At 55.1% G+C, this 227,170-nt stretch carries 173 protein-coding genes, 1 tRNA gene, 2 rRNA genes and 1 riboswitch (2 of these 177 cut by a window edge); of the genes, 74 read left to right on the forward strand and 102 right to left on the reverse strand.

Annotated elements, in window-relative coordinates:
* Positions 1-1,915, forward strand: partial view of a methyl-accepting chemotaxis protein gene (locus ACKPCT_RS16040; protein ID WP_319567389.1) — the 3' portion only. Its footprint begins 89 nt before the window's first position; only the last 1,915 of its 2,004 coding nucleotides appear in the window; its start codon lies off the left edge, out of view; it ends in the stop codon at positions 1,913-1,915.
* Between the two features lie 87 nt (positions 1,916-2,002).
* On the opposite strand, the gene ACKPCT_RS16045 is transcribed toward ACKPCT_RS16040, so the two are convergent.
* The 15 genes from ACKPCT_RS16045 to ACKPCT_RS16115 form a co-directional block, all read right to left on the reverse strand.
* Positions 2,003-2,647, reverse strand: a complete 645-nt coding sequence (locus ACKPCT_RS16045) for a DsbA family oxidoreductase (RefSeq protein WP_090070311.1) — start codon at positions 2,645-2,647, stop codon at positions 2,003-2,005.
* A 54-nt stretch (positions 2,648-2,701) separates the two neighbouring features.
* A complete protein-coding gene (locus ACKPCT_RS16050; protein ID WP_090069149.1) occupies positions 2,702-3,553 on the reverse strand; it encodes a TrmH family RNA methyltransferase in 852 nt (283 codons plus the stop codon).
* A complete protein-coding gene (locus ACKPCT_RS16055; RefSeq protein ID WP_407062697.1) occupies positions 3,550-4,776 on the reverse strand; it encodes a class I SAM-dependent methyltransferase in 1,227 nt (408 codons plus the stop codon). Before ACKPCT_RS16055 ends, ACKPCT_RS16050 begins: the two co-directional genes overlap by 4 nt.
* Positions 4,777-4,947: 171 nt before the next feature.
* Positions 4,948-6,627 carry a methyl-accepting chemotaxis protein gene (locus tag ACKPCT_RS16060; protein WP_319567390.1) on the reverse strand — a complete coding sequence of 560 codons (1,680 nt, stop codon included), beginning with the start codon at positions 6,625-6,627 and terminating at the stop codon, positions 4,948-4,950.
* 378 nt (positions 6,628-7,005) lie between these two features.
* Positions 7,006-8,358 (reverse strand): malonyl-CoA decarboxylase, encoded by a 1,353-nt coding sequence (locus ACKPCT_RS16065; RefSeq protein WP_090069142.1) that lies wholly within the window; start codon positions 8,356-8,358, stop codon positions 7,006-7,008.
* A 243-nt stretch (positions 8,359-8,601) separates the two neighbouring features.
* Positions 8,602-9,612: an NAD-dependent epimerase/dehydratase family protein gene (locus ACKPCT_RS16070; protein ID WP_319567391.1), complete on the reverse strand. Its 1,011-nt coding sequence runs from the start codon at positions 9,610-9,612 to the stop codon at positions 8,602-8,604.
* 217 nt (positions 9,613-9,829) lie between these two features.
* On the reverse strand, positions 9,830-11,032 hold the full coding sequence (locus ACKPCT_RS16075) for an acetate/propionate family kinase (protein WP_090069139.1): 1,203 nt from the start codon (positions 11,030-11,032) through the stop codon (positions 9,830-9,832).
* A 36-nt stretch (positions 11,033-11,068) separates the two neighbouring features.
* Complete coding sequence (locus ACKPCT_RS16080) at positions 11,069-12,481, reverse strand: bifunctional enoyl-CoA hydratase/phosphate acetyltransferase (RefSeq protein ID WP_319567392.1); 1,413 nt, start codon at positions 12,479-12,481, stop codon at positions 11,069-11,071.
* Between the two features lie 504 nt (positions 12,482-12,985).
* On the reverse strand, positions 12,986-13,381 hold the full coding sequence (locus ACKPCT_RS16085; RefSeq protein WP_090069134.1) for a BA14K family protein: 396 nt from the start codon (positions 13,379-13,381) through the stop codon (positions 12,986-12,988).
* 405 nt (positions 13,382-13,786) lie between these two features.
* Complete coding sequence (locus ACKPCT_RS16090; protein WP_319567393.1) at positions 13,787-14,704, reverse strand: ribokinase; 918 nt, start codon at positions 14,702-14,704, stop codon at positions 13,787-13,789.
* A gap of 5 nt (positions 14,705-14,709) precedes the next feature.
* Positions 14,710-15,645, reverse strand: coding sequence for a dihydrodipicolinate synthase family protein (locus ACKPCT_RS16095; protein ID WP_319567394.1), 936 nt, complete (start codon positions 15,643-15,645; stop codon positions 14,710-14,712).
* A gap of 38 nt (positions 15,646-15,683) precedes the next feature.
* Entirely contained in the window at positions 15,684-16,673 is a 990-nt protein-coding gene (locus tag ACKPCT_RS16100; RefSeq protein ID WP_090069126.1) for a phosphoglycerate dehydrogenase, read from the reverse strand.
* Positions 16,674-16,675: 2 nt separating this feature from the next.
* Complete coding sequence (locus ACKPCT_RS16105) at positions 16,676-17,953, reverse strand: TRAP transporter large permease (protein WP_090069123.1); 1,278 nt, start codon at positions 17,951-17,953, stop codon at positions 16,676-16,678.
* Positions 17,950-18,453, reverse strand: a complete 504-nt coding sequence (locus tag ACKPCT_RS16110) for a TRAP transporter small permease (protein WP_175527907.1) — start codon at positions 18,451-18,453, stop codon at positions 17,950-17,952. The genes ACKPCT_RS16105 and ACKPCT_RS16110 overlap by 4 nt, the downstream gene beginning before the upstream one ends.
* 97 nt (positions 18,454-18,550) lie before the next feature.
* Complete coding sequence (locus ACKPCT_RS16115) at positions 18,551-19,576, reverse strand: TRAP transporter substrate-binding protein (RefSeq protein WP_319567395.1); 1,026 nt, start codon at positions 19,574-19,576, stop codon at positions 18,551-18,553.
* Positions 19,577-19,826: 250 nt separating this feature from the next.
* Here ACKPCT_RS16115 and ACKPCT_RS16120 point away from each other — a divergent pair, with 250 nt between their 5' ends.
* Both ACKPCT_RS16120 and ACKPCT_RS16125 read left to right on the forward strand, forming a co-directional pair.
* Positions 19,827-20,468, forward strand: coding sequence for a GntR family transcriptional regulator (locus tag ACKPCT_RS16120; protein WP_244544588.1), 642 nt, complete (start codon positions 19,827-19,829; stop codon positions 20,466-20,468).
* 82 nt (positions 20,469-20,550) lie between these two features.
* Entirely contained in the window at positions 20,551-21,081 is a 531-nt protein-coding gene (locus ACKPCT_RS16125; protein WP_090069112.1) for a helix-turn-helix domain-containing protein, read from the forward strand.
* On the opposite strand, the gene ACKPCT_RS16130 is transcribed toward ACKPCT_RS16125, so the two are convergent.
* Both ACKPCT_RS16130 and ACKPCT_RS16135 read right to left on the reverse strand, forming a co-directional pair.
* Positions 21,075-21,992 carry a glycyl-radical enzyme activating protein gene (locus ACKPCT_RS16130; RefSeq protein ID WP_319567396.1) on the reverse strand — a complete coding sequence of 306 codons (918 nt, stop codon included), beginning with the start codon at positions 21,990-21,992 and terminating at the stop codon, positions 21,075-21,077. The genes ACKPCT_RS16125 and ACKPCT_RS16130 overlap by 7 nt on opposite strands.
* The gene (locus ACKPCT_RS16135; RefSeq protein WP_319567397.1) at positions 21,979-24,366 is read right to left on the reverse strand and encodes a glycyl radical protein; all 2,388 of its coding nucleotides are present in this window, start codon (positions 24,364-24,366) and stop codon (positions 21,979-21,981) included. The genes ACKPCT_RS16130 and ACKPCT_RS16135 overlap by 14 nt, the downstream gene beginning before the upstream one ends.
* Positions 24,367-25,155: 789 nt before the next feature.
* On the opposite strand from ACKPCT_RS16135, the gene ACKPCT_RS16140 reads away from it, so the two are divergent.
* The 3 genes from ACKPCT_RS16140 (at position 25,156) to proX (ending at position 28,384) form a co-directional block, all read left to right on the forward strand.
* Positions 25,156-26,352, forward strand: coding sequence for a quaternary amine ABC transporter ATP-binding protein (locus ACKPCT_RS16140; protein ID WP_244544587.1), 1,197 nt, complete (start codon positions 25,156-25,158; stop codon positions 26,350-26,352).
* Positions 26,353-26,365: 13 nt separating this feature from the next.
* Positions 26,366-27,289 (forward strand): ABC transporter permease, encoded by a 924-nt coding sequence (locus ACKPCT_RS16145; RefSeq protein ID WP_090069105.1) that lies wholly within the window; start codon positions 26,366-26,368, stop codon positions 27,287-27,289.
* 84 nt (positions 27,290-27,373) lie between these two features.
* Complete coding sequence (gene proX / locus ACKPCT_RS16150; protein WP_090069102.1) at positions 27,374-28,384, forward strand: glycine betaine/L-proline ABC transporter substrate-binding protein ProX; 1,011 nt, start codon at positions 27,374-27,376, stop codon at positions 28,382-28,384.
* 145 nt (positions 28,385-28,529) lie between these two features.
* Here proX and ACKPCT_RS16155 read toward each other — a convergent pair whose 3' ends face one another.
* Positions 28,530-29,000 carry an Lrp/AsnC family transcriptional regulator gene (locus tag ACKPCT_RS16155; protein ID WP_319567398.1) on the reverse strand — a complete coding sequence of 157 codons (471 nt, stop codon included), beginning with the start codon at positions 28,998-29,000 and terminating at the stop codon, positions 28,530-28,532.
* A 124-nt stretch (positions 29,001-29,124) separates the two neighbouring features.
* On the opposite strand from ACKPCT_RS16155, the gene ACKPCT_RS16160 reads away from it, so the two are divergent.
* Positions 29,125-31,485, forward strand: a complete 2,361-nt coding sequence (locus ACKPCT_RS16160; RefSeq protein ID WP_090069098.1) for a 1-deoxy-D-xylulose-5-phosphate synthase N-terminal domain-containing protein — start codon at positions 29,125-29,127, stop codon at positions 31,483-31,485.
* 141 nt (positions 31,486-31,626) lie between these two features.
* On the opposite strand, the gene ade is transcribed toward ACKPCT_RS16160, so the two are convergent.
* From ade to ACKPCT_RS16190, 6 genes are all read right to left on the reverse strand, one after another.
* Positions 31,627-33,417 carry an adenine deaminase gene (gene ade / locus ACKPCT_RS16165; RefSeq protein ID WP_319567399.1) on the reverse strand — a complete coding sequence of 597 codons (1,791 nt, stop codon included), beginning with the start codon at positions 33,415-33,417 and terminating at the stop codon, positions 31,627-31,629.
* Between the two features lie 14 nt (positions 33,418-33,431).
* Positions 33,432-34,364: an ABC transporter permease gene (locus ACKPCT_RS16170; RefSeq protein WP_090069092.1), complete on the reverse strand. Its 933-nt coding sequence runs from the start codon at positions 34,362-34,364 to the stop codon at positions 33,432-33,434.
* On the reverse strand, positions 34,357-35,427 hold the full coding sequence (locus tag ACKPCT_RS16175) for an ABC transporter permease (protein WP_319567400.1): 1,071 nt from the start codon (positions 35,425-35,427) through the stop codon (positions 34,357-34,359). The genes ACKPCT_RS16170 and ACKPCT_RS16175 overlap by 8 nt, the downstream gene beginning before the upstream one ends.
* Positions 35,424-36,932 carry an ABC transporter ATP-binding protein gene (locus ACKPCT_RS16180; RefSeq protein WP_319567401.1) on the reverse strand — a complete coding sequence of 503 codons (1,509 nt, stop codon included), beginning with the start codon at positions 36,930-36,932 and terminating at the stop codon, positions 35,424-35,426. The genes ACKPCT_RS16175 and ACKPCT_RS16180 overlap by 4 nt, the downstream gene beginning before the upstream one ends.
* Positions 36,933-36,984: 52 nt before the next feature.
* Complete coding sequence (locus ACKPCT_RS16185) at positions 36,985-37,995, reverse strand: BMP family lipoprotein (RefSeq protein WP_319567402.1); 1,011 nt, start codon at positions 37,993-37,995, stop codon at positions 36,985-36,987.
* Between the two features lie 123 nt (positions 37,996-38,118).
* Positions 38,119-39,885, reverse strand: coding sequence for an adenine deaminase C-terminal domain-containing protein (locus ACKPCT_RS16190; protein ID WP_244544586.1), 1,767 nt, complete (start codon positions 39,883-39,885; stop codon positions 38,119-38,121).
* Between the two features lie 221 nt (positions 39,886-40,106).
* Between ACKPCT_RS16190 and ACKPCT_RS16195 the strand changes: the two genes are divergently transcribed.
* Positions 40,107-40,922 (forward strand): helix-turn-helix domain-containing protein, encoded by an 816-nt coding sequence (locus tag ACKPCT_RS16195; RefSeq protein ID WP_175527906.1) that lies wholly within the window; start codon positions 40,107-40,109, stop codon positions 40,920-40,922.
* A 92-nt stretch (positions 40,923-41,014) separates the two neighbouring features.
* Here the strand turns inward: ACKPCT_RS16195 and ACKPCT_RS16200 are convergent, their stop codons facing one another.
* The 3 genes from ACKPCT_RS16200 to ACKPCT_RS16210 all read right to left on the reverse strand — a co-directional run bounded on the left by ACKPCT_RS16200 (position 41,015) and on the right by ACKPCT_RS16210 (position 42,720).
* Positions 41,015-41,251 (reverse strand): thioredoxin family protein, encoded by a 237-nt coding sequence (locus ACKPCT_RS16200; RefSeq protein WP_090069080.1) that lies wholly within the window; start codon positions 41,249-41,251, stop codon positions 41,015-41,017.
* Between the two features lie 24 nt (positions 41,252-41,275).
* Entirely contained in the window at positions 41,276-42,289 is a 1,014-nt protein-coding gene (locus tag ACKPCT_RS16205; RefSeq protein ID WP_244544615.1) for a permease, read from the reverse strand.
* 65 nt (positions 42,290-42,354) lie between these two features.
* On the reverse strand, positions 42,355-42,720 hold the full coding sequence (locus tag ACKPCT_RS16210) for an ArsR/SmtB family transcription factor (protein ID WP_319567403.1): 366 nt from the start codon (positions 42,718-42,720) through the stop codon (positions 42,355-42,357).
* A gap of 177 nt (positions 42,721-42,897) precedes the next feature.
* On the opposite strand from ACKPCT_RS16210, the gene ACKPCT_RS16215 reads away from it, so the two are divergent.
* From ACKPCT_RS16215 to ACKPCT_RS16250, 8 genes are all read left to right on the forward strand, one after another.
* Complete coding sequence (locus ACKPCT_RS16215) at positions 42,898-43,407, forward strand: arsenate reductase ArsC (protein ID WP_090069074.1); 510 nt, start codon at positions 42,898-42,900, stop codon at positions 43,405-43,407.
* Positions 43,407-44,477, forward strand: a complete 1,071-nt coding sequence (gene arsB / locus ACKPCT_RS16220; protein ID WP_090069072.1) for an ACR3 family arsenite efflux transporter — start codon at positions 43,407-43,409, stop codon at positions 44,475-44,477. Before ACKPCT_RS16215 ends, arsB begins: the two co-directional genes overlap by 1 nt.
* A gap of 370 nt (positions 44,478-44,847) precedes the next feature.
* Positions 44,848-45,897, forward strand: a complete 1,050-nt coding sequence (locus ACKPCT_RS16225) for a LacI family DNA-binding transcriptional regulator (RefSeq protein ID WP_090069069.1) — start codon at positions 44,848-44,850, stop codon at positions 45,895-45,897.
* Between the two features lie 127 nt (positions 45,898-46,024).
* Positions 46,025-47,272: an ABC transporter substrate-binding protein gene (locus ACKPCT_RS16230; RefSeq protein ID WP_319569430.1), complete on the forward strand. Its 1,248-nt coding sequence runs from the start codon at positions 46,025-46,027 to the stop codon at positions 47,270-47,272.
* 89 nt (positions 47,273-47,361) lie between these two features.
* Positions 47,362-48,291, forward strand: a complete 930-nt coding sequence (locus ACKPCT_RS16235) for a carbohydrate ABC transporter permease (protein WP_319567404.1) — start codon at positions 47,362-47,364, stop codon at positions 48,289-48,291.
* Between the two features lie 26 nt (positions 48,292-48,317).
* Positions 48,318-49,187: a carbohydrate ABC transporter permease gene (locus ACKPCT_RS16240; protein ID WP_319569431.1), complete on the forward strand. Its 870-nt coding sequence runs from the start codon at positions 48,318-48,320 to the stop codon at positions 49,185-49,187.
* A 27-nt stretch (positions 49,188-49,214) separates the two neighbouring features.
* Positions 49,215-51,149, forward strand: coding sequence for a glycoside hydrolase family 127 protein (locus ACKPCT_RS16245; protein ID WP_319567405.1), 1,935 nt, complete (start codon positions 49,215-49,217; stop codon positions 51,147-51,149).
* On the forward strand, positions 51,146-52,249 hold the full coding sequence (locus ACKPCT_RS16250; protein ID WP_407652423.1) for an ABC transporter ATP-binding protein: 1,104 nt from the start codon (positions 51,146-51,148) through the stop codon (positions 52,247-52,249). Before ACKPCT_RS16245 ends, ACKPCT_RS16250 begins: the two co-directional genes overlap by 4 nt.
* Before the next feature lie 92 nt (positions 52,250-52,341).
* Here the strand turns inward: ACKPCT_RS16250 and ACKPCT_RS16255 are convergent, their stop codons facing one another.
* The 4 genes from ACKPCT_RS16255 to ACKPCT_RS16270 form a co-directional block, all read right to left on the reverse strand.
* On the reverse strand, positions 52,342-52,989 hold the full coding sequence (locus ACKPCT_RS16255) for a nucleoside/nucleotide kinase family protein (RefSeq protein WP_319567407.1): 648 nt from the start codon (positions 52,987-52,989) through the stop codon (positions 52,342-52,344).
* Positions 52,986-53,765 carry an ATP-binding cassette domain-containing protein gene (locus ACKPCT_RS16260; RefSeq protein ID WP_090069059.1) on the reverse strand — a complete coding sequence of 260 codons (780 nt, stop codon included), beginning with the start codon at positions 53,763-53,765 and terminating at the stop codon, positions 52,986-52,988. Before ACKPCT_RS16260 ends, ACKPCT_RS16255 begins: the two co-directional genes overlap by 4 nt.
* The gene (locus ACKPCT_RS16265) at positions 53,765-54,826 is read right to left on the reverse strand and encodes an ABC transporter permease (protein WP_090069056.1); all 1,062 of its coding nucleotides are present in this window, start codon (positions 54,824-54,826) and stop codon (positions 53,765-53,767) included. The genes ACKPCT_RS16260 and ACKPCT_RS16265 overlap by 1 nt, the downstream gene beginning before the upstream one ends.
* A gap of 75 nt (positions 54,827-54,901) precedes the next feature.
* The gene (locus tag ACKPCT_RS16270; RefSeq protein ID WP_090069053.1) at positions 54,902-55,918 is read right to left on the reverse strand and encodes a substrate-binding domain-containing protein; all 1,017 of its coding nucleotides are present in this window, start codon (positions 55,916-55,918) and stop codon (positions 54,902-54,904) included.
* A gap of 303 nt (positions 55,919-56,221) precedes the next feature.
* On the opposite strand from ACKPCT_RS16270, the gene ACKPCT_RS16275 reads away from it, so the two are divergent.
* Positions 56,222-57,469: an ROK family transcriptional regulator gene (locus ACKPCT_RS16275; RefSeq protein ID WP_319567408.1), complete on the forward strand. Its 1,248-nt coding sequence runs from the start codon at positions 56,222-56,224 to the stop codon at positions 57,467-57,469.
* A gap of 63 nt (positions 57,470-57,532) precedes the next feature.
* On the opposite strand, the gene ACKPCT_RS16280 is transcribed toward ACKPCT_RS16275, so the two are convergent.
* Complete coding sequence (locus tag ACKPCT_RS16280; protein ID WP_090069048.1) at positions 57,533-58,744, reverse strand: MFS transporter; 1,212 nt, start codon at positions 58,742-58,744, stop codon at positions 57,533-57,535.
* Positions 58,745-59,149: 405 nt separating this feature from the next.
* Here ACKPCT_RS16280 and ACKPCT_RS16285 point away from each other — a divergent pair, with 405 nt between their 5' ends.
* The 9 genes from ACKPCT_RS16285 to ACKPCT_RS16325 all read left to right on the forward strand — a co-directional run bounded on the left by ACKPCT_RS16285 (position 59,150) and on the right by ACKPCT_RS16325 (position 69,937).
* On the forward strand, positions 59,150-60,712 hold the full coding sequence (locus ACKPCT_RS16285; RefSeq protein WP_319567409.1) for a putative bifunctional diguanylate cyclase/phosphodiesterase: 1,563 nt from the start codon (positions 59,150-59,152) through the stop codon (positions 60,710-60,712).
* A gap of 380 nt (positions 60,713-61,092) precedes the next feature.
* On the forward strand, positions 61,093-62,619 hold the full coding sequence (locus ACKPCT_RS16290; RefSeq protein WP_319567410.1) for an ABC transporter substrate-binding protein: 1,527 nt from the start codon (positions 61,093-61,095) through the stop codon (positions 62,617-62,619).
* A gap of 200 nt (positions 62,620-62,819) precedes the next feature.
* Positions 62,820-63,773, forward strand: a complete 954-nt coding sequence (locus tag ACKPCT_RS16295; protein WP_090069041.1) for an ABC transporter permease — start codon at positions 62,820-62,822, stop codon at positions 63,771-63,773.
* Positions 63,773-64,618, forward strand: a complete 846-nt coding sequence (locus ACKPCT_RS16300) for an ABC transporter permease (protein ID WP_319567411.1) — start codon at positions 63,773-63,775, stop codon at positions 64,616-64,618. The genes ACKPCT_RS16295 and ACKPCT_RS16300 overlap by 1 nt, the downstream gene beginning before the upstream one ends.
* Positions 64,615-65,427, forward strand: coding sequence for an ABC transporter ATP-binding protein (locus ACKPCT_RS16305; RefSeq protein WP_319567412.1), 813 nt, complete (start codon positions 64,615-64,617; stop codon positions 65,425-65,427). Before ACKPCT_RS16300 ends, ACKPCT_RS16305 begins: the two co-directional genes overlap by 4 nt.
* Complete coding sequence (locus tag ACKPCT_RS16310) at positions 65,424-66,176, forward strand: ABC transporter ATP-binding protein (protein ID WP_090069032.1); 753 nt, start codon at positions 65,424-65,426, stop codon at positions 66,174-66,176. The genes ACKPCT_RS16305 and ACKPCT_RS16310 overlap by 4 nt, the downstream gene beginning before the upstream one ends.
* A gap of 28 nt (positions 66,177-66,204) precedes the next feature.
* Positions 66,205-66,987 (forward strand): DUF1684 domain-containing protein, encoded by a 783-nt coding sequence (locus tag ACKPCT_RS16315; protein ID WP_090069028.1) that lies wholly within the window; start codon positions 66,205-66,207, stop codon positions 66,985-66,987.
* Positions 66,988-67,568: 581 nt separating this feature from the next.
* The gene (locus ACKPCT_RS16320) at positions 67,569-69,092 is read left to right on the forward strand and encodes a S1C family serine protease (RefSeq protein WP_319567413.1); all 1,524 of its coding nucleotides are present in this window, start codon (positions 67,569-67,571) and stop codon (positions 69,090-69,092) included.
* A gap of 290 nt (positions 69,093-69,382) precedes the next feature.
* On the forward strand, positions 69,383-69,937 hold the full coding sequence (locus tag ACKPCT_RS16325; RefSeq protein WP_319567414.1) for an NUDIX domain-containing protein: 555 nt from the start codon (positions 69,383-69,385) through the stop codon (positions 69,935-69,937).
* Here ACKPCT_RS16325 and ACKPCT_RS16330 read toward each other — a convergent pair.
* The gene (locus ACKPCT_RS16330; protein ID WP_319567415.1) at positions 69,912-71,060 is read right to left on the reverse strand and encodes a hypothetical protein; all 1,149 of its coding nucleotides are present in this window, start codon (positions 71,058-71,060) and stop codon (positions 69,912-69,914) included. The genes ACKPCT_RS16325 and ACKPCT_RS16330 overlap by 26 nt on opposite strands.
* Positions 71,061-71,864: 804 nt before the next feature.
* Between ACKPCT_RS16330 and ACKPCT_RS16335 the strand changes: the two genes are divergently transcribed.
* The gene (locus ACKPCT_RS16335) at positions 71,865-72,497 is read left to right on the forward strand and encodes a recombinase family protein (protein ID WP_319567416.1); all 633 of its coding nucleotides are present in this window, start codon (positions 71,865-71,867) and stop codon (positions 72,495-72,497) included.
* A gap of 1,086 nt (positions 72,498-73,583) precedes the next feature.
* Here the strand turns inward: ACKPCT_RS16335 and ACKPCT_RS16340 are convergent.
* From ACKPCT_RS16340 to ACKPCT_RS16355, 4 genes are all read right to left on the reverse strand, one after another.
* A complete protein-coding gene (locus ACKPCT_RS16340) occupies positions 73,584-74,180 on the reverse strand; it encodes a BRO-N domain-containing protein (protein ID WP_319567417.1) in 597 nt (198 codons plus the stop codon).
* A 524-nt stretch (positions 74,181-74,704) separates the two neighbouring features.
* Entirely contained in the window at positions 74,705-75,328 is a 624-nt protein-coding gene (locus ACKPCT_RS16345; RefSeq protein ID WP_319567418.1) for a hypothetical protein, read from the reverse strand.
* 197 nt (positions 75,329-75,525) lie between these two features.
* Complete coding sequence (locus ACKPCT_RS16350) at positions 75,526-77,070, reverse strand: DUF6538 domain-containing protein (protein ID WP_319567419.1); 1,545 nt, start codon at positions 77,068-77,070, stop codon at positions 75,526-75,528.
* A 96-nt stretch (positions 77,071-77,166) separates the two neighbouring features.
* A tRNA-Leu gene (locus ACKPCT_RS16355) sits at positions 77,167-77,253 on the reverse strand.
* Positions 77,254-77,551: 298 nt separating this feature from the next.
* Here ACKPCT_RS16355 and ACKPCT_RS16360 point away from each other — a divergent pair.
* Positions 77,552-78,526: a complex I NDUFA9 subunit family protein gene (locus tag ACKPCT_RS16360; protein ID WP_319567420.1), complete on the forward strand. Its 975-nt coding sequence runs from the start codon at positions 77,552-77,554 to the stop codon at positions 78,524-78,526.
* 39 nt (positions 78,527-78,565) lie between these two features.
* Here ACKPCT_RS16360 and ACKPCT_RS16365 read toward each other — a convergent pair whose 3' ends face one another.
* From ACKPCT_RS16365 to ACKPCT_RS16375, 3 genes are all read right to left on the reverse strand, one after another.
* On the reverse strand, positions 78,566-80,563 hold the full coding sequence (locus ACKPCT_RS16365; RefSeq protein WP_319567421.1) for a beta-N-acetylhexosaminidase: 1,998 nt from the start codon (positions 80,561-80,563) through the stop codon (positions 78,566-78,568).
* A 161-nt stretch (positions 80,564-80,724) separates the two neighbouring features.
* Positions 80,725-81,633 (reverse strand): DMT family transporter, encoded by a 909-nt coding sequence (locus tag ACKPCT_RS16370; protein WP_090069025.1) that lies wholly within the window; start codon positions 81,631-81,633, stop codon positions 80,725-80,727.
* Positions 81,634-81,757: 124 nt separating this feature from the next.
* Positions 81,758-81,943, reverse strand: a riboswitch (FMN riboswitch).
* Positions 81,944-82,099: 156 nt separating this feature from the next.
* Positions 82,100-82,552, reverse strand: coding sequence for a DUF2852 domain-containing protein (locus ACKPCT_RS16375; protein WP_090069024.1), 453 nt, complete (start codon positions 82,550-82,552; stop codon positions 82,100-82,102).
* Positions 82,553-82,992: 440 nt separating this feature from the next.
* On the opposite strand from ACKPCT_RS16375, the gene ACKPCT_RS16380 reads away from it, so the two are divergent.
* Both ACKPCT_RS16380 and ACKPCT_RS16385 read left to right on the forward strand, forming a co-directional pair.
* Positions 82,993-84,381: an ActS/PrrB/RegB family redox-sensitive histidine kinase gene (locus ACKPCT_RS16380; RefSeq protein WP_319567422.1), complete on the forward strand. Its 1,389-nt coding sequence runs from the start codon at positions 82,993-82,995 to the stop codon at positions 84,379-84,381.
* A gap of 108 nt (positions 84,382-84,489) precedes the next feature.
* Positions 84,490-85,044, forward strand: a complete 555-nt coding sequence (locus ACKPCT_RS16385) for an ActR/PrrA/RegA family redox response regulator transcription factor (RefSeq protein ID WP_244544584.1) — start codon at positions 84,490-84,492, stop codon at positions 85,042-85,044.
* Positions 85,045-85,150: 106 nt separating this feature from the next.
* On the opposite strand, the gene ACKPCT_RS16390 is transcribed toward ACKPCT_RS16385, so the two are convergent.
* The 8 genes from ACKPCT_RS16390 to ACKPCT_RS16425 all read right to left on the reverse strand — a co-directional run bounded on the left by ACKPCT_RS16390 (position 85,151) and on the right by ACKPCT_RS16425 (position 99,762).
* Positions 85,151-85,648 (reverse strand): MmcB family DNA repair protein, encoded by a 498-nt coding sequence (locus ACKPCT_RS16390; protein WP_319567423.1) that lies wholly within the window; start codon positions 85,646-85,648, stop codon positions 85,151-85,153.
* Between the two features lie 189 nt (positions 85,649-85,837).
* A complete protein-coding gene (locus ACKPCT_RS16395; RefSeq protein ID WP_407652493.1) occupies positions 85,838-86,968 on the reverse strand; it encodes a BaiN/RdsA family NAD(P)/FAD-dependent oxidoreductase in 1,131 nt (376 codons plus the stop codon).
* A 221-nt stretch (positions 86,969-87,189) separates the two neighbouring features.
* Positions 87,190-89,793 (reverse strand): ATP-binding protein, encoded by a 2,604-nt coding sequence (locus ACKPCT_RS16400; RefSeq protein WP_090069019.1) that lies wholly within the window; start codon positions 89,791-89,793, stop codon positions 87,190-87,192.
* Between the two features lie 21 nt (positions 89,794-89,814).
* Positions 89,815-91,965, reverse strand: coding sequence for an EAL domain-containing response regulator (locus tag ACKPCT_RS16405; protein ID WP_090069017.1), 2,151 nt, complete (start codon positions 91,963-91,965; stop codon positions 89,815-89,817).
* A 227-nt stretch (positions 91,966-92,192) separates the two neighbouring features.
* Positions 92,193-93,698 carry a TolC family outer membrane protein gene (locus ACKPCT_RS16410; RefSeq protein WP_319567425.1) on the reverse strand — a complete coding sequence of 502 codons (1,506 nt, stop codon included), beginning with the start codon at positions 93,696-93,698 and terminating at the stop codon, positions 92,193-92,195.
* 179 nt (positions 93,699-93,877) lie between these two features.
* A complete protein-coding gene (locus ACKPCT_RS16415) occupies positions 93,878-95,212 on the reverse strand; it encodes an HlyD family type I secretion periplasmic adaptor subunit (protein WP_319567426.1) in 1,335 nt (444 codons plus the stop codon).
* Between the two features lie 216 nt (positions 95,213-95,428).
* Complete coding sequence (locus tag ACKPCT_RS16420; protein ID WP_319567427.1) at positions 95,429-97,963, reverse strand: peptidase domain-containing ABC transporter; 2,535 nt, start codon at positions 97,961-97,963, stop codon at positions 95,429-95,431.
* On the reverse strand, positions 97,960-99,762 hold the full coding sequence (locus tag ACKPCT_RS16425) for an ABC transporter transmembrane domain-containing protein (protein WP_319567428.1): 1,803 nt from the start codon (positions 99,760-99,762) through the stop codon (positions 97,960-97,962). Before ACKPCT_RS16425 ends, ACKPCT_RS16420 begins: the two co-directional genes overlap by 4 nt.
* Positions 99,763-100,039: 277 nt before the next feature.
* Here ACKPCT_RS16425 and ACKPCT_RS16430 point away from each other — a divergent pair, with 277 nt between their 5' ends.
* Both ACKPCT_RS16430 and ACKPCT_RS16435 read left to right on the forward strand, forming a co-directional pair.
* Positions 100,040-106,534 (forward strand): Ig-like domain-containing protein, encoded by a 6,495-nt coding sequence (locus ACKPCT_RS16430; RefSeq protein WP_319567429.1) that lies wholly within the window; start codon positions 100,040-100,042, stop codon positions 106,532-106,534.
* A 133-nt stretch (positions 106,535-106,667) separates the two neighbouring features.
* Entirely contained in the window at positions 106,668-107,747 is a 1,080-nt protein-coding gene (locus ACKPCT_RS16435; RefSeq protein ID WP_319567430.1) for a DUF2336 domain-containing protein, read from the forward strand.
* 110 nt (positions 107,748-107,857) lie between these two features.
* On the opposite strand, the gene ACKPCT_RS16440 is transcribed toward ACKPCT_RS16435, so the two are convergent.
* The 8 genes from ACKPCT_RS16440 to ACKPCT_RS16475 all read right to left on the reverse strand — a co-directional run bounded on the left by ACKPCT_RS16440 (position 107,858) and on the right by ACKPCT_RS16475 (position 116,219).
* Entirely contained in the window at positions 107,858-109,147 is a 1,290-nt protein-coding gene (locus tag ACKPCT_RS16440) for a quaternary amine ABC transporter ATP-binding protein (RefSeq protein ID WP_407652424.1), read from the reverse strand.
* Complete coding sequence (locus ACKPCT_RS16445) at positions 109,144-109,995, reverse strand: ABC transporter permease (protein ID WP_319567431.1); 852 nt, start codon at positions 109,993-109,995, stop codon at positions 109,144-109,146. Before ACKPCT_RS16445 ends, ACKPCT_RS16440 begins: the two co-directional genes overlap by 4 nt.
* A gap of 263 nt (positions 109,996-110,258) precedes the next feature.
* Positions 110,259-111,260, reverse strand: coding sequence for an ABC transporter substrate-binding protein (locus ACKPCT_RS16450; protein ID WP_090075106.1), 1,002 nt, complete (start codon positions 111,258-111,260; stop codon positions 110,259-110,261).
* A 681-nt stretch (positions 111,261-111,941) separates the two neighbouring features.
* Positions 111,942-112,223 carry an HPr family phosphocarrier protein gene (locus ACKPCT_RS16455; RefSeq protein WP_090075107.1) on the reverse strand — a complete coding sequence of 94 codons (282 nt, stop codon included), beginning with the start codon at positions 112,221-112,223 and terminating at the stop codon, positions 111,942-111,944.
* A gap of 72 nt (positions 112,224-112,295) precedes the next feature.
* Positions 112,296-112,697: a PTS sugar transporter subunit IIA gene (locus ACKPCT_RS16460; protein WP_319567432.1), complete on the reverse strand. Its 402-nt coding sequence runs from the start codon at positions 112,695-112,697 to the stop codon at positions 112,296-112,298.
* Positions 112,698-112,850: 153 nt separating this feature from the next.
* Positions 112,851-113,459, reverse strand: coding sequence for an HPr kinase/phosphorylase (locus ACKPCT_RS16465; RefSeq protein WP_319567433.1), 609 nt, complete (start codon positions 113,457-113,459; stop codon positions 112,851-112,853).
* Positions 113,460-113,500: 41 nt separating this feature from the next.
* On the reverse strand, positions 113,501-115,324 hold the full coding sequence (locus tag ACKPCT_RS16470) for a sensor histidine kinase (protein WP_319567434.1): 1,824 nt from the start codon (positions 115,322-115,324) through the stop codon (positions 113,501-113,503).
* A gap of 187 nt (positions 115,325-115,511) precedes the next feature.
* Positions 115,512-116,219, reverse strand: a complete 708-nt coding sequence (locus tag ACKPCT_RS16475) for a response regulator transcription factor (RefSeq protein ID WP_090075111.1) — start codon at positions 116,217-116,219, stop codon at positions 115,512-115,514.
* A gap of 885 nt (positions 116,220-117,104) precedes the next feature.
* On the opposite strand from ACKPCT_RS16475, the gene ACKPCT_RS16480 reads away from it, so the two are divergent.
* Together ACKPCT_RS16480 and ACKPCT_RS16485 are read left to right on the forward strand one after the other, a co-directional pair.
* Positions 117,105-118,703, forward strand: coding sequence for a phosphoenolpyruvate carboxykinase (locus ACKPCT_RS16480; RefSeq protein ID WP_319567435.1), 1,599 nt, complete (start codon positions 117,105-117,107; stop codon positions 118,701-118,703).
* A 230-nt stretch (positions 118,704-118,933) separates the two neighbouring features.
* On the forward strand, positions 118,934-119,449 hold the full coding sequence (locus tag ACKPCT_RS16485) for a GNAT family N-acetyltransferase (protein ID WP_319567436.1): 516 nt from the start codon (positions 118,934-118,936) through the stop codon (positions 119,447-119,449).
* On the opposite strand, the gene map is transcribed toward ACKPCT_RS16485, so the two are convergent.
* Positions 119,450-120,190, reverse strand: a complete 741-nt coding sequence (gene map / locus ACKPCT_RS16490; RefSeq protein ID WP_319567437.1) for a type I methionyl aminopeptidase — start codon at positions 120,188-120,190, stop codon at positions 119,450-119,452. It lies immediately after the preceding gene.
* 206 nt (positions 120,191-120,396) lie between these two features.
* Positions 120,397-121,926, reverse strand: a complete 1,530-nt coding sequence (locus ACKPCT_RS16495; RefSeq protein WP_139229340.1) for a choice-of-anchor I family protein — start codon at positions 121,924-121,926, stop codon at positions 120,397-120,399.
* 223 nt (positions 121,927-122,149) lie between these two features.
* On the opposite strand from ACKPCT_RS16495, the gene ACKPCT_RS16500 reads away from it, so the two are divergent.
* Positions 122,150-122,926, forward strand: a complete 777-nt coding sequence (locus ACKPCT_RS16500) for a class II glutamine amidotransferase (RefSeq protein WP_090075115.1) — start codon at positions 122,150-122,152, stop codon at positions 122,924-122,926.
* A 43-nt stretch (positions 122,927-122,969) separates the two neighbouring features.
* Here ACKPCT_RS16500 and ACKPCT_RS16505 read toward each other — a convergent pair whose 3' ends face one another.
* The gene (locus ACKPCT_RS16505) at positions 122,970-123,383 is read right to left on the reverse strand and encodes a DUF930 domain-containing protein (RefSeq protein ID WP_319567438.1); all 414 of its coding nucleotides are present in this window, start codon (positions 123,381-123,383) and stop codon (positions 122,970-122,972) included.
* 399 nt (positions 123,384-123,782) lie between these two features.
* Between ACKPCT_RS16505 and ACKPCT_RS16510 the strand changes: the two genes are divergently transcribed.
* A complete protein-coding gene (locus ACKPCT_RS16510) occupies positions 123,783-124,697 on the forward strand; it encodes a DMT family transporter (RefSeq protein ID WP_319567439.1) in 915 nt (304 codons plus the stop codon).
* A gap of 34 nt (positions 124,698-124,731) precedes the next feature.
* Here the strand turns inward: ACKPCT_RS16510 and ACKPCT_RS16515 are convergent, their stop codons facing one another.
* The 4 genes from ACKPCT_RS16515 to ACKPCT_RS16530 all read right to left on the reverse strand — a co-directional run bounded on the left by ACKPCT_RS16515 (position 124,732) and on the right by ACKPCT_RS16530 (position 130,047).
* Complete coding sequence (locus tag ACKPCT_RS16515) at positions 124,732-125,319, reverse strand: hypothetical protein (RefSeq protein ID WP_319567440.1); 588 nt, start codon at positions 125,317-125,319, stop codon at positions 124,732-124,734.
* 77 nt (positions 125,320-125,396) lie between these two features.
* Entirely contained in the window at positions 125,397-125,921 is a 525-nt protein-coding gene (locus ACKPCT_RS16520; RefSeq protein WP_319567441.1) for a GNAT family N-acetyltransferase, read from the reverse strand.
* Positions 125,921-128,818 (reverse strand): DNA polymerase I, encoded by a 2,898-nt coding sequence (polA, locus tag ACKPCT_RS16525; protein WP_319567442.1) that lies wholly within the window; start codon positions 128,816-128,818, stop codon positions 125,921-125,923. The genes ACKPCT_RS16520 and polA overlap by 1 nt, the downstream gene beginning before the upstream one ends.
* Before the next feature lie 179 nt (positions 128,819-128,997).
* Positions 128,998-130,047 (reverse strand): acyltransferase family protein, encoded by a 1,050-nt coding sequence (locus ACKPCT_RS16530; RefSeq protein WP_175528187.1) that lies wholly within the window; start codon positions 130,045-130,047, stop codon positions 128,998-129,000.
* Positions 130,048-130,552: 505 nt separating this feature from the next.
* Between ACKPCT_RS16530 and ACKPCT_RS16535 the strand changes: the two genes are divergently transcribed.
* Entirely contained in the window at positions 130,553-132,811 is a 2,259-nt protein-coding gene (locus ACKPCT_RS16535; protein WP_319567443.1) for a transglycosylase domain-containing protein, read from the forward strand.
* A 73-nt stretch (positions 132,812-132,884) separates the two neighbouring features.
* Here ACKPCT_RS16535 and ACKPCT_RS16540 read toward each other — a convergent pair whose 3' ends face one another.
* From ACKPCT_RS16540 to chvE, 3 genes are all read right to left on the reverse strand, one after another.
* A complete protein-coding gene (locus tag ACKPCT_RS16540) occupies positions 132,885-133,643 on the reverse strand; it encodes a M48 family metallopeptidase (RefSeq protein WP_090075122.1) in 759 nt (252 codons plus the stop codon).
* An 81-nt stretch (positions 133,644-133,724) separates the two neighbouring features.
* Positions 133,725-135,509: an ABC transporter ATP-binding protein gene (locus ACKPCT_RS16545; protein WP_090075123.1), complete on the reverse strand. Its 1,785-nt coding sequence runs from the start codon at positions 135,507-135,509 to the stop codon at positions 133,725-133,727.
* A 213-nt stretch (positions 135,510-135,722) separates the two neighbouring features.
* Positions 135,723-136,766: a multiple monosaccharide ABC transporter substrate-binding protein gene (gene chvE, locus ACKPCT_RS16550; RefSeq protein ID WP_090075187.1), complete on the reverse strand. Its 1,044-nt coding sequence runs from the start codon at positions 136,764-136,766 to the stop codon at positions 135,723-135,725.
* A 754-nt stretch (positions 136,767-137,520) separates the two neighbouring features.
* Here chvE and urtA point away from each other — a divergent pair.
* From urtA to ureG, 12 genes are all read left to right on the forward strand, one after another.
* Positions 137,521-138,801, forward strand: coding sequence for an urea ABC transporter substrate-binding protein (urtA, locus tag ACKPCT_RS16555; protein WP_394705157.1), 1,281 nt, complete (start codon positions 137,521-137,523; stop codon positions 138,799-138,801).
* 88 nt (positions 138,802-138,889) lie between these two features.
* A complete protein-coding gene (urtB, locus tag ACKPCT_RS16560) occupies positions 138,890-140,503 on the forward strand; it encodes an urea ABC transporter permease subunit UrtB (RefSeq protein ID WP_319567444.1) in 1,614 nt (537 codons plus the stop codon).
* The gene (gene urtC, locus ACKPCT_RS16565; protein WP_319567445.1) at positions 140,503-141,666 is read left to right on the forward strand and encodes an urea ABC transporter permease subunit UrtC; all 1,164 of its coding nucleotides are present in this window, start codon (positions 140,503-140,505) and stop codon (positions 141,664-141,666) included. Before urtB ends, urtC begins: the two co-directional genes overlap by 1 nt.
* Entirely contained in the window at positions 141,663-142,424 is a 762-nt protein-coding gene (gene urtD / locus ACKPCT_RS16570) for an urea ABC transporter ATP-binding protein UrtD (protein WP_319567446.1), read from the forward strand. Before urtC ends, urtD begins: the two co-directional genes overlap by 4 nt.
* Before the next feature lie 2 nt (positions 142,425-142,426).
* Positions 142,427-143,176, forward strand: coding sequence for an urea ABC transporter ATP-binding subunit UrtE (gene urtE / locus ACKPCT_RS16575; protein ID WP_319567447.1), 750 nt, complete (start codon positions 142,427-142,429; stop codon positions 143,174-143,176).
* Between the two features lie 28 nt (positions 143,177-143,204).
* Positions 143,205-144,032, forward strand: a complete 828-nt coding sequence (locus ACKPCT_RS16580; RefSeq protein WP_319567448.1) for an urease accessory protein UreD — start codon at positions 143,205-143,207, stop codon at positions 144,030-144,032.
* 17 nt (positions 144,033-144,049) lie between these two features.
* On the forward strand, positions 144,050-144,352 hold the full coding sequence (locus ACKPCT_RS16585) for an urease subunit gamma (RefSeq protein ID WP_090075129.1): 303 nt from the start codon (positions 144,050-144,052) through the stop codon (positions 144,350-144,352).
* Positions 144,353-144,362: 10 nt separating this feature from the next.
* Positions 144,363-144,668 (forward strand): urease subunit beta, encoded by a 306-nt coding sequence (locus ACKPCT_RS16590; protein ID WP_090075130.1) that lies wholly within the window; start codon positions 144,363-144,365, stop codon positions 144,666-144,668.
* Entirely contained in the window at positions 144,668-146,380 is a 1,713-nt protein-coding gene (ureC, locus tag ACKPCT_RS16595) for an urease subunit alpha (protein ID WP_319567449.1), read from the forward strand. Before ACKPCT_RS16590 ends, ureC begins: the two co-directional genes overlap by 1 nt.
* A gap of 85 nt (positions 146,381-146,465) precedes the next feature.
* Entirely contained in the window at positions 146,466-147,038 is a 573-nt protein-coding gene (locus tag ACKPCT_RS16600; protein WP_319567450.1) for an urease accessory protein UreE, read from the forward strand.
* Positions 147,039-147,240: 202 nt separating this feature from the next.
* Positions 147,241-147,759 (forward strand): urease accessory protein UreF, encoded by a 519-nt coding sequence (locus tag ACKPCT_RS16605; RefSeq protein WP_407652494.1) that lies wholly within the window; start codon positions 147,241-147,243, stop codon positions 147,757-147,759.
* Positions 147,756-148,394, forward strand: a complete 639-nt coding sequence (gene ureG / locus ACKPCT_RS16610) for an urease accessory protein UreG (protein WP_319567451.1) — start codon at positions 147,756-147,758, stop codon at positions 148,392-148,394. The genes ACKPCT_RS16605 and ureG overlap by 4 nt, the downstream gene beginning before the upstream one ends.
* A 94-nt stretch (positions 148,395-148,488) precedes the next feature.
* Here the strand turns inward: ureG and ACKPCT_RS16615 are convergent, their stop codons facing one another.
* Positions 148,489-149,754 (reverse strand): urate hydroxylase PuuD, encoded by a 1,266-nt coding sequence (locus ACKPCT_RS16615; protein ID WP_319515010.1) that lies wholly within the window; start codon positions 149,752-149,754, stop codon positions 148,489-148,491.
* Between the two features lie 148 nt (positions 149,755-149,902).
* Here ACKPCT_RS16615 and ACKPCT_RS16620 point away from each other — a divergent pair, with 148 nt between their 5' ends.
* Entirely contained in the window at positions 149,903-150,832 is a 930-nt protein-coding gene (locus ACKPCT_RS16620) for a LysR family transcriptional regulator (protein WP_319567452.1), read from the forward strand.
* Positions 150,833-150,867: 35 nt separating this feature from the next.
* On the opposite strand, the gene uraH is transcribed toward ACKPCT_RS16620, so the two are convergent.
* Positions 150,868-151,221, reverse strand: coding sequence for a hydroxyisourate hydrolase (uraH, locus tag ACKPCT_RS16625; RefSeq protein WP_319567453.1), 354 nt, complete (start codon positions 151,219-151,221; stop codon positions 150,868-150,870).
* Positions 151,222-151,434: 213 nt separating this feature from the next.
* Between uraH and puuE the strand changes: the two genes are divergently transcribed.
* Genes puuE through ACKPCT_RS16640 form a run of 3 tightly spaced genes read left to right on the forward strand, consistent with a single transcriptional unit; the run spans position 151,435 to position 154,886 of the window.
* Positions 151,435-152,874 (forward strand): allantoinase PuuE, encoded by a 1,440-nt coding sequence (gene puuE / locus ACKPCT_RS16630; RefSeq protein ID WP_090075138.1) that lies wholly within the window; start codon positions 151,435-151,437, stop codon positions 152,872-152,874.
* Positions 152,871-153,407 (forward strand): ureidoglycolate lyase, encoded by a 537-nt coding sequence (locus ACKPCT_RS16635; protein WP_319567454.1) that lies wholly within the window; start codon positions 152,871-152,873, stop codon positions 153,405-153,407. The genes puuE and ACKPCT_RS16635 overlap by 4 nt, the downstream gene beginning before the upstream one ends.
* A gap of 51 nt (positions 153,408-153,458) precedes the next feature.
* Entirely contained in the window at positions 153,459-154,886 is a 1,428-nt protein-coding gene (locus ACKPCT_RS16640; RefSeq protein WP_319569433.1) for a uracil-xanthine permease family protein, read from the forward strand.
* A gap of 83 nt (positions 154,887-154,969) precedes the next feature.
* Here ACKPCT_RS16640 and xdhC read toward each other — a convergent pair whose 3' ends face one another.
* From xdhC to ACKPCT_RS16660, 4 genes are all read right to left on the reverse strand, one after another.
* Positions 154,970-155,806: a xanthine dehydrogenase accessory protein XdhC gene (xdhC, locus tag ACKPCT_RS16645; RefSeq protein WP_319567455.1), complete on the reverse strand. Its 837-nt coding sequence runs from the start codon at positions 155,804-155,806 to the stop codon at positions 154,970-154,972.
* On the reverse strand, positions 155,799-158,159 hold the full coding sequence (gene xdhB, locus ACKPCT_RS16650) for a xanthine dehydrogenase molybdopterin binding subunit (RefSeq protein ID WP_090075142.1): 2,361 nt from the start codon (positions 158,157-158,159) through the stop codon (positions 155,799-155,801). Before xdhB ends, xdhC begins: the two co-directional genes overlap by 8 nt.
* Positions 158,156-159,613: a xanthine dehydrogenase small subunit gene (gene xdhA, locus ACKPCT_RS16655; protein WP_090075143.1), complete on the reverse strand. Its 1,458-nt coding sequence runs from the start codon at positions 159,611-159,613 to the stop codon at positions 158,156-158,158. The genes xdhB and xdhA overlap by 4 nt, the downstream gene beginning before the upstream one ends.
* 184 nt (positions 159,614-159,797) lie before the next feature.
* Entirely contained in the window at positions 159,798-160,613 is an 816-nt protein-coding gene (locus ACKPCT_RS16660) for a bifunctional allantoicase/(S)-ureidoglycine aminohydrolase (RefSeq protein ID WP_210186831.1), read from the reverse strand.
* A 267-nt stretch (positions 160,614-160,880) separates the two neighbouring features.
* Here ACKPCT_RS16660 and ACKPCT_RS16665 point away from each other — a divergent pair, with 267 nt between their 5' ends.
* The 3 genes from ACKPCT_RS16665 to ACKPCT_RS16675 all read left to right on the forward strand — a co-directional run bounded on the left by ACKPCT_RS16665 (position 160,881) and on the right by ACKPCT_RS16675 (position 167,534).
* Complete coding sequence (locus ACKPCT_RS16665) at positions 160,881-163,040, forward strand: malate synthase G (protein ID WP_319567456.1); 2,160 nt, start codon at positions 160,881-160,883, stop codon at positions 163,038-163,040.
* A 214-nt stretch (positions 163,041-163,254) separates the two neighbouring features.
* The gene (locus ACKPCT_RS16670; protein ID WP_319567457.1) at positions 163,255-164,418 is read left to right on the forward strand and encodes an efflux RND transporter periplasmic adaptor subunit; all 1,164 of its coding nucleotides are present in this window, start codon (positions 163,255-163,257) and stop codon (positions 164,416-164,418) included.
* Between the two features lie 5 nt (positions 164,419-164,423).
* A complete protein-coding gene (locus tag ACKPCT_RS16675; RefSeq protein ID WP_090075146.1) occupies positions 164,424-167,534 on the forward strand; it encodes an efflux RND transporter permease subunit in 3,111 nt (1,036 codons plus the stop codon).
* A gap of 127 nt (positions 167,535-167,661) precedes the next feature.
* Here the strand turns inward: ACKPCT_RS16675 and pta are convergent, their stop codons facing one another.
* The 6 genes from pta to ACKPCT_RS16705 all read right to left on the reverse strand — a co-directional run bounded on the left by pta (position 167,662) and on the right by ACKPCT_RS16705 (position 177,710).
* A complete protein-coding gene (gene pta / locus ACKPCT_RS16680) occupies positions 167,662-169,752 on the reverse strand; it encodes a phosphate acetyltransferase (protein WP_090075147.1) in 2,091 nt (696 codons plus the stop codon).
* A 924-nt stretch (positions 169,753-170,676) separates the two neighbouring features.
* Positions 170,677-172,425, reverse strand: a complete 1,749-nt coding sequence (locus tag ACKPCT_RS16685; protein ID WP_319567458.1) for a peptidase M14 — start codon at positions 172,423-172,425, stop codon at positions 170,677-170,679.
* Entirely contained in the window at positions 172,422-173,261 is an 840-nt protein-coding gene (locus ACKPCT_RS16690; protein ID WP_407062740.1) for an ABC transporter permease, read from the reverse strand. The genes ACKPCT_RS16685 and ACKPCT_RS16690 overlap by 4 nt, the downstream gene beginning before the upstream one ends.
* 17 nt (positions 173,262-173,278) lie before the next feature.
* The gene (locus ACKPCT_RS16695; RefSeq protein WP_090075190.1) at positions 173,279-174,202 is read right to left on the reverse strand and encodes an ABC transporter permease; all 924 of its coding nucleotides are present in this window, start codon (positions 174,200-174,202) and stop codon (positions 173,279-173,281) included.
* 101 nt (positions 174,203-174,303) lie between these two features.
* On the reverse strand, positions 174,304-175,833 hold the full coding sequence (locus tag ACKPCT_RS16700) for an ABC transporter substrate-binding protein (protein ID WP_090075150.1): 1,530 nt from the start codon (positions 175,831-175,833) through the stop codon (positions 174,304-174,306).
* Between the two features lie 41 nt (positions 175,834-175,874).
* A complete protein-coding gene (locus ACKPCT_RS16705; RefSeq protein ID WP_319567459.1) occupies positions 175,875-177,710 on the reverse strand; it encodes an ABC transporter ATP-binding protein in 1,836 nt (611 codons plus the stop codon).
* A 745-nt stretch (positions 177,711-178,455) separates the two neighbouring features.
* Here ACKPCT_RS16705 and ACKPCT_RS16710 point away from each other — a divergent pair.
* On the forward strand, positions 178,456-180,000 hold the full coding sequence (locus tag ACKPCT_RS16710) for an aldehyde dehydrogenase family protein (RefSeq protein ID WP_090075152.1): 1,545 nt from the start codon (positions 178,456-178,458) through the stop codon (positions 179,998-180,000).
* 167 nt (positions 180,001-180,167) lie between these two features.
* Here the strand turns inward: ACKPCT_RS16710 and ACKPCT_RS16715 are convergent, their stop codons facing one another.
* From ACKPCT_RS16715 to ACKPCT_RS16730, 4 genes are all read right to left on the reverse strand, one after another.
* The gene (locus tag ACKPCT_RS16715) at positions 180,168-182,381 is read right to left on the reverse strand and encodes a hybrid sensor histidine kinase/response regulator (RefSeq protein WP_319567460.1); all 2,214 of its coding nucleotides are present in this window, start codon (positions 182,379-182,381) and stop codon (positions 180,168-180,170) included.
* Positions 182,382-182,383: 2 nt separating this feature from the next.
* Entirely contained in the window at positions 182,384-183,556 is a 1,173-nt protein-coding gene (locus ACKPCT_RS16720) for an FIST N-terminal domain-containing protein (RefSeq protein ID WP_319567461.1), read from the reverse strand.
* A 52-nt stretch (positions 183,557-183,608) separates the two neighbouring features.
* On the reverse strand, positions 183,609-184,307 hold the full coding sequence (locus ACKPCT_RS16725) for a response regulator transcription factor (protein ID WP_319567462.1): 699 nt from the start codon (positions 184,305-184,307) through the stop codon (positions 183,609-183,611).
* Positions 184,308-184,475: 168 nt separating this feature from the next.
* Positions 184,476-186,461 (reverse strand): hypothetical protein, encoded by a 1,986-nt coding sequence (locus tag ACKPCT_RS16730; RefSeq protein WP_319567463.1) that lies wholly within the window; start codon positions 186,459-186,461, stop codon positions 184,476-184,478.
* Between the two features lie 577 nt (positions 186,462-187,038).
* On the opposite strand from ACKPCT_RS16730, the gene ACKPCT_RS16735 reads away from it, so the two are divergent.
* The 9 genes from ACKPCT_RS16735 (at position 187,039) to ACKPCT_RS16775 (ending at position 197,588) form a co-directional block, all read left to right on the forward strand.
* Positions 187,039-188,004, forward strand: coding sequence for a TAXI family TRAP transporter solute-binding subunit (locus tag ACKPCT_RS16735; RefSeq protein ID WP_090075157.1), 966 nt, complete (start codon positions 187,039-187,041; stop codon positions 188,002-188,004).
* A 95-nt stretch (positions 188,005-188,099) separates the two neighbouring features.
* Positions 188,100-189,962 carry a TRAP transporter permease gene (locus ACKPCT_RS16740; RefSeq protein WP_319567464.1) on the forward strand — a complete coding sequence of 621 codons (1,863 nt, stop codon included), beginning with the start codon at positions 188,100-188,102 and terminating at the stop codon, positions 189,960-189,962.
* 224 nt (positions 189,963-190,186) lie between these two features.
* Entirely contained in the window at positions 190,187-191,092 is a 906-nt protein-coding gene (locus tag ACKPCT_RS16745) for a LysR family transcriptional regulator (RefSeq protein ID WP_090075159.1), read from the forward strand.
* A gap of 98 nt (positions 191,093-191,190) precedes the next feature.
* Positions 191,191-191,814: an NAD(P)H:quinone oxidoreductase gene (gene wrbA / locus ACKPCT_RS16750; protein WP_090075160.1), complete on the forward strand. Its 624-nt coding sequence runs from the start codon at positions 191,191-191,193 to the stop codon at positions 191,812-191,814.
* A gap of 48 nt (positions 191,815-191,862) precedes the next feature.
* The gene (locus ACKPCT_RS16755) at positions 191,863-192,012 is read left to right on the forward strand and encodes a hypothetical protein (RefSeq protein WP_175528190.1); all 150 of its coding nucleotides are present in this window, start codon (positions 191,863-191,865) and stop codon (positions 192,010-192,012) included.
* Between the two features lie 28 nt (positions 192,013-192,040).
* Positions 192,041-192,958: an EamA family transporter gene (locus ACKPCT_RS16760; protein WP_319567465.1), complete on the forward strand. Its 918-nt coding sequence runs from the start codon at positions 192,041-192,043 to the stop codon at positions 192,956-192,958.
* Complete coding sequence (locus tag ACKPCT_RS16765) at positions 192,955-193,674, forward strand: DUF4386 domain-containing protein (protein ID WP_090075162.1); 720 nt, start codon at positions 192,955-192,957, stop codon at positions 193,672-193,674. The genes ACKPCT_RS16760 and ACKPCT_RS16765 overlap by 4 nt, the downstream gene beginning before the upstream one ends.
* Positions 193,675-193,812: 138 nt before the next feature.
* Positions 193,813-194,928: a metallophosphoesterase family protein gene (locus ACKPCT_RS16770; RefSeq protein WP_319567466.1), complete on the forward strand. Its 1,116-nt coding sequence runs from the start codon at positions 193,813-193,815 to the stop codon at positions 194,926-194,928.
* Positions 194,925-197,588 (forward strand): AAA family ATPase, encoded by a 2,664-nt coding sequence (locus ACKPCT_RS16775; protein ID WP_319567467.1) that lies wholly within the window; start codon positions 194,925-194,927, stop codon positions 197,586-197,588. Before ACKPCT_RS16770 ends, ACKPCT_RS16775 begins: the two co-directional genes overlap by 4 nt.
* 100 nt (positions 197,589-197,688) lie before the next feature.
* Here the strand turns inward: ACKPCT_RS16775 and ACKPCT_RS16780 are convergent, their stop codons facing one another.
* Together ACKPCT_RS16780 and ACKPCT_RS16785 are read right to left on the reverse strand one after the other, a co-directional pair.
* Positions 197,689-198,525 carry a universal stress protein gene (locus tag ACKPCT_RS16780; RefSeq protein ID WP_175528191.1) on the reverse strand — a complete coding sequence of 279 codons (837 nt, stop codon included), beginning with the start codon at positions 198,523-198,525 and terminating at the stop codon, positions 197,689-197,691.
* Between the two features lie 129 nt (positions 198,526-198,654).
* A complete protein-coding gene (locus ACKPCT_RS16785; protein WP_175528192.1) occupies positions 198,655-199,182 on the reverse strand; it encodes a winged helix DNA-binding protein in 528 nt (175 codons plus the stop codon).
* Positions 199,183-199,407: 225 nt separating this feature from the next.
* Between ACKPCT_RS16785 and ACKPCT_RS16790 the strand changes: the two genes are divergently transcribed.
* Positions 199,408-202,992, forward strand: a complete 3,585-nt coding sequence (locus ACKPCT_RS16790) for a hydantoinase B/oxoprolinase family protein (protein WP_319567468.1) — start codon at positions 199,408-199,410, stop codon at positions 202,990-202,992.
* Between the two features lie 110 nt (positions 202,993-203,102).
* Here the strand turns inward: ACKPCT_RS16790 and ACKPCT_RS16795 are convergent, their stop codons facing one another.
* Positions 203,103-203,741, reverse strand: a complete 639-nt coding sequence (locus ACKPCT_RS16795) for a GDSL-type esterase/lipase family protein (RefSeq protein ID WP_319567469.1) — start codon at positions 203,739-203,741, stop codon at positions 203,103-203,105.
* 330 nt (positions 203,742-204,071) lie between these two features.
* Here ACKPCT_RS16795 and ACKPCT_RS16800 point away from each other — a divergent pair, with 330 nt between their 5' ends.
* Entirely contained in the window at positions 204,072-204,863 is a 792-nt protein-coding gene (locus tag ACKPCT_RS16800) for an alpha/beta fold hydrolase (RefSeq protein ID WP_319567470.1), read from the forward strand.
* A 140-nt stretch (positions 204,864-205,003) separates the two neighbouring features.
* On the opposite strand, the gene ACKPCT_RS16805 is transcribed toward ACKPCT_RS16800, so the two are convergent.
* From ACKPCT_RS16805 to ACKPCT_RS16870, 14 genes are all read right to left on the reverse strand, one after another.
* Positions 205,004-206,170, reverse strand: coding sequence for a M20 aminoacylase family protein (locus ACKPCT_RS16805; protein ID WP_319567471.1), 1,167 nt, complete (start codon positions 206,168-206,170; stop codon positions 205,004-205,006).
* Between the two features lie 18 nt (positions 206,171-206,188).
* Entirely contained in the window at positions 206,189-206,650 is a 462-nt protein-coding gene (locus ACKPCT_RS16810; protein ID WP_090075170.1) for an L-2-amino-thiazoline-4-carboxylic acid hydrolase, read from the reverse strand.
* 12 nt (positions 206,651-206,662) lie between these two features.
* A complete protein-coding gene (locus ACKPCT_RS16815; RefSeq protein WP_319567472.1) occupies positions 206,663-207,973 on the reverse strand; it encodes an NAD(P)/FAD-dependent oxidoreductase in 1,311 nt (436 codons plus the stop codon).
* Positions 207,974-208,120: 147 nt separating this feature from the next.
* Positions 208,121-208,837 carry an ABC transporter ATP-binding protein gene (locus ACKPCT_RS16820; protein WP_319514979.1) on the reverse strand — a complete coding sequence of 239 codons (717 nt, stop codon included), beginning with the start codon at positions 208,835-208,837 and terminating at the stop codon, positions 208,121-208,123.
* On the reverse strand, positions 208,837-209,592 hold the full coding sequence (locus ACKPCT_RS16825; protein WP_090075173.1) for an ABC transporter ATP-binding protein: 756 nt from the start codon (positions 209,590-209,592) through the stop codon (positions 208,837-208,839). Before ACKPCT_RS16825 ends, ACKPCT_RS16820 begins: the two co-directional genes overlap by 1 nt.
* Positions 209,589-210,587: a branched-chain amino acid ABC transporter permease gene (locus tag ACKPCT_RS16830; protein WP_319567473.1), complete on the reverse strand. Its 999-nt coding sequence runs from the start codon at positions 210,585-210,587 to the stop codon at positions 209,589-209,591. Before ACKPCT_RS16830 ends, ACKPCT_RS16825 begins: the two co-directional genes overlap by 4 nt.
* The gene (locus tag ACKPCT_RS16835) at positions 210,580-211,494 is read right to left on the reverse strand and encodes a branched-chain amino acid ABC transporter permease (protein ID WP_319514976.1); all 915 of its coding nucleotides are present in this window, start codon (positions 211,492-211,494) and stop codon (positions 210,580-210,582) included. The genes ACKPCT_RS16830 and ACKPCT_RS16835 overlap by 8 nt, the downstream gene beginning before the upstream one ends.
* Positions 211,495-211,561: 67 nt before the next feature.
* Positions 211,562-212,674 (reverse strand): ABC transporter substrate-binding protein, encoded by a 1,113-nt coding sequence (locus tag ACKPCT_RS16840; protein WP_319567474.1) that lies wholly within the window; start codon positions 212,672-212,674, stop codon positions 211,562-211,564.
* Positions 212,675-212,842: 168 nt separating this feature from the next.
* Entirely contained in the window at positions 212,843-213,355 is a 513-nt protein-coding gene (locus ACKPCT_RS16845; protein WP_090075177.1) for an L-2-amino-thiazoline-4-carboxylic acid hydrolase, read from the reverse strand.
* 647 nt (positions 213,356-214,002) lie between these two features.
* Positions 214,003-215,265 carry an ABC transporter substrate-binding protein gene (locus ACKPCT_RS16850; RefSeq protein WP_319567475.1) on the reverse strand — a complete coding sequence of 421 codons (1,263 nt, stop codon included), beginning with the start codon at positions 215,263-215,265 and terminating at the stop codon, positions 214,003-214,005.
* A 181-nt stretch (positions 215,266-215,446) separates the two neighbouring features.
* The gene (locus ACKPCT_RS16855; RefSeq protein ID WP_319567476.1) at positions 215,447-216,277 is read right to left on the reverse strand and encodes a carbohydrate ABC transporter permease; all 831 of its coding nucleotides are present in this window, start codon (positions 216,275-216,277) and stop codon (positions 215,447-215,449) included.
* Complete coding sequence (locus tag ACKPCT_RS16860; RefSeq protein ID WP_090075180.1) at positions 216,274-217,194, reverse strand: carbohydrate ABC transporter permease; 921 nt, start codon at positions 217,192-217,194, stop codon at positions 216,274-216,276. The genes ACKPCT_RS16855 and ACKPCT_RS16860 overlap by 4 nt, the downstream gene beginning before the upstream one ends.
* Positions 217,191-218,318 carry an ABC transporter ATP-binding protein gene (locus ACKPCT_RS16865; RefSeq protein ID WP_210186829.1) on the reverse strand — a complete coding sequence of 376 codons (1,128 nt, stop codon included), beginning with the start codon at positions 218,316-218,318 and terminating at the stop codon, positions 217,191-217,193. The genes ACKPCT_RS16860 and ACKPCT_RS16865 overlap by 4 nt, the downstream gene beginning before the upstream one ends.
* A gap of 56 nt (positions 218,319-218,374) precedes the next feature.
* A complete protein-coding gene (locus ACKPCT_RS16870; RefSeq protein ID WP_319567477.1) occupies positions 218,375-219,040 on the reverse strand; it encodes an SLOG cluster 4 domain-containing protein in 666 nt (221 codons plus the stop codon).
* Positions 219,041-219,161: 121 nt separating this feature from the next.
* Here ACKPCT_RS16870 and ACKPCT_RS16875 point away from each other — a divergent pair, with 121 nt between their 5' ends.
* Positions 219,162-219,866, forward strand: coding sequence for a DeoR/GlpR family DNA-binding transcription regulator (locus tag ACKPCT_RS16875; protein ID WP_319567478.1), 705 nt, complete (start codon positions 219,162-219,164; stop codon positions 219,864-219,866).
* Positions 219,867-219,877: 11 nt separating this feature from the next.
* On the opposite strand, the gene ACKPCT_RS16880 is transcribed toward ACKPCT_RS16875, so the two are convergent.
* Positions 219,878-220,723, reverse strand: coding sequence for a MurR/RpiR family transcriptional regulator (locus ACKPCT_RS16880; protein ID WP_319567479.1), 846 nt, complete (start codon positions 220,721-220,723; stop codon positions 219,878-219,880).
* Positions 220,724-220,828: 105 nt separating this feature from the next.
* On the opposite strand from ACKPCT_RS16880, the gene ACKPCT_RS16885 reads away from it, so the two are divergent.
* Genes ACKPCT_RS16885 through ACKPCT_RS16905 form a run of 5 tightly spaced genes read left to right on the forward strand, consistent with a single transcriptional unit; the run spans position 220,829 to position 225,712 of the window.
* Complete coding sequence (locus ACKPCT_RS16885; protein WP_319514967.1) at positions 220,829-221,566, forward strand: 5-formyltetrahydrofolate cyclo-ligase; 738 nt, start codon at positions 220,829-220,831, stop codon at positions 221,564-221,566.
* Positions 221,567-221,607: 41 nt separating this feature from the next.
* The gene (locus tag ACKPCT_RS16890; RefSeq protein ID WP_090075194.1) at positions 221,608-222,579 is read left to right on the forward strand and encodes an ABC transporter substrate-binding protein; all 972 of its coding nucleotides are present in this window, start codon (positions 221,608-221,610) and stop codon (positions 222,577-222,579) included.
* A complete protein-coding gene (locus ACKPCT_RS16895) occupies positions 222,579-223,349 on the forward strand; it encodes an ABC transporter ATP-binding protein (RefSeq protein ID WP_319567480.1) in 771 nt (256 codons plus the stop codon). Before ACKPCT_RS16890 ends, ACKPCT_RS16895 begins: the two co-directional genes overlap by 1 nt.
* On the forward strand, positions 223,339-224,949 hold the full coding sequence (locus ACKPCT_RS16900) for an ABC transporter permease (protein WP_319567481.1): 1,611 nt from the start codon (positions 223,339-223,341) through the stop codon (positions 224,947-224,949). The genes ACKPCT_RS16895 and ACKPCT_RS16900 overlap by 11 nt, the downstream gene beginning before the upstream one ends.
* A 19-nt stretch (positions 224,950-224,968) precedes the next feature.
* A complete protein-coding gene (locus ACKPCT_RS16905) occupies positions 224,969-225,712 on the forward strand; it encodes a 5-formyltetrahydrofolate cyclo-ligase (protein ID WP_319567482.1) in 744 nt (247 codons plus the stop codon).
* Between the two features lie 204 nt (positions 225,713-225,916).
* Here ACKPCT_RS16905 and rrf read toward each other — a convergent pair.
* Positions 225,917-226,031, reverse strand: a 5S ribosomal RNA gene (gene rrf / locus ACKPCT_RS16910).
* Positions 226,032-226,152: 121 nt separating this feature from the next.
* Positions 226,153-227,170 (reverse strand): 23S ribosomal RNA (locus ACKPCT_RS16915) (it continues 1,719 nt past the right edge of the window).

Below are 227,170 nucleotides of genomic sequence, written 5' to 3' on the forward strand. Positions count from 1 at the left end.
TCAATCCTACGAGACTTACCATCAAATGAAATATGCCACCGATCTGGTTGCCTTGGGTAATGCGGGTGGCCAGCTGTCAGAGGGGCTGCCCAGAGAAGTCTTCGCTTCTCCGAGCGAGCGCAGCCAGAAGCGTCAGGAGACCGACAGCTTGTATGACAAAGTTCTGGGGCAGTTTGATGCGGTCGGCTCGTCCGATCCGGGCCTCATCGAAATCCAGCGTGAGCTGAACGCCATACGCTCCAACGTGACCGCCTTCCGTGCAGAGATAGACAATGGCAACGATTCGCCCGTTCTGGGTGTCAAATATCTCCAACCCATTTCAGCTCTGGCCAACAAGCTGATGCGGCGCGGTGCCTCTCTTATTCCCGATGCTGACCTGTCGAACACCCTGCTCGCCTATTTTGCAAGCCAGCAGATCCGGGACAGTCACAATATGATCAGCAGTGTTGTTCCTCCGGTTTTCGCAGCCAATGCGGCCAACGTCCCTCAGATTTCGATTATCTTGCGCGGCCAGTTGCAGGAAGGCTATTTTGCGCCGATTTTCGAGGATAATGGTCCTGCGGCATCCGTCGCTGCCTACAAGGCCTACCGAAACGGGCCTGATGGCGAAAACATCTCGCGTTTCTTCAATCAGATCATCGCCCATCACGAACAGTTGCCCGAGGGAATCAAGGGGCTCTGGACTGAAGCAGCGCAAGCGCATGACAAAATCACCCTGCAATTGACCCACGATGCATTCGAAGCCAGCAGCGCGCTAGCAGCCAACAAGCTTTCCAATGCCCACAGCAATCTGCTGATCTACATGATCGGGACATTTGTTATTCTACTCGCGGCCATTGGCGTCAGCTTCTTTGGCCTGCGCGCCCTTCAAAGGCTGATCGGTGACAGCGAGACGGTTCTGGCAGAACTGGCCAAAGACAAGCTCGAAATCAGCATCCCCTATACCAGCCGCAATGACGCAATCGGGCAAATGGCGCGCTCTTCGGAGTTGTTGCGCGCGGCCCTGCTCAGGCGTCGGACGCTAGAAGCAGACGCCCGCGAGCGTGAAGACAATGCACTGAATGAGCGCAAGGCCATGATGGCGCAGCTTGCCGACCAGTTCGAGCATTCCGTGGGCGGCATTGTCAGCGAAGTGTCGAGCTCGGCCAGCCAGTTGCACCAGACAGCCTCTGAACTGGAACGCTCTGCGGACCAGACGTCCCAGCAGGCAGGGTCTGTTGCCTCATCGGCAGAAGAGGCCGGGGCCAATGTTTCCTATGTGGCCAGTGCCGCCGAAGAGCTGGAAGCCTCTATCCGCGACATCAAACGCCTCGTGGACAATTCCGCATCCCAGAGCAATGAAGGCTCCGGCAAAGCGGAGGACACCCGCGTCATTGTCGGCGAACTGCAACAGGCAGCCATCCATATTGGTGATATTGTCAATCTGATTTCCGGCATTGCCGAACAGACCAACCTCCTGGCGCTCAACGCCACCATCGAGGCTGCGCGTGCAGGCGAAGCAGGCAAGGGCTTCTCTGTCGTTGCTGCCGAGGTGAAGGAGCTGGCCAACCAAACCTCCAAGGCCACCGAGGAGATCAGCCAGCAAATCAACCATATCCAGCTCACCACGGATCAGGCGGTGGATGCCATCGGCAGCATCTCTGAAATTATCGGGGAGATCAGCAGCTCCTCAGGAGCCATCGCGTCTGCAGTGGAAGAGCAGGGCCATGCAACGGGCGAAATTGCGCAGGCTGTGGTCAATGCCTCATCAGGTACAACCCATGTGTCCAACAGCATTCAGGAAGTTGCCCAGACGGCTACAAGCACGGGCAGTGGTGCAACGCAGGTATTGGCGGCCTCGCAGAACCTGACCAATCAGGCCCGCACCCTTCAGGAGCAGATGAGCCAGTTTCTGGAAACGGTCCGCGCCGCCTGAGCCAATGCCCCATCCGGATTGGCAATCAATCAAAAAAGCCCTGCCTCTGAGCAGGGCTTTTTATTGTCTGCACCACGCTGTTCTGCTCTAGGCCTGTTGCTGGGCGACTTCGGAGAGCACCTGACGGAACTGCTCTACACCTGCCGCACCGGGTACCAGATATTTACGTTCGAAGATGATAGCGGGCACGCTGTTGATACCCTGCTGGCGCCAGAAATCCATTTGCTCAAGCACCGCACCATCATAGCGCTGATCTTCAAGGATCGCGCGTGCCTCATCGGCATCAAAGCCAAGATCGGAGACCAGTTTGACCAGCACGTCCCGATCGCTCACATCAAGCCCATCAGTGAAATAGGCTTTCTGGAAGGCTTGCTTGACCTCGGTGTCGCGCCCCTCAAGGGCCGCCCAGTGAATGAGCTGGTGCGCATCGTGGGTGTTGACCATGCGCATCTCATCTGTGAAGCGGAAGGTAAAACCAAGCTCGGCACCGACTGCGGTGATATGATCACGGTTCTGACGGCTCTGCGCAGGTGTGATGCCGTATTTCTCGCCCAGATGTTCGCCCAGATTCTGCCCCTCGGGGCCCATATCCGGATTGAGCTGAAAGGGCTGCCAGTGGATTTCGGCGTCCATTCCCAGTTCATCAAGCGCGGTGCGCAACTGATGGTAACCGATGGCGCACCACGGGCAGACAACATCCGAGACAATATCGATATGAACAGCTTTGGTCATGAGGATTCCTTTGTGAGCAACAGTCCAGCCCATATAGGAACCCTTGTGACGTAATTAAAGCCCCAGCTTGCCTTCGCGCAAACGGAAGAGCGTGATGCCGGTGGAAACGGCCAGATTGAGGCTCTCGGCCCTTCCATCCATGGGGATCTTGACCAGATGATCGCAGCTTTCTGCAAACTCATCAGGCAGGCCCGATTGTTCGTTGCCCATCATCACCATCAGGGGATCCTTCGGCTTGACGGACCGATAGTCTACCGCACCTTTCAGATGGGTGCCGACAATGTCGCCGGGCCAGCTCTTGCGCCAACTGAGAAATTCCTCTCGTGTCGCACGATAGAGCGGCACATGGAAAATGGAGCCCATGGTGGCCCGCACGGCTTCAAGACTAAAGGGGTCCGTGGTCTCTCCAATCAGAAGCAAGGCGCTGGCGCCCACAGCATCGGAAGTACGGATGGAGGTGCCCAGATTGCCCGGATCTTTCACCCCTTCCATGGCCACGACCATATCGCCTCCGGCAGCTTCAAGGTCAGAAGCCAGATCGGTGAGTTTGCCATAACGTTGGCGAAAGACGCCGATTACATGCTGGGGGTTATCACGATGGGTGAGCTTGGAGAGCACCTGCTCGGAGACTTCCAAAATGAGCCCGCCCCTGGCATAGACCTTGGCGGCAACCTGCTGGACCAGCTCATGGCTCTTGATATTCTTGGCATAGACCAGAATGTCCGCATCCCAGCCCGCTTCCAGCGCGAAGGCCACCAGCTGCAACCCTTCGGCCATGAACTGGCCGGTCTGATTGCGCACCTTGCGCCGCTCAAGGGCGCGAATATCCTTGATATGCTGGTTGGAAACGGCTGTGATTTCCTTGATCAGACCTTTTTTGGTCGCGCGGCTTTCCAATTCTGTCATTGGTCCGCCTCCTCTTCTTTGGTGAGTGGTCGCCAGCGGGTATAAAGTGAGGTGTTGAGCGTGCGGGCTCCGCCCTCCTCGGCAATCATCAACTCGCCGGATTCAACGATCCCACCCTGCCCGGTCATCACTTCGATCATCAACTCGTCAAAGGCCGCGTAGGAAGCGCGCATGGCGTAGCAAGTGAGCGTATAGAAGAGCGCTTCTTTCGAAAGGATCTGACGGCAGGCATCCAGCATCTCGGGCAGCATTTCAAACAATTGCCAGACCTCGCCCTTGGGCCCGCGCCCGAATTTGGGCGGATCGAGCAGAATGCCGTCATAGACATTGCCGCGACGGATCTCGCGCTGAACGAATTTCATGGCGTCATCGACAATCCAGCGGATGGGCTTGTCATCAAGACCGGCAAGCATCTGGTTTTCCTTGCCGTAGCCCACGGCCTTCTTTGAGGCATCCACATGGGTCACTTCGGCGCCAGCACGGGCCGCAACCAGCGAGGCAACGCCGGAATAGCCAAACAGGTTGAGCACTCGCGGTGCACGTCCCAGATAGGCGGAGCGAATCTGCTTGTCCATCCAGGCCCAATGAGCGGCCTGCTCAGGGAAGAAGCCCACATGGCGAAAGGCCGTGAAGCGTCCGTAAAAGCGGATATCGTCCCAGCTGGTTTCCCAGGTTTCTCCCAGCGGAGAAGGATAGCGCCAGCGGCCCGGACCTTCTTCTTCCAGATCGCCGGTGAAAAATGCATCGGCAGCTTCCCAAATATCCGCCCTCAGGCGTGGACTGCCCATGGCCTGCGGCTCGGGGCGCACGATGGTGTAAGGGCCATAGCGTTCCAACTTGCGACCGTGGCCCATATCCAGCAGTGCATAGTCTTGCCAAGGCTTGGTCACCATCAGCGCGAAGGGTGCCCTGCGTGGCTGAGGGCCCTGAGGGCGTGGCGGCAGCACAAAGGGTTCACGCGCTTCATGCTGCGTTTTCGCCTGTGTTTGGCTCTGAGACTTGGAAGCAGTTTTCGACTGGGATTTGTCCTGGTCGCCATGTTTGACAATACGGCCCGGTTTGAACTCGGGTTTGCGGCCTGAAAAGTTGCTGCGTCCGCCGCGCTCGTCCTTGCCGCGCGGAGCACCCGTAGCGCCGCGTTTGCCGCCTGAGCCTGCTTTTGCCCCGCCTTTGGGGTTTCCCTGTCTGGAAGACTGTCCGCCGCGCCGCTGTGCCATAATCATCCTTGAGCGTTATCTGTCTGGAGTACCGGATCAAACACCGTATCTGGGGCTCTTCTATAGCGACTGGCAGGGAGACACGCAAGAAAAAGGGCGGAAACCCCGCCCTTTGCTTTTCTATGCACATAGTACCAGTACAGCGCGTACCAAAGCCAACGCAGCCGCCCCAAGCCTCTATGCTTTTGATACCTTGAGCAGGAACTGGTCCACCGTGTTGGCCAGCCCGTCTGCACAGGCATTCACATCTCTGGACACGGTATTGACTTCATCCACCGCACTGTTTGTCTGGCCCACCGCGCCTGACACAACGCTGATATCCTGACTGAGAGCCGTTGTGCCTCTGGCAGCTTCCTGAATAGAGTTGGCGATTTCGTTGGTCGCCAGATTCTGCTGCTGGACGGCTTCGGAGATCGACGCGGTGAAGCTGTTGACCTGCTCGATCGTCGTGCCGATTTCCTCGATGGACTGCACCGCTTCCTGCGTTTCGCCCTGAATGGCGTTGATCTGGGCAGAGATCTGCTCGGTTGCCTTGCTGGTCTGATTGGCCAGTTCTTTCACTTCGGCTGCCACGACGGCAAAGCCCTTACCCATTTCCCCAGCACGGGCCGCCTCGATGGTGGCATTCAGCGCCAGCAGGTTGGTTTGTTCGGCAATATCGCGAATGAGGCTGACAACATCTCCAATCTGCTGGGCGGCCTCTGCCAGACTGCCAACGCGATCATTGGCAGCTCCAGTCGTGATCATCGCCGTGTTGACAGCGCTGGTCGCCTGATCAACCTGTCGGGCAATTTCACCGATGGAAGCAGAAAATTCCTCACTGGCCGCAGCCACGGTCTGCACATTCGAGGAAGCCAGGGTTGCTGCATCCTGTGCCTGATGGGAGCGGGTGGCTGAGGATTGCGACAGATCTGCCAGATTGTTGGCCGTCGCCTGAAGGCGTTGCATCTGCTCGGACACCACATGCAGCTCCTGGCTGGCTTCCTGACGGAAGGACGCAATCAACTGGTCAATGCGGGCCTGACGCTCGGCCTGTGCCGCCTGATCCTTCTCCTGCTGCATGGCCAGCTGTCTGCGTTCGGCCCCCATATCGCGGAATGTCTTGACCGCTTCGGCCATTTCGCCCAACTCATCGCTTCGCCCTTCTGCCGGAATCTCGGTAACCGTTTGGTTTGAAGCCAGCGACAACATGGCCCTTTTCAACGACTCCATTGGCGTTATGATGGAGCGAAGAGTAAACCACGCGGCCAGAAAGCAGATCAACAGCACGAGCCCCCCAAGGCCGAACATGATCTTTGTATTGGTCCAGAGGATCGCCTGCAGGTCATCCATATAGACGCCAGTGCCGATGACCCAGCCCCAAGGTGCAAAGCCCTTCACGTAGGAAAGCTTGTCGACAGCCGTATCAGAGCCAGCCTTGGGCCACATATAGCCTACAAAACCAGCGCCCTCAGCTTGTACGGTTTTCACGAATGTGGGGAAGATGGCGACGTCATTGGCATCCTTGAGGCTTGAGAGATCCTTACCGACCAGTTCCGGCTTGGCCGCATGCATCACAATGACGTTCTTCATGTCATTGATCCAGAAATACTCCTTGCCACGGTAACGCATCGCCTCAATTGCCTTGGCAGCTGCAGCCTGAGCTTCTGCTTCGCTGAGGTCTCCTGCCTTGAAGGACTCATATTTCGACTCGGCCACATTGACCGCGGCATCAACAAGGCTCTCTAGTTCTGCCGCTTTCTGTTCTGAAAGCTCGCCGCGGAAGCTGAAGTCCATCGTGATAGTCAGCACAGAAAGGCCGACAAAAAACAGGCCCACTAGCAAATACAGCCGTTTAGCAATGGTAAAACGCATCATGTCTCCCCTTCTGTTGCACCAGCAACACTCAACCTCAACAGAATGGCATCAGCTCTTATCATGCGATGCAATCAAAGCCCTGAGCCTGTTGGGACGAAAAGGCGAGCGCCTTAGATCCATAAGTGCAGGGCCTTTTTTTTGATAGGGTAGGCAGATATAGTGGACAGTTGGTTAAGAAGAAAAAGAAATATGTATGCTAATTTACAATACATTACTGCAATAGAATAAGAGCATTCACCTAAAGTCTTCAATCGACTTTCTGATGCAAGAAAATAATGATACAATATCAGTATTGTTCTGGTTGCATTCAGAAAAAATAAAAACCCGGCACGCGAAAGCTTGCCGGGTGTCTTATTTGATGAATAAGCCTCAGCAGACTCAAGCGGTTTCTGCTTTAGGAGGCGTGGCAGCCTTGGCTGCAGCGACCGGGGCCAACTTGACTTTGGCATTGGCCAGAGACTTGACTTCGGAGGACGCAGCAACCGTTCCGTCCGTTGCATAGGCCTGATGGTGCTCTTCAATTTTATTCTCGTCATAGAGATAGTTGACCATCACGCCCCAGCTGATGCTTCTGCCGCGCTCGGAATGGTCGGCATTGGCATGAACCTTATGCAGCAGCGCACCATTGCCCAGATGGAAGTTGGCAACAGGATCATAGGCCGTGCCCTTCTTGCTGCGGGCATTGACCAGATACCGTGCAGCCAGACGCTGGACGAAATCATCCGCTGGCAGCTCATCATCGCCAAGCTGTTCCAGAACCGCGCGTTCCTCAGGCTTGAGAAGCGGATCCTCATTTTCAATGGCACTCTTGACCCAACGGCGGAAGCCGGGCACCGGAGACAGGGTGACAAAGGTGTGCAGAGCCGGGAATTCCTTCTGCAGCTCGGCGACAACCTGCTTGATCAGGAAGTTGCCAAAAGAAATGCCGCGCAAGCCAACCTGACAGTTGGAGATAGAATAGAAAATCGCGGCATTGGCTGCACCCGGTTCAATATGCTCCCTTTCCTGCTCCAAAATGGAGGCGATGGATTTGGGAATTTCACGCGTCAGAGCCACTTCCACAAAGATCAGCGGATCTGTTGGCATCGCCGGATGAAAGAAGGCAAACAGACGGCGGTCCGGATCGGCCACACGCTGGCGCAGGTCATCCCAGCCATGAATACGGTGTACCGCTTCATAGGCGATGATCTTTTCCAGAATTTCAGCTGACGTGGACCAGTCGATCCGCTCGATTTCGAGGAAACCACGGTTGAACCATGCGGAAAACAGATGCTGAAAATCATGATCCAGGCTCTTGAGTTCTGGCTCGGCCTTTACATAACTCAACAAATCAGCGCGCATATTCACAAGACGTGCCGTTGAGCCGGGCACGCGATTGAGGCGGCGGATAAGTTCCTGACTTTTGGGCTCGGCAGCAAAATAGAGCTCACGAGCGGCTGCGTGATCTCCCGGTTCCCATTGAGAGACGGCCTTTGCCAGCGCATCATGATCAACGCCGAATTCTTCTGCGACCTTGACGAAGAAACTGTGGCGCTCTTCTTCAGAGGCTGCTTCATAGATCTCAAGAATCTTGAGAGCATTTTTCAGCCCCGAGGCTTCGCCCTTGTCGCCGACCAGTTCCTTGCAAAGCGGGATCAGATGATCCGGTGTCATAGCCGCCTTGGACGACAGGAAGGGGCCTGCGTTTGCAATGCGTTGAAGCATGTCACTGAGAAAACTCTTGGCTGCCATAGTGTAAACCCCTTTGGTCTCTTTGATCTTGAAGGCAAAATGTCACCGCTAAAGATGACATTTTTTTGAATTTCAAGCAAAAAATAGGAACCGTAAAGGGCGGGAACAAGTTATCTTTTTGCAGCAGTCATCATGACGCAGGCTGCAAAAAGGCAGCAGAAATGGCTTCATACTCCCGATTTTGCTCAAGAGCCGATGCCAAGCTTTGCCAATTACACAGCCGCGCTATGCTCTCACGGGCCATCACTTGTCGTAATAATCGCGGAACCAGTGTATGAATTTGCCAACGCCAGCGCGAATATCGGTTTTTGGCGCATAATCGGTCAATGATTTAAGCAGATCGCAGTTGGCGTAAGTCTCATAGACATCGCCCTTCTGCATGGGTAGATAGTTACGCTCGGCCTTGATGCCCAATTCCGCTTCGATGGCATCGACAAAATCAAGCAGGCGTACTTTATTGGAGTTGCCGATATTGACCACGCGATAAGGGGCAACAGGAGACAGACTGTCCCCTTCGTCCACCTGTCCGTCTTCAGGGCGCTCAGGCACCGCCTCAATCAGTAGGTGAATGGCGCGCACCAGATCGTCGATATAGGTGAAGTCGCGATACATTTCGCCATTGTTATAGATGTCAATCGGGCGACCATCGAGAATGGCATCGGTGAATTTGAACAGCGCCATGTCTGGCCGTCCCCACGGACCATAGACCGTGAAGAAACGGAACATGGTCACCGGCAGCCCCCACAGATGGGCATAGGAATGGGCCATGCTCTCGCAGGACTTCTTTGTAGCCGCATAGAAGGAAACCTGAAGATCCACCTTGTCTGTTTCGCGGAAAGGCTGAACCTCGTTGGCGCCATAGACCGACGAGGTGGAAGCCATCAGCAGATGCTCGACCTTGAGCTGGTTGGCGGCTTCAAGAATATTGAAGCTACCGACAATATTGGATTCCAGATAGGAGCGTGGATTTTCCATGCTGTAGCGCACGCCAGCCTGACCGGCCAGATGCACGATCACATCGGGCCGGAAATCCTCCATAACCCGATTGAGCAGGTCAGCATCTTCCAGCATGCCGATGGTTGCCTGAAAATGCTCATTCTGCTGCAACATGGCGTGGCGACGCTCTTTCAGTCTCACGTCGTAATAGTCGGTCATGGCATCATAGCCATGCACAGCAAACCCCTCGGCAAGGAGCAAATTGGCGAGATGAAAACCGATGAAGCCGGCGGTGCCCGTAATGAAGACGCGTTTCAAGACTTTTTCTTTCTTCCTGCGGCGGCTCAGCGCTTGGCCCCGGCTGGGCGCAACCACCTGATGTTGAGGCTTTGTGCTTAGCGTATCGGCCAGCTGGCTTGCAACTCTTTATCCGCATCCTCGACAAAAGAGCCTGCCACAAAGGCACATATCGGCCAAAAAGAAACCGGCTCCAGTTTCCTGAAGCCGGTTTGCATCTTATGTCTGTTTGTCTGGTTTACGCAGACAGGATGTTCACGGCATGCTGCGCGATCATGAATTCCTCGTCGGTCGGAATAACCATGACTGGAACAGATTCTTCTGTAGAAATCAGTTCCACACCGCGCGTGTCATTTTTCTCAGCGTCGAGCTTGATGCCCATGAAGGCCAGATCGGCACAGACTTTGTCGCGGATGATCGGGCCGTTTTCGCCGATGCCTGCGGTGAAGACCAGAGCGTCGATGCCACCAAGGGAGACAGCCAGAGAAGCAATCTGCTTGGCTGTGCGCTGGCAGAAGATGTCCAGAGCCAGAACGGCTCCCGGTTCCTGATTTTCTTCAATGTCACGCATGTCGTTGGAGATATCGGAAATGCCCAGAATACCGCATTTGTAATAGAGCATCTTCTCCAGATCATCGACATCCATGTTGTGCTCACGCATCAGATAGATGAGTACGCCCGGATCCATGCTGCCCGGACGGGTGCCCATCGGGATGCCATCAAGCGCGGAGAAGCCCATGGAGGTGTCGATGCTGACACCATCCTGCAGGGCTGCAAGGCTCGCGCCGCTGCCAAGGTGAGCTACCACGACTTTGCCTTTGGCAAGGTCCGGTTTGTTCTGGCGCAGATTGTAGGCGATGTATTCGTAGGACAGACCATGGAAGCCATAGCGGGTCACACCGGCGTCGGTATATTCCTTGGGAATGGCGAAGGTGCCGTTGATGGCCGGAATGGTGCGGTGGAAAGCGGTGTCGTAGCAGGCAACCTGTGGCAGATCAGGACGGCTGGCGGCCAAGGCCTTGATGGCAGCAACATTCTGCGGCTGATGCAGAGGGGCAAGCGGAGCAAGGCTGGTCAGCTTTTCGATGATTTCATCTGTGATGAGCATTGGCTTGTCGAAGGTTTCACCACCGTGAACCACGCGATGGCCTGCGCCGATCAGCGGCAGATCTGCAGGCAACTTGCTTTCGATCCATTCCAACAGATGTGGCAGAATCGCAGGAACCGTGCCCTGATCCAGATGCTCCCAGGAGTCGTCTGCCAGAAGTTCCTTGGCAGCAGTTTTCACCTTGAGGTGAGCCGAAGAGCCGATGCCATCGAGCTGACCACCGAAATAAAGCGCAATTTTCTGGTCAGCGTCACCAACCTGAAATACCGTGAATTTTACGCTTGATGATCCACTATTCAGGACCAGCAAAGCGCCTTTTTTAATATCTGTCATTGGTTCTTTTCTTTCTATTCAAACTAGGAGGCCCGACTATCTGTTTGACAACAGAACAGCCAGAGCACATGAAGCAAGGCGCGCCGACAAACTGTCAGCACGACTGGTCAGGATAACCGGAACAGCAGCCCCCAAAACAATACCGGCGGCATTGGCATGGGCCAGAAATGAAAGCTGCTTGACCAGCATATTTGCGGATGCAAGATCCGGAGCCAGAAGAATGTCCGGATCACCAGCAACCTCTGATTTGATGCCCTTGGTCATTGCTGCGTCCTTCGAAATGGCATTGTCGAAGGCCAAGGGACCGTCAAGAATGGCACCCTTGATCTGTCCTCGGTCTGCCATCTTGCACAGAACCGCAGCATCAACGGTGGAAATGATTTTCGGATTTACGGTTTCCAACGCAGAGAGAATGGCCACCTTGGGTGTTTCCACCCCAAGCACATGGGCCAGCGCAACTGCGTTTTGAATGATATGCGCCTTGTCATCGGCGTTGGGAGAAATATTGACGACACCGTCGGTGATCAGCAAGGGCTTGTGATAGGTCGGCACGTTCATGACGAACACATGGCTAATGCGGTGATAGGTACGCAGACCACTATCGCGACGCACGACGGCTGCCATCAGTTCATCCGTATGCAGGGAGCCCTTCATCACGGCGCCCACTTCACCGGCTTTTGCCAGAGCAACACCCTTGAGCGCAGCGTCCTTTTCATGGCGCGCATCCACAAGGCGGAAGGCTGATATATCAAGCTCCAGATCACGGGAAAGCGCCTCAATGACAGACTGCGGCCCGACCAGAACCGGATCAATCAACCCCATTTTTGCACTGTCACACGCACTTTGCAGGGACAGGGCATCGCAGGGGTAGATAATTGCAGTAGGCAGAGGGTCATAATTCGCGCACTGGTCTGACAGGGGTGTCAACTGGTCATGCGTGATAAATTGAAAATCCGGCAAACTGTGCCCGGGTTGATCGGAATGGGTGCGTGGCGGAATGACTTCTGCTGTGCCTTCCACCAGCACTGTGCCCTCTTGATCCGTCATCCGGCAATCAAAGTTTACCAGCTTGTGGCCCTTGGGCGTGGTTCTTTTGGAGACCACGGAAACCGAAGCCGTAACGCAGGCCCCCAGAGGAATGGGGGCGCGGAATTTCAAATTCTGCTTGCGATAGATGGTGCCCGGTCCGGGCAGATGCGAGCCGAGCAAGCCGGAAAAAATAGCGCCAGCCCACATGCCATGACCAACCGGCTGCGAGAAGACAGCATTATCCGCCCCTTCAGGAAAATGAAGAGGATCCACGTTGCCAGAGACCGTCGCAAACAGATTCATATCTGTTTGTGTCAGGCTTCGGGTTACGCTGGCACACTGACCAATCATAAGCTCATCGAAAGTCAGAGACGTGAGCTTTGTGATCGGTTGCTGGAGTGCGGAGGGAGGGACGGTCATGAACTCTCTACATCACTTCATTCTAGAACTAGACATTGGTATATCACTTGCGTGGAATGCACGTCCAGATGACGACCTATTCCTCAAACGCAGATCAGATACACAGATTATCATTTTTGTGCAGTGCAATCAAAATTAGAACAGCTCTAATAGTTCCTTTAAATCGCTGGATTCGCAATGATGAATTTAATTGCATGGCAGATATGTGCTGATAGCGTATCGTCACATGGATCGAAAATAGTTTCAAAGATTTCCCAATAGGTACAACTACTTAAAGTATCAAATAGTTGACGGGACCAACCCTATAAACCGAATTTTGTCTTACCACAAGAAACACCTTTTGATCCTCTCCAAGCCAGAAAATTGCTGCGCTAGCATGGTTTGGTCACAAGAAATTGCTAGCAGTTGCACACAAAAGCCGACCACCCGGTATCCCGGATGATCGGCTCGTAACAATGACCATCAAGAGGCGCGTTCGCATCGTCCCTTCATGCGTCCAATGCCCTACATGCGGCAATATCTGCGTGGGCCGTTATAAGGCTGGAAGGTGCAGTCATAGGCCCGGAAGCTTCTGTAGCGGCTTGAGCAGGCACGCACGTTGCACCATTCCGGCGCACGGTAGCGATTGGAATTCTTGCGTGCAGCATCTGCTGCAATGGCACCGACGGCCAGTCCGATGATCGCCCCTGCGACTCCAGCGCCCACATTGTTGCTGTTGCTTCTACGTCGAACTGGCGGTCTGCGACGAATTGGTTTTTTCCGCCATCTCGGAGCCGGTTGGGCTTGCGCTTCGGAAACACCAACCACGCCCAGTGATGCGTTGACATTGCCCAGAGGCAAACCGGTAATTCCCATACACAGTGCAATAGCCGAAGCCACGATTGTTCTACGTAATTTCATATCCTTGTCCCCGCTTGCTTTGTTGGTTTGCCATGCCCGACACCGAGGCGATTAACGAATGAAACTGTCTCATAGTCTCGAGACAATCAGGCTTCCCACAGGCCACCTTTGAAAAGCGGATTTGTGGTACAGCGCACCGGGATCAGCCAAATTCAACCCGTTATTATGAGGGAACATTTTACCACAAAACCCGGCTTTTTTCCAGTTTGAAGGGAACGCGCCACGACGGTAATGGTTCCCTATTAACCTCATTTGCGCGCATATGAGCCAAATTTTGCACCGGCCCATTCACATTGTCGTGATAGCGAGCCGAAGGGACCGGCGGCGAGTCCTGAATGCGCAAAGGGCAGAGCCTGCATCTGCAAGCCCAGCCCTTTAGCTGTCTTTTCTCTTGTAGAGTTCATTTCAAGCGTTCGAAATCAAGCCATCCACTGCGGCGCGATCGGGAACCGCTTCGCTGGCTCCCTTTTTCGTAGTCGCCAGCGCCCCTGCTGCTGAGGCAAAGCGCAGAGCAGCCTCAAGGGGCATGCCTTCTGAAAGGGCTACAGCCAAGGCACCGTTAAAGCTGTCTCCCGCCGCCACGGTATCTATCGCCTTGACCTTAAAGGGCTCCATTATGCCGCCCTGCCCGTCACTACTGGCATAGGCCAGCCCTTTGGCGCCGAGCTTGACGACAACGGTTCGAGGACCGCGTGCGCAAAGACTGCGGGCAACCTCCCGCGCTTCTTCCAGATTGGTTGGCTTGGTGCCCGAAAGGCCGGCCGCTTCGGTTTCATTTGGGGTAATGATATCCGCCTCGGCCAACAGGGCATCCATGCCGGAAGTGGCGATCGGTGCGGGATCCAGAATGACCGTCGCTCCGGCTGCGCGTGCCTTGCGCATGGCTGCAATGGTGGTGTCCTGCGGCGTTTCCAATTGGAACAAGGCTACCTTGCACTTATCAAAGCAGCACGCATCAGGTCCCTCAGCTGGCCATGCCATATTGGCCCCGCCAACGACCGTGATCGTATTTTGAGATGAGGCATCGACATGGATAAGGGCGATACCGGAATCATGCTCCGGCATCGTGACCAGATCTCTGGTATCAACACCAAGTCCGTCCAGGCTGGCCTTCAGACTATCGCCAAAAGCATCGGCACCGATGGCGGCCACAAAGCGCACCGGCCCCTTGGCCAGTCTGGTGGCTGCAACCGCCTGGTTGGCCCCTTTGCCACCGAGCCCCTTGAGGAAGCCGGTGGCATGGCTGGTTACGCCCGGTTCCGGCATCTGCTCAACAGATACCGTCAGATCCAGATTGACAGATCCGAATACCGTGATCGACATGGATGCTATTCTCCCAGAGCCGCGATTTTCTTGCGATACAGATCCGTGCCCTGCTCGATGCGGTCGATGATAGCCCCCAGAGCCCAGAATTTCTCTTCGATATCGAAGGGAACCACGCGACTGTGAATGCTGGAGAATGTGCCCATACGCTGATGATAGAGCTTGGCCATTTTCGGATAGCCCATCGGCTCAACCGTGGCTGCGAGAACGAGGAAGACGGAGAGTTCTTCGCACAGCTCAGGATGCTCTGCGCCATGGTCCATCACCCAGCGATAGAGATCGGGATGGATGTTGGTAAAGACGCCGCAGAAGCCTGCCGAGCCCGCCTGCATGGCTGGCGTCGCGATGGCGGCGTTGGCGTTGCAGATTTTCATCGGCGTGCCCTTGACCAGTTCCACGCGGCGCTTGACCGTTTCCAGATCGCAAGAGACATCCTTGACGATGACAAAGCGGCCCGATTTGGCGCAATAGGTCACTTCATCGTCGCTCATCAGGCGGCGATAGGGAGCGGGACATTCATAAAGGCCCAAAGGCAGATCGTCCGGCAGGAAGTCAAGAAGCGCATCAAGATTGGTGCGGAAGGCATCTGCACCTTTCTGGTCCGGATCAAGGCGGTTGGTCACCAGAACAATGGCGTCAACACCGGTATCAACCATGGCGCCTAGCTCGGTTTTCTGATCTTCCAGAGAATCGGAAATATGACCCGATGCCATGACAGGCACACGCCCGGCCACCTTTTTGACCGTGAAGCGAGCCAACTCGGCGCGTTCTTCAACGCTCAGGAACAGCATTTCGGACGACTGGCAGACCGCAAACAGCGCTGTTGCGCCATTTTCCAGATACCACTCGATCAGGCGCTCATAGCCAGCCCAGTCGATTTTGTTGTCGTCGGTGAACGGCGTCAATACAACGGGGATGATGCCCGAGATTTCTTTGGTCATTGTTATATTCCTCTTATTAGACTTTCGGGATTTGCCGTTCAGATTTTCAGCGTTTCGGGATTGACCACATAGGGCAGAAGCTCTTTGGGATCGCCGTTGAGCCAAGCCAGAATGTTATAGACGCAGCGCAGGGTCACTCGCTTCTCGGCCATCTTGTCCATACCGGACACATGCGGGCTGAGAATGACATTGTCACAGCTGCGCAACGGGCTATCGGCCGGCAGAGGCTCGGTCTCGAACACGTCCAGACCAGCACCATAGACCTTGCCGGATTTGATCGCATCGACCAGAGCGGCCTCGTCAATCAGCGGCCCGCGCGAGGTGTTGATGACAATGACGCCATCCTTCATCTTGGCGAAGGTTTCAGCATTCAGCGTGTGGCGCGTCTCTGGGGTTGAGGGAGCATGGACCGAAATGAGATCACTCTCGGCCAGAAGCGTATCGAGATCACATTTCTCGACACCAGCAGCTTCGGCCTGTTCTTCGGTCACATATGGATCATAGACCAGAACCCGCATGGATTGCCCATTGAGGCGTCGTGCCATGGCTCCACCAATGCGGCCAAGGCCAATGAGACCAGCGGTGCGCTCCCAAAGACCGGGATGGAAACCATCAAACATCCATGTACCGCCATGCACCATGGCATCGCGGCGCCCGATACCGCAGGCAAGAGACAGAGCCATTGCATGCGCATATTCGGCCACGCTCTCGTGGTTCTGACCAAAAGCCATGGCAAGGGGGATGCCATGCTCGGTCGCTGCGGGGACATTGACCTTGTCATATCCGACGCCCCAACGCGCAATCATCTTGAGATCCTTGGCTGAAGCGATCACGTCAGGGGTATAGGGTTCGCCTCCGGCAATGGTGGCCACCACACCGCTGGAGAGCATTTCCTTAAGGGTCGGTTCGTCGGGGAGACGTCCAGTTTCGTTCACGACCACGTCATATCCCGCATCACGCAGAGGATCGAACAGAGGGCATTCATTGGTGAACTGTTCCGTCAGAACGAGGATTTTTTGCTTTGTCATTGCTAGTTGACCATGTTGGGCAGGAACGTGACAAGATCCGGCCAAATGATGAGAAGAGAGATTGCGATGATCTGGGCGATCAGGAAGGGCATGATCGCCTTGAACATGCGCCCGATGCTTATCTCGCCTATTTGCGCGGCCACGAAGAGGCAGATGCCGACAGGAGGGGTCATCAGGCTCAGGGTGCCCGAAAGCAGGAAGACCATGGCGAATTGCATTTCGTCGATGCCCAGGCTGCGGGAGATCGGCAAGAAGATCGGCGCCAGCAGCAGTACCTGAACGCCCGGCTCAAGGAAGAAGCCTGCAACAATCAGAATGCCCAGCACAAAGAACAGAAAGATTGTCGGATCGCCCGAGAAGATCGCAGTCAAAGATCGAACCGAAGAAATGGCGCCGGTTACGGTGAGAATGTAGGACAGCACCGATGCCCCTGCGATCACCAGATAAAGGCTTGCTGTTGTCCGCATGGAGGCCCGCATGCAGGCGAGGATGTTGCGTCCCGACAGGGTCTTGAGAACAAACCGCCCCAGAACCATCGCATAGACACAGGCAATGCCGCCTGCCTCGGTTGCCGTAAAGACACCCGAAAGCGTACCGAAAACGATGAACAGCGGAATGGAGAAGACCAGCGCGGTTTCGAACACCAGCTGTTTATCCGATTTGTCGACCGCCTTGATCTCGCCCTTTGGCAACCCTTTGGTCAGAGCGGTGATCAGCACAATGGCGGCGCATGCGCCCCCGAGGATCAACCCCGGAACGATGCCAGCGACAAACAACTTGATGATGGAAACCTGAGCCACCGACGCATAGACGATCATGATCACCGAAGGGGGAATGATCGGTCCGATCATGGAACTGGCAACGGTAACAGCGGCAGAGAATTCCTTGGTATAGCCCTGCTTGGGCATGCCGTTGATAAATATCTTGCCAAGAGCTGCCGTATCGGCAATCGCTGTGCCCGAGATGCCGGCAAATAGCACAGAGGCCAGAATATTGGCATAGGCAGCACCACCGGACACAAAGCGGGTGATCTTTGCCGCGAAGGTAATCAGCGTTTCGGTAATGCCACCCCGGTTCATCACTTCACCGGCAAAAATATAGAACGGCGCGGCGAGGAGTGAGAAATTGTCCAGAGAGCTGAAAAAGCGCGTCGGGATGATGACCATCGGAAGATGCGCAAACCAGGCGGCAGAAGCACCCGTCAAACCCAGCGCCACGGCGATGGGAGAGCCGATCAATACCAGAAAGAAGAAGGTTGAAAAGATTGCTGCCGGGCTCATTTTGCAGGCTCCTTGTTGCCAAGCACAGGCTGCTCGATGTAACCGGCAATCGCTTGGATCGCGATCATCAGGTAGCCGATGACAACTGACGCGTAGGGGATCCACATAGGCAGGCGCATGGAGGGGGAAACCTGCCCCGTGTCCATAAGAAATGGAATGCCGAGCGCGACAACAATTGCAGCCAGTACCAATGTGGTCAGAAGGGAAAGAAGGGCCGCGATGCGCTTGATCATGTCGGACGGAATGATGACGATGAGGTCGATCATCATCTGTTCGCCATGACGAAAGGTGGCACCAGCCACCAGATACACAGCCCAGACAATGGCATAGCGCAGGGCTTCTTCACTCCAGCCAATGGGATCGGCGAGCACATAGCGCGCCCCCACAGCCATGAAGTTGACCAATACAATCCCGGCAAATATCGCCACCGCCAGATATTCCGTAGCGTTCGACAGCTTGGCTGTCCAACGCAGATAACTCTGTGTCAGAGAAGATGCCATAAGAAAATTCCATTCGGATAAGGCCTGCCGGCTCCCATAGAGGGATGTGAAAGGGAGGCTCGGAGCCGGCAGGCGCATTGGTTACAGCGAAAAAGACTTATTCGCCGTAGAGTTTGGCTTCAGTATCCGACACAGCGGCCAGGAAACCATCCACATAGACAGCACCGAGTTCTTCAGACAGGAACTCGCGTACCGGCTTCTGGGCCTTTTCACCGAATGCTTTTTTCTCGTCAGGCGAGTTCACATAAACCTCAACGCCCATATCGCTGATCTTCTGGGTGTCGGAGAGGTAGCCCTGCCCTTTACCAGCCAGCATGATGGTGGTGTAAAGATTCACGCCATCCAGAACCGCTGCGCGATTCTGCTCGCTCAAGCCATCAAGGAAAGCCGGATTGGCATAGGCAAACACGGCAGAGAAGATGTGCTCATCCAGAGACATATATTTGATAACTTCGGCCCAGCCGCCATTGATAACGGTGGATGGTGGGTTTTCGCCGCCGTCAACAACACCTTGGCGGATCGCCATGGCGCTTTCCGGGAACGGAATTGGCGTTGGCGCAGCGCCGAGGCTTTTCATCAGCGCGATCATGACGGGGCTTTCCATGGAACGCAGCTTGAGGCCTTCCACATCTGCAGGGGTCTTGATCGGGTGCTTGTTGTTCACAAAATTACGGAAGCCATCAGCCGCAAAGCCAACAATGCGAAGACCGGCTTCTTTTTCCACGTCAGCCACAAAGTCATCCATGACAGGTGCGTTATTCATGAATTCCACAGCATGGCGGGTCGAGCGGAACAGATATGGCATCGAGAAGACCTGCACACCCGGATAGAAAGAGGCAAGAGCCCCATCGGTTGTTGCGGTCATCTGGAAGATGCCGTTGCGAACGCTTTCCAGAATTTCACGGTCGCCACCGACACCACCATGAAGCAGCTGCACATCAATGTCGCCATTGGTGTGGAACTCGACATATTGCTCAAACGCCTTCATGGCGTGGGTTTCTGGGTTATCTGCTTCTGGCAGGGTTGTGGCAAAACGCAGGGTTTCGGCCTGTGCTGACATGGAAACCATGGCTGAAAGGGCTACTGCGGCGACACCGGCCAGCAATTTAACTGAACGTTTCATAAGTCCTCCTAATTCCTCCGAAGCAACGGCGCCTCCTTGCGCCTGATGCTGACTTGGTGTATTAACATGTATGTAACATGTTAGCAATCACAACTTTGACCTGTTACGAAAATTTGTGAATAGAATGGGCCCTCTTGGCGCATAGGTTGGATGTGAGCAACATGGTTGCACTGACGAACCGGGGCGCGTATTGAGGGAACAAGCCGGATACGGCAATCCGGCAGCCCAATGCATGAGACAGGACTTGAGAATGCTAAAGCGCGCGGCCTATGAACGTATCGTGGAACTACTCGATCAGGGTGCCCTGAAACCGGGTACGCTGGTGTCGCAACGCGAACTGATGGAAATGACCGGTTCGACGCTTGGCTCCATCCGGGAAGCCATTCCGCGCCTAGAAGCTGACGGCCTTCTTGAAACCATCCCCAAGCGCGGCCTGATGGTGCCCTCTCTTGATGTTTCCTTTGTGCGTGATGCTTATGAGCTGCGTCGTATTCTGGAATTGAGTGCGATCAGCTCTGCGGTCAAGCGCATTCCCAAGGAGACGATTGCAGAGTGGATCAAGCAGCATGAAACCTATCTGGCAAACATACAGGCTAAATCCGATCAGGATGACGCCGATGCTATGCAGAAGCTCGACTGGGATATCCATGCAGCCTTGATTGGCAGCATGCAAAATGCGCTGATCGCTAATGTCTACCGCGTCAATTCGGTCAAGATTCACATGGTCGTACAATCTCGCCTTCAAGTCACTCCATTCAACGCAGAGCGCATCACAGGTGAACATCTGGCCATTTTGCGCCCCATGCTTTCGTCCGACATTGCCGAAGCCGAAGAGGCTCTTGAGCGCCACATCAACAATTCCCTGCATCTTGCACTGGGGGAACAGCTATAGCCTTTGGTTTTGGGCATAGCCAGAGATGTGGTCTTGCTGGTATGAATAGTCCAGCAAAGACCATGAAGAACGAGATTCGATCGTGTCGGAAAACCGGTTCAAACACTCTGTCGCAGCCCACCTGAAGACGATACGCAGCCAGCGCAAACTCAGCCTTGATGATGTCGCCAAACTGACAGGTGTCTCCAAGGCGATGCTCGGACAGATCGAACGGGAAGAATCAAGCCCCACCATTGCCAAGCTCTGGCAAATCGCGACCGGGCTGGAAACCTCCTTCTCCGCCTTTCTCAGCCAATCGACCGATCCGGAAGAAAGTCCGAGCTTTCCAAACGATCCCGACATGAAAATGGTGTCGATCTTTCCCTATAGCGAAGCGGTGAATTTCGAGATCCATGAAATCACCCTGACCAATCATCATTGCCAGATGTCCGATCCTCATGCCCATGGCGTGGTGGAGAGCGTGATTGTTGTGAAGGGAACTCTGGAGATCTTTGCCGATGGTCACTGGCAGACGGTAAGAGAGGGCGGATCCTTCCGCTTCTACGCCGATCAGCCCCATGGATATCGCGCGGCGAGCCAAATGGTCGTCTTCCAGAATATTGTCAGCTACTGATAGCGCCCAATGCTGTGATGCTCGAAGATGCTGTAGGCAGCCTCGATTTGCGCTGCGGTCGGCGTAGTAAAGGCATGAAAGTCATCCTGCATGCGAAAGGCGCTGTATTTGGCCTTTCCAAGCTCATGATAGGGCAACAGCTCGATCAGGCTGCCCGGCAGATGCTCCTGCATGAAGCGCGCCGTTGCGGTGAGGTTCCTGCCGTCCAGATTCACTTCCGTGATCAGGGGAATACGAACCGTCATCGGAACGCCTGCAGCGCAGATCCTCTTGGCGTTTTCAAGAATGGTTTCGTTGCCCAAGCCGGTAAACTTCCGGTGAGTTTCACTATCCATATGCTTGATATCAAAGAAGATATGGTCAATGCCCGCCATCAGGTCGCTGCATTGGTCCCATTTGAAAAAGCCGCAGCTTTCCACCCAGACCGAAACACCGAGCTTTTCGCAACCGGCCATCAGACAGCGCAGAAACTGGTGCTGCACAAAAGGCTCTCCGCCAGAAAATGTCACGCCACCACCGGAATGGCGGAAGAAAATCTCGTCGCGGCGGATCTGGTCCAGAACAGCATCGGCATCCATCGCTTCACAGGCGAGCTGAAGTGCCTTTTCCGGGCACGCGTCCACGCAGTCTCCGCAGAAAGTGCAGCGGGCAAGGTCGAAACCTTCCGACGCCGGGTCGAGCCCTTCCGGACAGACTGTCCGGCATGTGTGGCAGCCTTGGCATTTATGGGCGTGATAGGCGAGTTTTTTATGCTGTGTCCAGCTCTCCGGATTGGCGCACCACTGGCACCTGAGGCCGCATCCGGCCAAAAAGACGGTCGTACGAACACCTTCTCCATCATGGATGGAGTAATCCTGCATTTGCAGGATCACACCGCTCTTGCCTAATTCACCGCGATCAATAGCTGCCATGCGCCGACCGTGCGATGATCGCCTCCTGCATTTCAGGCGAAAGATTGACGAACTGAGTGCTGTATCCAGCCACCCGCACCAGAAGATCCTTATAATCTTCAGGGTTTTTCTGGGCCTTGCGCAGGGTTTCGGTGGACAGCGTGTTGAACTGCACATGAAAAGCCCCGAGCGAGAAATAGGCGCGGATGATGCCGCCCAGATCGCGCTTGCCCTTTGGCGTGCTGACCAGATCTTCACTGAGACGCAAGTTGAGCAATGTGCCGCCGGTATGCACATCATGGTTCATCTTGGCGCTGGAGCGCATGGCCGCGAGCGGACTTTTCACATCGCTGCCGGCAAAGGGAGAAACCCCTTCCGTAATCGGCTTGGTCGCCTTGCGTCCGCAAGGGGTGGCCCCGACAATCCGCCCCGTGGGGATATAGTTGGAGATACCCATGAAAGCGGAGTTGAAGGGCGAACCAAAATTGTCTTTATAGGCCCGGGTTTTGCGATAATAATAGTTAGCCAGATCGCGCGCGATGGCATCGACATAGTCATCATCATTGCCATATTTGACCACAGCAAGCGCCTTGGTACGCAGGGCGTCATAGCCCTCCCAGTCGGCGCTCATCGCGGCATCCAGTTCGGCGAGCGTGGTCACCTTGTCTTCGAACACAAGCTTCTTGATGACAGCCAGCGAGTTGGCGACAACCGCAAGGCCGATACCGGTCAGAACCGGACCAACATTGTATTTCGCGCCCCCGCGAGAAAGATCCTTGCCCTCTTCCAGACAATGACCGATGCAGGTGGACAGGAATGGACGCGGCACCATTTCCGCGTGGAGTTTCTGGGCGATGACGGTGGAGACCACCGAATGATGAATGAGATTGCCCACCTGCTCGAAGGTGGCATCCTCGATTTCCTGATAGCTGGCATAGTCTGCCAGAGGCTTGGCTTTAAGCCCCATTTTCTCGCCCGTCAGGCGGCTCTTGCCCTCATTAAGGGCATATTCCATCGCTGCGGCGAAGTTGACATTGACCGCGCTGGTCCATTGCCCTGTCTGGCGGAAGTGAGGCACAACACAGCCGCAATTGTTCCAGTCGCGAGCATCTTCGGGTTCATAACCGGCCTGCAACAGCATCTGTGTTCCGGCCTGATCGTTATGGATTGCCGGAAAGCCAGTCCCTTTACTAACCAGATCGGACACGGCATAGAGAAATTCTGGCGGGCAATCCGATTGCACACGCACGCTGAGACCCGGCTGGTGAGTGCGCACTTCATCGGTTGCCTCAAGGCAGAGATAGGTCAGCTCGTTGGTCGCATCGCTGCCATCGCGCTTCTTGCCGCCAACGGTCAGATTCTGAAACTGGTTATAGCCAGCGAAATAGCCTGTGGTGTTTTCCGAGATGGTCCAGACCCATTCGGAATATTTTAGCCACAGAGCGTGGATCAGTTCCTTGGCGCCGGCCTTGTCCAGAAGCCCCTTGTCCATGTCTGCCGCATAGTAGGGATACATGAACTGGTCATAGCGGCCCGGATTGAGCGCCAGCGGATTCTCGGTGATGATGCCGCCCAGCTGAACAAACCAGATGAATTGTGTGGCTTCATGGAAGCTTTGCGGCGGATATTCCGGCACGCGACGACACACGCGGGCAATCTCCAACAGCTCGGCCTTACGGTCAGCGTCAGCTTCCTCTTCCGCCATGTTTTCTGCCAAATCGGCATAGCGATTGGCCAGCAGGATAATAGCCTTGGCGCTAAGGATGGTCGCCTGATAATAGTGGATCCGATCGATATCTTCGGCGTTGAGATAATCAAGCGTAGCGAGCTTTTCTTCTGCATCCTTGAGAATGCCGCCATAGCCCTTGACGAACAGGTGACCTTCATAGTCCGGCGTGATTTCACCCACGGCCTGTCGCCATTTGGAATCATTGTCGATGATGCCCGTATCCACAGCGATTCTGGCAGTTTCTTCAGGCAACGCTGCCAGAAAATGCTCCTCCAGCGACTTGCCATGCCAATAGGGGAAAATCTCTGCGCGCACGACATCACACTGGTCCGGCGTAATCTGATAGGGGTCTTGCGGACGTGTGGGGAAGGTGTCCATTTCCTTGTCGACCCACTTCCAGGAATATTCCGGCGTCAGGATCCCCGTCCGGCGGAACTTGCCAGCCGTTCCGACAATCAGTTCGTCTTCGAAGATGCGAACCTGGAATTGCGCGCAGAAATCATAAAAAGCCTGAGCGCGACGCAGAATGGTCGGCTTGCCTTCGGTCTTCTTGTGCGACTCCGTATAGATCTTGGCGCGCTCATAACAGATAGAGGGTTTGGTATTGACATAATTCTGCCGCAGCCGTTCGATGCGGTCAGAAACAGGCGTCATCGTTTTAAGCATCAGCTTGCTCCGCTTGCGTCATCATGCGCGCGAAACGACGCTACGCGCTATTCCGCGTTGTTGCGTCATAGCGCCCCAGATTGTGCGTTATTACGCACAATCTTTTTATGAAACAGATTTACACAAGTCAACTTGCCGCATTCTACTTAAGTGTTTGTACTCATTTAATCTTTCTCTTCGGCGCGCATTTTCACGACACACAACCTGTCCGCAATCAGGTAGAGATGCTTCCACCTAGGTATGAGATTGAAGCAAAATTCAAATCCTATTTTTGTTATAAAAAATATAAAATTCTTACCCTGATGCTCATAAAGACGACAAATACTAAATTTTTCGCTCTATAAAATTTTCTCTTATCATATATACAGAATAAATAGATGACTATACGCATATTTTTCGGATAATTTACAAATTATCTCACATGTAAATTCTTTTAAGCTCACTTCTTTCCAGATTTACTGAACCTTCACACTTCCATGAAATAGAATTACCAATAATAAAAATAAAAATACTGTATAAGATTATGTTTTATTGACAAACGAAGTTTTTAAATATTTACACCTCATGTTAAAAGCTGTTTTGTGTAAAACTATATAGCCCTTCAGTCATTCGCAATCGACACGCCCAAATGCAGCGTATTTCATTGGTTTTCGTGGCTGAAAAATACGAAATTCAAGAAGTTCATCTTGAATTTAATTTAGGCATTCAATTTGAAATTTTGATGAAAATTTTGATCACGGTTTCATTTTCAGCACGAGTATGCTAAAGGCCTACTCCATGACTATTAAAATGAAAGTTAGGAACGTTTCCAAGCTCTTTAATGATGAGAGTGGTGAAGGCTGGAAGCGCGTTCAGCAAGGACAAAGCAAAGAGCAGATTTTTCGCGAGACCGGCGTCACCGTCGGGATCAACAATGTCAGCTTTGACGTGAACGAAGGCGAGATCTTCGTTATCATGGGTCTCTCCGGATCCGGCAAGTCCACACTGGTGCGCACTTTGAACGGCCTTATCCCTTCGTCAGCGGGGGAGATCTGGGTCGACGACGTCGACGTGGCCTCCTGCTCAAAGGAAGAGCTTCGAAAGGTTCGGCGTGAGAAATGCTGCATGGTATTCCAGCATTTCGCGCTTTTCCCGCACAAGACTGTCTTGGATAATGTGGCCTTCGGTTTGAAGGTCAACGGTGTTCCCAAAGAGGAACGCTACAAGAGAGCGCTTGAATCCCTTGATAAAGTGGGGCTGGATGCGCATGCAGACAGCTATCCCGGCGAGCTTTCGGGCGGCATGCAGCAGCGTGTCGGTCTGGCACGCGGTCTGGCCAACGATCCGGAAATCCTTTTGATGGACGAACCGTTCGGCGCGCTTGACCCGTTGATCCGCCGCGAGATGCAGGATGAACTGGTCGTTCTCCAGCGTGAGCTGAAGAAAACCATCATCTTCATTACCCACGATCTCAACGAAGCCCTGCTTCTGGGTGATCGCATTGCGATCATGAAAGATGGCGCCTTCGTTCAGGTGGGGACGGCGCAGGACATTGTTTCCGATCCGGCAGACGCCTATGTGAAAGCGTTTGTCGCCGATATCGACCGCAGCCGCGTTTACACCGCTTCCGACATTGCCGAGGATGCCTCTCGCGTTCCACTCACCGCGCGGGTTTCCGATGCCATTGCAGCAATGGACCGGACCGAAACCGAGATCATTCATGTGGTCAAGGATGGCGTTCCGGCCGGGCTTCTGACCCGTAGCGACGTGGAATCAGCAAAAACATCGGCACGCGTCATGGACATCATGCATGCCCACCCGCCGACCGTGCCACAAGACGCTTATCTCAATGAAATCTATTCAGAAGCGCAAACCGGTATGCCTTTGGCCGTAACCGATGATGACGGCAAGCTGGTTGGTGTTGTTTCCGCCGAGAATATCTTCGAGCATCTGGCTTCAGATGAAGAAGAGACCGGCCCGGACAGCATCACAAGCGCAGCAATATAATTAGGAGACTGACTTGATCAGCCCTTCAGACTTTTTAACCATTCCGTTTGATGACGTGGTCAACAGCTTCGTTCGCGGGTTTCTGGTTCCTAACTTTCGCCCGTTTTTCAGGGCGATGCAGGTGCCGGTGAACGAGGTTCTTCAGGCACTTGATGGCTTCTTTGCCTGGATGCCGATGCTCATTATCACACTCGTTTTTGCTTTGGTCGCCTGGCGCGTTGTCAACCGCACCATGGCCATCGCGACCATTATCGGTTTCTTCTTCATTGATATGATCGGCCTTTGGCCGGAAACCATGACAACCCTGTCGATGATTATTACATCGGTGCTCTTCTGCGCCGTGATCGGTATTCCCGTCGGCATCCTCGCCGCAAGCAGCGATACGGCCTGGAAAATCGTCCGCCCCATTCTGGATATAATGCAGACGGTTCCAAGCTTTGTTTATCTTGTGCCGATTGTCATGTTGTTCGGTGTCGGTATGGCTCCGGGTATCATTGCAACCATTATCTTTGCCTTGCCGCCGATCATTCGCATGACCAACCTTGGCATTCGCAACGTGCGCAAGGATCTGATCGAGGCGTCGGAGTCATTCGGGGCGACCTATTTCCAGATTCTGTGGGAAGTCCAGATTCCTCTGGCTCTGCGAACCATCATGGCTGGTCTAAACCAGACCCTGATGCTGGCCTTGTCCATGGTCGTTATTGCCGCTCTCATTGGTGCTGGTGGTCTTGGGCTGGTGGTAAACACCGGTCTTGGTCGCCTTGACGTTGGCGGAGCAACTGCCGGCGGTGTCGGTATCGTCATTCTGGCGATCATTCTTGACCGCATCACGCAGGGCTTCGCTGAACCAAGCACAAGCAACACGTCTCTGCTGGGCTTCATTGCATCCATTTTCAAGGGGCAGTCCGCAACGGCTTCCGACAAACAAAAAGCTTGATGAAACAACTGCGAAAGCCGGATGGACTCTGTCTGTCTGGCTTTTGCTATTTTTAACCACTAAATTACTAGAGGAGAGTTTATTATGGCAAATGCTATCCGTAAATTTGCTGCCGCCGCCGCTCTGTCCGGCGCTGTATTCGCTTATGCTGCACCTTCCATCGCAGCTGACATGCCAGGTGAAGGCGTTACCATCAAAATGGGTCAGGCCACTTGGGATACCGGTTGGTTCCACTCCGAAATCTACAGCCAGCTGTTCCAGAAGCTTGGTTACTCTGTTGATGGTCCGACCACGCTTGACGTACCGGCTTTCTATCAGTCCGTCGCTTTTGGCGATCTGGATCTTTGGGTCAACGGCTGGTTCCCGCTGCATGACACCTACAAGCCTGCTTTTGAAGATACCGCTTCCATCGTTGGCGCTGTCGCCGAGAAGGGCGCCCTTCAGGGTTATCTCGTCGACAAGGCTGCCGTTGATGAATTCGGCATCAAGTCTCTGGACGATTTCAAACGCCCAGAAGTCAAGGAAGCGTTTGATCGCAATGCCGATGGCAAAGCCGATCTGGTTGCCTGCCCTCCGGGCTGGGGCTGCGAAGTCAAGATCTCCGAACATATGGAAGCCTACGATCTGGGCGACGATATCAACACGATCAAGGCTGGCTATTCTGCCTCCATGGCTGACGCCGTTGCTTCCTATGAAGCTGGCGAACATATCCTGTTCTACACCTGGACCCCGAACTGGACTGTGAACCAGCTGAAGCCGGGTGAAGATGTCATGTGGATCACCGTACCGGAACGCGATGGTGTTGACACCGCTCCGGCCGTGAAAGGTCTTGAGACCTGCGTATCCGATCCTTGCTCCATGGGCTTTGCTGCAGCTGATATCCTGCCGGTTGCCAACGATGCCTTCATCGAAAAGAACCCTGCAATCAAGACTCTTCTTGATGAAGTCCGCATTCCGGTTCAGGACATCTACGCACAGAACGCTGCCATGAACGAAGGCGACGATGACGTGAAAGCACAGGCTGCTGCATGGATTGAAAAGCATCAGGACGAAGTCAACAAATGGCTCGACGATGCACGCGCAGCTGCAAAATAAGTGACCTGACAGATTTGGCGCCTCGCGCCCGATCTTGAATGTTCATAAGACAAGCCGTCACGATTGGAAAGTCGTGGCGGCTTTTTGTGTCTATTCGTGTGCCTGTTGTTGGCAGCAGGAAAGACTTCGGCCCCAAAAAACCGGATCAGGGCGTACGCGCCACCCCTTCCTTTACCCGCCGCAGTGGGATCGAGCTCTCGATATTGGCAACGCCGGGCACCTTGGTCAGACGCCCGACAAGGAAGGTCTCGAATTCCTTGAGGTTGCGAGTGACCACGCGCATCATATAGTCGCGATTGCCGGTCATCAGCCAACAATCGACCACTTCGTCGAAGGTATTGACCGCCGCCTCGAATTGGGCCAGAGCGTCATCCACCTGCCTATCCAGCTGCACGGAGACGAAAACCGTCACATCAAAGCCAAGAGCAGCCTCATCGATCAGGGCGCTGTATCCTGTGATAATGCCGCTTTCTTCGAGCCGCTTGAGGCGCCTTGCCGTCGGCGTTGCGCTCAATTTGATGGTATCCGCCAGCGCCTGCAGAGGCATGCGGCCGTCCTGCCCCAAGGCACGCAGGATCTGGATATCGAAGGCATCAAGTGAAGTGGATTTCTTCATTTTCTTTTCTATTCGTAGTTATATCCTCCAAATTTATAACTGTGCCAGACTGAAAAAGCGAGGATCATCTTGATTGGATCCATTAAGATGCATGCCAGATCTATCCCTTGACGCGAGGCAAGACATGCAGAGCACCCATTTAAAGACAATCGAGCAGCGCCTTTTGTGGCTGTCTCACTGGATGATTCACAATGCCAACCATATCCGCCCCAAGGCGGATGGCATCAAGGTGGGTGGGCATCAAGCCAGCTCGGCGTCCATGGTCTCGATCATGACCGCGCTCTATTTCTCCGCTCTGCGTCCGGAAGACCGCATCGCCGTCAAGCCCCATGCCTCGCCCATTTTCCATGCGATGCAATATCTGATGGGCAACCAGACACGGGAAAAGATGGAGAATTTCCGCGGCTTTGGCGGGGTGCAATCCTACCCGTCCCGCACCAAGGATATTGATGATGTGGATTTCTCCACCGGCTCGGTCGGGCTAGGCGTTGCCATCACCTCCTTTGCCTCGCTTATTCAGGATTATATCAAGGCCAAAAGCTGGGGACAGGAACAAGCCCTCGGTCGCATGGTGGCTCTGGTTGGTGACGCCGAGCTGGATGAGGGCAATATCTATGAATGCCTGCAGGAAGGTTGGAAGAACGACCTGCGGAACTGCTGGTGGATTATCGACTATAACCGTCAGTCTCTGGACGGGATCGTGCGCGAGGGGCTCTTCGAGCGGGTCGAGAAAATCTTCGATGCCTTCGGCTGGGATGTCGTTCGGGTCAAATATGGCAAATTGCAGCGGGAGGCCTTTGAGGAGGCCGGAGGCGACAAGCTCAAAGCATGGATTGATGCCTGCCCCAATCAGGACTATTCGGCCCTCACCTTCATGGGTGGCGCGGTATGGCGCAAGCGCCTGATGGATGATCTCGGCGATCAGGGCGATGTCACGGCGCTCATCGAGCGACGCAGTGACGATGAACTGGCAGCGCTCATGGAAAATCTCGGCGGCAACTGCGTGACCACCATGGCCGACGTTTTTGCCTCCATCGACCATGATCGCCCGACCTGCTTCCTTGCCTATACAGTCAAGGGGTGGGGCACGCCAATTGCCGGACACAAGGACAACCACGGCGGCCTGATGAACCCGACACAGATGGATGCATGGCAGGCGCATATGGGCGTTGCCAAGGGAGAGGAATGGGAGCCTTTCGCCACCGTGGAAGACACCAACGCTCTCAAGGCGTTTCTGAAGGAGGTGCCCTTTTTTGCCAAGGGCACGCGCCGCTATCATGACCACAAACTGTCCGTTCCGGCCATCGAGATGGACAGCGCCCGCACCCTTTCCACGCAGGCAGCATTTGGCAAAATCCTCGATACGCTTTCCAAGGGCGACAGCGAATTGGCAGCACGGATCGTGACCACCTCTCCGGATGTGACAGGCACGACCAATCTCGGCCCATGGGTCAACCGGCGCAAGCTGTTTGCCCGCACGGCTCAAAAGGATGCTTTCATCGAGCACCGCATCCCCTCAACGGCCAAATGGGTTTTCGATCCGGAAGGGCAACATATCGAGCTTGGCATTGCAGAAATGAACCTGTTTCTGCTGCTCGGCGCGGCGGGGCTGTCCCACTCGCTGTTTGGCAAGCGGCTGATCCCCATCGGCACGGTTTATGACCCCTTTGTCTGCCGTGGCCTCGATGCCCTCAACTATGCCTGCTATCAGGATTCCCGCTTCATGATTGTTGGCACGCCCTCCGGCGTCACCCTGGCTCCTGAAGGGGGCGCGCACCAGTCTGTCGGCACGCCGCTCATCGGCATGAGCCAAGATGGTCTGGCCGCTTTCGAGCCAGCCTTTGCTGATGAATTGGCTGTTATCATGGAATGGGCCTTCGACTATATGCAGCGCGATGGCGAAGGCGATCCGGACGAGCGCACATGGCTGCGCGATGAAACCGGCGGTTCAGTCTATCTGCGCCTGACGACGAACCCGATTGAGCAACCGGGCAAGCGGGCGGATGACGCCTTTGTGCAAGGCGCTATCGATGGTGGCTATTGGCTGCGCAAACCGGGACCCAATTGCGAGATTGTCATCGCCTATCAAGGGGCTGTGGCCTCCGAAGCAATCAAGGCTGCGGGTGCGATTGCAGAAGCCCGTCGCGATATCGGCGTGTTGGCGGTCACCTCGGCAGACCGCCTGAATGCGGGCTGGACAGCGGCCCAGCGGGCGCGTTCAAGGGGCAACGAAAAGGCTATTTCCCATGTGGAGCATCTGTTGGATGATCTGCCCGAGCATTGCAAGATCGTGACCGTCATAGACGGCCATCCGGCCACATTGGCCTGGCTTGGCGGGGTCGCAGGGCATCGCACCATCTCGCTTGGCATCGAGCATTTCGGCCAGACCGGCACGATCGGCGATCTCTATCGCCATCATGGCATCGATGCCGCCTCCATCATCGAGAAGGTCGAAGGCTTGTCCGCCGGTCGCCGCGTCAGATAAGGAATATCCGGCACCCTCATTTGAGGCCTCATCTGGAGAGGGCTTCTTTGGGGCGCTCCCATTTCAGGCGTATAAAATCGAGAACGCAAAAAGGGCCGTCGACGCGGCCCTTTTCTTTTTCTCGTTCATTCGCAACGGAATTTACAGGAATAGATCCACCGTCTCGAATTTGGTTACGTCCACCAACCCGACATCGGAGATGCGGATTTCAGGGATCACCACCAGCCCCAGCAGAGAATGCTGCATGTTGGCGTTGTTGAGCGTGCAACCACAGGCGGCCATGGCCTCGACCATCTTTGTCGCCTTTTCAGCCACGATCTCGGCGCGCTCTTCAGACATCAGTCCGGCGATGGCCAATTCGACGGTCGCCAGTTCCTTGCCTTCCGAGAAGACGGTTATGCCGCCCCCGACCTTGCCCAGATGATTGGCTGCTGCTGCCATATCTTCCTTGGAGGTGCCGACCACGATCATGTGATGACTGTCATGGGCAACGGTGGAGGCCACCGCGCAAGGCTTGTTGTAGCCAAAGCCGGATACGAAGCCATTGACCACGCCGCCGGTGCCGCGATGGCGCTCGACAAGCGCAATCTGACAAACATCGCCCTCGCCATCCATCTGCACCAGACCACGCTCGACCGGCAAGGTGCGTTCCAGCGCCTTGGTCGGGGCCTGATTTTCGATGACGCCGATGACACGGGCACGCACCTGATTGGCACCGCTCGGAGCAAAGATGTCAAAATCATCGGCAGCCAGTTTCTTGCCCATATTGACGGTGTTGCGGCAGAAATCGGGATAGCTGGCTTCGGGAATGTCCACGAGCAGTTTCTGGTCTTCCGCCAAGACCTCTCCCTGCGCCATGACCAGCTCGATCGGCAGGCTCGGCAGATCCGAGGTCAGGATAATGTCGGCGCGGCGCCCCGGCGTGATGGAACCGATGTCTCGGTCCATACCGAAATGCTGGGCGGTGTTGAGCGTGGCCATCTGAATGGCGGTGATGGGTTTGAGCCCTTGTGCGATGGCGTGCCGTACGACGCGGTTCATGTGGCCATCATTGACGATGGTACCCGAATGGCTGTCATCGGTGCAAAGGATGAAGCTGCGCGGATCAAGGCCATCTTCGGTGATGGCTTTTACCTGTTCGGCCACGTCATACCATGCCGAGCCAAGACGCATCATCGGGCGCATGCCCTGACGGGCGCGGGCAATGGCATCTTCCTTGCGGGTGCCTTCATGGTCATCAGCCGGGCCACCTGCCACATAGCCATGGAACATCAGGTCAAGCTCTGGCGTCGGGAAATGGCCGCCCACGGTCTTGCCGGCGTCCTGCGTGGCCGCGATTTCGCCTAGCATTTTGGTGTCGCCCATGGCCACACCGGGGAAGTTCATCATTTCGCCCAGACCGCAGATCTGCGGCCATGAGAGAGCTTCCTTGACGTCATCGACGGTGATTTCCGCTCCGGCATTTTCCAAGCCCGGAGCTGATGGCACGCAGGATGGCACCTGCACCTGAATGTTGATCGGCATGTTGGCGGCATCGTCATGCATCACCTTGACGCCCTTCAGGCCCAACACGTTGGCAATCTCGTGCGGATCGATGAACATGGATGTGGTGCCGTGGGGAATGACGGCGCGCGCAAATTCGCTGACAGTGATCATGCCGCTTTCCACATGCATATGCGCATCGCACAGGCCAGGCACCATATAGCGCCCGTTGGCCTCTATGACCTTGGTGTCGTCGCCAATGGCATGGCTGGCATCTGCGCCAACATAGGCAATGCGGCCGCCAGAAATAGCCACATCCATATCGGGAATGATTTCACCGGTATGGACATTGACCCATTTGCCCTTGCGAATAACGCTGTCGGCCATGCGCCGACCCATGGCCACATCAACCAATTGTGGGGCTAGTTCACTCCAGGATGGGATAGGCATAAAGACCTCCGAATTTAGTGTCGCAGATAAGGAACGCCCAGTTTAGCTGGCTGGCCGGACCGACTGCGGATCAAAATCAACAGGCCGATGGACGCCACATAGGGCAACATGAGAAAGAATTGATAGGGCACATCGACCCCGACACCTTGGGCATGAACCGCAAGGCTGTCAAGAATGGCGAAAATCAGCACCGCCGCCATGGTGCGCAGAGGCTTCCAGTTGCCCGCAATAACGGCAACGATGGCGAGCCAACCACGCCCGCCAGAAATGTCCGGGCGGAACTGATCGGCGAAGGCGAGCATCAGGAAGGCCCCGCCAAGGCCGGTGAGCGCCGAACCAAACAACAGAGCAGCATATTGACGGGTGGCGACCGAAAGCCCCTTGGCCTCCAGAAATTGTGGATTTTCACCTGCAGCGCGCGTTTCCAGCCCGAAGGTGGTCCGGCGCAGGAAGACTGCGATTACTGGCACACTGAGAAGCGCGATATAGGTCAGCAGATGCTGATTAAAGAGGATCTGGCCGAGTATGGGGATGTCTGCAAGGCCCGGAATGGGCACCGTATCGATGGTGGAATAGCTGGGTGGTTTGCCGCCGCCAACATAGCTGCGGAACCAGAAGAGCGTCAGGCCGCTGGCCAAAAGATTAAAGCCAAGGCCGGTCACGAAATGATCAACCCGCAAGGTCACTGTCATGAAGCCGATAATGAGCCCTGCAACCATGCCCGCCCCGATGGCCGCGATAGAAGCAAGGATAGGCGAGCCGGTGCCAGCCATCACCAAATAGGCGACGAGACAGCCGACCAGCATGGTGCCTTCCACGCCCATATTCCAGATGCCTGCGCGCTCGGTGACCAGTTCGCCCAAAGCTGCGAACAGGATGACCGTCGCTCCGCCCATGGCGGCAACCATGATGGACATGAGAATTTCAGGAGACAGCAACTCAGACATAGGAGGCCCTCCGGATGCGAACACGATAGCGGACAATCACCGAGGCACTGAGAAAGAAAAGCAGCAAAATGCCCTGCATGGCAGGCACAAGCGCGGGCGGGATGTCGGAGAGGACGCTCATATAGAGGGAACCATTTTCCAGCGCCCCGAATAGCAGCGCCGCGATAAGGGCGCCAAACGGGTTCAGCCCGCCGATCATGCCCACGATAATGCCGGTAAAGCCAAGGCCCGTCAGCACATCCCCCTTGAGGCGATAGTTGACGCCGAAAATCTCGGATACGCCAGCAAGCGCCGACAGGGCTCCGCTCACCGCCATGACAATCAGGATGGTGCGAGCAACATTGACGCCCTTGAAACGCAGCGCCGTCGGGTTGGCCCCGAGCGCGCGAATCTCAAAGCCAAAGGGCGTGAATTTGAGGATACCCCAACACAGGACGGTGGCCAGAATGGCCAGCAGGAAACCGATATGCAGTTTGACGTCTGAGACGATCAGCGGCAGGCGGAAATTATCTGCCAGCAAGGCTGTCTGGTGATAAGAGGTTGAACCCTCCGCCGTCCATGGGCCTCCAGCCAGCAGATAGGAGAGGAAATAGACAATCACATAGTTGAGCATCACGGTGGAGATGATCTCGTTGACGGCAAAGCGACTTTTGAGCCAGCCGCAAAGCATGCCCAGCAGAGCGCCGCCAACCATGGCTGCCAGAATGATCACCGGCACGGCAACTGCCATCGGCGCACCACCCAGATAGAGTGAGGCAAAATAGCCGCTCATGGCCCCGGCAAACATCTGCCCCTCCTGCCCGATGCTCCAGATTTCAGCACGATAGGCGATGACGGTGGCAAGGCCGGTGAAGATCAGCGGGGTTGCCGCCACAAGGCTTTGCAGCATGGCTTCCTCAGAGCCAAAGGCCCCTTCAAACAGGGCTGAAAAGCCTTCCATGACACTGGCACCGCTCAGCCAAATCAACAGGGATGTGCAGGCAAAGCCCATCACGAGCGCAAGCAGATAGGCAACAATCCGCGCCCTGTAGCCGACCGTTTGGCGTCGGGTAATCTCGATCATGCTGCGGTCTCCAGTGCGTGTCCGGCCATCAGCAGACCGATTTCTTCCAGATTGGTCTTGCGCGCGTCGACAATGCCCATCAGGCGGCCCTGAAACAGCACGCCGATGCGGTCGCACAGGGCAATGAGGTCCTCAAGCTCGGAAGAAGCAATCACCACGGCCACGCCTTCGGCTTTCTTGTTGAACAGGCATTGATGGATATAGTCGATAACGCCCACATCAAGCCCTCGGGTGGGCTGGTTGGCCAGAAGCACCTTGCTGGCAAGCTGCATCTCACGGGCCAGAATCACCCTCTGTGCGTTGCCGCCGGAAAGATTGCCCACGAGCGTCTCACCCGATGGTGCCGCGATGCTGAATTCAGCGATCAACCTTTTGGCATTCTGGGCCATCTTGCGAAAATCGAGCAGGCCACCTTTGGCGAAAGTGCCGCGATGCTCACCCAGAATGAGATTCTCCTCAATCGAGAAATCACGCACAAGGCCCTCGGCGAAACGGTCCTCTGGGATATGGCCCAATCCCATAGACTTGATGGCATGAACGCCCTTGCTGGAGATCACGGTATCATCCAGTGAGATGATTCCAGACTTTGGCTTGCGCACTCCGGCGATGACCTCCATCAGGGGGCGCTGGCCATTGCCAGCCACTCCGGCGATGCCGAAGATCTCACCCTCATGCACACAAAATGAGATGTCGTCCAGATCGGGGCGCTCTCCGAGCCCTTCAACGGTTACGGATTCGAGGGCCAGGCGCGCTGTCCCCATCGGCGTCGACTGGCGGGTCTGGCGCTTTAGATCGCGCCCGACCATCATGCGTGTCAGTTCTTCTGGCGAGGTCTCCGCGGTTTTCTTGATGCCAACCACGGCGCCCTGCCGCAACACGGCAACCCTGTCAGCCTGCATCACCTCTTCAAGGAAATGGGTGATGAGGATGATCGCAACGCCGTCGGCCTTGAGTTTGTCGATGATGCGGAACAGCTTTTTGGAGCCTTCCACATCCAGCGTCGCGGTGGGCTCATCCAGAATGAGCAGCTTGGCATCGAAATATAGGGCCTTGAGAAGCTCCGCCCATTGCTGCTCTCCAACCGAGAGATCTTCCACCCGCGCATTGGGGTCGATGTCAATGCCGTAGCTTTCGCAGATTTGCCGCAGTTTGGCTTCGGCGCCAGCAAAATCAACGAAGAGGCCAGTTTCCGAGCCCACAACGATATTCTCCAGCACCGTGAAATCGGGCACAAGAACGAAATGCTGATGCACAAGCCCGATGCCATGCCGGATGGCATCAGCAGCCGAGGAAAGGCGCAAAGGAGTTCCCTCCAACGCGATCTCGCCGCTATCGGGGCGATAGAGGCCGGTCAGGCAGGCCGAGAGTGTGGATTTCCCCGCTCCGTTTTCGCCAAAGAGACAGAGCAGTTCTCCGGCATCGACCGAGAAGGTCACATCATGGTTGGCCCTGACGGAACCAAAGCTCTTGCACAGAGCAGTAACCTCAAGCGTTGGACTTGTCATAAACGCATTTCACCAGTTGGGCGCCCCTGCCAGAAGCAGAGGCACGGTCTTGTCAGTCAGACGTTGGCAGAGACAGGTCTACCGGAATGTCCAGCGCACCGGTTTCGATCTGCTTGGAGAGATCTGCAATCTCTTCCTTGAGCTGATCTGGCAGCTTGGTCTCGTAGTCGTGGTAGCCAGACAGGGACGAGCCCCCTTCAGCCATGGAGAACCAATGTTCCTTGGTGTTGCCTTCGTAAGGCGCGCCATTGGCTGCGTGGTCGTACCATTCGTCGATGATCCAGTTGAGATCTGGCGTCCAGGAGATGAGAGCGCTGGCAACGACAGATTTGGGTGCGGAAGCCCCATGGTCAACATAGTTGCCAAAGCACAGGATCTTTTCTTTCTCGCAGGTTTCAAAGCTTTCAACCAGCTGGAACGTCAAATCAGCGCCAGCGGCGATCTGTGCCTTGGTGAATTGTTCGGCCTTGGCCGGATCATACCAGCTTTCGATGAAGGCGACCTTGCGTTTCACGTCCGAATTAACGGAGCGGGCACCGGCAAAGAAGCTGTTGATCTGGTCGTTCACATCCTCGGAAGGAAACTGACCGACAACACCGACAACATCGCTTTCGGTCAGGCGGCCAGCCAGAACACCCAGCAGGTAGGATGGCTCATGGGCGCGTTTGTAAACCCAATAGGCATTGCCCCCAAGGCCCTCGTTGCCGGAACCGACAACCACGAACAGCACGTCAGGATATTTCTCCTGCAGCGCCTTCACCTGATCGGAGTAGCTGCTATGTGCCCAGATGATCTGGTACTTGCCAGAGCGGGCCATCAGCTCCATGGCATCACCGGCTTCTTCGCCCCAGACGCCGTTTACATTCTTGTAGGAGATATCAAGGCCATGCGGTGCAGCCTCAGCGACACTCTCGACATCGCGCATCAGGGTTGCGTCCCATGCCGCTTCCGGGCCGGTGGCCAGAATGAGGCCGATACCCAGTTTCGTCGGCTCTGCGGCGAAGACTTGCGTGGCAAGCAACATCATCGCGGCAGCGCTGCCCAGCTTCTTAAAGATGTTCATACTGTTCTCCAGGTTGGCTAAGGTCTTATCGTTGGTTGGCGGCTTTTGCACGCCCTTTCCTTCAGAATTTGACAGTTTCGCGCCTGCCCCATGGTCATGCGGCAGGCTCACTTGCGGGGCCGATCAATCGGCAATGCTTTCCAGAACCGGGTCGAAAATATTCAGCCCAACGCAATCGACGGCGCCAAGATCGGTGATGGCATAATCGGGAATGGCGGTGATGGAGAGCACGAACATGTTCATGAAGGGCCATGCCAGAGCGCATCCGGCCTCGCGGGCGGCCTCATCAAGGGCTTCTTCCTTGGCAGCCATTTCTTCAGGAGCGATATCCGACACGATGCCACCAATCGGCAGCTCGAGACCGACCACCGGCTCACCATCACGCATGAAGACCTGACCACCGCCCTTGGCGATGACCCAGTTGATGGCCGCAGCCATATCCTCGGCGTTGGTACCGATGCAGACAATGTTGTTGTCGTCCGGCGCCGTGGAGGTTGCCATGGCGCCATATTTGAGACCGAAGCCGGAGACGAAGGCAACCGGCTTGTTCTCGGTCTTGCCATAACGTTCGACAACGCAGACATAGAGCACATCCTGCTCGGTGTCCGGCTTGATCTCGCCATCAACCACGTCCAGCACCACATCGCGGCGATTGCGCACGAAGGGCACATCCAGCGACATGTTCATGGACAGGACCTTGACCTTTTGGGCCTCGGACCGCTTCTTGAGATCCTCTGCCTTGACGGGAGCAACATGCATGGTGTCGGTCAACAGTGTCGGGCGCTCAGGCCGTTTGACCGGCTCGATCATGTGGTTGCCTTCAGCCACGAAACGGCCCTTGGCAATGACCTGCTCGACGGTAAAGCTTTCCGGGCTGTCGATGAGCAGAATATCAGCCTGACGGCCTGGCGCGATCAGGCCAACCTTATGATCGATCTGACAGGCAACTGCGCTGTTGATGGTCGCCATCTGGATCGCCGCCATCGGTGGAACACCTGCGGCAATGGCCATGCGCACCATATTGTCAACATGGCCGCGCTTGAGCACGTCGGTCGCCACCACATCGTCGGTGCAAAAGCTGATGCGGTGGTCGGCCTGCGGCACATATTTGGTGGCTAGCTGGATATTCTCTTCGAGAAAATGACTGATGGAACTTTCACGGATCAGCATGAACATGCCGTTGCGCATCTTCTCGAGCGCTTCAGTCACCTCATAGCTTTCATGGTCTAGACGAATGCCGGCGCTGGCATAGCTGGCGAGCTTGGAGCCTTTGCACATGGGAGAGCACCCAAAGACCGGCAGCTTGTGCTGGCGTGCAATCTCCAGCGCCTCGATGACATCGTCATCTTCTTCCTGAATGAATTCACGCACGGTTTCCCAGATGCCGATGCATTCGGGCCATTCGTGGGTAGCGCGATGATCATCGGGGCCGAAATAGTGGTTCACCGTTGAGCGCGGCATGGTGTAAGGCGTTTTGCAAGGCGCACCCCAATGGATTGTCAGCGGGCTGGCGTTCGCCTCATCGAGAAAATGCCGTACGCCTTCAAGCCCTGCGACCACGAGAATCTGATCCAGCCCCGAGACAACCGACGTGGTGCCAAAGGGTACAACCAGATCGGCAAAGCTGGAAACCGACAGCTTGGAGCATTCCACATGAAGGTGCCCGTCGATCATGCCAGGCGCCAGATAGCGGCCTTGTGCATCATGAATGCGCGTCTGCGGCCCCTTGCAATGGTCCACATCGCCGATAGCGACGATGTGGTCCTTTTTTATTGCGACTTCTGCGGGGTAAATTTCAGCGGTGGCTACGTTGATCAGTTTGCCGTTGGTGATCACCAGATCGGCCTTGATATCGCCGTTACCGGCTCGGATCAATTCTCTAAGGTTCACTTACCTGCACTCCTGTTTGCCTTTTAGATATTGGCAACAGCAGGAGGAGCTCAATAGGAATTACGTGTCTGAAGCTTTGAAAAAATATCTGAAATGAATATTGTTATTTTGTATCATCATCCGTATGATTGATTAGTTGCTTATTTTTCGGGCAAAATATCAAACTTTCAGCATTTAGGCGTAACATGGTAAATAGCAACATGCCCAAAATGAACACACCCGTGTCTAAGCCATCTGTTGCAAGTCTAGTTGGTAGCGACGCCCGTTTCGCCTTTGGAGAAACGGCCTATCAGGCAGGTGAGATTTTCGGCCCCTTGAAAGGCTACCAGCTTGAAGCGATCTATCTGCGGGTTGGGCAGGTGGAAGTGCATTGCGATGATGAGGTCTTTTCCATGACGGCGCCACAAGTGGCTCTAATAGCATCGCAAAAGCGGCTGGAATATCGCTATGGGCCAGCGAACCTCAGCAATGTTGTCTGGTGCCAGTATCTTTCTGAAAGGCTCGATAGCCGCACCTTTTCCTATCTCGCCCGCGGGGCCGGGCCGATGGATGTGTCGCCTGCCTCCGTCTCCCTTTTAAAGATCGGGGCAGACCTGCCTACCGAATTTCACGCCGGAATGGAAGATTTATGCTCAGCGCTGGGCATCGCCGTGATGGAAAATCTGATGGTGCGTCGACTGGCCCTCGAATCTGTCGACAAGATCCCGCCGCAAGTACAACTCGTGCGCCGCTATATCGAGGACCATCTGGGTTCGCCCATCACAATGAAACAACTGGCAGAGCTTTCAGGGCTCTCGCCGCAACATCTCAACCGACTGTATCAGGCCGCCTTTGACGAAAATCCGCTCGACTGTCTGTGGCGGTTGCGTGTGCGGCGCGGTGCCTATCTGCTCAGCCACACCGGCAAGCAGATCAGCCAGATTGCCTATGAGGTGGGGTTCAAGACACCCAATCACTTTTCACGCCAGATCAAGGAAGTTTATGGCCTCTCGCCCCGTAAGTTACGCGCCGAGAGTTGGACTCGCCACCCCAACTAGGCCCAAAAGGTCAAAGCCTTGACCTCAACCCAAAAAGAAAGAGGCAGACAAAGCCGCCTCTTTCTCTCTTGCTCACCAGACCCACTCTGGATTCAATCTTTCAGCCACCCCGCCAGTTTGGCTTCATCAGGCAGACCACCGGTATGCACCAATTTGCCATCCACGGCGATGCCCGGCGTGGACATGACGCCCGCCATGGCGATTTCCTTGGGGTCGGTCACCTTCTCAACGTTGGCTTCGATGCCTAGTTTGCTGGCGGCGTCTCGCATCATCTGGGCGGTCGTCTCGCAGCGTTTGCAGCCGGGGCCATAAACCTTAACCTGTTTCATATCAGTCTCTTCCTTCCTTGATATTTAGAAAATCGCATTGAACAGGAAGCCGACGGCAAGAATGCCGCTGCTTACCACTGCGATGAATACGGCGATCAGACGCAAGGTCAGCACCTGTCGCAAAATCAGCATTTCGGGCAAAGAGAGCGCGATGACGCTCATCATGAAGGCCAACACGGTGCCCAGCGCTGCACCTTTGCCCAACAGGGCTTCGACGATAGGGATCACGCCCGCTGCGTTGGTATAGAGCGGCACGCCCATAACAACGGCTGCCGGAACTGACCACCAGGCATCGGCGCCCATGATGTCGACCATCATATCCTCGGGCACATAGCCATGAATGAGGGCTCCCAGAGCGATACCAATGATGATCCAGATCCAGACCTTGGAGAGGATGTCGCGCACCGCCTCAAAGCCAAGCTTGTAGCGATCATAAAGGGTCAGTTTTTCAGCTTCGACGGCACTTGGTGCATTGGCACCGGAATGGATCTCCTGCACCCAGTCCTGCAACCAGCCTTCAAGCTTCAGCTTACCAATCACCCAGCCAGCCAGAATAGCCACGCCAAGCCCGAAAAACAGATAGGTCAGCGCCACATTCCAGCCGACAAGGCCGACTAGCAAAATGAGGGCCACCTCATTGACCATCGGTGCGGCAATCAGGAAAGAGAAGGTGACGCCAAGCGGCACCCCCGCAGAGACAAAACCAATAAAGAGCGGTACTGCAGAGCAGGAGCAGAAAGGCGTCAGGATGCCGAGGCATGCCGACATGACATTGCCCACCCCTTCGCGCTTACCCGAAAGCAAGGCGCGGGTCTTCTCGGGGCTGAACCATGAGCGCACAACACCCATGGCAAAGACGATAAGCGTCAGCAGCATCAGGACTTTGGGCACATCATAAAAGAAGAAGGCGATGGCCTCGCCGGTGTGACTATGGCGCTCAACGGGGAATAATGCCGTCACAGCTTCGGAAAAGGGAATGAGCTGGCTATAGACCGTCCACCAGAGTGCCACGCCAATCAGCGTGCCGATAATGAGCATCACAGGCCCCGGTTTGCCGGAGCCCTTCATCCATGGTTTGCTTTCTCCCATGGTTGAGCCATTGTCTAACATGCTTGTTTCTCCATTCCGTCACAGCGTACGGGTGGCCTCTCAACCTTTGAGAGGCGCGCACAATCCTCGGCATATTGGGCATCTTGCTTGATGCCTTCGACTGCGGCTTCCAGAGCTTGCCTGCTCCAGCTTGGCATGTCCTTAGCCAGCGAATAGAGCACCCATTGCGCTTCACGGCGGCTCACCAAGAGATTGGCCTCGCTCAGCACCTTGCAGTGGCGTGAAATTTTGGGCTGGGGCAATTGCAGCGCACCGACCAGCTCGCACACGCAAAGCTCGGTCTCTTTGGCGATGAGCGCCAATATCCGCAAGCGGATCGGGTCTGACAGGGCGCTGAAGATATTTGTGAGATTTTCCATAGCTCTTTATATACACCCAATCGAATATGCAAATCAACGCATATTCGCTAAAATGCATTTGCGACGCATTGACACAGAGGAATAAATCAATTATTCAAGATTTCTCGATATAATAAAATGATCTGAGCCCAAACCAGCAAATCGGGCCGGACAACATGATAATGCAGGAGGTCGAGCATGACCCAAATCACCTACAATGTCTTGTTTCTATGCACGGGCAATTCCGCCAGATCCATTCTGGCCGAAGCGATCCTCAATCGGACGGGAGGGGGCCGTTTCAAGGCCTTTTCTGCGGGGTCACATCCGACGGGCACCGTTAATCCCCATGCCATCGCATTGCTCAAACGCATGAATTACGACACCGATTTTGCCGCATCCAAAAGCTGGGATATGTTCGCGAAGCCAGGTGCCCCCAAGCTCGATTTTGTCTTTACGGTTTGTGACAATGCTGCCGGTGAAACCTGCCCCATATGGCCGGGCCAGCCGATGACTGCGCATTGGGGCGTGCCCGACCCTGCGGCCGTAACCGGCTCGGAAAGCGAGATCGCCCTTGCCTTCTCAGACGCCTATCGCATGCTCAATTCCAGAATTTCCATCTTTTCCTCCCTTCCCATAGCCAGCATTGATCGACTGTCTCTCCAGAACAGGCTTGATGCAATCGGCAAAAACCAAGCGAAAGCAGAATAATGTCCGTCGACGCAAATACCCTGCCCGACGCCTCCCAGAGCGGGGGCATCGGATTCTTCGAAAAATGGCTCTCCGTATGGGTCGCCCTTTCGATCGTTACCGGTCTGGTGCTGGGCGAGCTGTATCCCGCTCTGTTTGGTCTATTGGCCGGATTTGAATATGCCCATGTGAATCTGGTGGTCGCCATCCTCATCTGGGCGATGGTCTATCCGATGATGGTATCGGTCGACTTCTCCAGCATCAGCCATGTGGCCGACGAGCCCAAGGGCCTAATCATCACGCTGGCGGTCAACTGGCTGATCAAGCCCTTTACCATGGCCGTTCTGGGCGTGGTCTTCTTCAAATATCTCTTTGCCGGCGTGATCAGCACAGCGGATGCCGATTCGTATATTGCGGGCCTCATTCTGCTGGGCGCTGCCCCCTGCACGGCGATGGTCTTTGTCTGGTCTCAGCTTACCCGCGGCGACGCCAACTACACGCTTGTGCAGGTTAGCGTGAACGACCTCATCATGGTTTTCGCCTATGCGCCAATTGTTGCGCTGTTGCTGGGCGTTACCGACATTCCTGTACCGTGGGATACGCTTCTGCTGTCGGTTCTGCTCTATGTAGTCGTGCCTTTGGTCGCGGGCTATTTCACCCGCAAGGCGCTGGTTTCCAGTACCAAGACAGACGAAGCCGTGGCTGATTTCACAGCAAAGCTGAAGCCCCTTTCCGTCATCGGCCTTCTGGCTACGGTGGTATTGCTGTTCGGTTTTCAGGGCGGGGTCATTCTGTCTCAGCCTCTGCTGATCGCGCTCATCGCTGCGCCTTTGCTGCTTCAGTCCTATGGCATTTTTGCAGTAGCCTATGCGGCAGCGTGGGTCATGAAGGTGCCCTTCCGGATTGCTGCTCCATGTGCCCTGATCGGTACATCGAATTTCTTCGAGCTGGCAGTTGCTGTTGCCATCGGTTTGTTCGGACTGAATTCCGGTGCGGCTCTGGCGACGGTTGTCGGCGTTCTGGTGGAAGTGCCCGTGATGTTGTCTCTGGTCGCCTTTGCCAATCGCACCCGCCAGCATTTTCCAACCTAAGGGGCTGCCGAAGGCAGGTTTTCAACTGCCTTTTTATAAAAATTCCTGTCTATCACCTCTTTCTGAATCCTGTATCGGCCCAAAACCGGTACAGGATTTTCTCATTTTCAATTCTTTTCCTGAATTCAAGGCGCTGCCCTGTTGCGCAGAAATTTGCGCAGAGCCGCCAGCATGGCCGGGGCTATCCCGTAGGTGGTTTGCACAGCCTGTTTTGAAGAGACTGCAACCGGTTGCAGTGCTTTGAAGTGCAAAAATATCGCCTTGACAATATTTGGGTGCCAGTGCAATTCTGAGCTTGCGCAAACGGTAAACCAACGGTGAGCAAACGTTATCTCACCGAAATTTTCCCTTTGCGGAAGAGGAGGAAGCCGTGGTTACAGAGACAAGCACCAGACCTGCAGGCGCTATTCAGCGCGCGACAATCCGCGATGTTGCCGCCAGAGCTGGCGTAAGTGTAACGACTGCATCTCGCGCCCTCAACGGCACGGGCAGAATGTCTGAAGAGACACGATTGCGTGTGCAGCAGGTGGCCAAGGATCTGGACTATCGGCCAAACAGCATGGCGCGTGGGCTGGTTCAGCAACGTTCTTTCACGCTTGGTCTTTTGACAGACGATACTTATGGACGTTTTACCCTGCCCGTCGCGGCAGGTCTCTCCTCGGCCATGACAGATCGTGGCGTGTCGGTTTTTCTCAGTGCCGGCGAAAAGGAACCCAAGCGCATGCAGCTCAATCTGCGCGCCATGGAGGAAAAACGGGTCGACGGGCTGGTGATTACCGGCAAACGCATCGATCGTTGCCTGCCGGTGGATGTATCCAGTCTGGGTATGCCCGTTGTTTATGTTTATTCCGAATGTCCCGATGGGGGTATCGGCTTTGTGCCCGATGATTTCAACGCGGCCAAAATGGCAACCGAGCATCTGATCAAGCTGGGGCGCCGCAAAATCGCGCATATCACGGGCATGTCCACATTCAAGGCCGCCCACTTGCGCAAAGCCGGTTGGCACGCCGCGCTTGAGGAGCATGGTCTTGCGCCATTTGGCGAGGCGCTGTTTGACAACTGGACCGAGGCCCATGGCTATGCGGCCGCCTTCCAGCTTTTTGATGCTGCTGCAGACAGGCCCGATGCCATTTTCTGCGGCAACGACCAGATCGCCAGAGGCGTCGTGGACGCCTTTGCGCAGTTAGGGATCAAGGTTCCCGACGATGTTGCCATTGTCGGTTTCGACAATTGGGAAGTATTTGCCAAGGCAACCCGCCCTCCTCTGACCACAGTGGATATGGGGCTTACCTGTCTTGGGAAAAGTGCAGGATTGGCACTGCTGGACATGATCGAAGGCAAGCCGATTGAAGCAGGCTTGCGGCAGTTGCCCTGTCGTCTCGTTGTACGGCAATCCTGTGGAGGAGAAGCGTCCGAATAGGAGGACGAGCAGCCCTTTTTGTGACGGAACCATTTTGGAAGGGCTTAAGACGCACATTTTGCGCAAACGTTGTCTCAGTAGTGCAAGGACTGCCTGGGACAACCATAGAGGAGGATTTATCGTGACTATCAAAGCATTGCTTGGCGGTGTTGCCATGGCTGCAATTGCATTGCCCGGACTGGCTCAGGCAGAAACATTTTCGCTCTGGGTTCGCTCGGACGGATCGGAATTCATGCCCAAGCTGGTGGACGCCTTCAACGCCAAGGGGGAAGACAAGGCCGAGTTGCAGATCGTGCCGGTCAATGAGCTGGTACAAAAATATGCCATCGCCGCTGCCGGGGGATCTCAGCCCGATGCTCTTTCGCTGGATCTCATTTTTACACCCTCTTTCGCCCAGGCCGGGCAGCTCAAGGATATGACGGACTTTGCCAAGTCTCTGCCCTATTATGACAGCCTGTCTCAGGCCCATCTGAGCGTGGGCACCTATGATGGCAAGATCTACGGCATGCCATTCTCGGCTGACGCATCCGTGCTGGTCTGGAACAAGAACCTTTATAAGAAGGCTGGCCTTGATCCTGACAAGGCTCCCGCTAACTGGAACGACATCCGCAAGGCCGCCGAAGCCATTGGCGCGCTGGGTGATGATACTTACGGCTTCTATTTCTCGGGCAATTGCGGTGGCTGCAATATCTTCACCTTCACGCCTTTGATTTGGGCTTCAGGCGGCAATCTGTTTGAAGATAAAGGCGCCAAGGCCACCGTCAAGACACCACAGATGAAAGATGCGCTGGAATTCTATCGTGGCATGGCCAAGGACGACCTGGTGCCTGCCGGTTCACAGACGGACTCTGGCTCCAACTTCTTTGCAGCCTTTGCAGGCGGCAATATCGGCCTCACGCCATCTGGTTCCTTTGCCATTGGCGCGCTCAACAACCAGTATCCGGATCTGGACTACGGGGTTACCTACCTGCCGGGTAGGGATGGCGACTGGTCTTCCTTTGCCGGGGGAGACAATATCGTGGTTTCGGCCAAGACCGATGAAGACAAGATGCCTGCGATCGAGGCTTTCATCAAGTTCGCCTATTCCTCTGAAGGACAGACCATTCTGGCCAAGAACGGCTCGCTGCCTGTGCGCGCCGATGTCGCCGAAGAAGCCCTCAAAGGACTTGATAGCCGCTATCTGATTGCCGCCAAGGCGATGGACAAGGGCCGGACGCCTTACACTCCGGTATTTAATGATCTCATCAATTCGCTGAATGGCCCATGGGTCAACATGCTAAACAAGGCCTTCTTTGCCGATAGCGCCGAAGAGGTTGATGAGGCGATGGATGAAGCACAGGAAGAGATGCAGTCCATAATCGATTCTTCCCGGTAGATCCTCCAAAATCTGCCTAGCAAGAGCCGCCGACTGACCCATTTTCAGTCGGCGGTGTCCCTCGCATTCCTGCTTCAAAGGATTACACCATGACTGACGGTCTCATGGCAGTTCCGGAGACTCCTATGCCTACGCGCCGCAGGCGACGCAGGCATTCCCAATGGAACGGATTGCTGTTCGTTCTACCTTCGCTTCTTCTGGTTACCATCTTCTTTATCGTGCCGTTGGGCATGGCGGCGTGGATGTCGCTGCATAAATGGCCGCTGATGGGCGTGCCCCGCTGGGTCGGGTTCGACAACTACGAACGCCTTCTGACCGACAAGAGCTTCTGGTCCTCTCTCTGGTTCACGATCGAATATACTGTCGTTATCACGATCGGCCTTCTGGGCGTCGCCATGGCGTTGGCCCTGATCGTTCAGGGACAAGGCAAGGCGATTTCAGCCTATAGAACCATTTATTTCCTGCCAGTTGTCACCGGCTTTGCCTCTGCCGCCCTGTTGTGGGTGTGGTTGTCAAATGTGGATACGGGCCTGTTCTCACCCCTGGCGCAGGATATCGGCCTTACAGAAGGGCGTGTGAATATTCTGGCCAACTTCACGCCAGCCTTCTGGTCAGTCATCTTCATGGTCATCTGGAAGATGGCCGGTTTCTACATGGTCATCCTGATGAGTGGCCTGCAATCCATTCCGACCGACTATATCGAAGCGGCGCGCATTGATGGTGCCAAATGGAGCCAGCGGTTCCGCTTCATCATCATGCCACTCATCCGCAAGCCTTTCGCGCTGGCGCTCATCCTGTGCATCTCGGGTTCGATGCTGGCCTTTGACCAGTTCTACATCATTCTCAGCGGTGGCCCGCGCAACCAGACGGTTACTGCCGTTTACAAGATCTTCAATGAAAGCTTCATCTCGTTCCGCCTGGGCTATGGCGCTGCGCTCTCCATGGTGCTGCTGGTCATCCTTCTGGTGCTGAGTGTCATTCAGCTTACATTCCTGAGCGACAAGGGACCGAAAAAATGAATGCCGTGACCTTCTCCGATCAAGCCATGGCAGCTTCGTCTGCCCCCACCCAGCGTAAGGGACGGCTGCGCTATCACACGCTGATCTTTCATGCCACGTCGGTTCTGGTTGCCCTGCTGTTTCTGGCGCCGCTGGTATGGGTGGTGCTCTCAAGCTTCCGCTCACCGGCTGAATCCACCCAGCCTCCCATTCCGCCCTGGCCGATGGATGGCTTCAGTATCTCAAGCTATGACAGGCTGGAAAATTTCGGCCAGTCGGTGCTTCATTACTCGGGCAACTCCCTGTTTGTGGCTGTGGGTACCTCGATGCTGACCATCGTGGTTTCGCTTCTGGCAGGCTATGGCTTCTCGCGCTATCGCTTTCCGCTCAAGGGGCTCGCCTTCGTGCTCATCCTGTCCACCATGATGATCCCGTTCCAGTCGATCCTGACGCCACTATTTCTGCTGTTGGCCAAGATGGGGTTACAGAATACGCTCATTGGGCTGGTCTTCATCTATACAACACTGCAATTGCCCTTCTCGGTTTTCATGATGCGCAACGCGTTTGACGCCGTGCCAAAAGAAATCGAGGAAGCCGCCCGGATGGATGGCGTCAAGGGCTGGCGCATGTTGGTTCAGGTAATGGGACCGCTGGTTTTGCCCGGCGTGGTAACAGTGGGGCTATTTGCCTTCCTCAACGCCTGGAACGAATTTCTCGCAGCTCTCGTGCTGCTCACGGATCAAAGCAAGTTTACGCTTCCGGTTCTGATGACTGCCGTCCAGCACGGCCGGTATGGCTCGGTGGACTGGGGGGCCGTGCAGGCTGGCGTCACGCTGATGATGATCCCTTGCATGATCCTCTTCCTCATTCTTCAACGCTCCTACATCCGAGGCCTCACGGCCGGTGCTGTGAAATAGGCAGCCCTCCCGCGAAAGGATATAACAATGAATACACTTTCTTCTACCAAAGCCGGCGAGGCCCTGCAGCCAAAAGCAAAATTCCGGCCGCTTGCCGTCAACCAGATAGAGGTGAGCGGCTTCTTCGGGCCCAAGCTGGATGTCATTGCCACCACTACGGCGAAAATCCTGTTTGATCGCTGCATAGAGGCACGGATGCTGGAACAGGTCGACCCTGACCTGCCCAACCCGGGGATTGTGATCCCTTTTCAGCATAACAATACCGTCACCACACAAATGTTCTGGGATTCCGATTTCGGCAAGAGCATCGAGACGGCAGCCTACGCCCTTAACCGGCAGCGCGACGCCGAACTTGAAGCCCGCGTTGACGCGGTGATCGACGCCTATGGCCGCCTGCAGACCGAGGATGGATATCTCAACAGCTGGTATCTGCGCATCGAGCCCGGCAAACGCTGGACAAACTTGAGAGACCGGCATGAGCTCTACAATGCAGGGCATCTGATAGAAGGCGCCATTGCCTACTATCATGCAACCGGCAAACGCAAATTCCTCGACATTCTCAGTCGCTATGCCGATTGCATTGACGCCACATTCGGGCCGGAAGCAGGCAAGAAACGCGGCTATCCGGGCCATCCGGAGCTGGAGCTGGCGCTTATCAAGCTTGGCCGGGTTACCGGTGAGCAGCGCTATCTCGATCTGGCGAAATTCTTTGTCGATGTGCGCGGCGAGGCGCCCAGCTATTTCGATGAGGAAGCCAATGCGCGCGGGGAGAAGCCGGAGGACTTCCATTTCTCAACGCTGGAATATTGTCAGGCGCACAAACCCGTACGCGAGCAGAGAGAAGTGGTGGGGCATGCCGTGCGTGCCGCCTATCTCTACGCAGGAATGGCGGATGTGGCGACCGAGTTCTCCGATACCAGCCTCGACCCGGCTCTCAACGCGCTTTGGTCTCACCTGACCGAACGCAACCTTTATGTTACGGGTGGTTTCGGGCCGTCCAAGGACAATGAAGGTCTGACCTTCGATTATGATCTGCCCAACGATTCCGCCTATGCGGAAACCTGCGCTGCGGTGGCTCTGGTCTTCTGGGCGAGCCGGATGCTCGGGCGTGAGCCTGACGCACGCTATGGGGATGTCATGGAACGGGCCATCTATAACAATGTGCTTTCGGGCCTGTCTGATGATGGCAGCCACTTCTTCTATGACAATCCGCTAGAAAGCCACGGCTATCATCATCGCTGGCGCTGGCATCGTTGCCCTTGTTGCCCGCCGAACGTTTCGCGGTTGCTCGCATCCATCGGAACCTATTTCTATGGTGTGTCCGAGGACGAGGTTGCTGTGCATCTTTACTGCTCCAACAAGGCGGATCTGAGAGTTGCCGGGCGCAAGCTGAGCCTTGGCCAGACCACCAACTATCCGGCTGACGGTAGGATCGCATTCCAGATCGATCCTGAGGAAGCATGTCCCTTCACGCTTTCGCTGCGCATTCCCGATTGGGCCGATGGTTACAGCCTGAAGCTGAATGGAGAAACGGTCGATGCCAAGCCGGAGAAGGGCTATATTCGCCTTGCCCGCACATGGCAAGCTGGCGACCAGTTGACCCTTGATCTCGATATGCAGCCGCACAAGCTCTACGCCAACACGCAGGTCGCCCATGATCAGGGCCGCACCGCCATTCTGCGTGGTCCCATTGTCTATTGCATCGAAGGGGTGGATCACGATGCACCTCTGAATACCTATCTGGTCAAGGATGCGGTTCCTATTACACCATCAACCATTGAGGCCTGGCCTGATACGGTGGCGCTGGAAGTCGAGGCTCTGGTGGAATATCGCAAGGACGACGCCCTCTACAATACAGAGCCCCCCTTGCGCAAGCCTGCAACACTCAAGGCTATTCCTTACTATCTTTGGGATAATCGCGAGCCGGGCGAAATGCTCGTCTGGTTACGCAGGGAGGCATGACGATGAACGAGCAAGTCAATCTACAACGCATTCAACGACAGGCGGGCCTGTGTTTACGGCGTGTTAGCAAGTCTTTCGGCTCGGTCGAGGTCATCCGCGATGTTGATCTTGATATCGAGGGCGGCGAATTCGTCGTCTTTGTCGGGCCATCCGGCTGCGGCAAGTCAACGCTGTTGCGGCTCATTGCCGGACTGGAAGAGGTTACCAGCGGCGATGTGCTGATTGCAGGCAAGAATGTCACCGAGGAAGACCCTTCCGACCGGGGCATCGCCATGGTGTTCCAGACCTATGCCCTTTATCCGCATATGACAGTGGCACAGAATATGGGCTTTGGACTCAAGGTGGCCGGACGGTCCAAAACCGAGGTCGAAGAGAAGGTGGGACAGGCAGCCGATGTTCTGCAGCTTAACGACTATCTCGATCGACGCCCAGGGCAGCTCTCGGGTGGGCAGAGGCAGCGGGTGGCCATCGGACGGGCGATTGTGCGTGATCCCGATGTCTTCCTGTTCGATGAACCGCTCTCAAATCTTGATGCCGAACTGCGCGTGGATATGCGGATCGAAATTGCCCGCCTGCACCAGAAGCTCGGTAATACGATGATCTATGTGACCCACGACCAGACCGAGGCCATGACACTGGCGGACAAGATCGTGGTTCTGCGCGCTGGACGCATCGAGCAGGTTGGTTCGCCTTCAACCCTTTATGATGATCCGGACAACATGTTTGTCGGCGGCTTCATCGGTAGTCCGAAAATGAATTTCATGGACGGGGTCATGCGCCAGAACGGCGTTGAGGTCGCCGGAGTTATTCTGCAAACCCGGCCGATCACCAACCGCCCTGCGGATGGAACGCCAGTGCATGTGGGCATTCGGCCTGAGCATTGGCGACTGGCAGAAGAGGGAAAGACGGCGGTCCCCTTCAAGGTGGGCTTTTCAGAATTTCTGGGAGGCGCCAGCTATCTCTATGGCACAATCGGGGAGAAGAGCTGCACGGTGAATGTAGAGCGCGAGGCGATCTCCGAGCGTGGCTCCGTGCTCAATCTGATGGCTGATGCAGATCACATCTGCCTGTTCGACCAGAATGAGCGGCGCATTCGCTAGAAGACCCGCTTTTTTTAAAACAAGATTCCAGCCACCCCGGAGCGTCATACACGCTTTGGGGTGGGTTGCCTTCCTGCACTTGTCAGCGCGATTTAATCCAGCACCATATCAGCCTTGATGCTCTGCTTGAGAACAAGGCGAGCATTGACCAGATCATTCATTTCCGTGCGCTTGGCAGCGGCTTCCGGATCAAGGCCATAGCGCAGCCAGCGCTTGTTAAGGCGTCGGGTCAACTCGTCAATACCGGGATTGACAAAAACACTGGCGGAGAAGGCATCGGCCAGCGCATTCCATGGCGCAGTGCGGAGCAACAAATAGTTGCCCTCCACCACGATGATCGGCGTTGTTGGCGCAATTTCAATAGCACCGGCAATAGCAATATCGCGGCTGCGATCAAAGGTGGGAAAGTAGGTGAGCCCATCAGATTTCGAGAGGCTTTTGACGGCCTCACAAAATCCCACGGCGTCAAATGTTTCCGGAGCCCCTTTGCGAGGAAACAGACCGTGCGCCTTTAGAATCCGGTTATCCAGATGGTAGCCATCCATCGGCAGAAGTGCCGCCTTGGGCACTTCACCTTCATGACCCGCATTGAGCGCCTTGACCACGCTCTCGGCGAGCGTAGACTTGCCTGACGCAGGCGCTCCGGCGATGGCGAGAATCGTTCGCCCATCCGGTCTTTTATGCCGCTCGACAAGCGCGCAGACCTCTGCCGTCTTCTGTTTCAGGCTTTCTTTTTTCATGCAACCGCCTCTTGATCCGGAGGGGCCATTGCCCCTGTCATCAAAGCAACCGCATCTGACATGGAATATTGCTTGGGATCAACAACGCAGAGCCGTTTACCCAACCTATGCACATGAATTCGATCTGCAACTTCAAAGACATGGGGCATGTTATGGGAGATCAGGATGATCGGAATGCCCTTGCTCTTCACCGTCTTGATAAGATCGAGAACCTTGCGACTTTCCTTCACGCCAAGGGCCGCAGTCGGCTCATCGAGAATAACAACATTGGTACCGAACGCTGCAGCGCGCGCCACGGCCACCCCCTGCCTTTGACCACCAGAAAGAGTCTCCACGGTCTGGGCAATATTCTGGATTGTCATCAGCCCGAGCTCAGTGAGCTTGTCACGGGCAAAATTCTGCATCTTCTTCTTGTCCAGTTGCCGGAACACGCTACCCATGATGCCCGGCTTGAGGATCTCGCGTCCCATGAACATATTGTCAGCGATCGTCAGCGCGGGCGAGAGGGCCAGCGTCTGATAGACGGTTTCAATGCCATGTTCACGGGCCTGTATGGGCGAAGAGAAATGCACCGGCTTGCCCTCAAGGCGGATTTCGCCACTGTCCGGCCTCAGAGCGCCAGACAAGGCCTTGATGAGAGTTGATTTGCCTGCGCCATTGTCGCCAATGACAGCGAGGATTTCTCCGGGCATCAGATCGAAATCACAGTCTTCCATGGCGATAACGCGCCCATATCGCTTGTTCAGTTTGCGTGCGGTCAGAATAGGGCTGGTCATCACAGGCTCACTTTCCGAATGGTTTGGTCGACGGTTACTGCGAAAATAATCAGGGCACCAATCAGCAGATAGGTCCACTGCACATCAGCTCCAAGCAGGCGCAGACCGAGGGTGAAGACGCCAACAATCAGAGCACCAAACAGGGTGCCAGCCACCGAACCGCGCCCGCCAAACAGCGAGATGCCACCGATCACCACAGCGGTGATACTCTCGATATTGGCCAACTGTCCGGCTTGTGGCGACACCGAGCCCAAACGACCGATCAATGCCCAGCCGGCAAAGCCGCAGATCAAACCGCCGATGGCGTATACGGACACCAGAGTGGCTTTCACCTTGACGCCGGAAAGCTCGGCAGCGTCCGGGTCATCGCCCACCGCATAGACATGGCGTCCCCAGGCTGTCTGGCTGAGAATGTAGGACATGAGAAGCACCAAAAAGAGCAGCAGGATAACGCCATAGGTAAAGACCGCGCCACCCACCGTTATGGTCCGTCCGAAAAATTGCAGGATCGGAGCAACCTGCGCGATCTCTTCGCTGCGGATGACCACACTGCCCGAATAGAGGAAGTTGGCAGCCAGAACGATCTGCCACATGCCCAGCGTCACGATGAAGGGGGGCAGCTTGACGAAGGCGACCAGAAGGCCGTTGGCCGTGCCAAAAAACAGGCCGGTTGCCAGCCCACACAAAACGGCAAGCTCGCCCGGGATACCGAGATCAAAGGTGAATTTGCCCATGATAACCGAGGATATGACTGCTATCGCGCCAACGGAAAGGTCAATGCCTGCGGTGAGAATAACAAGGGATTGCGCCACGGCCACGATGCCCACGATCGCCACTTGCTGCAGGATCAATGTCAGCGCGAAGGGCGAGAAAAAGCGATTGCCGTTGAGGATGCCAAATATAATCACTGCCGTGACAAGCACGAAAAGCGGAATGGCAGAGGGCGTCGTCTGAAGAAAGCCCAGCAAGCGATGGAAGTTTGATTTGTGGGAGCTGTTGAATTCTGCGACGGTCTCTTGCTCTGGCAAGCGTTCTTCAGCAGATCCAGGTGCATCAGTCATGAGATCGCATTCCTAATGAGTGCACGGGAGCGGGACGCAACCGGGCGCCCCGCGATTAGATCTTTCAAAGAGGCATTAGCCCCAGCAAAGATTCTTGCCTTCTTCAACGGTCAGCTGTTCGAGCCCTTCAACCGGTTTATCGGTTACAAGGCCAACGCCCGTATCAAAGAAGTCCTTGCCTTCGGTTGCGGCTGGCATTTCGCCGGTTTCCACGGCTTTAACGATGGCTTCAACCCCTTTGCCTGCCATATCAAGCGGATATTGCTGAGCGGTTGCTCCAATCACACCTGCTTCCACATTGGCCACACCCGGGCAGCCGCCATCGACGGATACGATCACGGCGTCATCCTGTTTACCAAAGGCTTTCAGAGCTTCATAGGCACCGGCTGCGGTTGGTTCGTTGATGGTGTAGACCACATTGATATCAGGGTTGATAGCGAGCAGGTTTTCCATGCCCTTGCGGCCACCTTCTGCGTTGCCGTTGCCGATTTCCTGACCGACGATGCGGCTGTCGGTTTCGTCACCCCATTTGCTCTTGTCGCCGATATCGATACCGAAGCCGGTGAGGAAGCCCTGATTGCGCAATACGCCAACGGATGGCTGCGTTACGTTGATGTTGATGAGGCCGATTTTAGCGTTGGCAGGATCGTCCACGGTTTTTGCGGCCCATTTACCGATCAGTTCACCAGCCAGGAAGTTATCCGTGGCGAAGGTCATGTCGGCAGCGTCCATCGGATCAAGCGGTGTGTCCAGAGCAATCACCACCAGACCAGCATCGCGGGCCTTTTTCACCTGACCGGTGATGGCCTTGGAATCGGTTGCCACCAGCAAGATGCCCCCAGCGCCTGCTGCAATGCATGTTTCAATGGCAGATACCTGCGTTTCGTGGTCCCCGTCATACTTGCCCGCAAAGCTGCGCAGCTCGACACCAAGTTCGTCAGCTTTGGCCTGGGCGCCTTCTTTCATTTTCACAAAGAATGGATTGGTTGCGTCCTTGGTGATCAGACAGACAGAGGTGTCTGCAGCAGACGCAGCGACGGACATGCCAGCTGTCATGAGCGCGGCAGTTGCCAGTGTAGTGAGATATTTCATAAGTGAACTCCAGGTTCTATTGCCTCAATCTTCTGCTCTCTCGGGCAAGGTCCCCCAACCCGGCCAGCAGAAGTCTCCTCCATGGGCAAAAAGCCTCGAATGGGCACAATCGGCTCATATTTTGAAATGTCGTCTCGAAGCTTCCTCCCGACGGCCAAACCGCCGTCATGCTCTTTCGTACCCCTGTTCCGAAAGGCTTGTCAATAAATACTTCCTAATGAATTAATAAGACAATGGGCGCATTGACGCGCATTTGCGCTTGCAGACAATAGGGGGGATTTCTAGTATGGCGGAACAGCAATCATGGCATCCGGCCTGATCAGAAGCGCTCGTTTGAAAGTCGATAATATGAACAAGAACAATCCCGACACGCTCCAGCGCAGCTTTCAGAAAGGCTCCAATCAGGTCGCGATCAGAAGCTATAATGAGCGTCTGGTGCTGCAATTGATCCGGGAACAGGGTGCTGTCACCAAGGCCGATGCCACCCGTGCGACCGGCCTTTCCCCCAATGCCATTTCTACGATTTTCCGTACGTTGGAAGAGGACGGGTTCCTATTACGCGATGAACCAATCCGGGGTCGGATCGGTCAGCCATCAACGCCGATGCGTCTTGATCCGGAGGTCCGCCACTATGTGGCCTTTGCCGTCGGGCGCCGGAGTATGGAACTTGCCGTCATCGATTTCCTCGGTCAGGTCAAAGCGTCCAAGCGCCTTATCATCCCTTATCCAACGCCGGAAGGAGCGCTGACATTTTTCAAAGACAACCTGACCCCTCTGCTCCGGGCGGCCAAGCAGACCCGCGGCTCTATTGCAGGGATGGGCCTCGCCATGCCATTCGAGCTCTGGAGCTGGACGGGTGAGTTTGACGCCCCTTCCGAGGTGATGAGTGCCTGGCGTGATTTCTCTCTTGTCGAAGCACTGCAAGAGCTCGTGCCATGGACCATCGTATTTGAAAATGATGCAACAGCGGCCTGTCGCGCAGAACTCGTCTTCGGCTCACGCAGCACATTGCAGGACTGGATCTATTTTTTCATCGGCACCTTCGTGGGTGGCGGCGTCGTACTCAATGGCAGCGTCTTTGCCGGCCGCAAGGGCAATGCAGGCGGCTTTGGTCCCATGCGCGTACCGGGAAAGGAGGGTGACCGGTTGGTCGACCACGCCTCTCTGGTGGTGCTAGAACATTGGCTGAAGGCAGACAATCGCGAACCGCTGGATATCTATGACGAAGCCACAGACTGGAGCACACTGGAGCCCTATGTCTCGAACTGGATACACCGTGCCGCTCGCAATCTGGCGCATGCAACCGTCTCGGCCCTTGCCGTGATCGACTTTGAGGGCGTGGTGATTGACGGCGCCTTTCCGGCAGACATCCGCCAGCGTCTGGTCGATGAATTTCGGCACCAGATGGACATCATCGATTTGCAGGGCGTTACGATGCCGGAAATTGATGCCGGGCATGTGGGGCGAAAGGCCCGCATTCTGGGCGGCGCGGCGACCTTGATCAATCAGAACCACATGATCGACCAGAACACGCTCTTGCGGTCACAGTGACGCAATCCGGGCGCGTCTCTCGCTCTTTACAGCGCCAGACACCAGTCAGGCATTAGCCAGACATCAGTTTTCCCGCTTCAAACGCCGCGCGATGATGAAACTGATCAGCGAGAAGATAAAGCACCAGATGCTCATAAAAATGCTCTGCGTGGGAAAGAAAACACCAGCATCGATGAAGAGACCGGTAATGCCCGGCCCGATTGCGGTCGAGAAGACCATGACAGTGGTCGTCAAGGCGCGAATGGCACCAAGATAGCGCGTCCCGTAAGCCACCGGCAGGAACACACCCCAGAAAGCACCCGACAGCCCCTGAGTAACACCGCACAGTGCCAAAACGGCGTACCAACTCCATACCGGCTCGCCGACGGTTATCAGTAGCACTCCAAACCCCATGGGAATCAGAATGACCGGGAGCAGGCGCTCCGCACCGAAGCGATCAGACGCCCAGCCCATGAGAAAGGTGGAGGCAACGGTAGCCGAGGCAAAGAAGGAATAACCCGGCGCCATCTCCATCAGCGACCATCCCTTGACGTTGGCAATATGGGTCTGGTGGAAGAACATCACGGTTGCGATGAAACCAGGTGTCAGCAACATCGGAATCAGAGCGGGCAAAAGCCAGTGCCGCGCCGCATCGCTTCGCGTCCAGTGGCGTCCGCCAAGGCCCTTGGTCAGGGTCTGCTCTGCCTTTTGGCCAACCGGAGAGCGATCATCAAGAGAAAGGAACCATACGGCAGGAGCCACAATCAAAATGAGGATCATTGATACGGTAACCCAAGTCAGGTTCCAGCCAATGGTTGCGATGGCAAACACGGCTACCAGCGGAACAATCACTTCTCCCAAGGGGTGCCCCAGCATGGCGATCGAAACGGCTCGTCCGCGCGAAGCATCAAACCAGCGCCCCATGGCTGTCATGGCAAGGTGGCCAAACATCCCCTGCCCGCAAAAGCGCAATAAAAAGAGAAAGATTCCGAGCATGACCACCGAGCTGGAAAAGCTGAAGCCCAGAGCAGCAATGGCAAAAATGAGCGTGATGGCAGGCGCTAGACGAGACAGAGCGATCTTGTCGGCCAGAGAGCCCAGCCAGAACATCAGCAAAGCAGAACTGAGGGTCGCAGCGGTATAAAGAGAGCCCCACGCGCCATCGCTCAAGCCAAATTCCAGTTTTATTTCCGTAGCGAAAAGCGAAATAAACCAGGTCTGGCCGAAAGAGGAAGCGAAAGTGAGCAAGAGGCCTGCGCTGAGCCACCGACTATTTTGTCTGATAAATGTGAGCATGTCTCTCCTGAGGCACCTGTCAGTGTCCTAAATCATGGCCCAATGGCTATCGCGTCGCATATGTGAGGGATCTTTCGGGAAGGAACCACTTGCGCGTTTGTCATGTCATGACAGCCCCGCATTTTGCATACGAATAGCATGATATGCAACCTGAGGCTTCCCGTGATATTGCATAATGACTCTCAAGCTCGCGCTTCGTCCTCTATTGCTCCCAGCTCTCGCCCCCCTTCTTAAGACCTAGGGGATCCCACAACTATCTGTTTTGCATCGCTAAACTTTAGAAAACCCGGAACACCTGACGGCATCAATCGTAAAAAATAACAAGTGCGATTAAGAAATTCTCTACGGTCTTGTGCGATTTTAGAAGAAATAAAAAGCAATTCTGCCTCAGGAGCATGAGCCCACATGTCAGTCGTGGCCTTCGGGAAAAAATATCTAGAGCTAGGCATCGTTATGTCAATTGCCGCGATGCTCTGGCTGGTCGGGGCCTCATATGATGTGTTTGAAGTGTTTAATTCCTATTCAAGATCCCATGAATCCTATGAGGTAGATGAGCTTGTCTGGGCCATTCTCTGTTTCGGCAATGCAGGCCTGTTCTACATGCTGCGATACCAATTGCAGAAAAACAAGGAAATCAAACGCAGGATCCGTGCAGAAGATGAACTGGAGTGGCTCTCCAAGCATGACAGTCTCACTCGGTTGCCCAACAGGCGCTATTTGCAGAAGTTGATGGATGACAATTGCTGCGAGGCTTATACGGCCAAGTTCAAACGCTTCGGTCTTTTGTCGCTGGATTTGAATGATTTCAAGAAAGCAAACGATCTTTTGGGGCATAAGGCTGGAGATACTGTTCTTAAGGAAATCTCCGAACGCATCATGAACGCCAAAGGCGTTGAACTTGCGTTCCGCCTTGGTGGTGACGAGTTTCTGGCCTTCACAAATATTCCATCAAACACTGACCCTGTAGTCTTTGCCGACGAGATTGCACGGCAACTGGTGCGCCCTATCGAAGTCGACGGGACGACCCAGATTGTCGGCGTCAGCGTTGGGTTGAGCATTCTTGGAGAAGATGCAGACACACTTTCCGATGCCATCCATTTTGCCGATCTGGCCATGTATTCAGCCAAACGGTCCCGGACCAAGCGCGTTGCCCGCTTCGAGCCGGAGATGCTTATTACCAATATGGAACGGGCGCAGCTGGAAAAAGATCTACTCAACGCGATCGCCAACAATGAAATCAAGCCCTTCTACCAGCCTCTGGTTGACCTTGAGACAGGCGAAATCTCCGGCTTTGAAGCGCTGGCCCGCTGGAATCGCAAGGGGCATGGCTTTGTCCCTCCGACAGAATTCATCCGGATTGCCGAAGAAATCGGCGTTATCACCGAACTCTCGGATCACTTGCTGCGGGTGGCATGCCTTGATGCCCAAAAGTGGCCCGATACCATTTCGCTGTCTTTCAATATTTCTCCGCTGCAGCTCTCCGATCCGCATCTTGGGCTGCGCATCCTCAAGCTACTCAATGAGGTGGACTTTCCACCCCATCGCCTTGAGCTGGAGATCACCGAAACGGCCCTGATCAACGAGCTCGATACGGCCACCGAGATCATTTATCAGATGCACCAATTGGGCATCCGCATCTCTCTGGATGATTTCGGAACCGGTTATTCCAACCTGTCTCAGCTCTCCCATCTCGATTTCAACAAAATCAAGATCGACCGCAGCTTCATCGACAGTTTCCAGACCGATGAAAAGCGCATGACAATCGTCAAGAGCATGCTGGCGCTCGGCTCTTCCCTTGGCATGGAGACCACCGCCGAGGGTGTCGAGACCAGCAATCAGCTCGCAGCCCTGATAGAGCTTGGCTGTAGTCGCGGTCAGGGATATTATCTGGGTACACCAGCCAGCAGTGAAGAAACCCTCAAACTGCTCGAAACGCCGCACTCTCGTGGATTTACGGCCAACGCATAGACCTTGCAAGATGAAAGCGGAAGCGCGCTTCTTTTCAGAGCTTCGGTACAGGTAAGCACCGTTCTTTGCTGACCATGCCAAAATGAAAAGGGGACGACGATCCTGATTGGCATTTCATCTACCGAAATTTCAAATCCAATTTCGGGGCTGATTGTAAAAATTTGTTGCCCCAGATCCCGATTCGTTAGCATCGACATCTGAGCCATTCTCTCCTCGTCAAAATCAGGTTTCCATCGCCCGAATGAGCGCGTGCCCCTTAGACTGCACTGGCATTGAAATCCTGACGACATTTTGCTTCAATGCGCCTCCAACTTAAACACACGCACCAGCACCGGTTGCGATAAGAGTGCGAATTAATCAAAACAAGGGGGAGTTCTTTCATGTTCTCTTTGCCGAAACTTTCCAGCGCATTGCACCTATCCGGGCGTGCTGCATTTGCAGCCCTGCTGACGGCCTCTGCGCTGACACTGACACCTGCCGCCGGTCTGGCTCAGGATTATACTCCCGATGCAGTCGTCAATATCGGCTCCCTGTATGAGCCGCAAAATCTGGACAATACCGGAGGCGCCGGACAGGGCATCAACGAAGCCTTCAACGGCAATGTCTATGAAGGCCTTTTCGTGCTTACCGATGGCGGGGACGTTAAGCCCAAGCTGGTAGAGAGCTATGAGATCAGTGATGACGGTCTTTCCTATAGCTTCACCCTGAAGGATGGCGTCACCTTCCATTCGGGCGATCCTTTGACGGCAGCCGACGTCAAAAACTCGATCGAGCGCGTCACGGCGGAGACCTCCTCCAGCTCGCGCAAGAAGAGCCTGAGCAACATCGCCAGCATCGAAACGCCAGATGACAAGACGGTCGTGATCACGCTTGAGAAGCCCTCCATCTCGCTGCCCTACAATCTGTCCTATGTCTGGATCGTCAATGATGCGGCGACCGACATCAGCAATTCCGAAGACGGCACTGGTCCTTACCAGCTTCAGGAATGGCGTCGCGGCTCCGCTCTGGCTCTGGTTCCGTTTGATGGCTATTGGGGCGACAAGCCAACCAATGGCGGCGTAATGTTCCAGTATTTCACCGATGCAACGGCACAGAATAACGCCCTGCTGACCGGTGCGGTTGATATCATCACCTCCATCCAGAGCCCTGATGCCCTGTCGTTGTTTGTCGACAATCCTGATTTCACCGTGTCGGAAGGCGCTTCCACCACGAAGGAACTTCTGGCCTACAATGATCGCATCGAGCCGTTCAACGATGCGAAAGTGCGTTCGGCGCTGTCGCGTGCCGTCAACAAGGAAAAATTGCTTCAAGCAATCTGGGGCGATTATGGCACTTTGATTGGCTCTTTCGTGCCGCCAACCGATCCATGGTATGTCGATCTCAACGACGTGAATGCCTATGATCCGGAAAGCGCCAAAGCGCTGCTGGCTGAAGCAGGCTATGCCGATGGCTTCTCCTTCACGCTGGATACACCAGACTATGACCCGCATCCCGTGGTCGCCCAATTCCTTCAGAATGAACTGGCCAAGATCAATGTGGATGTGAAGATCAACATCATCACCGCCAACGAATGGTACACCAAGATCTACAAGTCCCACGATTTTGAGGCGACTCTGCAGGAGCATGTCAACCATCGCGACATCGTCTTCTATGGCAACCCTGATTTTTATTGGGGCTATAACAATCCGGAAGTGACCAAACTGATCTCTGGCTCCGAGAGCGCCAAAAGCATCGACGAACAGACAAAGATGCTGACTGAAGCCAACCGGATCATCGCAGAAGACGCAGCCAGCATGTGGCTCTATCTTTATCCGCAGATCGTGGTTTCCACGTCCAATGTCAGCGGCTATCCGCTCAACGGGTTGAACTCCCAGTTCTTTGCGGCCGACATCAAGAAAGTCGACTAATCGCGACAACCCCTGGCGAAGGCCATTGCAATAAAAACTTGGCGAGGGGCGTGTGTTCCAAAACGGGCTCGCCTCTCTGTCAAGGACTGGCTATACACAAAGGGCACGCCCTGCGACCACGGGATATCATCTCCGGGTCTCGGGGCGTGCCCGACTCATTCTGTAAACTCTCTCTTCCTTGCGAGGATACGCATCCGATCATGCTAAAATATCTCATTCGGCGGCTGGTGATCCTGCTTCTGTCCCTGTTCGTCGCCTCGGTCGTTCTGTTTATTCTGTTAAGGCTGTTGCCGGGGGATCCCGCCAACGCCCTGCTCGGAGTCGGGGCGACGCCTGAGCAGATTGCTGCCGCACAAGCGCAAATCGGGTCGGACCAGCCGCTGGGCATGCAGTTCCTCACCTATCTGGGAGATCTCATCCATTTTGATCTCGGAACCTCCTTCGTGTCGCGCTCTTCCGTCTTGGATGAAATTACGCGCCGCCTCAGCGTCACCCTGCCGCTGGCGCTGTCTGCCTTCTTTCTTGCTCTGCTGATCGCCGTTCCATTGGGTGTCTTTGCGGCGGTCAAGGCCAACCGCTGGTATGGGCTCGTTCTCTCGATCATTTCGCAGATCGGCATTGCTGTGCCGGTTTTCTGGCTCGGTATTCTGATGGTCTATGCCTTCGCCCTCAATCTGCGCTGGTTGCCTTCGGGCGGTTTTCCCTTGCGCGGCTACGCTGACCCGGGTCGCGCCATCGAATCCATGGTGCTACCGGTATTGACCATTGCGCTCATTATGTCCGCGTCCCTGATGCGCTATGTCCGCGCCACGACACTGAAGGTGCTTGGGTCGGACTTCCTGCGCACGGCGCGAGCGCTCGGCGAAAGCTTCCCTGAGGCCTTTATTCGCCATGGGCTACGCAATGCGGCCGTGCCGGTTGTTTCGGTCCTCGGTATCGAGCTTTCTACCACCTTCCTTGGTGCCGTGGTGGTCGAGCAGGTTTTCTCCCTTCCGGGCATGGGATCCATGTTGCTGCTGGGTATCCAGCAACGCGATTACCCCAATATTCAGGGTGTGCTGATTGTCTCGACCTTGCTGGTTCTGCTCACCGGATTTTTGGCTGACATCCTGCAGCGCCTGCTTGACCCGCGTTTGCGTCAGGAGGCCCGCTGATGTCTGCTTCCAAGTCAATTCTCACCCGCTTCTCGGGCACCAACGCCACCTTCTGGCTGGGGCTTCTTCTCGTGGGCACCATCACCCTCACCGGCCTTCTTGCCCTTGTCTGGACCCCTTATGACCTATCCGACATGGTAGCGGGTCGGCTGGAGGCGCCGAGCTGGCAGCATTGGGCTGGCTCTGATCGTCTTGGCCGCGATCTGTTCACCCAATTGATGATCGGTGCACAGATCGCCTTGATTGTCGGCTGTAGCGCCGTTGCCATTGGCGCTGCGATTGGTGTTACCACGGGCATTCTTGCCGCTTTTGCTACGCGGTTTCTCGACGACGCCCTTGCTGCCTTTTTCGATATCCTGATCGCTTTCCCGACACTTCTGACCGCCATGCTGGTGGTGGCGGCAAGCGATGAAGCCTCGCTTGGAACAGCCATTCTGGCGCTTGGTATCGGCCTGTCGCCTATTGTCGGACGGATTACGCGCCTTCTAACCAAGCAGGTGCTGTCTCAGGATTATATCACGGCAGCCCGTGTTTCCGGCTCATCTTGGCCGTCGATCGTCTTCTGGCACATTTTGCCCAATATCCTGCCCTTCCTTGGGGTCAATCTGGCGCTGCAATTCGGCCTTGCCGTCATGGCGGAAGCGTCGCTCTCCTATCTGGGGCTCGGGGCACCACCGCCCAACGCCTCCTGGGGTCGCATGCTGCAAGAAGCGCAAGGCACGGTCTATACTGCGCCTTGGGGAGCAATCCTGCCCGGCCTTGCCATCTTTGCGCTTGTGATTGGTGTCAATCTCCTGACCGACGGTCTGCGTGATCGTCTCGATGCATCCCGGAGGCAGGTATGACGCAAGATCTTCTCTCAGTACAAAATCTTTCCCTTTCAACCGCCGACAAGGGGCTGGTCAAGAACTTGTCCTTTACCATCGCCCCCGGCGAACGGTTTGGCCTGATTGGCGAAAGCGGGTCGGGCAAATCGCTGACGTCGCTGGCAGTATCCGGACTTTTGCCACCATCCATCAAACCCAGCGGGCGGATTATTCTGGACGGGCAAGAGATTGTCGGCGCGCCAGGCAAACAGCTCGACAGCCTGCGCGGCGATGCCGTCGCAACCGTTTTTCAGGAGCCACTGACGGCCCTTGATCCGCTGATGCCATTAGGCAAGCAGATTGCCCTGCCCTTGCGCCGTCGTTTGCGTCGTGAAGGCAAACCCAGCGGACGCGCCGAGGTCAACAGGCATATGCGAGATCTGATCGATCAGGTGCGCCTTCCCGATCCGGAGCGGCTTGTGCGAGCCTATCCGCATGAAGTCTCCGGTGGCCAGCGCCAGCGTGTGGCGATTGCCATGGCTCTTGCCTGCCGCCCCAAGCTGCTGATCGCCGATGAGCCGACCACAGCCCTCGATGTGACCACGCAGGACCAGATCATCAAGCTGTTGACCTCTCTGGTCGACGAGTTGGGCATTGCCCTGATGTTCATCAGCCACGATCTTGCCGTCGTTGGGCAGATGGTAGAGCGTGTCATGGTCATGCGCAATGGCGCATGCGTAGAAAGCGGCCTGGCGGCTGATGTTCTGACGACACCCAAGGACTCCTACACCCAAACTCTGGTCGATGCGGCCCACCGCTTCGATGCCGCTCTGGAGGGTCGTTCATGACGTTGCTCAGTGTTGAAAATGTAGGCTTTTCCTACCGCTCCGGAAAACCAGTGCTGGAGGACATATCCTTCACAGTCCCGCGCGGGGCCAATGTTGGACTGGTGGGAGAAAGCGGATCGGGCAAATCAACCCTGTTGCGCCTTCTGCTTGGCCTTGATAGCCCGCAGAAGGGCCGCATTCTATTTGATGGTGCGCCGTTGGAGGCTCGCAGTTCAGGCTACATGCGTAGCTATCGCAAACGGGTGCAGGCGGTGTTTCAAGACCCCTACTCTTCGCTTGATCCTTCCCATCGCATTCTGCGCATCATCACGGAGCCTCTTCGCGCGCTCAAGATTCCCGGCGATCATCGACAGATGGCAACAAAAGCCATCACGGCCGTCGGCCTGGCACCAGACAGCCTTGAACGCTATCCGCACCAGTTTTCCGGGGGCCAGCGCCAGCGTATCGCCATTGCACGGGCCATCGTTGCGCGCCCAGATCTGGTTTTGGCTGACGAGGCCGTGAGCGCGCTCGATCTCTCCACCCGCATCCGCGTGGTAGATCTGTTCGAGGAAATCTCCGAAGCAATGACGATGGTCTTCGTTTCCCATGACATGGGCGTTGTCGCAGCGCTTTGCGATCAGATCGTCGTGCTTGATAAGGGCCGCATCGTCGAAGCGGGGTTGACCAACGATATCCTGCGCGCTCCAAAGCATCCCTACACGCAAAGTCTGCTTGCCAGCATCCCCCGCATGCCAGCTGGCTCCTGATAACAAGAATGATAAGAAAGGAACGACGATGACAGTTTCATCAGACTTCAAAGCCGCCCATGAGGCATGGTTCAAAACCCGCATGGACAAGCTCACAGCCGAAAATGGCTGGCTCAATCTGGTTGGCCGTTGGTGGCTGACGCCGGGCAAGCTGACCATAGGCAAAGGCCTGACCAATGATATTCAGCTGCCCGTTGGCCCAGAAAGCCTTGGTACGCTGACCTTCAATGGCGATGATACCGGGCTGTTCGAGCCAACAGCTGGCGAAGCCATCGCGCTTGATCGGGCCGCAGGAACCTTCTCGTGGGAGTGTGATCGCTTCCTTCTCGAGATCACTGTCAGCAACGAGCTGCGTGCCCTTCGTATTCGCGACAAGGAGTCAGAAAAACGCCAGCAGCCCGTTGGTATTGAGTTTTTCCCGCTGGATCCTGCCCTCAGAATCACCGCGCGCTGGGAAAAGCTGCCCGAGCCGATGGACCTGACGCTGGACACCATCATCGGGTTGCCGGTCAAGGTGCCGGTCACGCATGTGGCGAAGTTTGAATTCGCCGGACATCAGATGGCGCTGCTCTCCACCTATGGCACCGCTGATCGACCGCAATTTGTAATCCGCGACCTGACGTCCATGGATGACACCTATGAAAAGTCCCGTTTCATCTTCGGCGAAGAGGTGACTGAAGATAGCGTCGTGATTGACTTTAACCGGGCGATCAATCCGCCTTGTGCCTTCACCCACCATGCCGTCTGCCCGCTGCCGCCGCGCGAGAATCTTTTCCCCGTGCGCATTGAAGCAGGCGAACGTCGCATCTGATTAGCTAACGGTGTTTCGGATAGTGTTTCGATCAAAGCCCGTGAGATACCCTCTTGCGGGCTTTTCTTGTCATCTGCGGATTTGAAGCCCCCGCGGCCCAATGGTGCTCGATCTCCAGAGACACTTCAATATGCCTCTGCTTGAGTATCTGGGGATCTTTTGTCTTGAGGGATCGTTTCTCTTCCCGTTTCCTGACAACGCACCGAGAGGCTCTGGAACGACCTTGCGATAGTCGTAAATGCCGGTCTTGGGATGCTTGAAAGGGTGGGTATTGAGAGGACCATTGTACCACCCGTTTGTACCACCGGGTGACAACCAAGCCATTGAAAGAGCTTTGCTCTTTTCTACCATTCAATTTTAAGGATGAATGGTGCCCAGGAGAGGATTGGCTTAGTTAACCCGATATATTGTTTATTTTCAAATATTTAAATTCTTTTCATCAGAGCTGCTTTGTACCACCGTTTTGGACTTCTGTCGAGCTGCCAGCTAGCACCATTATCGCATTTTGCCTGTCTGACTAACCTTTTGAATTCACACCATCGCCATATTCAACGTTGAGATAAAATACTTCGAATTGAGCCTTGCAGGGCAAATGGATTTGCACGATTATTGCTATGCAGTCTTTGGTTGAGTTCGCTATGTCAGTCTACCGTATTCTCTTGCGTCTTCTTGTGTTGGTAAACTTATTGGCCTTCGCGACCATCGCATTGCCTAGCCCGACCACTGCAGCTTCCAGCCGAACAATCCGTTCTTGGTATTTCCAATCAATGACGCAAGAAGAACGGATGCATCTGCAGATTCATCTTATCTTGACCAGCGATTATGATGGCGTGATTGACGGCGACATTGGCAACAGATCCATCCGATCGATACTGCGCTATCAGAAAGCCTTGGGGGCAAACCCCACAGGAATGCTGACGGATAAACAATTGGTTCAATTGAAGTATGATGCCAACACGGTATTTGACAGACTGAACATTCAGAACCATTACGATGCCCGTGCGGGCTTTGGTCTGTTTTTGCCTTTAGCTTATTTAGACGAGTATCAAGACACTAGAAGAGGGACACGTTTCTACAGTCTTCTGCACGATTTAGAAGTCGAAACCATACGTATTGATCGCCCCAAACGTAGCTTAAAGCAGGTCTACGACAGGATGGTATCTCTCTCGGGAAGGCAAGTTACATACTCAACTTTTCATGGCAATTGGTTCGTTGTGACTGGCGTTGAACAATCACGAAAATTCTATTCGCGCTTCTACACGAACGGTTTGGATCAACGGGGCTTCTCGGTGGCATATGAGCACCAGCTCGATCAGATTATGTCTCCAGTTGTCATCCTCATGTCCAATGCGTTTAGCCCATATTCAAGTCGTAACGACAACGTCAGGTCCGCACCAAAACAAGCCAGAGCCTTGGAAGATCGCAGGCAATCCCCATCACAAGCAGTGCCAAGTCAAGAAAAAGAAGGGCCCTCCTCCGGAACAGGCTTTTTTGTCAGTGATGATGGGTATATAGCGACAAACGCTCATGTCGTTAAAGGCTGCTCAAGGCTCGATGTCGAAGGCTGGGGAACTCCGCAGATCATCGAGGTTGATGAAACAAACGATCTGGCTGTGCTGCAAGTGAAAAAGGGAGATCGCCAGTTCCACTCCCTCAAACTGAACATCTCCGGTGCCAAATTGGGAGAGGACATCTTGGCTCTTGGATATCCACTGAGAGGCCTCCTTTCGGAAAACAGCAGTGATCTGAGCGTGACCACCGGTGTTGTGAGCACATTGGCAGGACTTCAGGGAGATAGGCGCTACCTGACCATTTCTGCCCCTGTGCAGCCGGGAAACTCGGGTGGTCCGCTTGTCAATAGAAGCGGAGAAGTCGTCGGAATTGTCAGCGCCAAGCTCAACGCCTTAAGAATGATGATCTTGACCGGTGACGTGCCTCAGAATGTCAACTTCGCAGTTAAAAGCCAGCTACTCGCAGGGCATCTGCTTATCGCAGGCCTCTCACAGTCTGATTATGAGAGCACGGGGGCAGAGAAATTCAATGAGACCGCTGAGCTCGTATCGTCGTTGAAAAGCAGCATCGTAGCGATCAGCTGCACCCCGTGATGAGCTTCTGTGCACAATGTCGAAAAGACACTGATATAGGCAGGAAGGCGAAAAGACAGGCTCCCATGAAGAATGATCCCGGCGCGATGGGTACCCCACCCTAGACACCATCATAAAGTATTGAAATATATACTATATTAGATAATTTGCAATAATTGCTTCGTACCACGCTACGAGAGACCTCTTACTGTGTACAGCATGTTGGAATAAGACCCAATTTGCCATTCGCAAAGGATTTATGCATAAGGGAAAGGTTTAGCGAATTCGGGCCAATTAACTGAGAAAATTCTATGAGCACTAAACGACAAATTCGTACTATCCGCGAAAACCTCGTATTTGAAAACAAATGGTTACGTTTATATAATGACGAGGTCCAGTTTCCCGACGGATCAACCGGAACATACATATTTAAAGAGTGGACTGCCCCATACGGTGTGGCCATCGTTATAACAAAAGGATCTGAGGCTCTATTACTTGAAAACCATCGCTACAAAGAGCAAAATGCCTCCGTGGAAATTCCTCAGGGCTTTGGTGAAGTAAATGAAACGCCATTGTCAGGGGCCTTGCGTGAATTGTCAGAAGAAACTGGGATAACAGGAACCAATCTCGTTTCAATCCGTTCACTAATCTCATTCGGACAAGCAAAAAAGACGCATGTGTTCCACGCTATTGCTCATTCAAAACTCACTAGCCCATCAAATCCTGAAGCCTCAGAAGTGCTCGGAAAGGCCTTCTGGATCGACCTAAGAAATTTCGATGCAAATACAGCCAGTTTAAACGGCATTTTCGATCCGCTAACAGTTGCTAGCCTAATGCTAGTCAGGTCGGAGCTTGATTTGGATTAACTACGACTTCATTACGATTTCGGTTTCCGGCAATTTTCTCTGTAACCTTGACCAGTTTGGGGAACTCAGGAAACGTAACTTTCTCACCAATTTTACGGAGCTGGATTTCCCGTTGCGCTTCGCTAATCTCATTTAGCCTAAACTCATCTTGGTTGACTCGCTTGCGCAATTTAGAAACCGTAAATGTCCCAAATGCTCCAGCAGCTATCCCCATTGGACCTGCCAGCGCGACTCCAAGCGCACTTAAAGCTGAAGAAACAGAAAAACTAAGCATCTCCGATGTTGCATCATCAGCCAAAGACCACCGCTTTTTAATCGTAGTAATATCAGCTTTTTGCGCATTAGCAGGTTTCCCAAACTTCTTAATAATGCGGTTCTCTATCGTTCTACGGAGTTCGATAAATGCAAGTTCAATTTCATCGCGCTGTCTCACTGGCTCGGAGGCAAACTCCGACAATTCATTAAAAACTTTAAACGCAACCGAAGATCTGATTGCAGCGATGTCATCATACTGAAAACGAGCTAACGCACCTGCAATATATTCAGCAGTCAAGCACACTTCCTCACGTTGGATTGTCTCTTCTTCAGTCTCCCCAATCGACACATCACGAACAAGATCGAAATACTCAGCCTGACTTGGTGCATAAACCGGTGAAAGAGAATATGCTCTTGGCAGGTTAGACACATAAGCCGCATCTGCAACGCGATCAATGAACATCCGCTGGGCTTCCGAAATTTCGCCAACTTCACTTGCCAAATCATTTGCAAGATTTTTGTTTAAGTAGATGCGACCAATTTGCTCAACGTCTTCACCATCAATCGCTTTGTTGCGTAGAATCTCTGCCTCAAGAAGCTCTTGAAGAACCGTCCGCTCCGTAGCGGAAAATAACGAGGCAGAAGCCTCTCCTAAGAGCACACTGCGCACTGTTTTGGAGTAGAAATTGGCCACATTTTCATAGTGCCAAGCCTCTTTAATCCCTCTCTCTTGTACCAAAATCAGTTCTTGGCTTCTGCTATGAAATGAAGAGGCAGGCAATACTGCCTCATCAAACTTGTTGCTGTTAACAAACTGCTGATAAACTTCATCAATGCTGAGAAGATTTCCTTTGAACGAACGCATCAAGAATACGAAGTCTCCCGCCTCCACAAACTCAATGAATGTCGGATCATTTCGCAAAAGCCAACGCAAATTGCGGGATGTCAGGATTTGATTGTCAGTAAAGGATAGTTTGTGATTCGTGCACAACAAATAAACCAAATGAGATCGGAACGAATTGACGAGCCGATGATCAATACTGATTGCTTGATTGGGATCCGAGAACAACGAGTATGAGTTTCGCATGATGACACGCCTCAAAATGGGAAATTTGTGTATCAATGATCATAATTGACCCGCAGGGAGATTCAAGTTGAACCGTCAAATCAATGCAACTTTATGCAGCGCTCACAAACTTGCATGGCTGTAAATCGACTTCCAATTCATACATCATCTATGTAGGCTTATCTTAAGTTCGATGTACTCTAGACTCCATCACGGGTTCAGCCTGTGTACGAATATCTACTAGAATCCCAATTGCAATTAGATTGGTCTTCAACAAATCAATAAAGGGAACAGCCCCGGCCTAAAAAAGTGCCTTTGGTTTTGAAAAAATTTCTGAGCCAGTATTCGTATAGCCGTATGAGCAGAGTTACCCCGTCCCCCATAGGTCTAGCGCTCAAAGGCCATCGGCTGCAGCATGGTTAGCAACTGCAATGGTTCCGTGCTTCCCTTCTCCCGTTTCCACATCAGCGCCCTCACTCGTCTCCTAGCCCATACCTGTGCGTACATACCAATGCGTCTCCTAAAGTGCGTCCTCTAGGGTTGATTTTAGGTTCTGGACATGCATTTATGTGGTCATAATCCATATGGACAAAACAAAAGGACGCCATGACCACCATCTTCTATGCTCGTGTCTCCACCGCAGACCAGACCCTAGACCATCAGATCACCCAAGCCAAAGAGGCCGGGTTCAAGATTGATGATATGGTGTCTGACCACGGCGTGTCTGGTGTCTCAACTCGGCTCTGTGAGCGGAGAGAAGGCAAGCGACTATTCGATCTCCTCCGATCTGGAGACACCCTTGTTGTCCGTTGGGTTGACCGTCTTGGCCGCAATTACGATGACGTGACCGACACCATGCGGGATCTGCTCAGACGTGGTGTAACCATCAAGACGGTTATCAACGGGATGACCTTTGACGGCTCCAAGGATGATCCCATGACGGTGGCTGTAAGGGATGCCCTGATTGGCTTTATGGCTGCGATGGCACAAGCCGAGACAGAGACCCGCAAGGCTGCCCAAAGAGCTGGTATCGAGGCTGCCAAGCAGAAGGAGGACAAGTACAGGGGCAGGAAGCCAACATACAGCAGGAAGCAATTCATGCAGGTGCAAGACATGCTGGCCAGCTCCGCCACTATCTCCAACATCGCCAAGGAGACCGGCCTGACGAGGCAGACCATCTATCGCATCAAGGATACCCCGGAGACCTGTGAGAGGTCACTGGCCTTGTGGGGCATGTAGCAGGGCAGCCCCCCTCATATGTACGAGACAGCCTTTGACCTCACCTTCATGTCACCTCTCGAAAAAGCAGAGACCGCTCTTCGGGGAGCAAAGGGGCTGCCTCGGTGATGTTTCTTGCCGGTCTGAGTCAGTTCGGGGACCGGTACGGGGGTAGTCGCCTGAGCTGTTAATCCGATTGGTGGCTCAGAAAATTATGTCTGAAATTCCTGGAGTCATCCTTGGGCATCACCAGAGAGCAGCCTTGATCTCCTTCAGGTCATCCCTCAAGCCCAACTGAAGACGATCGCTGAAAGAACACCAGCGGAAGACCTTGAGACAGCAGACAAGAGGGAGAACGGATAGCGGTTGCTGCAGACTGGTCACTCTTCAAGGCTGGAAAGGAACGTACAGCCAAGGAGCAACCAAAGGGGCAGCTTTTGGGGAAGACAGGAAGGGAACCTGAGAGATCAACCTGCTTGGTGCAGAAAAGTGGGACAGCACAGCAGGGATCTCAATCAGGTCATTCTTGAAGGGATGGTGTTGGTGGTTACACCCTTGGGAAACCAATGGAGCACCTATAGGTACCTTAAGGTAATCATTAGGTAGACTATAGTTACACCTTAAGGTGAACCCTAAGTGCCTTCGGCCACCCTGTCGAGGACGCAACCTTATTTTCCCATCTCCAAACCATTGTTATTGCTTGTCTTTATGAGGTGATAAAAGGTTCAGCCTGACGGTGCCCAAGGGTGCCATCCTCCTCCAACATCCTCCAACATGGTCTCCGACATCAGGCTTGTCTCTGTATGACTCAGAGGAGCCGCTGGAGGTCTTTCTTGGTCCTTCAGGTGTCTGTTTGCTGTGATCTGAGAATGCTGCTCAGTGACTCCATGAAGCACATACAGAGCATAGTCATCACTAAGATGGTTTCTCTTGATCACTTGTCCCTTATTGACCCACTCATTGTACCCGTGCGGTTCCTTATGTCCATCTGCTCTCTGAGCTAGGTGGCTGCCACTCCCTGCTAAATGTCAGTATGGGAGCGGCTTTGATATTGAGGCAGAATTCCAAGAGCTCCCACACGGTAACCGGGGTCAGGCTTAGGTCAACCTAGGTTAGGCTCACATTCCGCTGTGCGAGGCGCTCATTCTTTTCACTCTCCAGCTCGACCTGCGCCTTCAGTCCTTCAAGGACGTTTTGGGTCATCTCCTCAAGGCTCATCTCTCCCTTGACCGCCGCAGCAGCAGAAGCGTTATACTGGCCTGTCTTGCGGATTGTCGGCAGAACATCACGAGTAACCCAATCTTGGAACTTCTTTGCTTCGGGCTTGTCAGAGCGCATCACCAGCTTGTAAAGACCGGATTCTGAAATAACGAGCGCCTTAAACCTGCGTGTCCCGCCACCACGAGAATTCCCCTTTATCTGATGTAGGGTATGCTCATCTTCATCGAGGCATCGAATTGCATTGCCCGTATTAACTGAACCGTCAGCCTTCATGTACATGCCAAATGTTTTAAGGACATCAGCAGCAACGAACCAAGGCTCACCCTCAATCTCCAGCATTCGGACGGTAAGGCAAGCTCCTTCTTTGGTTTGAAATGTAATCGTCTGCATGTGAGGGCCGGACTTGGCAGGCGCAAACAAGGTAACGTCGGATCGGTCATTGCTTTCTGCGACAGTAGTGATCTCGGTCGAATTACGAGGCATGGTTGAAGATCTCCTTTTTCGAATTTTGGCATAGCACTTCGAAGGGCGTCCATCGAACGTGCCTGTGTTGGCGAGGACGCAACCTTTTTCGTCTTGTATCTTGCCCAAAGCCGTCGAGGAGCGAATCCTCTGACCTGTACCAGATACCACCCTCAAAGAATTCCCCTTTATCCAATGCAAACTAACTGTCAGGTCCCCTCGTCAGATCTGCCGCCATCACGTGAATTCCCCTTTATCTGATGCGAATTTGAGTTCACAACCTTCTTTGCTGATTGCAAAATCGACCGACTAAGTACTCCGTCCAACTGTGGTTAGCTCACGGCCCAAACTATATGCTCCACACAGGGGAGGCAGAAAAATGATAGAGATGGCCACAGAGGCACAGAATGGCAGGCAGAAGCTTTTTAAGCACAACGGATAGATGTAACTATTAGTGTCAATGCCGACAGCTCTAGCCGCAGCGCCCCCCCTGATCAAATAGCTTTCTCTTTATCAATTTGCCTACCAATTGATAGAGCCCGGAGTCACCATGTCAAAACCCAGTAAAGTTTAAGAGAGCCCCAGGTCAGAAACACATAGGAAGACACGACCAGCACAATCGAAATGCCCGTTATTATGTGCCCCCAGAGAGCCGCTCGCCCACGCCCCTTGTGCTCAGTGGCATAAGGCCAAGCCCACGTTATTTGATATGCCGCCGTTGCGTAGGTGTAAAATTGTTGGGCAAAATATGCGAAGCCGGTAGCGAAGGCTCCAAATAGAAAACCGAGGAAGTAAAGAACCACAGTCCAGCGGATCTCTTGAAACGTTATTGCGTCTCCAGTTGGACTCCTCAGATTTGGCAACACCCCTAAGAGTCCGGCTATGGCCGCAGCATTGACGATTGTTACAGTTCGCAGAGCACTCAATCCATGCTGAATAGTGGCGTCGAAAGAGTGCAACTCGCCTTCTTGAATTCGGCGATATATGAAGTTCCGCTCCGACAACAGTCGTTCTAGGAAGAAGTTTCTTAGGCTCTCTTCAGCTTGAATTTTCGCAGCGGCAATTTCAGGAGGCCAACTGCCTGCTTCAGAGAGCTTACTAATGCCCTTCTGGTGCTCATTGATAATTTTCCAGAATGGATCTTCCGATCCTTTCTCTTCTTCAGACATGCTAATTGATCCAGATTAGGGATGTTTTGTTTAAGCTTAACACGCATAGATAGAGCGGGGAAGCTGGAGGCGGCACAAGACTAGGATGGTGGAAAGCCAATGAGAGTCACAGCAAAGATCCGCAGCGTCTATACAGTCGCAGTCGAGGGCATGATAAAAACAACAGATTCTCAAATCCGTTGCAGATGCCATTGCCGTCAAACCTGTCTCGGGATCTTGTCCATCGCCCTTTTCTGAGCTTTGATGGTGACATCGCCATAATCATCAGACACACGGCCTGATGAATGCCCCTGTATGGCGTCACAGATACGTGGGTTAAGGCCCTGATCCATCCAGATAGTCTTGAAGCGGTGTCTCCAGCCGTGATTGGGCTGCACTTGGGGATCTGGAACGACTTCTCGGGCGAAATCGCGCACTCTGTTCGTGACAGCCTTTATAGATCCGAGCGGGTTATCCTGATTGACCCTCTTTCCTTTGACGCTCACGAACAGATAGCCATCTGCGGCATTGTCGATCAGCTCTGCAAATCCTCGTTCCAGAAGATGCTCATGAACTACCACCTGCCTTGCAGTCTTGGTCTTAATGGTTCCGGCTTCTGGAGTAAGGTTGATCACCCAAGTCTCACCGATCTTGCGAACATCCTGCTTGCGCAATTGGGCGACTTCACCAACTCGGCTACCCGTATAGGCACAAATCCACGGTATCCAGCGCTTTGCCAGATACATCTTCTCGCCCATGGTGCCACGTTGAACATGATCACACGCCGTCAGGAGGCGCTTAGCCTCTTCGTCCGTAAAACCTTTGGGACGAACGGAAACACGCTTGCCGACCTTCAGGGTAATCCCCTCAGCTGGATTGGAAGGCACCAATAGGTTTACCTTGGCCCAACCAAAGATTGTCTTCAGGCCAGCCAAGTCTGAGTCCTTGACTGTTTTGGCTGAGATTGCCTTGCCCGTTCGCGAATTGACCTCGGACAATCGTGCATCCTTGTAAGCCACGATATCTTCGGGCGTCACACGACGAGGATCATTGTGCTTCAGGAACTTGACTAGCCGAATGATAACGCTGCTATAGGACTGATAGGTTTTGGGAGACAGTCCAGCAGCCTGAGCCTCTTTCCACCACCGCTCCAGCAGTTCTTCAATGGTGACTTTCTCCCTCGATTGCTTTCGCTTTGATAAGGCTGCCCCTTGGTTGCTGTCCTCAGCTTTCCATTCTGGGAACCGCTCAGCATCTGGATCTGGTCGATAATCCCCACCAGCATTGCGTTGAAGCTGCCCAATGGCCTGAAGGATGGCGTCACTAGCTGCTCGGAGCAATTGCTCACGACTAGGACCATCGACATTCAACCCTTCTTTGGCCAAAAGCTCGTCAACCGTTTGGCCGTACCATTGGTCAAGTTTCCCCTTTTCCCTTGCCTGTTTATCGACACGCTTCAGATGTTCCCATGTCTCAGGGCTTCCCGGCTCTTCAGCAAAGCGTTCAGTCGCATCCCGGTAGAGAATGCCGCTTAAGGCAACGATCTGTTTATTGGAGAGATTGGTCGCAGGTTCTGAGAGAGCGGCCCAATGGCGCTCAATCTCCAGAGACACTTCAATATGCCTCTGCTTAGCGATCTGGGGATCTTTTGTTTTGAGAGAACGCTTCTCTTCCCGTTTCCCAATTGCAGCTCTGAGAGGCTCTGGGACGACCTTGCGGTAGTAGTAAATGCCGGTCTTGGGATGCTTGAAAGGTTGGGTCATTGAGAGGACCATTGTACCACCCGTTTGTACCACCGGGTGACAACCAAGCCATTGAAAGAGCTTAACTCTTTGTGACCATTCAATTTTGAGGATGAATGGTGCCCAGGAGAGGACTCGAACCTCCACTTCCATACAGAAACTAGCACCTGAAGCTAGCGCGTCTACCAGTTCCGCCACCTGGGCACTTAAGGTGTGAGGGGGTATTTACGGCTCCTGCATGCTATTGTCAACGCATAGATTTTGAAAAAATGCACAATTCACATCATTCCTGTTTATTTTCGTTTGGAACGGTGAAAAAGTCCGATCAGATGATGATCTTGCCCCTACTCGCGCGGGGAAAAATCACAGATGTCGACTTATGCCCAGATGTATGTGCGTGGATTTTCGTATAGAAACACAGTAGGTTGCAGCAAGTTCCTTGCGATGGGTGGATACGGGCCACAATCGCTTGCGTATAAAGCCCAAATCAGGAGAAAGCACCATGACCGGTCAGGCAGGAAAAATTGTTACAGTTTTTGGTGGCTCAGGGTTTTTGGGGCGCCATGTGGTGCGGGCGCTGGCCAATGAGGGGTATCGCATTCGGGTCGCGGTCCGTCGCCCAGACCTCGCAGGCTTTCTCCAGCCGCTGGGCACCGTGGGACAAATCATGCCGATACAGGCCAATTTGCGCGACCCGGCTTCTGTGGCGCACGCGATTGAGGGCAGTGATGCTGTCGTCAATCTGGTCGGGATTCTTTATGAAACGGGCAAGGCCACCTTTGACGGGCAGCACCATCTTGGTGCCAAGGTGATTGCCGAGGAGACCGCAAAGGCAGGCATCGATCGCATGGTGCAGATTTCTGCGATCGGGGCTGATATCAATTCGCCCTCCGCCTATGCCAGTAGCAAGGCAAAGGGCGAGCAAGCAGTACTCAGCGCCCTGCCAGACGCCATTATCGTTCGCCCATCGCTGTTGTTCGGCCCGGAAGATGACTTCTTCAACAAGTTCGCTTCCATGGCGAAGCTGTCGCCCTTCCTGCCTCTTGTGGGTGGTGGAGACACCCAGTTCCAGCCCGCCTTCGTGGGCGATGTGGCTCAGGTGATTGCGCTGGGAGTCAAGGGAGATCTTGACGCGGGTGCGACCTATGAGCTGGGTGGGCCGGAAATCAAAAGCTTCAAACAGCTTCTCGCCATGACACTGGATGAAATTCACCGTAAACGGCCGTTGCTGCCATTGCCTTTCTGGATGGCTTCGACCATGGGATGGTTTTTCGAGAAATTGCCCATGAAGCCGGCTTTGACGCGGGATCAGGTGACATTGCTCAAGAGCGACAATGTGGTTTCCGAGCAGGCCAGTCTGGAACACCGGACCTTTGAGGGGATCGGCATCACGCCACTGGCCATTGAGGCCGTTATCCCCTCTTATCTCTGGTCCTATCGGCCCGGCGGGCAATATGAAGCCAACCGCAGGGCGTAAGCTTGCAAAGGCTATTGGCTGCCCGATCTATGACATGCCCTATGCCTTGATTGTTTCAGGCAGGGTTGGCATGAGGCGCTGACGCGCTTCAAAGCTTGACCATTGCTTATGCTCTGGCAGTGTCCATGCGCTTTCAGCAATGGCTGAGAGGCGCGGGAAGACCATATGATTGAAGCGGGCTCGGCTGATCAGATTTTCGCTCCAGATCCCGCCCTGAATGCCGACAAGCAAATCTTTGTTCTTGCCCAAAGATGCCTGCGCATCAAACTGATAGGTATCGGCCGGACTCGACGTGCCAGCCCAGCTCAAGCCCGGCTCCTGCCAATTGGTCGATTGGGCCATATCGAGATAGTAAACCTCGCCCGGGCACATGACGACCCGATAGCCCTGATCGGTCAGATCGCGAGCGCTCTGAGCATTCATCCAGGCCATCAGGGTGACCTTTTCTGGGTCGACGCCTCCGCCCTTGGCCGCTTCCTGCCACGCGAACGGCACCTTGCCTGCGTCCTCCAGACGGTTGACCACAAAACGCAAAATAGCGGCCTGCATCTTCATGCTGTCCGGCTTGCCATCGGTATCCAGCAGCCCCTTGGCCTTTGCCCAACTGTTGGCGCCACGCGAGCCAACCCACGCACCATGGGGAACTTCATCGCCGCCGATATGGACGCAGGCACCAGGGAAGAGATCCGCCAACTCGCCGAAGATGGATTCCAGAAACAGCCATGTCGCTCCAAGGCCGGGATTGAGTGCATTGTTGACATAGCCCTGCACCGAGGCATTGCCCTGCATGGCGCTGGGGTCAATCAGTTCGGGCAGAGCCATCATGGCCGCGTGACAATGGCCAGGTACATCCACCTCAGGCATGACGTCGATCTGCAGGCTTGCTGCATGGGCCAGAATATCTCGCACCTGCTCTTGCGTATAAAAGCCGCCATAGCGCGCAGCCCCAGCCCCATGCTGGGGCAAAAGCGCCAGCCCGTGGCCGCGCCAAGCGCCAATCTCGGTCAGGTGCGGATAGATTTTGCTTTCCAACCGCCAGCCCTCGTCATCGGTCAAATGCCAATGGAAATGGTTCAGCCGATGCCACGCAAGACAATCCAGAAAGGCCGTTACGGTTTCTGCGCTATAAAATTGGCGTGAGACATCCAGATGCATGCCCCGCCAATCATGGATTGGCCAATCTTCAATCGTGCCGTTGGCGGGGAACGCGAACAGCGCTGGCTCCTTTTGCGCCCCGCGCCAGATTTGGGCGAGGGCTATGAGAGCATAGAAGATCCCCTTGTCATCGGCGTTGATGACAATCTCCTTGTCCGAGAAAGTCAGCCTGTAGGCCCCTGCCCGCGCGTCATCTTTTGCCCTCTGCCCGCCATCAGTGGCAAGGCGCAGCGTGATGCTGGAGGACGCTTCACCAAAGGGGGGCTTTTCGCCAAAGAGCCTGATGTAAAGCGCGTTCACTCTGTCGCCGACATCTTTCAGAGACTCATCCAGCGCAAAAGCTGAGGGTGCAGCCTCGCGCCATGCAGCTACCGAGCTTTGATTGGGCATTGGCAGCATGGCCAACATGGGTGCGGTTGGAGCGGTCTGTGAGGAGGGTTCTGCCTTTGTCGCGACATCCGCTTGTTCATCACTGCCCTCAGCAGTCTCATTCTCGGGGCGCAAGGGGTCGCAATCGATATCGATGGTGCTGTTATCCGGCAGAATCAGGAAGGCCGAGGACGGCCCGTCGGTGCAGTGGTTCGGCTTGTGAGAAAGCACAGGGATCGTGATCTGCCACAACAACCCATCTGGGCCTGCCTTGAGGGGCGCAAGAGGCTGCAGCTCATGATAGTTGGCCGTGCGTGCAATATAGTGAGCGCCGATCAGCTCGGTTTCAGGCGGGATGCGAGTGATTGCCGTATAGGCCAGACGCACAGTGGCCGGAAAGGCCGCATCCGGCGGGGCGAGCAGGCTCAGCACCATCTGTCCGGTTTTGCTGTTGTCATCAATCCATTTGCTACGCAGAAGCAGGTCTGTATTTTTCTGGTCGCTACGGGCCATGTCGCACCTCCTTTGATGCTATCTACTGCTCCTGTTTTTATTGAAGAATCATGTCCATGAAAAGAAAAAAGGGGCCACACAGGCCCCTTCGTTGCATCTTGTATCACTCGTCTTTGCTTGCAAGCCAAAACCTGTCTGGGCCTGTTTGGGGCTCTGTCGGCTTAATAGTCTCGCGCTTCGCGCCTGAGGATATAGAAGGAGGCCGCCAGAATGAGTAAAGCCCCCAGCCAGAACTGGCCAACCGGCGCAAAGCCGAAGACCACCCAGCCAAACAGCACGTTGAAGGCCAGTTTGACATGGTCAAATGGCTGCACATAAGCCGCATCCGCGATCGCATAGGCCCGAGCGCACAAGAGCTGAGCCAGATAAACCAGCAGGCCGGAAAGCACGATGACGCCCAAAGCCAGCATGGAAGGCATCACCAGATCACTACCCAGCAACATGAAGGCATTGACCGGGCTCATAAGCAAGAGCAGATAGATGGTCACAGTTTCGGGCGCCTCGTCATCGGTGAGCGTCTTGGTCATGACAGAGGTCGCAGCCCAGAAGGCAGCCGCCACAACCGGCCAAAGCGCGTGCAGGGAGAAGGCATCGGACCACGGTGCCAGAATGATCATGCCACCAACAAAGCCCACGATGGTCGCGGCCAATCGATGAGGTCCGACCTTTTCATGCAGGAAGATATAGGCCCCGAGAGTAACAAAGAACGGCGATGTCATGATCAGGGCGATGGCCTGCCAGATGGGCACATAAGCCAACCCCGCTGTCCAGGCTTGGGTGCCCAGCACGGCGAACACCACGCGCACTACATGCTTGCCCACCTGATTGGTACGAGCCGCTTTGAGACCAACTTTGAGCAACCATGGCAAACTGAAGAAAAAGGCAATGAAATATTGCCCGAAAGCGACGATCAGCGAGCTGACGCCCAGCTTCATCGTCAGATATTGCGTTGAGAGATTGACGAGGGCAAAGGCAAGACCAGCCAGAACCATATAGATGGCGCCCCACACCGCGCCTGAGCGCATCAGTGGCACGGTCGCCGCGTTGGTAGATTGGGAAATCTGATTCATTTCGCATACCTAAAACAGATCCCTCATCCATTGCGGATGAGTGAACCAAAGCCAAAAGAATCAGGACGCACGGACAGCTAAGCCTTATCTCACCGGGAGAGCCTCCTGATGAAACATGCTTTTGTCACGTTCTCTTTCATCCGGACTGTTACCGTCGGCTCTGGAATGGCACCAGATCTGCTGACCGTTCGAAAGAGACCATGAGCCACCTTCCAAACGCGCTCGCGGGCTGCAAGAGCGGGTTGTCGCACTGCGTTAACACCCCTCTTTCACCGCCGGTGGGGACTTTCACCCCGCCCCGAGAACAAGGCTCACCTCAGGACACCTGGGCTGAGCTGCGCTAAAATGGGGGAAATCCGCGAAAATTGCAAGTAGGGATTTATAGATAGGTCTGATGAACAAAATCGATGCATCAACAAAAAAGCGGGACCATTGTCCCGCTTCGTTGCTTCCGGTCTTGAAGCTATCAGCCTTGATACGGATTGTCCGAACCGGACCCGCCTGCCGGGCCATATTGGTTGGCATTGTGGCGCGCTGCCATGAAGCGATCGAATTCTTCCTTGTCTTTGGCACGATGCAGTTCGGCCAGAAACTCTTCGAATTCTTCTTTCTGCGCTTCCAGTTTGCGGCGCTGTTCTTCCAGTCGCTCCAGCTCTGCCTTGCGGTATTCATCAAAAGCCACGTTGCCGGTTCTTTCAAACCCATGGGAACGGTGACGATGACGATGGCCACAGCCTGAGCCTTTGAATTCGCGGTCTATTCTCGTCTTGAAGTCCTTGAACATTTCACGCATTTCATCACCCCAGATAATATAGGCCAACATTGCAAGACCAAGCGGCCAGAAGAGAATAAAGCCAAGTATCATCAGAGCTACATGAGAACCCTTCCAAGATGATTTGGCTGTTGCACTGTGTGACATTGTCTTCCTTTCGAATGGTTTACGTCTCATTTATGCATTGAACTTGAAGTATTCCCTCATGAATATCTCTAAACTGTTCAACGCTCTCTCACACAACAAGAGGTGGGTAAGTAAAAACCGAAGTTCAAGATATTTTTTGTTAAATATATTTTTGCCTTCAGGTCTTGAAACGGCGCAAAACCTACCATTCGCACGTCAAGATTCGACCTTGGTTGGCCGCTGAATTCCGTCGTTTTACACCGACAGGTTCTTTTTCACCAAAGTGTCATCTCAAAGGCATTCCTGTGGAGCGGAATTTGCGATAGAAACAATCAAGTATTTGCAGCTTTTATAGAAACAAAACCTTGTCAGAAGGGGTCAAGGGTCATCACGCCTGCTGTTTTCAGCCAGATTTCGACTGCCATGATGATTTCTGAGACCAGAAGAGCCTACGGGAAACGATGCTTTTTGCTTCTTCATCCGATCCGATATTTGCAGACAGACAAATAAAGCTCGACACGCTTGTGCGGCTGCGCTGGTTGGCCATTGGTGGCCAGGGAGTCGCTGTTCTCGCTGTTTCGGAAGGATTTGGCTATCGATATCCTGCCCATTATTGCCTCTATCTGATCGGGCTTTCGGCTCTGCTCAATCTGTTCTTGCAGATGCGCTTTCGCAAGAGCGTGCGTCTGTCGCCCCCGCCGGCGACTGGACTTTTGAGCTATGACGCAGCCCAGTTGGGCGGGCTTCTTTATCTGACGGGGGGCCTGCAAAATCCGTTTGCGTTGCTTCTTCTGGTGCCCGCAGTGGTTTCAGCCACCATGCAACCGGCGCGTTTTACCGCTTTTCTTTCCACCCTCATCACGCTGATCGCCACCGCGCTTATCTTTTTCCATCATCCCCTGCCATGGGCCGAGGCCACGCCGCCCGATCTGCCCAAGCTTTATGTCTATGGCATCTGGATTGCGCTCATCGTGACCATGCTGTTCCTGAGTGTCTATACTTCACGCATTGCGCGCGAGGGCCATCAACTGGCCAACGCCCTCTCAGCCACCGAGCTTATTCTTGCCAACGAACAGCATTTAACGAGCATTGACGGTTTGGCAACGGCTGCCGCCCACGAGCTGGGAACGCCGCTGGCCACGATCCAGCTAGTGGCCAAAGAGCTTGAACATGAGCTCTTGGAAGATGATCCGATCTTTGAAGATGTGTCGCTTATCCGCTCTCAAGCCGAGCGCTGTCGCGACATTCTCGGCAAATTGCGCTCTCTTTCTGGCGATGATCACAGCAATTTCACCAAGATGCAGTTCGAGGCGCTCATTTCGGAAATTGTCGAACCTTTTGAAAATCCGGATGTCACGATCGAACGTATATTCCCAGAGAATAAAAGCGATCAACCCATTCTCATGCGCAATCCCGGTCTGCTCTTCGGACTGGGCAATCTGGTGGAGAATGCCGTCGACTTTGCACGCAGTCGGGTCGTTCTTGAATCGCAATGGACCGATAGCACCATAACGCTGGTGATCGGCGATGATGGTCCGGGCTTTTCCGAGGCAATCATGACGCGCCTTGGCGATCCCTTTGTGACAAGCCGCATGGATAAAGGCCAAGTGGATCGCGATGCAACCTCCGGGCCAGATTTGGCACGAAGGCAGAAGTCGGGGCTCAATGGTGGCGGGTTGGGTTTGGGCTATTTCATTGCCAAGACCTTGCTTGAGCGCAGCGGCGCCAAAGTAACCATTCGAAGGAGTGGAACAGTTCAAAAGGAAATAGTGTCAAAAAAGATAAACGAAATCAGTGGAGCAGTAATCGAAATCACTTGGCCCCGCCTTTTGCTTGAGGCAGATCAATAAAAGCGGCAAATTCGATGCTAGATTAAAAGCGAGACCGATTGCCACACCCCTTTGGATATCGTATTTTAAAGACATGGAAGACGCGCAATCATGACAGGACTAGCAGAAATGACAGTAACTGAACAAGGAATAAGCACCCAGCCGGGCTATCTCTTGTTGGTAGATGATGATCGGCCTTTTCTCATTCGCCTGTCGCGCGCAATGGAAAGCCGGGGATTCACGGTAAAATCTGCAGATAATGTTGCCGAAGCCCTATCCACGGTGAAAGAAGAGCCGCCCCGTTATGCTGTTGTCGACATGCGATTGGGCGACGGCAATGGTCTGGACGTCATCGAGGCCATTCGCGATTCCAATCCTGATGCGCGCACAATCATGCTCACCGGCTATGGCAATATCACCACAGCGGTAACGGCCGTCAAACTCGGCGCTGTCGACTATTTGGCCAAGCCAGCCGATGCGGACGATATTTTTGCCGCTCTGCTGAATGATGGTGAAGTCAAGATCGAGCCGCCGGAAAATCCGATGTCGGCGGACCGCGTGCGCTGGGAGCATATACAGCGGGTCTATGAGCTGTGTGATCGCAACGTGTCTGAAACCGCCCGCCGGCTCAACATGCATCGCCGTACATTGCAGCGTATTCTGGCCAAGCGCGCTCCGCGCTAAAGCCCGGCCCGTCTGGCTGCTTCTGGTACTTCTGCCGCTTTCAGCAAACGCATTTCCTAACCATGGTCTGGTCGCATCTTTCGATGCGGCTTGGGACGTTGTTTTACTACAATTTGGCTGGCTCGATATGCGTCGGCACGCCCGGATCATGGATCGCATGCAGACGCGAGGCAGCGATTTGAGCGAATCGCAGCGTCAGGGCCTTGCGGCGTGCTGCTGCCAGCTTGCGCTGTTCCACATCCCTTATGATTTCGGCGCTATGGGCATCAGCAATGATCAGGCCGGCTTCCTCGGGAAAGATCTCTTCAGGTGTTTCCTGATTGGTCGCGAAGAATAAGCGATCGCAAAAATCCCAATAATCAGGCCACTTTTTGTCGGCACGGAAATCGGCCAGCGAGGACTTGATCTCGACGATCCAGATTTCGCCCTTGGTGTTGATGGCCAACAGATCGGCCCGACGGCCTGACTTGAGTGTCACCTCTGGCAGGGAGACAAAGCCGTGGCGGCGTAAAAGACGCCCTGTGCCGCGCTGAATTTCTAGCGCACGCTCAGACTGTCGCCCATCCACGGGAGCGGAAAGGTCCGGTTTGATCATCTTGCTCATGGTCGGTCTTGGATCGGTTCGAGGTTGTCTTTTTGCCTGAATGCCAGAAAGACTGCCTGTCGAGCAGTGCAGCCCGTCTGGCGTTGGTACGCAGACAGGCCGATTTGAGATCAATTCGCTACGCCCTGCAAGCCTTTTCTGCCAAGGCGGTTATATGATGGATGGCGTAGCTCTACAGGACTGTGAAGGCTAGAGCGCACGACCTGCCGCCACGCCGGACGCCCAGGCCCATTGGAAATTGTAACCGCCAAGCTGACCGGTCACGTCCACCACCTCGCCAATGAAATAAAGGCCAGGCATCGCATTGGCCTGCATGGTCTTGGAAGAAAGCCCTTTGGTATCAACGCCCCCGAGCGTCACTTCTGCGGTACGGTAGCCTTCGGTGCCAACCGGCACCACCTGCCAGCGATGCACGACTTCATCGAGTTTGCGCAGCATCTTGTCGCCTTGCTCGGCAATATGGCCCTTGATGCCTTCCCGTTCGGCAATGGCCTTGGCCAGCCGTTTAGGAAGCAACGTAGACAGACTGGTGGCAATATCCTGCTTGGGGTTGCTCTTGCGCGCAGCGATCAGGGTCTCAAGGCAATTGCCATCCGGAGCCAGATCGATAGTAACCGGTCTGCCTTCCTGCCAATAGGCCGATATTTGCAGGATGGACGGGCCGGATAAGCCGCGATGAGTGAAAAGCAGTCCCTCGCGGAACCGGACCTTGCCAAACCGCACTTCCGCATCCACAGACAGGCCGGCGAGCCCGGCAGCAAATGTCTTCTGGCTATCCGAGAAGGTGAGCGGCACAAGGGCAGCTCTCGTGGGCAAAACATCAAGGCCGAATTGTTTCGCAATGTCATAGCCAAGACCTGTGGCGCCCATCTTCGGGATCGACTTACCACCAGTTGCCACGACCAAGGCGCGTGCCTGCTCGCTGCCCCGGCTTGTGGCGACATGGAACAGCCCGTCGCGCTGCTCGACAACCTTGATCTCCGTGCCAAGGAGCAAACGCCCTCCGGCGGCCTCCAGTTCATCAAGCAGCATGGCCACGACGTCTTTTGCGCTTTCATCGCAGAAAAGCTGCCCGGCGGCCTTTTCGTGCCAGGCAATGGCGTGCTGATCAATGAGCTTGACGAAATCCTTTGGCGTATAGGCCTTCAAGGCTGAAATGCAGAAACGCGGATTGTTCGAGATGTAATTTTTGGCGCTGGCGTCAAGATTGGTGAAATTGCACCGCCCTCCGCCTGAAATGCGGATCTTTTCGCCAGCCTTGCGCGCATGATCAAGCACAAGCACGCGTTTGCCACGGCCTGATGCCGTAATCCCGGCCATGAGCCCCGCAGCACCGGCCCCCAGAATGATGGCATCCCAGAGCTTGCCAGATGGTTTGCCCGTCGGATTATGAGACGGATTGGTCTCAAAGCTGAGAGTATTGGTCTTGTCTTCAGGCATGACGAAAAGCGCCCCTATTGCTCGCGAAGGCCATTTTGGCTCTCAGGCAATAGGGGAGACGTCTCGCAAGGTCAAGGAATAAGCGCAAGGGCGCGATCCTGTCAGTGATTGACGATCAACTCTTTCTGATAGGATGATTGCCGCGCAGCCTCCGGCTTTGGCAGCGAAACCGACAGGATATGCTCAAGATCCGTGATGGCCTCGGACAGATTGGCGGCCAGTTGCACCATGTGACCCGAGCCTTCCTGATCGAGTTCGGCCGCAGTCATGTCTCGCCATGAGAGGCAGAGATCGAATACCGAGCGCGCACCGATATTGGCCGCCGCCGAGCGCAAGGCGTGAGCCCCGTCACGGAACTCGGCATCATCGCGATGATTCACAGCATCATGCAGGCGATGCAAGGCGGCAATGCCGTCTTCACTGAATTGATGAGCGAGATCGACGACAAACTGGTCGCCCCCAAGATCTCTCAAATCTTCAATAATCTGAGTGGTGTACATTTCTTCTAACCCCCAATTGTCAGAAATAGTGATTGTTTTTCTATTGTCAGCAATTTGCTGTTTCTGCTCGATAAATATATCGAGCAATTCCTTGAGCCGGTAACGATCCACCGGTTTGAGCAAGCAAGCTTTCATGCCCGCCTGCAGACACCTGTCCTTGATCTCCATACCGGGATCGGCGGTAAGGGCATAGAGGTGCGGTGGGTGCTGTAAGTCCCCGGCACCCGCCAGAGCCTCTATGCGACGCGCTGTTTCCAGCCCATCCAGAACCGGCATCCGGATATCAAGAAAGGCCAGATCAAATTTGCGATTGCGAATTGCGGCGATGGCCTGTTTGCCATTTTCGGCCAGAGTCACCTGATGCCCCAGGCTGGCCAGCATTCTTTCAAGAACCATCTGGTTGGTTCGATTATCCTCGGCAACGAGAATCTGCAAACTTTCCGCCGGCTTGCTTATCTCTGTGTCACGACTGGCGCTTCGGACGCTGCCATGTCCATGCAATTGCTCGGCAAGGCGCAGCAATTTGCTCATGCGATAGTGCCAGTCGGTGCGATTGAGAAAAGCCAGCCCATGCTGAGGGTGAACAAGAGCCAGATTGGACGCCTGTTCATCAGCGCGACAGATCCAGAGCACAAAAGGCAATCCGCTTCGGCTACAGGATGCGATCTGCATCTGGGTGAGCGCAATATCACACTCCAGCCCCTGACGATCAATCACCACCACGGACGGCATCTGGTCTTCGCAAAAGCTGGTAAGCGCCGTCAGGGCCGTGCGCAGATCGTGATGGACATCACAATAGGGCACGGCAGGCGGCAACATGGTAACCAGCTGCTGGTTTCTGGTGATCATCATGATCGACCGTTTGGGTGTCTCTTCGCTTTCATCTTCTGCTGTTGCTGTCTGACTGTGTTTTAATGCGAGGCCGAAGGGAGCGGTGAAGGCAAAAGTGCTGCCCTCTCCCTGTTTAGAGGCGACCTGAATATGTCCCCCCATGAGTTCTGCATATTGGCGGCACAGGGCAAGCCCCAGACCAGAGCCACCAAATTGCGCCATCACATCATCATCGGACTGGGTAAATCGATCGAAAATCCGCTGCTGGGCTTCCGGTGCAATGCCGATGCCGGTGTCGATCACCTCAAAGCAGATGCGGTGCATCTGGCTATTTTCTTCCACCAGCCGTGCGCGCAAGGTGATTTGTCCCTGATGGGTGAATTTGACCGCATTGCCCATGAGGTTGGTCAGAATGTCTTCCAGAAAGCGCTCATTGCCACGATAAAGACGGCGCAGCGAGGAATCAAAATTGATATTAAGATCCAGATGTTTCTGCCGCATCTGTTCAGAGAAAAGCCGATGAAGGCGGCCCAGGAGCCTGGACAGGTCAAAATCGTCATCATTGACCGGCATGGTGCCATTTTCGGCTCTGGCATAATCGAGCAAATAATTGATAAGACCCAGAAGCGTATCACCAGCCTGAGAGATGGTGCCAACCATGCGCCGCTGATCCGTATCCAGTCTGGTATCGTCGAGCAGATCACTCAGCCCCTTGATGGCTTGCAGCGGTGTCCGCACTTCGTGGCTGATGCCGGCAAGAAACGCCGACTTTGCACTGCTGGCAGCCTCTGCTGTCGCAATGGCCTGCCGGATCGTGTTGAGGAAAGATGTCATCGAAAAGGCCAGAATGATGACAAAGCTGATTTGCAGCAGACAGACAAGATAGCTCGTCTGCCAAAGTTCGAATATATGATAGTGAACGGACAGAACGGCGACGATAGAAATGGCGGAAATCAAAAGATAAACCGTGCCATAGCGAAAGCCTGCAGCCAGCATATTCCACAAATAGAAGGGATATAGCACCGTACCTGTTGGCCCGAGAATGAATGCAAAATAGGTCAAAAGCACCTGATCGGCCCAAATCGCCATCAAGCGTCGACCACTGGAGGCATTGGGAGAAAAAGCCAGATGCGTCGATTCCAGAGCCAGAGCAAGCCCATATAGGCTTGTTGCCATGAAAATTTGCTCATACCCACCTGCAGGTATTTTCTGCAGGAAGAGATAGTCAAAGGCGACGAAGGCCCAAAGCGCCACTATCATGCCAAAACGCAGGATAATTGCCACATGCTCCGTGTCTGGCCTATGAGACAGAATGCCAACAAGCCGCATAACCGGATCGATAACAGTTTCAAGAAAAGAAGTCCGCAAGGCCATGAAAAGTCAATCTTTCGCTGTTCACCCCAGAGATACCAGTTTGGTAGGCATCTGAGCCTGAATGGCCAGTTGCAGTTTTTCTGCCGATTGCGGCTTTCCGAAATAGTAGCCCTGCGCCTTGTCACAATGCTCCAGCTCCAGATGGCGGAGAACCTCTTCTGTCTCGACCCCCTCGGCGATCACCTCGAAACCGAGAGAATGCCCCAGATTGATAGTCGCCCGAACGATGGCGGCGTCCGATGGATTTTCAAGAAGATCATGCACAAAGGACTGGTCGATTTTTAGACGATCCACCGGGAAATGCTTCACATATGAGAGGGAAGAACAGCCGGTTCCGAAATCATCAATAGAGATTTTAACCCCCAGATCGCGTAGTTGCTGAAGCTGTAGAGCAACCTGTTTGCGATCATGCAGAACGATGCTTTCGGTCAGTTCCAGATCCAGCAAGTGCGCAGGCAGCCCCGTTTCGGAAAGAATGCGCGCGACCAGCAACGGCACCGATTGTCGCTGGAACTGCACCGGCGACAGATTGACCCCGACGGAAAATTCCGGCAGCCCCATTTCGCGCCATCGGGCCCCTTGCCTGCAGGCTTCCCGAATGACCCATTCGTTGATTGGCATGATCATGCCATTGCGTTCAGCCCGGGCCAGAAATTCACTTGGTGCGACGAGGGTGCCATCGGCTTCGCGCATTCTGAGCAATGCCTCGCAGCCAACGATTGCGCCTGTCTTGATGTCGACCTGACGCTGATAGAGCAGTTCGAACCGGTTGCTCTCCAGTGCTTCGCGCAAGGTGGCATCCAATCGCCGCTCTTCACGGGCGCGCGCATCCATGTTCGAGACAAAGAAGCTGAAGCCATTGCCGCTCGCGGCCTTGGTGCGATACATGGCAAGGTCGGCATTGCGCATGAGATGCTCGTAGCTGTTGCCGTCTTCCGGGTGCACCGAAATACCGACCGAGGCTGTAACAGGCGTCGATAGCTGCACACCGGCAATCGCGCCGGGCATGATTTCCATCGCCGCCTTGCACATATCCTCCACCTGCGATTCGGAGGTGATGTTGGATTGCAGAATGGCGAACTCGTCGCCCCCAAGACGGGCCACAAGGTCTTCCTTGCCCGCGACAATACGCAGACCTTCGGCCACGCGGGCCAACAATTCATCGCCCGTCGCATGGCCATGCACGTCATTAACCTGCTTGAAGCCATCTAGGTCGATCAAATGCAGGGCAAAGCGTCCATCACCGCGGCGACAGCGCCCGATTTCGCGTTCGACCCGATCTCTCAGCAACGCCCTGTTGGCCAGACCGGTGAGCGTGTCGTGATGGGCCAGATGATGCAAATGGGTTTCTGCCGCCTTGCGGTCGGTAATATCCTGCGACGAGGTTACAACACCGATGACATTTTCCCCTTCCACGAGGGGCGATTTGTTGGTCAGGAAGATGCGTTTGTTGCCGTCTGCACCAACGATTTCTTCTTCAAAGGAACGGATGCCGTGATTGGATGCAATGACCAGTTGGTCGATGGAATCATAGCGCTCTGCAACCTGCGAGCCGAAGATTTCGGCTCTGTGGCGCCCGACAACCTGCTCGACCTTGAGGCCAAGATAGTTGGCCTGATTGACATTCATGAACAGATAGCAACCATCCAGATCGGTTGCGCTGACCATGACTGGGAGCGTGTTGATCACATTCACAAGGCGCGATTCACTTTCGCGCTGTGTCCAGGCAAGGATGCTTTCGCTTTTTTTCAGGGACTCAAGCAGCGAGTTGGCCCGGTTAGAGAGGACCTTACTCTGGCGATGCATTTTGAGAAGGTTACGCGCCCGGGCGATGAACTCCCGGTGGTCGACCGGACTGATGAGTAGATCCGTCGCACCTGCATCCAGAGCCCGAAGCCGCAGGCGCCGATCCTCGAATACGGTGATGACAATGACTGGTACGTCTGCCAGACGTCTGTCAGAGCGGATTTGACCGACAAAGTCATCCCCCTGCATGCCCGGCATACTGAAGTCAGTCAGGATCAGATCGGGGCTGTTTTGTGCCAACCATGAAAGGGCTTCGATTGGCCCCGAGCAGGTAACAACTTCGATTTCGGCTTCAATACGCCGTGCGATCTGAGCATAAATTTGTCTGTTTGTGTTTTGATCATCAACGATCAAGATAAGTGCCATTTTGAGCCCCGCGTGTCCCCTGTGCGTTTTCCGCTCTTCCCCAAGAGCGAACGGCTTCGACGAATTTCGAGACACTGTAGGACAAAGACGTTAATGACACAGGTCAAAAATGAGCAAAGTTGGCTTCCGATGTCCAAAAGGTATGACTATCGTAAATATTGTATTTATGAACACATGTAACCCAAAATGGACTTTGGATCGAAAGCAGAATGCAGGGAGAGTTCTAATCAGCGCAGACCATTCCAGGGGTCATCGGACAGACGAGGTCCAGCCTTCTTGGCAGGCCTTGCTTTCAGCTCTGCCATTTGCCGGGCTCTGGCAACAGCAGCGGCGGCTTGTGGATCATTGCTGACATATTCCTTGCGAGCACCAGAAACAGTCAACTGACCGGTGGCTGCGAGATAGCTGTAGATCGCGATGACGCTGTCTGCCTGTGAATAGATTTCCAGCTCACGGGCATCAAGCAGTGAAACTTCTGCATCCAGAATATCAAGGTAGGAGCGTTGCCCGGCCTTCTCTTCCATCTTGATGCCGCGCAGCAGGTTGCTGGCTGCCTTTACTTCTGCGCTCGCCTGTCGCATGGATGCGACTGCGGCCTGATATCTGAGAAATTGCTCACGCGCGTTGGCCTTGATCCGTGCCCGCAAAGCATTGGTCTGATGAACCTGCTGGCTGTGCGCAGCCCGTGCCTTCTGTACTTCGGCGGAGCGTGCACCGCCATCAAACAGAGGCAGACTGAGGCGCAAGGAAAGGCTGCGCTCGGACTTGTTGGTTTGCGCCGCGCTTGAAGCCAAATTCTCCGAGATATCCCCATTCAGATCGATCGTGGGTAGAAAAGCCCCTTGTGCAGATTTGACCGCATAGTCTGCCGCCTTGTCATTGGCGCGTGAAGCCCTCAGGTCGGGGTGCATGCGCAGGGCCTTTTTCACCGCCTCGGTTTCATCGGCAGGCAAATAGCGCACAGGCATCTGCGGATAAATCAACTCGCCGGGACGATAGCCCACCAGCGCTTCATAGCGACCGGACGCTCCGCCCAGATCGGCGTGCGCCCCCTCCAGTGCAGCTCGGGCCCGATAGAGCAACGCTTCGGTCTTGGCCAGATCGGTTCTGGTCAACTCTCCGGCACGAATGCGGGCTCTGGTTGCTCTATGTTGCTTTTCCAGATTGGCCACATGATCGCGCCGCAAGGCAATCATCCTGCGCGCGGCATAAACATCCATATAAGCCTTGACCGCTTCGAGCAGGACTTCTCGCTCTCGGTTTTTCAGCTGATAAAAGCCAGACTTTTCTTCATATTTGGCCTTGATTAGATTGTTCCTGCCCTGAAAACCATTAAACAGGCGCTGGCTGGCCTTGATGCCATACTGGCTGGTGCGCGTACGCTCGGTGCGGCCCGACTTGAGCCGTTCCTCCACCATCGACTGGGAGGCATAAGCGCTGACCTGCGGCATGAAGGCCGCATTGGCCTTTTTTGTTTCGGCCTGCCTGATGGCAAGGCCGGCTTCCGATGCGTGGATCTCGGGATTGTTGTCGTAAACGTCATAGAGCATCTGTGCCAGATTGTCCGCCAGCGCGGGGCGCACCAAAAGACACAGGGAAGCGCTCAGCAGCAAAGAGGCAAAGCGGGCGCCAAGCCCGACCCGACGGGAGCCCCCTTCGGCCTTGCCCGTCGTGGCAATTGCCATACCTGTTCTCTCTTTGCCATTCATGCTGATCTTCCACTGCGAGGACATGGTTGGAGCTCGCCGCTTACGCGTCACCTCCCTCCAGTCTTATGGAATTATGGTTAATAAAGCGGAAATATGCAGACATGCAAACCAGTTGTCGGCCCATATGAGCAATTAAATCAAGGATATGTTGAGAAAAGCGGCCCGGGATCCGACCCATTCATCTCAAGGACTTTCATGGAGTGTCAGCGCTCGGAGAAAGCCACATCCATGGATCGATAGACCGGCTTAAGCAGATAGCGCGCAAGCGACTTGGAGCCAGTCACGATATCAGCGGTCACGACCATGCCCGGTAATACCGGATAGGCCATGCCCTTGCGATTGAACTCGTTGTGATCAAGCGCGATCTGAACCCTGAAATAAGGCTGGCCATTTTCATCCTCAAAGGAGGTTGCCGAAATGGTCTTCACGTTGCCTTCCAGCGAGCCGAAAACATAGGGGTCGAATGTTGAAACGGTTACCTTGGCGTCGGCATTGAGATGGATATGGCCGATATCTTTCGGTTTGACGCGCACCTCGGCGATGATCTTGCGGTCATCGGGCACGATCCGCGCCACCACTTCGCCGGAGCGAACCACCGCCCCCACCGAATTGACCGGCAGTTCCTGCACAATGCCATCCGTCGGCGCAGTCAGATCAAGGCTGGTGACACGATCCTGCTGCTTGGTCAAAAGGCGATCCACCTCGGCCAGTTCGCTGGCATTCTTGGACTTTTCCTTGGCCAGATCGCTAAAGATCTTGGCTCGAGCTTCTTCCAGCTGTATCTGGGCTTCCTTGACCTGCTCGCGCGTTGTCGAGAGCCGGCCATCAAGAGAATAAAGGCGGGAGCGCGCTTCTTCCAGCGCGGCTTCAGCTTCCAGCACCGAGCGGCGGGATGCATATTGCTGCTTGAGCAGGCCATCGAGCATCGTAAACTGCTCCTTGGCAATCTCCATACGCTTTACGGCGCTTTTCTGCTCTGCAATCGTCGCCCGATATTCCGCCTCGCGACGGGCCAACTGGGATGCATATTTGGCCAGCTCGCGATTGATACGGTCTTTCTCGGAGGAAAAGACACTCATTTGCGACTGCGCAATGTTGCTATAAAGGCGACCTTCCTCGCCAAAGGAAACGCTTTCCTGCTGCTGCATGAGAGCATCAGTGGTGGAGATCGCCATACGAAGGGACGCAGCCCTGATGGCCAGTTGGTCGCGCTCGCTTTCGGTTGCCGTCGGGCGCAAACGCACCAGCGGCTGGCCAGCCTTGACCCTGTCGCCCTCGGACACCAGAATCTGGTCGATATAGCCACCCTCAAGATGCTGGATGGTCTGGACAGAGCCAACCGGCTGTATCTGACCGCCAGCATGGGTAACCTCCAGCACAGAGGTGACAAAGGCCCAGATGATGAAGGCTCCCAGAAAAATAAAGCACCCCGTCACCACATAGGCAAAGAGCTGGGGCGGCTGTTCAGCCTCCAGCGCCAGCGGCAATGTCAGGGTCTTGGAGTCAAGACCTGTGCTTTTTGAAGCAAACAACTTCACTGAATTCACCCCGGAATGCCCTCGCATTTTCCTAGGAAAAGCGCAAGACCCGTACCCGTTATGCTCATACTCGAGACCGGAAAACCGACCAGCTTTCCCTTCTGGAATATGATCCCACATGTTCGCGAGCAGCCTATGCCACAACACCAAGTCAACAATAGCGCGCTTAGGGTTAATACATCCTTGCCCAAAAGGCGTCTGTTTGAGAGATCTGTCTTAGGCAACCGATTTGTTGAAGCTGTCCAATTGCGGCAAGATCTTTTCAGGCGGCCCATTCATGATGACCTGCCCTTCATGCAGCACCAGTATGCGGTCTGCCATTTTCATGTGGCTAGGCCGCTGCGTGGTAAAAAGAATGGTAGCCTCGCCCCGCATGGCTTGCAGGTGATCCATGAATTTGTGATCGGTTTCGAAGTCCAGATAGTTGGCGGGCTCGTCAAGAAAATAGTAGGTCGCGGATTTGCTGAAGCTGCGGCATAGCAAAAGCTTCTGTTTGAGCGCATCCGACATCTGATGCACGGTTTCCGCCTTCAGGCGTGTTTCCATCCCCTCAGGCAAATCCGGATGGTCTGCCTCAATATCGAAGGTCTGCATGAGCCCCGCCATCTTGGCACAATCGGCCTCAGGGTCATTGAGATGAAAATTCTGCGCAACCGTTCCGTAGAAAAAAGTGGCATTGTCTGGCTGGTAGCTGATCTCGAAGCGCAATTCGCCCAAATCGATCTGCCGGATATCCAGATGGTCAAAACCCACCGCACCAGCGACAGGACGATAAAGACCGGCCAGCAATTTAAGGAAAGTGGATTTACCGCCGCCGCTTGGTCCGGTAATGGCGACGATTTCGCCTGGATTGATGGTCACATTGGCATTCTTGATCGCGGCGTCTGCAGCCTGCGGATAACGGAAGGATAGATTCTTGGTTGATATGTGCCCCTGAAATTTACGCGAAATGCTCGGCACGATACCGGGCATGCGCTCTGGCTGGGTGCGCATCAGATTATTCACCATGCGGATGGCTTCAATCAGCTTGCCCACACGGGAAAGGCTGAGAAAGGCATTCTGCAGGGGCGCCAGAACCCGCCAGATGAGGGCCATGATCGCAATCAATCCGCCAACGCCCAGATCCCCTTCCATCACCATGATCGTACCTGCTCCCAAGGTGGTGATGCCAGCCCCCATGGACAGGGCTTGCGAGATGGTCTGCACTTGGCGGGAGAAATGCTGCGCACGGAAATCAAGAGCAGCAAAGCTGGCGGCTGCGTCCTCATAGCGTTTCTGCCAGATGGCTTCCCCACCGACATTTTTGATTTCGCGATGCATCAGAAACAGCTCCATCATGATGTTCTGTTTCTTGGATTTGGCATCGCCCGATTGCATGGTCTGGCGCTTGGCGATCGGAATGGTGACCATGGCCAATATCGCATAGAGCCCCACCAGCGTAGCAGGAATGGCCGCGATCCAGCCGCCGATCAGCGCAATGGCCGTGATAAAGACGAGCACGAAGGGCAGGTCCAGAACGGCGGTGCCGAAGGAACCCAGAAAGATTTCACGCAATTTTTCAAATTGCCGCAATCGCGCCAGCTGCGCACCGATGGAGGCATTCTGCACCATGCTATAGGGCAGATAGAGAAGGCGCTGGAAGACCTCAACCGACAGAGCGGTATCGAAGCGAGCGCCGACATAGGCCAGAATGCGCGTACGCAGGGACCGCAGCGCATAGTCCGCCGCAACGATCATGCCCACGCCGAGGACAAACATCATCAGACTACCCGGCGCTTTGGACGGGATCGCGTAACCATAGACAGTCATGATGAAGATGGGCACGGCCATGGCGGCCAGATTGATGCCGAAATTGATGACAAACAGCGAGAAGAACAGCTTGCGAAAGGATGCCGCAGCGTGGGTCACCCAGCCGAAGGATTGGACAAAACGGGTGCGGCTGACCACGTCCAACGGCTTGATATGGTGGATGATCACCGGCTGCCCGGGGCAGGCAATGATCTCCTCCTCGCCGGTCCGACCATTAAAGCAGGTTATCCGATCGGCACCAAAGTCGACGGAAAGAACGATACGGACAGTGTCGTCCGCTTCATCCTGATACAGGCAGGGCAGCTTTTCTTCCGACAGGGTGGCAAGCTTGGCTTCATCCGAAATGGCTACATAATTGAGCCGTGTCAGAACGGCTCTCAGCCCCGTCATGTCATGAACGGTATTGAAATGGGGCAGCACCTGCGCCAGATGACGTCCGCTCCCCGCCCAGCCGATAAGCGCCAGCAAAACCTGAACGCACCGGCCTGCCGAACTGGTATAATCAATCCCCGACCAGCGTTCTTTGATACCAAGACGCTGTTCAAAATCAGAGAAGGGCATCTCCTGCCCAGACAAGCTTTCGCTACTACAAGCTGGCCGATACGCTTCCTCAGCGTTGCGATCCTTCCGCTCTTCAGGCTTTGGCTTGCCTACATCTGCCGCAAAATGTTGATCAGCCGAATAATCTGCCAGCTCCGCAAGACTCACATCCTCTTCGCTGGCATGACGGGCCGCTTCGGATAGGGTTGCGCCTTCAAGCGGATTGTCGTCGGCCCGCTTGAGCAACATCGGTTTGCCCCGCGCCTTGCCCCTGCCGCTACGCTTGGCTGGTGCAATCGGCTTGATCTGAAGCTTGCCAACCCCTTGCGCTCTTTGCTCTTCTGGCCCGGCCTTTTCCTTATTGGAAGACTGGCCGTTTCTCCTTCTTGTATCGTCTATCATTCCACGCCTCCAACGGCTGATTTGGCGTCTGGTCGCGATGCAGCCTGTTGACGCGCTTGGGCGCCCTCAAACGGCATGAGCGCACCATCTTTGAGAATGACCTGCTGATCGGCAAGGGAGAGAAAGGAGGGACGGTTTGACAAGAAGATAATGGTCATGGAGCCACGCAAGGCCTCTATCCCTTTGCGTAAAAGGGTGTCAGAGCGCTGATCCAGCATGGCGTTGGCTTCTTCCAGAATGAGAATTTTGGGCTTACTGGCAATGGCTCTTGCAATGCAGATACGCTGGCGAAAGCTCGGCGGCAGCGTTTCGTTGCCACCCGAACCAAGCATCATGTCATAGCCATGAGGCAGTTGTTGGATGTCACTTTCCAGCCCGATCAATTGGGCGGCTTCACGCGCATTCTGCAACCCCTCACGAGGGTTGAACAGCGTGAGATTGTCCAGAATCGATCCGCTGAAAATAGCCGGACTGTTGGAAACATAGGCAATGGAAGCAGAAACATCAGAGTTCACCAGATCGTGGATCGAACGCCCACCCAAGAGGATATTGCCCCCGTCCGGAGCGATCTTGGTGCGCAGAATTCTGAGGAAATCATGATCATCGCTCGTCAGATTGCCCTTGATCCCGATGGTGGCCCCATGGGGAATGATCATAGAGATCCGGTAAGCGCCATGGCCATCGCCCATTCGGGACGCCATAACAGCTTCATCCAGGATGACCTCTCCGGACGCCAGTTCGGCAGGAGCCATCACCTTGTCCGGCTCTGGATTGACCGACAGGAGTTCGTCAACATTCTGCTTGACCAGATCGAAATTACTCAATTCACTCCACGAGCGAACAGAACGCACCAGAACCTCGACCGCCCGGCCCCCCAGCAGCAGACAACAAGCCAGCGACCCAATGGACTGGGTGCCCTCAATGACAAGCAAGGCCCCGCTGGAAACAATCGTGATCATGGTGATGGAAGCAAAGGAAGCACTCAGGGACTGCGTTGCCCCGTCCAGTTTGACCGAACGATGAAAGGCAACGGCAATGGCTTCCTGCAGCCGCTCATAACGGCGCATCATCTGGGGCTCACAAGACATGGTCTTGATCGATTCAATGCCCGACAAAGCTTCAATCACGAAGTCATATTTACGCCGATCCAACTGTTGCCGTTCATCCTGCAGGCTCTGGATATCCTTGGCGCGCTTGAGCAGCCGCCAGGCGAAAATGGAAAAGACAGCAACCAGCAATCCGGCGATGGTCGGGCTGACGATGGCCATCACGCCCAGAAAAATGAAGATAAAGGGCAAATCAACCAGCCCCATCCGGGCTGGACCGGCAAACATACGCGCAGTGGTCGAGAGCGCATTCATGCGATCAATATGCGTACTGGCCGCGCTCTTTTCCAAAGCCTCGGGCGGCGCTCGCAAGATCCGTTGGATCGCCTCCACGCCCGATACATAATCAATGTAGGATGAAGACCAGCCGGAGATATGCGAGCGAACCACTTTCAGAAGGGTATCAAGGATCAGCACGGTGACGAGACCAGCAATCAAATAGAACAGCGTCGCATAAGACTGGTTGGGTATGATGCGGTCATAAATCTGCAAGATGACCAAGGGCATACCCAGTCCGAGCATATTGATGACAAAAGACGCCGCCATGATCCGCTTGGGAACACGCACCTGTTCTGCGAACCATGTTGTCTGCATGGAGCTAGGAGGTTGAAAAACCGCGTGGAACCGCGCTACGCCAGCTCGAAAGGCAGCGATCATGCCGTTTGGTTTTTCAGGCTTGCGACCTGTCATCATTCATTGCGCTCATGTGTCATTACCCTGCCGCAGTGGTGACCGGGAGGACAATTGAGTTAACGGAAATTTCCAGACTTCCCCAATATGGCGCCAACTCTCTTGATCTTTTCTTAACCACCTTTGTAATTTTTGGACAATTCCAATTCAATTAAACCGAAAAAGCCGCTCTTAACCCATTCATAACCAGTTTCCGAAAGGCCCGATTAAGCACGCATATTATAGCGTCAGGGCCAAATGCCTGATCGCAGAAGGCGTAATCGAGTTAAGGAACCTGGCAATGGCTGACACCAATACCCCAGATGTAAAATCCGAAGCGGCTGCATCCAAATTTGAATCCAACCGCGCCCAGCAGACCCTGCAAAAAGCAGAAATGGAAAAAGCCAGTGACTACGACACCGGCGACCATATTGCACTGCGTCAGGATATCCTGAACCCGAACCTTCATTATGGCCTCGCCAATGAGGACGAAACGCTGCTTCCGACGCAGTCACCCGGTGAAGCAGATGGCAGCGCTGCCGATGTTGGCTCTGGCTCTCTGTCGACACAGCCCTCTTCGCTTGCATCTGCCCCGGCTGGTGATGATTTTGTCTCTCCTGTTTCCTCTTCCGGATTGTCAGCCCCGGAAGATATTGCCAACGCAGGTCAGGAAAGCCCTATCCTCTCCATCAACAATGGCTCGGCAGACTTGACGCGCAGCGAAGCTCCGCTTAGCGACGATGAGGCCTCTGTTCTTCCGACGGCACAGAGCAGCCCGATCAACACGGCGTCGCCCTCGGGAGGCACGCTGCCTCCTGCAAATGGAGGCGGCACACCAGAGGAAAACACACCTGTTGAAGCAGACGACATCGCAGAGACCACGGGCGAGAATAGTGTTCTTTCCAGTTCTGTCACCGCGACCGATCTGGATGGGGATACGATAAGCTATAGCCTTGATGGCCAGCCATCCGAGGGCATCGTTACTCTCAATGATGACGGCTCCTACAGCTTTGATCCGGGCACGGCCTTTGATGATCTGGCAGTGGGGGAGAGCCGTGAGGTCTCCTTTACCTATACCGCTGATGATGGCAATGGCTCCACCGATCAGGGCACCGTCACCATTGAAGTCACCGGCACCAATGATGCGCCAACCGCGGTGGATCTGTCAGCCAGCTCCGTGGACGAGAATGCCTCCGGTGCGGTTATCGGCACCCTGTCCACCACCGATGTGGATGCGTCCGATACCCATAGCTACAGCGTCGATGATGCCCGCTTCGAGGTTGTCGAGCAGGATGGCGCCTATGTCCTCAAGCTCAAGGAAGGCGTCTCCCTTGATCATGAGACCGAGCCGACCGTCACCCTCACGGTGACCACCGACGACAATAATGGCGGCAGCTTCAGTGAAGACTTCACCATTGATGTGGGCGATCTCAACGAGGCCGTCACTGCCAGTGATGCCTCAGAGACCACAGGCGAGAATAGTGTTCTTTCCAGTTCTGTCACCGCGACCGATCTGGATGGGGATACGATAAGCTATAGCCTTGATGGCCAGCCATCCGAGGGCATCGTTACTCTCAATGATGACGGCTCCTACAGCTTTGATCCGGGCACGGCCTTTGATGATCTGGCAGTGGGGGAGAGCCGTGAGGTCTCCTTCACCTATACCGCTGATGATGGCAATGGCTCCACCGATCAGGGCACCGTCACCATTGAAGTCACCGGCACCAATGATGCGCCAACCGCGGTGGATCTGTCAGCCAGCTCCGTGGACGAGAATGCCTCCGGTGCGGTTATCGGCACCCTGTCCACCACCGATGTGGATGCGTCCGATACCCATAGCTACAGCGTTGATGATGCCCGCTTCGAGGTTGTCGAGCAGGATGGCGCCTATGTCCTCAAGCTCAAGGAAGGCGTCTCCCTTGATCATGAGACCGAGCCGACCGTCACCCTCACGGTGACCACCGACGACAATAATGGCGGCAGCTTCAGTGAAGACTTCACCATTGATGTGGGCGATCTCAACGAGGCCGTCACTGCCAGTGATGCCTCAGAGACCACAGGCGAGAATAGTGTTCTTTCCAGTTCTGTCACCGCGACCGATCTGGATGGGGACACGATCAGCTATAGCCTTGATGGCCAGCCATCCGAGGGTATCGTTACCCTCAATGATGATGGTTCCTACAGCTTTGATCCGGGCACCGCCTTTGATGATCTGGCAGTGGGGGAGAGCCGTGAGGTCTCCTTTACCTATACCGCTGATGATGGCAATGGCTCCACCGATCAGGGCACCGTCACCATTGAAGTCACCGGCACCAATGATGCGCCAACCGCGGTGGATCTGTCAGCCAGCTCCGTGGACGAGAATGCCTCCGGTGCGGTTATCGGCACCCTGTCCACCACCGATGTGGATGCGTCCGATACCCATAGCTACAGCGTCGATGATGCCCGCTTCGAGGTTGTCGAGCAGGATGGCGCCTATGTCCTCAAGCTCAAGGAAGGCGTCTCCCTTGATCATGAGACCGAGCCGACCGTCACCCTCACGGTGACCACCGACGACAATAATGGCGGCAGCTTCAGTGAAGACTTCACCATTGATGTGGGCGATCTCAACGAGGCCGTCACTGCCAGTGATGCCTCAGAGACCACAGGCGAGAATAGTGTTCTTTCCAGTTCTGTCACCGCGACCGATCTGGATGGGGATACGATAAGCTATAGCCTTGATGGCCAGCCATCCGAGGGCATCGTTACCCTCAATGATGATGGTTCCTACAGCTTTGATCCGGGCACCGCCTTTGATGATCTGGCAGTGGGGGAGAGCCGTGAGGTCTCCTTTACCTACACCGCTGATGATGGCAATGGCTCCACCGATCAGGGCACCGTCACCATTGAAGTCACCGGCACCAATGATGCGCCAACCGCGGTGGATCTGTCAGCCAGCTCCGTGGACGAGAATGCCTCCGGTGCGGTCATCGGCACCCTGTCCACCACCGATGTGGATGCGTCCGATACCCATAGCTACAGCGTTGATGATGCCCGCTTCGAGGTTGTCGAGCAGGATGGCGCCTATGTCCTCAAGCTCAAGGAAGGCGTCTCCCTTGATCATGAGACCGAGCCGACCGTCACCCTCACGGTGACCACCGACGACAATAATGGCGGCAGCTTCAGTGAAGACTTCACCATTGATGTGGGCGATCTCAACGAGGCCGTCACTGCCAGTGATGCCTCAGAGACCACAGGCGAGAATAGTGTTCTTTCCAGTTCTGTCACCGCGACCGATCTGGATGGGGATACGATAAGCTATAGCCTTGATGGCCAGCCATCCGAGGGCATCGTTACCCTCAATGATGATGGTTCCTACAGCTTTGATCCGGGCACCGCCTTTGATGATCTGGCAGTGGGGGAGAGCCGCGAGGTCTCCTTCACCTATACCGCTGATGATGGCAATGGCTCCACCGATCAGGGCACCGTCACCATTGAAGTCACCGGCACCAATGATGCGCCAACCGCGGTGGATCTGTCAGCCAGCTCCGTGGACGAGAATGCCTCCGGTGCGGTCATCGGCACCCTGTCCACCACCGATGTGGATGCGTCTGATACCCATAGCTACAGCGTCGATGACAGCCGCTTCGAGGTTGTCGAGCAGGATGGCGCCTATGTCCTCAAGCTCAAGGAAGGCGTCTCCCTTGATCATGAGACCGAGCCGACCGTCACCCTCACGGTGACCACCGACGACAATAATGGCGGCAGCTTCAGTGAAGACTTCACCATTGATGTGGGCGATCTCAACGAGGCCGTCACTGCCAGTGATGCCTCAGAGACCACAGGCGAGAATAGTGTTCTTTCCAGTTCTGTCACCGCGACCGATCTGGATGGGGATACGATAAGCTATAGCCTTGATGGCCAGCCATCCGAGGGCATCGTTACTCTCAATGATGACGGCTCCTACAGCTTTGATCCGGGCACGGCCTTTGATGATCTGGCAGTGGGGGAGAGCCGTGAGGTCTCCTTCACCTATACCGCTGATGATGGCAATGGCTCCACCGATCAGGGCACCGTCACCATTGAAGTCACCGGCACCAATGATGCGCCAACCGCGGTGGATCTGTCAGCCAGCTCCGTGGACGAGAATGCCTCCGGTGCGGTCATCGGCACCCTGTCCACCACCGATGTGGATGCGTCCGATACCCATAGCTACAGCGTCGATGACAGCCGCTTCGAGGTTGTCGAGCAGGATGGCGCCTATGTCCTCAAGCTCAAGGAAGGCGTCTCCCTTGATCATGAAGCGGAAACCAACGGCACTGTTTCCTTCACGGTCACCTCTGATGATGGCCATGGAGGCACTTTTGATCTGCCGGTTCAGGTAACGGTAGGTGATGTCAACGAAGCTCCGACCCTTACAGCGTCCGGCTCTTATAACTTCCTGTATAACGGAAGCTTCGAAGTGTTCAACGGCGGCGTTCATGGTGGCGGCGATGGAACCGGCTGGTTCGAAGATGCTTATATCGACGGCTGGACGCAGAGCAGCATCGATGTGCATGAGGCAGGACATATGGGACTGGGCGCCACCGATGGCGACTACCATGTCGACCTGGCGGCCCAATCCAACGGCACGCTGACGCGTGAGCTGGAAGGCCTCGAAGATGGCGAGACCTACAGCCTTTCCATGGATCTGAAATCCCGCGGGATCTATGGAGATGGCGTAACGGGTACCGCCGAACAAGCACTGGGCCAGAGTGTGGTTCAGGTGGTTTGGAACGGTGAGATTATCGCGACCATCGATCCGGCCAATGAAGGCCTCGGCTGGAACACATACACGCTAGACCTGACCGCAGGGTCGGGCGATGGGTCCAACACAATCACCTTCATTGAGATGGGGTCGGAAAACTCCTACGGCACACTGCTTGATAATTTCCGGATCAACGATTCCGATGGTTTCGGCGTGCTGGAAAATGAAGCTGGGGCTGAAATCGCGACACTCAGCGTGAGTGACGTCGATGATGGCGACAGCGTTTCCTACAGCGTTGATGACAATCGCTTCGAGGTGGTTACTCAGGATGGCGCGGTCATACTGAAACTCAAGGATGGCGTTTCGTTGGACTATGAAACCGAAAGCTCCGTCGATGTAACTGTCACGGCGACCGACAGCGGCGATCTTTCAACCAGCCAGACCCTCACAGTTGTTGTCGGTGATGTGGACGACCTGAGTAGCCTAAATCCGATTCACGGCAGCAGCTACAACGATACGCTCAACGGCACAAGTGGCGATGACATGATCACCGCCTATAGCGGCAATGACGTGATTGCCGGATACGGCGGCGAAGATGTTATCTATGGCGATGTTGGCCAGGATACTATCGATGGTGGCACCGGCAATGATGACATTTATGGCGGAGCCGATTCAGACACGATCTCCGGTGGAGACGGCAACGACTTCATCAATGGTGAAGACGGGTCGGACGTGCTTTACGGCAACGCCGGGGCTGATGCACTTCACGGCGAAGCGGGCAACGATGCGCTTTATGGCGGGGCAGGCAACGATACGGCTTATGGCGGCACAGGCGACGATATTCTCTTCGGTGGTGAAGGGTCGGTCTCGACAGTTACCACCTTCACAGATCAAACCGGCTCTACCAATCCCTTCAACGGAATTGATACCGGCTCCTATGCAAGACCAACGCTCGTCGATATCGACAATGATGGAGATCTTGACCTGTTTGTGGGCCAGAATGACGGGCACCTCGCCTATTATCAGAATACCGGCTCGGCGACCAACCCCGTCTACAATCTCGTAACATCCAACTATGCAGGCATTGACGTGGGCACTGATGCCGCCCCGACATTTGCGGATCTGGATGGCGATGGCGACATGGACATGATGGTTGGCAACGGAAGTGGAGATTTTCTGTATTATCAGAATAACGGCACTGCCTATAACGCCAACTGGTCCGGGGCCTATAACCTTGGTGACTACGGGTCGGATATGACACCCACCTTTGTCGACATCGACAATGATGGCGATCTGGATATGTTCAGTGGTTCACATGACGGTACCTTCATCTATTTCGAAAATACCGGCAACGCCTATAATCCGAACTACTCAGCTGTCGTCTCGGATCCTTATGGGCTAGGAGTTGATGATCTAGATACATCGGTCACCTTCTCCGATCTGGATGGTGATGGCGATATGGACGCGCTGTTGGGCACAGACGATGGCACCTTCTATATTCAGGAGAATGTGGGGGATGCCAACAATCCGTCCTTCGCTACGGCAGTCGATGCGTCCTCGACCGGCCTTGTCAATAGCGATTCCGAAACCGCTCCAGTCTTTGCCGATATCAATGGCGATGGCGTTCAGGATGTTGTCTCCGGTGATATTCATGGCACGATCCAGTATCTGGAAGGCAACAGCTATACCACCTTTACGGATATTTCGGGCTCTGGAGATGATTCCCTGTATGGCGGAGCAGGCAATGACACCATCATCGGCGGAGATGGCAACGACTATCTCTCGGGTGGCGAAGGGGATGACACTTTCATCTATATGGTGGGAGATGGCAATGACATCATCGATGGGGGCTCGGTTGGAGACTGGACGGACTCTCTGGAGATCCTTGGCGCCGATGGCACCGACTCGACAACCTATGGCACCGACTGGACGATCTCGCTTAATACCGGCACCGTGACAATGGTTGATGGCAGCGACCAGATGCTATTGTCCGATGACGCGACCGGCACCATAGACTTCAGCGACGGCAGCCAGATCGAGCTAGAAAATATCGACAATGTGTCCTGGTAAATGACCTTCGGTTTAAATCAAATAACCCTGCAATTTTAAAGGGTTATTTGATCATTCGTGTCCACAATCGATTAACTCAATCTTAGAAACGAAGAGATATAGTCTTTTAAAAATGCAAAGCAAAGAGGCAACCATGTTGGATAATATTACAGACCTCGCCAGAGAGAAATCGAGCGACAAAAGACGTGAACTGCTCGGTCGAGTGGCGGATCTGTTCTTCGATGGTGCCGAAAACCACACCGAGCAGGGAACGCTGATCTTTAGAGATATCGTTCTGAAGATGCTCAATGACGTCAGCGTCGAAGGACGAGCCGAGTTTGCGGATCGGGTAGCCACGGAACAAAGGCTGCCCAATGAGGTCGCTCTCAAGATGGCTCAGGATGATGTGTCCGTCGCAGGACCGATGCTCCAGCATAGTCCCGTTCTTACCGACGATGACTTTGTGCAACTGAGCCAGACCCTGCCGGAAACCCATCTGGAAAGCATCGCCCAGCGCGAACATCTCAGTGGCACCGTGACTGATGCTCTCATCGAGAATGGAACGCGCGCTGTCTGGCACAAGGTCACACAGAACAAGAGTGCGGAGATCACATCCAAGGGCTTTAACACCCTGGTAAACAAGGCTGATGGCGACGCAGTATTGCAAGCCAACCTCTGCTCGCGACCGGACATTACGGAAGATGCGGCCAAGCGTCTGCTGCCATTGCTTCCGCCGGAAGGAAAGGCGCAACTCGCCCAATTGTTCCAGGACGATGAGAAGGCTGCGAACGCTCTGGTGGACCGGGCCAAAAAAGCGGCTGCAGATCAAAAGATCGTTGGCCGTCAGAAGCGGCTCGAAGCCAAGATCGTAATTGCGGATGTCAGGGATGGCAAACTGGATAAATCCGATGCTCTTTGCATGCTGGTTGAGACCAACCGCGGGCCGGATATCGTGATGTTCCTGGCGGCCATGGCTGATCTGGATGAGCCGATCGTATCCAACGCCCTCTATCAGACCAACGACGAGCCGATCAGTCTGTTGTGCAAATCCATTGGCATCACCAGTGGGGCATTTGGCAAACTAATGGGCCTGAAGGCAGACAAGCTCAACAAGAGCCTCGCAGAAACCGGACGGACAGTCGCCTTCTATAAAGATCTTGATGTCTCATCAGCTCAGCGCGCCATGCGGTTTGTTTCCATGCGCAAGAATATGGGCACAACGAAAGCGGGCTGATTATCGCCAATCGCTTTTGTATGCATCTTCTTTGACTGCATATAAAAAGGGTGGCCAGCGAATGGTCACCCTTTTTCATGTCATAAGCTTGGCAAGTGCGCTCTTTTGCCTCAGGCTGAGGTTGTCGGCTGCTTGACCTTGCTCTCGTCTTTTTCAGCAGGCGTCTCGCTGCCCTCTTCAGAAGGAGCGCTCTTGTCAGTATTTGCCTCTTCAGATGAGGCTTCGGGGCTGAGCACTTCGGCCAGAGCATCCCGAGACAGACTGCCCATGAATTCGCCTTCTTCATCCACGACCGGAACGGGATAGTCCGACGCCAGAGTTTCGGGCAGGATTTCTTCTAGCGCAGCATCCGGAGCAATTGGCTCAAGATCTTCATAATGCTCCTCGGTCAGCTTGGCCGTCTTGTCTTCCTGATAATATTCCTCGAGGCTTTCCTGCGACAGCATCCCCTGATAACCATCATCGGTGACGTGATAGGCGTAATCATCCTTGTGCGCACGCATCTGCTTGAGAGCCTCTTCGATGGTCGTTGCGGTGATGCGGAATTCCTGCGGCTGCATCACGGTTTCAACAGTCAGGGCGCGCGCCCGGTTTACGTCACGCACAAAGGCTTCCACATAGTCCGTCGCCGGATTGAGGAGAATTTCCTCAGGCTTGTCGTCCTGCACCAGTTCGCCATCTTTCAGAATGGCAATATTGTTGCCAAGACGCAGTGCTTCATCCAGATCGTGGGTGATGAAGATAATGGTTTTCTGCAATTTTTCCTGCAGTTCCACCAGCTGGTCCTGCATTTCGGAGCGGATCAGCGGGTCAAGCGCGGAAAAGGCTTCATCCATGAGCAGGATATCGGCATTTGTCGCTAGAGCACGGGCCAGCCCGACGCGCTGCTGCTGACCACCGGATAGCTGTGCCGGATACTGGTTCTCATAGCCTCCCAGCCCAACCGTTTCGAGCCACTCAATCGCACGCTCGTTGGCTTCCTTTTTCTTGATGCCCTGAATGGTCAGGCCGAAGGACACATTGTCGAGCACCGTGCGATGCGGCAACAGGCCGAAGCGCTGGAACACCATGGACATTCTGTGGCGGCGGAATTGCTCGAGATCTTTCTCCGCCAGGCTCATCACATCGGTTCCACCCACCAATATCTGCCCCTCGGTGGGTTCGATCAGCCGGTTGAAATGGCGAATGAGTGTGGACTTGCCCGAACCGGACAGGCCCATGATAACGGAGATATCGCCTTCCTTGATGGACAGGTTGATGTCCTTGAGGCCCAGCGTGTGGCCTGTCTTGGCCAGAATCTCGTCTTTGCCCAATCCCTGATGCACCAGCGGCATATGCGCCTTGGGGTTTGAACCGAACAGTTTATAGAGCCCTTTAACTTCAATAAGAGTGTTGCTCATGAATGGGCTCCTTTCATGTGCTTCTGGCTTCGCTTGGCGTATGCCTGAGACACGCGGTCAAAAATGATGGCCAATGCTACAATGGCCAGACCGTTAAACAGACCAAGCGTGAAATACTGGTTCTGAATGGATTTCAACACCGGCTGACCGAGGCCCTTCACGCCGATCATCGACGCCACGACAACCATGGCCAGTGCCATCATGATGGTCTGGTTGATACCCGCCATGATGTTGGGCATGGCAAGCGGGATCTGTACGTTGAACAGACGCTGTCGCCCATTGGCACCAAAGGCGGTGGCCGCTTCCAGCACTTCGGAATCCACCAGCCTGATGCCCAGATTGGTCAGACGGATCACCGGCGGAATGGCGTAGATGACAACCGAAATCAGCCCCGGAATCTTGCCGATGCCCAACAGCATGACCACCGGAATGAGATAGACAAAGGCCGGCATTGTCTGCATGACATCGAGGATCGGCATCATGACCTTCTGGAATCGGTCAGACCTAGCCATGCCGATGCCGATGGGAATACCCAGAACAATGGAAATCAGCGTGCAAACCGTGATCATCGAGAGGGTCGACATGGTGTCTTCCCACATGCCGAAAAAGCCGACCAGCAGAAGGGCAATCACGACACCTGTCAAAAGCTTCCAGGATCTGCTGGCGAAATAGACGATCGCCCCAATCACCAGGATGATGATGGGCCAGGGTGTATTGATCAGCAGTTTTTCAAACCATACGAGAAAAGCCAGAATGGGATGAAAGATGCTTTCAATCGCATCGCCATATTCTCGAGAGAATGCCTTGTAAGCGCCATCAAGCGTCTTACGGATAGTCAGCAGCTCCATTCGGCTCAGCTGGGGGAATGAGGTTAACCATGACGCATCCGCCATATAGACTCTCCAATTGTTACCATAAAGCGGCAGTTGGTCCTCGTCTTGTCTCGATTTTCAAATCGATGCCGCCTCAATCAATTCACCAATCTCCTTGTCTGCGGCCAGCTCTGGTTCACCATTGGCAACCAGCTGAGGGCAGAAAAGCAGACCTCCCACGAAGAAACCCGGACGACATACATCGCCCGGGGGAATCGCACCTTTTCAGGTGATGTCAGTTACATGCCTGCGACGGCTTCTTTCACCTTGGCAGCCACGTCTTCTGGCAGCCACTTGCTCCACATGTCTTCATAATTTTGCAGGAAGTAGATAGCGGCGAACTCACCATCAGCCTGATTGTCTTCCATCCAGGCGAGCAGTTCGTTCATTTCGCTGTTCTTGAAAGAGAGCTTGCCGAGGAAATCCATGATGTCAGGATGAGCCTTGGCAAATTCGCCCGTGGTAACAGCACGCACAGGAGACGGCGGATACATGGTCACTTTCGGCTCAAGGCAATCTGCCTGAGAGGTACAGGCCTTGTAATGCTCTTCATCAACGCCGGAACCGAAGTCAACCTTGGTCATCTTGTATTTGCCGAGAATGGCGGTTGGTGCCCAATAATAGCCGAACCATGGTTCGCCGCGCTCATAAGCCTTGGCAATGGAGCTGGCAAGGCCTGCGCCTGAACCCGGATCCACGATTTCAAAACCGGCATCTTCCAGTTTCAGGGCACGGAAGAGGTTGCCGGATGTGATCTGGCAGTTCCAGCCAGCCGGACAGCCATAAAAGGCGCTCTTCTCGGGATCTTCAGGATGCTCGAACAGCTCCGCATTTGCCTTGATGCCTTCAATGGTTGCAAGGCTTGAGTCTTTCTCGACCATATAGTCAGGAACCCAGAAGCCTTCTTCACCACCATCGGACAGGGACTTGCCGGCAATGGCCAGACGTCCCTCTTCGACACCCTTGTCAACGGCCTCTCGCATGGAGTTGGCCCAGAATTCCGGGGCGATGTCAGGTTCGCCCTTTTCGGTCATGGATGCGCCGGTTGGCATGGTATCGCCAGGAACCATCTCGGCATCGCAGCCAAAGCCATATTCCAGAACGAAGCGATCAATGTTGCCAATCAGCGTGGCCGAGTTCCAGTTCATGTCAGCGATGGTGACTTTGCCGCAGTCATCAGCTGCCTGAGCGGATAGGGCCGAGCCAGATATCATCAGGGCAGCGATCAATAGGCGTTTCATATTCTACCTCCGGGAGTAGTCGATCAATGTGTCTGGTAGGGAGAAAGAACGCGCAAAGCGGACCATCTCCAAACAACAAATTTTGGTGGCGGATCCTTCGCTTTGGCCAACCACCATCCAAACATCGCATGCGGTCAAACACGCGATGCAAAAAAGAATAAAATTTATCTCGCACACCCACCCATCAGTCTAAACAACCCGACAGATGGTCGAGATTTTTTAACACACTGAAATCTAACAAGTCTCACAGGATGGCGTCAATGAATAGCTCCTAGGAAAATGGTAGTTTGAACCTTCGACAATCCGAGGAATGACAATTTTCTTTTTTAATATTTTTACCCCATCCCCTCACATCTCCGTGTTAACTTTTTTTATTATATCTATTCTTTCAATGTGATCAAGAATATTGTAATTTTTATAAAATCCTCGCGTAAGGATCTTGTGTAATTAACAATTTTCGGAAGATTGGCGGCGCCATTTTCAAGACTTCAAACAGACTTTACTAACCCGTCCAACAGTCCCCGGACAGGGCCCTGCCTTTGGAATGGATTGGTAATTTCTTGGTTCGGAATGGGGATAGGGTGCGCAATGCGGCAGGAAGGTGACGCGCCAAAACACATTTCCGCCACATTTGGGCGGCCATGCCTTCACATATTTTGAAAAACGGGATATTGAAAGACGCTATTCGCCTTCGCCGAAGCGATCTGAAATCAATTTGTTCAGCGCGTCCATCACGGCCTCAGCTTCATTGCCTTCGGCAACGACGTCTATTGCGCAGCCCGGAGCGGCAGCCAGCATCATCAACCCCATGATGGAATTGCCGCAGACGGTCTGCCCATCCTTGGAGACCCTGACCAGAGCATCAAATCGTTCCACCAATTGCACGAATTTTGCCGAAGCACGTGCATGCAAACCACGTTTATTCTGGATGATCAGTCGGTCTGAAACTGAAATATTGGTCACGGAAAGTGCGTTCTTTCTATCTGCTTCTGCTCATGCATTCACCCGAGTGCATGGCTCAGTCTGCTTGCGGCATCATTCGCCGGAAAGCAGCTTGCTTGCAATGTTGATATATTTGCGCCCGGCTTCACAGGCTTCGCTCACGGCGTCTGACAGGCTTCTGTCTGCCCTGACACTCGCCAGCTTGATCAGCATGGGCAGATTGACTCCGGCCAGCACTTCGATCTTGTTTTCATCCATGACCGAAATCGCCATATTGGAAGGCGTTCCCCCGAACATGTCGGTCAGAAGAACCACACCCTTATCCTTATCCACGGCCTCAACCGCATCCAGAATATCCTGACGGCGCTGTTCCATGTCGTCATCGGGGCCAATACAAATGGTCTCGATCTGCTTTTGAGGCCCGACCACATGCTCAAGCGCGGCACGGAACTCTTCGGCCAGATGACCATGTGTTACAAGGACAAGACCAATCATGATGTCTCTGCTCTCCTTCTTTTTGGAGCCCTCTGGCTCCTCTTACTCTCAGCTCCGGCTTATCGAGACGGTCACTTCCATCCGGAGCCTGAAGTATCGTCTATCATGACCACTCGATTGCCGAACGCAAGCCCAAAAGTCGAGCACCGGACGCTAAAGCCCCTCCTTCCATGTGGATAGAAGGGCAAATATCAGGTCGCACGCTTCAACGACTGACCGCTCCGGCACTGACAAATGAGCAATAGGAGAGCCCAGACAGGTACGGACCGTTTCTTCACTTGAAGGCATCCGGTGTATGTCATCCGCAGGGCATAAATCAACCAGCAAATGCATCGGCGCATCAAAAGCGAAATTGTTCTCCCCGACTGAGATAATCCCAAGACCGCGGACTTCCTGCAATCCGCGGGTGGCGACCGGGCCATAGGCCCTCAGTTCGGGTTGTTCTGATGTTCCGGACTGCGGCACTGCCTGGGGCTGGGGCTGGGGCTGGGGCTGGGGCTCTGGCAGGCGCACAAGCTTGACATAGTCATCACTGACAAGGGCTGAGGGCATGGAAAGCGCAGCAGCTTCGCGGCGTATCGTGCGTTGCAGAAGGGATTTTCCAGACCCGCTCCCTCCCCTTAGCAACACCCCATAAGGGCCAATGACAATGGCAGCGGCATGCATGATCTCGCTGGGGCAGCTTGATGCAATGGCGTCTGGCACGTCGAAAATCGGTCCATCATTTGCCTGATCGTGGTCTGGATCAAAATACAGGGACATATGTCTCCAATCCTCTCGCTCGACTGCAGTCGCCGACCAGTCTAGCCAGTCGGATCCGCTTTTGGCTCGGGCTTTTTCGTCGCACTATGGGCGATGGCGGGGAAACGCACGGAGAAACGGGCGCCCAATATTGTCGGAGCATCCTCATCAGAGGCCGGATCAAGCCGGTTGGAAGCTGCGATTTCCCCATTATAGGCTTCAACGATCTGCTTGGAGATCGACAGGCCAAGTCCGGAATTCTGACCGAAGGCTTCCCCTTGCGGCCGGTCTGTGTAAAAGCGTTCAAACACACGGGATACATCTTCAGCCTGAATACCCGGACCGTCGTCATCCACCGTAATCTCAACCCAAGGCCCATCATGCTTGAGGCAGACACGCACCTCGCCTCCCTCCGGCGTGAAGGAGCGCGCATTGTCCACCAGATTGACGAACACCTGACCAAGACGGCTGTCGTTGCCCCGGACACAGAAGGCCTTGTCCTTGTCAGCGGCGTTCTCGTCTTCTTCCATAATGACGCGAATGTTGGATTTGGAGCCGATTTCATCCTGAATGGACACGATGGTTTCCAACAGCGCCCGCAGATTGATCTCGTCAGATTCCTGACGCGCCAATTCTGCATCAAGCCGTGACGCATCGGAAATATCCGAGATCAGCCGATCCAGTCGGCGCACATCATGCAAGATGATGCTGACAAGCCTCTCGCGTGCTTCTGGCTTTTTGGCCAAAGGCAGCGTTTCCACCGCCGATCGCAGGGAGGTGAGCGGGTTCTTCAGCTCGTGCGCCACATCTGCCGCGAAGGCCTCAATAGCATCCATGCGCTTGTAGAGCGTGTTGGTCATGTCCCTCAGAGACTGGCTGAGCTGGCCGATTTCATCTTTTCGCTCGGAAAAATCGGGAATTTCCTCACGCGCCTTGACCCCACGCCGAACCCGTTCGGCCGCTTCGGACAATTTGCGCACCGGTCCAGCAATGGTTCCGGCCAGAAGAATGGACATGGAACCGGTCACCAGCGCCGCAATCAGGAAGACGCGCAGGATACCCCAGCGTTCCGCCTCCACAATCTTGTCGATATCGCCATCGCGGGTGGACAAAAGTAGCGCGCCGGTGATGATTCGCGAACGCTGGATTGGCACCGCCACGGAGACAATCAACCGTCCCTTCGTATTCACGCGCACAATGGAGGCCTCAGACCCGTCCAGCGCCTTGGCAACCTCTGGATAGTTGCGGCCGTCGGTGTTGGCCATTTCCTTATAGAGGGGCAGATCAGCCTGACGAAGCCAGCTGACAAAGCGATCCCAGCGATCGGCCCAGCTGTCGGACGTCTCCATTTCCGGCTCCGGCAGATTAAACCGGAGCACACCATCCGAATGCAGCTGGTTGGAATCGACAACCATATTGCCCGCCAGATCATAGATGCGGGCGCGCGTGTCTGTTGGCGAAATGGCCGCCCGCAGAATCGGGGCGGCTTTTTCCGGATCGATGGGAAACTCGAAATAGCTGAAGGTGTCATCTGCAGGAGAAAAGCTCTCCCCAGCCTGTAGTTCCAGAAGCCGCTCAGGATTGATGGTAATGGCGTCGGTGTCGGAAGCTGCCGACGCGGCCACTGCGCCGGCAATGATTTTGCCCTGTGTCAGCATCGAAGAGACGCGCGCGTCAATCAGCCCTTCGCGGAACTGGTTGAGATAGAGAATGCCCAGCACCAGAACCGCCAGTGCGGCAACGTTGAGAAAGACAATGCGGCGTGTCAGAGACGAAAAGGCGACCGTATTGGAAAGACGCCCCAGAAAAACACGCAAGCGTCTCAGAGAGACTGACTTGCGCCGCCCCTTCTGACCATCCTGCTTTGTGCGCTTTTCTTTTTGCATTCGCTGCAACACTATTTGTCTTTCAACAAATCGGAGCGGCCACGATCTCGCGATAGCCACTCCGTCCGGTCTACCCGAAACGCTGCCCCTTTCGGCCGCGCTCTTTATATATCACGATTTATCACACTCTATAGAGCACGCATTCAATAGCAATTCTTGCCAGCCATCCGTGAAGGACCAACACGCCCTATTCTTCGCGAAAACGATATCCGACACCATAAAGGGTCTCAATCATATCAAAGCTGTCGTCCACTGCCTTGAATTTCTTGCGCAGGCGCTTGATGTGGCTGTCGATGGTGCGATCATCCACATAGACCTGATCTTCATAGGCGGCATCCATCAACGCATTGCGGCTTTTAACTACTCCGGGACGCTGGGCCAGAGAATAGAGAATGAGGAACTCGGTTACCGTCAGGGTCACCGGCTTTCCATCCCAGTTGCAGGTGTGGCGTTCGCGATCCATGGAAAGAAGCCCACGCTCAAGCAGATCGCTCTTGGCAACAGTGCCACCCGTTTTGACTGCCGTTTCGCGTGCCTGCGCCCGGCGCAGCACGGCCTTGACGCGTTCGACCAGCAAACGCTGGGAAAATGGTTTGTGAATGAAATCATCCGCCCCCATTTTCAGGCCGAACAATTCATCAATCTCATCGTCCTTGGACGTCAGAAAGATCACCGGCAGATCGGTCTTCTGGCGCAGGCGTCGCAGCAGCTCCATGCCATCCATGCGTGGCATCTTGATATCGAGGATAGCAAGATCAGGCAAGGCGTGGAGCAAACCATCAAGCCCGGATGCTCCATCCGTGTAGGTATCCACTTTATAGCCTTCAGCTTCCAATGCGATTGAAACCGAGGTCAGAATATTGCGATCGTCATCGACAAGGGCAATCGTTGCCATGTCTTTCCCTTCCTTCTCTCCATCCCCGCGAGCTCTCTTCTCAGGCTGGCGAAAACACTCTTTTATATTTCAGAGCTTTTGCTCCGCAGCTACGACGCCATCCAAGATGGTATCTGAAAAGACAACGAAGGGAGTGTACACGCTTCGGCGAACCAGAACCACAGCCCCTCCTTATCAGCGGCATCCGCTGCACTATTCTCTTATTTAGGAATGCTTGTTGCGTTCGCCAAGGCCGGGTTTTCTGCGAAATCCCATTCACATTTTGGCAAAACTCACAGGATATTCGCCCTGAATTGTCCAAAAAGAGTCCGATTCCTTCCTTGCAATTTCGCCCTATCTGGCATGCAAAAAACGCATTCCTACTATTTAATGCAGACCTAGTTTCTGAAAGCTGCGAAATTGTGGCAGCGCAATTTTGTTCACAGATTGAGGAGCAAATTTAACATTTCTGAATAAAGCGCCGTTTTCTGCCGTTTCCGACTTTAGTGGTAGAAAGCAGGCAAGAATTTTCGATGCGCAAAAAGGGGCGCAACCCCACAAAAGACCAGCTATCAAATGAGTGGGTGGTGCTTTATGAGAAAATTGTCACGGGACTGGGTTCCGCTCGGACTTTGCGAAATATCAACGACACTCTTTTGTAGGATCGTTATGAAATGCGCGAGTTCGACGAAAGGACTGTTGCAGGGCTGCTGCCGGGAGTAGAGGACAAGGCAAAGCAGCTCCTCAGGAGGTTAGGTCAAACAGAAGAGCGGAGTAATCCGACAGGTTATATCGACTTCCGCAGGACTTGAAACGAACCCCCGGTCAAAGCCATTCAGGCGTTGGCCGGACTGACAGATCCTGTCAGTTTCCCACAACCTAAGTGTGTCTCAAGGGGCTTGAAAAGTGAAACAATTCGGCACGTGGAACGAATCCAATGGCGTTGACAAACTCGGTCTTCGCAACCTCGATAGCGTACATTACAACTATCGTTTTCCTAAGCTGGTAGAAGAAGCGCTGGCTCGCAAGGAAGGTCGTCTGATCGAAGGCGGTGCTTTTGCAGTGGATACCGGCAAACATACCGGCCGTTCCCCAAAGGATAAACATACCGTTCGCGACGCTACCACCGAAAACACCATCTGGTGGGACAACAACAAGGCCATGACGCCAGAAGCTTTCGATCTTCTCTATGAAGACATGATGGCTTATGCAGAAGGCAAAGAACTGTTTGTACAGGACCTGTACGGCGGCGCTGACATTGACCACCGCCTGCCAACCCGCGTTGTTACCGAGCTTTGCTGGCAGTCTCACTTCATCCGCAACATGCTGATCCGTCCGGAACATGCCGAACTGGCAGATTTCGTTCAGGAACTGACTGTGATCGACTTCCCAGGCTTCCTCTGCGACCCAGAAAAATATGGCGTTCGCTCTGAAACCTGCATCGCTCTTAACCTGACCAAAAAGATCATTCTGGTAGCTGGTTCTTCCTACGCTGGTGAAATCAAGAAATCTGTCTTCACCACGCTTAACTACCTGCTGCCTGAAAAGAACATCATGCCGATGCACTGCTCTGCAAACGTTGGCGATGATGACGACACGGCTATCTTCTTCGGCCTGTCCGGCACCGGTAAAACCACCCTGTCTGCTGATCCAAGCCGTACCCTTATCGGCGATGACGAGCATGGCTGGGGCGAAAACGGCGTCTTCAACTTCGAAGGCGGCTGCTACGCTAAAACCATCAACCTGTCCGCTGAAGCTGAGCCGGAAATTTATGCGACCACGCACACCTTTGGTGCAATCGTCGAAAACATGGTTATCGATCCAATCACCGATAAACCAGACTTCGCTGATGGGTCCAAAACGGAAAACACCCGTGTTTCCTATCCGACCTACTTCATCCCGAACGCATCGGCTACCGGTCGCGCTCCTCAGCCTAAAAACATCATCATGCTGACGGCTGACGCATTCGGTGTTCTGCCTCCAATCGCTAAGCTGACCCCGGAACAGGCAATGTATCACTTCCTGTCTGGTTACACCGCTAAAGTGGCTGGTACGGAAAAAGGCGTTACCGAGCCAGAAGCAACCTTCTCTACCTGCTTCGGCGCTCCTTTCATGCCTCGCCATCCTTCCGAATATGGCAACCTGCTGCGTGAAATGATGGAAAAACATCAGGTTAAATGCTGGCTGGTTAACACCGGTTGGACCGGTGGTGTTTATGGCGTCGGTTCCCGTATGCCAATTAAAGCAACCCGCGCTCTGCTGACCGCAGCTCTCAACGGTTCTCTGGCATCTGCAGAATTCCGCACCGACGAAGTCTTCGGTGTTGAAGTTCCTGTAGCAGTACCTGGCGTTGACACCACCCTGCTGACGCCACGTGACACCTGGGCAGACAAAGCTGCATTCGACGCAATGGCAGCTAAACTGGCAGGCATGTTCGTCAAAAACTTCGAATACTATCTGCCACACGTCGACGACGCTGTGAAAGCTGCTGGCCCAAAAGCCTAAGCTGATAGATCAGTATTGAATAATTAAGAAAGGCCCGCCTCTTGGCGGGCCTTTTGCGTTTCAAACGCCCAGCATAATTGCATCATTGACATCTCAGGGGTCAGAATTGCATACGCCCTGTGTCGTATTTTCCCGGACCCCATATGGTAGTATTGTCCCGCCACACCCTTCTAAAGACCCCATCATGAGGGCGCACATATTCGTCGCGTGCCTGCGGGGGAGGATTTACCATGTATATTCGCGAGGAAACGTCCGCTGACGCGGATGCCATTCATATTTTGACACAAAAAGCCTTTGCGCCCATGCCTTACAGTTCTGGCAACGAGGGCCCGATCATCGATCAATTGCGCCGCGATGGCGATCTTGTGCTGTCACTGGTGATGGATGACGACGGCTCGATTGCCGGCCATGTGGCATTTTCAAAAATCAAGATCGATGGCAAATGGGACAAATGGTATTGTCTCGGCCCGATATCGGTCACGCCGGACAAGCAAAGCCAGGGCATTGGCAAAGCGTTGGTTGGTGAAGGCATGAGGCGCCTGCGGGCTCTCGGTGCCAATGGCTGCATCCTTATCGGAAACCCGGCCTATTATGACCGGCTCGGTTTCAAGTGTAATGGCCAATTGCGCTACGGCGGACTGGATGCTTCCCTGATTCAGTACATGACTTTTCAGGGCCCAGCCCCGAAGGGCACATTGACCCACGCCGATGCCTTCGAACAGGCATTTAAAGAAATGTCAGCGTAATCAGAGTGTTACGATGATCGGACCTTTTTTCCCGATCACAATCGTATGCTCGAACTGGGCGGTGAGACATCCGGGAGTGAACAGCTCCCACTCTCGTGCCCCGTCGCTGGCATAGGTCGCACCGGTCGAGAGAAATGGCTCAACGGCGATCACCATGCCTTCCTGCAGTTTGCGACGATCCCGGCGGTCCGGCACAGCGAGAATTTCCGGCCTGTCGTGCAAGGTTGTACCAACCCCATGACATCCGAGCAGATTCTGGATGATGGTGTAACCACCGGCCTTGGCTTCCTTGTCGAAGGCTTTCGGGATGACCTGCATTGGTTGCCCTGCACGGGCCTGAGCAATCGCATTGTCTCGGGCCCGTTTTGCGGCCTCCACCAATATCCGCTTTTCCGGCGTCACGGGCGGCACAATAAAGGTCGCTCCGGAATCCGTGAAAAAGCCATCCTTGCTGGCTGATACGTCGATATTGACCATATCGCCCGGCTTCACCGTCTGGCTGTCGGCCCACCCATGGGCAATCACGGGTTCGATGGAAATACAAGTAGCTCCGGGAAAGTCATAGACCGATTCAGGGGCTGATTCTGCACCCTCTTCTTCCAGAATGCGCCGTCCAAGATCATCCAGCTCCTGTGAGGTCATGCCCGGTTCCAACGCAGCACCCATTTCACGAATGGCACGCGCCACGGCTTTGCCACAGGCCTTGAGGCCCTGAAGCTGTTCTTCGGTTTTTACGATCATGGATGGATGCCTATCTGAAGTGCGGATTGGAACTGCCGCCATCAGTAGCGCATTTGCTTTAGTGACTGCAAGCCTTCTGTTTAGCCCCAAAGGCCCATAGGCAAACCACCGGTTCGGACCAGAAACCAATGCGTCAACCCGCCAACAAAAAAGCCCGCCTCTGCATGAAAGGCGAGCTTTTCTTGTTCAGAAAGCGAACCGCGTGGCTATTTGACGGCCCATAGGGTCACCGTGCCGGAAACCTCATTGGCAACCGCAATCATCGGCTCGCCGTTCGGGCTATCCTTGCCAGCGATGAACTTGATCCCTTCCGGTGCAATGTCGCCAGCGGTCAATTTTTCAGACTCGCCATCAAGCTTGGTGTTGCTTGCATACGTCACAAAGGTCGCCTTGGCCGGGTCCGTGATGTCATAGACCACAATACCGCTCATGCGTTCCAATCCGATAAAGGCATAGAGTTTGCTGCCAATCTCGGCCAGTTCGAGTGCTTCGGGCTCTGCGCCTTTGTCGTCGGAGCGATTGTCAAAGCTTTCATTCGCGCCCTGACTGTTAAAGGCGCTAGGCACCAGCTCGGCCAGCTTGGCTTCAATTTCATCAGCGGAATCGAACACCATTTCGCCGGTTTCATTGAAGATGGAGAAAGAACGGCCACCATAGCCATAGATCACGTCGAAATCGCCGTCGCCATCGGTATCCCCCTGTGCGGTGGTGATCTTCAAGCGGCCGAGATTTTCCTTCTTCTGCAGCTCTTTAGCATTCGGGAAAGCGATCGGGTCGAGCTTGACCTTACCCAGACGTTCTTCTTCGGAATAGCCATCATAGTCGCGGCTGTCACCTTCATTGGCCATGACCACATAATTGACGCCATCCTTGGCGAAGGCCTTCACGGTATCCGGCATGCGGAAGGAAAGCACCGGCCAGTTCTGACGGTTGATCTTGCCATCCTTGTCGGAAAGGTCGGCCTTGACCTTGGAGTAATCCTGAAAGCCCAGCGCGAAGGTGGTTTTCAGCTTGGCTGTTTCCGTATCGATAACGGCGATAGCGTTGCTTTCCTGAAGGGAGACAAAAGCCGTTTTGCTATCCGGGGTGATGGCAATATATTCCGGTTCAATCTGCTGCTCGAAGGAGATGCCTTCTGGCGCTGCGGTGTGGAAGTCATCGCCAAAATCTTCCGCCTTGAGATCGCCAAAGCCGACAGTTTTGACCTCAAGGGAGGGAATGGAGACGATGGATACCGTGCCCACAGGATCGGTCTTGAAATCGTCGGACGGCTCGCCCTCGTTGGCGACCATCACGAATTTGCCATTGGGCGCAAAGACCACGCAATCGGGCAGCGCGCCAAGTTCCACATCCCCCACCAGCGTGCCGTCGGTCTTGTAAAGAACCAGCTTGCCATTGGCCTGCTTGTCCTTGTTCTCAACGGCGATGGCCACATAGTCGCCATGCACGTCCACGGAGTTGGCACCTTTGCCAAAATCTGTGACATTCAGCGTGCCCGCTTCCTTGATGGTGGACGGGTTTGAAATATCGAAAATATCGATGGCCTTGTCATGGCCGTCGACGACAAAGAGTTTCTTGCCAGCCTTATCATAAGAGACGATCTCGGCAGCCCCTTCATCAAACACATTGGCGGAGTGCTTAGCAATCGGCTCAAGTGTGAGTGCATAGGCCTGAGACCCGAATGGTGCGGCAAGACAGCTCGCCAGAAGCAAAGCCTTGGAAATGGATTTAAACATGAGACCCTCTTGGATAGCGCATAAAATCTTCTGCTGCTTTAGCGAAGGCAGATGACAGGCGCGTGACTGCCTTCCCAAACGCATTTTTGGGTGCCGGAGGCCTCTCTTTGCTCACCGCGTTCATCTTATTGTTCGCCAAACAAGAATTAGGGAAAAGGTCGCTTTTACTCGGCGTCATCCGGATATAAAAAGGAGTCGATCAAATTCATCTTTGGAGACTGAAATGTGCCGCTGGGTCGCTTACAAGGGACAGCCTGTTTTCCTTGAACATTATGTAACAACAGCCGACCACTCTCTGATTCATCAGAGCCTGCATGCGGAGAAGGGTAAAACCGTCACCAACGGGGATGGCTTCGGCATCGGCTGGTATGGGGCTAGAGACAATCCGGGCCTTTACAGGGAGATCCTGCCCGCCTGGAATGACACCAACCTCAAAAGTCTGGCGTCCCAGATCCAGTCTTCCCTCTTCTTTGCCCATGTAAGGGCCTCCACCGGCACGGCAACCAATCGCTGCAACTGTCACCCCTTTGCCTATGACAAATGGCTGTTCATGCATAATGGCCAAATCGGAGACTATCACCGGGTGCGGCGCGGACTGGAATTGCAATTGAGCGATGATTATTATGAGCACCGGTTCGGTAGCACCGATTCAGAGCTGCTGTTCTTGCTTGCGGTTCAGGAAAATCTACAAAAGTGCCCGGTCACAGCCATGCGCAATGTGCTGCACAGGGTGCGTGAAGCCATGATTGACAAGGGCATCCGCACGCCTTTGCGCTTCACTTCCTGCCTGTCGGATGGCAAGCGCCTGTGCGGTTTCCGCTGCTCGAGCGACCATCATGCCCCTTCTCTCTATTATCGTCGCTATGAGAATGGCGATGTGGTGCTGGTGTCCGAGCCGATCGACCGGCAATCGGAGTGCTGGATCGAAGTGCCGCAGGATCATGCCGTTTGCTTCAAGGAAAATGGCGATATGGTGCAAACGGAAATGCCGCTACATTGACGATCAGGCAGCTAACAGCCTGACATTCATTTTTGCAGCGCAATCAATTGAAGAGATTGAACTGGGTCCATTTATCCTTGGGGATTTCATCGCCCTTTTTGTAAGTGAGCTTGAGCACCTGCATCTGGTCTTTGCTGGTGTCGCATGAATAGCTCACCTTGTACCAATGCCCATTGCGGCGATAAGCAGCGCCGCCGGCCTTGACCGTCTGGTCGCCGATCTTCGGGCTAGAGAAGGTGTAATCAACCAACCGGTCCGCATCGAGCTTGCCCATGGCTTCCATGTTGCAAACCTGAAGCATGCGCTCTTGGGGGACCATATCCTTGAGCCAGGCGCGCATCTTGTTGCTCATTGCTAAGGCTGCTTGCGGGTAGGCACCTGCCATTGCCAGAAGCAAGACAAGCGAGAGTTTACCGGTGTGGGATATCATGCCCTTGACCTTTTTGGTTCTTATCATCTTGACGGGAGCGCCCCGGCTTATATCGACTGATAGTTGAATGGGTTAGCTGGCTTTTGCCAACCATTCGAAACACCAAGGCTACGCCTGCTGGTGTGCCTCTTAAATGAGGTCAAAGTTTGTCAGTTCCGGTCGATACCGCTAGAGCATCAAGGCTAGTGGTTAAAATTTTGTTTACCTTTACAATTCATTGTTTTTTTAGACTTGTGAACTCGCACTTTTCCTTATTTTTACAACCTGAGAATAACGCGTCCATCACTCGCAAGTCTTGATAAGCGCTTCCTTTTTACAGCTGAGGAAGCCTACCGAACAGGTTTCCTCTTTTCTTTTCGTCAGACCCTGTTGGCTCACGCAGGCTTTTTAGTTGGTCCGCCCTCCCCTTCATGCTAAAGGCTCAGCATGCCAACCTGGATTCTGATCACCATCTCTGCAGCCTTTCTGCAAAATATCCGCTCTGTCCTGCAAAAGCACCTCAAGGGTGCGCTGAGCACGACCGGGGCGACCTTCGTGCGTTTTGCCTTCGGAGTGCCCTTCGCCCTTCTCTATCTGTTTGGCTATGTGTGGCTATCGGGCAAAGACTTGCCGGTGTTCAACGGGCCGTTCCTCTTCTGGGTCATGATGGCAGCGGTGGGACAAATCGGGGCGCAGTTTCTGCTGGTGCATCTGTTTTCCTTCCGCAATTTCACGGTAGGCACGGCCTATAGCCGCACCGAACCGGCGCAGGCGGCGCTGTTCGCCTTTCTGTTCTTTTCCGAAACGCTGAAGATATCCGCATTGGTTGCCATCGGGGTCGCTGTGCTCGGGGTCATGCTGATTTCGGTTGCGCGCACGACCTTGTCCATTCGCACCCTGATTACCTCCACCTTTTCCCGCACGGCACTCATCGGCCTTGCTTCGGGTTTTCTCTTCGGTGTCACTGCGGCCAGCTATCGCAAGGCCTCTTTATCGCTTGAGCCAACCATGGTCGCTCCTGATTACATCCTGCAGGCCAGCTTCACCTTAGCAACCGCCATCCTTATCCAGACCATATTGATGGGCATCTGGATCACCTTTCGTGAGCGAGAGCAATGGGGATGTGTGGCGCGGGCGTGGAAACCATCCCTTGCCACCGGCTTTGTCGGCGCATCGGCCAGCTTTGGCTGGTTCATGGCCATGACTCTGCAACAGGCCGCCCTCGTCAAGGCGCTGGCTCAGGTGGAAATGCTCTTCACCTTCGCTTCTTCGGTTTTCATCTTCAAGGAAAAGATCAACCGACTGGAGCTGATGGGCTGCGGGCTGATCGTGTGTGGCGTTTTGATTCTGGTGCTGGGGTGAGGGCCATTGCTTCCTGACGGAATGACGGTTTCCTTCAGGGCTTCCAGAGAATAATACCATCCAAGTGGGTCTCTTCGCGCCACTTGGTAAATGCTTCATAGCTCCGCACCCCGTCACGCAGCACAGCCATATAATAGGCGATCCCCATAATCTTCTCGTCGTCAGGTGTCTCATATTTCAAGCGAAGGATGGTTTGTCGTGTTTCCGGCGTCAAAGCGGCAAAGATGCGCTCTGCGACATCTTCAAACACGCCATCAAACTCTGATCCCTTGAGAATATGGATCATATCGATCTGCCATTCCCGCTCTTCGGATACCCGATACCAAAGATGCCACTCCAGACAATGCTCGTCGGTATCCATCAGGTTGGAATAGGTCAGGCGAGTAACGTTTGGGTGTGCCGCAATTTTCGCCACAGCCTGAAAGCTCTTGGCGACATCCAGTCCATCTGTATAGACATGGAAGTCGATATCGAGATGCTTCATCAACAGGCCGCATTTGAGGGACCCGACGAGATTCGCCTTGCCCCCAACATCTTGCCACGCTTGCTCTATGCCAAGCTCCTGCACGATACTCCAGGCTTCACGCTCGTTTTTCCGTGCCAATTCCATCAGGTCATTCATTTTGTTATCCAGCAGGGCAAGAAAGAGTTTTGTCCCCTTGATGCATCATGTTCTGCATGTTCGCCACTCTTGAGTGGCTATTCTCCGATCATCCATTCCAGCACCAGATTGTCAGACTTCCACATGGGACCTGAATCAGTGAACGATCCGATATTCTTTCCCCCCATGACATCATAAAAGCGAATAGCAGGAGAATTATCTCGAACAACAGCGAGAGCGGCGCGTGTAAAGCCCGCTTTGGCGAGTTCTGAAAAAGCTAGATCCAGCAGTTTTCGGCCAAGGCCTGTTGCTCTGGCCTCTGGCGCAACATAGAGATGTTTAATCTCTCCGGCTCCATTGAACGCCTCATGGCTTGGAGGGCCAAAAGCAAGCAGACCGACAATCTCTCCCTGTTGCTCGGCAACCCAAGTCTGCTGTCCCGGCTTGGGCTGGGAGAGAACCGCCTGCCATGTCGGGCGGCGGCGGGCCTCATCCAGTGCATCAATGGCTTCTTTGGGCGCCATCGCGCTGTAGGTGTCACGCCAGAGGCGGACATGAAAGGCAATCACAGCAACAAGATCAGCGATCTGAGCCATACGAATAACTGCGATCTCTTTTCTCATCAATGCGCTTCGTCCCAGTTGTCGGCCGCTTCAGCGTCTACCTTCAGAGGCACGCTTAGTTGCAGAGCGGGCATGGGGGCGTTTTCCATGATCGTGCGAACGACCTTGATGGTGTCGTCGACCTGGCCTTCCGGCACTTCGAAGATCAATTCGTCATGGACTTGCAGCAGCATGCGGGCCGAGAGCGAAGCATCACTCAGAGCGTCTTCCATGCGGACCATGGCACGGCGCAGGATGTCGGCGGCCGAGCCCTGAATGGGGGCGTTGATGGCGGCGCGTTCCTGAAAATTGCGCATATTGGGATTCTTGGAATTGATCTCCGGATAATGGATCTTGCGGCCGAAGATGGTCTCCACATAGCCCTGCTCGCGAGCGGCCTTCTTGGTGGCTTCCATATAGTCGCGGATGCCGGGGAAGCGCTCGAAATAGGTGTCGATATAGGTCTTGGCTTCGCTTCGGGAAATGCCGAGCTGGTTGGCCAGCCCGAAGGCGGAAATGCCATAGATGATGCCGAAATTGATGGCCTTGGCGCGGCGACGGGTGGCGGCGTCCATCTCATCGAGCGGCACATGGAACATTTCAGACGCCGTCATGGCGTGAATATCGAGGCCATCCTCGAAGGCTTTCTTCAGCTGCGGAATGTCGGCCATATGCGCGAGCACGCGCAGCTCGATCTGGCTATAGTCAGCCGAGATCAGCTTGTTGCCATTTTCGGCCACGAAAGCGGTGCGGATCTTGCGGCCCGCTTCGGTGCGCACCGGAATATTCTGAAGGTTTGGATCAGACGAGGCCAAACGGCCCGTGCTGGTCGCGGCGAGTGAATAAGAGGTATGGACGCGCTTGGTCTCGGGGTTGATAAAATGGGGCAGCGCGTCGGTATAGGTGCTCTTGAGCTTGGAGAGCTGGCGCCATTCCACCACCTTTTTAGGCAATTCATGGCCTTCGGCTGCAAGATCCTCAAGCACACTGGCCGAGGTGGACCAGGCTCCGGTCTTGGTCTTCTTGCCACCGGGCAGGCCCATTTCGCCAAACAGAATATCGCCCAGCTGCTTGGGGCTGCCGATATTGAAGGGCGAACCAGCCAAGCCGTGGATTTCCTCTTCCAATCCGGCCATGCCTTGGGCGAAAGTGCCCGATAGCTGAGACAGGATCTGACGATCAACGGAGACGCCGCGCTTTTCCATGCGGCGCAACACTGGCAGCAGCGGGCGCTCCAGCCTCTCATAGACCGAAGTCATGCCATCGGCCGCAAGGCGAGGCTTGAGGATCATCCAGAGGCGCAGGGTCACGTCGGCGTCTTCAGCGGCATAAGGGGTGGCTTTTTCCAGCTCCACCTTGTCGAAGGTGATCTGGCTTTTGCCACTGCCAGCCACTTCCTTGAAAGGAATAGGCTTATGGCCGAGCCACAGCTCGGAAAGTTCGTCCATGCCATGGCCATGCTTGCCAGCATCAAGCACATAGGAGAGCAGCAGCGTGTCATCAAACGGCGCGATCTCGATGTCATAGCGCGAGAGTAGCAGCGTGTCATATTTGAGATTCTGGCCGATCTTGAGGATGGAAGGGTCTTCCAGCATGCCCTTGAGAGCGGTGACGGCTTCGGTAAGTGGGATCTGACCTTCCACCAGTCCACCGCCAAACATGTCTCCATCGCCCGAAACATGAGCGAGTGGGATATAGCAGGCCTTGCCCGGTTCGGTTGCCAGCGACACGCCGACCAGATTGGCCTGCATGGCATCAAGGCTGTCGGTTTCGGTGTCTACCGCGACATAGCCGATGCGTTTGGCTTCATCGAGCCAGACTTGCAATTCTTCCATGGAGCGCACGGTCTGGTAGCTCTGATTGTCAATCGGCAGCGCGCCGATATCGGCGGCCATCTTGGCTGCAAGATCCAGCGGCCCGGGGGTCTTGTCGCCATCAACAGCGTCTGCACTTTCGCTAGCCGCAGCCGGATCTGCGGCCTCCCATCCTGCCACCTCAAGGCTTGTCGCTTCCACTTCTGCAGCTTCGGTTTCTGTCGCTTCGGCAACGCGGCGTGTGAGCGTGGTGAATTCAAGCGCCTTGAGGAACGAGACCAGCTTGGGCCCTTCCAGATCGCAGCAGGCCAGCGCATCAAGGCCGAGCGGCAACGGCACATCGCGCTTGAGATAGACCAGCTCTTTGGAAATACGGGCCTGCTCGGCAAATTCGATGAGATTCTCGCGGCGTTTCTTCTGCTTGATGCCGTCCGCCTTCTCCAGCAGAGTTTCCAGATCGCCATATTCGTTGATGAGTTGGGCGGCTGTCTTTATACCGATACCGGGTACGCCGGGCACGTTGTCGACAGAATCGCCCGCCAGCGCCTGCACCTCGACCACCTTGTCGGGAGAAACGCCAAACTTCTCGGCGACCTCTTCTTCGCCGATACGCTTGTTCTTCATGGTGTCGACCATCATGACACCGGGGCGGACAAGCTGCATCAGATCCTTGTCAGAGCCGATGATGGTTACATCGGCCCCTTCGGCCAGCGCCTGTTCGGAATAAGTGGCGATGATGTCATCCGCTTCATAGCCTTCCAACTCGATGCAGGCGATGTTGAAAGCCCGCACGGCGTCGCGAATAAGACCAAACTGGGGGACGAGATCTTCCGGCGCCGGAGGACGCTGGGCCTTGTATTGATCATAGATCGCGTTGCGGAAGGTATCGCCCTTGGCATCGAAAATCACGGCGACATGGGTGGGCATCACGCCAACAATGCCCTTGTCTCCATCGGCAATCAGCTTCCAAAGCATGTTACAGAAGCCGGAAACCGCGCCCACGGGCAGCCCATCGCTCTTGCGCGTTAATGGCGGCAGGGCGTGATAGGCTCGAAAAATATAGGAAGATCCGTCAATCAAAAAGAGATGTGGTTTTTCGGACATTGGAATTTCCCTTTATTGCCTCTGCTGGATGCCACGCGCTGTGCGAACAAACCATGATCATAATGTCATGAGACCTTAGCGCATGCATGAGGGCAATGAAAAGGGCAAAAGAAAAAGCTCCCGAACAGATCATCTGTCCGGGAGCTTTTGTTAAGAAGATTTGCTGCGCGGTTCTTTGCCTATTCAGCGGGAACGGTGATCTGTTTCTTCTCTTTTGTCAGCTTTGCCCATTGAGGACGCACATAGAGGAAGGTGCCGATTTTCACGCGCATGACCACTTCATACATCAGGATCGCGCCGATCACGGCGGCCATGGAGACGATCAGCGCGGACAATCCAGGATCGCCATTGCCGAATTTCATCACGAGTATGCGCGTCACACCCATAGGCAGGAAGAAGCCCAGATAGATGGGCAGCGAGTGGCTACCCAGATAGCGGAAGACCTTTGCCAACGCACGACCGGGGGCAAATTCGGTGATGATGCCCATGAAGTCGACAACCGCCATGAAGCCAAGCACGCCCATGATGATGGCGACCGGAACGATCTCGCCATAGCCGAACCAGACAACAAGCCCATTTGCCACGGCCCAGACGACGAGCCCGAGCACGGAAGCAAGCTTCTGTTCACGCGCCGAATGCGCAAGCGCGAACCAGATGTCTCGCCCGAAATGGCCCGCAAGGAAGAAGACATAATATTTCGAGAAGAAATCAATCAGTTCGATGCCGGTCGCCGTCAGCATGAATTTGCAGGCAATCGCAATGGCAAACTGCAGCAGCATCGGCAGTGGACGCATCAGCCGCAGGGCAAGGAAATAGAAAGGCAGCAGATAGATGAACCACAGCGGACCAAACGGCTGCACGAAAGACAGTAGATAATAGAGGCCCGTTTCATGCGCGCCAAACTCCTGCACGAAGAAAGGCGCCTTGAAAATGAACTCAATGCTCATCCAGAGGAAATAGAAATAGCCGAAATGGAAGAATTTCTTGTCCAGAAAGACTGGCCATTCCTTGACGATGGCGCGAGCCGCAAAAAGCCCGGCAACGGCAAAAAAGACCGGCATCCGAAATGGAGTGGCATAGGTCAATATCGGATGCATCCAGCCTTCGCTGCCCAGATATTTCTCAACGCCATTGATGGAATGCATGACGACAACAAGGAGGATCGTCAACCCTTTGGTCAAATCAACCCAGTCTACATGTTGCTTTGTGTTTAGATCCCGGTTTGTCAAAACTAGCCTCATGCGCCACTTAATGAAATGGCTCTAATGTTCAATTCTTTGAAAATTATTTTAAATAAATGACGGGTTTTTACTTAAAAATCTCCCTAATTATTACCTTAACCTTAACAAATTTAATAAACGACTGAAACATATAGATAATTTTCGGTTCACAACTATTTGATCCAATTGCATTAATATTTCATTAACCATAGTTTTTACAATTTTTGAGACAGGGCCCTTGTCTGGTCGCCTACTCTTGCTTGTCTAAAGTGCTTGTGAATGACGCCAAGACAGAATTATTGTTAACAAGACCTTTGGGATCGCCGCGCTAGGATGGTACACGCGAGGCACAAAATCCATGCCTGTGGGCCGCCCCATTCATGAATTTGCCTCAATATGTGACCATAGTCCCATGCTGACTTTCATAGGCTCTTCTGAGCTGATCGATCCAACAAGAAACGTCTGTCGCAAGCCAGTCTTGCGAGGACTATGAATAGAGACTTTGCCGAACATCATGACGTCGCAACGCAGTTCTTCCCATCCGGGCTCCCTGAGTGACATTCGCCTGAGCGATGAAGACAAAAGCCACCCCGGCTCTTCTTCAAAACGAGCAGCGAGACGAAAAAAGCGCACCGACGGAAAGCCCGGACCGCGCAAAGCCAAGGCGCAAGGAGCACGAGGAGCTGCGGGCAGAGGCGGCGGATCAGGTGGAGGAAACTCTGGAGGCGGTTCCGGCGGTGGGGCTGGCGGAGGACGTCGCCCATCAGGAGGTGGCCGCAAGCCTTCAGGCAAAAAATCCTCCGGTAGTCGGTCGGCGCGACGCTCGTCGCTGCTGGGCAAACTGTTTCGCTTTGGTCGACGCGTCGCCTATTGGCTGGTGATTGCCGGCATCTGGGGCTCGATCGTTGCCGGTGGCATCATTCTCTATTATGGCGCCAAGCTACCGCAATCGACCGACTGGAAGATTCCGGATCGTCCGCCCAATGTGCAGATTGTCTCGCTGGATGGCGGCCTGATTGCCAACCGGGGCAAGACCGGAGGGCAAAAGGTGAGCATTTCAACGATGCCGCCCTATCTGGTTGATGCCGTGGTGGCGATTGAGGATCACCGCTTTTTCCATCATTTCGGCTTTGACCCCATTGGCTTTACGCGCGCGATGGTGACAAACATCATTCGCGGTCGCGTGTCGCAAGGGGGCTCGACGCTGACCCAGCAGCTGGCCAAGAACCTGTTCCTCGAGCATAAGCGCACCATCGAGCGAAAAGTGCAGGAGCTTATTCTGGCCATCTGGCTGGAAACCAAATATTCCAAGCAGGAGATACTGGAAATGTATCTCAACCGGGTCTATCTGGGCTCGGGAGCCATTGGCGTGGATGCGGCTGCACGGACCTATTACAACAAACCAGCTTCCATGCTGACTCTGTCTGAAGCAGCCACCATTGCGGGCCTGCTCAAGGCGCCGTCTCGCCTTGCGCCCAACAAACACCCGAAGGCAGCCCGGGCGCGCGCCAAGCTTGTTTTGGCGGCCATGGAGCGGGAAGGTTTCATCACGCCGGAAGAGCGCAAACTGGCCCTCACCCAAAGCATTGATACGGTTGCACGCCACCGCTCCAGTTCGCTCAACTATATTGGCGACTGGGTGATGGAGCAGCTGCCCGATCTGATCGGAGAGGTCAACGAGGATGTGATTGTCGAGACGACCATCGACTTGCGCATGCAAACGCTGGCCGAGAATGCCATTGTCGATGCCCTTGATGAAAAGGGCAAGAAATATGGCGTAGAACAGGGCGCCCTTGTCAGTGCCACGCCGCAAGGGGCCGTTCGGGCGCTGGTTGGCGGCAAGTCCTATCGCGAGAGCCAGTTTAACCGTGCGGTCAATGCCAAACGTCAACCGGGCAGTGCTTTTAAGCCCTTTGTCTATCTGACATCTCTTGAATTGGGCAACCGGCCCGACAGCATGCGCGTGGATGGTCCGGTTTCCTATGATGGCTGGACGCCGCAAAACTATTCCAAGAAATATATGGGCCAGATTTCCCTGCGCAAAGCGCTGGCGCTTTCGATCAACACCATTTCCGCACAGCTGACCTTTGAGGTCGGACCTGCGCAAGTGGTGGAAACAGCCCACAAGATGGGCATTCAGTCGAAACTGGCGAACAACCTTTCGATTGCGCTGGGCACAAGCGAAGTGACGCCTTTGGAACTGGTCGGGGCTTATATTCCTTTTGCCAATGGCGGCTCACGCGCCACTCCTTATGTCATCCAGCGGGTTGTCACCAAAGAAGGCAAGGTGCTCTATATCAACCCCAATATTCCGGGACCGCAGGTTATCAAACCTGAAATCCTTTCCATGATGAACCAGATGATGCAGGAGACCCTGATTACCGGCACGGGTAAAAAGGCCATGCTTTCGGGCCGTCCGGCAGGCGGCAAGACCGGCACCAGCCAGAATTATCGCGATGCCTGGTTCGTGGGCTACACCGCCAATCTTGTAACCGGGCTATGGTTTGGCAATGATGATGGCTCCCCGACCAAACGCGCATCAGGTGGGAACCTGCCTGCAGAAACCTGGAAGAAATATATGGTTGGCGCGCATAATGGCATGGCGGTCGCCGGTTTACCGGGGGTCAGCATGGAGCAGATCGCAGAAACCCGTCGCAGAGCTGGTGGCGAGAAAAATCCATGGATCAACCCAGATCTTCTGCCTGAAGGACAGAATTCCATGCCTCTGCCCAAAGAGCGCAAGGGCCTTCTGGAACGCCTGTTCGGCAACTAGCGGGATCGGTTATCTGATTAAGTGAAAGATGAGAAGGCTGGCCTCTCCTTCGCACAATGCGGAGCATGAGAGGTCAGTCGTCAGCCTCGACCCCATAGGAATGCAACCTGCGCCCCTGATCGCGCAACCATGCCTGCCCGTCTTCATAATTGGGGCAAATGGTCTCGACGTGGCGCCAGAAACGATCGGAATGGTTCATCTCGCGCAGATGGGCCACCTCATGGGCTGCCAGATAGTTCAGAACGAAGGATGGCGCCATAATCACCCGCCAGGAAAAAGACAGGGTACGGTTGGCGCTGCACGAGCCCCAACGGCTGGTGGTATCCTTGATACGGATCGATGCGGGTTTGACATCCAGTGCGGCCGCATGACGGGCAACCGCTTCTTCCAGATCCTTGCGTGCCTGCTTCTTCAGCCAGTCCGTCACGCGGCGGGCCATGTGGGATTCATTGCCCGAGACCAGCAGGATGCGGCCCTCTTCCAGCTCGAGAAGACGCACGGTGCCGCGGGCGACATCATTATGCTCAAGGGTGTGGGACAAACCGCGCACAGGGATGACCGCCCCATGCTCGAAGGGCACATTGGGTGCTCGGGCCTGTTGTCTGTCGACCAACCAATTGACGTTCTTCTGCAGAAAATGGAGGATCTTGCTTTCGCCAAGGCCCGGCGGACAGGTCGCCACCGGCTCGCCCGTCTTGCTATCAAGACGCAAGATCAAGCGCTTGGCGCGCGCGTTGGGCTTCAGGCGCACCTCTATCTTGCGGCCTTCATGATGCAGATAGACCGTTTCGGGCAAGCGCGCACGGCGTCCGGTCGAAAGCAGTTTTCTCAAAAGAGCATCATCTCCCTATAGCGCTGGTAGCAGCCGGAACCCGGCTGCCCAGCAATGCGCGTCCTTTGCGCCGCGAAACGCCTATTTCTTATATTGCAGATTGACGAGGCTGGCGTAGAAGCCGTCTTTGCCCAAAAGCTCGTCATGGCTGCCTTCTTCGATCAGTTGACCATCTTCGATAACGCAGATCTTGTCCGCATTGCGGATGGTCGACAGGCGATGGGCAATCACCAAGGAGGTGCGGTTTTCGCTCAGGCGCTCAAACGCGGCCTGCACCTTGGCTTCCGATTGACTATCCAGCGCCGATGTCGCCTCGTCCAGCAACACGATGGGGGCATTCTTGAGCATGGCGCGCGCAATGGCCACACGCTGCTTCTGCCCTCCGGACAGGGAGGTGCCGTTTTCGCCGATCTGAGTGTCATAACCCTGAGGTTGCGCCATGATGAAGTCATGCGCAAAGGCGTTCTTGGCCGCCGCTTCCACCTCATCATCCGTCGCATCCATACGCCCGAAGCGGATATTCTCACGGATCGAGCCGGAGAAAAGAACCGTATCCTGCGTGACCAGCGCGATATGCTGGTTCAGAGAAGCGATGGTGCAATCGCGGATATCGACACCGTCGATCACGATGCGCCCTTCGCTCACGTCATTAAAGCGCTGCACGAGCCCCATGATCGTGGATTTGCCGCCACCTGAAGGCCCCACAAGCGCGGTTGTCTTGCCGCCTGGAATGACAAGGGAGAGGTCCTTTAGGACCGGTTCATCGTCCCCATAGGAGAAGGAAACGGCTTCAAATGCAATATCGCCGTTGGTGACATTGAGTTCTCCGGCACCGGCACGCTCGATAAGGCGAGTTGGCCTGTCCAAGATTTCAAACATCAGGCGCACGCCAACAAGCCCACTTTCCATATTCACCTTGAGGCGACTGAGGCGACGCGCCGGGTCTGCTGCCAGAAGCAGAGCGGTGAGGAAAGAGATGAATTCCCCGGGGCTCTGACCACCAATGATGGTGCGCCAGCCGCTATAGAGGATCACCAGTGCGATGGCAAAGCCACCCAGCGTCTCGGTCATCGGGTTGGTGCGGGCAGTCAGCGTCGCAATCTTGTTGGCCCGCTTTTCAACCCCTTCGATGGCATCATCCATTTTGGCAGTCATGATGCCTTCCATCCCGAAGGTACGGATAATGCGGAAGCCCAGCGCACTTTCCTGCATGGTCTGGGTGGTCTGGGTCAGCGAGATGAACTGCTCCTTGGCAATGCGCTTCACACGGCGCACCAGCATGGAAATCATGATGACGGCAGGCGGTGCCACAACAAGGGCGATGAGCGAAAGCAGTGGATCCTGAAACACCATCACGCAGACAAGGCCAATCAACGAAAGAGCGTCGCGCCCGATGCTGGTGATGAGAACATCCATCACCGCACGCGCTGCGGTCGCGTTGTGGGAGATGCGGGTGATCAGTTCGCTTGAAGGGAAATCATGGAAGAAATCAGCCCCTTGCGAAAGGAAATGGCGATACATCTTGCGCTGCTGATCCGCCACGATCGCGTTGCCGATATGGGCCAGAATGGTCGTCTGCCAATAGGTTGCCAGCCCCTTGGCGACGAAGATCACGATGACCGCGCCAGAGATCAGCCAGACCTGATTGAAATCCTTGGAGACAAAGATGCCGTTGACAATGTCCTTCATGATCCATGCGCTCAATGCCGTCGTTCCGGCAACCACCGCCATCAGAATAAAGGCGAGGATATAGCGCTTGTAATAGATATGAAAATTTTCAGACAGGAGCCGGTAAATGAGATACCGGGAATTGCTTTGATCTGAGAAGAGGCGATCCCTAAGGGTCCGGATGGTTTCGGCTATCATGCCATTCCTTCATTCTTCCAGTGGTATTTCACCAAACAGCACAGGAAGCCAATGTCATCGAACATGTTTGTAACTAGGCCCTACTTATCGTGTTTCCTTGCGTTGTGAAAGGGAAATTGGTCATTTTGCGTGAATATGCGCCATCCATCCAGATACAGAAAGGGCGGCAGATGAAACACCGCCGCCCCGAAGCTGGATAATATCTACCAGGTTTTACTCCTGAAACTGATCTTCGGAATAATATCCGCTGTCGATCAGGATTTCTTTCCAGTTGTCTTTGGTCACTGCGACTGGCTTGAGAAGATAGGATGGGACGATCTTTTCGCCGTTGTCGTAGGTTTTGGTGTCGTTGATTTCTGGCTCTCCACCATTCAAGATCGCATCAACCATGCCTACGGTTACACCGGCCAAAGCACGCGTATCCTTGAAGACGGTTGAGTATTGTTCGCCCTTGAGCATTGCCTTGATGTTGGCAACTTCGGCGTCCTGACCGGTAATGATCGGCATTGGCATGTCTTTGGTGCCATAGCCAACGCCCTTCAGCGAGGAGATCACGCCGATTGCAAGGCTATCGTTCGGAGAAAGAACACCGTCGATTTTCTTGTCGGTGTAGAAGGCAGACAGCAGGTTGTCCATGCGGGCCTGAGCGGTTGCTCCATCCCAGAAGAGCGTGCCAACCTTGTCCATACCCATCTGGCCGGAAACCACTACGAGTTTGCCGCTATCCAGATATGGCTGCAGAACAGACATGGCGCCATTATAGAAGAAATAGGCATTGTTATCGTCTGGGGAACCACCGAAGACTTCAATATTCAGAGGGCCTTCTGCGTTTTCGATGTCGAGACCCTTGAGCAGGGATTCAGCCTGAATGACACCAACCTGATAGTTGTCGAAGGTGGCATAATAGTCAACATTGGGGGACTCACGGATCAAACGGTCGTAAGAAATGACCTTGATACCGGATTCCGCAGCCAGATCCAGAGCACTTGAAAGTGCTGTGCCATCGATCGATGCGATAACCAGCACATCCACACCCTTGAGGATCATGGTTTCGATCTGACGCAGCTGCGTGGCGACATCATCGCTTGCATATTGCAGTTCGGCGTCATAGCCAGCAGCTTCGAACTGTTTGACCATGTTGTCGCCATCATCAACCCAGCGCGCCAGCGACTTGGTCGGCATGGCGATTCCGACGGATCCCTTGCTTGCTGCTTGTGTCAATGAAGAAGAAAAAGAAAGACCGAGCGCCAAGGCCATGGCGCCAACAGTCGCTGATTTGATCAGCTTACTAAGTCCCAGCATAGATACCTCCCTTGCCAGAAAAACTTGTATATGACTTTACAGACGACATTTTTTTCCAGAATTCCCCAACCCCAGAAAGCTGCCTGTCCATATTGCCCACTCAAGTCCTCCTGCGAGTGAGCGCCTCTTATTATTTTTATATCTTAAATTAATTCAAGGGAATTCGTATGGTATCCACCGGCATAATTGAGAATATGCCTTCCATACGTAATATTATTTCTTTTTCTTGCAATTATTGTAAATTCAAATACTTTGTCGCCCGCTAATATTTTTTTTTCAAAATTTAATTCGATCACCGTTCATCCAATTGGGTGGCCTCGTCAAACTGTCTAACCTGCTGCGATCCATGCGCGCAATGGAAGGAAGGAAGGAAGGAAGCCAGCAAAAGCCAAAAAGATGACGGCCTCTACCACTTGCGGAATAAGTTGGTTCTTGATGCAATCGCCAAATCCAAGAAATGCCCAATTTTTGTGCATATGCTTGCGGCCATAGCCGCCATATCGGGCTTTTACTAGTTGTTTTTACTTATATTCAGACACTTACCCAACGGACTGGCAGCGACAGCTTCCATGTTTCGATTTTAAACGACATTTTTTCAAAGTCTTACCAAATTATTAAAACAAAATGGAACGATAGGTACATTTTGGCACAACCATTGCAAAACACCTTCCATCACCACCAGATGGAGTTATAAAAAGTGTCTTCCAGAATTTCACATTTTGCTGCTGCCCTTGCTCTGACCACATCCTTGATCTCTGCTTCTGCAGCCTTTGCAGAAGAGACCATCAAGGTCGGTGTCCTGCATTCTCTTTCCGGCACCATGGCCATTTCCGAAACCACCCTTAAAGACGCCATGCTGATGCTCATTGAAGAGCAGAATGAAAAAGGCGGCCTTTTGGGCAAGAAGCTAGAGCCGGTTGTTGTCGATCCCGCATCCGACTGGCCGCTCTTTGCTGAAAAGGCCCGCGAGCTGATCGACGTCAACGACGTCTCCGCCGTGTTTGGCTGCTGGACCTCGGTTTCCCGCAAGTCTGTCCTGCCCGTTTTCGAAGAATTGAACTCGATCCTGTTTTACCCGGTGCAGTATGAGGGCGAGGAATCCCAGCGCAATGTGTTCTACACCGGTGCCGCCCCGAACCAGCAGGCCATTCCTGCGGTTGACTATCTGATGGAACAGGAAGGGGTGGAACGCTGGGTTCTGGCTGGCACCGACTATGTCTATCCGCGCACAACCAACAAGATCCTTGAAGCCTATCTCAAGGCAAAGGGTGTCGCCGCCGAAGACATCATGATCAACTATACCCCATTCGGGCATTCCGATTGGCAGACCATCGTTTCCGACATCAAGGCCTTTGGCGAAGCTGGAAAGAAGACCGCCGTTGTCTCTACCGTCAATGGCGATGCCAATGTGCCATTCTATAAAGAGCTGGCCAACCAGGGCATCAAGGCGGAAGACATTCCCGTGGTCGCCTTCTCTGTGGGTGAGGAAGAACTCGCTGGTCTGGACACCGAGCCGCTTGTAGGCCATCTGGCCGCATGGAACTATTTCCAGTCAGTCGATTCCGATGCCAACTATGAATTTATCGACGCCTGGCACGCCTTCACTAAAGACGAAAACCGCGTCACCAATGACCCGATGGAAGCCCACTATATCGGCTTTAACATGTGGGTCAAAGCGGTTGAAAAAGCAGGAAGCACAGATCCGGATGCCGTCATCGATGCGCTGCCGGGTATTTCCGTGCCCAACCTTTCTGGCGGCTACAGCGCCATGATGCCGAACCATCACATCACCAAGCCGGTGCTTATCGGCGAAATTCAAGATGATGGCCAGTTTGACATCGTATACGAAACTCCGGGTCTGGTGCCGGGTGATGCATGGTCGGACTATTTGCCCGATTCTGCGAAGCTAATCTCCGATTGGCGCGCGCCTCTCTCTTGCGGCAACTTCAACACCGAGACCAATGAATGCGGCGGCAAGGGCGCTGAATAGCGCTTCCGACGCACTCTAACACCCGACATGTCCCCGGTGGCGGTTTGTCCGTCTGCCGGGGAAGACATGTTTAGCAAGAGAGATTTTTATGACAGTCCTGCGTGCCCTGCTTGTTTGTCTTGTCACTCTCCTGGCTTCCTATTCCACCATACCTGCTGCCATGGCCGATGATCTCAAAGATGCGATCAATGCGCTGGCCGAAGGAAGCCTCAAGGATAGAGAAGCCAAGGTAGACGCCCTGTTGGAGACCGGAGACGACACGGTCGTACCAGTGCTCACCTATCTGGCGGAGGGAGACCTCTATTTCCGCAAATCCGATAAACAGGTGTTTCTGGCCGATAAAACCGGTCGGACCTTTAGCCTGACGGATCCGATCAGCGGCGATGTGATCCCTGATATTTCCAAAAGAGATATCAAGAAGGTGCGCGTCAACAACAATTTACGGCGCCAGATCCGGGACGGCCTGAGCCTCTTTGCGCTCAACAGCCGCGACCCGGCCAAACGCCTTGCTGCGGCAGAGACCATCTACAAGGCGCAGGATGCAAGCGCCCTGCCCGCCATTGAAGCGCGCCTTGCCAAGGAACAGGACGCACAGGTCATCGCCTTTCTGCAGGAAGCCCGCGCCGGATTGACGCTGACCTCGGATGCGCCAGAAGAGGCCAAGCTTTCGGCCATCGAAATCCTCAGAGACAAAGGCGGACGACAAGCGCTTTCCATTCTCAATGAAGCGGCAGAGACAAGCGAAGGGGCCGTCAAGGATGCCGCATCCCGCGCCATTGTTGCCATTGAGCGGATGTTGGCCATCTGGAACGGGGTGCAGAATATCTGGTATGGACTCTCTCTGGGCTCCGTTCTGCTGCTGGCATCCATCGGCCTTGCCATCACCTTTGGCGTGATGGGCGTCATCAACATGGCCCACGGGGAAATGGTGATGCTCGGTGCTTACACGACGTTTGCCGTACAGCAGGCGGTCCAGACGGCGGCGCCAGGCCTGATCGACTATTCGCTCCTTTTTGCCATCCCCGCCGCCTTTCTGGTCGCTGGTGCCGTCGGTTTCGTGCTTGAGCGCGGCATCATTCGCTTTCTCTATGGCCGCCCGTTGGAAACCCTGCTGGCGACATGGGGTGTTTCGCTCATTCTGCAGCAAGCCGTGCGCACCATCTTTGGCCCAACCAATCAGGAGGTCAGCAATCCGGGCTGGATGTCCGGCGCCGTCGAACTGGCTGGCCTGTCTTTGACATGGAACCGCATCTGGATCTTCTTCTTTGCCCTTGCCATGTTCGGGCTGCTGTTTGCACTGCTCAAACGCACACCGATGGGCTTGCAGATGCGTGCGGTCACACAAAACCGCAACATGGCCTCTTCGCTCGGGGTCAAAACCCCGTGGGTGGATGCCTTTACCTTTGCGCTTGGTTCCGGCATTGCAGGCATCGCCGGGGTGGCGCTCAGCCAGATCGGCAACGTGTCGCCCAATCTCGGCCAGAGCTACATTATCGACAGCTTCATGGTCGTGGTGTTTGGCGGGGTGGGCAACCTTTGGGGCACGCTGATCGGCGCCCTGACACTGGGTGTTGCCAACAAGTTCCTTGAACCCTTTGCCGGTGCGGTTCTGGGCAAGATCCTTGTGCTGGTCTTCATCATTCTCTTCATCCAGAAAAGGCCACGCGGTCTGTTCGCTCTTAAAGGAAGGGCCGTGGAATAATGATTTCAGCGTTTCTGTTTCGTGGCCTTGCGGGGCGCATTGCGTGGGTCGCAGCCTTCATCGCACTGCTTGGCATTCTCGTGCCCCTCAGCAATTTGATGCTGCCATCCGATCATGCTCTTTATGTGCCTGATTATATCGTGTCGCTGTTCGGCAAATATCTCACCTATGCCCTGCTGGCAATGGCGCTGGATCTGGTGTGGGGCTATTGCGGTATTCTTTCGTTGGGCCACGGCGCCTTCTTTGCCCTTGGTGGCTATGCCATGGGCATGTATCTGATGCGCCAGATCGGTTCCCGTGGCGTCTATGGCGACCCGATCCTGCCGGACTTCATGGTCTTCCTCAACTGGAAGGAACTGCCATGGTACTGGTATGGCTTTGATCAATTCTGGTTTGCGGCCATCATGGTGCTCGCCATCCCGGGCCTTTTGGCCTTTGTGTTTGGCTGGTTTGCCTTCCGTTCGCGGGTTACCGGCGTTTATCTCTCCATTATCACACAGGCCATGACCTATGCTCTGTTGCTGGCCTTCTTCCGCAACGATATGGGCTTTGGTGGCAACAATGGCCTTACCGACTTCAAGGATATTCTGGGCTACACACTTCAGAATCCGGCGACTCGCGCCGGGCTGTTTGCTGCTGCGGCTTTTGCGCTCTCTGTTGCTTTGGTCATCAGTTCAGCCATCGTGCGATCGAAATTCGGCAAGGTGCTGCTCGCGACCCGCGATGCGGAAAGCCGCGCCCGCTTTCTTGGCTATCGCGTCGAGCATGTGAAGCTATTTGTATTCACTCTGTCGGCCATGATGGCCGGCATCGCCGGAGCTCTTTATGTGCCGCTCGTTGGCATCATCAATCCGGGTGAATTTGCCCCGGCCAACTCCATCGAAGTGGTTATCTGGGCCGCTGTCGGCGGACGCGGTACCCTGATCGGCCCGATCATTGGCGCCATAACGGTCAATCTGGGCAAAAGCTGGTTCACGGCCCAGTTCCCGGAATATTGGTTGTTTGTGCTGGGGGGGCTATTTGTCGCCGTGACGCTCTTCATGCCGAAGGGCATTCTTGGCACCCTGTCTAGCTTTTCAGACAAGGTGAAATCTCTCAAACCCGCCCCCAAACCTTCTCAGACTGAAGCAGGCGAAATGCGCAAGGAAGGGGAAGCATCATGATAGACTCCAACACTCAGGTCACCTCCACTCTCCTCTATCTGGATGATGTGTCAGTTTCCTTTGATGGCTTCAAGGCGATCAATGGCCTGTCCCTCGCGATCGAACCGGGCGAAATGCGGGCCATTATCGGCCCTAACGGCGCAGGCAAAACCACCATGATGGACATCATCACCGGCAAAACCCGCCCTGATACCGGAGATGTGCTGTTTGAAGGCCAGATGGACCTCACGCAGCATGACGAGACCGAGATCGCTCAGGCTGGTATTGGCCGGAAATTCCAGAAGCCAACCGTATTCGAAAGCCAGACCGTGCGTGAGAATCTCGAGCTGGCGCTTAGTGGCAGCCGTGGCGTCTGGGCTTCGCTCTTCTATCGGGAAAGTGAAGCGGATGCCGCCCGCATCGAGGAGATCCTGCAAACGGTGCGCCTTCAACAACGCGCTCACGAGTTGGCCTCGGATCTTTCGCACGGACAGAAGCAATGGCTCGAAATCGGCATGCTGCTGGCGCAGGACCCCAAACTCCTTCTGGTTGATGAGCCGGTCGCAGGCATGACGGATGCCGAAACGGTGGAAACAGCCAAGCTGTTGCGCGAAATTTCCAAAACCCATTCGGTCATCGTCGTCGAGCATGACATGGGCTTTATCCGTGATCTTGATGTCAAGGTCACGGTTCTGGCCGAAGGATCGGTTTTGGCGGAAGGGTCGCTGGATCATGTCAGCGCCCATCCGGACGTTATTGAAAGCTATCTGGGGCGATAATCATGAGTGAAGCAATGGAACAGACATCCCCGGATACGGCTACGGGCAATCCCGTCGCCCTTTCCATCGACGGGATCGACTTGCATTATGGCGCGGCACAGGCTCTCAGAAACATTTCTCTGGAGGTGGAAACTGCGAGAATTACCTGCGTTCTGGGACGCAACGGGGTTGGTAAGACCTCCATGCTGCGGGCCATTGTCGGACAACATCCGGTGAGCAAGGGCAAAATCATTCTGGGCGGGCATGATGTCACCAAGGCCCCGCCTTATGCCCGCGCAGGTCGTGGCATCGCCTATGTGCCACAAGGACGTGAAATTTTTCCCCAGCTGACGGTAAGGGAAAATCTCGAGGTTGGCTATGCCCGTCTGCCCCGCAAGCAAAGGTTTGTCGACGAAGAGATTTTCGATCTCTTCCCGATTCTCAAAGACATGCTTTCGCGTCGGGGTGGCGATCTTTCGGGCGGACAACAGCAGCAATTGGCCATTGGCAGAGCCTTGGTCACCCGCCCGAATATTCTCGTATTGGATGAACCGACCGAGGGCATCCAGCCCTCCATCATCAAGGATATCGGTCGCGCCATCACCTACCTCAAAGAGGAAAAGGGAATCGCAATTCTATTGGTCGAACAATATCTTGATTTCTGTCGTGAGCTGGCGGATGTTGTCCATATCATGGACCGGGGCGAGATCGTGCATTCAGGTCCTGCCGAAGATTTGGACAAGGAACATGTACGCAACCATCTCACCGTCTAATGCTCCTTCTGAGGCTAATTCTGGCGCAGTGTCTGCGCAAAGGACGAGCGGCACCGGTCGTGTCAGTTTCAAAGCCAATGACGAGGGGCAGACCAAACTGGATCGCCTCTACCAGCAGGGGTGCGCCAAGATTCGTTTGCCCAAGGTTTATGGTGGCAAGGCAGCCGAGGCCGTTCTGATCAACAGCGCTGGGGGGCTTACCGGCGGCGATGTGGTCAACTGGCATGCCACCGCTGCAAGCGATACCTATGCGGTGCTGACCACACAGGCCTGCGAGAAAATCTACAAGGCCGACAGCGATGTCGCTCGCGTTGGCAACCATCTGAGCGTGGCCGATGGCGCCCGCCTCGACTGGCTGCCACAGGAAACCATTCTTTATGACCGCGCAGGCCTTGCGCGCTCCCTTGATGTGCATCTGGAAGGCAGCGCCCGGTTTCTGGCCGTGGAAAGCCTGCTGCTGGGGCGCATCGCCATGGGAGAAGCCCTTCACAGCCTTGCCTTCAGCGACAATTGGCGCATTCACAGGGACGGTAAACTGATCCACGCTGAAGCCCAGCGCCTTGAAGGCGACGTGGCGCATATCGGTGCAGCGGATGCTGTCTTGTCTGGTCATCTGGCGCTCGCCACCCTTTGTTATATCGGGCCCGAGGAGAGCGATGCGATGACCGCGCTGATGGAAAGTGGCCGCACCCTTATGGCGCCCTTTGAGGGCTGTTCCGTTGGGCTTTCGAGCTTTAACGGCAAAATTCTTGCACGCCTTACGGCAATAAACGGCATGGCGCTGCGCGCAGCGCTCATCCCATTGATTTCACATTTCCGGACCGGGGAACCTCTCCCGCGTGTCTGGACGACCTGAACAGGAGAGGAAGCGTCATGAATTTGACCCCGAGAGAGAAGGACAAACTTCTCATCGCCATGGCTGCAATGGTGGCCCGCCGACGCCTTGAAAGGGGCGTTAAGCTCAACCATCCCGAAGCGGTAGCGCTCATCACCGACTTTATCGTGGAAGGCGCGCGCGACGGGCGCACCGTTGCCGACCTGATGGAAGCGGGAGCCCACATAATCAGCCGGGCTGAGGTGATGGAAGGCATTGCCGAAATGATCCATGACATTCAGGTGGAAGCCACTTTCCCCGACGGGGTGAAGCTGGTTACCGTCCACGAACCGATCCGCTAAGGAGGACACCATGATTCCGGGTGAAATCATCACAGCTGCAGGCGACATTGAACTCAATGCCGGTCTGGAGGTCACCGAACTGGACGTCTCCAACACGGGCGACCGTCCGGTGCAGGTTGGCTCCCACTATCATTTCTATGAAACCAACCCATCCCTGTCCTTTGATCGCGACGCCGCGCGTGGCAAGCGCCTCGACATCGCTTCGGGCACAGCGGTTCGCTTTGAGCCGGGCCAGACCCGCAAGGTCAAGCTGATCCCGCTTGAGGGCAATCGCGAGGTCCATGGCTTCCGCGCAGAAATCGGAGGGGCACTCTAATGGCATATACAATTTCCCGCGCTGCCTATGCAGACATGTTCGGCCCCACCACCGGCGACAAGGTGCGTCTGGCCGACACCGAGCTTTTCATTGAAGTCGAGAAAGACTTCACGACCTACGGCTCTGAAGTGAAATTCGGCGGCGGTAAGGTTATCCGTGATGGCATGGGCCAGTCTCAGGTCGCCCGTGCTGACGGCGCCGTGGATACAGTCATCACCAACGCCCTGATCGTTGATTATACCGGCATCTATAAAGCTGATATCGGCCTCAAGGACGGCGTCATCTGTGGCATCGGCAAGGCGGGCAACCCGGACACCCAGTCCGGCGTGGACATTATCATTGGCCCGGGCACCGAAGCCATTGCAGGCGAAGGCAAGATCATCACTGCAGGCGGCATGGATGCCCATATCCACTTCATTTGCCCTCAGCAGATCGAAGAAGCGCTGATGTCCGGCATCACCACCATGCTTGGCGGCGGCACCGGTCCGGCCCATGGCACGCTGGCCACCACCTGCACGCCGGGGCCATGGCACATTGCCCGCATGATCGAAGCCTCTGACGCCTTCCCGATGAACCTTGCCTATGCGGGCAAGGGTAATGCCTCCAAGACCAAGGCGCTGGAAGAAATGCTGCTGGGTGGCGCAGCGGCCCTGAAACTGCATGAAGACTGGGGGACCACGCCTTCGGCCATCGACACCTGCCTGTCTGCGGCCGATGCATTTGACGTGCAGGTGATGATCCACACCGATACGCTCAATGAATCGGGTTTTGTGGAAAGTACAGTTGATGCCTTCAAGGGCCGCACCATCCATGCCTTCCATACCGAAGGCGCGGGCGGCGGCCATGCTCCGGACATCATCAAGATATGCGGCATGGACAATGTGCTGCCATCGTCCACCAACCCGACCCGTCCCTACACGGCCAACACCATTGCCGAGCATCTCGACATGCTGATGGTCTGCCACCATCTGGATGCCAACATCCCGGAAGACGTTGCCTTTGCTGAAAGCCGTATCCGCAAGGAAACCATCGCGGCGGAAGACATCCTGCACGATATGGGCGCCTTCTCGATCATCTCATCGGACAGTCAGGCCATGGGCCGTGTTGGCGAAGTAATCATCCGCACCTGGCAGACAGCGGACAAGATGAAGAAGCAGCGCGGCAAGCTGAATGTCGAGACCGGTGACAATGACAATGAGCGCGTCAAGCGCTACATCGCCAAATACACCATCAACCCGGCCATCGCGCAGGGCATGAGCAAGCATATCGGCTCCATCGAAGTGGGCAAACGCGCCGACCTCGTGATGTGGGATCCGGCCTTCTTCGGCGCCAAGCCAAATATGGTGCTGATCGGCGGTTCGATTGCTGCCGCGCCGATGGGTGATCCGAATGCCTCCATCCCGACACCACAGCCGGTGCATTACCGCCCGATGTTCGGTGCCTTCGGCAAGGCCCTGACCAACAGCTCGGTGACCTTCGTATCACAGGCTGCGCTGGATAATGGGCTTCCGGACAAGCTGGGCACAGCCAAGCAGATGGTTGCGGTCGAGAATACCCGCAGCGGCATTTCCAAGGCGTCCATGAAGCTCAATGATGCCACGCCGGAAATCTCTGTCGATCCGGAAACTTATGAAGTACGCGCCGATGGTGAGATTCTCACCTGCGAGCCAGCCAGCGAATTGCCTATGGCCCAGCGCTACTTCCTGTTCTGATCCGGCTCTTGCCCGACAGACACATACGCCATCATATCCCTGCCCGGGCCAGCCCATGCAGGGATATGTCTTGAAAGGATAGGACATGCCGATATTAAAAGCGGGCAGCATTCTGCCAAAGGGTAGCTACTCTCAGGACGCCTTTGACACCATCACGCTGGATGAAGAAGACCGCTACCGTCGCCGCATTCAGCTGACCAGCGACAATGGCCTTGATTTCATGCTATCGCTGGCCAAAGCCACGCGCATGGACCATGGTGATGGCCTGCTGCTGGAAGACGGGCGTGTCATCAAGGTGTTGGCAAGACCTGAAGAGCTATATGAGGTGCGCGCGGAAAGCCCGCTGGCGCTGTTGCAACTGGCATGGCATCTAGGCAACCGTCATCAGCCGGTGGAGATTTATGAAGACCACTTGCGTATTCGCAAGGATGCCGTAATCGCTGACATGCTGGAAGGTCTGGGTGGCAATCTGGGTGCCGTGACGGCTCCCTTCTCGCCCATGAGCGGTGCCTATGTCAGCAAATCAGCGGGAGCTCACAGTCATCATCATGGACATGGGCATGGGCATGGACATGACCATGGGCACAGCCACGACACTGCGCATTCCTATGGTCATTCTCATGATCACTCCCATGATCAGGAGCCCCATGAGCATTGATCCCGAGACCATCGCTGAGCCTTGCGTGCTTGCCAACTCTGCCCATCAGCAGGGAACGGTCCTGTTGCGCCTGTTGACTTGGCTCTCCCCTGCCTTTCCCCTTGGCACCTTCAGCTACAGCCATGGGCTGGAAACCGCGATCAGCGAGGGGATTTGCCATGACATGGGCAGCGTTGGCGACTGGATTGAACATCTCGTCACCATGGGCAGTGCAAAGAGCGACGCCATATTGCTGGCTCATGCCTGGCGCATTGGGTCGAGCGACATGAATGCCCTGATTGAGCTGAATGATCTGACTTTGGCCTTATCGGCCAGCAAGGAGCGCTATGTGGAGACCAGTCAGCAGGGCATAGCCTTTTTCAAGGCCAGCGCGGCATGGCCGACCAGATTGCAAGAACAGATCAAGCAGACTAGGCCGGACGCCATCGCTCTCCCCGTCATCATGGGCGCCACAGCCAAAGAACATGGCATTGATCTTGGCACCATTCTGCCTGCGAGCCTGCATGCCTTTGCCTCGAATCTTATTTCCGTTGCCATGCGGCTGGTTCCGCTTGGGCAGTCCGACGGGCTGAAATTGCAGGCGCGTCTGGAAGCGGCAATCCTTGCCAGCGCCGACGACGCTGCTGCAGCTGGCCTTGAGGATCTGGGGTCGAGCTGCTTTCATTCCGATATTGCCGCCATGCGGCACGAGACGCTTTATACAAGGATTTTCCGGTCATGACTTCACACAGCACCCCAGACAGCTACGCAGGACCGATGCGTATTGGCATCGGCGGTCCGGTCGGCTCGGGCAAGACGACGCTCACCGAAAAGCTTTGCCTTGCCATGCGTGACCGCTTTTCCATTGGGGTTGTCACCAATGACATCTACACCAAGGAAGATGCCGAAGCGCTGGTGCGCAAACAGGCCCTGTCAGAGGATCGCATCATAGGCATCGAGACCGGCGGCTGCCCCCATACGGCCATTCGCGAAGATGCCTCGATCAATCTGGCGGCCGTCGATGAACTCTGCGCCCGGCATAAGGATCTCGATTTCATCTTCATCGAATCGGGTGGCGACAATCTGGCGGCGACCTTCTCACCCGACCTTGCCGACCTGACGGTGTATCTCATTTCGGTCGCGCAGGGCGACGACATCCCGCGCAAGGGCGGACCAGCCATTTCACGCTCGGACCTGCTTCTGATCAACAAGTCCGATCTGGCCCCCTATGTCGGAGTGGATCTTGACCGCATGAAGGAAGACGCAAAGACCGTAAGAGGGGGCAAGGCTCATCTCTTTACCGATCTCTCGCGCGGGGTCGGCGTGGACGAGGTGGTTGCGTTCCTTTGCAAGAAATCCGGATTAGAGCTGGAATAGGCCGACCAGCACAACAGGCATGAAAAAAGGCTCGCACAGGATGCGGGCCTTTTCCATTTGGAGCGATGCTTGGTCATATCATCTGATCTTAGGCTTAGCCTTTTTGCGCGGCTTTGTACCAGTTGATGATCGTCCGGCGCTCTTCCGGCTCCATGAAGGTCACATTGGCGGGCGGCATGGCGTTGGTGGCGCCCGCGTTGATATAGATTTCCCGCGCCGCTCGAATAATGCGGGCCTCATTGTCGAGATGAATGCCACGGGGCGCAGTGCCGATGCCTTCCCACGCCACTTCGTCTGCATGGCACATGGAGCAGCGGCTAATGACGATATCGGTCACCTCTTCAAAGCCTGCCGCATTGGCATATTTCATTTCATAATCAGAGAGCGTTTGGCTGAGTTCTTGCTCCTCATCCATATAGTCCTCATCGCTTTCATAGATGGTCGGAATGAGCGAAATCCAGACAATCGCAAGGAACAGAACAATGGTTGCCGGTATGGTCCAGTAAGGGTTGCCCTTGCGGGCATGGCGGGTGTTGAACCAATGCCGGATGGTGACACCCATCAGGAACACCAGCGCCGCGATCACCCAGTTATAGGGCGAGGCAAAGGCCAGCGGATAGTGATTGGATAGCATCAGGAAGATCACCGGCAGGGTGAGATAGTTGTTATGGGTCGAGCGCAGCTTGGCGATCTTGCCATATTTGGGGTCCGGCGTGCGGCCTGCCTTGAGGTCGGCCACCACGATCTTCTGATTGGGAATGATGATGAAGAACACATTCGCCGTCATGATGGTCGCGGTGAAGGCCCCCAGATGCAGCAGCACGGCGCGTCCGGTGAAGACATGATTATAGCCCCAGCCCATGGCCACCAGCAGCACAAACAGCAAAACCATCAAAAGCGTCGGCTTTGCATCAAGGCTTGATTTGCAGAGGAAATCATAAACCAGCCAGCCGATGGTCAGGGAACCGGCGGAAATGAGAACGGCCTGCCAGACCTCCAGCTCCATTTTGGACTGGTCGATCAGAAACAGATTGGCTCCGGCCCAATAGGTCACCATGAGCAGCGCCGCACCGGACAGCCAGGTGGAATAGCTCTCCCATTTGAACCAAGTCAGATGCTCGGGCATATGCTCGGGCGCAACGAGGAACTTGCGGATATGGTAGAAGCCGCCGCCATGCACCTGCCATTCTTCGCCATGGGCGCCGACCGGCAGATTGGGGGCCTTGCGCAAGCCCAGATCCAGCGCGATGAAATAAAAGCTCGATCCAATCCAGGCGATCGCGGTGATCACATGGGTCCAGCGGACGGCAAATTCCAGCCAGGACCAGATGAGCGGTTGCAACAAGTCAAAATCAAGCATCCCAAAACTCCAAATTCAATCTTTTGCTCCCCCTCTGGCGACCTCTATAAGGCCTTTTTGTCACTCTATTGCAGCGACGTATTTTCTGGTATGAAGAAAAAGACTGATCAGATTCAAAAAAAACAAGAAAAAGCGATGGCCATACGCCATGTCCTATTTTGATAATATTAAAACCTTCGTTCGTGTTTTTGAACTTGGCTCCATGTCGGCTGCCGCCCGCGACCAGCGGATTTCGCCCGCCGTGGCTTCGGCTCGCATTTCACAGCTGGAAGACCATCTCAATGTGCGCCTTTTCCAGCGCACAACCCGTATGCTGACCCCGACAGAGCAGGGCAAACTGTTCTATCCTGGCGCCTGCCGCATCCTTGAAACCATCGAGGAAGCCGAAGCGCTCGTTTCCAGTGTTACGCTCAAACCGCGCGGCTCCATTCATGTGGCGGCTCCCCTTGGCATCGGGCGACGGCTGGTGGCCCCTGCCGTGCCGGACTTCAAGAAACAATTCCCGCTCATCGATGTGCGCATGCGCCTTTCAGATCGCAAGCTGGATGTGGCTGCCGAGGGACTGGACGTGGCCTTCTTCCTTGGTGTGCCTGAGGATTCCAACCTGCGGATTCGCAAGATCGCCGATTGCCGCCGTGTGCTCTGTGCCTCTCCCTCCTATATCGAAACCCATGGTGAACCAGAGAATGGTGAAGCGCTGGCCGGACCGGATCATGCCTGCCTCAATCTGCGCTATCCCGGTGCGCCGGAGTTCCAGTGGCCCTTGCAGACCGAAGATGGCGTAAAGCGCTTTGCCGTATCCGGCCCGTTCGAATCAGACGATGGTGACGTGCTGACAGACTGGGCGCTGCATGGTCATGGCATCATTCTGAAGCCGGAATTTGAAGTTTTGCACTATTTACGCACCGGTCAGCTGGTGCCGATCCTGACCCAGACGCCGCCAATCCCGATCCAGATGGCCTGCCTTTATTCTCATCGTCGGCGGCAGGACCCCAAGATTCGCCTGTTTATCGACTTCATCGCAGGCCATATTCGCACAGTGCTGGCCGAGCAGGAAAAAGAACAACAGACCGACTAGCGTGAGACGCCTTCTGCCTGCGCATTCCGTACTGGCTAACTGCCCCGATAGGTGGAATAGCCATAGGGGGAAAGCAGCAGCGGCACATGATAGTGGCTTTCTTCGCTCATACCGAAGCGGATGGGAATAGTGTCCAGAAAGCGCGGCTCCTTCTGCATCCCCTCTGCCTCATCAAGATAGGCTCCTGCATAGAAAACAAGCTCATAGATGCCGGGTGAGAACTCTTCTCTCGGCAGGATGGCCCCATCTGTACGACCATCTTCATTGGTGATTTTGGTTGCCAGCAACGTGCGAGTCTCTCCCTCAAGCCGATAAAGCTCAATGGCCATGCCCACTGCAGGGCACCCGAGCGCCGTATCCAATATGTGGGTTGTTAGATATCCCGCCATTTATCACCATCCTTGCTTCATCTTTTCGTTTACACGAGCGCCGGTTTGCGCCCCTCACGCATTGCGCGCAAGCATATGGAATTGCATCATAATAGCATCCATTTTGAATACACTCCTTCATTATGCATAAATACCTATCGGAATTTCAAGAAAATGTGATCATATTTTAATGCTATAGAAGGAAATGGAATTAAGGAGCCGCAAGGAACCAAAATGAATAAGACGTCGACACGATATTTGCGCAATATGTCCGGCTACGGACCAACCCCACCCGCAGCCCGCTGGCCCAGCGGCGCAAAGATTGCCGTGCAATTTGTGATCAACTATGAAGAAGGCGGTGAAAACTGCATTCTTCATGGCGATGCAGCTTCCGAAGCATTCCTATCTGAAATCGTGGGTGCAGCCCAATGGCCCGGCCAGCGTCATTGGAACATGGAATCCATCTATGAATATGGCGCGCGCGCTGGCTTCTGGCGCCTTCATCGCCTGTTCACCTCCATGGGCATTCCAGCCACAGTTTATGGTGTGGCTTCAGCTTTGGCACGCAGCCCCGAGCAAGTCGCAGCCATGCAGGAAGCCGACTGGGAAATTGCCAGCCACGGCCTGAAATGGATCGAGTATAAAGACGCCGACCCGGAAAACGAAAAAGCCGACATGCTGGAGGCCATTCGTCTGCATGAGGAGGTCACGGGCGCCAAACCTCTCGGTTGGTATACGGGCCGTTGCTCGGACAACACCGTGACGCTCGCCAGCGAGATTGGCATCTTCGATTATATCTCCGATATCTATGACGATGATCTGCCTTACTGGATTGAGGCGGGAGAGCGGGACCAGCTTTTGATCCCCTATACGCTCGACTGCAACGACATGCGCTTTGCAACGGCGCAAGGCTTCAACTCCGGCGACCAGTATTTTGCCTATCTCAAGGACACGTTCGATTGCCTTTATGAGGAAGGCGAGGCCGGAACACCCAAGATGATGAATATCGGCCTGCATTGTCGCCTCGTGGGGCGGCCAGGACGGGTCATGGCGCTCAAGCGTTTCATGGAGTATGCGCAGTCGAAAGGCGATGTCTGGTTTGCCCGCCGCATCGATATTGCCCGCCATTGGCAAGAGGCCCATCCACCCGTTCGCTTCGAACGCCCCAGCCAGATGGACGAAACCCGCTTTGTCTCTCTTTACGGCGGCATCTTTGAGCATAGCCCATGGATCGCCGAGCGCGCCTTTGCCCTTGAGCTTGGCCCTAGTCATGATACGGCCGTCGGCCTGCACAGCGCGCTCTGCCGCGCCTTCCGCGCGTCTTCGAAAGAAGAAAAGCTGTCGGTTCTCAAGGCTCATCCGGATCTGGCAGGCAAACTGGCCGCAGCCAAGCAATTGACAGCAGACTCCACCTCTGAACAGGCCAGCGCCGGGCTTGATGTGCTTTCCGACGAAGAGCGTGCCCAGTTCATGGCCATGAACAAGACCTATATGGACAAACATGGCTTTCCTTTCATCATCGCCGTGCGCGACCATGACAAGGCCAGCATCCTTGAGGCCTTTACCCAGCGCATCGAGAATGACAGCGACACCGAATTTGCCACCGCTTGCAAACAGGTCGAGCGCATCGCCTTCTATCGCGTGAGCGATAGCCTTACAGGAGGCGCGCGATGAGCGATGAGGCCATCATGATTGCTCCGCTGAGCGCGGAAGCCTTCGCACCCTTTGGTGATATTCTGGAGGCGAACGGCGCCCCCACGAAGATCATCAATCAGGGTTTTTGCGGGCGCTATCATGATCTGGCCGCGCTGGATTTTGTTGCCAGCGGAGATGAGGACGGTCGCGCTGGTATTTCGCTGTTTGATGCCCAGCCGCGGTCCCTTCCCTATTGCCTCGATATGGTTGAGCGCCATCCGCTCGGCTCACAGGCCTTCCTGCCCATGAGCATGAATGCCTTTCTGGTGATCGTGGCGCCTGATGATGGGGGCAAGCCCGGCAGGCCACAGGCCTTTGAAACAACCCCCGGACAGGGCATTAATTTTCACCGCAATGTCTGGCATGGCGTGCTGACGCCGCTCAAGGCACCGGGGCTCTTTGCCGTGGTCGACCGGATTGGTAACGCGGACAATCTTGAAGAATACTGGTTCGAGGCACCCTATTGGGTGGCCGCGAGCCCAAAGACACAAAAACAAAAGCAATCAAAATAATAAGACAAGAAGTCACCGGAGGAAAAACAACATCCGTTGAGGGGTAACATGATGAAGAACAATTCGATCGGCACTCCGGAACAGCTCCGGGATCCGAATTACACACCACCATTGCTCAAGGCCATTCCGTTGGGCATCCAGCATGTTCTGGCGATGTTCATCGCCAACGTGACGCCCGCGATCATCGTCGCCGGTGCTGCCGGCTTTGGCTTTGGCTCAAACAGCCCGGACTTTCCGGAGTTGCTTTACATGATCCAGATGTCCATGCTGATTGCTGGCCTGGCAACCCTGTTGCAGACCATCACGCTTGGCCCTGTGGGCGCGGCGCTGCCTGTAGTTCAGGGCACCAGCTTTGCCTTCCTGCCCGTGATGATTCCACTGGTTGCTGGCAAGGGCATTGATGGCATGGCGGCGCTCTATACGGGCATTTTCGTCGGCGGCCTGTTTCATGCCTTCCTTGGCCTGTTCATCGGCAAGATCCGCTTTGCCCTGCCGCCATTGGTCACGGGCCTTGTGGTCATGATGATCGGTCTGGCACTGATCAAGGTCGGTATCCAATATTCAGCAGGTGGCGCCCATATGGTTGGCAAGCCTGAATTCGGCACGCTCACCAGCTGGGCCTGTGCTGCGGTTGTGATCCTCGTCACGCTCAGCCTTAAATTCTATGCGCGTGGCATGTGGGCCATTTCGGCCGTTCTTCTCGGCCTCATTGCCGGTTATGTCTTTGCCATCGGCATTGGCAAACTGTCTCCAGCCGCCATTGCCGGCTCCTGGAACAATGCTTCCGCCTTCGCTCTGCCTATGCCGTTCAAATATGGCTTTGAAATGTCCTTCGCTGCCGTCATCGGCTTCTGCCTGATGGCTGTTGTTTCCGCCATTGAAACCGTGGGCGATGTCTCCGGCATTACCAAGGGTGGTGCTGGCCGTGAAGCAACCGACAAGGAAATCGCCGGTGCAACTTATGCCGACGGTCTGGGCACAGCTGTGGCCGGTATCTTCGGTGGACTGCCAAACACCTCCTTCTCACAGAATGTGGGTCTGGTTGCCATCACCGGCGTCATGAGCCGCCATGTGGTCACCTTCGGTGCGATCTTCCTGATCATCTGCGGCCTCGTCCCGAAAGTGGGCAGCCTCATCCGCACCATTCCGATTGAAGTGCTCGGCGGCGGCGTTGTCGTGATGTTCGGCATGGTCGTGGCGTCCGGTATTTCCATGCTGGCTGACGTCAACTGGAACCGCCGCAACATGGTGATCTTCGCCATTGCCTTGTCTGTTGGTCTGGGTCTGCAGTTGGAGCCAAGCGCCTTGCAATATGTTCCAGGCACCCTGAAGGTGCTGCTGACCTCTGGTCTGTTGCCTGCGGCTCTGATTGCTGTCGTGCTCAATCTGATCCTGCCAGAAGAGCTGGCTGCGGAATCCACCGAAGAGGTCTCCGGTGGCATGGCCGGTCACAATCCGGAAGTTCAGCCCGGCGAGTGATCGCAACATTTGAATATTGAAAATCAAAAGCCCGCCGAGATCTCGGTGGGCTTTTTTATTGCCTTGATGATGCCGTGGGAATTTCAGGGCTGCTCGGACTGAGACTCTTCACTCAGCTTTGCGGGCAACAGAACGGTGAGCAGTTCGGCAGCGACCATGGCCGCAATCACCTCTGGCCTCTTGTCGCGGACCATCTCATGCGCCCCGATGGGGCAGATCAGTGCGGCAAGCCGGTTTGCTGCAAGAGTTGGCTCTTCGCGTTTCAGCCAATGGCTGAAGGTGGCCCATTTGCTCTTGGACCCGATCATGCCGACATAGGCCGCGTCCAGTCGGCCAAGCGCTTCACGAGCCAACAGGAAATCAAGGGCGTGATCATGGGTCAGGATCAGATAGGCGCTCGCTGGCGGAGCCGTGCGAATCTCTGCTTCTGGCAGGGCCGCGAGGCGTTGCTCTACGGGCAAATCCACCAACGCCAATTCCTCGGCGCGGCTATCGATGAGGATTGGCTTTACGGGGAGAAGATGCAGCGCCCTTGCAAGCGCGCGCCCCACATGCCCGGCGCCAAAGATATAGACATGGGGCTGAGCCTCATGTTGCCGTTGTTCGGAAGCGATTTCGTCCGCTTTCAGCGCCTCATCCATCTGGGTGAAATGGAGCGAGACCGCCCCTCCGCAGCATTGACCGATTTCGGGGCCAAGCGGCACATCCATCTGTTTGTTCGCTTCACTACGGGTCAGCATACGCCGGGCTTCATCAATGGCGATATATTCCAGCTGACCGCCACCGATGGTGCCATGCAAACCACCCGCAGACACATAAAGCGATGCACCGGCTTCGCGCGGCGTGGAGCCCTTGATCGCGCCAAGGGAAACTTTCACCACTCTCGCAGCCTCAAGGAAATGCGCCAGCCCCTTAGCCATCGCAGCGCCCCTTTTCCATCAGCTTGTCGATGGCCAACAAAACACGCTCCGGCGTTGCGGGCGTATCCAGCCTTGGACAGATTTTATAATCGGCCACGCTGGCCACAGCCATGGAAAGAGCTTCCAGCACGGAAATCGCTAACATGAAGGGCGGTTCGCCTACCGCCTTGGAGCGTTTGATTGTGCGTTCGGCATTCTGGGACCACTCGGCCAGTTCAACATTGAAAATACGAGGAATATCGCTGGCCAACGGGATCTTGTAGGTGCTGGGCGCATGGGTTCTGAGCCGCCCGTCCTTGTCCCACCAAAGCTCCTCGGTGGTCAGCCAGCCCATGCCTTGCACGAAGGCGCCTTCCACCTGTCCCTGATCCAGTATCGGGTTAAGCGACTTGCCCACATCATGGATGATATCGGTGCGATCAATGACATATTCCCCCGTCAGGCGATTGACGGTCACTTCCGAAACCGCTGCACCATAGGCGAAATAGAAGAAAGGCCGTCCCTGCCCCTTGTCCCGATCCCAATGGATCTTGGGAGTCTTGTAAAAACCGGCGGCGGAAAGATGCACGCGCGCCAGATAGGCCTGCTTGATGACTTCATCAAACGAGAGAAGCTTTTCACCGATCTTCACCCGGTTGGGCAGAAAGGCAATCTCATCCTCTGCCACATCCCATTTCTCGCAGAGAAAGGCCACCAGCCGCCCCTTGATCTGATTGACCGCATCAAGCGCGGCCATACCATTGAGATCTGAGCCGGACGAGGCCGCCGTGGCGGATGTGTTGGGCACCTTTTCGGTGGTCGTGCTGGTGATCTTGATCCGCTCGATGTCAACCTGAAAGGCATCGGCCACCACCTGTGCCACCTTGGTGTTGAGCCCCTGCCCCATCTCCGTGCCGCCATGGTTGAGCTGGATCGAGCCGTCGGAATAGACGTGAATGAGGCTGCCGGCCTGATTGAAGTGGGTGGCGGTAAAAGAAATGCCGAATTTGACCGGTGTCAGCGCCAGCCCCTTGCGACAAAGCCCGTGGCTGGCGTTGGCCTTGGCGTTATAGGTCAGAATATCGACGCGGCGGGCCTGATAGTCGGACTTGGCCTCCATCTCCTCGATGAGGCGCGGCAGGATATTGTCTTCCACCTGCTGATGGTAGGGCGTCAGATCCCGACCGGCATCGCCATAGAAATTGGCCTTGCGCACTTCCAGCGGATCCTTGCCCAGTGCGAAGGCGATTTCCTCGATCATCCGCTCGGCAACGACCACCCCTTGCGGCCCCCCAAAGCCACGAAAGGCGGTGTTGGACACGGTGTTGGTTTTCATCGGATGAGAGCGCAGCAGCACATTGGGGTAGAAATAGGCGTTGTCGGCGTGGAACAGCGCACGATCCGTCACCGGACCGGACAGGTCGGCGGCATATCCACAGCGCGCCATAAAATCGCCCTCCACGGCAGCAATCACTCCGTCCTCATCAAAGGCAACATCATAGTCGACGACAAAATCATGGCGCTTGCCGGTGGCCGTCATGTCATCATCCCGATCCGGGCGGATCTTGACCGGTTGGCCAAATTTGCGTGCGGCAAGGGCAGCGACAACACAGAAGATATTCATCTGCGATTCTTTGCCGCCAAAGCCACCGCCAAGGCGTCGCACCTCAACCGTCACGGAATGGGACGGGATACCGAGCACCTGCGCAACCATATGCTGGGCTTCGCTTGGATGCTGGGTAGAGGTGCGGATGAGCATATCCTCATCTTCCCCGGGAAGGGCAAAGGCAATCTGGCCTTCCAGATACATATGATCCTGCCCACCGATCCGCATCTGGCCCTTGATCCGGTTGGTAGCTCCGGCAAACCCCTTGATCACATCGCCCCGCTCCAGCTTGAGCGGCTTGGCAACATAGGGATATCCGGCTTCTTTGGCCTCAAGCGCGTCTATCTGTGCAGGTAGGGGCTCACAGGTTATCTTGGCTTCCCTCGCAGCCCTGCGTGCTTCAGCTCGTGAGCGGGCGACCACGGCAAACAGGGGCTGACCGAGAAACTCGATCTCATCGGTGGGGAACACCGGTTCATCATCCAGATGGTTGGCGCTGATGTCATTATAGCCCGGAGCAATGATATCCTTGGCGGTGATTACTCCAACCACACCTTCCATGGCTAGACAGGCGTTCAAATCGATATCGACAAGCTTGGCGTGCGCTACATCGCTCAAGCCCAGATAGGCATGCAATGTGCCAATGGGTTCACGGGTGTCATCGGTATAGTCGGCCTGTCCGCTGACATGCTTTTGCGCCGATTCATGGGGGAGATTCTTATGCACTTGTCCGCGGATTGCGTCTTCGGTCTTGATATCCTGTTTCATTCAGCGGCCTCCAGAGGCATCGTCCCCTGTTTGTCATGCCAGAATTGTTCGAACAGATTCTTGGCAACGCGCATGCGATAGTCCGCGCTCGCCCTCATATCGCTGATGGGCTGGAAATCCAGAGGCAGGCAGTCAGCGGCTGCCAACATGGTTTCGCGCGTGAAGGGCTTGCCCTTGAGGGTGCGTTCCGCTTCGGCTGCCCGTTTGGGTGTTGCAGCCATGCCGCCAAAGGCGATACGGGCCTTGGTGATCAGGCCATCCGTAATGCCAAGATAAAAGGCCGCACACAACGAGGAAATGTCCTCATCGCGCCGCTTGGAAACCTTGTAGACCCCGTGCAGGCTATCTGGTGCGGGGATGGGAATACGAATGGCTTCAACAAAATCCCCCTCCCAGCGATCCTGTTTACCATAATCGATAAAGAAGTCCTCGAGCCGGATGATGCGTTGCTCCCAGCTTTTGCGCAGAACAAGATCTGCCCCGAGCGCAATCAGCACAGGCGGCATGTCTCCTATGGGCGAGCCATTGGCGATGTTGCCACCGATCGTGCCCATATTGCGGATCTGCGGACCGGCGATCCGGGTCCAGAAGGCATCCAGATGCGGGAAATATCCGCTCATGGCCTGCTTTGCCTCGCTATAAGTCACTCCCGCTCCGATGGTGATGTGCGATTGCGAGCAGATGACCGCCTTCATATCTTCCAGATGGGCAATGAAGATCAGCGTATGCAGATCCCGTATCTCTTTGGTCACCCATAGGCCGACATCCGTGCTGCCTGCCACGATTGTGGCATGAGGTTCTTCAAGACGCACATGGGAGAAATCATCCAGATTGGCGGGCAGGATGGCGCGTTTTCCTTCTGCCTCCAACACCACGCGGGCGCCGTCATGCAAATCGATGAGCCGTTTGAAATTGGTCTTTCTTTCCCGCTCCAGCCAATCGGAGAGCGGAGAGCCGTAATCGCTGATAGCAACGGCAGCCCTGATAATGGGGGCGTAGCCGGTGCAGCGGCAGAGATTGCCCTGCAGCGCCTCTTCGATCTGGCATCGCCCCGGTTCGGGGTTGGTCATCCAGAGTGCATAAAGGGACATCACGATGCCCGGCGTGCAGAAGCCACACTGGCTGCCGTGATGATCCACCATGGCCTGCTGCACGGGATGCAGTCCACCGTCTTCATCCTTCAGTGCTTCAACGGTTACCACATGGCATCCATCAAGGCTGGGCAGAAAGCGAATGCAGGCATTGACGGCCTCATACATGAGAGTGCCTTGAAAAAGCCGCCCCACAAGAATGGTGCATGCGCCGCAATCGCCTTCTGCGCATCCTTCCTTGGCTCCGATCAGACGTCTTTCAAGCCGCAAATAATCGAGCAATGTCTCCGTTGGCGAGCACTGATCAAGGGTGATCAGCTCATCATTGAGCCAGAAGCGGATGTCTTTGCGAATTGACGGCATAACCTGAACCTCCAGACAAGATGGAATGCCCAGAATCTACGCAAAACAATCTAATGATCAGCAATTGGGCAATAACAACTCTAGTCTACCGACATTCTTTCGTGAATGCCGAAAAAGCTACGACAGTTTCAGGATTTTACAAAAAATATGGAACAAACACCATGCAACTGATGCCTTATTGGCATCATTTAAAAGGCATGTGCCGGTTTACATCCTTATAAAGCAGATAGCGGAACTTGCCCGGCCCCCCCGCATAGCAGGCCTGCGGGCAGAAAGCTCTCAGCCACATATAGTCCCCGGCCTCGACTTCCACCCAATCCTGATTGAGTTTGTAGACCGCCTTGCCCTCCAGCACATAAAGGCCATGTTCCATGACATGGGTCTCCATGAAAGGAATGACCGCGCCGGGCTCGAAGGTCACGATGGTGATATGCATGTCATGGCTCATATCCTCAGGATCCATGAAACGGGTTGTCGCCCATTTGCCCTCGGTCTTGGGCATGGGGATAGGGGCAATGTCTTTCTCGTTGGCGAAAATGGGGTCTGGCGCTGATAGCCCGTCTACCGCCACATAGGCCTTGCGGAACCAGTGAAAGACGGCGGGTGCCTTGCCCGCATTCCTGATCGTCCAGTCTGTGCCTGCGGGGATAAAACCAAAGCCGCCCTCTTCTAGCGTCTGCTCTTCTCCTGCAACATTCAGAACAATGGCGCCACCAACCACAAACAGTGCCGCTTCGGCGCTGGCATCGGTTTCGGGTCGGTCTGAACCGCCCCCTTCTTCCAGCTCGACAATATAATGGGAAAAGCTCTCGGCAAAACCGGACATGGGGCGGGCCAACACCCACATGCGCATACCGCGCCAGAAGGGCAGTTGGCTGCAGACGATATCCCGCATGGTCCCATGCGGGATAACCGCATAGCTTGGGGTAAAGACAGCCTTGTCGGTTAAAAGCTGTGACTGAGGTGGCAATCCACCCTTTGGAATGTGGTATTTTTGCAAGGACATGCGGTCCCTTCCTTCACATCTATGCCCGAATAGGCCATCATAGATCGCGGTTCAAAGCTGCCTTCATCAAACAGTCTCAACCTCTTTTTGCCAACCACGATGATCGCTGCTTTGGAAAGAAGCATCTTCTTGAAATTTGATAAAATAAATGAAATTTTCGCCTTTTCAGAAGAGAACAGTTCCGTTCATAATCGCGCACCGCAGAACCGGGCGGTTCGCGTCACGCCAACTCATACTCTCGATTGCAGCAGGACCAAGAAAATGACCAGTAGATTGGATAAATTTGGATTACGGGTAGACCCGGCGCTTTGCGCTCTGGTGGAAAAGGAAATTCTACCCGGCACCGGTGTGGATTCCGGCATCTTCTGGAAAAGTCTTTCCGATACGGTCCGTTTGCTGACGCCGAGAAATATCGAGCTTCTGGCCAAGCGCGATGCGATGCAGCAACAGATTGACACCTGGTGCAAGGGCAACAGCGGACATGCCTTCAATCAGGGCTTCTATCGCGATTTTCTTGAAGATATCGGCTATTTGCTCCCTGAAGGCGAGGATTTTGAAATCACAACAGCTAATGTGGATGAAGAGATCGCCACGCTGGCCGGGCCGCAATTGGTTGTGCCAGTGATGAATGCCCGCTTTGCACTCAATGCTGCCAACGCCCGTTGGGGTAGCCTGTATGATGCCCTTTATGGCACCAACGCCCTTGATCAATCAGGCGATCTCGCGCCGGGAAAAAGCCTCAATGAAGCCCGCGGACGCGCCGTCATTGCAAAGGCTTGTACCTTTCTGGACGAAGCCGTACCTCTGGCAACGGGGTCGCATGCCGATGTAGTCGTCTATGCCCTTAGCGCAGATAAAAGCACTCTGTCTGCCAGTTTTGCCCATGGCAACGTTACAACTCTTGGCGATGCATCCCAATATGCCGGCCATGTTGACGATAGATTGTTTCTGCTGAAAAACAATGGCCTGCATATCGAATTGCATATCGACAAGGGGCACCCGATCGGCAAGCTCTCCTCTGCTGGCGTGAAAGACATCATTATCGAATCCGCAATCAGTACCATTCAGGATTGTGAGGATTCCGTTGCTGCGGTTGATGCCGAGGATAAATGTCTGGCCTACCGCAACTGGCTTGGCCTGATGAAAGGTGACCTCAAGGACAGTTTCGAGAAGAACGGGCACATGATGACCCGAACCCTCAATCCGGACCGCACCTATGTTGCCCCTGATGGCAAACCACTGACCCTGCATGGTCGCAGCCTGTTGTTGGTGCGCAATGTCGGCCATCTGATGACCAATGACGCCATTCTGGACTGCTCGGGCAAGGCTATCTTCGAAGGCATCATGGATGCCTTCATCACGACCGCCTGTGCGCTGCATGATCTCAAGCGCAAGGGCAACAGCCGCACCGGCAGCATTTATATCGTCAAACCCAAGATGCACGGTCCTGAAGAGGTTGCCTTTGCAGAGGATCTCTTCTGTCAGGTGGAAGATGCCTTCTCGCTGCCGCGCAACACACTCAAGATCGGCGTCATGGATGAAGAACGCCGCACGACGATCAACCTCAAGGAATGCATCCGCGCTGTGAAGGATCGCATCGTCTTCATCAATACCGGTTTTCTGGATCGCACCGGCGATGAAATCCACACTTCGATGGAGTTGGGTCCCTTCCTTCCCAAGGACGAAATCAAGGCCCAGCCATGGATCGCGGCCTATGAGGACTGGAACGTCGATATTGGTCTGGAAACCGGCCTCAAGGGCAAGGCGCAGATCGGCAAGGGTATGTGGGCCAAGCCCGACGAAATGGCGGACATGATGGACAGCAAGATTGGCCATCCGAAAGCCGGTGCAAGCTGCGCCTGGGTGCCTTCGCCCACAGCAGCCACATTGCACGCTACCCATTATCATCAGGTCAATGTGGCTTCGGTTCAGGACAGTCTCAATTCCCGTCAACGCGCGGATCTGGACAAGATTCTCACAGTGCCTCTGCTGGGCCTGCGCGAGCTGGATGCCGAGACCATCCAGAAAGAGCTGGATAACAACCTGCAGGGTATTCTGGGCTATGTGGTACGCTGGATTGATCAGGGCATTGGCTGCTCCAAAGTTCCAGACATCAACAATGTGGGCCTGATGGAAGACCGCGCCACCTTGCGCATTTCCAGCCAGCATGTCGCCAACTGGCTCTATCATGAGTTGGTCGACGCCGATCAGGTTCTGGAAACCATGAAGCGCATGGCGTTGATTGTGGACGGGCAGAATGCAGGGGATCCTGCCTACACCCCGATGGGTGGCAATTTCGATGGCTCTGTTGCCTTTCAGGCGGCATGCGATCTGGTCTTCAAGGGCAGAGAGCAACCGAGCGGCTATACCGAGCCGCTGCTGCACTCCCGCCGCAGAGAGGCTAAACAGCTGGTGAGCTAGATACAGCCTAAAAGGAAACTGCTATGAAGCCCTGCCATCTGGCGGGGCTTTTTGCTTTCCGCAAACGGCAGATGATACCGGAATTCGTATGTCCGCCCAGAAGAAAGCGGATACAATCGGTTACAATAATGGGCTAAATGTTACTTGAAACGGCCACAAACCGATAAGATAAAAGTATAACTTTGTACATATTTGCCCCATACGGACAAACCAGATGAAACATATTTTAAGCCTGATCGCTGCGGCGATTCTCATATTTGCTGCCTATATTTATCAATTTGGAATGCCCGCGGGCATCTCTGCCCTCTTTTCAGATAAAACCGACCAGACCGCGTCCGGGCAACAGGGCGGAGCGCCACAAGCCAATAGTGGCCGACGCGCCAGAGGCTCCAGCGCCACCTATGTTACGCTGGCTGACGTGGCTTTCCGGCCCTATGAAGATACATTCAGCTCCATCGGCACGGGTGTCGCCAAGCAGAGTGTCACGCTGGTCTCTGAAGTGTCCGGCCAAATCAAACAGGTCATGTTTGAAGGCACCCCGCAAGTGTCCGCCGGTGATGTTCTGTTGCAGCTGGAAAATACCAGCCAACGCATCAATGTTGAAATCGCCCAGGCGAACCTGTCTCAGGCAGAAGACACCCTAGAGCGCTATAATCTGCTGCAATCGCGCAATAGCGGCATCGTGACAGCCACGAGCATGAAGGAGTCCGAATCGGCAGTGGCCGTTGCGCGCGGCAATTTGGCTCTCGCCCAGAAAGAGCTTGAAGACCGCACGATCAAGAGCCCGATTGATGGTCGCCTCGGGCTGGTGGAATGGGAGGTTGGTGATTTTCTCTCCAATGGGGCTGAAATTGTCGACATCAACAATACGGAAACCATTCTCGTCACGTTCGAACTGCCAGAGCGCGCCATGAATTTGTTGGAGTTGGACAAAGACGTATTCGCAACGACACCGGCCATCAATGGCAAGATATTTAACGGCAAGATCATCGCCTTTGACAGCACCATCGACGAAACCACCCGTACGATCACAGTCAAGGCAGAAATCGACAATCATGAAGGGCGCCTCTGGCCCGGCATGACCTTTGAAGTGATGCTGCGCCAAGCAACCGAACCGCTGGCAGCCGTGCCCGCCATGGCGCTGACATGGACGCGTGATGGCACGCAGGTCTGGCTGGCTGAAGAAGGCAAGGTGCGGGCTGTTCCCGTCATTTTCCGCTATCGGCAGGATGATACCATCTGGATCGAGAGCGATGACCTCAAGCAAGGCACGAAAGTGGTCGTGGAAGGCGTGCAGAAGCTGCGCCCGGGCGCGTCCATTGTGGCTGAAGAGACCTCGCCCCCTTCCTCCGACGCCCCATCCCCATCTGCGGAGTAACCTAGATGTCGAACAAGCATGTTGAAGGCATGACGCGCATCTTTGTTGCCCGTCCCATTCTGGCCTTCGTACTCAACCTGTTGATCATCATTGCCGGTATTGCGGCGCTCTCGGGTGTCGAAGTGCGCGAAATGCCTGACGTTGACAAACCGTCTTTGTCCATTCGCACCAATTATGACGGCGCTTCGGCCGAAGTGGTCGACAGGGAAATCACATCGGTGCTGGAAGATGCCTTCGGGGCGCTGGATGGCGTCAAGGGTATTTCTTCCACCTCTAGCTATGGCCGCAGCCGCATCACGCTGGACCTGAACAGCGATAGCGACGTGGATATTGCCGCCAACGAAGCGCGCGAGATCGTCTCCCAGACCATGCGCCAGTTGCCTGATGATGTGGAAGATCCGACCGTGCGCAAGAGCAATGCAGATGCCGATCCGATCATTCGCCTTGCGTTATCGGGCAATAAGAGCCTTGCCGAGCTGACGACCCTCGCTGAGGGCCAGATCACCGACAGGCTTAATCTGGTGGAAGGCATTGCTGAAATCACGGTGACCGGTGCCAAGGCCAATGAGTTCCGCATCAATGTCTCCATGCCCGCGCTGCTGGCCCGTGGATTGACGCTCAATGACATCAGCACCACACTCAGAACCCTGCGCAATGACTATTCGCTGGGCTCGGTTGATAGCGACACAAGCACGACGACGCTCCGTTCTGTCAATCCGGACGTCACGGCTGAAATGATCGGCAAACTGCGCATCAACGCAACCACTTATGTGTCCGACATCGCCAATGTGCAGTTGACAGGCGAAGACACTACGCAAGCCGCCCGTGTCAATGGCCGCCCATCTATCGGCCTCGATATCGTGCGCCAGTCTGTCGGCAACACGCTGACAATCTCGCAGGATGTGCGGCAGGCAGTCGAAGAACTACAGGGGCAGTTGCCTGAAGGCGTTGCCCTGACAACCACCACCGATGACGGTATCTTCATCGAGGGCTCCATTCAGGAGGTAACCAAATCCATCCTGCTGGCCGTGGCCATCGTGATTGTCGTGATCTTCCTGTTCTTGCGCTCCTGGCGGGCCACCATCATTCCGGCCATTGCCATTCCGGTTGCCCTGATCGGGACGCTTGCGGCCATCTGGATCGTCGGATTTTCGGTCAACACCATCAGCCTGTTGGCTCTCGTGCTTGCCACCGGCATGGTGGTGGATGATGCCATTGTGGTGGTGGAGAATATCGTACGTCGCCGCCATGAGGGCGAAGGCGCGCGTTTTGCTGCCGTAACGGGCACCAACGAGGTGTTTTTCGCGGTGATCTCCACCACGGCAACGCTGGCCGCCGTGTTCATTCCCATTTCCTTCCTGCCCGGACAGGCGGGCGGCGTGTTTTCCGAGTTCGGCTTCGTGCTCGCCTTCTGCGTCACCCTGTCTTCTCTTGTGGCCCTCACCATGGCGCCAATGCTGGCGTCCATTCTCGATCCGGGCAAGCCATCCCGAAAGATGCTGGCAGCCAGCGAAAAGGACGACTATTTCGAGGACAGCCTGCCCAAGAAGCTGTTCCTGAAGGTCATCGACAAGGCCATACGCTTCCCGCTGCTGACCATCGGTATCGCCATTGCCTTTGCAGTCTTTGCCATCGGGGCTGCGCAGAATCTCACCAGCACCCTGACGCCATCCGAAGACCGGGGCATGTTCTTCATGATTGTCTCCGGACCGGTTGGTGGGGCCAATGACTATATGAACGAGCAGACAGAACAGGTGGAAGAGATTCTCGCTCCCTATCGCGACAGCGGCGAGATCACATCCGTATTGAGCCTGATTGGCCGCGGCGGCGGTACCCGCGCCTTCGTAATTGTCCGTCTGGCCAACTGGGCGGATCGAGAACGCGACCAGCAGGCGATTCTGGCTGAATTGAACCGCAAATTCACCCAGATTCCAGGCATTCGCGTCATCGCCCGCTCGGGCAACTCGCTCGGCATTCGCGGCGGTGGCTCTGGGCTCAGTTTCGCGGTTACAGGGAACGATTATCCAAGGTTGGTAGAAGGCGCGGACACGCTGATTGCCGCCATGGAACAAGATCCCACCTTCACCAACCCGCAACTGCGCTCCAATGATACCTCCCTACAGATCAGCGTAGACATTGACAGAGACCGGGCGCTTGAGCTGGGCATCACACCGGACACAGTCGCCGACACCATTTCGGCGGTAACGCAGGGATTGACCCCGACCTCGGTTTTCATCGACGGGGAAGAGGTTGATCTCACTGTCAATCCCGATGGGGGCTGGCCGGTCAATGATGCCAGCGATCTGGAGCGCATGTTTGCCCGTACCAGCGAGGGTAACATCATTCCGCTTTCCTCGGTTGCCACCTTCCAGCAGGTGCTCAGTCAGGCATCTTATGCGCGAGAAGGCGGCTCATTGGCGATTTCCATCAACGCCAATCTGCCCCAAGGGGTAGATCTGGGACAGGCGGTTGAGCGCATGCGTGCCATCGCGCAAGATGTCCTGCCCCAAGGCACCAGCGTAACCCTGCTTGGCGAAGCCGCCGAGCTGGATTCGGGACGGGCCGGAACCCTGCTGATCTTCGGCATTGCCGCGATCATCGTGTTCCTTGTTCTTGCCGCCCAGTTTGAAAGCTTCGTCTCGGCGCTGATCATCATGATCACAGTGCCGTTTGGCCTTGCGGCCGCCATGCTGGCGATCCTGATCACGGGCGGAACGCTCAACTATTACAGCCAGATCGGCCTTGTGATGTTGATCGGTGTGATGGCCAAAAACGGCATTCTGATCGTGGAATTTGCAAACCAGCTGCGCGAGCGGGGACAGGATATCGACAGCGCCATCCGCGATGCCGTCAGCCTGCGTATTCGTCCGGTGATGATGACCATGGTGTCCACCGTCTTTGGCGGCTTGCCTCTGATCCTGACCTCGGGCGCCGGAGCAGAGGCACGCATCGCGGTCGGCTGGGTCGTGGTGGGCGGTTTGGGCTTTGCCACCCTGTTCACCCTTTTCCTTATTCCTGTTCTCTATCGCTGGATTGCCCCCTTGGGCGGAGAACCGGGCGCGGCCAGCCATCGGCTGGATCAGGAAGTGGCCTCTCATATTGGCTTGACGGACTAAAGCTTAGGACCTTGATGTGCAGGCATGCCAGAGCATCGTCTGTCGCCAGAAAAAAGATACAAAAAGAGGCTCCCGGACGTTTTGTCCGGGAGCCTCTTTTCAATTCATAGGCCTCGCTGCGGTTAGCTTAGGCCTTTTCAGCACCAGCCTGAATGGCCGTCAGAGCGATGGTATAGACGATATCGTCAACCAGAGCACCGCGAGACAGGTCGTTCACTGGCTTGCGCAGACCCTGAAGCATCGGGCCGACGGAGACGACATCAGCAGACCGCTGAACAGCCTTGTAGGTGGTGTTACCGGTGTTCAGATCCGGGAAGATGAACACGTTGGCATGACCATCGAGCGGGCTGCCCGGCGCTTTCTGGCGGTTGACGCTCTCAACGGAAGCCGCATCATACTGGATAGGGCCGTCGATGATGATGTCAGGGCGTTTTTCCTTCACGATGGCCGTTGCCTCGCGCACCTTGTCAACATCAGCGCCAACACCGGAGGTGCCGGTGGAATAGGAAATCATGGCAACTTTCGGCAGGATACCGAAGGCCTTGGCGGAATCGGCAGACTGCATGGCCACTTCAGCCAGCTGGGCTGCATCCGGGTCCGGGTTGATGGCGCAGTCGCCATAAACCAGAACCTGATCCGGCATCAGCATGAAGAAGACCGAAGACACGATGGAGTTGCCCGGAGCGGTCTTGATCAGCTGCAGAGCAGGACGCACGGTGGAAGCCGTGGTGTGAACAGCGCCGGAAACCAGACCTTCAACGTCGCCGGTTGCCAGCATCATGGTGCCCAGAACCACATTGTCTTCCAACTGTGCTTCAGCCTGATCGGGGGTCAGGCCTTTCTTTTTGCGCAGCTCGCACATCGGTTCGATATATTTGCCGCGGATTTCGTCAGGATCGACAATTTCAAGTCCGGCAGGCAGGGTAATGCCATGGCTTTTGGCAACAGCTTCCACATCGGCAGGTTTGGCCAACAGCTGGCACCGGGCGATATTCTTTTCAACGCAGATGGCCGCAGCACGCAGTGTGCGTGGCTCGTCGCCTTCCGGCAGAACAATGGTTGCGCCAGCGCGGCTTGCATCCTTGATCAGGCGATGGCGGAACATTGGAGGAGGCATGTGAACGGTCGCATCTCCACTGTCATCCAGGCGCAGAGCCGCCAGATCCGTGTGGTCGGCGGTGTGATCCATCAGTACTTCCATGCGTGGGTCATCGCCCAGACGGACACGACGGTCCATGGCAGCCAAACGGGTTGCCGCATCAAAAGTCTGTTCTTCGATTTCCAGAATGGTGAGATCGGAAAAGCGAGCGCTGAGGAACTCATCAAGGGAAGGCGAAAGCGGAACGCCGCAGGTCAGCATCAGGCCGGCAATCGGCATGCCGGAGCTTTGAGCCAGAGCGGTTGTCATGATGACGTCGGAGCGGTCGCCCGGCGTGACAACGAGGGTGCCCGGTTTGAAGAGCTTGACCAGATGCTCTGGTGGGCGTGCAGCAACAACCACATCTTCCATGCGTGCCGCATCAAGACCACCCTTGTAGCGGATGTTGCAGCCCATTTCAGCCACGACATCCTTTAGACGCGGTGCGTTGAGAGTCTGGGTTACCGGATAGGCAGCAATCACCGGGAAGTTGAGATTGGCTTGTTCGAGCGCCACTTTGATGTCGCTGGCGAGCGAAACATCCGGCAGGCGACCGATCATAACACCAGCCAGCGGACGAACGGCTGTGTTGACACGCAGAGCAACGTCGCGCGCCGCATCCACGATGGCATCAACATCGCCGGATTTACCGGAGAGAACCGCAATGACTTCTGCAGCAAGGCTGCGCCCCATGGCCACGTCCAGATCGCTGATCAGGTTGTGATCCTCGGCAGGAACGACCCCTTCAACGACAACGATTTCGGCATCCCCGCGGGCTTCTTCAACCAGCGCCACGATATCTTCGAGCAAGGTGCTGATATTACCGGAGCGGATCTGGTCTTCCGCATGGGCCAGAGAGATCGGCTCTGGAACGGTCAGGTTACACAGGGAGCGTGCGAAATGAACCGAGATATCCTCTTCGCCATCCTCAAAGGTGGAATCGGCAACAGGCTTGGCAAAAGCCACCGTGTGGCCTGCGCGCTGCAGAGCGCGAACAAGGCCAAGCGCCGGCGTGGCGAGACGGAACGCATCCGTCGTCGGCGTCAAAAAGAGCGTGCGGGGTTTAGCAGGAGCGGTCATGAAGGCTACTGTCCTTTTGTTGGTGGTGGCCTTGCCATCATCAAAAGCGATGAACGCAATGTCACTCTGGGGCCAGCGCTCAGCATCTGGAGGAATGATGAGAGCTGCCGATCCTCGGCGGTTATGAATTTTAAGATGACGCCAGACCGTCCCTGAGACGGGCTCGTCTTAATCCGGCATCATGCTTGATGCCGGTAAGCGGGCATCATCGCATTATTCCATTGGCATGCACGTTGACTAAGATCTCACCGGTGCCAACGGGTCACGACGAAGGCATAGCGAGAGTCAAAAAATTGTTCGTACGGACTAAGGCGATAGGCTAAGACGTCACACGCGTCAAGTGCCTTGTCCCGGCCCAAAGCGCCCGATTTGGCGTCACCCGCACCCCCGTTCGGCTTTTGAGACAAGCCATGGAAAGCACAGGCATTTTTTTCCCGTTTCGAGATCTCATATCAGCATCGCATTGCGGTACAGATTTTCCGGATAAGACAGGTGACCATCGAGCTGGCAGGGGCAAGATTGGCGTATTGATTTGCCAATCAAGGGCTTCTCTCCAGAGGAAAGAAGCCAGAAAAATCATCAGGTTATTTTGTTTATAGCTGGAGAAAGCGCAAGAATGTCGCCTCACTGGACAAAAATGTGCAGCTCCTGATGACAGAAGAAGGAGGCTTCAAACCGAATTTTCCTTTAAAACTCATATTTTAGCCCTCCCAATTTTGCATAACGACTATTACGAAGACAAAATGTCGCGATCAATTTTTTGCTATCGTGGGCCGATTTCTAGTGAACAAAATCTGGATATCTTCCTATCGGCGCAGGCTTGCTTTTTTGCAGCATCAGCCTTGCACCACGATATGGGCCGGAAGCCTTTTACAGACGGCAAAAAGCCCTGTTCAATCCAAGCAAAAACACGCCACCTTCCCCTTATTCATCCGCGTTCGGGAAGACCATGGACTGCCAAACATCATAGGCGGCAACTGCGGTATTCATCTGCGCGGTGTGCCCCTGAATGAAGTCATCGCCATAGATAGACTCGTCGGGATATTCGGTGATGAGCGTGATCGGAACCCGGTGGCGATCATCAACCGACAGCATGACAGGAAAGCCATTCACAACAGGCCATTCAGGCTTGCCTGCATGGGTAGTGTAAAGGTCAATCTCCTGGGCGTTGTAATCCACGAGCACCTTATTGGCAGCAAGCCGTTCGGTCACCTGTTCGATCAGCGAGTAGGCTTGTTGCTTCCAGTTCTCATGATAGCGGACAATCAGGAAAAAGCCCTTGGGTAGAGTCCACATCTCAAAGCCACGTGGCACATACCCGGTCAAGGGGCGGGTCCATTCATGGGCTGGATAACCATGCAGATTGACATGCAGCTTCGCGCCCGTCAGTCGCTCGGCTTCAAAGCGGATCGCCGTTTCATAAGGATCGTCAGAAGAACGATATTCCAGATCGCAGCCAAAGGCAGTGTAGCGTGCCGCATGATGCATATGGTGGGGGTTATCCGCTCTCAGACGCCACCCCATCTGGTAGCCATCCGGATTCTCCAGAGGAGACACGACGAAATGCGCATCCGGTCGCTTGGCTAATTCAAGGCCCGAACGCATGGCACCAGCAGCGCCGGTCACTTCATTGGCATGCTGACCTCCGCTGATGATGATCGGGCGCTCCGGTCCTTCATGATAGCATGCGGAAACCAATCGTCCGGCACGGGAGCGGGCTGAAAAGGGCGCCCCCTTGATGCTTGCCAGCTCTTTGCGAATACGGGCCGCGGTGAAAGGCGTGGTGAGCTTCTCAACAGTTTCAGCTTGCTTCACTTCTGTCTCGTCATCGGTGAGCGGACGCAGCGAAACCTTGACCGTCAGGGCTTTCCCGACTTCCCCTTTGAGGATTTCGGGCACAATCTGCCCGGGCATCAGGCCGCGGTCGCCAACGGGACGACCAGATTTCTTCTGAAACAACTCAAGCAGGGAGAAGTAGAACTCTTCATGCAGAGCTTCCCTGAGGCTGATCAGGGCATCAACCGGCGCCATGGGCAGCCATTCATCTTCCGCCGGATGGGTGACCGTGATGTTCAGTTCGCCAAAATAGGGTTCATCCGGGCCCCAGTCATGATCAATCATGCTTTGCATCGCCGCTTCAAACAGCAGCTCATAGTCGGTCTTGAAAGCTTCATCCAGGCCGTCACCGGTGCGAATCCAGCCGGTCGGGGACAGCGCTTTCTCCCCGATGGAATCATCATGCACCCGGTTCGGCGCAAACAGCTGCACGGTTTCCTCGCGTCCGTCCTGCCACTTCATATGGATGCCATATTTCAGGTCATCCCCTAAAGGCGCGGGAGAGAAACGCACGTCAGCCGGAGCAAGCAGGGCCGCTAGAGGATAGGCTTCCAGCAGGAAGCGGTTTTCAGGCGCGGCAGCATGAACCGGATAGCTGATCTCCACCAGCGCCAGTCCTTCACAGGCCACATCTTCGCGGAAATAATGGACAAGCGGCTTGTAGGCGCTATGCACCCGCGCGGCGATCCCTTGCGCCTTGAGCGTTGTTTCCAGCGCACGGCGGGTGGCCGTATCATCAAACAGCCAGATATCGGCCTGTTTGCTCTTGCGGGAGGCCAAAAGCTCCGCAACAAGATCGGTGCTGCGGGGGAAGGAGGATTCGAACAGAAGTGTCATAGAGATGTCTTTCCGGTGGGATCGAGCTGATCACGCATCCAGTCGCCCAGAAGGTTGAGGCCGAGCACGGTCAGCATGATGGCCAGACCGGGGAACACGCTAACCCACCAGGCAGTTTGCAGATAAGAGCGGCCTTCAGCAAGCATGCCACCCCAGGTCGGGATCGTCGGATCGACACCCATGCCCAGGAAGGTCAGGCTGCTTTCCAGCAGGATATTGTTGGCCACGTTAAGGGTCATCAAGACAATGACCGGGCCGGTGAGATTGGGCAGAAGATGCTGCACGATGATGCGCCAATCCTTGACCCCGATAGCGCGCGCCGCAAGGATGAACTCCCGGTCGCGCAGAGCCAGAACCTGTCCGCGCACAAGACGGGCATATTGCACCCACTGGGACACGATCAGCAGTATGATCGTGTTTATGAGGCTGCCGCCTAGAATGGCGATGAAGGTGATGGCGAGCAAAATGAAGGGCAAGGCCAGCTGGATATCGACAAAGCGCATCATCAGCATGTCAGTGATGCCGCGATAAAAGCCGGCAATCAGGCCGATGGTCACCCCGAGCGTTACTGCGCCGATGACGGACGTTACACCAATCAAAAGCGATATGCGCCCACCGGCAACCACGCGAGCCAACACATCACGCCCCAGCGGATCAGATCCTAGCGGATGCTCGGGCTTGGCAAAGGGCGGGGTCAGGCGGGAGAGCAAATCGATCTTGTCCACGCCATCGGGAAACAGCTGATGGGCAAAGAGAGCCGACAGCAGAATGACAATCAGCAGCGTAGCCCCCACGATGAGTTCCATGCTGAGATCGAAGGATCGTTTCTTTTTCATGCTTTCAGCCATCTCTTCTACTCCGTCCGAATGCGTGGGTCGACAAGTCCGTAAATGATGTCGACGGCCAGATTGACGAGAATGATCATCAGGGACAGGACCATGATGGTGGCCTGCAATACCGGATAGTCACGAGCGCCGACCGCATCAAATGCCAACGTGCCCATGCCGGGCCAGTTGAAGACACGCTCGATGACCACGATGCCGCCCAGCAGGCCGCCAAACTGAAGGCCTAGATAGGTGATGAGCGGAATGGCGCAGTTGCGCAGGGCATGCTTATAAAGCACTTTGCGTTCGGAAAGCCCCTTGGCGCGAGCGACCATAATATATTGCGCATTGAGCGTTTCCAGCATGGTGGTGCGCACCAGCCGCACATTCGTCGCAGTCAGGATGATGCCCATGGTTACGCTAGGCATGATGTAAGACAGGGATCCGACCATGCCGCTTGGCGGCAACAGGTTCCATGTGATGGAAAAGACCAGAACCAGCATGATCGCCAGCCAGAAGTTCGGGAAGGAAAGGCCAACCAGCGAGAACACGCGAATGACCTGATCCACCATCTTGTTGCGATGCACCGCTGCGGTGATGCCCAGCGGAATGGAAATCATGATGGAGACCAGCATGGACCAGAAAGCCAGCACCAGCGTGGAGGGCAACGCCCCCTTGATCAGCAGGCCAACCGAGGTTCCGCCCAGAAAGCTTTTGCCGAAATCGAAGGTCACCATGCCTCGTAGAAATTCGAAATATTGCACCAGGAACGGCCGGTTAACCCCGAGGGCCTCGCGGATGCGGGCCAGATCGGCTTCCGTGATACTGCCTGCCCCTTGCGTCAGCATCAGGGCCGGATCGCCGGTCAGGCGAATGGCATATGACACCAGCAATGTGACGATAAGCGTTGCGAAAATCGCCTGAAGCATGCGTTTGACGATAAATCCGGCCATCAATCCGATCTCCGTTTCTTCTTCAAGAGCCTTGCCCGGGGCAAGGAAGGGGAGAGGGCGGCAGCGACCGCCGCCCCGAGCCATAGTCCATAAGGACTTCGTTACTGCTTGATGCTGACCGTGTTCAGCTTGACGCGGTTATCCGGAGCCGGCACGAAGCCTTCAAGGCGCTTGTTGACGCCATAGATGGCTTTGAGGCCATAGAGCGGCATTTCCAGAGCTTCATCAGCGACATAGGCGGCGATGTTCTTGAGCAGCTCTTCACGCTTTGCCACATCGGTCATAGGACGCTGTTCTTCAAGCATGGCGTCGAGTTTGGCATCGGTGCCATATGGGTTCCATTTCTGGCCCGTATGATAGAGCAGATAGGCGGTGTTATCATAGTCGAGGGTCCAGCCACCCCAGCTCTGCTGGAACAGGGCACCGGTCTTGCCTTGCGGCACGATATCGTTCAGGAACACGCTGTTCTCGTATGGCTTGATGACAGCTTTCAACCCGACGGTCTGCAAATAGGCACCAACAGCCTGCACCACTTCGTTGAAGGTCGGCTTGCCTGCGCGGATATCGATCTGGATTTCCGTGCCCGGAGCAACGCCAGCCGCTTTCAGCAGCTTCTTGGCTTCTTCAGGATTGTAAGGCAGCGGCTTCAGCTCGGGATCATAGCCAAAGGAGAGCGAGCTCTGGAAGCTTGCGATTTCTTCGGCTTCACCTGCCAAGAGAGATTTGATGATGGTGGAGCGGTCAACGGCCATGACAATGGCCTTGCGCACATCCTTATTGGCAGTGATGCCGTCGCGGGTGTTGAAGCGCAAACCATAAACGGTTGGACCAGCGGTAGAAACAACATCGAGCTTGGCATCGTCCTTGACGACAGAAAGCATTGAAATCGGCAGATCTTCGACAATGTCGAGGCGCCCGGCCTGCAGCTCGGCGACAGCTGTGGTCAGCTCGGAAATAAAGCGATATTCCAGTTCGGATACCTTGGCGACATCGCCCCAATAGTCCGGATTTGCCTTCAGTTCCAGATCAACCTTCGGCTCGTAGGAAACGAAGCTGAAAGGGCCGGTGCCGACCGGATGGGTATTGAAATAGTCTTCGCCTTTTTCCGTGATATATTTAGGCGGCACGATCATGGCGCCATACCCTGCCAGCTTGGTCAGCAGAACCGGATCTGGCTGGGTGAGATGGAAATCAACGGTATAGTCATCAATGATTTCAACGCTTTCAACCGAGGTGTAGTTGGCGCGCTGCGGACCTTTTGCCCCGATTTCACCCAGCAGGCGATCGAAGGTAAATTTGACGGCTTCGGCGTTGAATGGCTCGCCATTATGGAATTTCACACCTTCGCGCAGCTTGAAGCGAATGCGCACGCCCTCATCAAGCACTTCCCAACTGGTGGCAAGGCCCGGATGCAGTTTGGCATTGGTGTCGCGTTCGGTCAGGCCGTCAAAGATGTTCGAGCCGACAGCGCCCCATGCGACAAGAAATGTATCGATTGGGTCCCAACTGCCTGGATCAAGAGCGACGGAGACAGAAAGCTTGCCTTCTGCCATGGACTGGCTGGTTGCCATGCCCATGCTGGCAATGGCCATGACAGCCACGGCAGCAGTCGTTTTCAGAAATTTATTCATTTTGATGTTCCCTCTTTTGACGAACTTTTTGATGAAGTGATTTATTGGTTGGCGACAAGGTGACCGGGTGCGACCTCCCGATGGGAAAGGCGAGCCGGTTCATTGCCCACGGCCCGAATGGGGCTGGGGATGTCGGCTTCATTGATGGCCATCATGATACGCTGGTGCGGATCGGCAATCGGCACGGCAGCGAGCAGATTCTGCGTGTAGGAGTGGGTCGGGTTTTCAAACACCTGACGGCGACTGCCAAATTCGACAATCTGCCCCAGATAGAGCACGGCCACCCGATGGCTGATCTGTTCCACCACCGCCATATCATGGCTGATAAAGAGGTAGGAGAGCCCCCGCTCCTCCTGCAAATCCATGAAAAGATTGATAATCTGGGCCTGTACAGACACATCCAGCGCCGAAAGGGCTTCGTCCGCGATGATCAATTCGGGATCGGACGCAAGGGCGCGAGCGATGCAGATACGTTGGCGTTGCCCGCCCGAGAATTCGTGCGGATAACGCCGCCCATGGGATGCCGACAGGCCAACACGTTCCAGCAATTCGCTGACGCGTTTTTCGATCAGCTCTTGATCATGCAGAATGCCGTGGGTGCGGATCGGTTCCGCAATGGAGAAGCCCACCGTCTTGCGCGGATCAAGAGAGGCGTAAGGGTCTTGGAAAATATACTGGATCTTCTGCCGCAGGGCGCGCTTCTCGCCCCGGCCCATATCTGCAAACCGCTTGCCATTGAAGGTGATATTGCCTGCCTGGCTTTCCTGCAGCTGTTGAATGGTACGGCCGATGGTCGATTTGCCCGAGCCACTTTCGCCTACCAGAGCCAGCGTTTCTCCCGGGTAGATATCAAGGCTGATTTCCTCGACCGCATGCACCCGATGGGTTGGACGGCCCAGAAAATTCTTCTTCACATTGAAGCGCACGACAAGATCTTCCACACGCACCAGCGGGGCAGCTTCATAATTGGCGGTATTCTGAACTCGCAACTCCCCTTCTGTGTGAGCTCCTGCCTCATCATAGACCGAAACCGGCAGGCGTTTCGGGAAATCCTCACCATTCATGGCACCCAGCTTGGGCACAGCCGAAAGCAGCGTCTGGGTGTAGAGATGCTGCGGATTGGTGAAAATGGCCTCCACGGGCTGCTCTTCCACCTTGTGACCCTTGCGCATGACGACCACATCGTCGGCCATTTCCGCCACAACGCCCATGTCGTGTGTGATGAAGATGATTCCCATGTCGAGGCTGTCTTTCAGATCCCGCAAAATTGCCAAAATCTGGGCCTGAATGGTTACATCCAGCGCGGTGGTCGGCTCATCTGCAATCAACAGCTTGGGACGACAGGCCAGTGCCATGGCGATCATAACGCGCTGACGCATGCCGCCGGACAGTTGGTGCGGATAGCGGCCAATGATGCTTTCTGCGTCAGCCAGACGCACCATCTTAAGCAGTTTCACCCCTTCGGCCAAAGCCTCCTTGCGTGCCATACCCTCATGCAGCTGCAGGACCTCGGCAATCTGGTCACCGATTGTGAAGACAGGATTGAGCGAGGTCATCGGTTCCTGAAAGATCATGGCAATTTCCTTGCCACGGATGGCGCGCATTTCCTGCTGCGACAGGGCAAGCAAATCCTGCTCTCCCTTAGTCGATTCAAACAGAATGCGTCCGCCCAGATAGTGCGCCCCGGAAATATCTGCGAGCCGCAGGATCGACAGGGACGTGACCGACTTGCCCGAACCGCTCTCGCCGACGATGGCCAAGGTCTGGCCGGAGCGCACCGAGAAGCTGAGATCTTCAACCACCTTTTCGGCACCGAATGCCACGGTGAGGTTTTCTACCCTGATGAGAGAGGATGCATCGGAGGAACTCTCTTTCACTGTTCAACCTTTCAAAATTCTTCAGCCGAGCAGCGCTGGCAGGAGAGGCAACTAAAACATTTTCCCTAGGACAGGGACGCCGGCTAGCGGGCGATGATCTATGTTTTGAGGGGAAATTCAGCGGGGGAAACATGAATTCCCGTGCGTTCTGTCAACGCGGGGGACACACTCAAACAATGCCAAAAACTTGTATTACATATGTCGACAAATATGTCGAAATGAAAAGAAAAATCAACTGTAAAAATTATTGTTGCACCAACAGCTTGATCAAATCGGTGCATGCACGAAAGATCTTGGACCACCCCTGATTGCAGGATCATTTTGGGGCCATTGGCTATCTGTCTCGATTCCAAGACAGAATCCCCGGACTGAACCTGCTTTGCTTGCAAGCCCAGCGCGCAGCCATGATCAGTGAGACAAATGAACGCAGCGAGCCTTGCCTTCGGCCTGTTCAACAACGAGCTGGCCTACCGGACCATTAGCCCCGTGCCAAAGTCGGCATTTGTCGTTTCGAACCCGCTTGTCGCACTGCGGTAAGTCATTGTTTTCCCGACAAGTGAGTCATCACAATTTTCTACGTAAATACACTAATACTTAAGATAGGCACCTTGGTCTCATAGGCGCGCGAGCGGGTCGGTTTTAATCTGGAATAGTTACACCTTGCGGACCGTCAGAAATAAGCAGACCCACGAGCAAGAGGTCCGACAGGATCTGGGCGGCACGCAGCATTTTTGGGAGGAAAATCATGGATATCAATACACCGATCAGCCGCAGTGCGGCGCTTGATACGACGCATCTTAATGTGGAATTCCCGTTCAAGCCCCGCTATGGCAACTTCATCAATGGCGCATTCGTCGAACCGAAGTCCGGGCAGTATTTCGAGAATGTGACGCCCATCACCGGCGAAGTCATCTGCGAATGCGCCCGTTCCAACGCCGATGACATCGAAGCCGCGCTGGATGCAGCTCATGCGGCCTTCCCGACCTGGGGCAAGACCTCGCTGACAGAGCGTTCCAACATGCTGCTCAAGATCGCGGATCTGATGGAAGCCAACACCCAGATGCTGGCCGTGGCCGAAACCATCGACAATGGCAAGCCGATCCGCGAATCCATCGCGGCCGACGTGGCACTGGCGATCGATCATTTCCGCTATTTCGCTGGCTGCATCCGTGCAGAAGAGGGGCATATCTCGGAGATTGATCACAACACCTATGCCTATCACATTCCTGAGCCATTGGGCGTGGTTGGGCAGATCATCCCGTGGAACTTCCCGCTTCTGATGGCGGTCTGGAAGATGGCTCCGGCGCTTGCTGCAGGCAACTGCGTGGTGCTCAAGCCTGCCGAGCAGACTCCGGCTTCTATCATGGTCTTTCTGGATCTGGTCGGTCATCTGCTGCCGCCCGGCGTGCTCAACGTCGTCAATGGCTTCGGTCTGGAAGCAGGCAAACCGCTCGCCTCGTCCAACCGCATTGCCAAGATCGCCTTTACGGGCGAGACGACCACGGGTCGTCTGATCATGCAATATGCCTCGCAGAATCTCATTCCCGTGACGCTGGAGCTTGGTGGTAAATCGCCCAATATCTTCTTTGAAGACATCATGGATGCAGACGATGCCTATTTTGACAAATGTCTTGAAGGCTTCTCGATGTTCGCCCTCAACTCTGGTGAGGTCTGCACCTGCCCGTCTCGTGCCCTGATTCAAGAATCCATCTATGACGACTTCATGGCCCGTGCATTGGAGCGCGTGAAGAAGGTCAAGCAGGGTAATCCGCTCGACATGGAAACAATGATCGGCGCACAGGCTTCCGGAGAACAGAAGGAAAAGATCTCGTCCTATCTGACAATCGGTGAACAGGAAGGCGCCACCTGCCTGATGGGTGGCACGGTTGCCAATCTGCCCGGCCTAGAAGGGGGCAACTATATCAATCCGACGGTCTTCAAGGGTGACAACAAGATGCGCATCTTCCAGGAGGAAATTTTCGGGCCAGTATTGTCCGTTTGTACCTTCAAGGATGACGAGGAAGCATTGGCCATCGCCAACGATACCGACTATGGCCTTGGCGCAGGTATCTGGACCCGCAACGGCAACCGTGCCTTCCGCTTCGGTCGTGAGATTCAGGCCGGTCGTGTCTGGACCAACTGCTACCATGCCTATCCGGCTCATGCGGCCTTTGGCGGCTACAAGCAATCTGGCATCGGGCGTGAAAACCACAAGATGATGCTTGAGCATTATCGCCAGACCAAGAATATGCTGGTGAGCTATTCAACCGATGCTCTCGGTTTCTTCTGATACTCCCGCAGGGCTCCGGCCCTGCCCCCCTTCCGGGGATGCGTGGGTTTAGATATTTCCCGGAAGGACGGGCTTGCAAAAGCCAACACCCACAACGAAGACGAAGACCATCAAGATGTTACAGTCCCCCAGCTGTTCACGGTGAGCCAATAGGCCTGAAAGCAAGCCTATCGGCTCACCGCATCTTCCAGAAATTCCCTCAATTCCAACGGGTTCAATGGTTTATGATGCAATGATGCCCCCATCCGTCGGCAGTGGTCGGCCAATAAAGGCGAACGGTTGGCCGAGATGATGCAAGTGGGCACCTTGCCATAACGCTCGCGCAAACGCTCCACCACATCGGTGCCCAGCTTGCCATCATCTAGCTGGTAATCCGCGATGATGGCATCGGGTGCGATATCGAGCTCTTGCAAGACCGAAACCGCTTCCTCTTCTCTGGCGCAGGGCAACACGTCCACACCCCATTTTTCCAGTGTGATCGTGATGGCGCTCCTGAGGCTATCGTCATTTTCAAGCAGCAGCACGATGTGATGCTCTAGGCTCAGGCGCTTTTCCTTGCCCAGAAGGATCAGATCATCGGGCAGGTCGCATTTTGGCGCCACCGACGAGATCGGCAGCTCAACCGAGAAGCAAGTGCCCTTGCCCACCTGAGACTGAAGATGCAGGGGATGTTTGAGCAGGCGGCAGGCGCGCTCCACGATGGCGAGCCCAAGCCCCATGCCGTCTGCTGCGCTGACGCTGGCATTAAGGCGCTGGAATTCATCAAAGATCCGGCCGCGCTCATGTTCTGGAATGCCGGACCCCGTATCCCTCACTTCAACAAACAGGCGTCCCTGCCGTTTGCGCACCCCGACCAGCACCTTGCCCTGCCGGGTATAGCGAATGGCGTTGCTGATCAGGTTCTGCAGGATACGGCGCAAATAGGACGCGTCGCTATCGACAACGGCCGGAGGCGCGATCATGCGGAATTGCAGGCCCTTCTTTTCAGCGAGCGGCCCCAATTCATCGCGCAACTGATCCAGAATCTGGTGCAGGGACACCGGACCCACATGCAGTGCCGCCCGGCCGGAATCCAGCTTTGAAATATCAAGGAGCGCATTGAGGATATTCTCCGCGCTCATTAAGGCATTGCTGGCCTTGGAAATGCGCTCGGCCAGCTCCGGCTCTTCGATTTCGCTTTCCAGGGAGGCTACAAACAACTTGGCCGCGGAGAGAGGTTGCAACAGATCGTGGCTGGCGGCGGCCACGAAACGGGACTTGGAGGCATTGGCTCGTTCAGCCTCCCAGAGCGCGTCTTCCAGCTCCAGCGTGCGCTCGGTGACCCGTTGTTCCAGTGTTTCATTCACTTCTGATATGGCCCGCACAGCTGCCCGCTCGGCGGACACATCGGTAAAGCTGATCACGAAGCCCTCATCGGGCATCTGCTGGGCAAAGACCGCCAATGTCCGCTCTTTGCCGATAACAATCTCGAAGGAGAGCGGCGCGCGGCAGACCCCATCCCGCACCCATTTTTCGATCAGGCCAACATCGGTCTTGTTGGAAACGCTCACCTTGGTGCAGATCTGCTTGTAAAGTGCAGCAAAGCTATTGCCCAACTGAAACTGCCTTGCGGGAATGCTGAGCAGTTCACCGGCCCGCTGGTTCCAGCCTATGAGCCTGTTCTGATTATCAAAAATGCAGATACCCTGATTAAGATGCTCCAGCGTGGCGCGGATGAGACGGGCCTGACCATCGAGCAGTCGCTCTCGCTCCTGCCGTTCGAGCAACACCATGTCGGTGATGTCGGTTTGCAGAATGACGGTGCCCCCGTCCGGGGTGCGATGTTCGCTCACCTGTAGCCAGCAATCCCCGGCCATGCGCACATTGAAGGCAACGTGGCTGTCCTTATGTCGTTCCATCCGGTTGGCCGCCCAGATTTTCGCCGTTTGCGCCTCGGGCAGATCAAAATAGGCACTGGTGCTGACCATCCGGACATAGTCCTCGAAATGCAGCCCGGGCTTGAGGTGAGGATGGATGTCAAGCATGGGCAAGCCAAACCGGCTGTTGCACATGACCAGCACATCGTGAGCATCGAAGAGGGCAAAGCCCTCCTGCACTGTTTCGAGGGCATTGGCCAGATTGACCCGAGCCGTTTCGGTTTCCGCATTGGCCTTGGCGAGGCGGGCATTGGATTCATTGAGCAGATCCAGCGCCCGTTCCAGATCATGGGTGCGTGCCCGCACCTCATCTTCAAGCAAGACTGCGCGCTGGAACTGGGCATAGGCCACGCCGGAGGCGTCGACGCCCTTCTCCACCCGCCGCATCAGGGTCGTGACGATCTTGAGCAGCTTTTCATTCTGCCGCTCCAACGTGTCATTGGGATTGATGAGACCGTGATCCAAAGTCACACCTCTTCAGGTGGATAGATGGCGACACCGGTGAGCGTCTGGTTGACATGCATGGAGTTATATTGCTCGCCATAGGTGGAAAAGCCCACCACTCGATTGTTGGCCAAAATCTGTGAGAGTTGGCCAAGCTGCTGCTTCTGCTCGGCTTCCAGACGCCGCAGGATGCAATCAAACGCGATAATCGCATCCGGTTCTTTCGGGTCAGCCAAAGCATGCAGCTCCCTGTTGAGGTGATCGGCCATATTCTGAGGCTCGGCCAATGTCAGCACGACGCCTTCATCGATGGCGGAAAAGAACACCAGATCGCCATTGTCTGCCACTCGCTGAATGGCCCGCACATGGTGCTGGCCACCGAACTGGACCACCACCGGATGGGCCGCAAAGATGAATGGTGTCAACTGCTCAGGATCCTTGCCAAGGATACGGGCATATTCCCGTGCTGCCGGTTCGGCATTGATCTCGGAGACCACGCGCCGAGAAGGATCGGCTCCGGTGACGACCATGCGCGTCTGGGCGGGCAGCAAATGATCGGTCTTGAAGACCCGGATCGGACATCGGCTGATCATCTGCACCAGCACCGCAGCATTGGAAGCCACCTTGCCATCATGCAAAACGAAGGTGCGGGTGAAGTCGGTGCCATCCCCCGCCGAGCCGCCCGATAGCGGCACCGGTCCAAGCCCGAAGGAGATTTCCGCCGTCAATTGATCCTCGCAGGTCGAGAGACCATCGACCAGCAAAAGCGAGCATTCCGACTGCCATGACGGGGCTTGCACAGCGAGCGCATTACGATTGCGGATAATACTGGCCACCATCTGCTGGCCGTCAAGTGTGTCGAGATCTTCAATCAGCACATTGCGGGTCGCAAAGTGGCTTTCGGGAAAGCCCAGCGCCACAATTGTGCCCTCGGCATACCCGTCCCGCGTTATTTCTCCTGCCGTCGAGCATCCCACCAGTTTGGTTTTGCCAAAACTCTTGCCAAGGCGCGCGACAAAGGCGGCAATGTCGGTGCGGGGCGAAAAGAACAGGATAACAAGATCCAGATCATCCGGCTGAAGCGCCAATCGTAGCGTCTCCACCGCGTCGACAGCCTGACAATCCACGCAGCCGGTGCGCAGAATTGCATCCGCTCTCCCGCCCTCAAGGCCCATCTGTGCTGAACAGCTTGTCATCGCTCCTCCCCATTACCCGCCTCCCCATTGCCCACCGAAGGCACCCAGCGCGCTAGCTGGGCTCGCGCCCGTCATCAAACACATGCTCAAAGCTGGTTTTTCTGGCCACGAGGGCGGCCTGGGTGCGGCTTTTCACGCCCAACTTGCGCATGATGGCGGTGACATGGGCTTTTACGGTGGTCTCGGCGATGGAGAGTTCGAACGCGATCTGCTTGTTCAATTTGCCCTCGCAGATCAATTGCAGAATGCGGCCTTGCTGGTTGGTCAGCGATGCCAGGCGTTTGACGGTTTCGTCTTCGCTGAGGGCCGGGCTGTTTTCCAGCAGCTCATAGCCTGCGGGAATGAATTTTTGCCCCTGCGCCAATGTCTCGATGGCCTTTTGAAAGATTGCCCGGTTGGAATGCTTGGGAATGAAGCCGGACGCGCCGGTATGAATGACTGAACTGATGATCTTGTTGTCCGCCATGGAAGAGATGACCACGATCGGGGAACGCGTCGTGTTGCGCAAGCGCAAGAGTCCATCAAGCCCCTGCACATCGGGCAAGTTCAGATCTAGCATGATCAGGTCGGGACTATCATGCTCGATGATAATGTCCAGCGCGTCTTGCAGGCTGTTGACCGTATGAACGGATCGGATCGAAGACACCGCCTGCAGCGTCATGCAAAGGGCGTCACAAAATAACGGATGGTCATCAACGATCAGTGCAGACCGAAACTGAGCTAGTTGGCTATTCTCGTTATAGGCAAGCATGGCGCTCTCTTTTTGTTTGTGAGAGCACCAGTTTAGCAAAAGCCGGGCTTGGCGACCTATGAGGCAAAGGTCTTAGTTTAAAAGACCTGTAAGATACAATCTAAGACGTTATGATTATTGGGCTATTCAAAACAGGAGCAAGCGCCTCTTGACGTCGGCACAATCGCGTCAGAACTTCCAGATTGCACCATAGCGCCGCCCCTTGTCTGTTGCGAAGCCAGCGCCATACAGAGTGTCTCCGTAGCTATCAATATCATTCACGATGGCGTTGCTGTAGGAGTAGCGATTTTTCAGGTTGCCGGATCGATCGAAAAACACAACGGCAGAATAAGGCTTGCCCTCGTTTTCACGCAGCAGGACCGCGAGTTGGCCATTGCCATAAAACTCCAGATCCCGGATGACCAACCCTTCTTTCCAATTGGAGTCATTGCGCACAAACATGCGCCGCAAATCCGTCTTGCCATCGGCGGTCCAGACCAAATAGGCATCAACACGAGAACTGCCATCCTCATTTTTCTGGTTACCCATGCCCCAGACTACTCCGCCCATGGCAAAGGACTTCCGGTAGGTATCGACGGCTGCGGCTGTCATCCTGATGCCGCCACCCAAACTCGTATATTTCTGGAATACGCCTTTGGGCAGAATGTCTTGCGGTTTGAATATCTGCGCCTTCGTGCCTTCAAGTGTCACGCTGGAGGATTGGGCCTTAATCCGGATCCCATTCAAATAACCATTGCTGGGGGCGAAAAGCGTGCTCCTGCTGCCGGAAACGAGGGCCGTCCCTTGCTTGATACCGTCCTTGGAATGAACATCAAGAGCAATATGCGATCCATAATCGGAATAATTTGACAGGTCGTAGGGATCGCTCCATATCCTGTAAGCCTCAGTTTTGCCCTTCTCGTTCGAGACAAGCATATTTTGCGAATAACTCTCTGTGTTTTGCAATAGTAGGGCCATCAAACCACCGTCTTTGACCGCATACTCCAAAGAGTAACCCTTCTTGAAAGCTCCCGTTTTCTTATCCGGTTTCCTGTTGCCGAAATAGTGATAGGCGCTCACTTCGCTTTTCTTGTTCTTGGGAGAAATCAGGACGGTCGATACATCTCGCTGAGGATAGTCTGCAAAGATGAAAGCCTTTTCAGGGTCCGTATTCAAATAGCGAACATTTCGAAAGGGGCCATTCCCACTGAAGGAATAGCTGGTCACGATGGAACGTTTGTCGGCGCGGCCAACAAGCTGTACCCGCCTTCTGCCCGCATCCAGTGACAAGAATTCGATATCGCGGGCTTTGCTATTTTTACTTACATAACGCACAAAGTTTTGAGAGTTAATATTCGGAATTTTTTTCCAATCCCTGTCCTGCTCTGCGGGGTAGGGACGCGTTGGCAATGGTTTGGGAGCCGTTGGCTTTGTCGAAGCGGGAACAGGCGCCGATTTTGTCGATACGGTGGACGCGGAAGGCGTCCGCGAGGGAGACGTCGGCTTCTCTTCCAGAAACTGCATCGCAACAGCGCCACCCAAGAGCACCACGACAAAACCTGCGGCCACCAAAGCGATTTTTTTGCCTGAAGGGGCATTGCTGGCTTTACCCGCCTCTTCCTCTTTTGTGCCGTCCCCGGCTCCGTGGAGCGGTTGCGCACCTTCGGACGGTTCTTGCGGTTGCTCATCAGGCGGCCCATCCGACGATGCGCTTGCTGTGGCTGTTTCGGCTTCTTGTGCTGCTGAAGGCTCCGTTTGGGCTGGGCGGATGGATTCCTTTTGCCCCGAAGCTTGCGCATATGCGGCCTGATGGGCTTGTTGCGCTTCCCTTGCAGCGCGCTCTTTTCGGGCCTGCTCCTGTTGCGCCCGTTCCTGTTCCTCTGCCTCGGCTTTGCCCGCCGGACCATCGTCCTCTGGGGCAGATGCGGGCTCATCAGCAAAGGTCTCGATTACCAATAGCATTTTGCGTTCGTCCAGAATGGCATCGGCTAGCGGCGCTTGAATGACCCGCCCCTCATGGCCGCATTTGATGGCAATGCGGCGCCCTTCTGCCGTTTCGGCCAATAGAGCTCTCGTATCCGGTTTCACCAACTCACCGGGTGCAACGAAAACCTCTTTGACACAAAGCGGATAATGCGCAGCAACTGCGGGGGACATTATGGTTTTGAACGCCATGCTTGCGCCTTTGCTACCTATCTTGAGAGAAACGGGTCGAAAATGAACATGAAGAAATTTTGCACATTTATCGTCAAATGAGAAGTCTTCTAATCAAGCCTCCCCGAACAAAGCGTTATCTAATCGTGCCTTTTGACCGTGTTGATAAGAGCATCACTTATTCCGCCCAACTTACAAGCCTCCCATGTGCCCCTTTTTGCGCCTCCTACGATCGAGCGGTTATGCCTATTTTTTAACTATTCAAGCGAAAGAGAAAAGATCATCTCTTCCATCAATAATAATCGTACCGAAATTCTCATTATATTTTTTGATAATTGCGCCCTTAAAGTTACCCAACAGTCAGTTATCTCACTCGGAAGTACGCAATCCGAATAATTCCCGTAGTTTCAACAGAATAGTCTATGTAATGCAAACTTCATACAACTTATGGAGGGTATGTTTCGACCATACTTGCTGAAATACTATTGGACGGGGCGGGGCAATTTATGTGTCTCACTATTGTTCGTCGACAGAATGTCGCAACTATTAGATTTATTACGATGTTTAAGTGCCCTGGATTTAACATGGAGGACGATTAATGTTTAAGAAAATGGCGCTGGCAGTCTCTCTGGCGTGTGCAACTCTTGTCGCTATTCCTGCCAGTGCGCAGGATCAGCTTCGCTTTTCTGCAGGCCCTCCGGGAGGAAACTGGTTTGCACTTGGTGGTGCTTTGGCAGAGACCTGGTCCAAAGAGGGCATCACAACCTCAAGCAGCACCGGCGGTGGTGTTTCCAACGTGGTCAATACAGACAGAGGCAAAACCGACCTAGGCTTCTCGGTAACGGCCCTTGTGGGAGCAGCTTCCAAAGGCGCAGCACCTTTCAAAAAGCCACTTGATAACGTCTCGGTTCTGGCAAACGTTTATCGCCAATATACCTATTTCGTGATGCGCAAGGATTATGCAGACGAAAACGGCATCAAATCCGTTGCCGACATCGTTGACAAGAAGCTTCCTATCCGTCTGGCAACCTTGAAACCGGGCACCTCTTCAGAATTCGTGATCCGCTCCGCTTTTGAAAAAGGACTGGGCGTTGGCTGGAAAGACATTCAGGATTGGGGCGGCTCGGTTTCCTTTGCCTCCTATTCTGACGGTTCAAACCAGCTGGCCGATAATCATCTGGATTGCTTTGCCTTCTCCGTTGGCCGTGCGGCCTCTGTTGTTCTGAAGATCGAAAGCCAGCTGGATGTGGTCATTTTGCCGGTAGACAAGAAAATTCTCGACGCGATGACCGAAGCCCTCGGCACGGTCAGCTTCGAGATTTCTCCGGAAATCTACAAGTCGGTCACAGACCCTGTTCCGACGATTGGTGATTACACCAGCATCATCGTCCGCAAGGATCTGGATGAAGACACGGTCTACAACATGACCAAGGCTCTTTGGGAAAATAAAGACACCCTGCAAAAAGGCGTGAAAGCCGTTGCCGAGTTGAACCCGGAGGAAGCCGTTCCGGCTCTTGCTCCGGCCCATCCGGGCGCTGTGAAATACTGGAAATCGGTTCAGTAATTCCAATTCATCAGCATCATGGCCCGGAGCCGAAATTCCGGGCCATGATCACTTTGTATTGAATTCCTCGTTCGAGAAAGAAGAAGGGCAGCGGTATGCGCGCGACAGGTTCACTCGTAAAGAGAATTGTCTATGTCTACATTTTGGGGGTCGGGTTATTCCATCTGTATACATCGGTGTTCGGCAGCTTTGAGGCTTATTTGCAGCGCAGTTTGCATCTGAGCATGGTGTTTCCGATGGCCTTCATTCTCTACCCCATGCGCGCGGCCGACAAGGACAGTCCGAATGTCCCGTGGTATGACTGGATTTTGGCCATAGCCTCTACGTTGCCCGGCATTTATATCGTCCTCAATTATGAGTCGATCACCTTCCGCATGGTGCAGGTGGACGACGTCACCATGGCTCAGCAGGTGCTCGGCACCGCGCTTATCTTCTTCCTTCTGGAGGCGACCCGCCGCGTGGTTGGCATGCCGCTGGCAATCATTGTCGCCTTCTTTGCTGGCTATATGTGGTTTGGCAACTGGATGCCCGGCGTCATGCAGGGCCTCCCCTTCACCTTCCCTGAAGTCATCGAGCAAATCTACCTTACCGATGAAGGCATCTTCTCCATTCCGCTTGGTGTCTCGGCGACCTTCGTGATGGTCTTCCTCATTTTCGGCGGTTTTCTGGAAAAGAGCGGCGTGGGGCAATATTTCATGGATTTCGCGCAGGCCTTCACCGGGACCTCTCCGGGCGGCCCGGCCAAGATCTCCGTGGTCAGCTCGGCTCTCTTCGGCTCCATCTCGGGTGCCGCAGTTGCCAACGTCTATGGCACCGGCACCTTCACCATTCCCTTGATGAAACGCATTGGCTATCCGCCTTTCTTCGCTGCAGCGGTTGAATCGGTCGCCAGCACAGGCGGGCAGATCATGCCCCCGATCATGGGTGCGGGCGCCTTCATCATGGCCTCTTTCCTTGGCGTGCCTTTCAGCGACGTCATTATCGCGGCCGTTGTTCCTGCGGTTCTCTATTATGGTGCCGTACTGCTGATGGTGCATCTGGGCGCGCTCAAGAATAATCTTCAGGGTCTGAGCGAAGAAGATCTGCCCGACAAGAAAAAGGTACTGCTGCAATCCTACAAGCTGCTACCGATCGTGGCGCTGGTCTATATGCTGCTATCAGGCTATTCGCCCATGCTGGCTGCAGCCGTGGGCATTCTGGGTGCATGGCTGGTCTCCCTGCCAGATCCAGAACATCGCATGGGCCCCAGAAAGATCCTCGACGCCATTGTTGCCGGGTCTCGCAACGTACCGGTTGTCTGCATCGCATGTGCAGCGGCTGGCATCGTGGTTGGTTCGGTTTCACTCACCGGTTTCGGCTTCAAGTTTGTCGGTCTGGTCTTTTCTCTGGCGCAGGGCATCCCCTTTATCGCGCTGGTTCTGATTGCTCTGGTATCCCTCATTCTGGGCATGGGGCTGCCAACCACCAGCGCCTATATTCTGGGAGCGGCACTTGGCGTTCCGGCTCTGGCGCAATTGGGCTTTGATCCTCTGGCCGCTCATATGTTCGTATTCTATTTCGCCATTGTCTCTAACATCACACCGCCGGTTGCCTTGGCGGCCTATGCGGCCAGTTCTCTAGCCCAGTCCAAACCGACCGAAACCGCCATTCAGGCGCTCAAGCTTGGCATTCTGGCCTTCATGGTGCCTTTTGCCTTCTGTTATGATCTCGGCTTGCTCTCAAATGCTGGCTGGGTAGGCAACAGCTTCGCCGTCTTTGGCGGCATCGGGGCTCTGTTTGCCATGGCCTTTGCCATGCTGGGCTTTATCAAAACGCCAATCCCCATGTGGCAACGTTACGTCTTTGGTGCTGCTGCCATCCTGTGCCTGTGGCCGCTGGTGGCGGTGAAGCTAGCAGGCGTTGCCCTGACCGCAGCAGCCGCTATGCTTTGGAGCCGAAAGGTGGCAACAGCGGCATAACGGCCGCAAAGCAACAAGCGCAACTGGCGACTAATCAAGGAATCGCAGGATCTGTGACCTTTTAAAAGATCACAGGTCCTGTTTTGTTTAAGAGCTGCAAGATGCCGGTATGCCCAACACGCTAGCTGGTCGGCGTCCTTGCTCCCTTATTGAAAAGTTGCACCGCTCCCACAATCCCGGCATGGTAGGCAACGACAGATCATCAGACTCCGGGGTGCTGCCAAATGGATAAATTTTCCGTCATGACTGCCTATTGCCGCATTGTCGAACGCGGCAGCTTTGCCCGTGCGGCTGAAGATCTCGGCGTTTCTGCCGCCTTGCTCAGCAAGGAAATCAAACTGCTGGAAGAAAGCCTCGGATCGATCCTGCTCAGCCGGACCACTCGCAGCATGTCGGTTACGGATGCGGGCCAGCAATATTATGAGGAAGCCCTGTCCATTCTCGAAGCTGTTAGCAAACTGGATGGACGCATCCGTGAGGTTTCCGGCTCCGTGAAAGGGCAATTACGGATCAACGCGCCCAATTCTTTCGGTCAGGCCGTGATTTCGCCGATGCTGCCTGCCTTTCTGGAAAAGCACCCCGATCTAAGGCTCACCTTGTCGCTTGATGATCGCGTGGTTGACATGATCGAAGGCGGGTTCGATCTTTCAATCCGGGTGCGCTCCAGTCTGCCCGATTCCTCTCTGATAGCCCGCCGTCTGGGCCGGGTGCAGCAATGTCTGTTTGCTTCGCCCGACTATCTGGAGACGGCCCCTGCCCTCAACCAGCCAGATGACATCAAGGCTCATCCGGTCATAGGCTTTCTGCTGGCCGATCATGTCAGTGAATGGAGCCTTCTAGGGCCGGGCGGGCCGCATACCTTTTCTTTCAAGCCCCATGTCAAGGTGGGGAGCAGCTTTGTGCTGCGCGATCTGCTGATTGCCGGTCATGGCATTGGAACATTGCCCGATTTCATTTCGCAAGCCCCGGTCCGCGAAGGAAAACTGGTGCGCATTTTGCCCGCCTTCTCGTTGCAACCGCGCGAGGTCTTTGCCGTCAGCGCCTCCCGCTTTGGCATGCAAGCCAAGGTTTCGGCCTTTCTAGATCATTTGCAAAGGGCCATGAAGGACTGCATTCATAACGCCCTGTAAAGAATGATTTCAAAACGAACCGCTTATTCATCCACGCAGCCAGAGCTACCTTTTCAGCATCGAAACCAAGACTGAAATCGAAACTGAAAAGGCTCACCATGACCCGCATTCTCGTTCTTTACTATTCAAGCTATGGCCATGTCCGCGATCTCGCTCAGGCAGAGGCGGAAGGCGCACGCAGCGTTCCCGGCACCATCGTCGAGCTCCGCCGCATTCCTGAAACCATGGCTGAAGAGGCCCGCCGCAATGCCGGTTTTATCGAAGATGAAACCCCTGAGGCCTCCCCAGCCGATCTGGCCCATTATGACGGCATCATTTTCGGCACGCCGACCCGCTTTGGCATGATGGCTGGCCAGATGAAGCAATTTCTGGATCAGGCTGGTGGTCTCTGGGCGCAGAATGCGCTGGTCGGCAAGGTTGCGGCCGTTTTTGCTTCTACCGGCTCCCAGCATGGCGGACATGAAGCAACCCTGCTCTCCACACAGATTCCACTGATGCATTTTGGCATGTTGATCGCCGGGCTGCCTTACAGCTTCGCTGGCCAGACAGCGCGAGACGGCATTATCGGCGGTGCTCCCTATGGCGCTGGCACCATCGCCGGTGCGGACGGTGCTTTACAGCCCACCGAGACAGACCTCGCAGGTGCTCACTTTCAGGGTCAGCATGTGGCCCGGATTGCATCTCGTCTTGCGGCCAGCGCAACGAACCGCGATGTCGCCTGATGCGTGCCCTTTTACCAGCTATTGACATTTGATCGGAGGATCTGCCTCATGAAACGCTGGACCAAATCGTCTCAGGAACAGCGGTGCGCTTTAAAAACGCATCGCGTTGCTTGTAACCTTCCGCCCTATTTGATGCGTGATATCGGCCTTGAGCCATTCCATGAGCGTCTGCCCGTTTCGCTTCATCTGATCCGTTAGCCATAAAAGGCCCACAAAGGCTCCTGTAATGATCAAGTCTCTATCCCGCTCCTATGACACCTTTCTAACGGCGCTTGCTCCCGCTATCTGGGGCAGCACCTATCTCGTCACCACAGAATTCCTGCCCGCTGGCTACCCGCTGACGCTTGCGGTGTTGCGTGCCCTGCCGGCGGGGCTGCTGCTCATGCTGCTGATCCGCGCTTTGCCACCGAGAGCCATGCTTGGCCGCCTCTTTTTGCTCGGAACACTGAATTTTGCGCTCTTCTGGAGCCTGCTTTTCGTGTCGGCCTATCGGCTCCCCGGCGGAGTGGCAGCAACATTGGGCGCAACACAGCCGCTGATGGTGTTGTTGTTGGCCCGCTTTGCCCTGAGCATACCCTTGCGCACCGCTTCGGTGCTTGCGGCTCTTTGCGGCATTCTCGGTGTGGCCATGTTGCTGATCGGGCCCGAGGCAAAGCTTGATACCATTGGCATCGCGGCAGGGCTTGGAGGGGCAGCCTCCATGGCGGCGGGCACTGTACTCAGTCGGAAATGGCAGGCCAACGTCTCCCCGCTTACCTTCACCGCTTGGCAATTGACCGCCGGTGGCTTGATCCTTCTGCCAATCGCGCTCTTCTTCGAGCCAGCCTTACCCGCCTTGAGCGCCACCAATCTGGTAGGGCTTGCATGGCTAGGCCTGATTGGCGCGGCCTTGACCTATTGGCTCTGGTTCCGCGGCGTTGCACGGCTGGAGCCGGGCGCGGTTTCCATGCTGGGCATGATGAGCCCGATCACGGCCGTTGCTTTGGGTTGGCTCTGGTTGGGACAATCACTCACGGGCCTTCAATTTGCCGGTGCTGCGCTTGTGATTGCATCGGTCTGGGCGGGGCAACGTTTCAACAAGCCCTCGGCTCGGCAGGAACAAGCGTCAGGCCCTCTCATCCTGCAAGAGAGAACGGATCCATGAGTTCGCCACCACATCAAACACAGATCTGGCGTATGGCGAGGGCCGCCGGATGCCTCTATGTCGCAATTATCCTTCTGGGACTATCCGCAGAACTTGGCATCCGGTCGCAGCTCATCCAGCCTGATGATACTGCTGCGACAGTGAGTGCCATCCTCGCTCATGGTGGCCTGTTTCGTCTCGGTCTTGCTGCCGACCTCGTCATGGCTCTTAGCGATGCCGGGTTGGCGCTGCTGTTCTTCTTCATGTTTCGGGCAACCGCGCCCGCTCTGGCTTTATCAGCTATGGTGTTCCGCCTGCTGCAAACCGGGGTAATCGCGGTCAACCTGCTCAATCTGCAGGCCGCCTGGCTGCTGATAAACGGGTTTTCCGGCTCTCAGGCAACCATGGCGATGCAGTTTCTCCTCCTTCATGGCTATGGCTACGATCTGGGTCTGTTATTTTTTGGCGTGAATGGGCTGCTGATGGCTGCGCTCATCTGGCAATCGCGCCTTTTCAGCCGGGTTTTCGCTGTCGGGCTGGGGGTGGCCGGTGTCGTCTATCTTACCGGCAGCGGACTGCGCTTTCTGGTGCCCGATTTGGCCGACAATTTCGAACCGGCCTATGGCATCCCGATACTGGCGGAAAGCCTGTTTTGCATCAGATTGCTCATCGGTTCTGGATTTGCCTCAAAGCGGTTGGGACGAGAGGCCACCCCGCATGCCGCGGAAGAGAAATGACACACAGTTGGCGCATCTGAAAGTTGCGCAATGGTGGGCGCTTAAATATGGTTGAGCAACAGGGTGATTTGTTCGCATAGTCTGGGGACAGCCGGTCTGACTCCATTCACCCGTTCTGCCAACCTCAAGAGCCTCATCATGCGCTTTATTCATTGCGCCGACTTCCATCTCGGCAAACCTTTCGGAACGTTCGACGAGGACACCCGCGCAGCGCTGAAGACAGCACGCCTGGACGCCTTGCGCGCCACGGGCAATCTGGCGATGGAACGGGGGGCAGAGCTGGTGCTGATTGCTGGCGACACCTTCGATGCGGAGGCACCGCCCTCACGGCTGGTCCGGCGTGCCATTGATATCATGGCGGACTCTTCGTCCATCACATGGATCTGGATGCCGGGCAACCACGATTCCCTTGCCGCGGTTGATCTGTGGGAGCGGATCGAACGGGACAGGCCGGAAAATGTCATTCTCGCCACAAAGGCCGAGGTGATCGAAATCGGGCAGGATGTGGCCATTTTGCCTGCGCCGCCCGCTGTCAGAAGCCCCGGCTTTGACCTCACAGACTGGATGGCGCGCGCTGAGACGGACGACCGCATCCGGATTGGCCTTGCCCATGGTGGGGTCACCGATTTCGGCTCGGAAGATGGCGGCCTGGCAACCATTCCGCCGGACAGGGCCGAGCAATCAGATCTTGACTATCTGGCACTTGGCGATTGGCATGGCCAAATGGCCATCGGGCAAAAGACATGGTATGCAGGATCACCCGAGGCAGACGGCTTCAAAGGGCATAGTGAGGCCGGTGTGCTGTTGGTCAACATTGATGCGCGTGGAACGGCGCCGCGCGTCGAGCCCATTCCTTTGGGGCGCTACAAGTGGCATCGGCTGGAGATCAGCTTTTTTGCGGGCAGTGATCCGGTGGAAAGCATGATGATGGCTCTGCCTGAAACAGACCGCGCCCATGCCCTCATCAAGCTCACCGGTTCGGGTCGCCTGACGCTCAGTGAATTGGCCCGCCTCAAGGAAGCCTGCGACGGGATCGCGGACGCCTTCCACTATTTCGATGCCGACTTGATGAAAATCGGCATCAAGCAGAATGAGGATGATCTCGACCTTATCGCAGAAAGTGGCGCCCTCAGGGTAGCCGCAGAAAGCCTTTTGGCCGAAACCTCGACCGACGGGCGGACAGAGGAGGATGCGCGCATCGCTCAGCAGGCACTGTCGCACCTGTTCCATCTGGCGCAGGAGGTGGACCAATGAGATTACGCAAACTGATCCTGCATAATGTTCGCCGCTTTGCCGACAAGACCGTCACTCTCGGCCCCTTTGGCGATGGGCTCACCACCATCACCGAAGAAAATGAACGCGGCAAGAGCACCTTTTTTGATGCCCTTCATGCCCTGATTTTTCATGACTATGGGTCAGCCCGCAAAGAAATCCGGGACTTGCAGCCCTATTCGGGCGGAGCGGTTCAGATCGCGGCAGAAATCGAGCTTGGCAGTGAGGCCTATCGCATCGAAAAGCTCTTCAATCTGAAGAAGGCAGGCTCGTCTGCGCGGATCATCAGTCTTGCAACCGGCGCCATTCTCAAGCAGGCCGACGATGCCGAGCAGTGGATTCACGATACCATTCTGAGCAGCAGCAAGGGGCCGGTGGGCCTGCTCTGGGTTCGACAGGGAACCGTTGGTGTCGATGCGGCAAAGGCTGAAGCCGAAGGGGTTGATGCCCGCCGCGATGTCATGTCCAGCGTGCGTGGCCAGATCGATGCTGTAACCGGCGGGCGGCGCATGGACACGATATTGCAGCGCTGCCGCAGCGAACTGGACGCAATAGCCACCAAGGGCGGCAAGCCAAAGGCTGGCAGCCAATGGAAGGAAGCCGAAGATCTGGCCGAAAGCCTGCGAGAGCAACAGGCCAAACTGCAAAAATCCGTCGATGCCCTCAGCCACGATCTGGAGATGAAGAAGCGGCTTACCAAGCGCCTGCGTGAGCTCAATGACCCTGCCCTTCGCGCAAGGCGCGGTGATGCGATCAAGGCAAGCCAGGCTGAGCTTGCCGCCGCGCGGGATCATGACCGTCGCATCAAGGAAGCCGAGCAGGGTCTCAAGCTTCTGATGGCTCAGGAGCAGGATATCGAGCGCACCATCAAGGAGATTGGCTCCCTGCGCGACAGACGTGAAGCCTTGCGCCAAGCCATCAGCGAGCGCGAAGCCACACTGGCAAAAATCAAACAGGCCAAGGCGCAAGTGCAGGCGGCCATGGCGCAGCAACAGGCAACCATCAGCGAAAAAGAAGCCGAAAGATGCTCTTTGAGTGACGCCTTAACCCGTGCCCGCCAGCAGGAACGCTCTCGTGAGAAACGGCGACGCCTGATCGCGCTTGGGACTCTGCTTGCCAGCCTTCAGGAACCGCTCTCCCGTCTGGCCGAGGCGGAGCGCATTCTCAAGATGCCCACCGCTTCGCCAGCAGATCTGGAACGCCTTGCCAACCTTGAGCATCGGCGGGACATCGCCCGAGAAAAGCGCAAGATCCATTTTTCCAGCTTTTTGCTTTCCTCGCAGGGCGAGCAAGCAAAGTGCGCAGGCGCAATCCTGTCCGATGGCGAAGCCCAGCTCATTGATCGCCCTCTCGATATTACGCTGCCGGGCTTTGGCGCGATCCAGTTGCGACCGGCAGAAGGAGCGGCACAAGCCATCGAAGACCCAGACGCCTTGCAAGCGGAGATCAATGCCACGCTCGGCGCGCTCGGGTTTGAAACGGTAACAGCCGCAAGAGCTGCTCATGACGTCCATCGCAAGGCGCAGGATGCCAAACAGCTGGCGCAGGCACAGATCCGGGCCAGTGCTCCAGACGGGCGGGAAGCATTAAGACGCGAGCAAGACCAGCTATGCACCGAGCTTGGATGCACCATTGAACAGGCTGCGTCCTTGTTGGTTGATGACAACACCAACGCGCCGCGCACCTTAGAAACAATGGAACATGGCCTACGTGATTTGGACGAGGCACTGTCCGCACTTCGTGGGTCTCTGCCCAAGCTTCAAGACCGTTTCACCCATGCGGCCAATGCCTTGACCGAAGCGGAGGTTCTGTTGGGAGAAAGGCGCAAGGCACTGGCTGATCTCGCCCCCCCAGCCGATGAAGAAGCACAGCTTGACCAGAGCATTCGGGCCAGAAACGATCTGGCGCCAAAACTGGCCACGGCGCGCGCGCAAGTCAACCAGCTTCAGCAGCAAGCGCCCGATCTTGCCGCCGCCGATGCCGCCCATCAACGGGCGCTTCAGGCTGACGAACAGGACCGGAAGGAAATTCACCTGCAGGAGACGGAACTGGCGCGGCTCAATGGTGCCATTCAGACCCAATCTGAAGGAGCCGTTGAAGAAAAGCTCGCAGAGGTCAGCGGCAGGCTAACCCGCGCTTTAGAGAGGGCGGCGCAGTTTGCCAGCCACGCCAAGGCCATCGACTTGTTGATCACCCATCTCGAAGCCGCCCGGGCACAAGCGCAGGAAACCTATTTCGAGCCGATCCGACAGGAATTGTTGCCCCTGTTGCGCCAATTGCATGCAGGTGCTGACTTCCAGATTGATGCCGACAAGCTGCTGATCGACACCATCACGCGCAACGGCATCACCGACAAGGTTGATGTGCTTTCCGGCGGGGCCTATGAGCAGATTGCCATTCTAACCCGACTTGCCTTTGCCAAGCTGTTTGCCAAGCGTGGCAGTCATGTTCCCATCATTCTCGATGATGCATTGGTGCATACGGACGATGAGCGCATTTCCACCATGTTCAACATGCTGGCGCAGTTGGCCAAGGATCAGCAGATCATTGTTCTGAGTTGCCGCACCCGAGCCTTCTCGGACCTTGGGGGTGAGCGGGCCTTCATCAGTGAGGGACGAGAAGACAGCCCAAGAGAGCATTAAGGATCAAGGCGGCCCGGCATCGCTTTGCTTTGCTTTGGCAAGGATGCCGGGATGCTTTACCCGTCACACCATCAAAAACCTGATGGCAGGCGCCCTCGTCCTAGTGAGCCATCAAGACTGGCAGGGTCGGATCTTTCATGAAGGCTTCTGTGACACCGCCAAAGATCCGCTCCCTCAGGCGCGAATGCCCGTAAGCGCCCATAACAATCATGTCGGCCTGCACGGCCTGCGCATGCTGCTTGACGAGCTTGTCCTGATCCTGCCCATCGCTCGAGAGCACATCAACGCTGACATTGACATCATGACGGGCCAGATAGGTGGCGAGATCCGCTCCGGGTTCTTCGCCGCTTTCTTCTACGCGCGCAACAGGATCAACCATCAGAATGGTCACATTGGTGCCCTTTTTCATCAGGCCCAGCGCACTATAAATGGCGCGGGATGCTTCATCGCCGGAGTTCCAGGCAATCATCATCCTTTCTGGCTTGAGAGTGGCTTTGCCATCTTTGGGAACAATCAGAACCGGTCGGGTCGAGCGGAAAATCGCCCCTTCGATTACCGGCTGAAGGGCGATCCGGTTTTTCATGATGGAATTGCTCAACACAAGCAGATCGCTAAAGTGGGCACGCAAGGCGATTTCGTCTTCAAGCATCGCCTCTAGTAGATATTCGTGCTCGACATTATAGGATATCCCTTGAGACTCAAGAATATCCCGCGCACTTGAGACGCGCACAGAGAGGGCTTCAGCTTCGCTGTCTCTTTCCTTGGCCCAGAGCAGGAAGCCTGCGTCGGCATATTCACCCACGGGCGGGTAGGTGGACAGCCCCATTACGATGAGAGACAGGTGGGCGTCGACTTCAGCACACAAGCCCGCGACCAGTTTGATCTCGGAGTCCGGAGTGTTGGCCGTGCAAATACTCAGTATCGTTCTGATAGCCATGATAACCTCCTTATGGATACTCATCACGGCCCCATTCTACCAGCAATCCGGATAGGCTTGTATGAGACTTAATAGGCGTAAAATCAGCCGCTTGGCGAATAATCCGAGGCCACTTACCGGAGGTTGACGCTACATAGCGGCGGCGGCTCTTGCGGCCTGATCATAATTGCCCGAGACCATGCGCAAGGTGGAGGCAACCTGTGACAATTCTTTTTCATCCAGCCCGAGCGCCTTCATTGGCTTGATCAGCAGAGCTTCGCGCAGCCTTTTATATTCCAGACAGGCGTCTTCTCCGGCGGGGGTGATTTCGGCGATCTTTTCCTTGCCTCTCTTGCCCGAGGCAACCAATCCGGCTTTTTCGAGTTTTTTCAAGGCATAAGCAACGGTGTGCGTGTCTTCCACATTCAGCACCAGACAGATATCGGACAGGGTTTTGGAGCGCCCCCGATGGTTTACACTGTGCAGCACAATGACATCAAGTGGACCAAGGCCTTCAGTGCCACTGGCCGCCATGCAGCGCTCGATCCAGCGATGATAGGCATTGACCATCATGGTGAGCGCAAATTCCACCTCCGAAAGCGCAGGCATGGCCCCTGATGCCAGATGCGAAGCGGCAACGACCGGGCCGATTTGTTTCTCCGTGCTATCCATGCTCATGAGTTTTCCCCTCTTATCCCGTTGCAATTTTCCCGTCATTTTGCACCAGAGATACCTGCATTGCATCGATCTGGCGATTGGGATCATGCAAACTGCTTGACCACCTTAAACTTTTGTATATAGATTTTATCGATAAAATATAGACAAAATGTCAAAATAAAGCAATCACAGACCACGCCTTCCAACCCTAACAAAAGTGGTCTGCCATAAGCCAGAGGTATTGATATGTCAGGAAAGTGGGATTTTTGGATCGACCGTGGTGGCACCTTCACGGATGTTGTCGGTCGGTCGCCAGAGGGCACTTTGCATCCGCACAAGCTTTTGTCCGAAAATCCGGAAGCCTACCGCGACGCCGCCATTCAGGGCATTCGCGATCTACTGGGCGTGAAAACCGGAGATCCGATCCCTTCCGATCAGATCGACTCGGTGAAAATGGGCACAACAGTTGCCACCAACGCGCTTCTTGAACGCAAAGGCGAGCCGACCGCCCTGTTTATCACGAAGGGCTTTCGCGATGCGCTAGAAATCGGCTATCAGGCGCGCCCGGAGATCTTTGCCAAGGAGATCATCAAACCCGAGCTGCTGTATCACGATGTCTATGAAATAGATGAGCGCATTCGGGCGGATGGCTCGGTGGAGACGCCACTTGACGAAGCGTGCGCTCGGACCAGCATGCAATCGGCGTGGGATGCGGGCATCCGCAGCATCGCCATTGTTCTTATGCACGCCTATGCCTATCCTCAGCATGAATTGCGGCTGGAAACACTGGCCAAAGAGATCGGCTTTACACAAATCTCCGTTTCCCATCAGGTATCCCCGCTGATGAAACTGGTGGGCCGAGGCGACACCACGGTCGTGGATGCCTATCTCTCGCCCATTCTGCGCCGCTATGTGGAACAGGTGCAAGAAGAACTGGGCGAAGGCCCGCGCCTGATGTTCATGCAGTCTTCCGGCGGATTGACCGCAGCCAATCTGTTTCAGGGCAAGGATGCTATTCTTTCCGGTCCTGCTGGCGGGGTTGTCGGCGCGGTCGAGACCGCCCGCATGGCAGGCTTTGAAAAGATCATCGGGTTTGACATGGGTGGGACATCCACCGATGTCTGCCATTTTGACGGCGAATATGAACGCGCCTTTGAAACCGAGGTCGCCGGTGTTCGCATGCGCGCCCCAATGATGATGATCCATACGGTGGCTGCCGGTGGTGGCTCCATCCTTCATTACAAGGACGAACGCTTTCAGGTCGGCCCTGACTCTGCAGGCGCCAATCCCGGCCCGGCCTGCTATCGACGCGGAGGGCCGCTGACGGTTACCGATGCCAACCTGATGACAGGCAAACTGGCAACGGACTTCTTCCCCCAGATTTTCGGCCCCAATCAGGATCAGCCTCTTGATGAAACCGTCGTGCGGGAGAAATTCGCCGCTCTGGCTCAAAAGGTCGGTGATAATCGCAGCCCCGAAGATGTCGCGGATGGCTTTCTCAAGATCGCCGTTGAGAATATGGCCAATGCCATCAAGAAAATTTCGGTTCAGCGCGGCTATGACGTCACCTCCTATGCCCTTGTCTGCTTTGGTGGTGCGGGCGGTCAGACAGGCTGCCGCGTGGCCGATAGCCTTGGCATGAAGACCGTGGTGCTGCACCCCTTCTCGGGCATCCTTTCAGCCTATGGCATGGGGCTTGCCGATATCCGCGCCGACCGGCAGCAATCCGTGGTCAAGCGGTTGGAGGAGAGCCTCATTCCTGACCTTGAAGCGCTAAGAGACGGTCTCGCCCTGCAGACCGAAGAAGAACTGGAACGGCAGGCTGTTCCGGCAGACAAGCGGCAGACGCGCACCATTGTGCATCTGCGCTATGAAGGATCAGACACCTCCTTGCCGGTTCATTTCGGAACCGTATCGGAAATGAAAGCGGCCTTCGAGCAGGCACATAAGGCCCAATTCGGCTTTGCCTATTCCGACAAGGAGATTGTCGCCGAAACACTGGATGTGGAAACCACCGGTGGCGGAGCAGGCCTCACCGAGCCGGATCTGACGCTTTCCAGCGAGACCCCGGAGGCTGCCGCTGCAACACGCATCTACGCAGAAGGCGAATGGCACGACACCTCCATCTACAAGCGCGACAGGCTGAAACCCGGCATGACCGTTACTGGCCCCGCCATCCTTGTGGAATCCCACGCAACGATCATCGTGGAAGATGGCTGGCAGGCCAAGCTCAATGCCAAGGATCATGTGGTGCTCAGCCGCATCGTGCCTCTACAAAGAGACAAGGCCATCGGTACCCAAGCCGATCCGGTGATGCTGGAGGTCTTCAACAATCTGTTCATGTCGATAGCGGAACAGATGGGTGTAACCCTCCAAAAGACGGCTTATTCGGTCAACATCAAGGAACGGCTCGACTTCTCCTGCGCCATCTTTGACGCCAAGGGCGCCCTGGTTGCCAATGCGCCGCACATGCCGGTGCATCTGGGCTCTATGGGGCGGTCCGTGGAAACCGTCATCAAGCTCAACGAGGGCAACATCAAGCCCGGAGATGCCTTCGCCCTCAATGCGCCTTATAATGGCGGCACGCATTTGCCCGACATTACCGTCGTCACGCCGGTGTTTGATGACAAGGGTGAGAGCATTCTGTTCTGGGCCGCTTCGCGCGGTCACCATGCCGATGTCGGCGGCACCGCTCCCGGCTCCATGACACCGCTTGCCACCACCGTGGACGAAGAAGGCGTGCTGTTTGACAATTTCAAGATTGTCGATCAGGGCCATTTTCGCGAGGCAGCTCTAAGGGACTTGCTGACAGATCACGCCTATCCAGCCAGAAATCCGCACCAGAATATCGCAGACCTTTCCGCCCAGATCGCGGCCAACGAGAAGGGCATTCAGGAAGTGCGGAAGATGGTCGCCAACTTCGGGCTGGATGTGGTGGAAGCCTATATGGGCTATGTTCAGGACAATGCCGAGGAAAGCGTGCGGCGTGTCATCGAGGCGCTCAAGGATTCCGAATGTGAGTATCATACGGATCAGGGCTCCGTCATTCATGTGAGGATCACGGTCAATAAGGAAAAGCGGGAAGCAACCGTGGACTTTACCGGCACAACCGGCGTCAAGGCCAACAATTTCAATGCGCCGGAACCCGTGACACGGGCAGCAATCCTATATTGCTTCCGCGTGATGGTCGAAGGCGACATTCCCATGAATGCCGGATGTCTCAAACCGATCAACATCATTGTTCCGGAAGGCTGCATGTTGCGCCCGAGCTATCCGGCAGCGGTGGTGGCAGGCAATGTGGAGACCTCGCAACATGTGACCAACGCCGTGTTCGCCGCATTGGGCGCCATGTCCAATTCGCAAGGCACAATGAACAATCTCACCTTTGGCAATGACATCTATCAGTATTATGAAACCATCTGCTCGGGCTCTGCAGCCGGACCGGGCTTTCATGGCACGGATGGGGTGCATACCCACATGACCAACTCCCGTCTTACGGATCCTGAGGTTCTGGAATTCCGCTTCCCTGTTCTTCTGGAAGATTTCCATATCCGCAAAGGGTCCGGCGGCAAGGGCAAATGGTCTGCGGGCGATGGCACTGAGCGTAGCTTGCGCTTCCTTGAAAAAATGGATTGCGCCATTCTTTCCTCACATAGAGGCGTCAAGCCTCGCGGCCTTGCAGGAGGCGAGGATGGAGAGCTGGGCCACACTTGGGTCAAAAGGCTTGATGGGTCAGTGCAAGAGCTGAAGGGTTGCGATCAGACCATACTGGATGCAGGCGACACCATCACGGTGGTGACCCCGACACCAGGCGGATGGGGTGCACTCTAGACCTTTCTGCCACGCAGAATCTTGACGCACACACAAAAGCCCGCTCCCATCAACGATGAAAGGAGCGGGCTTTTTTCTGCAAACTCAAGATCTGTAGTCTGTGACCGATATTAAAAATCTGTGATCCCCTCGGCATAGAGTCGGTCCACCCAAACGCGATATCCCTTGCCATTGAGATGCAACCCATCAAAGGTGTATTTGGGGTTCAAGCCCGTTTCAATGCTCAGATACGGGTTCAAGTCGATGAATTTGATGTTGTTCCTGTTGGCATATTTCACCAGAGCCGCATTCAATCTTTTGACCTTATTGTTGAATATGCGCTGGCATTTCTCCCGCGCGCACTCCAACGTGGACTGAAGCACGACCTTGATATCATTTTGCTGCAATTGCTCGGTTATGGCGACAATGTTGTCGAAGGTCTTCTTAACCGATCGGCCATGGGTCAAATCATTGATCCCCACCATGAGGTAGGCGACTTTTGGCTGGGTTTTCAGGATGGTGTCCATCCGCTGCAGGATCTGATCGGCTTTGTCTCCACCGACACCTCGGTTGGCGATTTTGATTTCGGGAACAAACTCGCTCCAAAGCCCCTGCTTTGTGATGCTATCGCCAATCATGACCACATCAACATGCGGGCTGAATTCAAGAAACAGGGAAGATCTTGGCTTTATGCGCCCAGAAGCATTGGCCCCCGCTGAAAAGCCAAGAAAAGCCGCGCAAAGAGCAAAAGTCATAATTTTACGTATCATCGAAAGCCGCCTATTCGGTAATCCGATAAGAGAAGGGATGCGCCTGTTGGGAACAAAGCAGAAAATAGCGGCGCATCTTGTTTCGTTTTATCGGTTAATACACAACGCAAAACTGTGATTCCTTTTCATCGTCTCATCATTGGCTTACCGTGTATTGAAGCAAGAACTGAGCGGTGAATTTTATTGCAATCATTTTCAGCAAGAAGTCAGATAACAGTGGCGGATTGATGACAAGCCCTAAATTGAGACATTTATTATGCGCTTATTAAGTAACGATGGCCTTTATGCCGCAGATATCTTCATGGCCCGATCGTCTTCGCATTTGACAATATGAATTCGGCAGGCCCGATAGAAAACCGCGTAGGTTGGGGCTTTGATTTCATTCGCTCCAAGGATATCAACGTTATCTCCTTTCTCGAAACCAGATCAACAGCATGGTATCGCAGGACCAGCTTTTTTCACTTTCTGGACGAAATTGATAGAGCCTTTAATTTCAATCAATTTTCTTCGAGGATCAGCTATGGAGGATCAATGGGGGGATACGCCGCTGGTGCATTTGCGTCGCGCCTTAACTGCGATTCCGCAATTTTGCTCAACCCGATTTCAACGCTAAACAAACAGTTAGCGCCATGGGAACCGCGATATCCCAAGGCGAAAAAGGAAAGCTGGGAAGGCTCCTTCCACGATGCGAGTGAAGGCATAATCGGCGTTTCCAAGGTTTTTCTGGTTGCAGACCCTCTTCTTGCCCCGGATCGCAAACATATTCATCGTTTTTTTCAAGCTTCGCCCAGATGCGAGTTTTATCGTATTCCCGGAGTTGGGCATGGTATGCCACGGCACATGCATTCTCTCGGCGTTTTAAAGCCCTTTGTGCTGGATATTCTCAAAGGGAATATTCCAGACAAGGTCGCCTTCTCTGCAGCGGTTCGCAATCGGCGTGACTATCTTGGCTATTATCAAGGTATTTTCTCGAATGAAAGCCTGCACCGTACTCCAATGAGAACGAAGACCCTTTCAAAAAATCTGGCAAGAGTTTTAAACAGCGACCAAGTTCCCAAACCGCAAGCAAAGAAGATGTTTGCCAGGATGACGGGGAAAAATCCAAGTCGGTTTGGCTTGTAGGGCCGTGAAGCTTTTGGAGGTGTTTTGAAGTCGCTATAGCCTTCAGTTTGGGCAGACATAGGAAAGCCGACCGGAGGCATGTCCATTCCGGTCGGCTTTGTTGTTAGATCTCGCCCCTCATTGAGAGGCACGCCGAGAGGCTAGAGCGGTAGGCGATCACGCACCAACTGTGCCCAGTAGGAGCACCCCCATTTGATCACATCATCATTGAAATCGAATTTCGGGTGATGCAACTGGGCTGACGGGCCATTGCCCACATGGATCATAGAACCCGGCACGGCGTTGAGCATGAAGGCAAAGTCCTCACCACCGAGGGTTGGCGGCATTTCGATGCTGACGGCATCGTCACCGGAAACCGCGCGGGCGGCCTTTGCGGCATGCTCGGTTGCTTCATCATGGTTGACCATCACCGGATAGAGGCGGCGATAATCAAGCACGCCGACGCAATTGTTGCCTTCGGCAATCTGCGACACGATCTTGCCAAGGCGCTCTTCAACATGGTCGCGTACGGCTTCATTCAGCGTGCGCACGGTGCCCTTGATGTTGATCTCTTCGGGGATCACATTGTAGGTGTCGTTGCTGGTAATGCCGCAAAGGGAAACCACGTGGGAATCCAGCGGGTTGACCGTGCGTGCGCTCATGCCGTTGATAGACTGGATAATGGCAGCCACAGCCGGGAACGGATCGATGGCATTATGCGGCTGAGCGGCATGGCCACCGCGACCGGTCACCTTGATGTCGAACATGTCGACCGCTGCCATGCTCGGGCCCTTGCCGGTAACGAAATGGCCGACCGGGACATCGGGTATATTGTGCATGCCATAGACTTCATCACAAGGCCAGCGCTCGAACAGGCCATCATCGATCATGGCCTGCGCGCCCGCACCGCCCTCTTCGGCTGGCTGGAAGATAACCAGCACCGTGCCATCAAAGGCGCGGCTTTCAACGAAATGTCTGGCAGCGCCCAGCAGCATGGTGGTGTGTCCATCATGACCGCAGGCATGCATCTTGCCCGGAACCTTGGAAGCGTGAGGCAGGCCCGTGGCTTCCACGATGGGCAGAGCATCCATATCAGCCCGCAGAGCTATGGTGCGGCCGGACTTGTTGCTCTGGCCACGGATGAAACCAACGACGCCGGTTTTGCCCAGCCCTTCAACCACCTCGTCCACGCCAGCGGCGCGCAGCGCTTCCGCCACTTTTTTCGAGGTGCGTTCAAGGTCGTAAAGCAGCTCGGGATTTTCGTGCAAATCCCGCCGAAAAGCGGTCAGATCTTCGATTTCGCGCGAAACCCAATTATCAACTGCCATATTCTTCTCTTCCTCTTCTCATTTCATTTTGTAACGGAAATCGCAGTGAGACGCGCCCTTCATGATGGTCTGGGTGCGATCCAGCTTGATTTCCGGGTTATAGCCTACGCAGAAGTCGCCGTCACGGTTGCATGACAAAAGATGGCCGATGTCGCCAAGGCCCATTTCTTTATACATTTCAGCATAGCGACAACGGGTGACGTTAAAGTCCATCTGCTCGGGTTCGGTTACCAGCGTTTCGATCTGGAGCGCATCTTCCTTGGTCCAGTTGGGAAGGATGTCGGCAAAATCGGAAAGGGTCGGGGCGTGGTCGAGCCCTTCAGCCATGGCCTTGCCCTGCTCGATAGCCGAGCGCGAGCAGGTTTCGCCGATCACAGCTTCCGCTTCTTCGCGGCCGCTGCGTTCGGTGATCACATCCAAAACATGCTTCAAGATCATTGCCTCGATGCGGCGGCGTTCCAGAATAGGGATATCGTTCATGGTCAGGTCCTGTTAGCTTTTATATTCTCGGTGGTCCTTGAATTTATACCAGGCGAGATAGTATGGGGCGATGGCGCGGCCGATGGCGTGGAACGGCAGCGCATGCGGCGTGGTGGTCGGCAGGGCCAGCGAGGCGAGATCTTCGCCGCTGGTTGCACGAGCCATTTCGCGACCTAGCGAATAGCCAAGCGCAACACCACGACCATTGCAGCCGATCCAGGTCCAGCCATTCGGGCCAAGGCTATGCACGCGTGGGAAGCGATCCCAGTTCATGGAGAGATAGCCTTCCCAGACATGGGTCATCTTGGGTGGCGCAAGCTGAGGGAAGCTGTCTGCCAGATTGTTGGCTGCCTTGCGGGCCATGCGGGCAGCGAGATCGCCAAAGCCCATGATGGCGCCGCCAGTGATCAGCCGGTTGTCGCGGTCATAATGGAAGAAGCGCAAGTCGCCGCGGGTATCAGACACCGCCTGACGTCCCGGCAAGATCGAAGCGCGCAATTCATCGCTGAGAGGTTCGGTGGACATCTGCCAGGAAGAAACCGGCACAATGGAATGAGCCAGACGGCGGTTGAGCTTTGGCACCACTTCGCCGGTATAGGCGTTGGTCGCCAAGATCAGCGCACGTGCCTTCACAGTACCCTGATCGGTCTTGACGACCCATTGGGTGCCGTCATGCTCATAGAACAAGACCGGCGTGGCTTCATAAATGGTGCCACCAGCCCGCTCCACGGCCAAAGCCAATCCGCGCGAAAGGCCGAGCGGGTTGATATGACCACCTGATGGGGCAAGCATGCCACCATACCAATGCTCGGTGCCGAGCAGATCGGAGGTAGCCTTGTGGTCGAGATAGCGGGCATCAAGGCCGAAACGCTGCCATGCATCAACGCGTTTCTGACTCAGCTTGGTGCGGCCCGGCGTGTGAGCAGGCTGGAACCAGCCGGTCTGTTCAGCATCGGCATGGGAGGTGATGTCCTCCTCACGAATGGCATCAAACAGCACATTGGCGGAGGCACCGATCATCTGGGCAAACAGACGCCCTGTTTCACCATAGCGCTGCACCCACATATCGGGTTCGGCTGCTGTAAGGGTCGGGATGACCTGCCCGTTGTTGCGACCAGATGCGCCCCAGCCGATGGCTTTGCCTTCCAGCAGAACCACGTCGCTGCCAGCCTTGGCCAGATGCAGGGCAGCGCCCAGCCCCGTGAAGCCGCCACCGATCACCACAGTGTCGGTTTCAATCGTCTCGGTAAGGGGGGCAGCCTGTGTACGGGCTGGCGCAGTGACGGCCCAGATGGAAGGAGGAAAAGTGACTGGGTTGCTCATGTCTTTTCTTTCATTGTTTAGACTGACCAAACGGCGTCGTTTATCTGTTAAATTCAATAGATCAGAGGGTTTGGCCCCTCTGAAGGAGGTGCGGGAAGAAGAAAAATCCCGGCATGGTGCGCACGCCGGGATGATCACTCATGTGTCTTACGACCCTTCGTGCACATGTCCGCCCAGATAGGCATCGGCCACACGCTTGTCACTCATCAGCTCGTGGGCATCGCCCTCGATGACGATCTTGCCATGCTCGATGACATATGCCTTGTCGGAAATGCGCAGAGCAGCCTTCACATTCTGCTCGACCAGAAGAACAGAATAGCCTTCATCGCGAATTCTGGTCACAAGCTCGCAGATGAAGCCCACCAATCGTGGAGCAAGACCCAGGGACGGCTCATCAAGCAGCAGAACCTTGGGCTTATGCATCAATGCGCGCCCGATGCAGAGCATCTGCTGTTCACCACCGGACATGGAGCCGGCCTGCTGTTTGAGGCGTTCCTTGAGAACCGGGAACAGGGTCAAAACATGATCCAATTCCTGTCGACCAAGCGGCCCCGCACCAAGCAACAGATTTTCCAACACGGTCATGGTTGAGAAGATCTGTCGCCCTTCGGGCGCCTGCATCACACCTCGCTCAACGATATCATGGCTCTTGAGCTTTGAGATATCCTGACCGTCGAGCAGAATCTCGCCGCCTGTGGCATGGTAGATGCCCGAGACGCAGCGCATCAGCGAGGTTTTGCCAACACCGTTGGCGCCCAGAACTGAGACAATGCCCTTTTGCGGCACCTTGACCGTCACGTCATGCAGGATATCCTGAACGCCGATCTTGAGCGACAGATTGTTGATTTCAAGAATATTGCTCATCAGTCGTCACCTCCCAGATAGGCTTCCAGAACGGCGGGATCCTGACGCACCTTGGAAGGCACGTCATCGGCGATCTTCTGGCCGGACGCCAACACCACCAAGCGCTGACAGATGCCCATCACCAGCCCCATGTCATGCTCAACAAGCATGATCGTGAGGCCCGTCTTGTTGAGATCGGTGATGAACTGGGCCAGTTCTGCCGTTTCGGAATCGTTCATGCCTGCTGCCGGTTCATCCAGTATCAACAGATCCGGATTCATCGCCAAAGCGCGTGCGATTTCGAGATATTTGCGCTTGCCGTAAGACAGGTTCGCCGCCAGATCATCGGCATGAGCCGTAAGGCCCACCTTTTCGAGCATCTCCCAGCTGCGCTCGGAGATTTCCTTTGCCTTGGCCTTGCCGCCCCAGATGGAGGAAAAGGGGCTGACCCCGATCATGCCCAATGCCCCGACGGAGATATTGTCAAAGACGGTCATGTTGGGGAATACGCGCAGGTTCTGGAAGGTTCGCGACATGCCCTTGTGCGCAATCTTGTGCACTGGCAGGCCCGTGATGCTCTCGCCCTTGAAGCGGACATCGCCCGAGGAAGGTGGTGTAAAACCGGAAATCAGGTTGAACAAGGTGGTCTTGCCCGCCCCGTTCGGCCCGATCAAACCGCACAGTTCGCCCTCAGACACCTTGGTGGAGACATTGTCCACGGCTTTCAGGCCACCGAAGACGCGGGTCAGAGAATCGAGTTCAAGTATTGCCGTCATTTCCAACCGATCCCTTTCTCTGAATTGTCTTCCGACCATGCCGAGCCAAGCAACCTACGCGCAAAGTTGAGCGCATTCACTTCGCCGAACAGGCCCTTGGGCAGGAACAGGATCGCGCCAAACATCAAGAGACCAACGATGATGTTGCGGATATCGCCAAAATAGCGCAGCACTTCGGGCAAGAGGATCAGCAGCAGGGCACCAATCAGCACGCCCGGCAGAGACCCCAAGCCACCCACCACAACCATGGTCAGGATCAGGATCGACTGGGAAAAGTTGAAGTCGTTGGGGGAGATATAACCCGTGGTGTAGGCCCAGAGCGCCCCGGCGATGCCTGCAAAGAAGGCAGAGATCACGAAGGCCTGAATCTTCATCACGGTGACATTGATACCCATTGCCGCCGTGCACTGGTCATCCTCACGCAGCGAGCGAAGGGCATTGCCATAATAGGAATGGCTAAGGCGGTTGAGAATGAGGATCGACACCGCAGAAACGGCTGCGACCACATAATAGATCCCCAGCTCACTGTTGATGGCAACCCCGAACAGATCAATACCGTCAAACAACATCACGCCGTTGGGGCCGTTGGTCAGTCCAACCCAGTTCTGGAAGACCAGAAACAGCATCTGACCGATACCAAGCGTCGCCACGGCAAAATAGATCGACATCAGGCGCATGGTCGGCAGCGCAACCAGAAAGGCAACGAATGCCGCCCCAAGTCCGGCCAGAGGCAAGCCGATCGTAAAGCCGATGCCATATTTGGAGCCAAGCAGCGCGGCCACATAGGCCCCCACACCATAAAGGGAGGCATGGCCCAGATGCAGCAGGCCCGCAACGCCGGTAACCAGATGCAGAGACGCGGCCAGCAGCATGAAGACGAAAGCCAGTGTGGCGATCTGGTAATAATAGCCCTTGCCAAAGCCTTCGAGCGCTAAAGGCACCACGGCGAAGACAATAACCAGAAGCAGGAGTTTGATGAGAAGCGACTTAGACACGTTCCCTCCTTGCTCCGAAGAGACCCTGCGGGAAGAAGATCAGCGTAGCCAACAAGAAGCCATAGGCAACCATGTCAGACCAGACCGATGGCATGAAGCTGGTGGAAATGCTTTCGGCCAGTCCAAGGACCATGGCAGAGACAACTGCGCCCGGAATGGAGCTAAGACCGCCCATGACCATGGCAACAAAGGCCTTGATGCCCGGTGTGAAGCCCATGGCAGGGAAGATGGCGCCATAATAGAGCCCGACGAGAATACCAGCCAGTGCGCCCATGCCCGAACCGATGATAAAGGTAAAAATGATCGTCCGGTCGGTGTTGATGCCGCAATATTTGGCACCCAGCGCATTGTTGGAAACCGCGCGAATGGACATGCCGATGGGGCTCTTCTTGAGCAGCCATTGCAATCCGGCCAGCATCAAGAGCGTGATGCCCAGAATGATCAGGTCACCATTGACGATGGTGATCGGGCCGATCTCGATCGGTTTGTTGATCAGGTAGGCCAGATCGACAGACTGGAACTGCGAGCCGAAAATCAGCTCCATTGCTTCACGAGCAATGATGGACATGGCAAGGGAAGACATCAGGGTGGCTTCACGCATGGCGCGGGATTTCAGCGAGGCTTCATCGGAAAATCGGCGAAATGGCCGGAAAGCAAGACGCTCAAGACCGAAACCGGCAAAGGCCCCTGCAGCAAGTGCAATGAAAAGCACCACCAGAAGCGGCGGCGCAAATGCGGTAATGGCCATAAGACCGGCAAAGGCCCCGATCGTGTAAACCTCACCATGGGCAAAGTTCACCACATTGAGCACGCCGAAAATAAGCGTGAAACCGATCGCCATCAACGCATAAATCATACCCAGCGAGACGCCAATGGCGAGCTGCTGCAAAAAATAAGGATCGAACACACGGTCCCCCTTTTCTCTTATTGCCACCCGCCCGAAGGCTCAGCTCCGGGCGGGATGGGGGATAGGATTACTTGACTTCTACGAACACGCCGTCTTTGACGGTGGCTTTGGTGAGTTCCTTGAGGGGTTCACCATTTTCGTCAAAGGACGTGTTGCCGGTTACACCGGGGAAGTCTTTGGTGCCGGCGACTGCGTCACGCAGGCTGTCGCGGGTTACGTCCGGATAAGCCTTGGCAACAGCGGCAAGCATGATGTTGACCGCGTCATAAGCCTGTGCCGGGAACTGACCAGGCGCGTTGTCATGACCTTTTTTCCATTCTGAGACGAATTCGGTCACATTCTTGTCCGCACGGGTTGGCAAGAAGGTGGCGGTCAGCTTGAGGCCTTCGGCCGCGTCACCAGCAAGCTCGATCAGCTTGTCGTTATAGGCAGCTGAGGTGGAGTAAACCGGAATGTCTGCATTAAGCTGGGCAACCTGTTTGAGGAACTGGGCACCATCTTCATAGAAGAAGCCGGTGTAAACAGCCTCAGGCTTCTGCTCTTCGATCTTGGTGATGATAGAACGGAAGTCAGCCAGACCACGGTTGAAGAATTCGGTGTAGACGACTTCGCCACCCAGTTCCTTGAAGGGATCAACGAAGCCCTTGACCACAGACTGACCCCAGTCGGTCTGTTCAGCAATCACGGCCACCTTGGTGATCCCTTGATCGATCATCCACTGGGCGTTGACGGCGCCTTCCTGATTCTGAGTGGTGATGTTGCGGAACTGCCATTTGGAGATTTTTGCAAAATCCGGATGGGAGGCCGTCTGGGAGAGCTGAACCATACCGGAGCGCTTGTAGACCTGTGCGGCGGCCATGGAAACGGTTGAGGTAAAGTCACCCAATACGCCGACGATTTCATCGTCATCGACAAATTTACGGGCGATGGTCACGCCTTCCTTGGCGTCAGAGCGGGAGTCTTCATAGATGATTTCAACCGGTACATCGATCTGGCCGGATGCATTGAATTTGGCAAGAGCGATCTCTGCGGCGTCCTTGAAGTCCTGGCCATACTGTGCGGTGTTGCCGGTAAGAGGCAACTGATACCCGATCTTGATGCTATCGGCAGCCTGGGAAGCTGCTGGAATCATGACCGAAGCAACAGTGAGTGCCAAAAGCGTTCTGCGAGAAAGTTTCATAGCGGATGTTCCCCAATGGGTTGGTAATCGGTGTACTAAGCGCCTGACTTTCATCAGGCAAAGGGAGGTGACGCCCGTTTTAACGGGTCTGTTTTATGTCCGGTATTCCGGATCATGCATTTCGACGTCCGATTTGCCGGATCTGTCTGTATTATAAAAAGATCTTCTTCAAACTGCTTCTGCTTCAGAACCAGGTTTCACGACGAGGCGGCAGCAGCCGGTGTCGCCAATCTTCCAGGTCTCGCCTTCGAAGGTGAAGCCAGCCTTGCTGAACATGCCTGCGTCAATGGCACCTGCGGCCTTACACAGCAGCTCGAGCGCTTCGCCCTTGCGGCCGGCAGCAACCCAGTTGTCTTTCAGCGGGCATTTGTGGAATTTGATTTCCATGCCTTCATGGTCACATTTGCGCAGCTCAGGGCCAAACAGATGGTCGCGGCAGGGAATACCCTGCAGGAACTGCTCAGTGAGGCCTTCGATATTGGCCGGGCCATGCGCTTGCAGCTTTTCACCCATTTCTTCTCCGAGACGATAGGTGGCATCGCTCATCAGTTCGACAGCTTTGTCGTTGCCAAAATTTTCAACCAGAACATCAAACATGAACATGTAGAATTTGGCACGCATGGCATAGGCGCCGGAAAGCTGCTCAAGTGTGATCTCGGGGGTCGTGGTCTCTTCTGACATTGGTCTCTCCAATTGTGGTCTTGTGGTTATCACCTTATAGCCTGACATTTGACGATCATTCACATGATCCTGTGCCGGTCCGCCAAAGACGAAACAAACATATATCAGGCAGGAGCTAAGGCTCGACCATCTCTTCTTTCAGTAACAATGCTTTAAAATCAAAGCGGTTGTTCCCGCAACTGACGAAGGCTTGCGCCTCTGCCTAGATTTCAACTAAGAACAATTTGCAAGAGTAAAATGCAACAGCGTTCTATGAATTTTATCGTGCTTTGCTCGCCTACAAGAGCGAAAATGCCTTAAATTTAGACTTGCTCAAATTTTACGCATACAAGCCTGTGAAGCGCAAATGAAATATTGTTTTCCATACAACTAAAGTAAATTTACTGAGGGCTTTGCCCTATCGGCTCGCAGTCGAAACAAAGAAGGCATGTCGTTCTGATAGATACGGAAAGTCACGGACAATCCAATGTTCGAACAAGAAGCCTCTGTTCCGTTCTCCAACTATCCAGAAGACAAAACCCCTCCCATAAGCAGGGCCGCTTACGGGAGGGGTTCTTTTTAAAGGAGCGCACTTTTGCGATGGAGAGGGCGAGTGAAAACGCCAGATCTGTAAAGCGCGCTCCAAATCGAAAAAGGACAAAGACCGTCTATTTGAAACCGAGCTTTGCACTCACATCACTGGCGACCTGCTTGATAGTCTTTTCCGCATCCGCCCCGTCGATCACATCCACAAGGCCTGCGGCGATCATATCTGTCACGGCGACACCTTCAGACCCCGGATAGGAATACCAGGGCCCCGCAAAGGCAGACACCTGAGCGTGCGCCCGTTTGGCATTCTGGTTCTTTGCATAGAAGTCGCCAAGATAGGTGTCGTCCTGCAGAACGATGGCATTGGTGGGTGCATAGCCGGTATTTTCAACGATGACCTTGGCCGCATCCGGACCCGTTACATAGCGCATATATTTCCACGCTGCCTGCTGGCGTTTTTCATCATCGGTCAGCATGACCACTGCGGAGCCACCGGTCGGGAAGTAGATGGAGCTTTTGTCCTTGGCCGCCGTAATGAAAGGCAACAGCGTGACATCAAAGCGATCACCGGCCCCTTCGACCATGCGCGTAAGGTAAGAGGAGCTATCGATATAGATGCCCAGCGTGCCAGCAACGAAAGCCTGACGTGCATCGTTGCCGGAATAGTTTTTCATGCCGGCTTCCTTGGCGAGACGACCATAGAATTCAGCAGCCTTGACGCCTGCTTCGCTGTCGAAGGTGATTTTGGTTTCGTCTTCATTCATCGGGCGTCCACCATAGGAGCCCAGCACCGACTGGAAGCGCCAGTCATGCGCAGCAATCCAGGCACCGTCAATCGTGTCGCCCAAAGCATTGATCTTGCCAGCCAGATCAATCAGACCGTCAAAGTCCTGCGGGAATGCATCCAGAGACACACCGGCCTTTTCGACCAGATCGGGGTTCACATACATGACCAGCGTGGAGGCAGAGGCCGCCAGAGCCCACTGCTTGCCCTTATATTGCCCCAGAGAACGCAGAGCGCGGGTGTAGCCATCTTTCTCAAAAGCAGCTTCATCACCAATCAACCCATCAAGTGGCTGGGCCAGTTCACGGGATTCCAGAATACGCCAGCGATTAAGGCCCACAAAGGCCACGTCCGGCAGGTTGCCAGCAACGGATTCGCGCAGCAGACGCTGGACGCCATCGGCATAGGTTTCTGCCGGGCTGTCATACTGGATCTTGATGTCCGGATTATTTGCCATGAAACCATCGGCCAGCTTCTGCTGGACTTCGGTCCACAATGTCGGGTTGGCATAATGCACACGCAGGGTGATGTCTTCAGCTTTTGCCGCAGCCGTGGCAAACAGGCCAGCAGCAAGAGAGGCAATGAGTAGTTTTTTCATAGTGACGTTTCCTATCCAAGATACGCAATAATTTTTCGGGTTGAGGGAAAAAGCTGGTTGCCCTCAAGTCATGCTTGTCTGGCGTTTGTTTGCCTTTACGCCGTTTTTCTTTCTTGTTCGGCTCCTTCGTGCGCCCAAGAACCGGCCCCACGAAGAAAGCAAGGGTGCAGAGCCCGTCGCCCTATCCTTTAAGGCCGGTCATGGTGAGCCCCTGAATGAAGGCGCGCTGAGCCATAAGGAAGACGAGCACCAGCGGCGCGGTGACAATGGCGGTTGCCGCCATCAGCGGCCCGAAGCTTGAGCCCGCTTCCACATCACGGAAAAACAGAATGCCGCGCGGCGGCGTCGCCAATTCCGGACTGGATACAGCGATAAGCGGCCAAAAGAGATCATTCCAATGGGCGACCACTGAGAAGACAGCAAAAGCCGTGGCCGCAGGCCATGCGAGCGGAAAGGCAATGCGCCAGACGATGGACATTTCGCTCAAGCCATCCACCCGTGCGGCGTCGATGAGATCCTTGGGGATGGTGGCAAAGAACTGCCGGAACAGGAAAATGCCAAACACCGAGGCGATAAAAGGCAGAATCAGGGCTGCATAGCTATCCAGCAGGCGCAATTGTGACAGGCCCAGAAACAGGGGAATGGCTGTTACATGATAGGGCACCAGCAATCCGGCCAACACCATCCCCATGACAATCGCCTTGCCGCGAAAGTCCCGCTGGGTGAGCGCATAGGCGCACGGCACGGCAATCAGAATTTGCAGGATGAGAATGCCGCCGCAGACGATGATGCCATTGATGAGAAAGCGCCAGAGGGGCATCTTGGTAAAGGCCACCACATAGTTGTTCCATTCAAAATGGCTGGGCAGCAGCTGGATGCTGTCCTGAAAAATTTCGTCGGCTGGCTTTAGGGAAAGGGAGATCATCCAGAAGAAAGGCAACAGGATGATGGCTGCCCCCAGGAGCAAAAGACCAAGGCTTACGGCGCGGGAAAGGTATCGGGCAGCGATCATCGGTAATGCACCTTCTTTTCAACGATCCTTACCTGAGTCAGAGTCAGGATGAGCACGGCCACAAAGAAGACCACTGTGATGGCGCTGGAATAGCCCGCCTTGAAATAGACAAAACCCTCACGATACATCGCATAGACCAGCGTGTCGGAGGCATAGGCCGGTCCGCCCTGCGTGAGCGTTGCGACGGTTTCAAAGACGCGGAAGGAACGGGTCGCCGTTACCACCAGAACGAACAGGGTGGTGGGGCCCAACATGGGCCATGTGACGGTCCAGAAACGATCCCACCAATTGTTGGCACCGTCGATTTCTGCGGCGTCATAAAGCTGGGAGGGAATGGCCGTGAGCCCGGCCAGAAACAGCACCATATTATAGCCGATGGTCTCCCATATGCCGATGGCGGCCAACGTATAGAGCACCAGCCCGCGATCGGAGAGCCATGACTGGCCCGGAATGCCCACCAGCCCGATCAACTGATTGATCAAGCCGAGGCTGGGGTGAAGCAACATCTGGAACACCGTCGCCATGGCGACCAATGTCGCGGCGACAGGCATGAAATAAGCCGTGCGCAACATGGTCGCCAGCCTCGGGCTCCAGGTTGAAACCGACTGCACCCCAAGGGCAACAACCAGCGAGAAAATCATGGACAGCGGCATCACGACCGCAACATAGAGAAGCGTATTGGTGACCGCACGACGGCCCGTCCGGTCGGTAAAGAGGGTCACGTAATTATCAAGCCCAACCCAGTGAAAGGAACGGGCGCCAAACTGGTAATCGGTGAAAGAGAAGACCGCCACGAGAAGCGAGGGAATGAAAATGAGTACCAGCATGGCAAGGGTCGCGGGCCCTGCCAGCGACAGGGTTGTCGCGGCTTCCTTGAGGTGCGGCGCGGAGAGCTGACGGGGGGACAAAGCCATCATACGGCCTCCCCTCTTTGTCTGACCTCAAGGGGCAGCCGCTCACCACTTTCAGCCTTGAACAGATGGATCTTCTGCGGTGCGATGGATAACTGCACAACATTGCCCACCGCAGGCACAAGCGGCCCCTCCTCATCAGCAACCCGCAAGCAAATGCCTTCGGACAGCTCCACATCAAGCAATGTGTGGCCGCCCAGATAATCTACCCGCGTCACCCGGCCCTGAAGAGGGCCGTTTTCGACGAGCGCGATATTCTCTGGCCTCAAGCCAAGAATGATGTCTCCATCCCAAGCTTCAGATAGAACAAAGGCCCCAAAGGGGGACTGAAGTGCTGTGCCTACCGGTTTGACTGTCAGCAGATTGATCGGATGCTCACCGACGAAGGCCGCGACCTTGGTGTTCGCGGGTCTCGAATAGAGAATGCGCGGCGGTGCGACCTGCAAAATATGTCCTTCCATCATCACCGCTACCTGATCGGACAGGCTCATAGCCTCCGTCTGGTCGTGGGTGACATAAATGAAGGTCTTACCGGTCTGCTTATGCAACAGGCTGATTTCTTCGCGCATCTGACCGCGCAGCTTGGTATCAAGATTGGAGAGAGGCTCATCAAAGAGAAAGGCCTTCGGGTCTCGCACCAAGGCACGCCCGACAGCAACACGCTGCTTCTGCCCACCGGAAAGCTCTGAAGGCTTGCGTTCAAGCAACTCGGTGAGGCCAAGCATGGCCGCAATCCGCTCCACTTCACGCCCGTTGGCTGCCCGTTTGCGTCGCGCAGAAGGCAACAGGGCCGTCACGAGCGGGAGCCGTTCCAGGCGGCTCATGGACCGCATCGCCAGCGGCAACCCGATATTGGCCCGCACCGTCATATGAGGATAAAGCGCATAGGACTGAAACACCATCGCGATATTGCGGAGGGTCGCGCTTTTCTCCCGCACATCTTCGCCATCAAACAACAGCGTACCAGCGGAAGGTTGATCAAGACCGGCCAGAATGCGCAACAAGGTGGATTTGCCGCATCCGGATGGCCCCAAAAGGGAGGTAAAACTCCCTTCCGGAATTTCCAGATTGATGGCATCCAGAACCGGCTTGTCATCAAATATGCGCGTCAGCGACTTGAGCTGGATCACGGTTTATCTCCGATAAATGTAAATTAATTTACAGATATCGGAGATAGATGTAAGTTTTATGACGCATCGCTCTTTGTTGATGCTGGCAGGTGGAGAAGCACGGGAACAAGAGCCTCCAGAACGGCCTCTACACTTTCCTTATGCTGCACCCCGTCAATGTCGGGAGCATGACACAGCCCGAAAACCTGCTTGCCAAACACCAGTCCGAAGGCGGCCTCACTGTGGGTGCCATATTGTCCGCCAACCGCGACCAGCGCCTGTGAGCCTTGCGCGATCAGGGCATTGCGCGCATGGCCAATCCCCGTTGCAAGCGGAATGGTTATGTAATCGTTGGCGTCGCGCCAATCGTCACCACGCAAAAAGCCCATGGTCAGCCCGCCTTGCAGAAATGCGCCGCGGCTGGCCGCTTCCATGACGCCACCGCGCCCGCCGCACAGAATTGGCACATTCAGTTCGGCCAGTTTTGCACCCAACAATTCGGCAGCTTTCAACATGTCCGCGTCAGGCTCGTTGGGGCCGATAATGCCAACGGGAATCTTTCTCGTATTCTTCTGCGCATAGACGTGTCGCACAGCTTCAAGCCCATCGATGGTCTGCCGAGCCCCCTTAGAGCCTGATACCCCTTGCGCGTCCGAAGGCATCCAACGCCAGTGCCAACTATCAAGCCAGGTTTCGTCAGACTGCCATATTGTGCCCTGATCATCGATTTGCAAATTGATCATTCCGCTTGCCTTTCCCGCAATAGGTTGTGTAGGTTATCTTACACAATAATTAATTTGGAAGATAATTTACAATTTCTTTGATGTCAGAATGACGACAGTTTGAAAATTCGGGGCGAAAGCCATGGACACCCTTTCAAAAAGACAGCAGGACATTCTCACCCTTGTGGGAGAAAGCGGCTTTGTCACCATTGAAGCGCTCGCCGACAGCTTCGGCGTTTCGGCCCAGACAATTCGCCGCGAGATCATCGCCATGGACAATGCCGGTCTGTTACAGCGCTTCCATGGGGGGGCTGGCCGGGCAGAAGGCACCAGCACCTTGCGGCTGGGTCACAATTACAAGGCCCATCAGAATCGCGAGGAAAAAGACCTGATCGCGCAGAAAGTTGCAGATCTCGTTGCACCGGGGTCATCACTCTATATTGATGTGGGCACAACCATGGAGGCCGCAGCCATACGGCTCAACAAGCTTGCGTCCCTGACCATTCTCACCAACAGCATGCGGGTTGCTGCCAATTTCGATCATACACGGCATGCGGTACATGTGCTTGGCGGGGTCATGGCTGGTCAGGATGGCTCTCTTGTAGGGGAACAGGCGGTTCTAAATTTGCGCGATGTGCGGCTTGATTACGCCCTGATCGGCTGCTCAGGTATTGAGACAAGTGGCAGTGTCATGGATTTCGATCAGCGCAAGATCGCCATCAAGCAGGCGGCTCTCGGGGTGGCAAGGCACAGCTATCTGCTGGCCACGGCAGGCAAGTTCGAGCGTAGCGCCTTCGCTCGCATTTGCCACAGGGACGATGTCGAAGCCGTCATCAGCTCCGACTGAACTCCCCCCCCTCACAACCCGCCGAGATCTTCCTTGATGCTATCGACGATTTCGGCCCGCTGCTGCGCCGACTTTCCGGCATGGGCTGCATAGGTCAGAGCCAGAAGGCGGATCGCGCTGCTGACAGCGGTATGCGACGCGCCAAGAGCAAAGCTTGATACATGGCAGGGCAACACCACCTTGGAAACCCGCTGCATTTCAAACAGGGATGTCCGGTCCGTGATGGTGACAACATTTAGCCTGCTGGTCTTGGCATAGTTCAAGATCGATTTGAGCAGCGTCGACCGTGGTGGCAGGGTGATCAACAACAACACGTCCTTGGGGCCAGTCATGGCCAGATCTTCAGCCCATGACCCCTGATTGATGCCCAGAATCATGACGCCGTGCCGCAAGCGGGAGAAGATCAGGCGCGCATAGCGAGCAATGCCTTCCTCTGTACCCAACCCGAGCACCCAAATGCGCGGAGCGTTGTCGATCAGTTCGGCCGCTTCGCGCACCTTGTCAGAACGCAATTCTTCAAAAGTGCGTGTCAGATTCTTCAATTCAAGCTCCAGATGGGCGCCAATGGCACGACCCATGGCCACTTGTTCAGAATTGGTTACAGACAATTCGTAAGGCTCGGACTGGTTCCGCTCTTCACGGGCTTGCAATTTAACTTCGTTGAAATCGGCATAGCCCAGATGCTGGAAGAAACGCGCAGCGGTGGCCTTGGAAACCCCTGCCATTTCAGCAATTTCGGTCGCCGAGTGCGTGAGGATGTCATCTTGCCGATCCAGGATGAGGCTCGCGAGCTTTTTCTCTCCGGCAGTCAGCCTTGAGTATCTTTCCTGAATTCTCAGCACGAGGCGTGATGCCATGAAACCCTCCGATTCTTGTTCGTCTCATAAAAAAAGATTAGCAGCCCTCTTGCAATAATGAAACAACAGTTTCATGATTATGAAACCGAGAAACAAGGAGGCAGAATGAGTCAATCCCGTCTCATACGCAAAGGCATATGGCAGCGACTGAAAGATGTCGCACGGGCTGACGCGCGCTTTCATCTCGATTTTTCCGAAGTGATCCCCGATTTCGACGGCTCTGAGCAGGCAACCGAACGGGTTCTGCAAGATGACGCCTTCAAGGCCTGTCGCTTCGCATTCGTGACACCTGACAATTCCCTTACGCTTTTGCGCCAACGCATGATCGAAGCGGGCATACCGCTGGTCATGTCCACTTTCAATATCCGGCGTGGATTTCTCTATCTCGCGCCGGGCGTCGTGCCCAAGGGAGCCGAGCTTTATGCTTCATGGCTTGAGGGCATGGAGCATTTCGCCACCCCCATTTCGCTGGAAGGCATTGCGCAAAAGGGGAGTTTCGATTTTGCCGCCACCGGCGCATCTGCTGTTTCTTCCAAAGGCATCCGCTTTGGCAAGGGGCACGCCTATTTCGATCTGGAATGGGGCATGTTCACAGATCTCGGCCTGATGGAAGAAACAACGCCTGTCGCTTCTATCGTGCATGATGTGCAGGTGACCGACGAAACCGTCATCGCCAGCGATCTCGACATCGCCATCGATATGATCGCCACACCGGAGAAGCTGATCCGGGTTGAGAGAAACGAGCGGCGGCCGCGCGGCATCCGCTGGGATCTCTTGAGCAAAGAGCAAATAATGGACATTCCGCCTCTGGCCGAGTTGGCTCGGATCAGGGGTGTTTTTTAAAAAGACCGCTATCCTTCCCGAGACAAATGGAGACACTGATCATGAGACTTGCTCTGGACAGACGCCGATTTCTTTCCCTGATGGCCGCAGGCGCAGCCCTGCCAACCATGGGCCGCTTTGCCAGCGCTGCAAGCCCTTTCGCCTTTCAGGCTTCCTGGATCAACGATGCCGAATTCACCGGCTATTTCGTTGCCATGGACAAAGGCTATTATGCTGAGGAAGGCCTGGACCTTTCCTATGCTTCCGGCGGACCGGATGTCATCCCTGAAAGCACCATCATCGCAGGCAAGGCTGATCTGACGCTGACGACGCCGGACACCACCATCAAGGCGATTGCCGAGCAGGGCGCACCGTTCAAGATCATCGGTACCCAGTATCAAAAGAACCCGATCGGTATCGTGTCGCTTGCGTCCAACCCGATCAAGAGCCCTGAAGATCTCATCGGCAAAACCCTTGCCGTGCCGCCGGTCAACGTGATTTCCGTTGAAGCCATGCTGAAAATTTCCGGTGTGGATCGCTCCAAGATCAACATCGTGCCTTATGCCTATGATCCAACACCGCTGATCAAGGGCGAAATCGACGCGTCTCTCGATTTCACCACCAACGTGCCTTTCACCATCAAGCAGGCCGGTGCTGATGCGACCTCCTTCCTGCTCTACGATTTCGGCTTCACCATCTTTAACGACACGGTCGTGGTCACCGAAGAAACCCTCAAGAGCAAGCGCAAGGAACTGGTTTCCTTCCTGCGTGCCTCTCGCAAAGGCTGGGAAGAAAATCTCAAGGACACCACTGTCTATCCACCGAAATTTGCGGACAGCTGGTTCAAGGGCACGGGCCGTTCCATCGAGAATGAACTCTTCTTCAACGAAGCTCAGAAGTCTCTGATCGAAGCGGAAGGCGGCATCTTCTCCATGAGCGAAGAAGCCATCGAAGCCAACATCAAGGCGCTGGCAGAAGTGGGCATCGCGGCCAAACGCGAGTATTTCGATACCTCTCTGCTGGAAGAAATCTAATGAATGCCGAGCACGGTATAACAATCAATCAGGTGTCGCGGTCCTTTACGGGCCGCGGCACACTCGTTCAGGCGCTGTGCGATGTGTCCCTTGACTGTCCGGAAGGCTCCTTTACGGCGCTGATCGGGCCGTCGGGCTGTGGCAAGTCTACCTTGTTGCGGCTGGCTCTGGGGCTTGACGCACCTGATTCTGGCCAAGTGCTTATTTCCGGCATGACACCGCAGGCCGCTGCCAAGAGCGGCAAGACCGGCGTCGCCTTTCAGGATGCCGCGCTGATGCCCTGGCGCACCGTGGAAGACAATATCCTGTTGCCTCTGGACGTCCTCGGGCGCAAACGGAGCGCTTATCACGACGAAGTGGCCAAGCTGGTCAAGCTGGTCGGGCTAGATGGCTTTGAAAAGGCCCTGCCTGGTGAATTGTCTGGAGGCATGCGCCAGCGCGCAGCGATTGCCCGCGCCCTCGTCACCCGCCCCGAAATCCTGTTTCTTGATGAGCCCTTTGGGGCTCTTGACCAGATCCTGCGCCGACAGATGAATGTAGAGCTGCAACGCATCTGGATGGAAAGCAACGCCACCACCCTGTTGGTAACCCACGGCATTGATGAAGCCATTTTCCTTGCAGACCGCGTGGTTGTCATGCAGAGCAAACCCGGTCGGATCAGCCGCATTATCGATGTGCCGTTTGATCGTCCGCGTACGCCGGATCTATTTGCACATCCAACCTTCCACGCCTTGGAAAAGGAAATCGCGGAGGCGCTGGATGGCCACTAAGACGCCCGCCGCCAAGACCGAAAGTGTTCTCTCTTTGCGGCAGAAGCTGGCCCGCTATTCGACCGTGCGCAACTGGCTGTTGCTGCTTGTCTTCTGGGAGATCATCGGACAATTGCGGCTGGTTGCTGATGGAGCATTGCCAGCACCGTCTGCAATTCTGGCCCGCATGTGGGTTGATTGGGCCGACTATCCGCCACATATCTGGGCCACTCTGGAAGGTGCAGGAGCAGGTTTCCTCATCGGCAACGCTGTGGCAATAGCGGCGGGTGTGCTGTTTGCCACCTTCCCCCTTACACAGCGGCTGGCACGCGGGGTTAATGTGGCGCTGTTTGCGCTGCCCCCTATTGCCGTTTCACCGATCCTCGTCATTACCTTTTCTGACATGACACCGCGTATCATTCTGGCGGCGATCGGCTGTTATTTCGTAACCATGAGCGCCACTGTTACCGGCATCCAGCAGACAGACCGACGTATTGTCGATGTCGTGCATGCTTATGGTGGGCGGCAATGGAAAACCCTTATCTATGCCCAGATGCGCAGCGCCATTCCAGCCATTCTGTCCGGGCTCAGAGTCGCAGCCCCGAATGCGGTTCTGGGATCTATTCTTGCAGAATTCGGCGGAGGTGGTCGGTTTGGACTTGGAGTCTATCTGATCGGATCACTCGGCCGGGGCGAGCCCGATCGACTGTGGGGTATCGGTCTTTCGGCAACAGTGATTGCCGGGCTCGCCTACTTTCTTTTCTCTCTCATCGCCACGCGCCTGACTGGCACCTCGAAGGCTGTTACCGTGCCTGCAAGCCCTCCGGCGCCCAAAGCGGAGAAGAGTATGGTACTCACGTTAGCGCTCGGCACCGTTTCTTTTGCCCTGCCGTTCCTTTTATGGTGGCTTATGCTCGCCATCATGGGCACCCCCGCCATGATCGCCAAGACACCGGTTGGTCTGTTTGACTATCTCTTCATGATGCCCAGCAGTCTTGTTAGTCTTGGCAAGCTGGCTACAGCGCTCGGCCAGACGCTGCCCATGACCATGGTCGGCATGGCGGTTGGCCTGTCCTTCGCCTTTGCGCTGGCGCTCTGCTCAGTGCTTTATCCGGCCATCATCCGCGGCTTCATGCCCGTTGCGCTTGTCACCCAGACCATGCCTTTGGTCGCACTGACACCATTGCTGGTCCTCATTCTGGGGCGCGGCCCTTCGCTAATCCTCTGGATCACCGTGTCAGTGACCTTCTTTCCGGCCTTTGTTACCATGGCACAAGGTCTGTCCATGGTGTCGCGGGCTGCTATTGAGGTGCCCAAGGCATATGGCGCCGGACCGTTCAGACAACTCTGGCTGGTTTCGATTCCTGCCTCCCTGCCCTATCTCTTCGCTGCAACGAGACTGGCCGTTCCCCGCGCTCTTTTGGGCGTAATGATTGCCGAATGGCTTGCCACCGGCAAAGGCCTTGGCAATCTGCTCAACCAATCCCGCGGATATCTGGACTATGGCATGATCTGGTCGGTTTCCGTGGTTTCAGTTCTCATATCCGTTCTTTTCTATCAAATCGTAGTCGCCATCGAACAGCGCGTACTTTCAAAGCGCGGCATGGCACCTGCCCAATAAGACATCACGGAGCTTCAACATGGTGGATATTGTTGATCACAAAATCAAAGTCCGCGAACGCGTTTGGCGCGAATTGCGCAAAGTTGCCGTCCCCGATAGCCGATTTCATTTCGATTTTGGTGAGTTCATCGCCGATTTTGAGGGTGGTGAAGAGGCTGTACAGCGGCTCGTGGACCATGAATTCTATCAGAATTCGAATTACATCTTCATCACGCCGGACAATTGCCTCGATCGCCTGCGCCTAAAAGCGCTCGAAGATGGCAAGAAAGTTCTGATGACGACCTATTCGATCAAGCGCGGCTTCTGGCTGCTGGATCCAGCAAAAATCGCAACCGAGCTCTATCTCTATGCTTCTACACTTGATGGCATGGAGCGGGTTGGACAGCCAGTAAGCCTCAAGGATCTCGCAGACATGCCGAAGGTGGACTATATGGTCACCGGCACAGGCGCCATCAACACCATGGGCATCCGCTTTGGCAAGGGGCATGGCTTCTTTGATAGCGAATGGGGTATGCTTTACCAGATCGGGCGGATCTCGACCGATACCCCCTCGGCTGCAGTCGTCCATGATTGCCAATTGCTTGAAGAAGAGCTGACACCGGATGTCTATGACACCGTCGCTGATGCCATTTTCACCCCAACGCGCACAATTACGGTAGACGGACCGCACAAACCGACTTGCGGTATTCTTTGGGATCGTCTTGATCCAGTCATGTATGAAACCATCCCACCGTTGCAGGAGCTTAAGGCCATGGGCCTCTGATGCCCGACTTCATTTTCAATTCAACTTCGTGAAGAGTCCCCGCAGAACTCTTGACACCAAAGGAAAGCCCACAGGATTGTTTCGTGTGGGCTTTTCTCATGCTTGGGGCAACACGGATTCCTGAGCCTATATATATTGTCCATATACGCAAAAACCCCCCGGCTTATGGAGCACGGGGGGTTTTTGAATGTTTGTTATTAGCAGGCCCGGCAGCGACCTACTCTCCCACGTCTTAAGACGGAGTACCATTGGCGCAGAGGATATTAACGGCCGAGTTCGGGATGGGATCGGGTTTGGTGTCCTCGCCATAACCACCGGGCCGGCGAATAACAAACAGAGAAGCTGGAGTTGCTAACGGTGATTTTATCCAATCACCTAGCGCTTAGTTTTTTCGTGTTGCTAAAGAGCAACCCGCTTTGAATGAATATAGACAAATGAGAGTAATCAAGCCTATCGAGCTATTAGTATCAGTAAGCTTCGCACGTTACCGCGCTTCCACACCTGACCTATCAACGTGGTGGTCTTCCACGGCTCTCAGGGAGAACTCGTCTCAAGGTGGGCTTCCCGCTTAGATGCTTTCAGCGGTTATCCCTTCCGCACATAGCTACCCTGCAATGCGGCTGGCGCCACAACAGGTCCACCAGAGGTGCGTCCAACCCGGTCCTCTCGTACTAGGGTCAGCTCCTTTCAATTCTCCTGCGCCCACGGCAGATAGGGACCGAACTGTCTCACGACGTTCTGAACCCAGCTCACGTACCGCTTTAATTGGCGAACAGCCAAACCCTTGGGACCTGCTCCAGCCCCAGGATGCGATGAGCCGACATCGAGGTGCCAAACAATGCCGTCGATATGGACTCTTGGGCATCATCAGCCTGTTATCCCCGGAGTACCTTTTATCCGTTGAGCGATGGCCCTTCCACACGGGACCACCGGATCACTATGACCGACTTTCGTCTCTGCTCGACTTGTCAGTCTCGCAGTCAGGCTGGCTTATGCCATTGCACTCAACGACCGATTTCCGACCGGTCTGAGCCAACCATCGCGCGCCTCCGTTACTCTTTGGGAGGCGACCGCCCCAGTCAAACTACCCACCATGCGCTGTCCCGGATCCGGATAACGGACCGCGGTTAGACAGCCATGACAACAAGGGTGGTATTTCAAGGATGGCTCCATCTGAGCTGGCGCCCAAATTTCAAAGCCTACCACCTATCCTACACATGCCAACACAACTGTCAGCGCAAAGCTATAGTAAAGGTTCACGGGGTCTTTCCGTCTGACCGCAGGAACCCCGCATCTTCACGGGGAATTCAATTTCACTGAGTCTATGCTGGAGACAGCGGGGAAGTCGTTACGCCATTCGTGCAGGTCGGAACTTACCCGACAAGGAATTTCGCTACCTTAGGACCGTTATAGTTACGGCCGCCGTTTACCGGGGCTTCAATTCGATGCTCTCACATC

It is taken from the genome of Cohaesibacter marisflavi, from assembly GCF_963665895.2.
GTDB classification, from domain to species: Bacteria; Pseudomonadota; Alphaproteobacteria; order Rhizobiales; family Cohaesibacteraceae; genus Cohaesibacter; species Cohaesibacter marisflavi.

Coding starts and splice junctions, on each gene's coding strand:
- map (WP_319567437.1), bottom strand. CDS start 120,190: ATGATCGTAAAAACCGAAGAACAGCTTCAGGGCCTCAAGGCCTGTGGC.
- ACKPCT_RS16615 (WP_319515010.1), bottom strand. CDS start 149,754: ATGCTTGATTTTGACTTGTTGCAACCGCTCATCTGGTCCTGGCTGGAA.
- ureC (WP_319567449.1), top strand. CDS start 144,668: ATGGCATATACAATTTCCCGCGCTGCCTATGCAGACATGTTCGGCCCC.
- urtB (WP_319567444.1), top strand. CDS start 138,890: ATGACAGTCCTGCGTGCCCTGCTTGTTTGTCTTGTCACTCTCCTGGCT.
- ACKPCT_RS16395 (WP_407652493.1), bottom strand. CDS start 86,968: ATGGCCGGGATTACGGCATCAGGCCGTGGCAAACGCGTGCTTGTGCTT.
- ACKPCT_RS16110 (WP_175527907.1), bottom strand. CDS start 18,453: ATGGCATCTTCTCTGACACAGAGTTATCTGCGTTGGACAGCCAAGCTG.
- xdhA (WP_090075143.1), bottom strand. CDS start 159,613: ATGCCGTCAATTCGCAAAGACATCCGCTTCTGGCTCAATGATGAGCTG.
- ACKPCT_RS16075 (WP_090069139.1), bottom strand. CDS start 11,032: ATGACAGATATTAAAAAAGGCGCTTTGCTGGTCCTGAATAGTGGATCA.
- ACKPCT_RS16045 (WP_090070311.1), bottom strand. CDS start 2,647: ATGACCAAAGCTGTTCATATCGATATTGTCTCGGATGTTGTCTGCCCG.
- ACKPCT_RS16255 (WP_319567407.1), bottom strand. CDS start 52,989: ATGAAAAAAGAAAGCCTGAAACAGAAGACGGCAGAGGTCTGCGCGCTT.
- ACKPCT_RS16675 (WP_090075146.1), top strand. CDS start 164,424: ATGTCGAACAAGCATGTTGAAGGCATGACGCGCATCTTTGTTGCCCGT.
- ACKPCT_RS16185 (WP_319567402.1), bottom strand. CDS start 37,995: ATGAACATCTTTAAGAAGCTGGGCAGCGCTGCCGCGATGATGTTGCTT.
- ACKPCT_RS16050 (WP_090069149.1), bottom strand. CDS start 3,553: ATGACAGAATTGGAAAGCCGCGCGACCAAAAAAGGTCTGATCAAGGAA.
- ACKPCT_RS16805 (WP_319567471.1), bottom strand. CDS start 206,170: ATGGCAGTTGATAATTGGGTTTCGCGCGAAATCGAAGATCTGACCGCT.
- ACKPCT_RS16890 (WP_090075194.1), top strand. CDS start 221,608: ATGAGACTTGCTCTGGACAGACGCCGATTTCTTTCCCTGATGGCCGCA.
- ACKPCT_RS16460 (WP_319567432.1), bottom strand. CDS start 112,697: ATGATTGGTCTTGTCCTTGTAACACATGGTCATCTGGCCGAAGAGTTC.
- ACKPCT_RS16100 (WP_090069126.1), bottom strand. CDS start 16,673: ATGACAAAGCAAAAAATCCTCGTTCTGACGGAACAGTTCACCAATGAA.
- ACKPCT_RS16585 (WP_090075129.1), top strand. CDS start 144,050: ATGAATTTGACCCCGAGAGAGAAGGACAAACTTCTCATCGCCATGGCT.
- ACKPCT_RS16435 (WP_319567430.1), top strand. CDS start 106,668: ATGTTGGATAATATTACAGACCTCGCCAGAGAGAAATCGAGCGACAAA.
- ACKPCT_RS16470 (WP_319567434.1), bottom strand. CDS start 115,324: ATGCAAAAAGAAAAGCGCACAAAGCAGGATGGTCAGAAGGGGCGGCGC.
- urtD (WP_319567446.1), top strand. CDS start 141,663: ATGATAGACTCCAACACTCAGGTCACCTCCACTCTCCTCTATCTGGAT.
- ACKPCT_RS16360 (WP_319567420.1), top strand. CDS start 77,552: ATGACCGGTCAGGCAGGAAAAATTGTTACAGTTTTTGGTGGCTCAGGG.
- ACKPCT_RS16245 (WP_319567405.1), top strand. CDS start 49,215: ATGAATACACTTTCTTCTACCAAAGCCGGCGAGGCCCTGCAGCCAAAA.
- ACKPCT_RS16800 (WP_319567470.1), top strand. CDS start 204,072: ATGAATTCGGCAGGCCCGATAGAAAACCGCGTAGGTTGGGGCTTTGAT.
- ACKPCT_RS16620 (WP_319567452.1), top strand. CDS start 149,903: ATGTCCTATTTTGATAATATTAAAACCTTCGTTCGTGTTTTTGAACTT.
- ACKPCT_RS16520 (WP_319567441.1), bottom strand. CDS start 125,921: ATGAGAAAAGAGATCGCAGTTATTCGTATGGCTCAGATCGCTGATCTT.
- ACKPCT_RS16695 (WP_090075190.1), bottom strand. CDS start 174,202: ATGGCCGGATTTATCGTCAAACGCATGCTTCAGGCGATTTTCGCAACG.
- ACKPCT_RS16275 (WP_319567408.1), top strand. CDS start 56,222: ATGGCATCCGGCCTGATCAGAAGCGCTCGTTTGAAAGTCGATAATATG.
- ACKPCT_RS16495 (WP_139229340.1), bottom strand. CDS start 121,926: ATGTTTAAATCCATTTCCAAGGCTTTGCTTCTGGCGAGCTGTCTTGCC.
- ACKPCT_RS16870 (WP_319567477.1), bottom strand. CDS start 219,040: ATGATCAATTTGCAAATCGATGATCAGGGCACAATATGGCAGTCTGAC.
- ACKPCT_RS16735 (WP_090075157.1), top strand. CDS start 187,039: ATGTTTAAGAAAATGGCGCTGGCAGTCTCTCTGGCGTGTGCAACTCTT.
- ACKPCT_RS16855 (WP_319567476.1), bottom strand. CDS start 216,277: ATGATCGCTGCCCGATACCTTTCCCGCGCCGTAAGCCTTGGTCTTTTG.
- ACKPCT_RS16200 (WP_090069080.1), bottom strand. CDS start 41,251: ATGAAACAGGTTAAGGTTTATGGCCCCGGCTGCAAACGCTGCGAGACG.
- ACKPCT_RS16760 (WP_319567465.1), top strand. CDS start 192,041: ATGATCAAGTCTCTATCCCGCTCCTATGACACCTTTCTAACGGCGCTT.
- ACKPCT_RS16205 (WP_244544615.1), bottom strand. CDS start 42,289: ATGCTCATTATCGGCACGCTGATTGGCGTGGCACTCTGGTGGACGGTC.
- puuE (WP_090075138.1), top strand. CDS start 151,435: ATGAATAAGACGTCGACACGATATTTGCGCAATATGTCCGGCTACGGA.
- ACKPCT_RS16300 (WP_319567411.1), top strand. CDS start 63,773: ATGTCTGCTTCCAAGTCAATTCTCACCCGCTTCTCGGGCACCAACGCC.
- ACKPCT_RS16095 (WP_319567394.1), bottom strand. CDS start 15,645: ATGACCAAAGAAATCTCGGGCATCATCCCCGTTGTATTGACGCCGTTC.
- ACKPCT_RS16720 (WP_319567461.1), bottom strand. CDS start 183,556: ATGACAAGCTGTTCAGCACAGATGGGCCTTGAGGGCGGGAGAGCGGAT.
- ACKPCT_RS16730 (WP_319567463.1), bottom strand. CDS start 186,461: ATGGCGTTCAAAACCATAATGTCCCCCGCAGTTGCTGCGCATTATCCG.
- ACKPCT_RS16315 (WP_090069028.1), top strand. CDS start 66,205: ATGACAGTTTCATCAGACTTCAAAGCCGCCCATGAGGCATGGTTCAAA.
- ACKPCT_RS16375 (WP_090069024.1), bottom strand. CDS start 82,552: ATGTCACACAGTGCAACAGCCAAATCATCTTGGAAGGGTTCTCATGTA.
- ACKPCT_RS16635 (WP_319567454.1), top strand. CDS start 152,871: ATGAGCGATGAGGCCATCATGATTGCTCCGCTGAGCGCGGAAGCCTTC.
- ureG (WP_319567451.1), top strand. CDS start 147,756: ATGACTTCACACAGCACCCCAGACAGCTACGCAGGACCGATGCGTATT.
- ACKPCT_RS16440 (WP_407652424.1), bottom strand. CDS start 109,147: ATGAGCAACACTCTTATTGAAGTTAAAGGGCTCTATAAACTGTTCGGT.
- ACKPCT_RS16065 (WP_090069142.1), bottom strand. CDS start 8,358: ATGGCAGCCAAGAGTTTTCTCAGTGACATGCTTCAACGCATTGCAAAC.
- ACKPCT_RS16895 (WP_319567480.1), top strand. CDS start 222,579: ATGAATGCCGAGCACGGTATAACAATCAATCAGGTGTCGCGGTCCTTT.
- ACKPCT_RS16120 (WP_244544588.1), top strand. CDS start 19,827: ATGCTAAAGCGCGCGGCCTATGAACGTATCGTGGAACTACTCGATCAG.
- ACKPCT_RS16790 (WP_319567468.1), top strand. CDS start 199,408: ATGTCAGGAAAGTGGGATTTTTGGATCGACCGTGGTGGCACCTTCACG.
- ACKPCT_RS16905 (WP_319567482.1), top strand. CDS start 224,969: ATGGTGGATATTGTTGATCACAAAATCAAAGTCCGCGAACGCGTTTGG.
- ACKPCT_RS16795 (WP_319567469.1), bottom strand. CDS start 203,741: ATGATACGTAAAATTATGACTTTTGCTCTTTGCGCGGCTTTTCTTGGC.
- ACKPCT_RS16850 (WP_319567475.1), bottom strand. CDS start 215,265: ATGAAAAAACTACTCATTGCCTCTCTTGCTGCTGGCCTGTTTGCCACG.
- ACKPCT_RS16080 (WP_319567392.1), bottom strand. CDS start 12,481: ATGACCGTCCCTCCCTCCGCACTCCAGCAACCGATCACAAAGCTCACG.
- ACKPCT_RS16815 (WP_319567472.1), bottom strand. CDS start 207,973: ATGAGCAACCCAGTCACTTTTCCTCCTTCCATCTGGGCCGTCACTGCG.
- ACKPCT_RS16295 (WP_090069041.1), top strand. CDS start 62,820: ATGCTAAAATATCTCATTCGGCGGCTGGTGATCCTGCTTCTGTCCCTG.
- xdhB (WP_090075142.1), bottom strand. CDS start 158,159: ATGAAACAGGATATCAAGACCGAAGACGCAATCCGCGGACAAGTGCAT.
- ACKPCT_RS16105 (WP_090069123.1), bottom strand. CDS start 17,953: ATGAGCCCGGCAGCAATCTTTTCAACCTTCTTCTTTCTGGTATTGATC.
- proX (WP_090069102.1), top strand. CDS start 27,374: ATGGCAAATGCTATCCGTAAATTTGCTGCCGCCGCCGCTCTGTCCGGC.
- ACKPCT_RS16605 (WP_407652494.1), top strand. CDS start 147,241: ATGGGCAGTGCAAAGAGCGACGCCATATTGCTGGCTCATGCCTGGCGC.
- ACKPCT_RS16335 (WP_319567416.1), top strand. CDS start 71,865: ATGACCACCATCTTCTATGCTCGTGTCTCCACCGCAGACCAGACCCTA.
- ACKPCT_RS16370 (WP_090069025.1), bottom strand. CDS start 81,633: ATGAATCAGATTTCCCAATCTACCAACGCGGCGACCGTGCCACTGATG.
- ACKPCT_RS16900 (WP_319567481.1), top strand. CDS start 223,339: ATGGCCACTAAGACGCCCGCCGCCAAGACCGAAAGTGTTCTCTCTTTG.
- ACKPCT_RS16810 (WP_090075170.1), bottom strand. CDS start 206,650: ATGAACGATATCCCTATTCTGGAACGCCGCCGCATCGAGGCAATGATC.
- ACKPCT_RS16840 (WP_319567474.1), bottom strand. CDS start 212,674: ATGAAACTTTCTCGCAGAACGCTTTTGGCACTCACTGTTGCTTCGGTC.
- ACKPCT_RS16170 (WP_090069092.1), bottom strand. CDS start 34,364: ATGTCTGAGTTGCTGTCTCCTGAAATTCTCATGTCCATCATGGTTGCC.
- ACKPCT_RS16515 (WP_319567440.1), bottom strand. CDS start 125,319: ATGAATGACCTGATGGAATTGGCACGGAAAAACGAGCGTGAAGCCTGG.
- ACKPCT_RS16505 (WP_319567438.1), bottom strand. CDS start 123,383: ATGATAAGAACCAAAAAGGTCAAGGGCATGATATCCCACACCGGTAAA.
- ACKPCT_RS16485 (WP_319567436.1), top strand. CDS start 118,934: ATGTATATTCGCGAGGAAACGTCCGCTGACGCGGATGCCATTCATATT.
- ACKPCT_RS16380 (WP_319567422.1), top strand. CDS start 82,993: ATGCTTTTTGCTTCTTCATCCGATCCGATATTTGCAGACAGACAAATA.
- ACKPCT_RS16670 (WP_319567457.1), top strand. CDS start 163,255: ATGAAACATATTTTAAGCCTGATCGCTGCGGCGATTCTCATATTTGCT.
- ACKPCT_RS16825 (WP_090075173.1), bottom strand. CDS start 209,592: ATGACGGCAATACTTGAACTCGATTCTCTGACCCGCGTCTTCGGTGGC.
- ACKPCT_RS16385 (WP_244544584.1), top strand. CDS start 84,490: ATGACAGTAACTGAACAAGGAATAAGCACCCAGCCGGGCTATCTCTTG.
- ACKPCT_RS16215 (WP_090069074.1), top strand. CDS start 42,898: ATGACCCAAATCACCTACAATGTCTTGTTTCTATGCACGGGCAATTCC.
- uraH (WP_319567453.1), bottom strand. CDS start 151,221: ATGGCGGGATATCTAACAACCCACATATTGGATACGGCGCTCGGGTGC.
- pta (WP_090075147.1), bottom strand. CDS start 169,752: ATGACCGCTCCTGCTAAACCCCGCACGCTCTTTTTGACGCCGACGACG.
- ACKPCT_RS16310 (WP_090069032.1), top strand. CDS start 65,424: ATGACGTTGCTCAGTGTTGAAAATGTAGGCTTTTCCTACCGCTCCGGA.
- ACKPCT_RS16365 (WP_319567421.1), bottom strand. CDS start 80,563: ATGGCCCGTAGCGACCAGAAAAATACAGACCTGCTTCTGCGTAGCAAA.
- ACKPCT_RS16545 (WP_090075123.1), bottom strand. CDS start 135,509: ATGATAGCCGAAACCATCCGGACCCTTAGGGATCGCCTCTTCTCAGAT.
- ACKPCT_RS16880 (WP_319567479.1), bottom strand. CDS start 220,723: ATGGCATCACGCCTCGTGCTGAGAATTCAGGAAAGATACTCAAGGCTG.
- ACKPCT_RS16745 (WP_090075159.1), top strand. CDS start 190,187: ATGGATAAATTTTCCGTCATGACTGCCTATTGCCGCATTGTCGAACGC.
- ACKPCT_RS16345 (WP_319567418.1), bottom strand. CDS start 75,328: ATGTCTGAAGAAGAGAAAGGATCGGAAGATCCATTCTGGAAAATTATC.
- ACKPCT_RS16290 (WP_319567410.1), top strand. CDS start 61,093: ATGTTCTCTTTGCCGAAACTTTCCAGCGCATTGCACCTATCCGGGCGT.
- ACKPCT_RS16785 (WP_175528192.1), bottom strand. CDS start 199,182: ATGAGCATGGATAGCACGGAGAAACAAATCGGCCCGGTCGTTGCCGCT.
- ACKPCT_RS16210 (WP_319567403.1), bottom strand. CDS start 42,720: ATGGAAAATCTCACAAATATCTTCAGCGCCCTGTCAGACCCGATCCGC.
- ACKPCT_RS16510 (WP_319567439.1), top strand. CDS start 123,783: ATGCCAACCTGGATTCTGATCACCATCTCTGCAGCCTTTCTGCAAAAT.
- ACKPCT_RS16060 (WP_319567390.1), bottom strand. CDS start 6,627: ATGATGCGTTTTACCATTGCTAAACGGCTGTATTTGCTAGTGGGCCTG.
- ACKPCT_RS16055 (WP_407062697.1), bottom strand. CDS start 4,776: ATGATTATGGCACAGCGGCGCGGCGGACAGTCTTCCAGACAGGGAAAC.
- ACKPCT_RS16820 (WP_319514979.1), bottom strand. CDS start 208,837: ATGAGCAATATTCTTGAAATCAACAATCTGTCGCTCAAGATCGGCGTT.
- arsB (WP_090069072.1), top strand. CDS start 43,407: ATGTCCGTCGACGCAAATACCCTGCCCGACGCCTCCCAGAGCGGGGGC.
- ACKPCT_RS16280 (WP_090069048.1), bottom strand. CDS start 58,744: ATGCTCACATTTATCAGACAAAATAGTCGGTGGCTCAGCGCAGGCCTC.
- ACKPCT_RS16240 (WP_319569431.1), top strand. CDS start 48,318: ATGGCAGCTTCGTCTGCCCCCACCCAGCGTAAGGGACGGCTGCGCTAT.
- ACKPCT_RS16405 (WP_090069017.1), bottom strand. CDS start 91,965: ATGGCACTTATCTTGATCGTTGATGATCAAAACACAAACAGACAAATT.
- ACKPCT_RS16875 (WP_319567478.1), top strand. CDS start 219,162: ATGGACACCCTTTCAAAAAGACAGCAGGACATTCTCACCCTTGTGGGA.
- ACKPCT_RS16845 (WP_090075177.1), bottom strand. CDS start 213,355: ATGTCAGAAGAGACCACGACCCCCGAGATCACACTTGAGCAGCTTTCC.
- ACKPCT_RS16725 (WP_319567462.1), bottom strand. CDS start 184,307: ATGCTTGCCTATAACGAGAATAGCCAACTAGCTCAGTTTCGGTCTGCA.
- ACKPCT_RS16535 (WP_319567443.1), top strand. CDS start 130,553: ATGACGTCGCAACGCAGTTCTTCCCATCCGGGCTCCCTGAGTGACATT.
- ACKPCT_RS16340 (WP_319567417.1), bottom strand. CDS start 74,180: ATGCCTCGTAATTCGACCGAGATCACTACTGTCGCAGAAAGCAATGAC.
- ACKPCT_RS16500 (WP_090075115.1), top strand. CDS start 122,150: ATGTGCCGCTGGGTCGCTTACAAGGGACAGCCTGTTTTCCTTGAACAT.
- ACKPCT_RS16475 (WP_090075111.1), bottom strand. CDS start 116,219: ATGGCAACGATTGCCCTTGTCGATGACGATCGCAATATTCTGACCTCG.
- urtE (WP_319567447.1), top strand. CDS start 142,427: ATGAGTGAAGCAATGGAACAGACATCCCCGGATACGGCTACGGGCAAT.
- ACKPCT_RS16710 (WP_090075152.1), top strand. CDS start 178,456: ATGGATATCAATACACCGATCAGCCGCAGTGCGGCGCTTGATACGACG.
- ACKPCT_RS16390 (WP_319567423.1), bottom strand. CDS start 85,648: ATGAGCAAGATGATCAAACCGGACCTTTCCGCTCCCGTGGATGGGCGA.
- ACKPCT_RS16770 (WP_319567466.1), top strand. CDS start 193,813: ATGCGCTTTATTCATTGCGCCGACTTCCATCTCGGCAAACCTTTCGGA.
- ACKPCT_RS16860 (WP_090075180.1), bottom strand. CDS start 217,194: ATGATGGCTTTGTCCCCCCGTCAGCTCTCCGCGCCGCACCTCAAGGAA.
- ACKPCT_RS16090 (WP_319567393.1), bottom strand. CDS start 14,704: ATGTCGATCACGGTATTCGGATCTGTCAATCTGGATCTGACGGTATCT.
- ACKPCT_RS16600 (WP_319567450.1), top strand. CDS start 146,466: ATGCCGATATTAAAAGCGGGCAGCATTCTGCCAAAGGGTAGCTACTCT.
- ACKPCT_RS16265 (WP_090069056.1), bottom strand. CDS start 54,826: ATGACTGATGCACCTGGATCTGCTGAAGAACGCTTGCCAGAGCAAGAG.
- ACKPCT_RS16445 (WP_319567431.1), bottom strand. CDS start 109,995: ATGGAGCTGCTGACTATCCGTAAGACGCTTGATGGCGCTTACAAGGCA.
- ACKPCT_RS16740 (WP_319567464.1), top strand. CDS start 188,100: ATGCGCGCGACAGGTTCACTCGTAAAGAGAATTGTCTATGTCTACATT.
- polA (WP_319567442.1), bottom strand. CDS start 128,818: ATGTCCGAAAAACCACATCTCTTTTTGATTGACGGATCTTCCTATATT.
- ACKPCT_RS16685 (WP_319567458.1), bottom strand. CDS start 172,425: ATGACACTTCTGTTCGAATCCTCCTTCCCCCGCAGCACCGATCTTGTT.
- ACKPCT_RS16640 (WP_319569433.1), top strand. CDS start 153,459: ATGAAGAACAATTCGATCGGCACTCCGGAACAGCTCCGGGATCCGAAT.
- ACKPCT_RS16235 (WP_319567404.1), top strand. CDS start 47,362: ATGACTGACGGTCTCATGGCAGTTCCGGAGACTCCTATGCCTACGCGC.
- ACKPCT_RS16450 (WP_090075106.1), bottom strand. CDS start 111,260: ATGAAACGCCTATTGATCGCTGCCCTGATGATATCTGGCTCGGCCCTA.
- ACKPCT_RS16285 (WP_319567409.1), top strand. CDS start 59,150: ATGTCAGTCGTGGCCTTCGGGAAAAAATATCTAGAGCTAGGCATCGTT.
- ACKPCT_RS16765 (WP_090075162.1), top strand. CDS start 192,955: ATGAGTTCGCCACCACATCAAACACAGATCTGGCGTATGGCGAGGGCC.
- ACKPCT_RS16665 (WP_319567456.1), top strand. CDS start 160,881: ATGACCAGTAGATTGGATAAATTTGGATTACGGGTAGACCCGGCGCTT.
- ACKPCT_RS16400 (WP_090069019.1), bottom strand. CDS start 89,793: ATGGCCTTGCGGACTTCTTTTCTTGAAACTGTTATCGATCCGGTTATG.
- ACKPCT_RS16175 (WP_319567400.1), bottom strand. CDS start 35,427: ATGATCGAGATTACCCGACGCCAAACGGTCGGCTACAGGGCGCGGATT.
- ACKPCT_RS16755 (WP_175528190.1), top strand. CDS start 191,863: ATGAAACGCTGGACCAAATCGTCTCAGGAACAGCGGTGCGCTTTAAAA.
- ACKPCT_RS16305 (WP_319567412.1), top strand. CDS start 64,615: ATGACGCAAGATCTTCTCTCAGTACAAAATCTTTCCCTTTCAACCGCC.
- ACKPCT_RS16700 (WP_090075150.1), bottom strand. CDS start 175,833: ATGAATAAATTTCTGAAAACGACTGCTGCCGTGGCTGTCATGGCCATT.
- ACKPCT_RS16425 (WP_319567428.1), bottom strand. CDS start 99,762: ATGATGACAGGTCGCAAGCCTGAAAAACCAAACGGCATGATCGCTGCC.
- ACKPCT_RS16085 (WP_090069134.1), bottom strand. CDS start 13,381: ATGAAATTACGTAGAACAATCGTGGCTTCGGCTATTGCACTGTGTATG.
- ade (WP_319567399.1), bottom strand. CDS start 33,417: ATGCCTATCCCATCCTGGAGTGAACTAGCCCCACAATTGGTTGATGTG.
- ACKPCT_RS16690 (WP_407062740.1), bottom strand. CDS start 173,261: ATGAAAAAGAAACGATCCTTCGATCTCAGCATGGAACTCATCGTGGGG.
- ACKPCT_RS16130 (WP_319567396.1), bottom strand. CDS start 21,992: ATGGCAGCTATTGATCGCGGTGAATTAGGCAAGAGCGGTGTGATCCTG.
- xdhC (WP_319567455.1), bottom strand. CDS start 155,806: ATGGCTAAGGGGCTGGCGCATTTCCTTGAGGCTGCGAGAGTGGTGAAA.
- ACKPCT_RS16270 (WP_090069053.1), bottom strand. CDS start 55,918: ATGAAATATCTCACTACACTGGCAACTGCCGCGCTCATGACAGCTGGC.
- ACKPCT_RS16885 (WP_319514967.1), top strand. CDS start 220,829: ATGAGTCAATCCCGTCTCATACGCAAAGGCATATGGCAGCGACTGAAA.
- ACKPCT_RS16155 (WP_319567398.1), bottom strand. CDS start 29,000: ATGAAGAAATCCACTTCACTTGATGCCTTCGATATCCAGATCCTGCGT.
- ACKPCT_RS16180 (WP_319567401.1), bottom strand. CDS start 36,932: ATGACAAGTCCAACGCTTGAGGTTACTGCTCTGTGCAAGAGCTTTGGT.
- ACKPCT_RS16780 (WP_175528191.1), bottom strand. CDS start 198,525: ATGGCTATCAGAACGATACTGAGTATTTGCACGGCCAACACTCCGGAC.
- ACKPCT_RS16465 (WP_319567433.1), bottom strand. CDS start 113,459: ATGTCCCTGTATTTTGATCCAGACCACGATCAGGCAAATGATGGACCG.
- ACKPCT_RS16430 (WP_319567429.1), top strand. CDS start 100,040: ATGGCTGACACCAATACCCCAGATGTAAAATCCGAAGCGGCTGCATCC.
- ACKPCT_RS16590 (WP_090075130.1), top strand. CDS start 144,363: ATGATTCCGGGTGAAATCATCACAGCTGCAGGCGACATTGAACTCAAT.
- ACKPCT_RS16775 (WP_319567467.1), top strand. CDS start 194,925: ATGAGATTACGCAAACTGATCCTGCATAATGTTCGCCGCTTTGCCGAC.
- wrbA (WP_090075160.1), top strand. CDS start 191,191: ATGACCCGCATTCTCGTTCTTTACTATTCAAGCTATGGCCATGTCCGC.
- ACKPCT_RS16160 (WP_090069098.1), top strand. CDS start 29,125: ATGCAGAGCACCCATTTAAAGACAATCGAGCAGCGCCTTTTGTGGCTG.
- ACKPCT_RS16420 (WP_319567427.1), bottom strand. CDS start 97,963: ATGATAGACGATACAAGAAGGAGAAACGGCCAGTCTTCCAATAAGGAA.
- ACKPCT_RS16350 (WP_319567419.1), bottom strand. CDS start 77,070: ATGACCCAACCTTTCAAGCATCCCAAGACCGGCATTTACTACTACCGC.
- chvE (WP_090075187.1), bottom strand. CDS start 136,766: ATGGCCTTGGCGCTCGGTCTTTCTTTTTCTTCTTCATTGACACAAGCA.
- ACKPCT_RS16135 (WP_319567397.1), bottom strand. CDS start 24,366: ATGCTTAAAACGATGACGCCTGTTTCTGACCGCATCGAACGGCTGCGG.
- ACKPCT_RS16260 (WP_090069059.1), bottom strand. CDS start 53,765: ATGACCAGCCCTATTCTGACCGCACGCAAACTGAACAAGCGATATGGG.
- ACKPCT_RS16115 (WP_319567395.1), bottom strand. CDS start 19,576: ATGAAACGTTCAGTTAAATTGCTGGCCGGTGTCGCCGCAGTAGCCCTT.
- ACKPCT_RS16325 (WP_319567414.1), top strand. CDS start 69,383: ATGAGCACTAAACGACAAATTCGTACTATCCGCGAAAACCTCGTATTT.
- ACKPCT_RS16410 (WP_319567425.1), bottom strand. CDS start 93,698: ATGTCCTCGCAGTGGAAGATCAGCATGAATGGCAAAGAGAGAACAGGT.
- ACKPCT_RS16140 (WP_244544587.1), top strand. CDS start 25,156: ATGAAAGTTAGGAACGTTTCCAAGCTCTTTAATGATGAGAGTGGTGAA.
- ACKPCT_RS16250 (WP_407652423.1), top strand. CDS start 51,146: ATGACGATGAACGAGCAAGTCAATCTACAACGCATTCAACGACAGGCG.
- urtC (WP_319567445.1), top strand. CDS start 140,503: ATGATTTCAGCGTTTCTGTTTCGTGGCCTTGCGGGGCGCATTGCGTGG.